This is a genomic window from Pseudoxanthomonas sp. Root65 (assembly GCF_001427635.1).
GTDB lineage: Bacteria > Pseudomonadota > Gammaproteobacteria > Xanthomonadales > Xanthomonadaceae > Pseudoxanthomonas_A.
This window is the reverse complement of record NZ_LMHA01000001.1, coordinates 1,928,872-2,154,921: the sequence shown is the minus strand read 5'-3', so window position 1 is coordinate 2,154,921 and position 226,050 is coordinate 1,928,872. Positions and strand designations below refer to the sequence as shown.

209 protein-coding genes, 2 other RNA genes, 7 pseudogenes and 1 riboswitch (2 of these 219 cut by a window edge) are annotated in these 226,050 nt (G+C 67.9%); of the genes and pseudogenes, 94 read left to right on the top strand and 124 right to left on the bottom strand.

Annotation, left to right across the window (positions count from 1 at the left end; translation table 11 throughout):
- From ASD77_RS09590 to ASD77_RS09575, 4 genes are all read right to left on the bottom strand, one after another.
- Positions 1–2,017 carry the 5' portion of a bifunctional diguanylate cyclase/phosphodiesterase gene (locus tag ASD77_RS09590; protein WP_156383541.1) on the bottom strand. 266 nt of this gene lie to the left of the window's left edge, so the window shows 2,017 of its 2,283 coding nt (coding positions 1–2,017); the start codon lies at positions 2,015–2,017; the stop codon falls past the left edge of the window.
- A gap of 137 nt (positions 2,018–2,154) precedes the next feature.
- Positions 2,155–4,758, bottom strand: coding sequence for an ATP-dependent chaperone ClpB (gene clpB, locus ASD77_RS09585; RefSeq protein ID WP_055940342.1), 2,604 nt, complete (start codon positions 4,756–4,758; stop codon positions 2,155–2,157).
- A 163-nt stretch (positions 4,759–4,921) separates the two neighbouring features.
- Entirely contained in the window at positions 4,922–6,502 is a 1,581-nt protein-coding gene (locus ASD77_RS09580; RefSeq protein WP_055940340.1) for a hypothetical protein, read from the bottom strand.
- A 109-nt stretch (positions 6,503–6,611) separates the two neighbouring features.
- Positions 6,612–7,085 (bottom strand): DUF3574 domain-containing protein, encoded by a 474-nt coding sequence (locus ASD77_RS09575; RefSeq protein ID WP_055940338.1) that lies wholly within the window; start codon positions 7,083–7,085, stop codon positions 6,612–6,614.
- Between the two features lie 188 nt (positions 7,086–7,273).
- Here ASD77_RS09575 and ASD77_RS09570 point away from each other — a divergent pair, with 188 nt between their 5' ends.
- A complete protein-coding gene (locus ASD77_RS09570; protein ID WP_055940336.1) occupies positions 7,274–9,694 on the top strand; it encodes a TonB-dependent receptor in 2,421 nt (806 codons plus the stop codon).
- 181 nt (positions 9,695–9,875) lie between these two features.
- On the opposite strand, the gene ASD77_RS09565 is transcribed toward ASD77_RS09570, so the two are convergent.
- From ASD77_RS09565 to rluD, 4 genes are read right to left on the bottom strand one after another with little or no spacing between them, the layout of a single operon-like run.
- Positions 9,876–10,289 carry a thiol-disulfide oxidoreductase DCC family protein gene (locus tag ASD77_RS09565; protein ID WP_055940334.1) on the bottom strand — a complete coding sequence of 138 codons (414 nt, stop codon included), beginning with the start codon at positions 10,287–10,289 and terminating at the stop codon, positions 9,876–9,878.
- Positions 10,279–10,812, bottom strand: a complete 534-nt coding sequence (locus ASD77_RS09560; protein WP_055940332.1) for a DUF4166 domain-containing protein — start codon at positions 10,810–10,812, stop codon at positions 10,279–10,281. Before ASD77_RS09560 ends, ASD77_RS09565 begins: the two co-directional genes overlap by 11 nt.
- On the bottom strand, positions 10,797–11,567 hold the full coding sequence (gene pgeF / locus ASD77_RS09555; protein WP_055940331.1) for a peptidoglycan editing factor PgeF: 771 nt from the start codon (positions 11,565–11,567) through the stop codon (positions 10,797–10,799). Before pgeF ends, ASD77_RS09560 begins: the two co-directional genes overlap by 16 nt.
- Entirely contained in the window at positions 11,564–12,538 is a 975-nt protein-coding gene (gene rluD / locus ASD77_RS09550; RefSeq protein ID WP_055940328.1) for a 23S rRNA pseudouridine(1911/1915/1917) synthase RluD, read from the bottom strand. The genes pgeF and rluD overlap by 4 nt, the downstream gene beginning before the upstream one ends.
- A 118-nt stretch (positions 12,539–12,656) precedes the next feature.
- Here rluD and ASD77_RS09545 point away from each other — a divergent pair, with 118 nt between their 5' ends.
- Positions 12,657–13,544, top strand: coding sequence for an outer membrane protein assembly factor BamD (locus ASD77_RS09545; protein ID WP_055940326.1), 888 nt, complete (start codon positions 12,657–12,659; stop codon positions 13,542–13,544).
- Between the two features lie 73 nt (positions 13,545–13,617).
- On the opposite strand, the gene ASD77_RS09540 is transcribed toward ASD77_RS09545, so the two are convergent.
- From ASD77_RS09540 to sucC, 5 genes are all read right to left on the bottom strand, one after another.
- On the bottom strand, positions 13,618–14,505 hold the full coding sequence (locus ASD77_RS09540; RefSeq protein WP_082563198.1) for a vitamin K epoxide reductase family protein: 888 nt from the start codon (positions 14,503–14,505) through the stop codon (positions 13,618–13,620).
- A gap of 28 nt (positions 14,506–14,533) precedes the next feature.
- Entirely contained in the window at positions 14,534–16,171 is a 1,638-nt protein-coding gene (locus tag ASD77_RS09535) for an NAD+ synthase (RefSeq protein WP_055940324.1), read from the bottom strand.
- Between the two features lies 1 nt (position 16,172).
- Positions 16,173–16,568: a DUF559 domain-containing protein gene (locus ASD77_RS17745; protein ID WP_082563197.1), complete on the bottom strand. Its 396-nt coding sequence runs from the start codon at positions 16,566–16,568 to the stop codon at positions 16,173–16,175.
- A 358-nt stretch (positions 16,569–16,926) separates the two neighbouring features.
- Positions 16,927–17,805 (bottom strand): succinate--CoA ligase subunit alpha, encoded by an 879-nt coding sequence (sucD, locus tag ASD77_RS09525; protein ID WP_055940320.1) that lies wholly within the window; start codon positions 17,803–17,805, stop codon positions 16,927–16,929.
- 24 nt (positions 17,806–17,829) lie between these two features.
- Entirely contained in the window at positions 17,830–18,999 is a 1,170-nt protein-coding gene (gene sucC / locus ASD77_RS09520; protein WP_055940318.1) for an ADP-forming succinate--CoA ligase subunit beta, read from the bottom strand.
- A gap of 200 nt (positions 19,000–19,199) precedes the next feature.
- On the opposite strand from sucC, the gene ASD77_RS09515 reads away from it, so the two are divergent.
- The 5 genes and pseudogenes from ASD77_RS09515 to ASD77_RS09495 all read left to right on the top strand — a co-directional run bounded on the left by ASD77_RS09515 (position 19,200) and on the right by ASD77_RS09495 (position 25,709).
- The gene (locus tag ASD77_RS09515) at positions 19,200–20,822 is read left to right on the top strand and encodes an ATP-binding protein (protein ID WP_055940315.1); all 1,623 of its coding nucleotides are present in this window, start codon (positions 19,200–19,202) and stop codon (positions 20,820–20,822) included.
- A gap of 111 nt (positions 20,823–20,933) precedes the next feature.
- Positions 20,934–22,334, top strand: coding sequence for a sigma-54 dependent transcriptional regulator (locus ASD77_RS09510; RefSeq protein WP_055940313.1), 1,401 nt, complete (start codon positions 20,934–20,936; stop codon positions 22,332–22,334).
- A 429-nt stretch (positions 22,335–22,763) separates the two neighbouring features.
- Positions 22,764–22,856 (top strand): annotated as a pseudogene (locus ASD77_RS18375) (prepilin-type N-terminal cleavage/methylation domain-containing protein); the annotation flags it as partial.
- A gap of 445 nt (positions 22,857–23,301) precedes the next feature.
- Positions 23,302–23,631, top strand: coding sequence for a prepilin-type N-terminal cleavage/methylation domain-containing protein (locus ASD77_RS18665; protein WP_055940309.1), 330 nt, complete (start codon positions 23,302–23,304; stop codon positions 23,629–23,631).
- 203 nt (positions 23,632–23,834) lie between these two features.
- Positions 23,835–25,709: a hypothetical protein gene (locus tag ASD77_RS09495; protein WP_055940307.1), complete on the top strand. Its 1,875-nt coding sequence runs from the start codon at positions 23,835–23,837 to the stop codon at positions 25,707–25,709.
- Between the two features lie 28 nt (positions 25,710–25,737).
- Here the strand turns inward: ASD77_RS09495 and ASD77_RS18110 are convergent, their stop codons facing one another.
- From ASD77_RS18110 to ASD77_RS09470, 5 genes are read right to left on the bottom strand one after another with little or no spacing between them, the layout of a single operon-like run.
- Positions 25,738–26,892, bottom strand: coding sequence for a glycosyltransferase (locus ASD77_RS18110; protein WP_156383540.1), 1,155 nt, complete (start codon positions 26,890–26,892; stop codon positions 25,738–25,740).
- On the bottom strand, positions 26,889–27,725 hold the full coding sequence (locus ASD77_RS09485; protein ID WP_162247620.1) for a class I SAM-dependent methyltransferase: 837 nt from the start codon (positions 27,723–27,725) through the stop codon (positions 26,889–26,891). The genes ASD77_RS18110 and ASD77_RS09485 overlap by 4 nt, the downstream gene beginning before the upstream one ends.
- Positions 27,718–28,671 (bottom strand): lysylphosphatidylglycerol synthase domain-containing protein, encoded by a 954-nt coding sequence (locus tag ASD77_RS09480; RefSeq protein WP_055940301.1) that lies wholly within the window; start codon positions 28,669–28,671, stop codon positions 27,718–27,720. The genes ASD77_RS09485 and ASD77_RS09480 overlap by 8 nt, the downstream gene beginning before the upstream one ends.
- Positions 28,668–29,459 carry a methyltransferase domain-containing protein gene (locus ASD77_RS09475; RefSeq protein WP_055940299.1) on the bottom strand — a complete coding sequence of 264 codons (792 nt, stop codon included), beginning with the start codon at positions 29,457–29,459 and terminating at the stop codon, positions 28,668–28,670. Before ASD77_RS09475 ends, ASD77_RS09480 begins: the two co-directional genes overlap by 4 nt.
- A 40-nt stretch (positions 29,460–29,499) precedes the next feature.
- Complete coding sequence (locus tag ASD77_RS09470; RefSeq protein WP_055940297.1) at positions 29,500–30,348, bottom strand: glycosyltransferase family 2 protein; 849 nt, start codon at positions 30,346–30,348, stop codon at positions 29,500–29,502.
- 274 nt (positions 30,349–30,622) lie between these two features.
- Between ASD77_RS09470 and ASD77_RS18365 the strand changes: the two are divergent.
- From ASD77_RS18365 to coaE, 5 genes and pseudogenes are all read left to right on the top strand, one after another.
- Positions 30,623–30,715: pseudogene (locus ASD77_RS18365) on the top strand (prepilin-type N-terminal cleavage/methylation domain-containing protein); the annotation flags it as partial.
- A 349-nt stretch (positions 30,716–31,064) separates the two neighbouring features.
- Positions 31,065–32,798: a type IV-A pilus assembly ATPase PilB gene (gene pilB, locus ASD77_RS09460; protein WP_055940293.1), complete on the top strand. Its 1,734-nt coding sequence runs from the start codon at positions 31,065–31,067 to the stop codon at positions 32,796–32,798.
- Positions 32,799–33,250: 452 nt separating this feature from the next.
- Positions 33,251–34,411, top strand: a complete 1,161-nt coding sequence (locus tag ASD77_RS09455; RefSeq protein ID WP_327194191.1) for a type II secretion system F family protein — start codon at positions 33,251–33,253, stop codon at positions 34,409–34,411.
- Between the two features lie 3 nt (positions 34,412–34,414).
- Positions 34,415–35,278, top strand: coding sequence for an A24 family peptidase (locus tag ASD77_RS09450; protein ID WP_055940289.1), 864 nt, complete (start codon positions 34,415–34,417; stop codon positions 35,276–35,278).
- A gap of 48 nt (positions 35,279–35,326) precedes the next feature.
- Positions 35,327–35,950 carry a dephospho-CoA kinase gene (gene coaE / locus ASD77_RS09445; protein ID WP_055940287.1) on the top strand — a complete coding sequence of 208 codons (624 nt, stop codon included), beginning with the start codon at positions 35,327–35,329 and terminating at the stop codon, positions 35,948–35,950.
- 46 nt (positions 35,951–35,996) lie between these two features.
- On the opposite strand, the gene ASD77_RS09440 is transcribed toward coaE, so the two are convergent.
- The 3 genes from ASD77_RS09440 to ASD77_RS09430 all read right to left on the bottom strand — a co-directional run bounded on the left by ASD77_RS09440 (position 35,997) and on the right by ASD77_RS09430 (position 40,943).
- A complete protein-coding gene (locus tag ASD77_RS09440) occupies positions 35,997–36,956 on the bottom strand; it encodes a Nudix family hydrolase (RefSeq protein ID WP_055940285.1) in 960 nt (319 codons plus the stop codon).
- A 115-nt stretch (positions 36,957–37,071) separates the two neighbouring features.
- Positions 37,072–39,822, bottom strand: a complete 2,751-nt coding sequence (gene secA, locus ASD77_RS09435) for a preprotein translocase subunit SecA (RefSeq protein WP_055940282.1) — start codon at positions 39,820–39,822, stop codon at positions 37,072–37,074.
- Between the two features lie 170 nt (positions 39,823–39,992).
- A complete protein-coding gene (locus tag ASD77_RS09430; protein ID WP_055940280.1) occupies positions 39,993–40,943 on the bottom strand; it encodes a M23 family metallopeptidase in 951 nt (316 codons plus the stop codon).
- A gap of 8 nt (positions 40,944–40,951) precedes the next feature.
- Here ASD77_RS09430 and ASD77_RS09425 point away from each other — a divergent pair, with 8 nt between their 5' ends.
- The gene (locus ASD77_RS09425) at positions 40,952–41,419 is read left to right on the top strand and encodes a DUF721 domain-containing protein (protein ID WP_055940278.1); all 468 of its coding nucleotides are present in this window, start codon (positions 40,952–40,954) and stop codon (positions 41,417–41,419) included.
- A gap of 201 nt (positions 41,420–41,620) precedes the next feature.
- Here ASD77_RS09425 and lpxC read toward each other — a convergent pair whose 3' ends face one another.
- The 15 genes and pseudogenes from lpxC to mraZ form a co-directional block, all read right to left on the bottom strand.
- Positions 41,621–42,535: a UDP-3-O-acyl-N-acetylglucosamine deacetylase gene (lpxC, locus tag ASD77_RS09420; protein ID WP_055940275.1), complete on the bottom strand. Its 915-nt coding sequence runs from the start codon at positions 42,533–42,535 to the stop codon at positions 41,621–41,623.
- A 339-nt stretch (positions 42,536–42,874) separates the two neighbouring features.
- Positions 42,875–44,101: a cell division protein FtsZ gene (gene ftsZ, locus ASD77_RS09415; protein WP_055940273.1), complete on the bottom strand. Its 1,227-nt coding sequence runs from the start codon at positions 44,099–44,101 to the stop codon at positions 42,875–42,877.
- Positions 44,102–44,284: 183 nt separating this feature from the next.
- Positions 44,285–45,520 (bottom strand): cell division protein FtsA, encoded by a 1,236-nt coding sequence (gene ftsA / locus ASD77_RS09410; RefSeq protein WP_055940270.1) that lies wholly within the window; start codon positions 45,518–45,520, stop codon positions 44,285–44,287.
- Positions 45,517–46,302, bottom strand: coding sequence for a cell division protein FtsQ/DivIB (locus tag ASD77_RS09405; RefSeq protein WP_055940268.1), 786 nt, complete (start codon positions 46,300–46,302; stop codon positions 45,517–45,519). Before ASD77_RS09405 ends, ftsA begins: the two co-directional genes overlap by 4 nt.
- Positions 46,302–47,261 (bottom strand): D-alanine--D-alanine ligase, encoded by a 960-nt coding sequence (locus tag ASD77_RS09400; RefSeq protein WP_055940266.1) that lies wholly within the window; start codon positions 47,259–47,261, stop codon positions 46,302–46,304. Before ASD77_RS09400 ends, ASD77_RS09405 begins: the two co-directional genes overlap by 1 nt.
- Positions 47,258–48,709 (bottom strand): UDP-N-acetylmuramate--L-alanine ligase, encoded by a 1,452-nt coding sequence (gene murC, locus ASD77_RS09395; RefSeq protein ID WP_055940263.1) that lies wholly within the window; start codon positions 48,707–48,709, stop codon positions 47,258–47,260. The genes ASD77_RS09400 and murC overlap by 4 nt, the downstream gene beginning before the upstream one ends.
- A gap of 136 nt (positions 48,710–48,845) precedes the next feature.
- A pseudogene (murG, locus tag ASD77_RS09390) lies at positions 48,846–49,901 on the bottom strand (undecaprenyldiphospho-muramoylpentapeptide beta-N-acetylglucosaminyltransferase); the annotation flags it as partial.
- Between the two features lie 8 nt (positions 49,902–49,909).
- On the bottom strand, positions 49,910–51,223 hold the full coding sequence (ftsW, locus tag ASD77_RS09385; protein ID WP_055940261.1) for a putative lipid II flippase FtsW: 1,314 nt from the start codon (positions 51,221–51,223) through the stop codon (positions 49,910–49,912).
- Positions 51,223–52,308, bottom strand: coding sequence for a phospho-N-acetylmuramoyl-pentapeptide-transferase (gene mraY / locus ASD77_RS09380; RefSeq protein WP_055940260.1), 1,086 nt, complete (start codon positions 52,306–52,308; stop codon positions 51,223–51,225). The genes ftsW and mraY overlap by 1 nt, the downstream gene beginning before the upstream one ends.
- Positions 52,298–53,677, bottom strand: coding sequence for a UDP-N-acetylmuramoyl-tripeptide--D-alanyl-D-alanine ligase (gene murF / locus ASD77_RS09375; RefSeq protein ID WP_055940259.1), 1,380 nt, complete (start codon positions 53,675–53,677; stop codon positions 52,298–52,300). Before murF ends, mraY begins: the two co-directional genes overlap by 11 nt.
- Complete coding sequence (locus ASD77_RS09370; protein WP_200947372.1) at positions 53,674–55,146, bottom strand: UDP-N-acetylmuramoyl-L-alanyl-D-glutamate--2,6-diaminopimelate ligase; 1,473 nt, start codon at positions 55,144–55,146, stop codon at positions 53,674–53,676. Before ASD77_RS09370 ends, murF begins: the two co-directional genes overlap by 4 nt.
- Before the next feature lie 146 nt (positions 55,147–55,292).
- Positions 55,293–57,002 (bottom strand): annotated as a pseudogene (locus ASD77_RS09365) (penicillin-binding transpeptidase domain-containing protein); the annotation flags it as partial.
- Complete coding sequence (gene ftsL, locus ASD77_RS09360) at positions 56,999–57,262, bottom strand: cell division protein FtsL (RefSeq protein WP_055940252.1); 264 nt, start codon at positions 57,260–57,262, stop codon at positions 56,999–57,001. The pseudogene ASD77_RS09365 and the gene ftsL, both read right to left, overlap by 4 nt.
- Complete coding sequence (rsmH, locus tag ASD77_RS09355; protein ID WP_082563249.1) at positions 57,259–58,266, bottom strand: 16S rRNA (cytosine(1402)-N(4))-methyltransferase RsmH; 1,008 nt, start codon at positions 58,264–58,266, stop codon at positions 57,259–57,261. The genes ftsL and rsmH overlap by 4 nt, the downstream gene beginning before the upstream one ends.
- 80 nt (positions 58,267–58,346) lie before the next feature.
- On the bottom strand, positions 58,347–58,793 hold the full coding sequence (mraZ, locus tag ASD77_RS09350) for a division/cell wall cluster transcriptional repressor MraZ (protein ID WP_055940247.1): 447 nt from the start codon (positions 58,791–58,793) through the stop codon (positions 58,347–58,349).
- A 321-nt stretch (positions 58,794–59,114) separates the two neighbouring features.
- Between mraZ and ASD77_RS09345 the strand changes: the two genes are divergently transcribed.
- Positions 59,115–59,885, top strand: coding sequence for an NRDE family protein (locus ASD77_RS09345; RefSeq protein WP_055940245.1), 771 nt, complete (start codon positions 59,115–59,117; stop codon positions 59,883–59,885).
- A 205-nt stretch (positions 59,886–60,090) separates the two neighbouring features.
- Here the strand turns inward: ASD77_RS09345 and rnpB are convergent.
- From rnpB to rsmI, 3 genes are all read right to left on the bottom strand, one after another.
- An RNA gene (rnpB, locus tag ASD77_RS10415) (RNase P RNA component class A) lies at positions 60,091–60,440 on the bottom strand.
- Positions 60,441–60,486: 46 nt separating this feature from the next.
- Complete coding sequence (gene chrA / locus ASD77_RS09340; RefSeq protein WP_055940244.1) at positions 60,487–61,662, bottom strand: chromate efflux transporter; 1,176 nt, start codon at positions 61,660–61,662, stop codon at positions 60,487–60,489.
- Between the two features lie 27 nt (positions 61,663–61,689).
- A complete protein-coding gene (rsmI, locus tag ASD77_RS09335) occupies positions 61,690–62,520 on the bottom strand; it encodes a 16S rRNA (cytidine(1402)-2'-O)-methyltransferase (protein ID WP_055940242.1) in 831 nt (276 codons plus the stop codon).
- 215 nt (positions 62,521–62,735) lie between these two features.
- On the opposite strand from rsmI, the pseudogene ASD77_RS09330 reads away from it, so the two are divergent.
- The 3 genes and pseudogenes from ASD77_RS09330 to ASD77_RS09320 all read left to right on the top strand — a co-directional run.
- Positions 62,736–64,001 (top strand): annotated as a pseudogene (locus tag ASD77_RS09330) (penicillin-binding protein activator); the annotation flags it as partial.
- Entirely contained in the window at positions 63,991–64,380 is a 390-nt protein-coding gene (locus tag ASD77_RS09325; protein WP_055940240.1) for a YraN family protein, read from the top strand. The pseudogene ASD77_RS09330 and the gene ASD77_RS09325, both read left to right, overlap by 11 nt.
- A gap of 23 nt (positions 64,381–64,403) precedes the next feature.
- Positions 64,404–65,789, top strand: coding sequence for an FAD-linked oxidase C-terminal domain-containing protein (locus ASD77_RS09320; protein WP_055940237.1), 1,386 nt, complete (start codon positions 64,404–64,406; stop codon positions 65,787–65,789).
- Between the two features lie 162 nt (positions 65,790–65,951).
- Here ASD77_RS09320 and thiL read toward each other — a convergent pair whose 3' ends face one another.
- The 12 genes from thiL to ASD77_RS09260 all read right to left on the bottom strand — a co-directional run bounded on the left by thiL (position 65,952) and on the right by ASD77_RS09260 (position 75,379).
- A complete protein-coding gene (gene thiL / locus ASD77_RS09315; protein WP_055940235.1) occupies positions 65,952–66,905 on the bottom strand; it encodes a thiamine-phosphate kinase in 954 nt (317 codons plus the stop codon).
- A 7-nt stretch (positions 66,906–66,912) separates the two neighbouring features.
- Positions 66,913–67,164, bottom strand: a complete 252-nt coding sequence (locus tag ASD77_RS09310; RefSeq protein ID WP_055940233.1) for a hypothetical protein — start codon at positions 67,162–67,164, stop codon at positions 66,913–66,915.
- A gap of 1 nt (position 67,165) precedes the next feature.
- On the bottom strand, positions 67,166–67,633 hold the full coding sequence (gene nusB / locus ASD77_RS09305; RefSeq protein WP_055940231.1) for a transcription antitermination factor NusB: 468 nt from the start codon (positions 67,631–67,633) through the stop codon (positions 67,166–67,168).
- Positions 67,634–67,676: 43 nt separating this feature from the next.
- The gene (gene ribH / locus ASD77_RS09300) at positions 67,677–68,144 is read right to left on the bottom strand and encodes a 6,7-dimethyl-8-ribityllumazine synthase (protein ID WP_055940229.1); all 468 of its coding nucleotides are present in this window, start codon (positions 68,142–68,144) and stop codon (positions 67,677–67,679) included.
- Positions 68,145–68,207: 63 nt separating this feature from the next.
- A complete protein-coding gene (gene ribB / locus ASD77_RS09295; protein ID WP_055940227.1) occupies positions 68,208–69,302 on the bottom strand; it encodes a 3,4-dihydroxy-2-butanone-4-phosphate synthase in 1,095 nt (364 codons plus the stop codon).
- Between the two features lie 189 nt (positions 69,303–69,491).
- The gene (locus tag ASD77_RS09290) at positions 69,492–70,085 is read right to left on the bottom strand and encodes a riboflavin synthase (protein ID WP_055940226.1); all 594 of its coding nucleotides are present in this window, start codon (positions 70,083–70,085) and stop codon (positions 69,492–69,494) included.
- 135 nt (positions 70,086–70,220) lie between these two features.
- Positions 70,221–70,389, bottom strand: a riboswitch (FMN riboswitch).
- A gap of 80 nt (positions 70,390–70,469) precedes the next feature.
- Positions 70,470–71,231, bottom strand: a complete 762-nt coding sequence (locus ASD77_RS09285; RefSeq protein ID WP_055940224.1) for a class I SAM-dependent methyltransferase — start codon at positions 71,229–71,231, stop codon at positions 70,470–70,472.
- 12 nt (positions 71,232–71,243) lie between these two features.
- Positions 71,244–72,341: a bifunctional diaminohydroxyphosphoribosylaminopyrimidine deaminase/5-amino-6-(5-phosphoribosylamino)uracil reductase RibD gene (ribD, locus tag ASD77_RS09280; protein ID WP_156383539.1), complete on the bottom strand. Its 1,098-nt coding sequence runs from the start codon at positions 72,339–72,341 to the stop codon at positions 71,244–71,246.
- Positions 72,334–72,852 (bottom strand): GNAT family N-acetyltransferase, encoded by a 519-nt coding sequence (locus ASD77_RS09275; protein ID WP_055940222.1) that lies wholly within the window; start codon positions 72,850–72,852, stop codon positions 72,334–72,336. The genes ribD and ASD77_RS09275 overlap by 8 nt, the downstream gene beginning before the upstream one ends.
- Before the next feature lie 3 nt (positions 72,853–72,855).
- Entirely contained in the window at positions 72,856–73,389 is a 534-nt protein-coding gene (gene nrdR, locus ASD77_RS09270) for a transcriptional regulator NrdR (RefSeq protein ID WP_055940219.1), read from the bottom strand.
- A 113-nt stretch (positions 73,390–73,502) separates the two neighbouring features.
- Positions 73,503–74,756, bottom strand: a complete 1,254-nt coding sequence (gene glyA / locus ASD77_RS09265; RefSeq protein WP_055940217.1) for a serine hydroxymethyltransferase — start codon at positions 74,754–74,756, stop codon at positions 73,503–73,505.
- 125 nt (positions 74,757–74,881) lie between these two features.
- Positions 74,882–75,379 (bottom strand): RcnB family protein, encoded by a 498-nt coding sequence (locus ASD77_RS09260; protein WP_055940215.1) that lies wholly within the window; start codon positions 75,377–75,379, stop codon positions 74,882–74,884.
- Between the two features lie 215 nt (positions 75,380–75,594).
- Between ASD77_RS09260 and ettA the strand changes: the two genes are divergently transcribed.
- Together ettA and ASD77_RS09250 are read left to right on the top strand one after the other, a co-directional pair.
- On the top strand, positions 75,595–77,262 hold the full coding sequence (gene ettA, locus ASD77_RS09255) for an energy-dependent translational throttle protein EttA (protein ID WP_055940213.1): 1,668 nt from the start codon (positions 75,595–75,597) through the stop codon (positions 77,260–77,262).
- Between the two features lie 243 nt (positions 77,263–77,505).
- A complete protein-coding gene (locus tag ASD77_RS09250) occupies positions 77,506–78,591 on the top strand; it encodes a cache domain-containing protein (RefSeq protein WP_055940211.1) in 1,086 nt (361 codons plus the stop codon).
- A 15-nt stretch (positions 78,592–78,606) separates the two neighbouring features.
- Here the strand turns inward: ASD77_RS09250 and ASD77_RS09245 are convergent, their stop codons facing one another.
- Entirely contained in the window at positions 78,607–78,930 is a 324-nt protein-coding gene (locus ASD77_RS09245) for a Rieske 2Fe-2S domain-containing protein (RefSeq protein WP_055940209.1), read from the bottom strand.
- A 91-nt stretch (positions 78,931–79,021) separates the two neighbouring features.
- Between ASD77_RS09245 and ASD77_RS09240 the strand changes: the two genes are divergently transcribed.
- The 4 genes from ASD77_RS09240 (at position 79,022) to ASD77_RS09225 (ending at position 82,063) form a co-directional block, all read left to right on the top strand.
- Positions 79,022–79,297 carry a hypothetical protein gene (locus ASD77_RS09240; protein ID WP_055940207.1) on the top strand — a complete coding sequence of 92 codons (276 nt, stop codon included), beginning with the start codon at positions 79,022–79,024 and terminating at the stop codon, positions 79,295–79,297.
- A 66-nt stretch (positions 79,298–79,363) separates the two neighbouring features.
- Complete coding sequence (locus tag ASD77_RS09235; protein WP_055941229.1) at positions 79,364–80,071, top strand: fumarylacetoacetate hydrolase family protein; 708 nt, start codon at positions 79,364–79,366, stop codon at positions 80,069–80,071.
- Positions 80,072–80,176: 105 nt separating this feature from the next.
- Positions 80,177–80,581 carry a large-conductance mechanosensitive channel protein MscL gene (gene mscL / locus ASD77_RS09230; RefSeq protein ID WP_055941227.1) on the top strand — a complete coding sequence of 135 codons (405 nt, stop codon included), beginning with the start codon at positions 80,177–80,179 and terminating at the stop codon, positions 80,579–80,581.
- A 93-nt stretch (positions 80,582–80,674) separates the two neighbouring features.
- Complete coding sequence (locus ASD77_RS09225) at positions 80,675–82,063, top strand: M28 family peptidase (RefSeq protein WP_055940205.1); 1,389 nt, start codon at positions 80,675–80,677, stop codon at positions 82,061–82,063.
- A 159-nt stretch (positions 82,064–82,222) separates the two neighbouring features.
- Here ASD77_RS09225 and ASD77_RS09220 read toward each other — a convergent pair whose 3' ends face one another.
- The 8 genes from ASD77_RS09220 to cysD form a co-directional block, all read right to left on the bottom strand.
- Entirely contained in the window at positions 82,223–83,092 is an 870-nt protein-coding gene (locus tag ASD77_RS09220) for a TrmH family RNA methyltransferase (protein WP_082563192.1), read from the bottom strand.
- A 1-nt stretch (position 83,093) separates the two neighbouring features.
- Complete coding sequence (locus tag ASD77_RS09215; protein ID WP_055940202.1) at positions 83,094–84,593, bottom strand: alanine/glycine:cation symporter family protein; 1,500 nt, start codon at positions 84,591–84,593, stop codon at positions 83,094–83,096.
- Positions 84,594–84,710: 117 nt separating this feature from the next.
- Positions 84,711–85,262: a GNAT family protein gene (locus ASD77_RS09210; protein ID WP_055940200.1), complete on the bottom strand. Its 552-nt coding sequence runs from the start codon at positions 85,260–85,262 to the stop codon at positions 84,711–84,713.
- Positions 85,255–88,389 carry an efflux RND transporter permease subunit gene (locus tag ASD77_RS09205; protein ID WP_055940198.1) on the bottom strand — a complete coding sequence of 1,045 codons (3,135 nt, stop codon included), beginning with the start codon at positions 88,387–88,389 and terminating at the stop codon, positions 85,255–85,257. The genes ASD77_RS09210 and ASD77_RS09205 overlap by 8 nt, the downstream gene beginning before the upstream one ends.
- 5 nt (positions 88,390–88,394) lie before the next feature.
- Complete coding sequence (locus ASD77_RS09200; RefSeq protein ID WP_235578522.1) at positions 88,395–89,441, bottom strand: efflux RND transporter periplasmic adaptor subunit; 1,047 nt, start codon at positions 89,439–89,441, stop codon at positions 88,395–88,397.
- 212 nt (positions 89,442–89,653) lie between these two features.
- Positions 89,654–91,528: a sulfate adenylyltransferase subunit CysN gene (gene cysN / locus ASD77_RS09195; RefSeq protein WP_082563191.1), complete on the bottom strand. Its 1,875-nt coding sequence runs from the start codon at positions 91,526–91,528 to the stop codon at positions 89,654–89,656.
- Positions 91,525–91,659 carry a hypothetical protein gene (locus ASD77_RS18620; protein ID WP_268793374.1) on the bottom strand — a complete coding sequence of 45 codons (135 nt, stop codon included), beginning with the start codon at positions 91,657–91,659 and terminating at the stop codon, positions 91,525–91,527. The genes cysN and ASD77_RS18620 overlap by 4 nt, the downstream gene beginning before the upstream one ends.
- A 41-nt stretch (positions 91,660–91,700) precedes the next feature.
- Entirely contained in the window at positions 91,701–92,612 is a 912-nt protein-coding gene (cysD, locus tag ASD77_RS09190) for a sulfate adenylyltransferase subunit CysD (RefSeq protein WP_055940192.1), read from the bottom strand.
- 205 nt (positions 92,613–92,817) lie between these two features.
- Here cysD and ASD77_RS09185 point away from each other — a divergent pair, with 205 nt between their 5' ends.
- From ASD77_RS09185 to ASD77_RS09160, 6 genes and pseudogenes are all read left to right on the top strand, one after another.
- Positions 92,818–94,683 carry an assimilatory sulfite reductase (NADPH) flavoprotein subunit gene (locus ASD77_RS09185; RefSeq protein WP_055940190.1) on the top strand — a complete coding sequence of 622 codons (1,866 nt, stop codon included), beginning with the start codon at positions 92,818–92,820 and terminating at the stop codon, positions 94,681–94,683.
- Between the two features lie 92 nt (positions 94,684–94,775).
- Positions 94,776–96,482 (top strand): annotated as a pseudogene (gene cysI, locus ASD77_RS09180) (assimilatory sulfite reductase (NADPH) hemoprotein subunit); the annotation flags it as partial.
- Complete coding sequence (locus ASD77_RS09175) at positions 96,479–97,192, top strand: phosphoadenylyl-sulfate reductase (protein ID WP_055940186.1); 714 nt, start codon at positions 96,479–96,481, stop codon at positions 97,190–97,192. The pseudogene cysI and the gene ASD77_RS09175, both read left to right, overlap by 4 nt.
- A gap of 146 nt (positions 97,193–97,338) precedes the next feature.
- The gene (locus tag ASD77_RS09170) at positions 97,339–98,601 is read left to right on the top strand and encodes a histidine kinase (RefSeq protein WP_156383538.1); all 1,263 of its coding nucleotides are present in this window, start codon (positions 97,339–97,341) and stop codon (positions 98,599–98,601) included.
- Positions 98,598–99,368: a LytTR family DNA-binding domain-containing protein gene (locus ASD77_RS09165; protein ID WP_055940185.1), complete on the top strand. Its 771-nt coding sequence runs from the start codon at positions 98,598–98,600 to the stop codon at positions 99,366–99,368. Before ASD77_RS09170 ends, ASD77_RS09165 begins: the two co-directional genes overlap by 4 nt.
- A gap of 112 nt (positions 99,369–99,480) precedes the next feature.
- Positions 99,481–99,849, top strand: a complete 369-nt coding sequence (locus tag ASD77_RS09160) for a hypothetical protein (protein WP_055940182.1) — start codon at positions 99,481–99,483, stop codon at positions 99,847–99,849.
- A 39-nt stretch (positions 99,850–99,888) separates the two neighbouring features.
- Here ASD77_RS09160 and ASD77_RS09155 read toward each other — a convergent pair whose 3' ends face one another.
- From ASD77_RS09155 to ASD77_RS09135, 5 genes are all read right to left on the bottom strand, one after another.
- Positions 99,889–100,209 (bottom strand): type II toxin-antitoxin system RelE/ParE family toxin, encoded by a 321-nt coding sequence (locus tag ASD77_RS09155; RefSeq protein ID WP_055940180.1) that lies wholly within the window; start codon positions 100,207–100,209, stop codon positions 99,889–99,891.
- Positions 100,197–100,454: a type II toxin-antitoxin system prevent-host-death family antitoxin gene (locus tag ASD77_RS09150; protein WP_055941220.1), complete on the bottom strand. Its 258-nt coding sequence runs from the start codon at positions 100,452–100,454 to the stop codon at positions 100,197–100,199. The genes ASD77_RS09155 and ASD77_RS09150 overlap by 13 nt, the downstream gene beginning before the upstream one ends.
- Positions 100,455–100,463: 9 nt before the next feature.
- Entirely contained in the window at positions 100,464–100,940 is a 477-nt protein-coding gene (locus tag ASD77_RS09145) for a DUF2809 domain-containing protein (RefSeq protein ID WP_082563190.1), read from the bottom strand.
- Entirely contained in the window at positions 100,937–101,284 is a 348-nt protein-coding gene (locus ASD77_RS09140; RefSeq protein ID WP_055940178.1) for a hypothetical protein, read from the bottom strand. Before ASD77_RS09140 ends, ASD77_RS09145 begins: the two co-directional genes overlap by 4 nt.
- A gap of 77 nt (positions 101,285–101,361) precedes the next feature.
- The gene (locus ASD77_RS09135; RefSeq protein WP_055940176.1) at positions 101,362–102,345 is read right to left on the bottom strand and encodes a LysR family transcriptional regulator; all 984 of its coding nucleotides are present in this window, start codon (positions 102,343–102,345) and stop codon (positions 101,362–101,364) included.
- 170 nt (positions 102,346–102,515) lie between these two features.
- On the opposite strand from ASD77_RS09135, the gene cysG reads away from it, so the two are divergent.
- Together cysG and cysK are read left to right on the top strand one after the other, a co-directional pair.
- Positions 102,516–103,964, top strand: a complete 1,449-nt coding sequence (gene cysG / locus ASD77_RS09130; RefSeq protein WP_055940174.1) for a siroheme synthase CysG — start codon at positions 102,516–102,518, stop codon at positions 103,962–103,964.
- A gap of 24 nt (positions 103,965–103,988) precedes the next feature.
- Positions 103,989–104,963 carry a cysteine synthase A gene (cysK, locus tag ASD77_RS09125; protein WP_055940172.1) on the top strand — a complete coding sequence of 325 codons (975 nt, stop codon included), beginning with the start codon at positions 103,989–103,991 and terminating at the stop codon, positions 104,961–104,963.
- Positions 104,964–104,969: 6 nt separating this feature from the next.
- Here the strand turns inward: cysK and ASD77_RS09120 are convergent, their stop codons facing one another.
- From ASD77_RS09120 to gap, 12 genes are all read right to left on the bottom strand, one after another.
- Positions 104,970–105,437, bottom strand: coding sequence for a DUF6265 family protein (locus ASD77_RS09120; protein ID WP_055940170.1), 468 nt, complete (start codon positions 105,435–105,437; stop codon positions 104,970–104,972).
- Positions 105,438–105,660: 223 nt separating this feature from the next.
- Positions 105,661–106,047, bottom strand: a complete 387-nt coding sequence (locus ASD77_RS09115; protein ID WP_055940168.1) for a VOC family protein — start codon at positions 106,045–106,047, stop codon at positions 105,661–105,663.
- Between the two features lie 26 nt (positions 106,048–106,073).
- Positions 106,074–107,624 carry an MDR family MFS transporter gene (locus ASD77_RS09110; RefSeq protein ID WP_055940166.1) on the bottom strand — a complete coding sequence of 517 codons (1,551 nt, stop codon included), beginning with the start codon at positions 107,622–107,624 and terminating at the stop codon, positions 106,074–106,076.
- Between the two features lie 138 nt (positions 107,625–107,762).
- The gene (locus ASD77_RS09105; protein WP_055940164.1) at positions 107,763–108,854 is read right to left on the bottom strand and encodes an HlyD family secretion protein; all 1,092 of its coding nucleotides are present in this window, start codon (positions 108,852–108,854) and stop codon (positions 107,763–107,765) included.
- An 8-nt stretch (positions 108,855–108,862) separates the two neighbouring features.
- Positions 108,863–109,336 (bottom strand): MarR family transcriptional regulator, encoded by a 474-nt coding sequence (locus ASD77_RS09100; protein ID WP_055940162.1) that lies wholly within the window; start codon positions 109,334–109,336, stop codon positions 108,863–108,865.
- Positions 109,337–109,678: 342 nt separating this feature from the next.
- Positions 109,679–110,683 carry a class I fructose-bisphosphate aldolase gene (locus tag ASD77_RS09095; protein WP_055940158.1) on the bottom strand — a complete coding sequence of 335 codons (1,005 nt, stop codon included), beginning with the start codon at positions 110,681–110,683 and terminating at the stop codon, positions 109,679–109,681.
- Between the two features lie 130 nt (positions 110,684–110,813).
- On the bottom strand, positions 110,814–112,283 hold the full coding sequence (gene pyk, locus ASD77_RS09090; RefSeq protein ID WP_055940156.1) for a pyruvate kinase: 1,470 nt from the start codon (positions 112,281–112,283) through the stop codon (positions 110,814–110,816).
- A 277-nt stretch (positions 112,284–112,560) separates the two neighbouring features.
- Positions 112,561–113,202 (bottom strand): HAD hydrolase-like protein, encoded by a 642-nt coding sequence (locus tag ASD77_RS09085; protein ID WP_055940154.1) that lies wholly within the window; start codon positions 113,200–113,202, stop codon positions 112,561–112,563.
- Positions 113,199–114,374: a phosphoglycerate kinase gene (locus tag ASD77_RS09080; RefSeq protein WP_055940153.1), complete on the bottom strand. Its 1,176-nt coding sequence runs from the start codon at positions 114,372–114,374 to the stop codon at positions 113,199–113,201. Before ASD77_RS09080 ends, ASD77_RS09085 begins: the two co-directional genes overlap by 4 nt.
- Before the next feature lie 70 nt (positions 114,375–114,444).
- Positions 114,445–115,794, bottom strand: a complete 1,350-nt coding sequence (locus tag ASD77_RS09075; RefSeq protein ID WP_055940151.1) for a DUF3999 domain-containing protein — start codon at positions 115,792–115,794, stop codon at positions 114,445–114,447.
- The gene (locus tag ASD77_RS09070; protein ID WP_156383592.1) at positions 115,791–118,508 is read right to left on the bottom strand and encodes a DUF2339 domain-containing protein; all 2,718 of its coding nucleotides are present in this window, start codon (positions 118,506–118,508) and stop codon (positions 115,791–115,793) included. Before ASD77_RS09070 ends, ASD77_RS09075 begins: the two co-directional genes overlap by 4 nt.
- Before the next feature lie 223 nt (positions 118,509–118,731).
- Entirely contained in the window at positions 118,732–119,736 is a 1,005-nt protein-coding gene (gene gap, locus ASD77_RS09065) for a type I glyceraldehyde-3-phosphate dehydrogenase (protein WP_055940147.1), read from the bottom strand.
- A 164-nt stretch (positions 119,737–119,900) separates the two neighbouring features.
- On the opposite strand from gap, the gene ASD77_RS09060 reads away from it, so the two are divergent.
- From ASD77_RS09060 to modC, 5 genes are all read left to right on the top strand, one after another.
- Positions 119,901–120,521, top strand: a complete 621-nt coding sequence (locus tag ASD77_RS09060; protein ID WP_055940145.1) for an OmpW family outer membrane protein — start codon at positions 119,901–119,903, stop codon at positions 120,519–120,521.
- A 63-nt stretch (positions 120,522–120,584) separates the two neighbouring features.
- A complete protein-coding gene (locus ASD77_RS09055; protein WP_055940143.1) occupies positions 120,585–121,400 on the top strand; it encodes a S1/P1 nuclease in 816 nt (271 codons plus the stop codon).
- Positions 121,401–121,525: 125 nt separating this feature from the next.
- Entirely contained in the window at positions 121,526–122,266 is a 741-nt protein-coding gene (modA, locus tag ASD77_RS09050) for a molybdate ABC transporter substrate-binding protein (protein ID WP_235578521.1), read from the top strand.
- A 7-nt stretch (positions 122,267–122,273) separates the two neighbouring features.
- Positions 122,274–122,975: a molybdate ABC transporter permease subunit gene (gene modB / locus ASD77_RS09045; RefSeq protein ID WP_055940139.1), complete on the top strand. Its 702-nt coding sequence runs from the start codon at positions 122,274–122,276 to the stop codon at positions 122,973–122,975.
- Complete coding sequence (modC, locus tag ASD77_RS09040) at positions 122,975–123,592, top strand: molybdenum ABC transporter ATP-binding protein (RefSeq protein WP_055940137.1); 618 nt, start codon at positions 122,975–122,977, stop codon at positions 123,590–123,592. The genes modB and modC overlap by 1 nt, the downstream gene beginning before the upstream one ends.
- 3 nt (positions 123,593–123,595) lie before the next feature.
- On the opposite strand, the gene ASD77_RS09035 is transcribed toward modC, so the two are convergent.
- Complete coding sequence (locus ASD77_RS09035; protein ID WP_156383536.1) at positions 123,596–124,120, bottom strand: hypothetical protein; 525 nt, start codon at positions 124,118–124,120, stop codon at positions 123,596–123,598.
- An 87-nt stretch (positions 124,121–124,207) separates the two neighbouring features.
- Here ASD77_RS09035 and ASD77_RS09030 point away from each other — a divergent pair, with 87 nt between their 5' ends.
- A complete protein-coding gene (locus ASD77_RS09030; protein WP_055940133.1) occupies positions 124,208–126,163 on the top strand; it encodes an acetyl-CoA hydrolase/transferase C-terminal domain-containing protein in 1,956 nt (651 codons plus the stop codon).
- Positions 126,164–126,223: 60 nt separating this feature from the next.
- On the opposite strand, the gene tkt is transcribed toward ASD77_RS09030, so the two are convergent.
- The 13 genes from tkt to ASD77_RS08965 all read right to left on the bottom strand — a co-directional run bounded on the left by tkt (position 126,224) and on the right by ASD77_RS08965 (position 141,697).
- Positions 126,224–128,221 (bottom strand): transketolase, encoded by a 1,998-nt coding sequence (tkt, locus tag ASD77_RS09025; RefSeq protein WP_055940131.1) that lies wholly within the window; start codon positions 128,219–128,221, stop codon positions 126,224–126,226.
- A gap of 99 nt (positions 128,222–128,320) precedes the next feature.
- On the bottom strand, positions 128,321–129,634 hold the full coding sequence (locus ASD77_RS09020) for a dicarboxylate/amino acid:cation symporter (protein WP_156383535.1): 1,314 nt from the start codon (positions 129,632–129,634) through the stop codon (positions 128,321–128,323).
- A 138-nt stretch (positions 129,635–129,772) separates the two neighbouring features.
- Positions 129,773–131,446 carry a BatD family protein gene (locus ASD77_RS09015; RefSeq protein ID WP_055940129.1) on the bottom strand — a complete coding sequence of 558 codons (1,674 nt, stop codon included), beginning with the start codon at positions 131,444–131,446 and terminating at the stop codon, positions 129,773–129,775.
- Complete coding sequence (locus ASD77_RS09010) at positions 131,443–133,194, bottom strand: VWA domain-containing protein (RefSeq protein WP_055940127.1); 1,752 nt, start codon at positions 133,192–133,194, stop codon at positions 131,443–131,445. The genes ASD77_RS09015 and ASD77_RS09010 overlap by 4 nt, the downstream gene beginning before the upstream one ends.
- On the bottom strand, positions 133,191–134,213 hold the full coding sequence (locus ASD77_RS09005; RefSeq protein WP_055940124.1) for a VWA domain-containing protein: 1,023 nt from the start codon (positions 134,211–134,213) through the stop codon (positions 133,191–133,193). The genes ASD77_RS09010 and ASD77_RS09005 overlap by 4 nt, the downstream gene beginning before the upstream one ends.
- Positions 134,210–134,665, bottom strand: coding sequence for a DUF4381 domain-containing protein (locus ASD77_RS09000; protein ID WP_055940122.1), 456 nt, complete (start codon positions 134,663–134,665; stop codon positions 134,210–134,212). Before ASD77_RS09000 ends, ASD77_RS09005 begins: the two co-directional genes overlap by 4 nt.
- Positions 134,666–134,667: 2 nt before the next feature.
- Positions 134,668–135,564, bottom strand: coding sequence for a DUF58 domain-containing protein (locus ASD77_RS08995; RefSeq protein WP_055940120.1), 897 nt, complete (start codon positions 135,562–135,564; stop codon positions 134,668–134,670).
- A 19-nt stretch (positions 135,565–135,583) separates the two neighbouring features.
- On the bottom strand, positions 135,584–136,573 hold the full coding sequence (locus tag ASD77_RS08990) for a MoxR family ATPase (protein ID WP_055940119.1): 990 nt from the start codon (positions 136,571–136,573) through the stop codon (positions 135,584–135,586).
- 169 nt (positions 136,574–136,742) lie between these two features.
- Entirely contained in the window at positions 136,743–138,662 is a 1,920-nt protein-coding gene (locus ASD77_RS08985) for a type IV pilus secretin PilQ family protein (protein ID WP_055940117.1), read from the bottom strand.
- Between the two features lie 14 nt (positions 138,663–138,676).
- A complete protein-coding gene (locus ASD77_RS08980; RefSeq protein WP_055940115.1) occupies positions 138,677–139,201 on the bottom strand; it encodes a pilus assembly protein PilP in 525 nt (174 codons plus the stop codon).
- Positions 139,198–139,887: a type 4a pilus biogenesis protein PilO gene (gene pilO / locus ASD77_RS08975; protein ID WP_055940113.1), complete on the bottom strand. Its 690-nt coding sequence runs from the start codon at positions 139,885–139,887 to the stop codon at positions 139,198–139,200. Before pilO ends, ASD77_RS08980 begins: the two co-directional genes overlap by 4 nt.
- Positions 139,884–140,639: a PilN domain-containing protein gene (locus ASD77_RS08970; RefSeq protein WP_055940111.1), complete on the bottom strand. Its 756-nt coding sequence runs from the start codon at positions 140,637–140,639 to the stop codon at positions 139,884–139,886. Before ASD77_RS08970 ends, pilO begins: the two co-directional genes overlap by 4 nt.
- Complete coding sequence (locus tag ASD77_RS08965; RefSeq protein ID WP_055940108.1) at positions 140,639–141,697, bottom strand: pilus assembly protein PilM; 1,059 nt, start codon at positions 141,695–141,697, stop codon at positions 140,639–140,641. Before ASD77_RS08965 ends, ASD77_RS08970 begins: the two co-directional genes overlap by 1 nt.
- A 216-nt stretch (positions 141,698–141,913) precedes the next feature.
- Here ASD77_RS08965 and ASD77_RS08960 point away from each other — a divergent pair, with 216 nt between their 5' ends.
- Positions 141,914–144,337, top strand: coding sequence for a penicillin-binding protein 1A (locus ASD77_RS08960; protein ID WP_055940105.1), 2,424 nt, complete (start codon positions 141,914–141,916; stop codon positions 144,335–144,337).
- A gap of 104 nt (positions 144,338–144,441) precedes the next feature.
- Entirely contained in the window at positions 144,442–145,098 is a 657-nt protein-coding gene (locus tag ASD77_RS08955) for a hypothetical protein (RefSeq protein WP_055940103.1), read from the top strand.
- 9 nt (positions 145,099–145,107) lie between these two features.
- On the opposite strand, the gene ASD77_RS08950 is transcribed toward ASD77_RS08955, so the two are convergent.
- Positions 145,108–145,512 carry an Lrp/AsnC family transcriptional regulator gene (locus ASD77_RS08950; protein WP_055940101.1) on the bottom strand — a complete coding sequence of 135 codons (405 nt, stop codon included), beginning with the start codon at positions 145,510–145,512 and terminating at the stop codon, positions 145,108–145,110.
- 106 nt (positions 145,513–145,618) lie between these two features.
- On the opposite strand from ASD77_RS08950, the gene ASD77_RS08945 reads away from it, so the two are divergent.
- Positions 145,619–146,119: an isochorismatase family protein gene (locus tag ASD77_RS08945; RefSeq protein ID WP_055940099.1), complete on the top strand. Its 501-nt coding sequence runs from the start codon at positions 145,619–145,621 to the stop codon at positions 146,117–146,119.
- Positions 146,120–146,171: 52 nt separating this feature from the next.
- Here ASD77_RS08945 and ASD77_RS08940 read toward each other — a convergent pair whose 3' ends face one another.
- The 7 genes from ASD77_RS08940 to ASD77_RS08910 form a co-directional block, all read right to left on the bottom strand.
- Positions 146,172–147,461, bottom strand: coding sequence for a citrate synthase (locus ASD77_RS08940; RefSeq protein WP_055940097.1), 1,290 nt, complete (start codon positions 147,459–147,461; stop codon positions 146,172–146,174).
- Between the two features lie 259 nt (positions 147,462–147,720).
- Positions 147,721–147,963, bottom strand: coding sequence for a type B 50S ribosomal protein L31 (locus tag ASD77_RS08935; RefSeq protein ID WP_055940095.1), 243 nt, complete (start codon positions 147,961–147,963; stop codon positions 147,721–147,723).
- Between the two features lie 74 nt (positions 147,964–148,037).
- On the bottom strand, positions 148,038–148,976 hold the full coding sequence (locus ASD77_RS08930; RefSeq protein ID WP_055941216.1) for a nucleoside hydrolase: 939 nt from the start codon (positions 148,974–148,976) through the stop codon (positions 148,038–148,040).
- Positions 148,977–149,117: 141 nt separating this feature from the next.
- Positions 149,118–151,223, bottom strand: a complete 2,106-nt coding sequence (recG, locus tag ASD77_RS08925; protein WP_055940093.1) for an ATP-dependent DNA helicase RecG — start codon at positions 151,221–151,223, stop codon at positions 149,118–149,120.
- A gap of 86 nt (positions 151,224–151,309) precedes the next feature.
- The gene (locus tag ASD77_RS08920; protein ID WP_055940091.1) at positions 151,310–153,760 is read right to left on the bottom strand and encodes a TonB-dependent receptor; all 2,451 of its coding nucleotides are present in this window, start codon (positions 153,758–153,760) and stop codon (positions 151,310–151,312) included.
- Positions 153,761–153,795: 35 nt separating this feature from the next.
- Positions 153,796–154,971 (bottom strand): SO2930 family diheme c-type cytochrome, encoded by a 1,176-nt coding sequence (locus ASD77_RS08915; protein ID WP_055940089.1) that lies wholly within the window; start codon positions 154,969–154,971, stop codon positions 153,796–153,798.
- Positions 154,972–154,980: 9 nt separating this feature from the next.
- Positions 154,981–156,213 carry a parallel beta-helix domain-containing protein gene (locus ASD77_RS08910; RefSeq protein ID WP_156383534.1) on the bottom strand — a complete coding sequence of 411 codons (1,233 nt, stop codon included), beginning with the start codon at positions 156,211–156,213 and terminating at the stop codon, positions 154,981–154,983.
- Between the two features lie 117 nt (positions 156,214–156,330).
- Between ASD77_RS08910 and ASD77_RS08905 the strand changes: the two genes are divergently transcribed.
- Positions 156,331–157,368: an AraC family transcriptional regulator gene (locus tag ASD77_RS08905; RefSeq protein ID WP_200947370.1), complete on the top strand. Its 1,038-nt coding sequence runs from the start codon at positions 156,331–156,333 to the stop codon at positions 157,366–157,368.
- A 92-nt stretch (positions 157,369–157,460) separates the two neighbouring features.
- Here the strand turns inward: ASD77_RS08905 and ASD77_RS08900 are convergent, their stop codons facing one another.
- From ASD77_RS08900 to ASD77_RS08880, 5 genes are all read right to left on the bottom strand, one after another.
- Positions 157,461–157,844, bottom strand: coding sequence for a RidA family protein (locus ASD77_RS08900; protein WP_055940085.1), 384 nt, complete (start codon positions 157,842–157,844; stop codon positions 157,461–157,463).
- Between the two features lie 162 nt (positions 157,845–158,006).
- The gene (locus tag ASD77_RS08895; RefSeq protein ID WP_055940082.1) at positions 158,007–160,178 is read right to left on the bottom strand and encodes a bifunctional (p)ppGpp synthetase/guanosine-3',5'-bis(diphosphate) 3'-pyrophosphohydrolase; all 2,172 of its coding nucleotides are present in this window, start codon (positions 160,176–160,178) and stop codon (positions 158,007–158,009) included.
- A gap of 125 nt (positions 160,179–160,303) precedes the next feature.
- Complete coding sequence (rpoZ, locus tag ASD77_RS08890; protein WP_055940079.1) at positions 160,304–160,603, bottom strand: DNA-directed RNA polymerase subunit omega; 300 nt, start codon at positions 160,601–160,603, stop codon at positions 160,304–160,306.
- Positions 160,604–160,794: 191 nt separating this feature from the next.
- Positions 160,795–161,484 (bottom strand): guanylate kinase, encoded by a 690-nt coding sequence (gene gmk / locus ASD77_RS08885; protein ID WP_082563189.1) that lies wholly within the window; start codon positions 161,482–161,484, stop codon positions 160,795–160,797.
- 66 nt (positions 161,485–161,550) lie between these two features.
- Positions 161,551–162,411, bottom strand: coding sequence for a YicC/YloC family endoribonuclease (locus tag ASD77_RS08880; RefSeq protein WP_055941208.1), 861 nt, complete (start codon positions 162,409–162,411; stop codon positions 161,551–161,553).
- 110 nt (positions 162,412–162,521) lie between these two features.
- Here ASD77_RS08880 and rph point away from each other — a divergent pair, with 110 nt between their 5' ends.
- The 13 genes from rph to ASD77_RS08815 all read left to right on the top strand — a co-directional run bounded on the left by rph (position 162,522) and on the right by ASD77_RS08815 (position 172,460).
- Positions 162,522–163,247 (top strand): ribonuclease PH, encoded by a 726-nt coding sequence (gene rph, locus ASD77_RS08875; RefSeq protein ID WP_055940077.1) that lies wholly within the window; start codon positions 162,522–162,524, stop codon positions 163,245–163,247.
- Positions 163,248–163,347: 100 nt separating this feature from the next.
- Positions 163,348–163,740 (top strand): VOC family protein, encoded by a 393-nt coding sequence (locus tag ASD77_RS08870; protein ID WP_055940075.1) that lies wholly within the window; start codon positions 163,348–163,350, stop codon positions 163,738–163,740.
- 3 nt (positions 163,741–163,743) lie between these two features.
- A complete protein-coding gene (gene rdgB, locus ASD77_RS08865) occupies positions 163,744–164,340 on the top strand; it encodes an RdgB/HAM1 family non-canonical purine NTP pyrophosphatase (RefSeq protein WP_200947389.1) in 597 nt (198 codons plus the stop codon).
- Between the two features lie 3 nt (positions 164,341–164,343).
- Entirely contained in the window at positions 164,344–165,498 is a 1,155-nt protein-coding gene (gene hemW / locus ASD77_RS08860; protein ID WP_055940071.1) for a radical SAM family heme chaperone HemW, read from the top strand.
- A 91-nt stretch (positions 165,499–165,589) separates the two neighbouring features.
- Positions 165,590–168,118, top strand: a complete 2,529-nt coding sequence (locus tag ASD77_RS08855; protein WP_055940069.1) for a DUF1631 domain-containing protein — start codon at positions 165,590–165,592, stop codon at positions 168,116–168,118.
- Positions 168,115–168,462 carry a PilZ domain-containing protein gene (locus tag ASD77_RS08850; protein WP_055940066.1) on the top strand — a complete coding sequence of 116 codons (348 nt, stop codon included), beginning with the start codon at positions 168,115–168,117 and terminating at the stop codon, positions 168,460–168,462. The genes ASD77_RS08855 and ASD77_RS08850 overlap by 4 nt, the downstream gene beginning before the upstream one ends.
- 79 nt (positions 168,463–168,541) lie before the next feature.
- Positions 168,542–169,882, top strand: a complete 1,341-nt coding sequence (gene pepQ / locus ASD77_RS08845; RefSeq protein WP_055940064.1) for a Xaa-Pro dipeptidase — start codon at positions 168,542–168,544, stop codon at positions 169,880–169,882.
- A gap of 103 nt (positions 169,883–169,985) precedes the next feature.
- Positions 169,986–170,468, top strand: a complete 483-nt coding sequence (locus ASD77_RS08840) for a hypothetical protein (RefSeq protein WP_156383533.1) — start codon at positions 169,986–169,988, stop codon at positions 170,466–170,468.
- Between the two features lie 160 nt (positions 170,469–170,628).
- A complete protein-coding gene (locus ASD77_RS08835; RefSeq protein ID WP_055940061.1) occupies positions 170,629–170,922 on the top strand; it encodes a hypothetical protein in 294 nt (97 codons plus the stop codon).
- 124 nt (positions 170,923–171,046) lie between these two features.
- The gene (locus ASD77_RS08830; protein WP_235578499.1) at positions 171,047–171,370 is read left to right on the top strand and encodes a hypothetical protein; all 324 of its coding nucleotides are present in this window, start codon (positions 171,047–171,049) and stop codon (positions 171,368–171,370) included.
- Positions 171,367–171,789 carry an MAPEG family protein gene (locus ASD77_RS08825; protein WP_055940060.1) on the top strand — a complete coding sequence of 141 codons (423 nt, stop codon included), beginning with the start codon at positions 171,367–171,369 and terminating at the stop codon, positions 171,787–171,789. Before ASD77_RS08830 ends, ASD77_RS08825 begins: the two co-directional genes overlap by 4 nt.
- A gap of 29 nt (positions 171,790–171,818) precedes the next feature.
- Positions 171,819–172,034, top strand: coding sequence for a hypothetical protein (locus ASD77_RS08820; protein WP_055940059.1), 216 nt, complete (start codon positions 171,819–171,821; stop codon positions 172,032–172,034).
- 42 nt (positions 172,035–172,076) lie between these two features.
- On the top strand, positions 172,077–172,460 hold the full coding sequence (locus tag ASD77_RS08815; protein WP_055940057.1) for a YciI family protein: 384 nt from the start codon (positions 172,077–172,079) through the stop codon (positions 172,458–172,460).
- Positions 172,461–172,533: 73 nt separating this feature from the next.
- Here the strand turns inward: ASD77_RS08815 and arsH are convergent, their stop codons facing one another.
- Positions 172,534–173,250 (bottom strand): arsenical resistance protein ArsH, encoded by a 717-nt coding sequence (gene arsH, locus ASD77_RS08810; RefSeq protein WP_055940055.1) that lies wholly within the window; start codon positions 173,248–173,250, stop codon positions 172,534–172,536.
- A gap of 41 nt (positions 173,251–173,291) precedes the next feature.
- Here arsH and ASD77_RS08805 point away from each other — a divergent pair, with 41 nt between their 5' ends.
- Genes ASD77_RS08805 through arsJ form a run of 5 tightly spaced genes read left to right on the top strand, consistent with a single transcriptional unit; the run spans position 173,292 to position 177,515 of the window.
- The gene (locus ASD77_RS08805; RefSeq protein WP_055940054.1) at positions 173,292–173,630 is read left to right on the top strand and encodes a metalloregulator ArsR/SmtB family transcription factor; all 339 of its coding nucleotides are present in this window, start codon (positions 173,292–173,294) and stop codon (positions 173,628–173,630) included.
- Between the two features lie 47 nt (positions 173,631–173,677).
- A complete protein-coding gene (arsB, locus tag ASD77_RS08800; RefSeq protein ID WP_055941204.1) occupies positions 173,678–174,703 on the top strand; it encodes an ACR3 family arsenite efflux transporter in 1,026 nt (341 codons plus the stop codon).
- Positions 174,704–174,724: 21 nt separating this feature from the next.
- The gene (locus tag ASD77_RS08795; RefSeq protein ID WP_055940051.1) at positions 174,725–175,219 is read left to right on the top strand and encodes an arsenate reductase ArsC; all 495 of its coding nucleotides are present in this window, start codon (positions 174,725–174,727) and stop codon (positions 175,217–175,219) included.
- A 50-nt stretch (positions 175,220–175,269) separates the two neighbouring features.
- Positions 175,270–176,274 carry an ArsJ-associated glyceraldehyde-3-phosphate dehydrogenase gene (locus tag ASD77_RS08790; RefSeq protein WP_055940049.1) on the top strand — a complete coding sequence of 335 codons (1,005 nt, stop codon included), beginning with the start codon at positions 175,270–175,272 and terminating at the stop codon, positions 176,272–176,274.
- A 5-nt stretch (positions 176,275–176,279) separates the two neighbouring features.
- Complete coding sequence (gene arsJ, locus ASD77_RS08785; RefSeq protein WP_055940046.1) at positions 176,280–177,515, top strand: organoarsenical effux MFS transporter ArsJ; 1,236 nt, start codon at positions 176,280–176,282, stop codon at positions 177,513–177,515.
- 370 nt (positions 177,516–177,885) lie between these two features.
- Here the strand turns inward: arsJ and ASD77_RS08780 are convergent, their stop codons facing one another.
- Both ASD77_RS08780 and ASD77_RS08775 read right to left on the bottom strand, forming a co-directional pair.
- Positions 177,886–179,208, bottom strand: a complete 1,323-nt coding sequence (locus tag ASD77_RS08780) for an aminopeptidase P N-terminal domain-containing protein (RefSeq protein WP_055940045.1) — start codon at positions 179,206–179,208, stop codon at positions 177,886–177,888.
- A complete protein-coding gene (locus tag ASD77_RS08775; protein ID WP_055940042.1) occupies positions 179,208–179,750 on the bottom strand; it encodes a UPF0149 family protein in 543 nt (180 codons plus the stop codon). The genes ASD77_RS08780 and ASD77_RS08775 overlap by 1 nt, the downstream gene beginning before the upstream one ends.
- Before the next feature lie 136 nt (positions 179,751–179,886).
- Between ASD77_RS08775 and ASD77_RS08770 the strand changes: the two genes are divergently transcribed.
- The 8 genes from ASD77_RS08770 (at position 179,887) to ASD77_RS08740 (ending at position 185,820) form a co-directional block, all read left to right on the top strand.
- Positions 179,887–182,145, top strand: a complete 2,259-nt coding sequence (locus ASD77_RS08770; protein WP_055940040.1) for a GGDEF and EAL domain-containing protein — start codon at positions 179,887–179,889, stop codon at positions 182,143–182,145.
- A gap of 115 nt (positions 182,146–182,260) precedes the next feature.
- On the top strand, positions 182,261–182,482 hold the full coding sequence (locus ASD77_RS08765; RefSeq protein ID WP_055940039.1) for a TIGR02449 family protein: 222 nt from the start codon (positions 182,261–182,263) through the stop codon (positions 182,480–182,482).
- Positions 182,479–182,775, top strand: coding sequence for a cell division protein ZapA (locus ASD77_RS08760; RefSeq protein ID WP_055940037.1), 297 nt, complete (start codon positions 182,479–182,481; stop codon positions 182,773–182,775). Before ASD77_RS08765 ends, ASD77_RS08760 begins: the two co-directional genes overlap by 4 nt.
- A gap of 84 nt (positions 182,776–182,859) precedes the next feature.
- Positions 182,860–183,046, top strand: a non-coding RNA gene (gene ssrS, locus ASD77_RS17735) — 6S RNA.
- Positions 183,047–183,251: 205 nt separating this feature from the next.
- Entirely contained in the window at positions 183,252–183,851 is a 600-nt protein-coding gene (locus ASD77_RS08755) for a 5-formyltetrahydrofolate cyclo-ligase (RefSeq protein WP_055940035.1), read from the top strand.
- Positions 183,848–184,315 (top strand): EVE domain-containing protein, encoded by a 468-nt coding sequence (locus ASD77_RS08750; RefSeq protein WP_055940033.1) that lies wholly within the window; start codon positions 183,848–183,850, stop codon positions 184,313–184,315. The genes ASD77_RS08755 and ASD77_RS08750 overlap by 4 nt, the downstream gene beginning before the upstream one ends.
- A gap of 175 nt (positions 184,316–184,490) precedes the next feature.
- Positions 184,491–185,141: a ribose-5-phosphate isomerase RpiA gene (gene rpiA, locus ASD77_RS08745; protein WP_055940031.1), complete on the top strand. Its 651-nt coding sequence runs from the start codon at positions 184,491–184,493 to the stop codon at positions 185,139–185,141.
- 13 nt (positions 185,142–185,154) lie between these two features.
- Positions 185,155–185,820 (top strand): SH3 domain-containing protein, encoded by a 666-nt coding sequence (locus ASD77_RS08740; protein WP_055940029.1) that lies wholly within the window; start codon positions 185,155–185,157, stop codon positions 185,818–185,820.
- Positions 185,821–185,838: 18 nt separating this feature from the next.
- Here the strand turns inward: ASD77_RS08740 and ASD77_RS08735 are convergent, their stop codons facing one another.
- Positions 185,839–186,225, bottom strand: coding sequence for a transcriptional regulator (locus tag ASD77_RS08735; protein ID WP_055940027.1), 387 nt, complete (start codon positions 186,223–186,225; stop codon positions 185,839–185,841).
- A 149-nt stretch (positions 186,226–186,374) separates the two neighbouring features.
- On the opposite strand from ASD77_RS08735, the gene ASD77_RS08730 reads away from it, so the two are divergent.
- The 3 genes from ASD77_RS08730 (at position 186,375) to ASD77_RS08720 (ending at position 188,204) form a co-directional block, all read left to right on the top strand.
- Positions 186,375–186,809 carry a hypothetical protein gene (locus ASD77_RS08730; protein ID WP_055940025.1) on the top strand — a complete coding sequence of 145 codons (435 nt, stop codon included), beginning with the start codon at positions 186,375–186,377 and terminating at the stop codon, positions 186,807–186,809.
- A 61-nt stretch (positions 186,810–186,870) separates the two neighbouring features.
- Positions 186,871–187,317, top strand: coding sequence for a DUF192 domain-containing protein (locus ASD77_RS08725; RefSeq protein ID WP_055940023.1), 447 nt, complete (start codon positions 186,871–186,873; stop codon positions 187,315–187,317).
- Positions 187,318–187,355: 38 nt separating this feature from the next.
- On the top strand, positions 187,356–188,204 hold the full coding sequence (locus ASD77_RS08720; RefSeq protein WP_055940021.1) for a SirB1 family protein: 849 nt from the start codon (positions 187,356–187,358) through the stop codon (positions 188,202–188,204).
- A gap of 94 nt (positions 188,205–188,298) precedes the next feature.
- Here ASD77_RS08720 and ASD77_RS08715 read toward each other — a convergent pair whose 3' ends face one another.
- Positions 188,299–188,520 (bottom strand): rubredoxin, encoded by a 222-nt coding sequence (locus ASD77_RS08715; protein ID WP_200947369.1) that lies wholly within the window; start codon positions 188,518–188,520, stop codon positions 188,299–188,301.
- A gap of 35 nt (positions 188,521–188,555) precedes the next feature.
- Here ASD77_RS08715 and thiE point away from each other — a divergent pair, with 35 nt between their 5' ends.
- The 6 genes from thiE to ASD77_RS08685 all read left to right on the top strand — a co-directional run bounded on the left by thiE (position 188,556) and on the right by ASD77_RS08685 (position 194,371).
- A complete protein-coding gene (gene thiE / locus ASD77_RS08710) occupies positions 188,556–189,194 on the top strand; it encodes a thiamine phosphate synthase (protein ID WP_055940016.1) in 639 nt (212 codons plus the stop codon).
- 102 nt (positions 189,195–189,296) lie between these two features.
- Positions 189,297–190,589, top strand: a complete 1,293-nt coding sequence (gene hemL, locus ASD77_RS08705; RefSeq protein WP_055940015.1) for a glutamate-1-semialdehyde 2,1-aminomutase — start codon at positions 189,297–189,299, stop codon at positions 190,587–190,589.
- Positions 190,586–191,215, top strand: coding sequence for an HAD-IA family hydrolase (locus ASD77_RS08700; RefSeq protein WP_055940014.1), 630 nt, complete (start codon positions 190,586–190,588; stop codon positions 191,213–191,215). The genes hemL and ASD77_RS08700 overlap by 4 nt, the downstream gene beginning before the upstream one ends.
- A 70-nt stretch (positions 191,216–191,285) precedes the next feature.
- On the top strand, positions 191,286–192,401 hold the full coding sequence (locus ASD77_RS08695; protein ID WP_055940011.1) for a DJ-1/PfpI family protein: 1,116 nt from the start codon (positions 191,286–191,288) through the stop codon (positions 192,399–192,401).
- A gap of 3 nt (positions 192,402–192,404) precedes the next feature.
- Positions 192,405–193,094, top strand: a complete 690-nt coding sequence (locus tag ASD77_RS08690) for a response regulator transcription factor (protein WP_055940010.1) — start codon at positions 192,405–192,407, stop codon at positions 193,092–193,094.
- Positions 193,091–194,371: a HAMP domain-containing sensor histidine kinase gene (locus tag ASD77_RS08685; RefSeq protein ID WP_055940008.1), complete on the top strand. Its 1,281-nt coding sequence runs from the start codon at positions 193,091–193,093 to the stop codon at positions 194,369–194,371. Before ASD77_RS08690 ends, ASD77_RS08685 begins: the two co-directional genes overlap by 4 nt.
- Before the next feature lie 12 nt (positions 194,372–194,383).
- On the opposite strand, the gene ASD77_RS08680 is transcribed toward ASD77_RS08685, so the two are convergent.
- On the bottom strand, positions 194,384–195,607 hold the full coding sequence (locus tag ASD77_RS08680; protein WP_055940006.1) for an acetylornithine transaminase: 1,224 nt from the start codon (positions 195,605–195,607) through the stop codon (positions 194,384–194,386).
- A 105-nt stretch (positions 195,608–195,712) separates the two neighbouring features.
- Here ASD77_RS08680 and ASD77_RS08675 point away from each other — a divergent pair, with 105 nt between their 5' ends.
- A complete protein-coding gene (locus ASD77_RS08675) occupies positions 195,713–196,597 on the top strand; it encodes an ion transporter (protein WP_055940005.1) in 885 nt (294 codons plus the stop codon).
- 9 nt (positions 196,598–196,606) lie between these two features.
- Here ASD77_RS08675 and ASD77_RS08670 read toward each other — a convergent pair whose 3' ends face one another.
- The 5 genes from ASD77_RS08670 to ASD77_RS08650 all read right to left on the bottom strand — a co-directional run bounded on the left by ASD77_RS08670 (position 196,607) and on the right by ASD77_RS08650 (position 199,577).
- On the bottom strand, positions 196,607–197,143 hold the full coding sequence (locus ASD77_RS08670) for a cysteine hydrolase family protein (protein WP_055940003.1): 537 nt from the start codon (positions 197,141–197,143) through the stop codon (positions 196,607–196,609).
- A gap of 24 nt (positions 197,144–197,167) precedes the next feature.
- A complete protein-coding gene (locus ASD77_RS08665; RefSeq protein WP_055940002.1) occupies positions 197,168–197,605 on the bottom strand; it encodes a VOC family protein in 438 nt (145 codons plus the stop codon).
- Positions 197,606–197,612: 7 nt separating this feature from the next.
- A complete protein-coding gene (locus tag ASD77_RS08660; protein ID WP_156383532.1) occupies positions 197,613–198,017 on the bottom strand; it encodes a DoxX family protein in 405 nt (134 codons plus the stop codon).
- 71 nt (positions 198,018–198,088) lie between these two features.
- The gene (locus tag ASD77_RS08655) at positions 198,089–198,904 is read right to left on the bottom strand and encodes an NAD(P)-dependent oxidoreductase (protein ID WP_055939998.1); all 816 of its coding nucleotides are present in this window, start codon (positions 198,902–198,904) and stop codon (positions 198,089–198,091) included.
- A 76-nt stretch (positions 198,905–198,980) separates the two neighbouring features.
- Complete coding sequence (locus ASD77_RS08650; protein WP_235578520.1) at positions 198,981–199,577, bottom strand: phosphotransferase; 597 nt, start codon at positions 199,575–199,577, stop codon at positions 198,981–198,983.
- 129 nt (positions 199,578–199,706) lie between these two features.
- Here ASD77_RS08650 and ASD77_RS08645 point away from each other — a divergent pair, with 129 nt between their 5' ends.
- Positions 199,707–201,716: a bifunctional DedA family/phosphatase PAP2 family protein gene (locus tag ASD77_RS08645; RefSeq protein ID WP_055939996.1), complete on the top strand. Its 2,010-nt coding sequence runs from the start codon at positions 199,707–199,709 to the stop codon at positions 201,714–201,716.
- Positions 201,717–201,820: 104 nt separating this feature from the next.
- Here the strand turns inward: ASD77_RS08645 and ASD77_RS08640 are convergent, their stop codons facing one another.
- The 3 genes from ASD77_RS08640 to ASD77_RS08630 form a co-directional block, all read right to left on the bottom strand.
- Positions 201,821–202,396, bottom strand: a complete 576-nt coding sequence (locus tag ASD77_RS08640) for an LON peptidase substrate-binding domain-containing protein (protein ID WP_055939995.1) — start codon at positions 202,394–202,396, stop codon at positions 201,821–201,823.
- A gap of 10 nt (positions 202,397–202,406) precedes the next feature.
- Positions 202,407–203,765 (bottom strand): UDP-N-acetylmuramate:L-alanyl-gamma-D-glutamyl-meso-diaminopimelate ligase, encoded by a 1,359-nt coding sequence (gene mpl, locus ASD77_RS08635; RefSeq protein ID WP_268793372.1) that lies wholly within the window; start codon positions 203,763–203,765, stop codon positions 202,407–202,409.
- Between the two features lie 76 nt (positions 203,766–203,841).
- Complete coding sequence (locus ASD77_RS08630; protein ID WP_055939993.1) at positions 203,842–205,551, bottom strand: cellulase family glycosylhydrolase; 1,710 nt, start codon at positions 205,549–205,551, stop codon at positions 203,842–203,844.
- Between the two features lie 185 nt (positions 205,552–205,736).
- On the opposite strand from ASD77_RS08630, the gene ASD77_RS08625 reads away from it, so the two are divergent.
- Positions 205,737–206,921 carry a S1 family peptidase gene (locus tag ASD77_RS08625; RefSeq protein ID WP_055939991.1) on the top strand — a complete coding sequence of 395 codons (1,185 nt, stop codon included), beginning with the start codon at positions 205,737–205,739 and terminating at the stop codon, positions 206,919–206,921.
- Positions 206,922–206,994: 73 nt separating this feature from the next.
- On the opposite strand, the gene ASD77_RS08620 is transcribed toward ASD77_RS08625, so the two are convergent.
- Positions 206,995–207,573: an adenylate kinase gene (locus tag ASD77_RS08620; protein ID WP_055939989.1), complete on the bottom strand. Its 579-nt coding sequence runs from the start codon at positions 207,571–207,573 to the stop codon at positions 206,995–206,997.
- Positions 207,574–207,694: 121 nt separating this feature from the next.
- Between ASD77_RS08620 and ASD77_RS08615 the strand changes: the two genes are divergently transcribed.
- The 4 genes from ASD77_RS08615 to ASD77_RS08605 all read left to right on the top strand — a co-directional run bounded on the left by ASD77_RS08615 (position 207,695) and on the right by ASD77_RS08605 (position 209,968).
- Entirely contained in the window at positions 207,695–208,951 is a 1,257-nt protein-coding gene (locus ASD77_RS08615; protein WP_055939987.1) for a 6-phosphofructokinase, read from the top strand.
- A gap of 7 nt (positions 208,952–208,958) precedes the next feature.
- On the top strand, positions 208,959–209,351 hold the full coding sequence (locus ASD77_RS08610) for a DUF488 family protein (protein WP_055939985.1): 393 nt from the start codon (positions 208,959–208,961) through the stop codon (positions 209,349–209,351).
- A 70-nt stretch (positions 209,352–209,421) separates the two neighbouring features.
- The gene (locus tag ASD77_RS18615) at positions 209,422–209,556 is read left to right on the top strand and encodes a hypothetical protein (RefSeq protein WP_268793371.1); all 135 of its coding nucleotides are present in this window, start codon (positions 209,422–209,424) and stop codon (positions 209,554–209,556) included.
- 43 nt (positions 209,557–209,599) lie between these two features.
- Positions 209,600–209,968: a DUF4440 domain-containing protein gene (locus ASD77_RS08605; RefSeq protein ID WP_055939984.1), complete on the top strand. Its 369-nt coding sequence runs from the start codon at positions 209,600–209,602 to the stop codon at positions 209,966–209,968.
- On the opposite strand, the gene ASD77_RS08600 is transcribed toward ASD77_RS08605, so the two are convergent.
- Positions 209,965–210,486: a hypothetical protein gene (locus ASD77_RS08600; RefSeq protein WP_055939982.1), complete on the bottom strand. Its 522-nt coding sequence runs from the start codon at positions 210,484–210,486 to the stop codon at positions 209,965–209,967. The genes ASD77_RS08605 and ASD77_RS08600 overlap by 4 nt on opposite strands.
- Before the next feature lie 260 nt (positions 210,487–210,746).
- Here ASD77_RS08600 and ASD77_RS08595 point away from each other — a divergent pair.
- Positions 210,747–212,774, top strand: a pseudogene (locus tag ASD77_RS08595) (sodium-translocating pyrophosphatase); the annotation flags it as partial.
- A gap of 60 nt (positions 212,775–212,834) precedes the next feature.
- Positions 212,835–213,170, top strand: a complete 336-nt coding sequence (locus ASD77_RS18475) for an OmpA family protein (protein WP_235578519.1) — start codon at positions 212,835–212,837, stop codon at positions 213,168–213,170.
- A gap of 247 nt (positions 213,171–213,417) precedes the next feature.
- Here ASD77_RS18475 and ASD77_RS08590 read toward each other — a convergent pair whose 3' ends face one another.
- Both ASD77_RS08590 and ASD77_RS08585 read right to left on the bottom strand, forming a co-directional pair.
- Positions 213,418–213,960: a hypothetical protein gene (locus tag ASD77_RS08590; RefSeq protein WP_156383531.1), complete on the bottom strand. Its 543-nt coding sequence runs from the start codon at positions 213,958–213,960 to the stop codon at positions 213,418–213,420.
- A gap of 256 nt (positions 213,961–214,216) precedes the next feature.
- The gene (locus ASD77_RS08585) at positions 214,217–215,245 is read right to left on the bottom strand and encodes a LysR family transcriptional regulator (RefSeq protein WP_055939975.1); all 1,029 of its coding nucleotides are present in this window, start codon (positions 215,243–215,245) and stop codon (positions 214,217–214,219) included.
- Positions 215,246–215,376: 131 nt separating this feature from the next.
- Here ASD77_RS08585 and ASD77_RS08580 point away from each other — a divergent pair, with 131 nt between their 5' ends.
- From ASD77_RS08580 to ASD77_RS08545, 8 genes are all read left to right on the top strand, one after another.
- Complete coding sequence (locus tag ASD77_RS08580; protein ID WP_055939973.1) at positions 215,377–215,604, top strand: hypothetical protein; 228 nt, start codon at positions 215,377–215,379, stop codon at positions 215,602–215,604.
- Between the two features lie 191 nt (positions 215,605–215,795).
- Positions 215,796–216,068, top strand: coding sequence for a hypothetical protein (locus ASD77_RS18315; protein ID WP_162247619.1), 273 nt, complete (start codon positions 215,796–215,798; stop codon positions 216,066–216,068).
- Complete coding sequence (locus ASD77_RS08570; protein ID WP_162247618.1) at positions 216,065–216,871, top strand: SDR family NAD(P)-dependent oxidoreductase; 807 nt, start codon at positions 216,065–216,067, stop codon at positions 216,869–216,871. The genes ASD77_RS18315 and ASD77_RS08570 overlap by 4 nt, the downstream gene beginning before the upstream one ends.
- A gap of 122 nt (positions 216,872–216,993) precedes the next feature.
- Positions 216,994–218,199 (top strand): efflux RND transporter periplasmic adaptor subunit, encoded by a 1,206-nt coding sequence (locus ASD77_RS08565; RefSeq protein ID WP_055939965.1) that lies wholly within the window; start codon positions 216,994–216,996, stop codon positions 218,197–218,199.
- 159 nt (positions 218,200–218,358) lie between these two features.
- Positions 218,359–221,529, top strand: coding sequence for a multidrug efflux RND transporter permease subunit (locus ASD77_RS08560; RefSeq protein ID WP_055939963.1), 3,171 nt, complete (start codon positions 218,359–218,361; stop codon positions 221,527–221,529).
- Between the two features lie 31 nt (positions 221,530–221,560).
- Entirely contained in the window at positions 221,561–222,310 is a 750-nt protein-coding gene (locus ASD77_RS08555; RefSeq protein ID WP_055939961.1) for an SDR family oxidoreductase, read from the top strand.
- Positions 222,304–223,719, top strand: coding sequence for an efflux transporter outer membrane subunit (locus ASD77_RS08550; RefSeq protein ID WP_055939958.1), 1,416 nt, complete (start codon positions 222,304–222,306; stop codon positions 223,717–223,719). Before ASD77_RS08555 ends, ASD77_RS08550 begins: the two co-directional genes overlap by 7 nt.
- An 84-nt stretch (positions 223,720–223,803) precedes the next feature.
- Complete coding sequence (locus tag ASD77_RS08545; RefSeq protein ID WP_055939956.1) at positions 223,804–224,382, top strand: acyloxyacyl hydrolase; 579 nt, start codon at positions 223,804–223,806, stop codon at positions 224,380–224,382.
- A 230-nt stretch (positions 224,383–224,612) separates the two neighbouring features.
- Here the strand turns inward: ASD77_RS08545 and ASD77_RS08540 are convergent, their stop codons facing one another.
- Together ASD77_RS08540 and ASD77_RS08535 are read right to left on the bottom strand one after the other, a co-directional pair.
- Complete coding sequence (locus ASD77_RS08540; protein WP_055939953.1) at positions 224,613–225,167, bottom strand: lipocalin family protein; 555 nt, start codon at positions 225,165–225,167, stop codon at positions 224,613–224,615.
- A gap of 111 nt (positions 225,168–225,278) precedes the next feature.
- The gene (locus ASD77_RS08535; protein WP_055939951.1) at positions 225,279–225,632 is read right to left on the bottom strand and encodes a BON domain-containing protein; all 354 of its coding nucleotides are present in this window, start codon (positions 225,630–225,632) and stop codon (positions 225,279–225,281) included.
- 180 nt (positions 225,633–225,812) lie between these two features.
- Here ASD77_RS08535 and ASD77_RS08530 point away from each other — a divergent pair, with 180 nt between their 5' ends.
- A protein-coding gene (locus ASD77_RS08530; RefSeq protein ID WP_055939948.1) for an oxidoreductase crosses the window boundary here: on the top strand, positions 225,813–226,050 show its start. The gene runs 803 nt beyond the window's last position; 238 of the gene's 1,041 nt are visible here — the first part of the coding sequence; it begins with the start codon at positions 225,813–225,815; the stop codon falls past the right edge of the window.

Below are 226,050 nucleotides of genomic sequence, written 5' to 3'. Positions count from 1 at the left end.
CGTCGACCGGCAGTTCCCGCAGGCGCGCGAAGCTCTGCATCCCGGTACCGAAATCGTCGATGGCGATCTGACAGCCCAGCGCCTGCAGGTCGGCCAACAGGTGGCTGGCGGCGGCGGTGTTGGAGATCGCCGCGGTTTCGGTCACCTCGAAACACAGCGCGCTCATCGGCAATGGCGACCCCGCCAGCAGCGTGCGCAACTCCACCTGGAAACTCATCGACGCCAGGCTCTGCCCGGTCAGGTTGATCGCGATCTCGCGGCAATGCGGCAGCGCGCCGGGCGACTTGCGCAGCAGTCGGAACAGCGCACGCACGACCGCCAGGTCGAGCTCGGCGCCGCGTCCGGCCGCTTCCAGCGGCGCCATGAAGCGCGCCGGCGACATGATCTCGCCCTTCTCGTCCAGCAGGCGGCACAGCACCTCGCCGGTGATCGCCCGCGGCGCGGGCTGCATGTCCGGAGTGAGGTCGCGGATCGGCTGGAAGTAGAGGGCCACGCGCTCGTTGCGCAGACTGGCCAGCGCTTCGGTGGCGTCGTGCAGCTGGCGGCGGTGCGTGCGCCGCAACTGGGTGTCGCCGATGTCGCTGTAGCGCGGGCGCAGCTCGCCATGCTGGCGCGCCTCGAAGGCCAGGTGCGAGGCCGCCAGCACCGCGCCATCGATCACGCTGGCCTGCGCCCCCTTGAAGGCCGCCACGCCCAGGTACGGCAGCAGGCGGATCGATTCGCCATCGACATCGATTTCCGCGTGCTCCACGCGCGCCATCACGCGTTCCCACAGATCGGCGTCGCGGCCGGGCCGGGCCAGCAGCGCGAACTGGCCGGTGCCCACGTAATAGGTCTCGACCAGATCCTCCAGCCGCCGCGCCGTCGCGTTCATGGCCTGCGCCTGCGTATCCAGGCCGAAGCCCGCCACCAGCGTGTCGGTCTGGTCCAGCAGCAGGTAGCCCAGCTCGCGCCGCGGCAGTGGCCGCTCGACGCGTTCGCGCAGCGCCTTCAGGTTGGGCAAGCCGGTGACCTGGTCACGCAGCGTTTCGCCGGAGAGTTGCTCTGCCAGCTCCACGCGATCGCGATTGCTCAACCATAGATAGAGCATCGCCAGCAGCACGATGTTCATTTCCGCCGCGATGTGCAGCAGGTTGACCAGACCCACCGTCGTGTTGGCGTATTCGGCCGTGCCGGCCACCATGCTGACCAGCAGCAACAGGGTGAGCGACAGCGACAGCATGGCCCAGCGCGGCGCGAGTCGGAGCATGCTCCAGGCAAGCACGACCAGCACGACGAACCGGTAGTCCATCAGCACGGGGCCGGCGGCCTCGCCGCCTGGCGTGAACGCGCGCCGCACCGTGACGCCCGCCCACAGGCTGAGCCCCAGTCCCAACAGGGCCAGGCCGAGGGGCCATGCCCAATGCCGCGCCCGCTCCGCAAGGTGCGGAAGCCTCACACGCTCCTGCCAGCCGATCACCAGCGGCAGCGTCAGCACGGCCACGCCGAACTGCTTGGCGAAGAACATCTGGAAGACCGAACTGAGCACCTGGACCGGCGGGGCCAGCAGCATGTTGCTCACCGCCATCAAGGCCAACACCAGCGGATGGAGCAAAAGCCCGATCAAGGCGAAGCGGAGCAGGTCGGCGCGCTGCAGCCGCGATTCCCTGCGCCGCGGCCATCCCATCCAGCGCACGCACATCAGCGTCCAACCGTAATACAGCAGATAGCTGCCGCCCCCCCACGCCAGTGTCCAGGTGAAGCGGCCGTCGTCATGCAGGTAGATCTGCCTGAGCGCCCAGCCGATGAAGGCAAGCAGGAAGCACGCGGCAACCACGCGCGCATCGCGCACCAGCATGGCGATGGCGAGCAGCAGGCCGGTGTGAAGGTGGATCAGCGAGGCATCGGAGACATAGCCGAAGAAGTCGATGCGGTAATGGATGGTCACCTGCTGGAGCAGCAGGCAGGCAATGCCCAGCAAGAGCACCTGCATGCTCCCACTCAGGCCACGCACCGGCTGCGCTGGATGATCAGCCATCGGTCCGTCCTTGCCCTTCGCCAGGTCCGCCTCGACGCGGCACGCAGGGTGACGGGCCTGCCCCGTGGCAGGCCGCCCCATAACGTACTACCACGTACCGCTCGACGGAAGCAGGACAGCCGCCCGCCTACCGCCCGTCAGCGCGGGGCGGTCTCGAACACCAGATGTCCGCCGTCGGCGCGCACGCGCACCGTGTCGCCGGCGCTGAACTCGCCCGAGAGGATCCGGTGCGCCAGCGGATTTTCCAACTGGGCCTGGATCGCGCGCTTCAGCGGCCGCGCACCGTACACCGGGTCGAAGCCGACGTTGCCCAGCAGCGTCAGCGCCGAATCGTCCAGTTCCAGCGCAATCTGGCGGTCGGCCAGGCGCTTGGCCAGGTAGCGCGTCTGGATGCGGGCGATCTCGCGGATCTGCGCCTTGTCCAGCGGATGGAACACCACGATGTCGTCCAGCCGGTTGATGAACTCGGGCCGGAAATGCGTCTGTACCACGCCCATCACCGCGGCCTTCATCTGCGTATAGCTCTCCGGCGTGCCATCGGAGCCGCCGCCATCGCTCATGTCCTGGATCAGGCTGGAGCCGAGGTTCGACGTCATCACAATGACGGTGTTGCGGAAGTCGACCGTGCGGCCCTGGCCGTCGGTCAGGCGGCCGTCGTCGAGCACCTGCAGCAGGATGTTGAACACATCCGGATGCGCCTTCTCCACTTCGTCCAGCAGGATCACGCTGTACGGGCGGCGGCGCACGGCTTCGGTCAGGTAACCGCCTTCCTCGTAGCCCACGTAGCCCGGAGGCGCGCCGACCAGCCGGCTCACCGCATGCTTCTCCATGAACTCGCTCATGTCGATGCGGATCATGGCGTCGCTGCTGTCGAACAGGAATTCGGCCAGCGCCTTGCACAGCTCGGTCTTGCCGACGCCGGTCGGACCCAGGAACAGGAACGACCCGCTCGGCCGGTCGGGATCGGAAATGCCGGCGCGCGAACGGCGCACCGCGTCGGACACGACCTTGATCGCCTCTTCCTGGCCGATCACGCGACCGCGCAGCGAGTGCTCCATCTGCAGCAGCTTCTCGCGCTCGCCCTCCAGCATCTTGCTGACCGGGATGCCGGTCCAGCGACTGACGACCTCGGCGATCTCCTCGTCGGTGACCTTGTCCTGCAGCAGGCGGAAGCCCTTCTGCTCGGCTTCCTGCGCGGCCGCCAGCTGCTTCTCCAGTTCCGGCAGCTGGCCGTACTGCAGCTCGCTCATGCGCGCGTAGTCCTGCTTGCGCTGCGCGGCCTCCAGTTCCAGCTTCGCGCGCTCGATCTGCTCCTTGATCTTCGTGGCGCCGGTCAGCGTGGCCTTCTCGGCCTTCCAGATCTCTTCCAGGTCGTTGAACTCGCGCTGCAGCGATTCGATCTCGGTTTCCAGATCGGCCAGGCGCTGCTTCGACTGTGCGTCCTTTTCCTTCTTCAATGCCTCGCGCTGGATCTTCAGCTGGATCAGCCGGCGCTCCATGCGGTCCATCTCCTCCGGCTTGGAGTCGATCTCCATGCGGATGCGGCTGGCGGCCTCGTCCATCAGGTCGATCGCCTTGTCCGGCAACTGGCGGTCGGCGATGTAGCGGTGCGACAGCGTAGCCGCGGCGACGATGGCGGGGTCGGTGATCTCCACGCCATGGTGGACGGCGTACTTCTCCTTCAGCCCGCGCAGGATGGCGATGGTGTCCTCGACGCTCGGCTCACCGACGAAGACTTTCTGGAAGCGGCGCTCCAGCGCGGCATCTTTCTCCACGTACTTGCGGTATTCGTCCAGCGTGGTCGCACCGATGCAGTGCAGCTCGCCGCGCGCCAGCGCCGGCTTCAGCATGTTGCCCGCGTCCATCGAGCCTTCGGCCTTGCCGGCGCCGACCATGGTGTGCAGTTCGTCGATGAAGAGGATGATCTGGCCTTCGTTCTTGGCCAGGTCGTTGAGCACGGCCTTCAGGCGCTCCTCGAATTCGCCGCGGAACTTGGCGCCGGCGATCAGCGCCCCCATGTCCAGCGACAGCACGCGCTTGCCCTTCAGGCCTTCCGGCACCTCACCGTTGACGATGCGCTGGGCCAGCCCCTCGACGATGGCGGTCTTGCCCACGCCGGGCTCGCCGATCAGCACGGGATTGTTCTTGGTGCGGCGCTGCAGGACCTGGATGGTGCGGCGGATTTCCTCGTCGCGGCCGATCACCGGGTCCAGCTTGCCGATCTCGGCGCGCTCGGTGAGGTCGATGGTGTACTTCTCCAGCGCCTGGCGCTGGTCCTCGGCATTCTCGGATTGCACCTTCTCGCCTCCGCGCAAACGGTCGATGGCGGCGCGCAGCTTCTGCTTGTCGGCGCCGCTGGCCTTCAGTTCCTGGCCTGCGGCCCCGCTGTCGTCCAGTGCGGCCAGCAGGAACCACTCACTGGCGATGTAAGTGTCGCCACTGTCCTGCGCCAGCTTGTCGGTGACGTTGAGCAGGCGCGAGAGGTCGTTGCCGATGGACAGGTTGCCGGCCTGGCCGGTCACCTTGGGCAGCTTGTCCAGCGCTTCGCCAAGTCGCTCGCGCAGCACGGGCACGTTGACGCCGGCCTGCGACAACAGCGGACGCGTGCTGCCGCCCTGCTGTTCCAGCAATGCGGTGAGCACATGCACCGGTTCGATCATGGTGTGGTCGCGGCCCACGGCCAGCGACTGCGCGTCGGCCAGCGCCTGCTGGAAACGCGAGGTCAGTTTGTCCATCCGCATCGGGAGAACCTCAGGAAAAGTAGGGGCCGGCGAACGCCAGCCGATGCTACCGAGATGAGGTTAAGCGCCGGTGTTTCAAGACCAGCTGAGACCCGGATTCACGTAGGGTGGGCCTTGGCCCACCGTCCGCGCACGGACCGGAAACGGCGGGCCGAGGCCCGCCCTACGCTTTCTTCTGCAGCGACAGCAATCCCAGCAACACCGCGAGGGCGGCGTACGCACCGGCGAACTGCCACAGGATGGTCGCGCGCAGGCCTTCCACGTCCCACGGCAGGTAGATGCCGCCGCGCGGATCCACCGAGTGGATGATGCCGAACAGCGTCAGCACCTCGCCGACCAACAGCGCGACCACGGCACGGCCATTACGCCCATCGATCATCGCCACCAGCGCGGTGGTCCAGATCATCGCGGTGATGATGAAGCCGTTGCCCAGCGTCACGATGGTGGCCAGGTCGGGCAGACCGTGCCCGTCGACGCCCTCGTACAGACCCACGAAACGGTCGGGCGCGATCCATGCCGGGTTACCGAACTTGATCGTCAGCAGGTACGCCACCGAGGGCAGGAAGCCCAGCGCCACCGCGATGGCATGCTTGCGCGGCGTCTCGGTGAAGGCCTGCACGGTGATGTCCAGGCCGACGTAGACGATGATCGGCGCCAGCACCGCCACCGGCAGCCACTGCACCAGCCCCGACACGTAGCCGAGCACGCCGCCGAGGCCGATGAAGAGACCGGTCAGCAGCGTGTAGCCCTTGCGCGCGCCCATGTGCTTGTACGCGGGCTGGCCGATGTAGGGCGTGGTCTGCGCCACGCCGCCGCAGAAGCCGGCCACCAGCGTGGACACCGCTTCGGCCAGCAAGACGTCGCGCGTGCGGTAATCGTCGCCGGCCGCACGCGCGCTTTCGCTGACGTTGATGCCGCCCACCACCATCAGCAGGCCGAACGGCAGCAGCAGCGGCAGATAGGGCACGGTGTAGGCCAGGCCATCCAGCCAGCCCAGCGTGGGCAGTGGCAGCGTCACCGCCAGCGGCACGGCATCCGGCACCTTGAAGCCCGGCGCGCCGAGACCGGACAGTCCCAGCGCGTAGTACAGCGTGGTGCCGACGATGAAGGCCAGCAGCACGCCCGGGATCTTCACCGGCAACTTGCCCTTGGCCACCAGCACATACAGCAGCAGGCCGAAGGTGACGAAGCCGACGATGGGCTGGCGCAGCGTCTCGATCAGCGGCAGGAAACCGAGCAATGTCAGCGCTGCCCCACCGATGGAGCCCAGCAGGCCGGCACGCGGCACCGCGCGCGTGACCGCATCGCCGAAGAACGACAGCACCAGCTTCAGCACGCCCATCACCACCAGCGCGGCCATGCCCAGCTGCCAGGTGGCGGTGGCCGCGGCCTGTTCGTCCATGCCGGCCTGCTTGAAGCCGATGAAGGCCGGGCCCAGCACCAGCAGTGCCATGCCGATGCTGGTGGGCGCGTCCAGGCCCAGCGGCATCGCGGTGACGTCATCGCGGCCGGTCTTGGCCGACAGCCGGTGCGCCATCCACGTGTAGATCAGGTTGCCGACCAGCACGCCCAGCGCGGTGCCGGGGAACATGCGGGTGAACACCACCTCGGCCGGGAACTGGAAGATGCCGATCAGCGCGGCGGCGATGAAGCCGAGGATGGACAGGTTGTCCACCACCAGGCCGAAGAAACCGTTGAGGTCGCCGGGGACGAACCACGTGCGGCGGGTGGTCTGGGGAGTCATGGGGAGAGGGCGAGGAGTGAGTGGGGAGGAGTGAGAAGTGAGTAAAAGCAGAGCCAGGTGCGCGCGGGCTTTCCGCTCACTCCTCACTCCTCCCCACTCACTCCTGCTTTCAGAAGGATACGTCCACCGCATGCCGCGACCACAGCACCGACTGGTGGCCGGTGGCCTGCTTCCACGCCAGGCGGATGGCCTCGATGTCGGCGCGGCGCTGCGGGGTGTCCTCGTGCAGCACCACCAGCACCTTGGTCTTCAGCCGGTTGGGCTCGGTCGCGCCGCGGAACAGCCACTGGCCGTAGGCGTCGAAGACGGTCAGGCCATCGGGAAATCGCGCGGTCACTTCCTTGTCGAGGAAGGCACGCCAGGTCGCTTCGGTGATGGGCTCGGCCTGCGGGCGCTCGGCCGGCCCGGTCTCTTCCCCTACGCCGAAGTACAGCTCACTGCGGACCCAGCCGCTGGCACTGGCCGGGCGCAACGCATCGCCTTCCAGCGCAGCCGTGGTGGCGGACGCCGGGGACGGCGGCGGCGTGGACGCACACCCGGCGAGCGCGAGAAGGACCAGCAGCGAGACAGCACGATGCGACATGGGGGAACGACCTCGTGGGAGAAGGACAGGATGGAGCACGACGCGGCGCCCGCCTTATGACGCAGCGGCATAAGGTGATGGGCAGCGGACATGACCCGGGCGCTGTCGGTGCGGTTACTATATCGCTTCATCGCAATGAAGCGATAGACTTCCACGCACCCCTTTCCCCTCGCCCCACGAGATTTTTCATGTCCCGCCCTATCCTTGCTCCGCTCGGCGCCGCCATCGCGCTGGCACTCGCCCTCCCCGCCACCGCCCAGACCGCGCCCGTCGGCGCCACCGACCTCGATGCCGTGATCGTCACCGGCACCCGCGCCACCGACCGCACCGCACTGGAGTCCACCTCGCCCATCGACGTGCTGACCGCCGAGGACATCCGCCGGGCCGGCGTGCTCAACGGCGAACTGGGCAGCGCGCTGCAGGCGCTGCTGCCGTCGCTGAACTTCCCGCGCCAGTCCAACTCCGGCGGCGCCGACCACATCCGCGCGGCGCAGCTGCGGGGTTTGAGCCCCAACCAGGTGCTGGTGCTGGTCAACGGCAAGCGCCGCCACAGCAGCGCGCTGGTCAACACCGACAGCAAGATCGGCAAGGGCAACACGCCGGTGGACTTCAACGCCATCCCGGTCAGTGCGATCAAGCGCATCGAGGTGCTGCGCGACGGCGCCGGCGCCCAGTACGGCTCGGATGCCGTGGCCGGCGTCATCAACGTGATCCTCAACGACGCGCCGGAAGGCGGTGCGTTCGAGGCCAGTTATGGCGCGCACCACACCAAGGTGGAACCGATCGACCAGACCGTCACCGACGGCCAGACCGGGTTCTTCAGTGCGCAAGTCGGCGACCGGATCGGCGACGGCGGCTTCTTCCGCGTGGGCCTGGAATACAAGCAGCGCGAGGGCACCAACCGCGCCGGTTTCGACCAGATTCCGTTCTTCGAGGAACAGACACCCGACAACCTCGCGCTGGCCGGCCAGCGCAACTACGTACTGGGCGACGGCAGTTCGCGCGACATCAACGCATGGCTCAACGCCGCCGTACCGCTGGGCGAATCGGCCGAGTTCTACGCGTTCGGCACCTACCACCAGAGCGATACCGAAGGCGCCAACTACTTCCGCTACCCCGACGGCGTGGCGAACTGGAAGGAGGTCTACCCGAACGGCTATCGCCCGATTTCCGAAGGCGAGAACCTGGACCTGGCCGGCGTGGCCGGCGTGCGCGGTCAGTGGGGCGAGTGGGATTACGACGCCAGCCTCAACCACGGCCGCAACGAGTTCACCTACCGCCTGCGCAACTCGCTCAATGCCTCGCTCGGGCCGGCCAGCCCGACGCGCTTCAAGACCGGCGACTACGAGTCGGCGCAGACGCTGGCGAACTTCGACCTGAGCCGCGTGTTCGGCGCACACACCTTCGCCACCGGCGTGGAATTCCGCCACGAGACCTTCGAGACCGGCGCCGGCGATCCGGCCTCCTACGCGGCCGGTCCCTTCACCGACCGCCCCACCGGTTCGCAAGCCGGTGGCGGACTGACGCCGCAGGACACCGCCGACCTCGACCGCGACGTCTCCAGCCTCTACGCCAGCCTCAGCAGCCAGTGGGGCGAGAAGTTCACCACCGACCTCGCCGCGCGCTACGAGCACTACGACGACTTCGGTGGCGAACTGACCGGCAAGGCGGCCGCGCGCTACGAATTCGCACCGGCGTTCGCGCTGCGCGGTTCGGTATCGAACAACTTCCGCGCCCCGTCGCTGAGCCAGATCGGTTTCGAGTCCACCTCCACCGGCTACGATGCCTCCGGCCAGCTCACCCAGGGCCGCCTGCTGTCGGTCAACAATCCGATCGCCCGCGCGCTGGGCGCGCAGGATCTGGACCCGGAAAAGGCGCTGAACCTCAGCCTCGGCTTCACCAGCCGCATCGGCGAGCACTTCGACCTGTCGCTGGACGTGTTCCGCATCGACATCGACGACCGCGTGGCGATCACCGAACGCATCACCGGCGACGCGCTGACCGATTTCGTGCTGGACAATTTCGGTGTGCCGGGCGTGCAGAGCGCCAACTTCTTCATCAACGCCGCCGACACCCGGACCGAAGGCGCCGAACTGGTCGCCAACTGGCGCCAGCAACTCGGCGACGGCAACCTGCTGCTGACCGGTGCCTACAGCTATGCCAAGACCGAGCTGAAGAACATCGCCGCCACGCCGGCCGAACTGCTGGCGATCGATCCGGGCTACGTGCTGTTCGGCGTGGAGGAGAGCAACACGCTGACCGATGCCGCGCCGCGCACGCGCGGCATCTTCACCGCCAGTTGGGACAGCACGGCCTGGTCGCTGCTGGGCCGCGTCACCCGCCATGGCAGCGCCAAGCGCGTGTTCAACTTCGGCGGCGGCTTCGAGCCGGAGCAGACCTATGGCGCGGAATGGCAGCTGGATGCGGAAGTCGAGTACCGCGTCTCGCCGAAGTGGAGCGTGGCGCTGGGCGGCCTGAACCTGACCGATGAATACCCGGACCTGTCGAGCGCGGACATTTCCTATTTCGGCAACCTGCCCTACGACGTGCTGTCGCCGATCGGCAGCAACGGCGCGTACTACTACACCCGGGTGCGCTACACGTTCTGAGTTCAAGGAACGCCGTCATCCCGGCGGAAGCCGGGACCCAGTGTCGTTGACGCTCGTGGGCAGCGAATGTCCTGCAAGGGAAAAAGTCGCTGGGTCCCGGCCTGCGCCGGGATGACGGCGTAGCGTGCGCCGTGCGCACGACCGCAGGATCCGTCCACCGCCCATCGTGCCCATGGCGACGCTACAGGAACCTTGCCCGCTCCTCGTCCGTCGGCACGCGGCATTCGGTCGTGCCGAACAGGCGGTAGCGATGCCGTGCGATCCAACGGTAGAGCGGATCGCGCACGAAGCGCGGCACCCAGGCGATCATGCCGGCGAGTCGCCACGCGCCGCCCAGGCCGGTCAGCACGCGCTGGATCGCATCGCTGTCCGTCCAGGCCTGCGTTCCGTCCACCAGCAGGAACGACGCCGGATCGTCGGGGTCCAGTCCGTGCGTCGCCAGCAGCGCACGCCCTGATGCCGACTGCATCGCGGCGAAGCGGTAGCGCCCGGCGCGGTCGTGCTTCAGCAGGAACCGCACCCAGCCGTTGCACAGCACGCAGATGCCATCGAAGACGATGATCGGGCCATCGCGGCGCGCGGGATCATCCGGCATCCAGCCATCCCCGGTAATGCACCAGCCGACCGGCTAGCGGCAACGCCGCCCATACATCGAACCGGTAGCGTTCGCCCTCGGCGGATTCGCGCGCACCCACGCCGGTGAACCAGCGCGCGGGCAGCGACAGGCCGAACACGCGGACGCGCACCACGCGCCAGACGATGGCCGCGTCCACGACCTCCAGCCGGAAACCGAAGGTCGCCAGCCCGAGGCGCTCGCACAGCACGTCGCCGTCGCGCCACAGGCGCGAGGGCATCGCGCGGCCGCCGATGAAGCGGGTCCAGCGCTCGGAGTCCGGCGACGCATCGATCTCCACGCAGAGCGGGCCGTCGCCGGCGGGCGGGAGGTGCGTGGCGGCCGCCACGATCCGCGACAGCGCGCCACCGCCGCGCTCGACGGCGACATCACCCCGATACCGGTGGATGCCCTGCGCCAGATGCAGTGCACGCACCGGCGCCGGCAGCGTATCGAACGCTGGCCCCAGCAACTGCGCGAACAGCGACCTTACGGCTGCATCCATGCCAGCGTGGCGATGCGGCCACTGCGACCGTCGCGGCGGTGCGAGAAGAAGCGTGCAGGCTCGCTGATCGTGCAGAGATCGCCGCCGTGGATGTCGGTGGGCGCCATGCCACGTGCGACGAGCCGTCGGCGTGCGAGTGCCGGCAGATCGGCCAGCCAATGGCCCACGCGCGTCGGCACGAAGCAGCCTTCGGCGTCCGCATCGTGGGCGACGAACACGTCGAAGACGTCCCTGCCCACTTCGTAGCGTGCTGGTCCCGCCGCCGGGCCGATCCAGGCGATCACCTCCGCCGGCGGTGTCCGCATCGCCGCCAGCGTGACCTCCAGCATCCCTTTCGACAGCCCGGGCCAGCCAGCGTGCGCAGTGGCGATCTCGCGGCCGTCCTTGGCCGCGAACACCACCGGCAGGCAATCGGCGGTCAGGATCGCCAGGACCACGCCGGGGGTCGAGGTCACCAGCGCATCGGCCACAGGTTCCGTGGCATCCGGATCGGCGGGGGTTTCAACGCGCAGCACATCGATGCCGTGCACCTGCTTCAGCCAGTGCGGCGGTGACGGCAGGCCGGCGAGTTCGACCAGTTGCGCACGGTTGCGCGCCACCGTGGCCGGATCATCGCCGTCGGCGGCGTATTTGTTGCCGAGATTGAAGGTGTCGAACGGCGCGGCCGACACGCCGGCGCCATGCCGCAGCGTGGTGAACGCGTGCACGCCGGCCGGTGCCGGCCAGTCGGCAAGCACCGCCGGCGCGCGGTTCATCCGCGCTGGGCCTTGCTGTCGGCGCGCAACGCCGCCAGCAGCGCGACCATGTCGGCCGGCACCGGTGCGGAGACGCGGACAGGCTCGCCGCTGACGGGATGGGCGAACTCCAGCGTTTCGGCATGCAACGCCTGCCGCCGGAAGCTGCGCAGCACGGCGATCAGCTCCTCGCTGGCCCCCTTCGGCAGCCGCAACGGACCGCCATACAGCGGATCGCCGATGATCGGGTACTTGATGTGCGCCATGTGCACGCGGATCTGGTGCGTACGGCCGGTTTCCAGCCGGCATTCCAGTGCCGTGTGTGCGCGGAAACGCTCGCGCAGCCGGTAATGCGTGACGGCGTCGCGTCCGTCTTCGCGCACGGCCATCTTCAGGCGGTCGCGCGGATGGCGGTCGATCGGCGCATTGGCGGTGCCACCGGACACCATCGCCCCGACCACCACGGCCAGGTACTGGCGGTGCACGTCGCGCGAGGCCAGCTGCGCCACCAGCGAGGTGTGCGCCGGCACCGTGCGTGCCACCACCATGACGCCGGAGGTGTCCTTGTCCAGCCGGTGCACAATCCCCGCGCGCGGCAGTGCCGACAGCGACGGATCGCGGAACAGCAGCGCATTGACCAGCGTGCCGGTCGGATTGCCGGCGCCGGGGTGCACGACCAGGCCGGCCGGCTTGTCCAGCACGAAGACGTGCTCGTCCTCGTACAGGATGTCCAGCGGGATGTCCTCGGGCTCGGCATGGGTCTGGGTATCCAGCACCACGTCCAAGCTGGCGGTCTCGCCGCCGCGGACGGGGTCGCGCGGGCGCACCACCTGGCCGTCCAGCAGGGCGTTGCCGGACTTGATCCACTCGGTCAGGCGCGAGCGGGAGAATTCGGGGAACAGTTCCGCCAGGGCGGCGTCGAAGCGCCGTCCGGCGGCGCTGTCGGGCACGATCGCGGTGCGGAGGGTGTCGGGGGTATCGGGTTCGGTCATGCTCAAGGACGTCCAGGCAGGCCATGTCCCGGTCCGTATTGGCCGAATGTTCATGGCGAAGGCGGCGCCTAGGCTATCATCGACGGCCTGTTTCCCTGCCGCGGCCTGCCGCCAGCCCATGACCCAGCGTGCCTTCCCCCGCTTCTCCCGCTCTTCCGCGACCTCCCGCCTCGTGCTGCTGGCCTTGGTCGTCGCCTTCGCCGGCACCGGCTGCGGCAAGATCTTCAAGAAGAAGGACGCGGCCGAGAACCAGCCCGTCGAGGTGCTGTACGAGGAAGGCCACCGCTCGATGGTCAACAACAACTGGGACCGCGGCCTGCTGAACTTCCGCCGCCTGATCGCCCAGTACCCGTATGGCCCGTACACCGAGCAGGCGCTGATGGAAACCGCCTACGCCGAGTACAAGGCCGGCAAGCTGGACGAAGCCGTCACCACGATCGACCGCTTCATCCGCACCTACCCGACCCACCGCAACATCCCGTACATGTACTACCTGCGCGGGCTGGCCAATTCCAACCGCGACACGGTGTTCCTGCAGAAGGTGTGGCGCCTGGACGCCAGCCGCCGCGACCTGGCCACGCCGATGCAGGGCTACAACGACTTCGCCCGCGTCGCCGAGAACTATCCCAACAGCCGCTACGCCGCCGATGCGCGCCAGCGCATGATCGCGCTGCGCGACCAGTTCGCCCTGCACGAGCTGGACACCGCCATCTACTACCTGCGCCGCGACGCCTGGGTGTCGGCCGCCAGCCGCGCCCGCTACCTGCTGGAAACCTACCCGCAGAGCAGCTACCAGTACGACGCCGTGGCCGTGCTGGCCGAGGCCTACACCCACCTGGGCAACCAGACCCTGGCCGCCGACGCCAGGCGCGTGCTGGAACTCAACGACCCGCAGCACCCGTGGCTGGCCGGCAAGTTCCCGGACTACCCGTGGATGGTGCGCCGCCTCAACCCGTTCGCCGGCGAGAAGTCCAGCAACACGGTGGACCAGCGCAAGGACGACTGACCCGCCGGTCGGTCGCTGCAAGGAAAAAGGGCCGCAAGGCCCTTTTTCGTTTCCGCTTCCCGGTGCCGGGTCCTCACTCCGCGGCGCCACCCCTGTCCCAGTCGAAACGGGTCAGCACCGCCAGCTGACGCGGTTCCATCACGCCGTTGTGCTCGATCCCGTCGATCACCCAGGTAGGGAAGACGGTGACGCCGGCCGCCACGCAGGCGGAGGTCATCGGGGCATTGCGGCCGCCGGGTGCGCATTCCACATAAGGCAGCCGGTCCGCGGCATGGCCGAACACGCGCTTCTGCCGACTGCATTCCACGCACCACGACGCCCCATAGAACGTCGCGCCGTACGCGGACAGGTGCTGCGCCAGCGCCTCCGCACGACGGCTTTCCGGCCGCTGGTGCAGCAGGCCGCTCTGGTGCACGTGCAGGATCGCCACCACCAGCAGCACCGGCACCGCCTGCACGGCCCACCAACGGCCCCAGGCCTGGCCCGGCGCGGCGGCCGGACGCCGCAGCTGCAGCCACGCGAACATCGCCACCAGCACCGCCAGCGAGGCCAGGCAGCCCGCGCAGAACGCGTCCAGCACCAGCTTGCCCACCCCCGTCAGATACACGCTGATTGCCAGGCCCAGCAGCACCAGCCGCCACTGGCGCTGCCAGCGCAGCAGCGGCGACGCCTTGCGCGACAGCGATACCAGCGCGACCAGCGCGTACAGGCCGAAGCCCCACAGTGCCATCGGCACGCCGAGCAGCGTCGACCAACCGCTGCGCTGGATCGCATCGCAGCCCCCATCGGCGGTGCAGAACGCCGACGCCGATCCGCTGCCGGCCGTCCACACCAGATAACCGGTGATCAGCAGGCCCAGCACCGCCAGTGCCAGCATCACGCGGTCCGGAGGCGTGACCGGTCGTGGCGCAGCGACGGTGGGACGGTCGCGGTGCACCGCGCGCTTCTTCTTTCGGGTCATGCGTTACTCCGGCGAGGCGACGCGCTACTCACAGCGCGTACTTGTTGGTGATCGGGTAACGGCGCTCGCGGCCGAAGGCGCGGCGCGACACCTTCGGCCCGGGCGCGGCTTGGTGGCGCTTCCACTCGTTGATGCGCACCAGACGCAGCATGCGGTCGACCGTGGCGGCATCGAAGCCGGCGGCGACGATCTCGTCGCGCGACTGTTCCTGGTCCACGTAACGGAACAGGATGGCGTCCAGCACGTCGTACGGGGGCAGCGAATCCTGGTCCTTCTGGTTCTCGCGCAGCTCCGCGGACGGCGGACGGTCGATCACGGCCGGCGGGATCACCGGCGCGCCGCCGACCGTATTGCGCCAGCGTGCCAGCGCGAACACCTCGGTCTTGTACAGGTCCTTGATCGGCGCGTAGCCGCCGCACATGTCGCCGTAGATGGTGGCGTAACCCACCGCGTATTCGCTCTTGTTGCCGGTGGTCAGCAGCAGCCCGCCGAACTTGTTGCTCAGCGCCATCAGGATCACGCCGCGGCTGCGCGACTGCAGGTTCTCCTCGGTGGTGTCGGCGGGCTTGTCGCCGAACACCGGACCGAGCGCCTCGAGGAAGCCCTTGAACGGCGCCTCGATCGACACCGCTTCCAGCTTCACGCCCATCGCCGCGCATTGTTCCGCCGCCAGGTCGTTGGACAGGTCGGCGGTGTAGCGCGACGGCATCCGCACGGCGGTGGCGTTCTCGGCCCCCAGCGCGTCCACGGCCAGCGCCAGCACCAGCGCCGAGTCGATGCCGCCGGACAGGCCCAGCCACACTTTCGTGAAGCCGTTCTTCCCGCAGTAGTCGCGGATGCCGCGCACGATCGCGCGCCATGCCAGCGCATCGCGGCTCTCGTCGCCGTCGTCGACCCAGACGACGGGGCTGAAAGTCCGCGCCGCCACGTCGAAATCGACCACCAGCCACTGGTCGGTGAACGCCGCCGCGGCCGGATGCACGGCGCCGTCGCCGTCGGCCACCACCGACGCACCGTCGAACACCACCGCGTCCTGCCCGCCCACCACGTTGAGGTAGGCCAGCGCCATGCCGGTCTCGCGCGTGCGTTCGGCGATCAGCGCATCGCGCTGGGCATGCTTGTCGCGGTCGAACGGCGAGGCGTTCGGCACCAGCGTCAGCACCGCGCCGGCCCTGGCGGTGTCGGCCAGCGGCTCGGGAAACCACAGGTCCTCGCAGATCACCAGCCCCAGCGGCACACCCTTGACCTCGAAGGTGCAGGCGCCGCCGTCCGGGTCCACGTCGAAATAGCGGCGCTCATCGAACACCGCGTAATTGGGCAGTTCGCGCTTGCGGTAGGTCGCCTCGACCGCACCGTCGCGCAACACGCTGGCCGCGTTGTAAACCACGCTGCCCGCGCTCTGCGGCCAGCCCACCACGGCGACGATGCCGTGCGTGGTGGCGGCGATCTGCGTCAGCGCCGTCTCGCAGTCGGCCAGAAAACGCGGGCGCAGCAGCAGGTCCTCCGGCGGGTAGCCGCTGACCGCCAGCTCGGGGAACAGCACCACGTCGGCTCCGTACTCGTCGCGCGCCTCGGCGATCATGCGCTGGATGCTCGCGCTGTTCTGCGCGACGCCGCCGACGGGGAAGTCGAACTGCGCCATGGCGATGCGGAGGGTGTGGGTCATGTCAGCCTTCGGTGTCTGCCCCTTCCCCCGCATGCGGGGGAAGGCTGGGATGGGGGCGAGTGTCCGAAAGTCGGCGGAGGATCAGCGCCCGGACACCTTCGAGGTTCGCCATGACCTCATTATTCCAGAAGCGCAGCACACGGAACCCTTCGCGATGCAGGAAGACCTCGCGGTCGCGATCCGAAGCAGCGTCCATGTGCTGACCGCCATCCACCTCGATGATCAGTCCTGCTTCCAGACAGGCGAAATCGGCGATGTAGGGGCCGACGGCATGCTGGCGACGGAAGCGGAAGCCTTCCAGTTGCCGCCGGCAGAGAATGCTCCACAGGCGGCGTTCCGCGAACGTCATGTCGCGGCGGAGCTCGCGCGCGCGGTTGCGTTTCTGTCCTTGGCGCATGGGCACGTCCTGTGCGGTGGCTGACGGTGCAGTTTGCCCCCATCCCAGCCTTCCCCCGCAAGCGGGGGAAGGGGCTGACCGCGCACGGATCGGGATCGGGATCGGGATCGGGATCGGGATCGGGATCGGGGTCGGGATCGGGATCGAGGTCGGGATCGGGGTCGGGGTCGGGAACTGGGACCGCGACCGGGCGACTCCGCCGATCTCGGACACGGCCCCCTCCTCCGCTTGCGGGGGAGGGTTGGAGTGGGGGCGACGAAGCCCATGCCTCCACACTTGCCCAGAAAAAATCCGAGCGCCCCCGAAAAACAGAAAGCCGCCCGAAGGCGGCTTCCCGTACTACGTCCTAAGGCCCGATTTACTTCTTCAGGCGCGCCGCAATCGCCGCACCCAGGTCGCCCGGCGAGCGGACCGTGGTGACGCCCGCGGCTTCCATCGCCGCGAACTTGCCCTCCGCCGTGCCCTTGCCGCCGCTGGCGATGGCGCCGGCGTGACCCATGCGCTTACCGGCCGGGGCCGACGCACCGGCGATGAAGCCGACGACCGGCTTCTTCACGTGCGCCTTGATGTACTCGGCGCCGGCTTCCTCGGCGTCGCCGCCGATCTCGCCGACCATGATGATGCCTTCGGTCTGCGGGTCTTCGTTGAACAGCTTCAGGCAGTCGACGAAGTTCAGACCGTTGATCGGGTCGCCGCCGATGCCGATGCAGGTCGACTGGCCCAGGCCCACTTCGGTGGTCTGCTTGACCGCTTCATAGGTCAGCGTGCCCGAGCGCGACACGATGCCGATCTTGCCCGGCATGTGGATGTGGCCCGGCATGATGCCGATCTTGCACTCGCCCGGGGTGATCACGCCGGGGCAGTTCGGGCCGACCAGCACGGTGTCCGGATGGGCGCGGGTCAGCACGTTCTTGACGCGCAGCATGTCCAGCACCGGGATGCCTTCGGTGATGCAGACGATGACCTTGATGCCGGCCGCGGCCGCTTCAAGGATGGCGTCGGCCGCGAACGGCGGCGGGACGTAGATGACGGACGCGTCGGCGCCGGTGCTCTTGACCGCATCGGCCACGGTGTCGAACACCGGCAGGTCGATGTGCGTGGTGCCGCCCTTGCCGGGCGTGACGCCGCCGACGACCTGGGTGCCGTACTCGATCATCTGGGTGGCGTGGAAGGTGCCCTGCTGGCCAGTGAAGCCCTGCACGATCACCTTGGTGTTCTTGTTGATCAAAACGCTCATGGATAGTTCCTTCGGTGTCGTGGATCAGGCGGCAGCTTTGACGGCAGCGACGACCTTCTTGGCACCGTCGTTGATGTTGTCGGCCGGGATGATGGCCATGCCGCTGTCGCGCAGCAGTTGCTTGCCTTCTTCCACGTTGGTGCCTTCCAGGCGCACGACCACCGGCACCTTGACGCCCACTTCCTTCACCGCGGCGATGATGCCCTCGGCGATCATGTCGCAGCGGACGATGCCGCCGAAGATGTTGACGAAGATACCTTCGACCTTGTCCGAGGACAGGATCAGCTTGAACGCCTCGATCACGCGCTGCTTGTTGGCGCCGCCGCCCACGTCGAGGAAGTTCGCCGGCTCGCCGCCGTTGAGCTTGATGACGTCCATGGTGGCCATGGCCAGGCCCGCGCCGTTGACCATGCAGCCGATGTTGCCGTCCATGGTCACGTAGTTGATGTCCATCTCCGAGGCCAGCACTTCGGTCTCGTCTTCCTGGCTCTTGTCGCGCATGGCGACCAGGTCCTTGTGGCGGAAGGCGGCGTTGTCGTCGCTGTTGAACTTGCCGTCCAGCGCGTACAGGTTGCCGTCGTCCAGGATCGCCAGCGGGTTGATCTCCACCAGCGCCAGGTCCTTCTCGTTGAAGATGCGGTAGAGGTTCACCATGATGCTGGCGAACTGACCCGCCTGCTTGGCGGTCAGGCCCATCTTGAAGCCGAACTCGCGGCCCTGGTACGGCTGCACGCCTTCGACGAAGTCGACGTTGAGGCTGTGGATCTTGTCCGGCGTCTCGGCCGCGACCTGCTCGATCTCCACGCCGCCCTCGGACGAGGCGATGTAGGTGATGGTGCGGGTGCCGCGATCGACCAGCACCGACAGGTACAGCTCCTTGACGATCTCGCCGGCGGTGGTCACCAGCACCAGGTTGACCGGCAGCTCGACGCCGGCGGTCTGGTAGGTGGCCATCTTGGTGCCCAGCATCTTGCCGGCGGCCGCCTTCACATCATCGACGGTCTTGCAGAACTTGACGCCGCCGGCCTTGCCGCGACCGCCCGCGTGGATCTGGGCTTTGACCATCCAGGGGCCGTTGCCGAGGGACTGGGCGGCCGCGACCGCTTCGTCTGCCGTTGCCGCGACTTTGCCGGCCGGGACCGGGATGCCGTACTCGGCCAGCAGCTGCTTGGCCTGATATTCGTGGAAATTCATGCGTCACCGTGGGTAGGGAACAGAAGACATCGCCCGGGCCGGGGCCACGGGGGCGGCGGCTGGGCGAGCCCCCTATTGTCGCCGACGCGGCCGGAGGGCGCAAAACCCGGGACCTAAGCCTTTGGTGGCAAAGGGCCGGCCGGGCGCGACGGCGGCCCGCATGCCTATACTGTGCCCCTCGCTACCGGGGAAGTACGCGTTTGCGCCAGGCCCAGTCGCTCCTGTCCCGCATCGAATCGGTCCCGCGCCGCGAACTGTATTTCTTCGCGCTCTACCGAGTGCTGGAAGCCGGCATCCTGGCGGCGCTGATGTTCAGCCCGCTGGGCAGCGTGCTGGGCGAGCCCCGCCACCCGGACCTAGGCACGGTGGTCACCATCGCCTACCTGGTGCTGGCGCTAATACTTTTCTTCGTTGGCCGCAGCGTGCAATGGCTGGTCTGGATCGTCTTCGCCAGCGTCTGCATCGACATCCTCGTCGCCGCCCTGATCACCCACGCCCTACCCAATGCCACCGCTGGCGTGGCGATGATGCTGCTGTTCAACGTCTCGGCGGCGGCGCTGCTGCTGCCGTCCACGCGGATGGCGCTGGTCGTGGCGCTGATGGCGATCGCCGCCCTGTTCGGCGAGTACTTGGTCACCCTCTTCCATGACCAGAGCGAGAGCCGCTCGCTGGCCGAGGTCATCATGTTCGCGGTCAGTTACCTGGCCCTGGCCTACCTGGCGCACCAGGCTGGTCAGAAGGCGCGCCACAGCCAGGCGCTGGCGGAGAAGCGTGGCGAGGAAGTCGCCAACCTGTTCGAGGTCAACGAACTGATCATCCGCCGCATGCGCACCGGGGTGCTCGTGGTCGACGCGGACAACCACATCAAGCTGGCCAACGAGGCCGCCAGCCTGCTGCTCGGCGAGGGCGGCGACGGCCAGGGTGCGGACGGCCAGGGCGTCTCGCTGCTGCATGCCGCGCCGGAGCTCGCCCGCCGCCTGCAGCGCTGGCGCAACGGCTGGCAGACCGACGAAACGCCCATGCAGTTCACCCCCGACCAGCCGGAAGTACAACCGCGCTTCGCCCGCCTGCTGGCCGACAGCGAGACCTCGCTGATCTTCCTGGACGACGCCACGGTGGTCTCGCGCCGGGCCGAGTCGCTGACCCTGGCCGCGCTGGGCCGCTTCTCGGCCAGCCTGGCGCACGAGATCCGCAATCCTCTGGCCGCGATCAACTATGCGGTGCAGTTGCTGGAAGAATCCCCGCACGTCAACGACGGCGACCGCCGCCTGCTGCAGATCATCCACCAGCAGTGCCAGCGCACCAACGGCATCGTCGAGAGCGTGCTGGGCCTGGCCCGTCGCGAACGCGCCACGCCCGAGCACGTCGACCTCAACACCTTCGTCCGCCGCTTCGTCGACGACTACCAGCAGACGCTCTCCATCGAGACCGACACGCTGGAAACCATCATCGGCGCCAAGGCGGTGCCGGCGCTGGTCGACCCGCGCCACCTGCAGCAGGTGGTGACCGTGCTGGTGCAGAACGCGCTGAACTACGGCCGCCTGCCCGGCGAATCCGCGCGCATCCGGGTGCGCGTGTTCAATGCCGAAGGCCGCCCCACCCTGGACGTGATGGACCGGGGCCCCGGCATTCCGGACGCCGTGGCGGCCCAGCTGTTCCGCCCGTTCTTCACCACCTCCGAGCACGGCACGGGCCTGGGGTTGTATATCGCCCGCGAACTCTGCCGCGCCAATCAGGCCACGCTGGAATACGTCCCCGTGCCCGGCGGCGGCGCCTGCTTCCGCGTCACCCTGCCCGGCCCGCATGCGCTGCTGCCGGCGTAGTGGCACACCCGGAATGCGGCAACCGCGGTGCCGGCATCATGTCCATCCGTCGCCTACCATGTTTAACATTCACTGGGTACACTGCCGGCACAGGGGCAGTAGGGGGAATGCATGAATCAAAGCCGTAGCGCCCTGATCGTCGACGACGAACGCGACATCCGTGAACTGCTGACGCTGACGCTGGGCCGCATGGGCCTGCGCATCGACACCGCCGCCAATCTCGGCGAGGCCCGCGAACTGCTGGGCCGCAACACCTACGATCTTTGCTTCACCGACATGCGCCTGCCCGATGGCAACGGCATCGACCTGGTCGGCGAGATCGCGCGCAACTACCCCAATACCCCGGTCGCCATGATCACCGCGTTCGGCAACATCGAGCTGGCGGTGGAAGCGCTGAAAGCCGGCGCCTTCGACTTCGTCAGCAAGCCGGTCGACCTGACCGTGCTGCGCGGGCTGGTGAAGCATGCGTTGGAACTGAACAACAGCGATCGCGCGCCGCCCGCTCCGCCGCCGCCGGAGCAGGCCAGCCGCCTGCTCGGCGCGTCGGCGGCGATGGATGGCCTGCGTGAAACCATCGGCAAGGTCGCCCGCAGCCAGGCGCCGGTCTACATCATGGGCGAGTCCGGCACCGGCAAGGAGCTGGTGGCGCGCACCATCCACGAGCAGGGCGCGAGGGCGTCCGGGCCGTTCATCCCGGTCAACTGTGGCGCGATTCCGGCCGAACTGATGGAAAGCGAGTTCTTCGGCCACAAGAAGGGCAGCTTCACCGGCGCGCATGCCGACAAACAGGGTCTGTTCCAGGCGGCCAATGGCGGCACGCTGTTCCTGGATGAGGTGGCCGAGCTGCCGCTGCCGATGCAGGTGAAGCTGCTGCGCGCCATCCAGGAGAAAGCCATACGCCCGGTCGGCGCGTCCGGCGAGGTGCTGGTGGACGTGCGCATCCTGTCGGCCACGCACAAGGACCTGGGCGAGTTGGCGGCCGACGGCCGCTTCCGCCATGACCTGTACTACCGCATCAACGTCATCGAGCTGCGGGTGCCGCCGTTGCGCGAGCGCACTGGCGACCTGTCGCAGCTGACCACGGCGATCCTGGAGCGTCTGGCCGCCCAGCACGGCCGGATGGCGCCTTCCGTCTCGCCGGAGGCGATGGAGGCGTTGGGGCGCTATCCGTTCCCGGGCAATGTGCGCGAGCTGGAGAACATCCTGGAGCGGGCGCTGGCCATGTCGGAGGGCCACAGCATCGAGATCGACGACCTGTACCTGCCGCAGGCGCCGGCCGGGAAGAAGTTCGGTGGCGACTTCAGCCCGGGCGAGGTGATCCGCGATGCGCCCGGCGCGCTCGACGTGGACCCGGCCGCGGGCGCGCTACCCGACTACATCGAGCAGTTGGAACGCGCGGCCATCCAGAAGGCGCTGGAGGAGAACCGCTGGAACAAGACCAAGGCGGCCGCCCAGTTGGGCATCACCTTCCGGGCGCTGCGCTACAAGCTCAAGAAGCTGGGGATGGAGTAGGCGGCGCAGAGTCTTCCGCCCCACGCATATATATGTCTCGCCACAAGCGTGCGCCGCATCGCACAGTGACCCGAGGGTGACGCATCACGTCACTTTATGACGTGACGGGTCATGTAACCAAAGGTGTGTCAGGGAATTGGCGCACGCGGCTGCGGAATGGCCATTCTCAAATGTGTGACACGATCCGGGAATGGACACAGTTCCCGATACACAACGCAAAAGAATGATGCGATAGTCCCGCCCGACTTCGGTGTCAGGGTTTCCTCCCGGGGAAGTGTGGGGGAATCGCTGGGGGTATCAGAAGTTGGCACGCATCCTGCTCTACATCCCTGCACGCGTCGTATCGCTGTACGCGGCGCCCACGGTCCATGTAGGGACACGGGGCTTGTGTCCCACAACCATCAAGCCAATCCTGAAAGGGGAAATACCATGAAGAAGAACGCCCAGGGCTTCACCCTGATCGAACTGATGATCGTCGTCGCCATCATCGCCATCCTGGCCGCCATCGCGCTGCCGGCGTACAACAACTACCGCATCCGTTCGGCCGAGAATGCGTGCCTCGGCGAAGCCAAGGCCTACATGAACGCCTACATCTCGGCTTCGGTTTCTGACATGACCCTGCCGTCCTTCACCGCCAGCGCTTGCACGGCGGGCGCCGGCGCCACCGGCACCTTCACCAGCGCCGATCCTGGCGTGCGTGACCCGGCCTGCGACCCGGATTCGGGCACCTGCTCGCTCAACTAATTTGAAAGGGCTCAGCCCAGTCAAATGATGAGTTGGAAAGCCCCTCGGAAGAGGGGCTTTTTTTCTGCCCTGCCCCCCCCCGCCAGCGAACAACATAGTTTAGAAGGTCATCGTACAGAGACGTCCATCACGATTCATACAAGAAACGTCCTGCTGCACGTTTTTCTGGCCCACTACTTGCTCTTGATTCGCCCAGAGGCAATCGTTGCCTGGGGACTTCAACATGCGCGGTACTGCACGCGGCTTCACGCTGATCGAATTGATGATCGTGGTTGCGATTATCGCCATCTTGGCGGCCATCGCGCTGCCCGCCTACAACAACTATCGCATCCGATCTGCAGAGAACGCGTGCCTAGCAGAAACTAAGAATTACGCCAGCTTCGCCTTGGCTGCGCTTTACAACGACACTTCCCAATCCGCACCGATTCTCGGTGCCTGCACAAGCATCGATGTGTTCACAGACATCAATACCGATATAAGCGGGACGCCCCAGTCGCCCGGCAACCGAGCAACGACCTGCGACATGAATACCGGAAGCTGCTCGTTGAACTAAGCTCGACGCCTGCGAACGCACCGCGATTGAAGCATAGCTAAACGTTCTCCCGTGCTTGCGAAAGAAGCCGTCGATAACATTAGTAGCGCAAAAAGCATACCGCACCTCTTGCTTTTGGTCAGGCGCCTGGAAACTAGCCTCATAGGATCTCCGGCATGCGAACATCTGCATTCCGGCCAAGGCGTCTAACCACTCGAATGCGAATGCCCCATACCCGCGGTCGTTTCCTTCTCCTAAGCTGTCTCGTCGCACTGTTTGCGGGCATCGTGTTTGTCCCCGGGCTGCCCGGCGCCTTTGTTTTCGATGACATCCCAAACATCGTCAACAACAAAGCGGTGCATTTGACCCGCCTAGATGCGGAGGCACTGCATGAGGTGGCATTCAGTCCGCAGTTGTCTGGCTCAATGCGGGTGCTGCCCACACTCAGTTTTGCACTAGATTACTGGCGCGGCGAAGGCGCAGATGCGGCAACCTTTCGAATTACGAACATCGTCATCCATGCGCTAACCGCTTTTATGTTGGCGTGGTTCTTCCGTAGCTTGCTGCTGGCCTCAGGACTCGCGGCCGAAAGAGTGCGTTGGGCTGCCCCGGTCCTCGCGCTGGCATGGGCCGCTCATCCGCTGCATGCGTCATCGGTACTGTATGTCGTACAGCGCATCCAGACCATGGGTACGCTGTTCCTGATTCTGGCTCTTTGGACCTACCTCGTTGCCCGCAAGGCACAGATTGAAGGCCGCTCTGGTCGGACGGGTATGCTGCTTACCGTGATGCTCTGGTTCGCAGCTTTGGGCTGCAAAGAGGACTCCGTTCTTCTACCTGCATATACTCTAGCTCTGGAGTTGACGGTACTGCGCTTCGGCGCAGCCGACATGCGTTTGGCCAAGAACCTTCGCCGTTGGTACACGATCGCAGCAATCGCTGGCGCTGCGGCCTACCTGTTTCTGGTGGTGCCTCATTTCTGGCACTGGGATGCGTATCCAGGCCGGAATTTCTCTACGTTGGAGCGACTGCTGACCCAGGCCCGCGTACTCTGTTTGTATCTGTCACAAATCATGTTGCCCGCGCCGCAACATATGCCGTTCTACTATGACTGGATACAGCCGTCGCGCAGCCTACTGCAGCCATGGACCACGCTTCCGGCCATTGTCGCGCTGCTGTGCTTGCTGGGCGCTGCTTGGCGCTTTCGCATGCGCTGGCCCTTGTTTTCCTTGGGTGTCTTCCTGTTCTTCAGTGCACACTTCGTCGCCAGCAACGTGGTGGGACTTGAACTCGCTTTCGAGCATCGCAATCATTTCGCGTTAGTAGGTGCCGTTCTGGCCATCGGCAGTATTCTCGTATATGTCAGCCAGCGCATAAGGATGCCGAGCGGCGCAGCGACCTTCACCTGCATTACGCTGCTGATAGCGCTCGGCGGGGCCACCGCATGGCGTGCGCATAGCTGGAGTGGAAAATTGAAGCTCGCGCACACGAGCACCGAACTCGCACCACACTCAGCTCGAGCATGGATTGCGCTGTGTTCAAGCTACTTCCAGGAAGGCGGTGGCGCAAAGAAGGAAAACCCCTATCTAAGCCAAGCGATCGACGCATGCGCCCAAGGAGCAAACAACGCTCCGTATGCGCTCAACAGCACCGCGCTTCTGGTCGTTCTGAAGACTCTCCGCGGCGATGTAACTCAGCAGGATTGGGACCGATTCCAGCAAAGACTGGAGACGGTAAGCATGAGTTTCGACAACCGCAGGGCACCTCAAATCCTCACTCATCATGCGCTCAATGGCGTCGAGCTGGACAAGCAAGGGTTGCTCAAAGCACTTTCAACCTTGGTTCAGAGGGCACCTTTGAATCCTGCTGAGGTTGCCTCAATCGGAAACTTCGTCATGAACGATCTTTCCGAGCCGGATCAGGCAATGCCTTACTTCATCAAAGCGATAAGCGCCGCACCACCCTACGATGTCTATTCTCAGGAGCTTGCTGCTGAACTGAGAGAGAAAGGCAGGCCAGATCTAGCAAGGACAATCGACAAACTCGTGGCTAGCAGGCTTGCTGCCCCTGCAACCCCCGTCCAGACACCCAACAACTGAACTAGATCGCCCGCTCCCAAAACGGAAGCTACTCGCCCACGCGATCAAGGATGTCACGCCATTCGCGCTCGATCACCTCAGCCGATAATTGTCGCTCGAAGTAGATGCGCGCTTCTGCTCCTAGAGTCGACCGTGCATCGGCATCAGCGGCAAGAGCCATAATCACCCTCACGAGCTCTTCTGCCGCATCATCATTGCCCGCCGAGGTCAGAAAGATTGCCGGAAGCGGTGGCCGGTCAGCCGGCAACGCATAGTCAGCCTGTGTCACTACTGCCTTGCCTGCCGCCAACGCGTAGTAGAGCTTGAATGGCAGTACGCGCGACGCTTTTCCAGCTCCACCGAACACGCCTAGACAGATGTCGGCAGCCTCGATCTCGCGCGCGATGCTACTCATGGATCGCCACTCGCGCACCCAACGAAAGTTGGCCGGCGCGCCCTTGCTGATGAAATCTTCGACCAATCCCCCCTGCTGGCCATCACCAACGAGCAGGATCTCTATGCCCTCGATGCTTGCCAGCTTATCTGAAGCGGCGAGCACCACCTCTACTCCATGAAGAGGCACCAGGGTTCCGACAAAAAGTACCCGCAAAGCGCCAGTTCGGGCAGCAACTGGTGGCCCAAGAAATAGCTGCTCATCAATCGCGAGCGGCAATGATCTCACCTGGCCTGGCGACAGCGAAAAATCCGAGATCATCTGACGCTTATTCGCTTCGGTATCGACCAGCACCAAGTCAGCCGCACGCAATGCTCTACCCTCGAAAAAGCGTACGACGCGCGAAAGAACTCCCTTTGAATTTCCATTGCCACGATCCCTGAACATAGAATCCCACAACGAAACATAGGCATCCGCCATGCAATACGGTCGCCACCGTGCTGGAATCATGGATAACCACCACAGCGTAAGGGGCGCGGGATACGGCAAGTAGGCGACATCACCACGCTTGAAAGTCGCACAAAGGCCAACAGCCTGAACGAATCCGCCCGCCCCGAGCCGCAACATCAGACTAAGTCGTGGCAGCAGACGACCCCGGACCAGTTGCCACAGCCGGGTCTCGTCCGGCAACCAGTCGGCGTGGTCCCGCACATCCCATTGCCCGTTGCGCCGCAGAAGTCTCACAGTGTTCACTGCGTTCGGATAGCCATCTCCGCGCATGGCAACGCCGGCGACCAGCAGGCGCTTCACGCTTCAGCACCATCTACTTTTCGGCCAACAATCACCAGATTCAATGGGTTTGGCGGTTCTTCTCCGATCAACATTGCGCTCTCGTCAAAGCCGAACTGCGCCACGGGAATTCTCTTGTCGGCACCCACTTTTCCTGGCCTAGTGCGTAGCGAATGAAGAAAATCTAGTCCACGCCGACGCAACATCTCAGGCAAGATTGGCAGAGTGAAGGGCAGTGTCAGCCATTTGGTTTTCCGGTACCGTCGGATCTCCACACCAGCCACATCCCATGCCGCCCCCATCTTCAGCGACGCTGCGATAGCGAAATACTGGCCCACCTTGTGCTCGAGTTGCGCACGGGAGTACTCGCGGACATGCCAGCGATTCCACGGGCGCTGGCCTGGCAGCAGCCGATGCTTGCGGTCGGGCGTCACCACGACGACAACTCCTCCCGGCTTCAGCACTCTTTGCGCTTCCCTCAAGTAACCACCGTCATCCCAGACGTGTTCGATCACCTGAAACGACAACACCACATCAAACGATGCGTCCGCGAACGGAAGTACCCTTCCGCCTTCAATCCGAGAAAATGAAACGTTATCGCGCGAGTAGCGCTGCTGCGCAAACGCAACCGCTGCCCCATCGACATCCACGCCGTGAACCTTCTCCGCGTGTTCGGCTATGCGCGCCGCGCCATAGCCGCTTCCACAGCCAAGATCCAGAACGACTTTTCCCGCACAGAACTGCTTGGCGAAAGCATACGAGGCGGTATGCATTATGTAGATGACGTAGGCATCCACGGAGCGCACGTACGCATCTTCGATCATCCGTTCTCCGGAAACTTCAAGATCAGTCATTGTCCGCCCCCACCTGCTTGATTCGGGCTCGCAAGACTGCAGCCCCGAGAAAACTGATGACATCACCGACCATGGTGACGACGCGTGCCAGCAGCACGAAGACCACAAGCTTTTCGGAGCTGGCAGCGCCCTGCAGCAGCATGAGCATGATGCCCTCGCGTGCGCCCAAGCCGGCTGGCGAGCCTGGCGTCATGAATCCCAGCAACCACGACAACGCAAACGCCGAGGTCACCACGGGATAGCTCAGGCTCGTGGATTCCCCCAGAGCGATCGCTACGCACCATAGCCCGGCACCGATCAGAAGATAGTTGAAAGCGTACGCCGACAGTGCCGCACTCGTTGCCCTCCATCCGGGCATAGCGACGAGTGCAGCAAGTGTGCCGGCAACCTTGCCGCCTGGACGATAGCGTCCTGATAGTCGGAAAACCGAAAGCAGTAGTACAGCAGCGCAGAGGAACCCCGCTGAAACCATGAGTAGGTTGACATGGTCGGACCCAAGCGATGACAAACCGCGCCCGCTTGCCACCAGCGCGAGGAGACCGACGACCACGCTGGCTGCTATGGCCAGTACCGTCTCTTGGGTCACCGTGGCAACCAGCGAAGTGGGAGCCATGCCCTCTCGCATGGCCAGGGTCGCGCGCGCCGCATGCTGTGCGATGTTGCCTGGGATGTACTTTGCGAGCTGTGACAGGCCAAGGGTCATCGACAGCACCGCAGGCGACCATGACTCGGAACGCGCAGACAGAAGTAAGGACCATGCCCAGCCCGTGACGGGAATGATGAAGGCGTACAGGACTGCGGCTATGGACACCGCCAGCCACACACTTCCGGATGCGAAGGCCTGCCGCAGCATGGCCGGATCGAGCGCCTTTGAAGCAACGATCAAAAAATAGACCGTCAGTGCCAGCGCCAGGATGCCTGCCGCAAAGCGCCAGAACCGCCTCATTCTTTCCTTGCCAGCACGAGGTAGCCCGTTCCCCAGTCCGTGCGGGAAGCCAAGCTCTGGACTACGCTCGAAAGGCGTAGCAGCGCGTGACCCAACGGGGAATCCAGCCACTTGAACTTCCTGATGTAGTAGTCCCTCTCGACACCGCTTTCGCCGGTCGCCTCCGACTTGCTGACGCTACCCTGCCGTTCGCGCAATGCGCGCTTGTAGAATTGCTCGCCATACCACTCGGTAAGATTTCCCAGTGGAAATCCATAGCATTCGATGTGCTCGATGACGAAGCCCTTCGAGACCAGCAGGTTCTTGAGGTCCTGCCGTCCGTATCTGCGCCAATGACCCGCCCACTCATCCCCCGCGCCCCATCGGCTCTGGTGGGCGGGCACGGATAGGCAGAGCCTTCCACCTTGCACCAGCCATCCTGCCCATTCTTCGATGGCCGCACCATCGTGTTCAATGTGCTCAAGCACATCGAAGGCGCACACGATCTCGCGGTCCTGGTGCCAGACGGGATCCGGCGCGGCAATGATCACCTGCTTTCCATCCCCTGACTTAGCTATGGCAGATGCCAGCGCGCGCGCGCGCGCGGAGGTCTCGATCCCCGTGGCCTCGTCACTGCGCTGCGCGAGTTCGTGCAACAGCGAGCCCCCGCCACACCCCACTTCTACAAGCCTTCCCAGGGATGATTCGGCCAACAAGCGCATGATGCGGTCTCGGCGCAACAGGAATCTCGGGGTCGGCACCCAACCAAGCTCAGGAGCAACCACCCCAAGCAACGGACTGGTCTTCATGCGCGCCGCTCCGCCTCGTGTCTTTGTCCAGCAGGCATGCTCAGTCTTTCCGATACGTCAGCGCGGTGATCTGCTCCGAAATCAATCCGATCAGGAACACGATGACGGCAGCGCTGAACAGAAGCACGCTCATATTGGTGAACCGTCCATCGGTCGCAAACGTATACGCATAGTACGCAAGCCCGATGAGAAAGAAGGTCGCACTTGTCGGCGCGAACAGCTTCAAAGGCGAATACAGCGTGGCGATCTTGAAGATGATCAGCAGGAAGCGGACGCCATCGCGGAGCGGCCGGATATGGCTCTTGCCCAGGCGCTTGGCCACGGGAATCGGCAGATAGGCCACCGCGTAGGCGCTGCGGAAGAACGCCATGGTGCTGGTGGTCGGATAGCTGAAGCCATTGGGCAGCAGGTGGATGAACTCCCGGAACTTCTCGGCCCGCACCACGCGGAAGCCTGAGGTCAGGTCCTTCACGTCGAAGCCCGTCATGCGGCTGGCCAGCCAGTTGTAGAAGGCGTTCGCCGCGCCCCGGTGCACGCCCGCCTGCCCCGACCAGTCGCGTGCGCCGACGACCATGTCGAAGCCCTCGTCCAACTTCGCCAACAGGCCATCGATTGAGGAAGGGTCGTGCTGGCCGTCCGCATCCATGAATACCAATACTTCACCGCTGGCGGCCCTGGCGCCGCGCTTGATTGCTGCGCCGTTGCCCATTGAGTAGGGAGAGGACAACACCTTGGCCCCCAAGTTCGCAGCAACGCCAGCGGTGTCATCGGTCGAACCGTCGTCCACCACGATCAGTTCCGCATCAGGCATGAGTGCCCGCAGCGAGGGCAACGTACGGCGCAAGCCCTCGGCCTCGTTCTTGGCCGGAAGGATGACGGATATGGTCATTAATTTCCCCTTTTCGATAGGGTAGCCGGAAGCTTGCGCGCCGGGGAACCCGTCAAGTAGCGCAAATGGACCCCGGAGCGGTACCTTGAGCCGTCCAACACCGCCGCTCCCACTCTCATCGCCCCCCCAGAGGTTTGAGCTGCCACCCGTGCCAGGGCATGTCGGTCACACTTTTGCCTCCCCGAGCCGCCGTGTTGACGTTGTTTGCGCTTAAAGTTGGCGCGTTACTTGCTTGTTCTCCATTCTCGGGGAACCCCAACGACAGGTGGTCAGCATGCACCGCGATGCAAGAGGCTTCACATTGATCGAAATCCTGATCGTCGTGGCGATCATCGCCATCCTGTCCGCGATCGCCCTGCCGGCCTACAACGGGTACCGGACGCGCAGTGCCGAGAGTGCGTGTCTGGCGGAAATGAGAAACTACGCCGGCGTCTCATTGGCGGTAATCCGTAATGGCGACACGCCCGAGGCTGCGCCACAACAGGCCTGCGCGAACGCAGACGACGCCACCGCTGTGGGGGCGAACATTACCGGGACCCCGCAGCAACCGGGCAACCGGCAAACCCAGTGCAATATGACGACCGGCGACTGCCAGCTCCAGTGACCCCGCCGGAAACGTAAGGACGGTGTCCCCGATATCCATCGCCCCCCTCGAACAATCGACCTAGCGCAGCGATGCGCGCGATTTCACCGCTTTTTGCAGGAACTGAAATGCCATGAACGCAGCCATTGCACCTAATCTCGTCGGCATCACAGGGCTCGCCCGCAGGCTCGTCCAGGACGGTGCCCTGGAGGAAGCCTCTGCCCGGGCCGCCATGGCAAGTGCCACCGAGGCGAAGGTGCCGCTGCCCCAATGGATTGCCGAAAAGCGCTTGGTGACGGCACCCCAGCTGGCGGCGGCCAATGCCATGGAGTTCGGCATGCCATTGTTGGATGCGCAGGCGTTCGACTCCAGCCACAGCGCCATCAAGCTTGTCAGCGAGGAACTGCTGCAGAAGCACCAAGTGCTGCCGCTGTTCAAGCGCGGCAACAAGCTGTTCGTGGGTGTGGCCGACCCGACCCGCAGCCATGGAGCCTTGGACGAGATCAAGTTCCATACCAATCTGATCATCGAACCCGTGCTGGTGGACGAGGACCAGCTCCGACGCACGCTGGACCAGTGGCAGAACGCCGCCAATGCCCTTTCGAGCAACTTCGGCGACGATGACGACGGGCTGGAAAGCCTCGACGTGGAAGCAGGGGACGAGGACGGCGCGAGCGAGGGAGCCGTCGACGCCAAGGGCGATGACACCCCCGTGGTCAAGTTCGTCAACAAAGTCCTGGTGGACGCAATCAAGCGCGGCGCCTCGGACATCCATTTCGAGCCCTACGAGAACGATTACCGCGTGCGCTTGCGCGTGGACGGCATATTAAAGCAGGTGGCCAAGGCCCCGACCAAACTCAAGGACCGCATTTCCGCGCGCATCAAGGTGATGGCACAGCTCGACATCGCGGAAAAGCGCGTGCCGCAGGACGGCCGCATCAAGCTGAACCTGTCCAAGAGCAAGCAGATGGACTTCCGCGTCAGCACCCTGCCAACACTGTTCGGCGAGAAGGTGGTGCTGCGTATCCTGGATGGCAGCGCCGCCAAGCTGGGCATCGACAAGCTGGGCTACGAGGCGGACCAGCAGAAGCTGTTCGAGGACGCCATCCAGAAGCCCTACGGCATGGTGCTGGTCACCGGCCCCACCGGCTCTGGCAAGACGGTCAGCCTGTACACCGCGTTGGGCATTCTTAACGACGAGACCCGCAATATCTCCACGGCGGAAGACCCGGTGGAAATCCGCCTGCCCGGCGTCAACCAGGTGCAGCAGAACGTCAAGCGCGGCATGACCTTCGCGGCCGCCCTGCGCAGCTTCCTGCGCCAGGATCCGGACATCATCATGGTCGGCGAGATCCGCGACCTGGAAACTGCCGAGATCGCCATCAAGGCCGCGCAGACCGGCCACATGGTGCTGTCCACTCTTCACACCAACGACGCCCCGCAGACCATCGCCCGCCTGATGAACATGGGCATCGCGCCTTACAACATCACCAGCTCGGTGACGCTGATCATCGCCCAGCGCCTGGCGCGCCGACTGTGTTCCAAGTGCAAGCGACCGGTGCAGTTGCCGCCGCAGGCGTTGCTGGCCGAGGGCTTCAGCGACGCGGAGATCGCCACCGGCTTCACCGTCTACGAGGCCGTCGGCTGCGACGAATGCACCAGCGGCTACAAAGGCCGTACCGGTATCTATCAGGTGATGCCGATGAACGAGGCCATCCAGGAGATCGTGCTGGAAGGGGGCAACGCGCTGCAGATCGCCGAGGCTGCGCAGAAGGTAGGCATCAAGGACCTGCGCCAGTCGGCCCTGCTGAAGGTGCGCAACGGCGTCACCAGCCTGGCCGAGATCAACCGCGTCACCAAGGACTGATACCGCGTCCCTCCCCGAAGCCCCGTAGGAACAAGCCATGCCCGCCATGCTCCCGGAAGCCCTGTAGGAGCGGGCCATGCCCGCGATGCTTTTCGATCACGGAAGGGAGAGCATCGCGCCCCAGGGCGCTCCTACAGATGTGCTGATTGGGTGAAGCGTCCGCCCGTGTGCCGAGGGGCATAGACGAGGTACTGCTGACGAGGCCCTGCTACGACATCGCCCGCCCCGGCGGCCCATATCACCGAAACCCGGCCCCCGTCACAGGCAGGACGCTTCCATTGGGCCGATTACCGGCTACCATGCGGCATTGACAGTCCGGGTGGGGAAATCCGGACAGGGGACTACCGATGGCCGTGACCCGCTCCGCTGCGAAGAAGACCGTGACCGCGCCCGTGCGCGAGAACCCGCTGAACCTGTTCGTCTGGGAGGGCACCGACAAGCGCGGTGTCAAGATGAAGGGCGAACAGCAGTCGAAGAACGCCAACTTCCTGCGTGCCGAACTGCGCAAGCAGGGCATCACGCCGAGCGTGGTGAAGGTGAAGGGCAAGCCCCTGTTCGGTGCGGCCGGCAAGCCGGTCTCGGCGAAGGACATTGCGTTTTTCAGCCGCCAGATGGCGACGATGATGAAGTCCGGTGTGCCGATGGTATCGTCGCTTGAGATCATCGAGAGCGGACAGAAGAACATCCGCATGCAGAAGATGGTCGAGCAGATCCGCTTCGACATCGAGGGCGGCTCCTCTCTGTACGAAGCCATCAGCAAGCACCCGGTCCAGTTCGACGAGCTGTACCGCAACTTGGTACGTGCGGGCGAGGCAGCGGGCGTACTGGAGACGGTGCTGGAGACTGTCGCCAACTACAAGGAGAACATCGAGGCGCTGAAGGGCAAGATCAAGAAGGCGATGTTCTACCCTGCGATGACGATTGCAGTGGCCATCCTTGTCAGCGCCGTCATCCTGATGTTCGTGATTCCCGAGTTCGAGAAGACCTTCGCAAGCTTTGGTACCGAATTGCCGGCGTTCACCCAGATGATCATGGCCGCCTCTCGCTTCATGGTCAGCTACTGGTGGTTGCTGCTTATCATTATCGGCGGCGCCTCGTTCCTGACGTCGTTTTTCTTCAAGAGGTCTCCGGCATTCCAGCATGCCGTCGACAAGGCCATCCTGAAGATACCGGTGATCGGACAGATCATGCACAACTCGTCCGTCGCGCGTTTCGCACGCACCACGGCGGTGACCTTCAAGGCTGGCGTACCTCTGGTGGAGGCCCTGGAAACGGTCGCTGGCGCGACTGGCAACACCGTATACGAGAAAGCAGTGCACCGCATGCGCGATGACGTGTCCGTGGGCTATCCACTTAACATGGCCATGAAACAGACCCAGCTGTTCCCCCACATGGTGGTACAGATGACGGCTATCGGCGAAGAGGCCGGTGCACTCGACACCATGCTGTTCAAGGTGGCGGAGTACTTCGAACAAGAGGTCAACAATGCCGTGGACGCATTGTCGAGCCTCATGGAACCCTTCATCATGGTCATCATCGGCGTGCTGGTCGGTGGCCTGGTCATCGGCATGTACCTGCCGATCTTCAAGATCGCGGCAACGGTCGTCGGCTAAGTAGTGGCATTCCTCGATCAGCACCCCGAACTCGGGTATCCGGTGGTGGCAGGCCTTGGCCTGCTGGTGGGCAGCTTCCTCAATGTGGTCATCCTGCGGCTGCCGCGGCGGCTGGAGTGGGAGTGGAAGCGCGACGCGCGCGAGGTGCTGGAGGAGCCGGAGCTGTACGATCCGCCGCCGCCCGGGATCGTGGTGGAGCGCTCGCACTGCCCGCACTGCAAGACCGCGCTCTCCTGGTACGAGAACATCCCGCTGTTCAGCTGGCTGGCCCTGCGCGGCAAGTGCCGGCACTGCAAGGCGCCCATCTCGCCGCAGTACCCGATCGTCGAACTGCTGACCGCCCTGCTGGCGGTGGCGTCGGTGTGGCGGTTCGGCTTCGGCTGGCAGGGCTTCGGCGCGGCGCTGCTGAGCTGCTACCTGGTGGCGCTGAGCGGCATCGACCTGCGCACGCGGCTGCTGCCCGACCAGTTGACGCTGCCGTTGATGTGGCTGGGTCTGATCGGCAGCCTGGACAATCTCTACATGCCGGCCAAGCCCGCGCTGCTGGGCGCGATAGCCGGATACGTATCGCTGTGGCTGGTGTGGTGGCTGTTCAAGCAGGTGACCGGCAAGGAAGGCATGGGGCGCGGCGATTTCAAGCTGCTGGCCGCACTGGGCGCCTGGGTCGGACTGAGCGGCGTGCTGCCGATCATCCTGATTTCCTCGCTGGTCGGCGCCGTGGTCGGCTCGGTGTGGCTGGGCATCAAGGGCCGCGATCGCGCCACACCGATCCCGTTCGGTCCCTATCTGGCCATCGCCGGCTGGATCGTCTTCTTCTGGGGCCAGCAGATCGTCGACGCCTACCTGCGGTTCGCCGGGCTCAAGTAAGCCGTTTCTGGGACCTCGGCCCCGCATGCCCTGCCCCATAATCGTCCCATGAGCGAGTACTTCATCGGACTGACCGGCGGCATCGCCTCGGGCAAGAGCGCGTTGGAAAAAGCATTCGCCGCGCACGGCATCGTCGTGGCCGACGCCGACCTGCTGGCGCGCGAAGTGGTCCAGCCGGGCACGCCCGCACTGGCCGCCGTGGTGGAACGCTTCGGCAATGAGTTGCTGCAGGCCGACGGCCAGCTCGACCGCGTGGCCCTGCGCGTGCGCGTATTTGGCCATGACACGGAACGTCGCGCACTGGAAGCGATCGTGCACCCCGCCATCCGTCAGCGGCTGGAAGCGATCTGCCGTCAGGCCACCAGCCCCTACGCCATCGCGACGATCCCGCTGCTTACCGAAGGCGGTGGACGCGCGGCCTACCCGTGGCTGCACCGGATCCTGGTGGTCGACACACCCACCGACGTGCAGAAGCAGCGGCTGATGCAGCGTGACGGCATCGATGCCGCGCTGGCCGAAAAGATGATGGCCGCGCAGGCCTCGCGCGTAGAGCGGCTGGCGCTGGCGGACGACATCGTCGTCAACGACGGCGAAATCGCCCACCTGCAACGCGCGGCGGACGACCTGCACCGGCGCTATCTGGCGCTGGCGGCTTCAATGTTGTCGGTCTGAACCCAGTGGAAGACTGAGAACAGACGTCGAGGCGACCGCCGGCTGCTCAGACCGCCCGGTTCTCCTGCCACAGCCCCCGGATCGCGGCGATCCCCTGCGCACCGTGCCGGCGCGCATCGGCGATGTGGTCGGTCGTCATGCCGCCGATCGCGTAGATCGGCAGCGATACGCCCTCGCGCAGGCGGGCGAAGCCCGGCCATCCCAGCGGTTCGCCGTCCGGATGGCTGGAGGTCGGGTGGACGCTGCCCAGCAGCGCAAAGTCACAACCCAGCACCTCCGCCTGCTGCAGGTCGGCTGCCGTGTGGCAGGACGCGGCGACCGGCAGTCCGTCCGGCAGCGGCCGCGCGCCCAGTTCGACCAACTGTGCTGCGCGCAGGTGCACGCCCACCTGCAGGTCGCGGGCGAGATCGATGTCGCCGTTGAGCAGCACCTCGGCATCGGCCGCGCGGCAGCGCGCGACCGCCTCCATCGCGAGTGCGCGCCACGCGTCCCCGGACAGGCTGCGGACGCGCACCTGTACCCGGCGGATGCCCTGGGCCAGCGCCTGCTCCAGCGATGCCAGCCAGCGCGCCGGGTCCTCCGGTTCCGGCGTGACCAGATAGCGGTCCGGCTGCAGCAGCGCCGCCACCACCGGGCGATCCGCCGGCGGCATGTCGTAGCGCGTCAGCTTGTCCGGCGCGACCCAGGCGAGCGCCTGGCCTTCGTGCCCGCGCGGCGTCCCCTCCCATCCGGTCAGGTGCCGCACTTCCAGGCACAGCCGCTTGTCGGGGTACTGTTGCGGGACGCTGATGAGGTGCTCGCCCACGCGGGCCTCGATGCCGAGTTCCTCGCGCAGCTCGCGCACCAGCGCGTCTTCGGCAGTTTCGCCGGGCTCCTGCTTGCCGCCGGGAAACTCCCAGCGCCCGGCCAGGTCGCGCCCCTCGGTGCGGCGGGCGAGCAGGATGCGGCCGCGCGCGTCGGTGATGACGGCCGCCATGACGTGGATGGAGCGCAACGGAGTGGACATGGCGGAAGCTTGCCGGGAACCGGCAGGTAGACGCAAATAGTCCGGGTGTCTTCGGTGGCCGCAACGAAAAAGCCGCGCAGTGCGCGGCTTTTCCGGTTACAGGTGACGGCGTCGCTCAGGCCAGCTGACCGTGGCAGTGCTTGAACTTCTTGCCGCTGCCGCAGGGGCACGGATCGTTGCGGCCGACCTTGGGCGCGTCGCGGTGCGCCGGCATCGGACCGGACTGCACGTAGCCGCCCTGCGCCGCCGCCAGCTGGGCCTGCTCGGCTTCCTCGTCGGCGCTGTAGCCGCCGGCATCCTGGTGCTGGAACTGCATCTGCCGCGCCTGCGCTTCGGCCATCGCACGCTCCTGCGCTTCCAGCGCGGCGACTTCCTCCTCGCTGCGGATGCGCACGCGCGACAGCAGCGTGACCACTTCGCTCTTCACCCGCTCCAGCATGCTGGAGAACAGCTCGAAGGCTTCCTTCTTGTACTCCTGCTTGGGCTGCTTCTGCGCGTAGCCGCGCAGGTGGATGCCTTGGCGCAGATAATCCATGCGCGCCAGGTGTTCCTTCCAGTTCTTGTCGAGCACGGTGAGCATGATGTGCTTTTCCAGCGCCCGCATGGTCTCGTCGCCGATCGCCGCTTCCTTGTCGGCGAAGTGCTTGTCCATCGCCTCCTGCACGCGGCGCTCGATGGTCTCGGCATCGAGCTCCTCGGCCTCCTCGCGCCAGCGCGACACGGACAGGTCCACGCCCATTTCCTCGCCCAGTTCGCGCTCCAGGCCCTGCAGGTCCCACTGCTCGTCCACCGAGTTCAGCGGCACGAAGCGCGCCACCGTCTCGGCCACCACGTCGCCGCGGATACCGTCGATGTTGTCCTTCACCGAATCGGCGTCGAGCAGTTCGTCGCGCTGGGCGTAGATCACCTTGCGCTGGTCGTTGTTGACGTCGTCGAAGTCGAGCAGGTTCTTGCGGATGTCGAAGTTGTGCGCCTCGACCTTGCGCTGCGCCTTCTCGATCTGCCGGCTGACCAGCTTGTCCTCGATGACGTCGTCTTCCTTCATGCCGATCAGCTTCATCGCCTTCTGGACCCAGTCCGAAGCGAAGATGCGCATCAGGTTGTCTTCCAGCGACAGGTAGAAGCGGGACGAACCCGGATCGCCCTGGCGGCCGGAACGGCCACGCAGCTGGTTGTCGATGCGGCGCGATTCGTGGCGTTCGGTGCCGACGATGTGCAGGCCACCGGCGGCCTTCACTTCGTCATGGCGCTTCTGCCATTCGGCCTTCACCGCGGCGCGGTCGGCGTCGCTGGCGTCTTCCGGCAGCGCTTCGTATTCGGCTTCCAGCGAACCGCCCAGCACGATGTCGGTACCGCGACCGGCCATGTTGGTGGCGATGGTGATCGCCCGCGGACGACCGGCCTGCGCGACGATGTGCGCTTCGCGCTCGTGCTGTTTGGCATTGAGCACTTCGTGCGGCACGCCGGCCTTGGTGAGGAAGTCGGACAGCATTTCCGACGTCTCGATCGAGGTGGTGCCCACCAGCACCGGCTGGCCGCGCTGGTAGCAGTCCTGGATGTCGGCCAGCACCGCCTTGAACTTGCCCTGCCGGTTGAGGAACACCTGGTCCGGCGAATCCTTGCGCACGGTCGGGCGGTTGGTCGGGATGACGATGACTTCCAGGCCGTAGATGCTCTGGAACTCGAAGGCTTCGGTATCGGCCGTGCCGGTCATGCCGGACAGCTTGTTGTACATGCGGAACAGGTTCTGGAACGTCACGCTGGCCAGCGTCTGGTTCTCGCGCTGGACCGGCACGCCTTCCTTCGCCTCGACCGCCTGGTGCAGGCCGTCGGACCAGCGGCGGCCGGTCAGCGTGCGGCCGGTGAACTCGTCGACGATGACCACTTCGCCATCACGGACGATGTAGTCGACGTCGCGCTGGTAGATGGCGTGCGCGCGGAGCGCGGCGTTGAGGTGGTGCACGACGGACAGGTTGTTGGCGCCGTACAGCGGTTCTTCCTCGCTGATGATGCCGGCCTGCAGCAGCAGTGCCTCGGCATGCTCCATGCCCGCTTCGGACAGGTGCACCTGCTTGCCCTTCTCGTCGACCCAGTAGTCGCCCTCGCCTTCCTCGTTCTCCTGCTTGATCAGCTGGGGCACGATGCGGTTGACGCGGATGTACAGCTCCGGCGACTCGTCGGCCGGGCCGGAAATGATCAGCGGAGTACGGGCCTCGTCGATCAGGATGGAGTCGACTTCGTCGACGATGGCGTAATGCAGGCCACGCTGGAAGCGGTCGGCCCGCGACATGGCCATGTTGTCGCGCAGGTAGTCGAAGCCGAATTCGTTGTTGGTGCCGTAGGTGATGTCGGCAGCGTACGCGGCGCTCTTGTCGCCGTGCGGCATGCCCGGGTAGACCACGCCGACGCTCAGGCCCAGCCAGTTGTACAGGCGACCCATCCAGGCCGAGTCGCGGCGGGCCAGGTAGTCGTTGACGGTGACGACGTGGACACCCTTGCCTTCCAGCGCATTGAGGTAGGTCGGCAGCGTGGCGACCAGGGTCTTGCCTTCACCCGTACGCATTTCCGCGATCTTGCCCAGGTGCAGCACCATGCCGCCGATCAGCTGCACGTCGTAGTGCCGCATGCCCAGCACGCGGCGGCTGGCCTCGCGGCAGACGGCGAAGGCTTCGGGCAGGATCTTGTCGAGCGACTCCCCGCCGGCGATGCGCTGCTGGAACTCCGGCGTCTTCGCCTTCAGCTGCTCGTCGGTGAGCTTCTGCAGCTCTGCTTCCAGCGCGTTGATCTTGTCGACGGTGCGGTGCAGCTGCTTGAGCAGGCGCTCGTTGCGGCTGCCGAAGACACGGGTGAGCAGGTTGTTGATCATGTAGGGAACCGGAAAGGAAGGGAACGCCGGGGCGGCGCAGCGTGTGCGGCCCCAAAACGAAACAGGGCGCAAGGCGCCCTGTCTGGCAACACCGTATTGTAGCTTGGGGCGCCGCCCGGGGAATCAAGGCGGGCCGTCAGACCACCCGGTCCCCGATTGGTTCCGCGCGATCAGCCGCGCTTGACCTGGCCCACCGGCGTGGGGCCTTCGCCCAGGAACTTGCGCGGATTGACCACGCGCCCGTTCTCCCACACTTCGAAATGCACGTGCGCACCGGTCGAGCGGCCGGTCGAACCCGCCTTGGCGACTTCCTGGCCCACGCGGACCAAGTCGCCGGCCCGCACGCTGAGACGCGAGTTGTGCGCATAGCGGGTGACGTAGCCGTTGCCGTGATCGACGTCGATGACGTTGCCGTAGCCGCCCTTCACGCCGGCGAAGCTCACCACACCATCAGCCACCGACAGCACGGGATCGCCCACGCGCGCCTTGAAGTCGATGCCCTTGTGGTTCTGGCCGCCGCCGCCGAACGGATCGGCGCGACCGCCGAAACCGGAGGTGATGTAGCTGTTGGCGATCGGCATGCGGCCGGGGGTCGCATTGCGGTCCAGCTCGCGGTTGAACAGCAGCGCTTCCAGGACCGACAGCTGACGGCCGGAGGCGGCGAACTGCTGTTCCACCTTGTCGACGCCGTCCTTCAGGTCGGCCGGCTTCATGTCGTAGGACACGTCGTTGCCGCCCACGCCCACCGGCTCGTTGAAGTCGAATTCGCCGTCCTGCAGCTGGCCCACGCGGGTCAGGCGCTCGCCGAGCGCATTCAGGCGGTTGGCCTGTGCCTGCAGTTCGCCCAGGCGCGCGGCCATGGCGTTGATTTCCTGCTGGGCGCCGCGGCGGACCTGGTCCAGTTCGGCATTTCGCTGCTCGGCGCCCGCCTGCAGCAGCGAGACCTGCGCCATGCCGGCGGCACTGCGCCCGGCCACGCCGACCAGTAGTCCGGCCGCGACCAGCACCGCGGCACTGGCCAGCGGACGCGCGTGGAACGCGAGGCGGATGCGGTAGGCACCATGGGCGGACGCATGGGCCCACCAGGTACGCGTATTGTTTACGATCGTCTTAAAGCTCATAGATACCGATGTCTGATTCGAAGTCCAAGCCGCGCCGCGCCGGCATCGCACAACCTGCCCTGCAGGCCGCGCTGACGGATGCCGCCACCGACCCGGTGCGTCGCGCCCTCTGGCTCGACGCCTTGGAACAGCAGCTTCGCCCCTGCCTGCCTCCTGCCCTCGCGCCGCATTGCCGGTTGGCGAACGTGGCGGGCAAGCGGCTCGTTTTTATCGTCGACTCCCCCGTGTGGAACGCCCGGCTACGCCTGGCGGCACCCGAATTGATCAACGTGGCCCAATCCATCGGACTGGCGGTCACCGAAGTCACCGCCAAAACCAGCCCCGCGCCGCTCTCGAAGCCTGCGCAGGACCCGGTCGTACCCGTATCGGAGGCCTCCCGCAGAGGGCTGCAAGCGGCCCTCGACCTCCTGTCCGAACCGGACTCCGCCGGTACATCCACCCCTGGGGGCGGTCATCGCAGGGGCCGGAAAATTTGACTCGGCCATCACGAGGGACGGGGCATGGTAGCGGCCACCGCCCGTCGGGGCGTTAGCCAGAAGTTAAAACGGCGTTATTCCAGGACCCAATCTCTGATCGGGTTCACAGTTTCGCCAAGGCGTAACCATTCCCTCACCTCCGCGTGACGGGGGTGGGAAACCGGGCGACAACGGATTCACCGTCCCGACGGGACGGGGGTCTCAGACGGCCAGGGCCGGCGCCGCATAGGCGACGGGGGACGGCATGGCGCGGTCCTCGAACGTCACTTCTTCCCAGGCCGAGGTCTCAGCCAGCAGGGCGCGGACCAGCTTGTTGTTCAGCGCGTGGCCCGACTTGAAGCCCTCGTAGGCGCCCAGGATCGGCCGACCGGCGAGGTACAGGTCGCCGATGGCGTCCAGGATCTTGTGGCGGACGAACTCGTCCGTGTAGCGCAGGCCGTCTTCGTTCAACACGCGGAACTCGTCCAGCACGATGGCGTTGTCCATCGAGCCGCCGAGGCCGAGGTTGCGCTCGCGCATGTATTCTAGGTCGCGCATGAAGCCGAACGTACGCGCACGCGCGACTTCGTTGACGTAGGCGCCGGTGGAGAAATCCACTTCCGCCCGCGACTGCGAGGCCGGAATCATCGGATGGTCGAACTTGACGGTGAAGCCCAGCTTGAAGCCGTCGTACGGCTCGAACCGCGCCACCTTGTCGCCCTCGGTGACTTCCACCGGGCGGAGGATGCGGATGAAGCGCTTGGGGGCGTCCTGCTCGGCGATGCCGGCGGACTGGATCAGGAACACGAACGGACCGGCGGAGCCATCCATGATCGGCAGCTCGGCCGAGGACAGTTCCACATAGGCGTTGTCGACGCCGAGGCCGGCCATCGCCGACATCAGGTGCTCGACGGTCTGCACCTTCGCGCCCTCGCAGGTCAGCCCGGTGCACAGCGTGGTCTCGGTGACGAGCTCGGCGCTGGCGGGAATCTCCACCACCGGCGACAGGTCGACGCGCCGGAACACGATGCCGGTATCGACCGGAGCCGGGCGCAGGGTCATGTAGACCTTTTCGCCACTGTGCAGTCCCACGCCCGTCGCGCGGATCACATTCTTGAGGGTGCGTTGCTGGGCCATCAAAGGAATTCGCCGGTGGGGGGAACCTGAGCGGGCAGCGAGAATATCACGCAGACCACTGAATCTTAACGGAAGAACCGGTCTGTCCCACCCTTGCAACAACGCGCTGGTAAGCGCGCCGGGAAAGGGCTGCCGGACCGGCGAAGGTCCGGCAGCGAAGGGACATGGCAGTGCGACCACTACATCTGCTCCCTCCCCCCGTTCACGGAGGAGGGTTGGGGGTGGGGGCAAACCGAAGACCTGAAAGTCGGCCCTTCGATGCGTTGCCGAAGATCGTCGGCTCCGCTCGCCCCCCCCATCCCAGCCTTCCCCCGCAAGCGGGGGAAGGGGCACATCACATCAGTCCGCCTGGCGGCGCAGGAACGCGGGGATGTCCAGGTAGTCCGACGGCAGGTCCGCCGCCACCGGCGCGGAGGCCGGCGCCGACGGTGCCGGCGAGGCCGAGCCGCGACGCAGGCCCAGGCCGCTGGTGGCGGCGCTGATCGGGTCCATCGAGAAGCCGTCGTCGATCGGCATCCCGGTGGTGGCGTCGCGGACCAGCTTGATCGGCGCGCGCATCGGCTCGCGCAGGTCGCCGCCACGGCCGACCGGCTGGCGGGCGGCGTTGCGGTTCAGGCCGGTGGCCACCACGGTCACGCGCACTTCGTCCTGCATGTCCGGGTCCAGCACGGTGCCCACGACCACGGTCGCGTCTTCCGAGGCGAAGCCTTCGATGGTGCGGCCCACTTCGTCGAACTCGGCCATGGTGAAGTCCGGACCGGCGGTGATGTTGACCAGGATGCCGTTGGCACCGTTGAGGTTGACGTCGTCCAGCAGCGGGTTCTGGATGGCGGCCTCGGCGGCGGCCTGCGCACGGTCGTCGCCACGCGCCGAACCGGTGCCCATCATGGCCAGGCCCATCTCGCTCATCACGGTGCGCACGTCGGCGAAGTCGACGTTGATCAGGCCCGGACGGACGATCAGGTCGGCGATGCCCTGCACGGCGCCGAGCAGCACGTCGTTGGCGGCGCGGAACGCCTGGATCATGGTGGCGTTGCGGCCCAGCACGGTGATCAACTTCTCGTTCGGAATGGTGATCAGCGAGTCGCAGTGGTGGCTCAGTTCCTCGATTCCCTTCAGCGCGACCTGCATGCGGCGGCGACCTTCGAACGGAAACGGCTTGGTGACCACGGCGACGGTCAGGATGCCCATCTCCTTGGCCAGCTGCGCCACCACCGGAGCAGCGCCGGTGCCGGTGCCGCCGCCCATGCCGGCGGTGATGAACACCATGTCGGCGCCGTCCAGCGCGTCGATGATGCGCTCGCGGTCTTCCAGCGCGGCCTGGCGACCGACTTCCGGATTCGCGCCCGCGCCCAGGCCCTTGGTGACGTTGCTGCCCAACTGCAGCTGCAGCTTGGCGCCGCAGTTCTTGATCGCCTGCGAATCGGTGTTGGCGGTGATGAACTCCACGCCATCCACGCTGCCGTTGACCATGTGCGCCACGGCGTTGCCGCCGCCACCGCCCACGCCCACGACCTTGATCACCGCATTCGGGGCCATCTTTTCAACCAGTTCGAAATGTGCCATGTCCTTGTCCTCGTTTATTTAGTTATGTGTTGCTGGGTGGAACGGTGTTTCGGTATCGCGGAACTGCTTCGCCTCTTTAGTTGAGGAGTGAGCGGAGAGAAGTGAGGAGTGAGCAGAGCACGCCGCTCCTCGCCATTCCCGCCTCGCATCTCACGCCTCCTCTCACTCCTCGCTCCTCTTCACTCAGAACTCGCCCCTGTACCAGTTCTGCAGTTTCTTGAACCAGCTGCCCGCCTTGCCCGTGGGCAGCGACGGACGCCGGGGATGTTCGATCTGGCTGCCCATCAGCAGCAGGCCGACGCCGGTGGCGTGCACCGGGTTGCCGACCACTTCGCCCAGGCCGGTGACGTGCTGCGGGATACCGACGCGCACGGGCATCTGCAGCATCTCTTCGGCCAGTTCGACCACGCCTTCCATCTTCGCGGCGCCGCCGGTCAGCACCATGCCGGCGCGCACGCGCTCTTCGAAACCTGAGCGGCGCAGTTCGGCCTGCACCATCTCGAAGATCTCCTCGTAGCGCTGCTGCACGGCCTGCGCCAGCGCGTGGCGCGGCAGGCGGCGCGGTGGGCGGTCGCCGACGCTGGGCACCTGGATGCTTTCTTCCGCCGTGGCCAGCTGGGCCAGCGCGCAGGCGTAGCGCACTTTGATCTGCTCGGCTTCCGGCGTAGGCGTGCGCAGCATGTGCGCGATGTCGTTGGTCACCTGGTCGCCGGCGATCGGCAGCGACGCGGTGTGGCAGATCGCGCCCTGCACGAACACCGCCAGGTCGGTGGTGCCCGCACCCATGTCGACCAGCACCACGCCGAGCTCGCGCTCGTCGCTGGTCAGCACGGCGACGCTGGAGGCCAGCGAGGAGAAGATCAGGTCGTCGATCTGCAGGCCGCAGCGCTGCACGCACTTGCTGATGTTGGCGGCGGCGGACTGCGCGCAGAACACCAGGTGCGCATCCACTTCCAGGCGCACGCCGGTCATGCCGACCGGGTTGCGGATGCCTTCCTGCGAGTTGTCCAGCTTGTACTCGCGCGGGATGGCGTGGAGGATCTTCTGGTCGGCCGGGATGGCGACGGCCTTGGCCGCTTCCAGCACGCGGTCCAGGTCGCCCCAGGTCACTTCGCCGTCGCGGATCGGCACGATGCCCGGCGAGTTGCGGCACTGCACGTGGTTGCCGGAGATCGAGGCGTAGACCGAGCGGATCTCGCAGCCGGCCATCAGCTCGGCTTCCTCGATCGCGCGCTGGATCGACTGCACGGTGGACTCGATGTCCACCACGACGCCGCGCTTGAGGCCGCGCGATTCGTGCGAGCCGATGCCGATCACCTCGATCGGATTGCCCGGTGCGTACTCGCCGACCAGCGCCGTCACCTTGGAGGTGCCGATGTCCAGCCCGACGATCAGCGATTTGTCACCCTTGCGATTCATGTAGTGCCCTGCAGAAGACGACCTGCGACCGCGATCGGCGCAGGCAATGGAGTCGGTGTGGCAGCCGGCGGCGGCGCCTTGGGTGCGTCGCCCCAGCTGAGCGCGAAGCCGTTGGTGTAGCGCAGGTCGGCGCGCACCAGCGGCTGTGCCTGGGCGGCCGTCAGCAGCTGCGGCAGCATCCGCGCGAAACGGCCCAGCCGCGGACGCGCGTCGGTGCGGCCGACGACGACCTGCGTGCCGTTGCCCAGCAGCAGCGACCAGCTGCCGCGCGCGTCCATCACCAGCGTGGTCACGTCCAGGCCCATCGGCGCGAACAGCTGGCGCGACTCGTTGTACAGCGCGGTCACTTCCTGCACCTGCGAATCCGGGCCACCGAGCTGCGGCAGCTCCAGCCCGGTCAGCTCCTTCGGCATCGGGAACAGGCGACCGTGTTCGGACAGCAGCTTGTCGTTGCCCCAGCGCGCGAACGGCTTGTGCTCGGTGATGCGTACTTCCAGCACGTCCGGCCAGCGCTTGCGCACGTCGGCGCGCTCCACCCACGGCAGTTGCTCGACCGCATGCTTGGCGTCTTCCAGCCGCACCGCGAAAAAGCCCCGTCGCGCGTAGGGCAGCACGGTGGCCTGCAGCTGCGCCGGATCCACGCGGCTCAATTCGCCTTGCACACGCAGGCGGGTCAGCGGCCAGCGATCGGCGCCGATCCAGCCGTTGACCACGGCCACGACCGGCAGCGCCACCAGCGCCAGCGCGATCAGCCAGGTCAGGATGCGCAGGGCGGCGTTCATCAGCCCGCCACCTCCGGTAGCGTCTGCTCAAGGATGCGCCAGCACAGCTCCTCGAAGCCGATGCCGACCTGCGCCGCTTCCTTCGGCACCAGCGAGTGGCTGGTCATGCCCGGCGCGGTGTTGACTTCCATCAGCAGGAAGCGGCCATCGGCATGGCGCATCACGTCGACGCGGCCCCACCCGCTGCAGCCAGCCGCACGGAATCCGTCCAGCGCCAGCGCGCGGATCTGCGCTTCATCGCCGGCATCGTCCAGGCCGGGGCACAGGTACTGCGTGTCCTCGGCGATGTACTTGGCGTGGTAGTCGTACCAGCCCTGCGCCGGCACGATGCGCACCGACGGCAGCGCGAGGTCACCGAGGATGGCGACAGTGAACTCGCCGCCGGTGAGCATCTGCTCGGCCAGCAGCTCGCCGGGATACGTCGAGGCGAACGCGACCGCGGGCGCGAGGTCGTCCTCGCCCTGGATCTGGAACACACCGACGCTGGAGCCTTCGGCCGACGGTTTGACGAACACCGGGAAGCCCAGCGTGCGCACCGCCGCGACCAGATCGCCACCGGTGGCAATGCGCACGAAGCTCGCCGTCGGCAAACCCGCGGCCTGCCACACCTGCTTGGTGCGGATCTTGTCCATGGTCAACGCCGAACCGAGCACACCCGGGCCGGTATAAGGCACGCCCAGCGACTGCAGCAGGCCCTGCAGCACGCCATTCTCGCCATCGCCGCCGTGCATGATGTTGAACACGCGGTCGACCTTGCCGGCGCGGATCGCCTCGACCAGCGCCGGCACGCCGTCCACGGCGAACGCCTGCACGCCGCGCGCGAGCAGCGCGTCGAGCACGTTCTGCCCGGAGTTCAGCGACACCTCGCGCTCGCTGGACACCCCGCCCAGCAGCACGGCGACGCGGCCGAAACGTGATGCGTCGGCGATGCGCAGCGGCGGCACGGTCAGCGCGCTCATGCGGGATCCTTCGCGGCGAAGCCGTGCGCTGCGATGTGCTGCGACATGTGGCCGATGTCGCCGGCGCCCATCAGCAGCAGCAGATCGCCGTCCTGCAGGACGGCGGGCAGCACGTCGACCAGGTCGCTGACCTGGCTGACGACCACCGGCTCGTTGCGGCCGCGCGCACGGATGGCACGCGCCAGCGATTTGGAATCCGCGCCGGCGATCGGCTGCTCGCCGGCCGGATACACCTCGCTCAGCACCAGCGCATCGGCTTCCGACAACACGGCGGCGAAGGCATCGAACTGGTCTCGCGTGCGGCTGTAACGGTGCGGCTGGAACGCGACCACTAGGCGCTTGTGCGGCCAGCCGCCGCGCGCGGCGGCGAACACCGCGGCCAGCTCCCTCGGGTGATGGCCATAGTCGTCGACCAGTTGCACGCGGGCGCCCTGCGGCGTGGCGATCTCGCCGAGGTCATTGAAGCGGCGGCCGATGCCGGCGAACTTTTCCAGCGCGGCCGCAATATTCTCCGGCGACACGCCCAACTGCCAGCCCACCGCGGCAGCGGCCAGCGCGTTCTGCACGTTGTGGCGGCCCGGCAGCGCGAGGCTGACGCGGATGCTGGCGTCTTCCGGCAGGCGCAGGGTGAAGTGCATGCGACCGCCTTCCTGCGTCACCTCTTCGGCGCGCACGTCGGCGTTCTCGGCGAAGCCGTAGCTCATCACGTGGCGCGGGGTGTCCGCGGCGATCGCGGCGACTTCCGGATCGTCGATGCACAGCACCGCCAGGCCGTAGAACGGCAGGCGTTGCAGGAACTCGGCGAAGGCCGCCTTCACGCGCTCGAAGTCGTTGCCGTAGTTTTCCAGATGATCGGCATCGATGTTGGTGACGATGGAGATCAGTGGATTCAGGCGCAGGAAGCTGCCGTCGCTCTCGTCGGCCTCGGCGACCAGCCACTGGCCGTCGCCGAGCTTGGCGTTGGCACCGGCGGCGAGCAGTTGCCCGCCGATGACGAAGGTCGGGTCCAGCCCGCCCTCGCTCAGCACGGCCGCAGCCAGGCTGGTGGTGGTGGTCTTGCCATGCGTGCCGGCCACGGCGATGCCGCGACGGAAGCGCATCAGTTCGGCCAGCATCGCCGCGCGCGGCACGATGGGGATGCGCTGGCTGCGCGCTTCCATCAGTTCCGGGTTGTCGTGCTTGATCGCGCTGGAGACGACGACACAGTCGGTGCCCAGCACATTCGACGCATTGTGGCCACGCATCACGCGCGCACCCAGCGAGGCCAGGCGGCGGGTCGCGGCGTTGTCGGCGTTGTCCGAGCCGGAGACTTCGTAGCCCAGCGTGCACAGCACCTCGGCGATGCCGCTCATGCCCGAGCCGCCGATACCGACGAAATGCACCCGCCGGAACGCCTGCGCCAGGTTGCCGGTGTGCTGCAGGCGGCGCTCGCGTGCGGCGGCGATCATGGGGCACCTCCGGTGGCCGCGGGATTGGTGATTCGGGATTCGGGATTCGCACAAGTGCTCCCGCGCAGCGTCAAGACGCCTCGCTTGCTGTTGCCCTCACGAATCACGAATCCCCCATCACGAATCACGGCTGCACCTCAAGAATGATGTCGGCGATGCGGTCGGCCGCATCGGTTTTCGCCAGCGTGCGCGCGGCCTGTGCCATCGCCAGGCGGCGGGCGGGGTCGCCGGCGAGGTCGCGCAGCGTCGCGGCCAGCGTCGTGGCCAGTGCCTCGTCCTGCTTGAGCAGCACGGCGGCATCGCGCTCGACCAGGTATTCGGCGTTGCGGGTCTGGTGGTCGTCCACGGCCTGCGCGAATGGCACCAGCACGCTGCCTACGCCGACGGCGCAGAGCTCGGCGAGCGTGGAGGCGCCGGAACGGCAGACGACCAGATCGGCCCAGGCGTAGGCTTCGGCCATGTCGGTGATGAAGGCCTCCACGCGCACCGCCACGCCGGCGTCCGCATAGGCCTTGGCCGCTTCGTCGCGCAGCTTCTCGCCGCACTGGTGGCGCACGTCGACGCTGCCCGCCGGCAGGGCCGCGATCGCCTGCGGAACCGCCAGGTTCAAGGCACGCGCGCCCTGGCTGCCACCAAGCACGAGCACGCGCATCGGGCCGGTGCGAGCGGCGAAGCGGATGGCCGGTGCGGGCAACGTCGCGATCTCCTCGCGCACCGGATTGCCGACCACTTCCTCGCGCTTCGGGAAGGCGCCGGGGAAGCCCGTCATCACGCGGCGAGCGACCTTCACCAGCATGCGGTTGGTGAAGCCGGCCGCGCGGTTCTGCTCGTGCACTAGCAGCGGCAGGCCCAGCAGCCGCGCGGCGACACCACCCGGACCGGCGGCGAACCCGCCGAAGCTCACCACCGCGCGCGGCGCACGGCGACGGAGCACGAAGCCAGCGGCGCGGATCGCGCGCAGCACGCGCACCGGCGCACCGAGCAGGGCCAGCGAGCCCTTGCCGCGCAGGCCGGTGATGGCAAGCGTGTCCAGCGGGATGTCGTGCGGCGGTACCAGTCGCGTTTCCATCGCCCCGTCGGCACCCAGCCACACTACCGGCACGCCACGCGCGCGCAGCACCTTGGCCACGGCCAGCGCGGGGAAGATGTGGCCGCCGGTGCCGCCGGCCATGATCATGACGGGAGCCGACATCACCGCGCTCATGCCAGCCTCTCGAACGTCGGCTCGACGCGCGGCTGCGGGCGGCGGGTGCCGCGCAGCGTCTGCGAGAGCGATGACGCCGCGACCGATGCGGGCGCAGGCGTCGTCGGGCGCGGATCGACCGGCGCACGCGGCGCCTCGTTGCCGCCCTGCACGGCCTCGCCCCGCAATGCGACCTGGCGCTGGGTGCGCTCCAGTTCGTACGACACGCGCAGCAGCAGGCCCATCGCCACGCAGGTCATCAGGATGCTCGAACCGCCGGAGGAGATCAGCGGCAGGGTCAGGCCCTTGGTCGGCAGCAGGCCCAGGTTCACGCCCATCGACACGAAGCTCTGCATGCCGATCCACAGCGCCACGCCGAAGGCGACATAGCCGGCGAAGTGGCGGCGCATCTCCACGCAGCGCAGGCCGATGACGAAGGCGCGACCGACCAGCAGCGCATACAGCGCCACCACCAGGCAGATGCCGACAAAGCCGAGTTCCTCGCCGATCACCGAGAAGATGAAGTCGGTATGCACTTCCGGCAGGTAGTTGAGCTTCAGCACCGAGCCGCCCAGACCGATGCCAGCCCACTCGCCGCGACCGATCGCCATCAGCGCGTTGGTCAGCTGGTAGCCGCTGCCGAACGGATCGGCCCACGGGTCCGAAAACGACGTCAGGCGCCGCATGCGGTACGGCTCGGCGATGGCGACGATGGCGAGCAGCGGCAACCCGACCAGCACCGGCCCGAACATGCGCGGCATGTTGACGCCGCCCAGCACCAGCATGCCGGCGGTAATCGCCAGCAGCAGCGAGGACGAACCGAAGTCCGGCTGCAGCAGCAGCAGCACGACCAGCACCACCACCACGCCCAGCGGCTTCAGCATCGCGGCCCAGGTCGCATTGACCTCGTCGCGGAAGCGCACCAGGTAGCTGGCGAGCCAGACGATGAAGAACACCTTCACCACCTCGACCACCTGGAAGTTCGACACGCCCACGTTGATCCAGCGGTGCGCACCCTTCACGCTCACGCCCAGTCCGGGCACGAACACCATCAGCAGCAACACCACGCAGCCAAGCAGCAGCAGGTGGTTGCGCGCCTCGATGCTCTTCAGTTCGGTGCGCGTCACCCACCACGCCAGTCCGGCGCCGGCCACCAGGAACATGCCGTGGCGGACCAGGTAGTAGAACGGGTTGCCGTGCTGGTAGATCGACGCCGACGCCACCATCACCACGCCCAGCGACGCCAGCGCCAGCATGGCGCCGAGCAGCCAGGGGTCGAAACGGCCCCCGATGGCGTCCAGTCGCGTGGCCTGGCGCGGCGTGTCGTTCATCAGCGCACCTTCAACGTGGCCAGGCCGACGAGGACCAGCACGACGGAGATGATCCAGAAGCGCACGATCACCCGCGGCTCCGGCCAGCCCTTCAGTTCGAAGTGGTGGTGGATCGGCGCCATGCGGAACACGCGCTTGCCGGTCAGCTTGAACGACGCCACCTGGATCATCACCGACAGCGTTTCGATGACGAAGATGCCGCCCATGATCACCAGCACCAGTTCCTGGCGCACGATCACCGCGATGGTGCCCAGTACGGCGCCCAGCGCCAGCGCGCCGATGTCGCCCATGAACACCATCGCCGGATAGGTGTTGAACCAGAGGAAGCCCAGGCCCGCGCCGGCGATCGCCGCGCAGATGATGGTCAGCTCGCCCGCCCCCGGCACGGGCGGGATTTGCAGGTAGCTGGAGAACACCGCATTGCCCGAGGCATAGGCGAACACGCCCAGCGCACAGGCCACCAGCACCGTCGGCATGATCGCCAGCCCGTCCAGGCCGTCGGTCAGGTTGACCGCGTTGGAAAAGCCCACGATCCAGAAGTACGCGATGGCGACGAAGCCGATGCCCGCCAGGGGCAGCGCGATCGACTTGAAGAACGGCACGTAGAACGTCGTGGCCGCCGGCACGTCGGCGTACAGGTACAGGTACAGGCCGGCGGCCAGGCCGAAGATCGACTGCAGCAGGTACTTCCAGCGCGACTTCAGGCCATTGGGATCGCGCTTGACGATCTTGATCCAGTCGTCGTACCAGCCGATGGCGCCGAACGTCAGCATCACCAGCAGCACCACCCACACGTACTTGTTGCGCAGGTCGCCCCACAGCAGCACAGACAGCAGCACCGTCATCAGGATCAGTGCGCCGCCCATGGTCGGCGTGCCGGCCTTGGAGAAGTGCGACTGCGGACCGTCCTTGCGGATCGGCTGGCCACCCTTGAGCTGGCCGAGCTTGCGGATCACCGCCGGGCCCAGCCACAGCGAGAGCGCCAGCGACGTCAGCGCGGCCAGGATGCCGCGGAACGTCAGATAGCCGAACAGGCCGAAGAAGTTTTCCAGGCTCTGCAGCCAGCGAGCCAGTTCAAGCAACATGCGGTGTGTCCTCCCCGGTGGACAGCAAGGCGGCGACGATCCGGTCCATCGCGCTGCCGCGCGAACCCTTGACCAGGCAGCGCACGCCGTCGCGCAGTCCGCCGCGCAGCGTGTCGGCCAGCGAGGCGTGGTCGTCGAAGGCGTGCGCGCCCTCGCCGAAGGCGGCGGCGGCGGCGGCACTGAGCGGGCCCAGCGTGTACAGACGGCGCAGTCCGGCGGCCTTCGCGCGACGACCGGCGTCGGCATGCAGCGCCTCGGCGTCGTCGCCCAGTTCGCGCATGTCGCCCAGCACCAGCCAGCCCTCGCCGCCCGCCTGCGCGCTGGCAGCCGCCAGCGTGTCGATGGCCGCGATCAGCGAGCCCGGATTGGCGTTGTAACTGTCGTCGATCACCACCGCGCCGTTCGGCAGCGTGTGCGCGACCTGGCGACCGGCGACCGGCTGCGCGGCCGACAGACCGTCGGCGATGATCGCCAGCGACACACCGCAGGCCATCGCGATGCCGGCAGCGGCCAGCGCATTGAGGACGTTGTGTCGGCCCGGCAGGTGCAACTGCACCGCGATCTCGCCATGCGGCGCCACCAGCACGAAGTCCGAACCGTCGGCCGTCGTGCGGATGTCGCGCGCGGTCAGGTCGGCGGTCGCCTCCAGGCCGAAGCGGAGGATGCGGCGGTCGGCCACGCGGCTGGCGAAATACTCGGCGAAGGCGTCGTCCGCATTGATCACCGCCGTGCCGTCGGCGGGCAACGCCTCGTAGATGGCGCCCTTGGTCTCGGCCACGCCCATCAGCGAGCCCAGCCGTTCCAGATGCGCGGCGGCGATGTTGTTCACCAGCGCGACTTCCGGCGTGACGATGTCGGTCAGGTAGGCGATGTCGCCCGGCTTGCCCGCGCCCATCTCGTAGACCGCGAAATCGGCATCGTCCGGCGCCTCGATCACGGCCATCGGCAGGCCGATTTCGTTGTTGCGGTTGCCGGGATTGAAGTAGGTGACGCCGGCGCGCTGCAGGATGGCGACCACCAGCGTCTTCACCGTGGTCTTGCCGTTGCTGCCGGTGATCGCGACCGTCTTCTCCACGCGATCGCGCTGCAGGCCGGCGGCGATGCGCGCCAGCGCCAGCAGCGTGTCCGGCACCACCACCTGCGGCACCTCGACCTTCACTTCATGATCCACCAGTACGGCGGCGGCACCGCGCATGGCGGCGTCGTAGGCGAAGTCATGGCCATCGAAGCGCTCGCCACGCAAAGCCAGATACAAGCTGCCGGGCACCAGCGCGCGGGTGTCGTGGGTCAGCGAGCCGATCACCAGGTCATCGCCGATCAGTTCGCCGCCCGCCCAATGCGCCAGCAGGGAAAGGGGAAGCCGCTTCATCGACGGTCCTCCAGCGCCTGGCGGGCCACGGCGGTGTCGTCGAACGGATGCTTCACGCCGTGGATTTCCTGGTAGGGCTCGTGGCCCTTGCCAGCCACCAGCACGATGTCGTCGGGTCCGGCCTGCGCGACCGCCTGGGCGATCGCCTGCGCACGGTCGCGCTGCACGAGGATCGCGTCCGGCTTCGCGAAGCCGGCCATGATGTCGGCCACGATGCGGTCGCCGTCCTCGGTGCGCGGGTTGTCGTCGGTGACCAGCACCACGTCCGCCAGGCGCTCGGCGATGGCCGCCATCTGCGGCCGCTTGCCGGTGTCGCGGTCGCCGCCGCAGCCGAACACGCAGAACAGCCTGCCCTGCACGTGGTCGCGCAGGCTGGCCAATGCCTGTTCCAGCGCATCCGGCGTGTGCGCGTAGTCGATGACGACCAGCGGGCGGCGGTTGCCGGCCGCATCGCTGTCGCCGCCGAGCCGGTTCATGCGGCCGTGGATCGGCGCCAGCCGCGACAGCGTGCGCGCGATGTCGGCCGGCGTATCGCCCAGCGCATGCAGCGCGCCGGCCACCGCCAGCAGGTTGTCCACGTTGAAGCGACCCAGCAGGCGCGACTGCACCGGCTGGACGTCGTCGCCGAGTGCCAGGTCGAACGCGATGCCGTTGCCGTCCAGGCGCAGCGCGTCCGCACGCACGCTGGCGTCGGCCTGCCCGCGCGAGCTCACGCCGATGCGCTGCAGGCCATGCGGGAGCCGTGCGAACAGCTCGCGGCCGTAGGCATCGTCGAGGTTGATCACGCCCGCCTTCAGGCCGGTGCGGAAGAACAGCAGCGACTTGGCGGCGCCATAACGCTCCATGTCGCCGTGGTAGTCCAGATGGTCGCGGGTGAGGTTGGTGAACACGCCGACATCGAAATGCACGGCGTCCACGCGGCCCTGGTCCAGCGCGTGCGAACTGACTTCCATCGCGACAGCCTTGGCCCCGGCATCGCGGAACTGCGCCAGCAACGCGTGCATCTGCAACACCAGCGGTGTGGTGAAGCCGGTGGGCACCACTTCGCCATACATGCCGGCGCCGAGCGTACCGACGGTCGCGCAGCGCACGCCGCGCAGGTGCCAGGCCTGCGCCAGCAACTGCACGGTGGATGTCTTGCCGTTGGTGCCGGTGACGCCGACCATCTTCATGTCGTGCGACGGTGCGGCGTGGAAACGGTCCGCCATCACGCCCATGCGTGCGCGCAGGCCGGGCACCGCGATCGCGTCGCGTGGCGCTTCCAGCCCTTCCGGCACCGGCGGCTCGAACAGGATCGCGCTGGCGCCATTCTCCTTCGCCTGCGCGGTGAAGTTCAGGCCATGCGCACCGAAGCCGGCGATCGCGACGAAGGCATCGCCGGGCTGCACGCTGCGGCTGTCCAGCGTCAGGCCGCGCACGACGATGTCGCGCGGCACGTCCACGTCGGGCAGCAGTTCGGCGAGCGCCATCATCCGCCTCATCGCGTCGCACCCGTCGCCGGCAGGGCGGCCTGCGGCGCATCGAACGCGGACGGATCCATCGTGTCGACCGCGTCGTCGGCAAGCGGCGTCGGCGCGGGAGCCGGCGCGCTGCCGCCAGGCGCGTTCGCGTTCTTCGCCTGCGCGGCCAGCCATGCTTCGATGTCGTCCGGCGGCACGTCCATCAGGCGCAGCGTCCCGTCCATCACGTCGTGGAACACGGGCGCGGCCACCAGGCCACCGTAGTAGCCGCCTTCCTGCGAATCGTTGATCACCACCACCGCGGCGAAGCGGGGATTGCTGGCCGGCACCAGACCAGCGAAGAACGAGGCGTAGCGGCCCTTCGCGTAGCCGCCGCCGGACGCGATGCGGGCGGTTCCGGTCTTGCCCGCCACGCGGTAGCCGAGCACGCCGGCACGCTTGGCGCCACCCTGCGTCACCACGGTTTCCATCATGCCGACGACTTCACTCGCGATGGCCGGATCCAGCACCTGCGGCGCTTCGCTGCGCTGGCCCTTCACGAACGTCGGCGTCACCAGTCTGCCGCCGTTGCCCAGTGCCGAGTAAGCACGCGCGATCTGCAGCGGCGTCACCGCCAGGCCATAGCCGTAGGACATGGTGGCCTTCTGCAGGCCGTTCCAGCGATCCGGCGGCGCCAGCATGCCGGCGGACTCGCCCGGGAACCCGCTGCCGGGCTTCTGGCCGTAGCCGAAGCTGTGGATGCTCTCGTAGAAATACGCGTTCGGCAGCTTCTCGGCGATCTTGATCGACCCGATGTTCGAGCTCTTGGTGATCACGCCGGTGACGGTCAGCACACCGTTGTTCCGCGGCACATCGCGGATGGTGTAGCGGCTGTTCAACGCCATGTAACCCGGATTGGTGTTGACCAGCGTCGATGGCGTCACCACGCCGGCTTTCAGCGCCGTCGAGACGGTCAGCGGCTTCATCGTCGAACCCGGCTCGATCATGTCGGTCAGCGCGCGGTTGCGGCGCGCATCCGGCTTCACCCGCTCGATCGCATTGGGGTTGTAGGTCGGCAGGTTGACCATCGCCAGCACTTCGCCGGTGGCCACGTCCATGATGACGATGGAACCGCTGCTGGCCTGGTGCTCGAGCAGCGCATTGCGCAACTCGCGGTGCGCCAGGTACTGGATGCGGCGGTCGATGCTGAGCGTCAGGTCCTTGCCCGGCTGCGCGGAGCGGATCAGGTCGACGTTCTCGACGATGCGGCCGCGGTTGTCGCGGATCACCTTCTGCGCGCCCGGCGTGCCGCTGAGCCATTCGTCGAACGCCAGTTCCAGGCCTTCCTGGCCGCGGTCGTCGATGTTGGTGAAGCCCAGCACATGGGCCATCGCCGGCCCCTGCGGATAGAAGCGACGGAACTCGCGCTGCGAGAACACGCCGGGAATCCGGTGCGCGAGGATCTTCTGCGCCTCATCCGGGTTGATCCGGCGCTTGAGGTACAGGAATTCCTTGTCGGCCTTCTGCGACAGGCGATGGGTCAGATGGTCGAGCGGCACGCCCAGCACCTGCGCCAGTTCGGGCAGGCGATCCGGCGCCTTCAGCAGCTCCTGCGGGTTGCCCCACACCGATTCCACCGGCGAGGACACCGCCACCGGCTCGCCGTTGCGGTCGGTGATCATGCCGCGCGAGGTGGGGATGGGAATCTCGCGCAGGAAGCGCGCATCGCCCTGGCGCTGGTAGAAATCGTGGTTGATCAGCTGCACATAGGCCGCGCGCCCGACCAGACTGACCGAGCACAAGCCCATCGCGCCGAGCACCAGCGCGAGGCGGCCGCGCAGGTTGAAACGCGCGCGGTTGCGGTTCTTGGCGGGCGCGGCGGTCATGGGCGGATCACCACCACGTCGGCCGCTTCCGGGAACTTCATGCCCAGACGCACGCGCGCGACCTGGTCGATGCGCGTGGCCTCGGCGACCGTGGCCTGCTCCAGTTGCAGGCGGCCGAACTCGACGTTCAGCTCGTCGCGCGCGCGCTCCAGCCGCGTCACTTCATCGAACAGCACGCGATGGCGGTGACGCGCATAGACCACGCCGATCGCCGAGGCGATGTTGGCCAGCACCAGCACGATGATCAGGAAGCGGCTCATGCGGTGCCTCCTGTGGAGGCCGGGATTGGGGATTCGGGATTGGGGATTCGGGAAGCGGAAGCCACAGCAGGGCCGGAACCGGCACCCATGCCGCTGTCCGCTATTGCGAATCCCGACTCCCCATTCCCGATGCCCAGCTTCTCAGCCACCCGCAGCACCGCGCTGCGGGCGCGCGGGTTGGAGGCCACTTCGTCGGCCTCGCCCTTCTGCCCGCTGCCGATCGCGCGCAGCGTGGGCACGAAGTCCACCGCCACCGGAAAGCGGCGATTGGCCGGCGGCGCCTTGGCATGCCTGTTGATGAACTGCTTGACGATGCGGTCTTCCAGCGAATGGAAGCTGATCACCGCCAAACGCCCACCGACCTTGAGCCGCGCCAGCGCCGCATCCAGTCCGGCTTCCAGGTCCGCCAGCTCGCGGTTGATATGGATGCGGATGGCCTGGAAGCTGCGCGTGGCCGGATGGATCTTTTCGCCGCGCGGCATGACCGACGCGATCGCCGCCGCCAGGTCGGCGGTGCGGGTGAACGGCTGTGTCGCGCGACGGGCGACGATGGCGCGGGCGATGCGGCGGCTCTGTTTCTCTTCGCCGTAGGTCCACAGCACATCGGCGATGTCGCGCTCGTCGGCGCGGGCGATCCACTCGGCCGCGCTCTCGCCGGACTCCGGGTCCATGCGCATGTCCAGCGGGCCGTCCTTGCCGAAGCTGAAGCCGCGCTCGGCGACATCCAGCTGCGGCGACGACACGCCCAGATCGAGCAGCACGCCATCCAGGCCGGCGGCGGTTTCGTTCCATTCCGCCAGCGAGGCGAAACTACCGCGGAAGATCGACACGCGCGCATCGCCCGCGAACGTCTGTTCGGCATGGGCGATCGCGTCGGGATCCTTGTCCATCAACAGCAGCCGGCCTCCCGGGCCGAGTTGTTGCAGCACGCCGCGCGCATGGCCTCCGCGCCCGAAGGTGCCGTCCAGATATGTCCCGTCCTCTTTCACCTGCAGCCCTTCCATGACCTGCGTGTACAACACCGGCAAGTGCAGCGCTGGAAGGTGACCGGCCGGCGCGGACTGCCGCTTGCCGTCACCCGGGTTCACAAGCGCAGCTCGAGCATGTGTGCGCTCAGATCGTCGTCAGTGAGGGTCTGACGGATCTGCGCGTGATGCGCCTGTTCGCTCCAGAGTTCGAACTTCTCGCCCATGCCCAGCAGCACGGCCTTCTTCTCGATGCCCACCGCGCTGCGATGGCTGGCCGGCACGCTGATGCGTCCATTGCCGTCCAGTTCGACCGGCGACGCGGCGCCGATCAGCTTCAGCTGCAGGCTGCGGTGCGCCTTCTGGGTGCTGGGGAGCTTGCTGACCTCGTCGCGGACCCGCTGCCAGACCTTTTCGGGGTACAGGTACAGGCTGCCGGCCTCGAAGGGGTTGTAGGTGATGACCAGACGGTTGCCGCACTCGCGCGCGACAAGGTCGCGGTACGCGGTGGGCACCGCGAGCCGTCCCTTGTCGTCCACTGTGATGGCGGTCTCACCCTGAAACACAGGCCTTGCCTTCCCGACGCGCGAATGAGCGATCAATTGAACCACGAAAAACCACTGAAAACCCGGTTTTCCCTCTGTTGCCCACCTTAGCACCGCGCACAGGGTTGTCAACAGGAATGCGGGGCGGAAATCGCTTGGCGGATCAATGGCTTGCAGCGAACTTCAGAGACTTGTTCAAACCTTATCCACAAGTTGCTGTTTCGTCTCAAATTTTGAGATTGAGGAACGATTCAGTGAGGTGACCGTCGTTTCACATCAAGGCCGTAGCGTCGTCGCCTGCCGGGCTGGAACTGCGCGAATCGGGGGCCCAGAATCGGCCCCATGTGCCTCGTCGCCCTCGCCTGGAAGGTCCACCCGCGCTGGCGCCTGGTGCTGGCCGGCAACCGGGATGAATTCCATGGCCGCCCTACCGCGCCCTTGGCCCGGTGGGCGGAATCGCGGGCCATGATGGCGGGGCAGGACCTGCAGTCCGGCGGCACGTGGGCCGGCGTGGACGCCAGTGGCCGGATGGCGGTGGTGACCAACGTGCGTGACCCCGCCATCCAGATCCCGGGCGCGCCGTCGCGTGGCCAACTGGCAGCGGGCTTCCTACAATCGCCGGACAGCGCCGACCAGCGCGCCATCGGCCTGCTGGCTGCCGCCGAAGCGTTCGCCCCCTTCAACCTGTTGCTGGCCGACGCGACGGATTGCCAGTACGTCAGCAACTACCCCACGCCGCGCCGCATCACCCTCGCGCCCGGCCTGCACGGCCTGTCCAACGGCGACCTCGACGAGCCGTGGCCGAAGACGATGGCGCTGAAGGCGCGGCTGGCCGACTGGGTGGGTTCCGGCAGTGACGATGTCGCCCCGTTGTGGGCCGCACTGGCGGATGAAACGCCCGCGCCCGATGACCGACTCCCGGAAACGGGCGTCGGCCTGGAGCTGGAACGCATGCTGTCGCCCGCCTTCATCCGCAGCGAGCGCTACGGCACCCGCGCCAGCACCCTGATCGCCATCGACCACGGCGGGCACGGTTGGATCAGCGAGCGCAGGTTCGGGCCGGAGGGGGTGTTCGAGGGCGAGACGACGTTGCGGGTCGGGACCGGTGCGTAGCTAGCTCTACCGCAGCTGAAAGTCCGCGATCGCGACTTACGTCGCTCCCACAAGAGAAGTGTCCGAGGCGCGCCTCATCAGCCCCCTGAGTCAGGGGGCGATCCGCACCGCAGGTGCGGGTGGGGGTATGGCCGCGAGGGCCTGGGGCCCAAGGTTTGCGCCGCAAACCTTGGGGCTTTTCAAAGCGCCGGCGGCGCTTGAAAAGCGGCGGAGCCGGCCGGTAAGCCGGGTTCTGTCGTGGACAGTCATTCCTCTAGGCGCAACGTCACCGTTACGCTCAAGCAACCTACCCGGAGACACTGCGGGCCGCAGCATAGCCTCCCTATTTGGTCTTGCTCCCGGTGGGGTTTGCCGTGCCGGTCCGTTGCCGGACTCGCGGTGCGCTCTTACCGCACCATTTCACCCTTGCCGTCCTGCCGAAACAGTCTTAGGCGGTATCTTTCTGTTGCACTTTCCGTCGGCTCGCGCCGCCCAGGCGTTACCTGGCACCGTGCCCTGTGGAGCCCGGACTTTCCTCGGCATTGTTTCCAATGACGCGACTGTCTGGCCGGCTCCGCCGCGCGCATTGTCGCACAGCCTCCCTGCCCGGTCGGCAGCGTCGTCAGGCCAGTGCGTGCAGTGCCATGCCGGCGAGCGGCATCGCCACGATCATCCAGCCCACCGGCAGGCGCGCCCACACCAGCGCCACGAACCCCGCCACCACCACCATCGCGTCGGCGATGCCCGAGACCGCGCTGGACCACAGCGGATCGCACACGGCCGCCAGCAGCAGCCCGACCACGGCCGCATTGATGCCCGCCAACGCACTCCGCATACGCGGTACTGCGACCATCCGCTGCCAGAACGGCAACACGCCCATCACCAGCAGCCATGCCGGCAGGAAGATCGCGATGATCGCCAGCGCACCGCCCACCCATCCGCCAGGGCCAGCCTGCATGGCGGCACCCAGGTAACCGGCGAAGGTGAACATCGGGCCCGGGACAGCCTGCGCTGCGCCGTACCCGGCAAGGAACGCGTCCTGATGCAGCCAGCCCGGCGCTACCACGCCCGATTGCAGCAGTGGCATCACCACGTGTCCGCCGCCGAACACCAGCGCGCCGGCGCGATAGAACGCACCGAACACCGCCACCGACGACGCCGTGCCCGACCACCCCCACGACGCCACCAGCAACAGGGCGAACGCCGACAGCGCCAGCCCGCCCACCCGTCGCGACGGCAGCCCTGGCATCCGCGTCGGCGGCGAAGCGGTTCCGCGGACCTGCAGGCCCAGTCCCACCAGCGCGCCGGCGACGATCACGCCAACCTGCATGCCGGCCATCGGCCAGGCGAACAGCGCCACCGCGCACGCCAGCATCAGCAGCCAGGTGACGGCATCGCGGCAGAACACGCGCGCCATGCCCCACACCGCCTGTGCCACGACAACGACCGCGAGCAGCTTGAATCCATGGACGAGGCCTTCGGACACCGCATCGCGCCACTGCGTCAGGCTGGCGCCCAGCGCCACCATCAGCAGCGCGGAGGGAAGCGTGAAGCCGCACCACGCGGCCAGCGCACCGGGCAGACCGGCGCGGCCCAGCCCCAGCACCATGCCCACCTGACTGCTGGCCGGTCCCGGCAGCACCTGGCACAGCGCGACGATATCGGCGTACTCGGCTTCGGCCAGCCACTGGCGCCTGACGACGAACGCCTCGCGGAAGTAGCCCAGGTGCGCGATCGGACCGCCGAACGAGGTCAGCCCCAGCCGCAGGAATACGAGGAAGACGCGCAAGGCCTCCATCACGTCATCCGCGCCGGCGGCACGCGCTCACGCGTCCGGCTTCATTCCGTACAACGCCTTGCGCGGCGCGCCGGTGATCTCCGCCGCCAGCTTGGCCGCCGCCGAGGGCGGCAGGTGCTGGCTGAGCAGCGCGTAGACCCGGCGACCCTCGACCAGGCGCGCCTCCAGGTCGTCGCCCGCCCCCTGCACCATCACCACGAATTCCCCCTTGCGCTGGTTCTCGTCGGACTGCACGCGCGCATGCAGGTCTGCCAGGGTGCCGTCCAGGACGGTCTCGAACAGCTTGGTCAGTTCGCGCGCCAGCACCGCCGGGCGGTCGTCGCCGAAGGCCGCGCGCATGTCGGCCAGCGACTCGGCGATGCGGTGCGAGGACTCGTAGAACACCAGCGTGCGCGTCTCGCCGGCCAGGGCCTGCAACTGCTCACGCCGCGCGGACGCCTTTGCCGGCAGGAAGCCCTCGAAGCTGAAGCGGTCGCTCGGCAATCCGGCCACGCTGAGCGCCGCGATGGCCGCGCAGGCCCCCGGCAACGGGCTGACCTTGACGCCGGCCGCGCGCGCGGCGCGGACCAGCCGGAAACCGGGGTCGCTGACCAGCGGCGTGCCCGCATCGCTGACCAGGGCCAGCGAGTCGCCAGACAACAGGCGTTCGACCACGCGCTGCGACAGCGCTTCCTCGTTGTGCTCATGCAGGGCCAGCAGCGGGGTGGAGATGCCGAAGTGCGACATCAGCTGGCCACTGCGGCGCGTGTCCTCGGCGCAGATCGCCGCCACGCCCTTCAGGGTCTCCAGCGCGCGGGGCGTCAGGTCGCCCAGGTTGCCGATCGGGGTGGCGACGATGAACAGGGTTCCGGCAGGCATTCCAGTGGGGCTCGATGGCTGGGGGTAGAATCGTAGCCGGTTCCCCTGCCTGAACACCGACGATGCCCTTGGACCTGCCTGTCGCACGCACGCTTTCTTCCCGCATCCGTCCTGTCCGGACGTTGATGGCGCTGCTGCTGGTCGCCGTACTGGCCAGCTGCGCGACCACGCCGGGCGCAGGCCCTGCCACGTCGGCGACGCGCTTTGCCCCCGCTTTCGAAGCAGCCGCCACGCTGGCCCGCCAGGACGCCGCCCTCAGCGGACAGGCGCGTGCCGATAACGGGAACGAGATCGACCGCCTGCTGGCCACGCTCGACGACGCCACCCTGGCCCGCGATGCCGCCGCCCTGCCGACCGGCGACCCGCTGTACACCTTCGCCGGCCGCGCCCTGCAGCGCCGCGGCCTGCCGCTGCCGCGCCCGTTCGATCGCGGCGCGCAATGGCGGTTCGACGCCGGCAACCGCCCGCCCGCCGAGGCCGATGGCTACCGTCCGCCGGTGAAGCTGGCGGTACTGCTGCCGCTGTCCGGCAACCTGGCCACCGCCGCCGCGCCGGTGCGCGACGGCCTGCTGGCGGGCTACTACGGCGAGCGCCGCCGGCGCCCCGACATCCAGTTCTACGACACCACCGGCACGGCCGCCGGCGCCACCGCGGCGTATGCGCGCGCCACCGCCGAAGGCGCCGATTTCGTGGTCGGTCCGCTCGGCCGCGACGAAGTCAGCGCGCTGTTCCAGCAACCGCAGCTCAGCACGCCGATGCTGGTGCTCAACCGTGGCACGGTCCGCGTGCCGGAAGGCAACGCCGGCTTCTCGCTGGCGCCGGAAGACGATGGCCTGGCGGCCGCCGAATACCTGTACGCGCGCGAGCGCCGCGCGGCGCTGGTCATCGAAGGCGGCGACGACAACGGCCGGCGCGCCTCGCAGGCGTTCGCCGAACGCTTCGCCGAACGCGGCGGCAAGGTGACGCGGGTGATCCGCGTGCAGGACACACCGGGCGACCTGTCCGCCGCGCTCGCCACCGCCGCGCAGGAAGGCGCCGATGCGGTGTTCCTCGCGGTGCGTGGCGGCACCGCGCGCGCGCTGACGCCGCAGCTGGCGCTGGCCGGCCTGGGCGGCAAGACGCGCGTGGGCACTTCGCAGCTGACCTCGGGCACCGGCAAGCCGGAAGAAGACATGGCGCTGGACGGCATCGCCTTCCCGACCGACACCTGGACCTCGCGCGGCGTGCCGGCCCTGCCCGCCGCTGGCATGACCGGCGAACGCGTGCCGACCGCGCGCGGCGCCGCTGCCCGCCTGTTCGCCTTCGGCTACGACGCCTGGCTGCTGACCGCCTATCTGGAAAAGCTCGCCACGGGGGTCAATGCCGACCTTCGCGGCGCCACCGGACGCCTGCAACTGGATGGCTTCGGCAACGTGGTGCGTACGCCCTCGTGGTCGACGTTCGCCGGTGGCCGCCCCGCACCGATCGCGGATGGCGGTTGATCGCCGCGCACGCGGGCACGCCGTCGAAATCGCCGCGCGCGAGCTGTTGCGGCGCGCCGGACTGACGGGCATTGCGGCCAACGCGAACTATCGCGGCGGCGAGCTGGACCTGGTGATGCTGGACGCGACGCAGCGGGGCACGCCTGCGGTGGTGTTCGTCGAAGTGCGCTACCGCCAGTCGCAGGCCTTCGGCGGCGGCATGGCGTCCATCGACATCGGCAAGCGCCGGCGGCTGGTACACGCGGCGCAGCGCTTCCTGCAGGACCATCCGGCACTCGCCGACGCACCGTGCCGGTTCGACGTGATCGATGCGCAGGGCGATCCGGCATCGCCGCGTCTCGAGTGGATCCGCGATGCCTTCAGGGCCGACGAGATCTGATCGACGGCACCTACAATGGCGCGATGGACGAACGCCTTCCTCCCGCCCTGCACGATGCGATGTCGACCCGGCTCGGCGATGGCTGGCTGACCGGCGAAGCCTGCCGCCCGTTCGGCGGCGACGATTCACGGCGCTGGACGATGCCGGCGGCCGTGGCGTTGCCGCGCACGCAGGACGACGTCGTCGCGCTGGTCCGCCTGTGCCGCGCGCACTGCGTACCGATCGTCGCGCGTGGCGCGGGCACCGGCACGACCGGGGCGGCCGTGCCGACGCAGGGCGGCGTGGTGGTGTCGTTCGCGCGCATGGACCGCATCGTCGACATCCGCGCCGCCGACCGCTGCGTGGTGGTGCAGCCGGGCGTACTGAATGGCGAACTGCAGCAGGCGCTGGCGCCGCACGGCCTGTTCTGGCCACCCGACCCTTCCAGCGCCGAGCTCTGCAGCGTCGGCGGCAATCTCGCCACCAATGCCGGCGGCCCGCGCGCGGTGAAGTACGGCACCGCGCGCGACAACGTGCTCGGCATCGTCGCCGTGACCGGTGCGGGCGAGCTGATCCGCTGCGGCGGCGCCTACACCAAGGACGCCACCGGCTACGACCTCACCCACCTGCTCGTCGGCAGCGAGGGCACACTGGCGCTGATCGTCGAAGCCACGCTCAAGCTCGCACCCAGGCCACGGGCGCAGGCAGGACTGCGCGTGCTCTACCGCGACGCCGCCACGGCGGCGGCCGCGGTCTCGCGGATCATGGCGCGACCGGCGACGCCGACGATGCTGGAGTTCATGGACCGCAGCGCCATCGCGCTGATCCGCCGCAACGGCAGCGACGTCCCCGAGGCGGGCGCCATGCTGCTGGTCGAAGCCGACGGCGACGACGACACCCTGCCCTACGCGCTGCAGGCGCTCGCCGATGCCGCCGAAGGCGATGGCATGCTCGCGCTGGATGTGGCGCAGGACGGTGCCGCGCGCGACCGCCTGTGGGCGGCGCGGCGCGCGCTGTCGCCGGCGCTGCGCACCATCCGGCCCGGCAAGATCAACGAAGACGTGGTGGTGCCGGTCTCGCGCATTCCGGACCTGGTGGGGGCAATGGAAGCGCTGTCGCGCGATGCGACGCTGCCCATCGTCGTGTTCGGCCATGCCGGCAACGGGAACCTGCACGTCAACATCATGTACGACGATGGCGACGCCGCCGAAACCGCACGCGCGCATGCCGCGCTGCCGAAGGTCTTCGCGCAGGTACTGGCGCTGGGTGGCACGCTGTCAGGCGAACACGGCATCGGCCTGAGCAAGCGCGACTTCATGGCCGATGCATTCAACGCCGCCACGCTCGACGCCATGCGCGCAGTAAAGGCTGCGCTGGATCCCGATGGCATCCTCAACCCCGGCAAGGTGCTGCCGCCGCGCGCGGGATGAATACTGTGGGAGCGACGTAAGTCGCGATCGTGGGCCCAACCTCTGCGCGAAGACCCGGTCATTCCCGTTGCGCGTGCGCTGCGGCGCGTTTTCGTTGCTGCAGGCGGTATTGCCAGCGTGGAGCGATCGCGACTTACGTCGCTCCCACATCCACAGGCATGTTCACGGTGCTGCGAAGTGGTCGTAACCGCGGCGCTCCGACGACCATGGCCGGCCATCGGCATGCACCGCCTGCACACCTTCCCCCGCCGCCATGCGGCCGATACGGGTGATCTGCAGGCCGAGCTGCGATGAGAGCGCTTCCACGCGGTCGCGCGCATCCGCCGGCGCGCTGAAGCACAGCTCGTAGTCGTCGCCACCGCTGGCCTGCAATGCGGTGCGGGTCGCTTCATCGAACGCCGCGCGCAAGGCCTCCGACATCGGCAAGGCATCGACAGCGACCTGCGCACCCACGCCGCTGCGCGATGCGATGTGGCCAAGATCGGCCAGCAGGCCGTCGGAGACATCGACGCAGGCGGTGGCGATGCCTCGCAACGCGCGACCTGCGTCCACGCGTGGCGATGGACGGTCCAGCCGCGCACGCAGCGCAGGGACCGTCTCGCCAGACCATCGCGCCAGACCACCCGCCGCATCGCCGAGCGTGCCGGTCACCCACACGTCATCACCCACGCGCGCGCCATCGCGACGCAGGGCGCGACCGGGCTCGACCAGCCCCATCGCCGTCACCGAGATCGACAGCGGACCGCGCGTGGTATCGCCGCCGACCAGCGCGATGCCATGACGCTCCGCCAGATCAAGGAACCCATCGAGGAAGCCGTCGATCCACGCCGCATCCGAGTGCGGCAACGACAGCGAGAGCGTGCACCAGGCGGGCGCGGCGCCCATCGCGGCGAGATCGGACAGGTTCACGGCCAGCGATTTCCAGCCGATGTCAGCCGGTACGCTGTCGTGGGGAAAATGGATACCGGCATTCAAGGTGTCGGCGGTGACCACGAGTTGCAGGCCCAGCGGTGGCGCCAACAGGGCCGCGTCGTCACCGATGCCGAGCACCACGTCGTCGCGCGTCCCCGCGCGGGCACGGATGCGGGCGATCAGGTCGAATTCGCCGGTCGCCATCACGTGGTCAGCCGCGCGAACGCGCCAGGTCGATGGCGACCTGGATCGCCGCACGCGCCTGCGGGCTGTTCTTCCAGCACGAAGCGCCGGTCAGACCGGCCGCACTGGCGACGATCCCGGAAGCCTCGGCGGCGGCCAGTTGCCGCAGCGAGGCGATGCCCATCTGCTCCAGCCGTTGCACGACGGTCGGGCCGACGCCCTTCAGCGCCAGCAGCGCCTCGCGTTCGTCGGCGGGAAAACGCGCGTCGCCGCCCGACACGTCAGCGCCGTGCCTGCGCCTCGGCAGGGCGCCATGCGACGGCGGCGTGGTCGAGCACGCCGTTGACGTAGGTATGCCCATGCTCGGAACCGAAACGCTTGGCGGTCTCGATGGCCTCGTTCAGCACTACGCGGTACGGCACGTCGATGCGATGGATCAGTTCGTAGGCGGCGATGCGGAGCACCGCGCGTTCGATGGGATCGACTTCCTCCACCGTGCGGTCGAGGAACGGCAGCAGGGCCTCGTCCAGCGACGCGCGATGGCGGACGACGCCGCGCACCAAGTCCTCGAAGTACTCGAGGTCGGCGATCTCGTGCGCCTGCTCGTGCGCGAACTGCGCGATGACCTGGCCGACTTCGCCACCCGACATCTGCCACGCATACACGGCCTGCAGCGCACGGCGGCGCGCACGCGCACGCGTGACCGGATCGACGCCGTCCTTGCGGTGGGGATGTTGATGTCGGCTCACGTCGGCTCCTGGACTGCGGGGTGTACGGGGGGTTGGCGGAACATCAGGCCAGCTGGCCGAGCAGGTGCGCCATCTCGATGGCGGCGAGCGCGGCTTCTTCGCCCTTGTTGCCATGGCTGCCGCCGGCGCGCGCTTCAGCATCCTCGATGCGTTCCACCGCCAGCACGCCGTTGAGCACCGGCACGCCGGTGTCCAGCTGCACCCGCATCAGGCCGTCGGCGCAACCGTCGGCGACATGCTCGTAGTGGCGCGTGTCGCCACGGATGACGCAGCCCAGCGCGATGATGGCGGCATGGTCGCCCGCCGCGGCCAGCCGTGCGGCGGCCAGCGGGATTTCCCAGGCACCGGGCACGCGCACCACGTCGATCGCCTCCTCGCCGACGCCGTTGCCGGCCAGGCTCTGGCGCGCGCCGGCGACCAGCACATCGGTGATGCGCGGGTTCCAGCGGCTGGCGATGATCGCGAAGCGGGCGCCTGCGGGCGCGCTCAGATCGCCTTCGTAGTGGGACATGGCGGGTTCCTTGGGGGGTGGAGAGTCTACCAGCCGGGGCGGTGGCGGGTCCGTTCCGGCAGGTCAGGGCTGGACGTACTCAACCACGTCCAGGCCGAAGCCGGCCAGGCCGACCTGCCGGCGCGGCGTGCCCAGCACGCGCAACCGCCCCAGGCCGAGGTCGGCCAGGATCTGTGCACCGGCGCCGTTGCGACGCCACTGGCCCACGTCCTTGGCGTTGGCCGCCACCTCGGGCTGCTTGCGCAATCGCGCCAGCAGGGCGTCGGCGTTGCGCGGTTCGGACAGCACCACCATCACGCCCTGCCCTTCGGCGGCGATCGCACGCAGCGCATCGGTGGCGTGCACGCCGAAGTCGTCGCGCCGCCAATGCAGCAGGTCGCTCAGCGGGTTCTCCACCTGCACGCGTACCAGCGTGGGCGTGGCCTTGTCCGGCGTGCCGCGGACCAGGGCGAAGTGCAGGTCGTGGGCGATGCGGTCGCGGTAGGTGACCAGCCGGAACGGACCGAACTCGGTCTCGATGGCGCGTTCGTCGATGCGCTCCACCGTGTGTTCGGTGGCCAGACGGTAGGCGATCAGGTCGGCGATCGAACCCATCTTCAGCCCATGCTCGCGCGCGAACACCTCCAGCTGCGGGCGCCGCGCCATGCTGCCGTCGGGATTCAGCACTTCCACCAGCACGCCGGCCGGCTCCAGCCCGGCCAGCAACGGCAGGTCGCTGGCGGCTTCGGTGTGGCCGGCGCGGGTCAACACGCCGCCGGGCTGGGCGATCAGCGGGAAGATATGGCCCGGCTGGCTCAGATCGCTCGGCTTCGCGTCCGGACGCACCGCCGTGCGCACGGTATGAGCGCGGTCGTAGGCGGAGATGCCGGTGGTGACGCCTTCGGCCGCTTCGATGCTGACGGTGAAGTTGGTGTGGAACTGCGCGGTATTGGTCTGCACCATCGGCGCCAGGCCCAGCTGCGCGCAGCGCTCGCGTGTCAGCGACAGGCAGACCAGGCCACGCGCATGCGTGACCATGAAGTTGATGTCCGAGGGCTTGACCAGCTCGGCGGCCATGATCAGGTCGCCCTCGTTCTCGCGGTCCTCGTCGTCGACGATGACGACCATGCGGCCGTTGCGGATCTCTTCCAGCAGCTCGGGGATGGGCGAAAAAGACATGGGTTCGGTACTCGGATAACGGAAGAGGGATCGTCTGACGGAAGAAAACGTCGTCATCCCGGCGAACGCCGGGAGCCACGTTGAGGTTGTGCCTTCGCTGTCAGGGCAGATCAAAGAATCAGGATCAAGATGGATCCCAGCGTTCGCTGGGATGACGGTGAGGCGTGGCGTGCGGGTCGTGGATGCCGCTCAGCGCGCGCCGAGCAAACGCTCCACGTAGCGCGCCACCAGGTCGATCTCCAGGTTCACCGCATCGCCGACGACGGTCTGCGAAAACGCGGTGTGCGAGACGGTATGTGGAATCAGCGCGACCTCGAAACCCTCGCCGTCCACTTCGTTGACGGTCAGGCTGACGCCGTCCACGCAGATCGAGCCCTTCTTCGCGATGTACTTCAGCAGCGGCGCCGGGACGGCGAAGCGCCAGCGCTGCGCGCGCGCGTCGTCGTGCACGGACAGCACGCGGCCGACGCCGTCGACATGGCCGCTGACCAGATGACCGCCCAGGCGGTCGGTCGGGCGCATGGCGCGCTCCAGGTTCACCAGGGCGCCTTCCTTCAGCCCACCCAGAGTGGTCAGCGACAGCGTCTCGGTGGACGCATCGGCCTGGAAGGTGGATGCGTCGAACGCGATCACGGTCAGGCACACGCCGTTCACCGCGATGCTCTCGCCGAGCTGCACGGCGTCGAACGGCAGCGAGCCGACCGACACCGTCAGGCGGACGTCGCCGCCCACAGGCTCCAGCGCGGCGATGCGACCAACGCCTTCGATGATGCCGGTGAACATCAGCAGGCCTCCGCAAGGAGGACGGGGAAAGCATGGGGGAGCATGGAAGGCATGGGACGTCTCTCGATCAACGCGGAGACGCCTCCGGGGCGCGAAGGCAAGCGCACGACGCCGCGCGTGCGCGCAGGTCGGCGATGCCGTCTTCTTTCATCCGGACTATGACCGTCGGCTCCGGCATCGGACCGGATCTGCTGACCCTTCGGCAACCTGCGCGAGGAACTCGCAGGCTGCCCAAGGCGCTCGCGGGCTCGTCGCTGGGCGACCTACCGCCGGTGGGGAATCGCACCCCGCCCTGAAGACGTCGTTGGTGGTGTGCCGGCGGACCGGCTGGCGCAGTTTACACGCCCGTTCCGGCGGGGGCTCTGAACGGAGCGTTCCGTCGGCTCAGGCTGCCGGCTTCCGGCGCAGGTGCAGGATCAACGGCCAGCGCATGGTGCGCACCCGCTGCGGATCGCCCCAGACCTCGGCCAGCGCCGGCGTGTGGGCGTAGACCGGGTCTTCGCCGGTGGCCGCGCGATAACTGCCGGTGGCGGACAGGCTGCCGAAATAGCCCAGCAGCGTGGGCAGGTTCCATTCGGCGGTCAGCCACAGGCGCGGCGTAGGTACGAACTCGAACGGCCACACGTAGTCGCCGTAGCCCATGTCCACGTCGGCGCGCTCGGGCGGCCAGTACGGGTCGATGTCGTCGCGGACCTTCTCGGCCACCTCGGCCAGGTCGTCCTCGAAGATGATGTCCTGGTACGTCCATGCCGCCAGCACGCCGCCCGGCCGCAGCACGCGCTCGCAGGTGGCGAAGAAGCGGTAGCGGTCGAACCAGTGCAGCGCCTGCGCCACCGCCACCAGATCCACACTGGCATCGGCCAGCGCGGTGGTTTCCGCGGCCTCGATGGCCAGACTGACGTTGTCATCCGGCTCACCCTTGGCCCAGTGTCGCTCGATCTGCGCGGCGCTGGGATCGGTGGCATGCACATGGGCGAAGCGCGCCGCCAGCCCACGCGTGGCCTGGCCGCTGCCGGCGCCCGGCTCCCAGACGTGCGCGCTGGCCGGGACGGCCGCGGCGATCGCGTCGTAAAGCGCCTCCGGGTAGGTGGGGCGGGAGGCGAGGTAGACGTCGGCGACGCCGGAAAAATGATCCTTGAAAGCCATTCTGGCGGGCGGTCAGCGGGCGGGTTGCAGCAGGAGGCGGTGATCTTCGCCAATCGCGCGGCTGTCGACAATCTCCAGCCGCAGCCGGTCTGCCATCGCCTGGATGCCCAGGCCGCCGAACAGCGGCCGAGCCTGGTCGCCCAGCAGCACCGGCGCCACGTACAGCAGCACCTCGTCGGCCAGGCCCGCGGCCAGGAACGCGCCCGCCAGCGTGGCGCCTGCTTCGGCGTGTACTTCGTTGATGCCGCGCGCCGCCAGCAGTTCCAGTACCGCCTTCAGGTCGAAGTTGCTGCCGGTGGCCGGCGCCACCGCCCGCTGCACCTCGACCTCGCGCGGCGGCTTCGCCTCGGCGGTGTGCACGTAGAGCGTGGGCGCGTCGCCCTGGCGCACGTTGCCGCGCGCCACGGTGGCCAGCCCGGGATCGAGCACCACCCGAAGCGGCGGCTCGAAGGCCGTGTCGTCGCCGAAGCGCACCGTCAGCGACGGATCGTCGGCCAGCACCGTCCCGGCGCCGGTGAGGATGGCGCCCGCACGGGCCCGCCAGCGCATCACGTCGCGACGCGAGGCCTCGCCGCTGATCCACTTGGAGTCGCCATTCGCCATCGCGGTACGGCCGTCCAGGCTGGTCGCCAGCTTCACCCGCATCCATGGCCGGCCGCGCTCGATGCGCGACAGGAAGCCGCGGTTCAAGCGCCGCGCCTGCGCCTCCATCAGCCCCGACTGCACCGCGATGCCGGCCGCACGCAGCCGGTCGAAGCCGGCCCCGTCGACCTGCGGGAACGGGTCGCGCATCGCGGCGACCACGCGCGTCACGCCGGCAGCGACCAGTGCTTCCGCGCACGGCCCGGTCCTGCCGGTATGCGCGCAGGGCTCCAGCGTGACGTAGGCGGTCGCGCCCTTCGCGTGTACCCCCGCGGCCCGCAGCGCGAACACCTCCGCATGCGGTTCGCCCGCCTTCTGATGCCAGCCTTCGCCGACGATCTGCTCGCCCTCCGCGATCACGCAGCCGACCATCGGGTTCGGTCGCGTCGTGTACGCACCGCGCTCGGCCAGCCGCAAGGCGCGCGCCATGCACTGGTGGTCGAACGCGGAGAAGGAGATGTCAGTCATGCGTCGTCCGCGCCGGATCGAAGGGGTCGCCAGTATGCGCCACGCGCAAGGCGGGCCGGATCGACATGATCACCACCGGCGTACCGTGCAGCGAGGTGCGCTCTTCCACTTGCCAACCGAGCGAGGCGTAGAAGTCCTCGTGCCACAGGGTGAACAAGCGGAGCACGGCGACGCCCTCGCCCGCCGCATGCGCGACCGCGGCCTCGACGAGGCGCCGTCCGCTGCCGCGCCCACGAGCCTCCGGCCGCACGAACAGGCTGCCCAGCCACGGACTGCCGCGATCCTGCAACGCCGGCGCATCCTCGATCAGCAGGCTGACCGACCCCAGCAGGTCGTCGCCGTCCATCAGCAGCAGGGTGGTCGGCAGCGACGTGCGCGTGGCGTGGTCGTGGAGTTCGGCGGTCGCCACGTCCAGCGTCCAGCCGTCGTAGAGCGCGCCCCACTCCTGGTGATGCCAGCGCGCGAGTGATTCGATGCACGCCGGGTGCCGGCCGATCGCCTCGATCCGCACGGCTCAGCGCTTCTTGTTCTTGTCCGCGTGCTTGTCGAACGGGACCACGTCGCCGCCCAGCAGGGACAGCTGGCCGGCAGCGGGCAAGTCGCGTTCCAGCTTCTCGATCTCGTCGCGGAAATCGGCCACGTCCTCGAAACTGCGATAGACAGAAGCGAAGCGGACGTAGCCCACATGATCCAGCTTGCGCAGCTCGTTCATGACGAACTCGCCGATCTTGCGCGAGGCGATCTCGCGCTCGCCGGTCATGCGGATGGCATGGATCACCGCACGCACGGCGGCCTCGATCTGTTCTTCCGACACCGGCCGCTTCTGCAGCGCGCGGTCGAAACCGGCGCGCAGCTTGCGCGCATCGAAGGTGTCCCGCCGGCCATCACCCTTGATGACCGCCGGCAGCTTGATCTCGATGTTCTCCAGCGTCGAGAACCGCTCCCCGCACGCCTCGCACTCGCGACGGCGACGGATCGTCGCGCCGTCCTCGGACACGCGCGAGTCGATCACGCGGGTATCGGTGTGCTGGCAGAAGGGGCAATGCATGGGGTCAGGAACGAGGGGAGAGGAGTGAGAAGTGAGCAGAGGCGATGTCTCCCTCGCCTCGATGCGCGGTTACTCTCACTCGTGCCTCACTCCTCATCGCTCACTCCTCGCTTTCAGCCGTAAACCGGATACTTCCGGCACTGCGCGGTCACATTGTCGCGCACCTTCGCCAGCACGGACTCGTCGGTCGGCGCATCCAGTACGTCGCAGATCCAGTTGGCCAGGTCGATGCAGTCCTGCTCGCCATAGCCACGCGTGGTCACGGCGGGGGTGCCGATGCGCAGGCCGGAGGTGACGAAGGGCTTGCGCGGATCGTTCGGCACGGAGTTCTTGTTGACGGTGATGTGCGCCTTGCCCAGCGCTTCTTCCGCGTCCTTGCCGCTGACGTCCTTGCCGATCATGTCGACCAGCATCAGGTGGTTTTCGGTGCCGCCGGAGACGATCTTGTACCCGCGCGCGATGATCGTCTTCGCCATCGCCTGCGCGTTCTTCACCACCTGTGCCTGGTAGGTCTTGAACTCCGGCTCCAGCGCTTCCTTGAAGGCCACGGCCTTGGCGGCGATGACGTGCATCAGCGGCCCGCCCTGGATACCCGGGAAGACGATGCTCTGCAGCTTCTTCTCGATCTCCTCGCCGGCACCCTTGGCCAGGATGATGCCGCCCCGCGGACCGCGCAGCGTCTTGTGGGTGGTCGAGGTGACCACGTGGGCGTGCGGCAGCGGGTTCGGGTACACGCCGGCAGCGACCAGGCCGGCCACGTGCGCCATGTCGACGAACAGGTAGGCGCCGACCTTGTCGGCGATGGCGCGGAAACGCGCCCAGTCGATGACCTGCGAATAGGCGGAAAAGCCGGCGACGACCATCTTCGGCTTGTGCTCCACGGCCAGACGCTCGACTTCGTCGTAGTCGATCAGGCCCTGGTCGTTGACGCCGTACTGCACGGCGTTGAAAAGCTTGCCCGAGGCGTTGACCTTGGCGCCGTGGGTCAGGTGGCCGCCGTGCGCCAGGCTCATGCCCAGGATGGTGTCGCCCGGATTCAGCAGGGCGAAGTACACGGCCTGGTTGGCCTGCGAGCCGGAATGCGGCTGCACGTTGGCGTAGTCGGCGCCGAACAGCTGCTTCACGCGGTCGATGGCCAACTGCTCGGCAATGTCCACGTACTCGCAACCGCCGTAATAGCGCTTGTGCGGGTAACCCTCGGCGTACTTGTTGGTCAGCACGCTGCCCTGGGCTTCCAGCACGCGCGGGCTGGCGTAGTTCTCGCTGGCGATCAGCTCGACGTGATCCTCCTGCCGGCGCGCCTCGTGGGCGATGGCCTGGGCCAGTTCGGGATCGTAGGTTTCGATGCGGGCGTCGCGCGGGAACATCGGGTCTCCGGGGCTAGGGCGGGCGGGATGGCCGATTGTAGCCCGCCCGGCCCCCGGCCACCCTGCCCCGGAAAAGGAAAAGCGCGCCGGAGCGCGCTTTTCGGGGACATCGGGCCGGCTGTGGCTCAGTGGTGCAGCAGCAGGTCGGCAATGATGCCGGTGGCGATCGCGACCATCAGCAGGTTGCCGCGGTCGTCCCGCACCCAGTGGTAACCGCGGGGCGGATGGCGCACGTGGTAACGGTTGTAGTCGTTCACCACGTAGACCGGGCCGCGGTAGTAGTCGCGGTAGCGCTGGCCCTTGGCCCAGCGGTGGTAGCCGGGAGCAGGGCGATAGACCACGCGCGGCGGCGCGTAATAGCGGCGATCGTCGTAACGGCGGTCGTCACGGCGACCCTGATGGTAGCCATGGCGGTAAGCCTGGCGCTGATCGCGATAGTCGCGACGATCATCGCGACGGTCTTCACGCCAGTCGCGGCGATCATCCCGCCGGTCATCACGACGGTCGTAGTGGTGCGAACGGCCGCGGTCGTGGCCGCGGTCATCGCGTGCCAGCACGGGAGCGGTGACAGCGAAGGCCAGGACGGCACAGGCCATGGTCTGGAAAAGGCGCTTGGTATTCATGGAAACCCCTCTGGGTGGCACGTGAGTCCATCATGCCGATCACATCTGAACCGATTCCGGCTGGAAAACGGTTACGGGCATGTCAAGGACGCGTTGACGAAATGTATTCAGCCGCCGGTTGGCCGGGTCCGAGCCGCTATAATCGCCGCCTTCCCCTTTGCCTCCCCGCCCGCCGCTGCCCGGCAGGGCGCCGGGGCCTGCGTATCGGAGCCTGCATGTCCTCGCAATACATCTACACCATGAACCGGGTCAGCAAGGTGGTCCCGCCCAAGCGGCAGATCATCAAGGACATCTCGCTGTCCTTCTATCCGGGCGCGAAGATCGGCCTGCTGGGCCTGAACGGCGCCGGCAAGTCCACGGTGCTGAAGATCATGGCCGGCGTGGACAAGGATTTCGAGGGCGAAGCCCGCCCGCAGCCCGGCATCAAGGTCGGCTACCTGGCACAGGAGCCGGAACTGAATCCCGAGCACACCGTTCGCCAGGCCGTCGAGGAAGGCGTGGGCGACGTGCTGCAGGCGCAGGCCGCGCTGGAAGCCGTCTATGCCGCCTACGCCGAGGAAGGCGCCGACTTCGACGCGCTGGCCAAGGAACAGGAGCGCCTGGAGGCCATCCTCGCCGCCGGCGATGCCCACACGCTGGAAAACCAGTTGGACGTGGCCGCCGATGCCCTGCGCCTGCCGCCGTGGGACGCCATCGTCGGCAAGCTGTCCGGCGGCGAGAAGCGCCGCGTGGCGCTGTGCCGCCTGCTGCTGCAGAAGCCGGACATGCTGCTGCTCGACGAACCGACCAACCACCTGGATGCCGAGTCCGTCGAGTGGCTGGAACAGTTTCTCGCCCGCTACACCGGCACTGTGGTGGCGGTCACCCATGACCGTTACTTCCTCGACAACGCCGCCGAATGGATCCTCGAACTCGACCGCGGCCGCGGTATCCCGTGGAAGGGCAACTACACCGACTGGCTGGTACAGAAGGACGAGCGCCTGAAGCAGGAAGACAACCAGGAAAAGGCCCGCCAGAAGGCGATCCAGAAGGAACTGGAATGGTCGCGCCAGAACGCCAAGGGCGGCCGTTCCAAGGGCAAGGCGCGCCTGGCGCGCCTGGAAGAACTGCAATCGGTCGACTACCAGCGTCGCAACGAGACCAACGAGATCTTCATCCCGCCGGGCGAGCGACTGGGCAACAACGTCATCGAGTTCAAGAATGTCTCGAAGAAGTTCGGCGACCGCCTGCTGATCGACAATCTGAGCTTCCTGGTCCCGGGTGGCGCGATCGTCGGCATCATCGGCCCCAACGGCGCGGGCAAGTCGACGCTGTTCAAGATGATCACCGGCCAGGAAAAGCCGGATTCCGGCACCATCACCACCGGCCCGACCGTGCAGCTCGCGTACGTGGACCAGAGCCGCGAGAAGCTGGAAGGCAACCACAACGTCTTCCAGGAGATTTCCGGCGGCCTGGACATCCTCAACATCAATGGCGTCGAGATCCAGTCGCGCGCCTATATCGGCCGCTTCAACTTCAAGGGCCAGGACCAGCAGAAACTGGTCGGCTCGCTGTCCGGCGGCGAACGCGGCCGCCTGCACATGGCCAAGACGCTGCTGCAGGGCGGCAACGTGCTGCTGCTCGACGAGCCGTCGAACGACCTGGACATCGAAACCCTGCGTGCCCTGGAAGACGCACTGCTGGAGTTCCCGGGCAACACCTTCGTCATTTCGCACGACCGCTGGTTCCTGGACCGCATCGCCACGCACATCCTCGCCTTCGAGGGCGACTCGCACGTGGAATTCTTCCAGGGCAACTACCGCGAATACGAGGAAGACAAGAAGCGTCGCCTGGGCGAGGAAGGCGCACGCCCGCACCGCCTGCGCTTCAAGGCGCTGAAGTGACGCCTCTGCGTTGAGTAGTGACGCCTCTGCGTTGAGTAACGAGAAAAAGCCCGCCGATCGGCGGGCTTTTTTCTTGCGCTGAATGCGCCTGCGCATTCGCCCCATCATGGGGAATCCGTGCACTGCACAGGTGCGGATTAAAGCGCCGCGTCCGCGCGCCGATAGCGCCTCAATACCGGAACCGATTTCACGCTGCCGCCCACCGGCACGTCACGGTTCCGCCCCCTCGCCTCAAGGAGCTCCATGAACGCATGCGCTGTCGCTTCCGTGTCCGACGCCGGTATCGATGACCACATCCAGTCCGTGTCCGGGCTGTCGGACTCGCTGCTGAAGCAGTTGCGGCAGTCGCTGCAGAAGATCGACGAGATCAACCGCATCACCCGCATCATTTCGATGAACGCGCGTATCGAAGCGGTCCGCATCGGCACCGCCGGCCGCAGCTTCGGGGTGATCGCCGAGGAGATGGACACGCTGTCGCGCCGGGTCAGCGATACCGCGCAGGAGATCGACCGCATGGCCGGGCGCACCAGTACCGATCTGCGCGAGCGGCTGGAGCAGTTGCAGACCGACGTGCGCCGCACACGGCTGACCGACCTGGCGCTGGCGAACATCGACCTGATCGACCGAAACCTGTACGAGCGCAGCTGCGATGTGCGCTGGTGGGCCACCGATACCGCGATGGTGGCGGCCGCACAGGACCCGCAACCGGCGGCCGTGGCACATGCCAGCCAGCGGCTCGGCCAGATCCTGGATTCGTACACCGTCTACTTCGACCTGGTGCTCGTCGACCTGCAGGGCACCGTGATCGCCAACGGGCGACCGCGCCAGTACCGGTCGGTGGGTCAGTCGGTCGCGCAACAAGCCTGGTTCCAGTCCGCCATGGCCACGGCCAGCGGCGAGGAGTTCGGCTTCCAGTCGATGCACGCCAGCCCGCTGGCCGGCGACGAGCGCGTGCTGGTGTACGCCTGCACCGTGCGCGACGGCGGCCGCGTGACCGGACGCCCGCTGGGCGTGCTGGGCATCGTGTTCCGCTGGGACGCGCTGGCGCAGACCATTGTCCAACGCACGCCCCTGTCGGAGGCCGAATGGCGGCGCAGCCGGGTCTGCATCGTCGATGGCCAGGGCCACGTGCTGGCCGACACGCTGGGCGCAGACGCCGCGTCGGCGCGACTGGACTTTCCCGGGCGCGCGACCCTGTTCGCCCAGCCGCGCGCGGCGGTCGACCTGGTCATCGACGGACGCACCCACTGCGTGGCGCACGCGGCTTCGCCCGGCTACGAGACCTATCGCACGGGCTGGCACTGCGTGATCACCCAGGGCGTCGACTGACGCCCTCCCCGACGATCAGCCCAGCCACACCTCGCCGTCGCGCACCTGCACGGCGATGGCGCGCAGTGCATCGCCGCGACACGGACCGGCGACGCAATCGCCGCGCACCAGCTCGAACGAGGCGCCATGGGCGGCGCAGACCAGATGGCCGTCCTTGCTCTTGAGGAACTGGCCGGGCGCCCAGTCGAGACGGCGACCGGCATGCGGGCAGACATTCAGCCAAGCACGGACGTCGTCGCCGTCGCGATACAAGATCAACGACTCGGCATCGTCGCCGATCGAGGCTTCAACCTCGGCGAAACCGCCATCGGCGATGTCATTCAGTGCGCTCAGTCGCATGTCGCTTAACGAAGTCCTCACACGGTCATCTGACTGTCATCCGATACTGCCCCGTACCGGCCCCCGCCGCATTCTGTCACGACGCCCCACCATGTACGCACGCCATTTCCAGTTCAACGCCTTCCGCCATGTCTTCGCGCCGCGCAAGCCGCGCCATCCGCTGCTGCGGGTCGGCCTGGGCCTCTTGGGTGTGGTGGTGTTGGGCGTGCTGGTGTTCTTCAGCGTCTTCGTCGGAGCCGCCATGATCGCGGCCGGTGTGGTGTACAAGCTGGTGCGCCAGCGCGGCAAGCCGCAGGCCCGCGATGCACGCGTGGTGGATGCGGAATACCGCGTGGTGCGCAAGCAGGTACTGCCGCAGCCACGCTGACCCCGTGCCCGCAGGGCATCCCGTTGCCCCTACACTCTGCGGCCGCTTCTTTCTTGCATGGCCGTCATGACCGACATCATTCCTGCCCCGCCGGTACCGCGCGTACCCGTTCGCGGCGGCGGCACGTTCCCGGTGCGACGCATCTTCTGCGTCGGCCGCAACTTCGCCGACCACGCGCGTGAAATGGGCGCGACCGCCCCGGCCTCGAAGGCCGAGCGCGGTACCCCGGTGTTCTTCCACAAGCCCGCCGATGCCATCGTCACCGGTGGCGCGGACGTGCCCTATCCGCCCGGCACGCACGATCTTCACCATGAAGTGGAACTGGTGGTGGCGCTCGGCGCCGACGCACCCGCCGGCCCGCTCGCGCGCGAGGATGCGCCGGCGCTGGTGGCGGCCTATGGCGTCGGCCTGGACCTCACGCGCCGCGACCTGCAGGCGGCGGCGAAGGCCAAGGGTCTGCCCTGGGACACGGGCAAAGGCTTCGATCATTCCGCGCCGGTGAGCGAACTGGTTCCCGTTGCCGACGTCGGCACGCTGGAGGACCGCACCCTGACCCTGCGCGTGAACGGCGAAACCCGCCAGCACGGATCGCTGCACGACCTGATCTGGGACGTGCCCGATATCCTGCACGAGCTGTCGACGCTCTATGCCTTGAAGGCCGGCGATCTGGTCTTCATGGGCACCCCGGCGGGCGTGGCCGCGCTGGTGCCGGGCGACACCTTCGTCGCCTCGCTGGAGGGTGTGGTGACGTTGCAGGGACGCATCACGGGCTGAGTTCCGCGTGCCCCCAGCCATGCTCACTGTCAGTCAACAACGCGCGCGCCGCACGCTATAGTCGTCGCCGATGGCGCGAGCGCGTCGATGGTTGAGGAAGGCAGCATGGGCATGATCAGCGAGTTCAAGGAGTTCGTTTCGCGCGGCAACGTGGTCGACCTCGCGGTTGGCGTGGTGATCGGCGCGGCATTCGGCAAGATCGTCACTACGCTGGTCGACAAGATCATCATGCCCCCCATCGGCTACCTGATCGGCGGCGTCGACTTCTCGAAGTGGGCATGGACGCTGAAGGAAGCCACTGTCGATGCGGCGGGTAAGGAAGTGCCCGCGATCGTGGTCGGCATCGGCGAGTTCCTCAATACGGTGATCCAGTTCGTCATCGTAGCGTTCGCTATCTTCCTGCTGGTCAAGGCGGTGAATCGCCTGCACCGCAAGCCCGAAGCCGCACCGGCGGCACCGCCGGAAGACGTGCTGCTGCTCCGCGAGATCCGCGATGCGCTGAAGAAGTAAGCGGACGCTGCATTCCGAACCGGCAACACCGGCACAGGAACCACGAGGCCACGGGCTGCTAAGCTCGTGGCCTTCGTTTTTCCGGGATATGCCATGCGCCTTGCTCCGCTGTTGCTCGCCCTGACCCTCGCTGTTCCCGCCCTGGCCGCCGAGCGCGAGACGCGCATTCCGGACGCCGCGCTCGCCACCGCCGCCACGCTGCGCGACCAGGCGCTCGCCGACGACACCGGCTGGAAGGTGGTCGAATCGCTGACCACCGAGATCGGCCCGCGCTTGGCCGGCAGCGAGGCCGATGCGAAGGCGGTCGCGTGGGCGCAGGCGAAGTTCAAGGCGCTCGGCTTCGACAAGGTGTGGCTGGAGCCGGTGACCTTCCCGAAGTGGGTGCGCCGCAGCGAGCACGCCGCGATTCTCGGCGCGCATGCGCAGCTGCTCACCGTCACCGCGCTGGGCGGCAGCCCGGCCGGCACGGTGCAAGCCGAGATTGTCCGCTTCGCCGACCTCGCCGCGCTGGAAGCCGCGCCCGAAGGTTCGCTGGCCGGCAAGATCGCCTTCGTCGATTACCAGATGAAGGCCGCGCGCGATGGCAGCGACTACCGCAATGGCGGCGCGATCCGGTCGAAGGGCCCTTCGGCGGCGATCCGCAAGGGGGCGATTGCGTTCCTGATGCGTTCGGCCGGTACCGACAACCATCGGGTCGCGCATACCGGCATCACCCGTTTCGACGAGGGCCTCACCCCGGTGCCGTCCGCGTCGCTGACCGTCCCCGACGCCGACCAGCTGGCGCGCCTGCTGCAGCGCGGTCCGGTGCGCGTGTCGCTGGCGCTCGATTGCGGCTGGGACGGCGAGTACACCTCGCACAACGTGATCGGCGAGATCACCGGGCGCAGCCTGCCGAAGGAGGTCGTGGTGATCGGCGGCCACCTGGATTCGTGGGACCTGGGCACCGGCGCGATCGACGATGGCGCCGGCATCGGCATCACCATGGCCGCCGGCCATCTGATCGGAAAGCTCAGGCAGGCACCGAAACGCACCATCCGCGTGATCGCCTTCGCCAATGAAGAACAGGGCCTGTATGGCGGCAAGGCGTACGCCGAAAAGCATCTGGCCGACATCAGCCGCCACCAGATCGCCGCCGAGAGCGACTTCGGCGCGGGCCGCATCTATGCGTTCAATACCGGTGCGCCGGACCATGCGCGCAAGGCGACCGAGCAGATCGCGCAGGCGCTGGCACCGCTGGGCATCGAATACGCACCGGGCAAGGGCAGCGCGGGCCCGGACATCAGCCCGTTCGCGGCCAAGGGCATGGCGTGGGCGTGGCTGGCGCAGGACGGCAGCGACTACTTCGACCTGCACCACAACGCCGACGACACGCTGGACAAGATCGATCCCGCGGCGCTGGCGCAGAACGTCGCCGCGTATACCGTATTCGCTTACCTGGCGGCGGAAGCCGAGGGCGACTTCGGCAGCCGGCTGAAGCAATAGCGTCAGCAGCGAGAGCGACGTGAGTCGCGACGGGTCATCGCTGCCGCCACATGGCTCACCCGCTTCTATAACCCATCATCCGCCGGCACGGATGCCGGCGTCGGTCTTCGCGACTCACGTCGCTCCCACACCTGATGGCAGGCGCTTCGATGCACCCGCTCAGCGGTTGCGCTGTTTCCACTGCGCCAGGAACACCGCCGTCGCGGCGGCGACGTTGAGGCTTTCGACCGCACCGCTGCCGGGAATCGACAGGCGCAGGTCGCAGGCCTCGGCAAGGCGCGCATCCATGCCTTCGCCTTCGGCACCCATCACGTAGACCAGGCGCTGCGGCAGCGTGGCCGCGAACAGGTCGTCGCCACCGCGCACGAGGGTGGCGGCGAGCGAGAACCCGGCGCTGCGCAGCTGGGTGGCCGCATTGTCGGCCTGCCCCATGCGCACCAGCGGCACCTGTTCGGCGCCGCCTTCGGACACGCGCGCCGCCGCGCCGGACAGCGCCAGCGTGGAGTCGCGCGGCAGCAGGATGCCGGCCACGCCGAAATGCGCGGCCGACCGCAGGATGGCGCCGAAGTTGTGCGGATTGCCCACGCCATCCAGCCACAGCGCCGCCAGCGGCTGGCCTGCCGGCAACGCCCGCAGCCAGTCGCCCATCGGCACCGGCTCGGCTTTCACTACGTCGGCGACCACGCCTTCGTGGTGCGTGCTGGCGGCCAGCCGATCGAGGTCGCCTTCTTCCACCACGCGATAGCCGACGCGCTGTTTCACGCACCACGCCAGCAACGGCTTCAGCGCGGGAATGCGCGATTCGAGCAGGTAGACCTTGCGGATGGCCTCGGGCCGACGCGCGAACACCGCATGCACGGCATTCAGGCCGTACATGCGCAGTTCGCTGCGCGAGGCGCCGGCGGCGCGCTCCTCGCGCGGGACCGCCGCATGCGCCGGACGATGATCCTCCTGCGCGCGCGGGGGACGGCGGCGCTCCGGCGCTGAGCCGGGCGGACGCGGCGGCCGGGTGTTCCAGGGATTGCTCACGTCAGGCCTTCGTCTTCCAGAAATCGGCGTTGCGGATGCCCAGCGCGTCCGGATCGAAGGTCGGGTCCAGGCCCAGCTTCTTCTGCCGCTCGTAGTCGCGCAGCGCGATCAGTGCCGGCTTCTGCAGGATCAGGATGGCGATGACGTTCAACCACGCCATCACGCCCACGCCGATGTCGCCCAGCGTCCAGGCCATCGCGGCGTTGTGGTACGCGCCAAAGACCACCATGCCGACGATGCCCAGCCGCAGCAGCAAGGTCGCCAGCGGATGCGTCTTCTTCACGCCGGCCAGGTAGGTCAGGTTGGTTTCGGCCATGTAGTAGTAGGCCATGATGGTGGTGAACGCGAAGAAGAACAGCGCCAGCGCCACGAAGCCTGCACCCCAGCCCGGCAGCACGGATTCCACCGCGGCCTGGGTGAACTGCGCGCCTTCCGACGGCTGCACGCCGGGCACGCCGGAGAAAATCTCGACCAGCGTCTCCTTGCCGTTCTCGGTGACGGTCTTGAACGTGTTGTACATGCCGGTGGACAGCAGCAGGAATGCCGTCGAGGTGCACACCAGCATGGTGTCGAAGTAGATGGCGAAGGCCTGCACATAGCCCTGCTTGGCCGGGTGCGAGACCTCGGCGGCGGCGGCGGCGTGCGGGCCGGTGCCCTGGCCGGCCTCGTTGGCATAGATGCCGCGCTTCACGCCCCAGGCGATGGCCTGGCCGATGATCGCGCCAAACGCCGCATGCGCGCCGAATGCGCTGCTGAAGATGTCGGCGAACATCGCCGGCACCTTGTCGGCGTTGGCGATCATCACCGTCACCGCCATCAGGATGAAGGCCAGCGCCATGAACGGCACCACGACCTCGGCGAAGGTGGCGATGCGCTTGATGCCGCCGAAGATGATCAGCGCCAGTACCGCCGCCACGGCCAGGCCGATCCACAGCTTCAGCGCGCCTGTACCACCGACGGCGGCACAGTCGCCCATGCCACACAGCACATTGGTGGCGCTGTCGGCGATGGCGTTGGCCTGCACGCCGGGCAGCAGCAGGCCGGTGGCGATGACGGTGGCCACGGCGAACGTCACCGCGTACCACTTCAGGCCCATCGCCTTTTCGATGTAGTAGGCCGGACCGCCGCGGTAGCGCCCTTCGCCGTCCTTTTCCTTGTAGATCTGCGCCAGCGTGCACTCGATGTACGACGTGGACGCGCCCAGGAAGCCCATCACCCACATCCAGAACACCGCGCCCGGACCACCGTAGGCGATCGCGGTGGCGACGCCGGCGATGTTGCCGATGCCCATGCGGCCGGCCATCGAGATGGCCAGGGCCTGGAACGAGGACACGCCCGCGTCGGATTTCTGCCCGGTCACCGTCAGCCGGCACATCTCGGCGAAGCCGCGCACCTGCATCACGCGGGTGCGCAGGGTGAACCACAGGCCGGCACCCAGGCACAGCGCGATCAGCGCGTTGCTCCAGATGATGCCGTTCAACCAGTTGAAAAAGGCTTCCACGGGGATGCGTCTCCGTTCGTTCGTGCGTGCGCGGGATACGGGAAGGCGGCGCAGGGCGCCACCGGGTCCCTGCAAGATAACCGCAACACGCGCCGCTGCGCAGTCCCCGCTGGCGTTTCAGCCGGACCAGAGCCGTCCGAACAGCCTCAGGTCGTGCAGTCCGTCCGGCTTGCGGAGGGCGCTGCGCCGGCAGCCTTCCTCGACGAATCCGTTCTTCTCCAGCACCCGCGCCGAGGCCGGATTGGTGTCCAGCACGTTGGCCTCGATCCTGACCAGGCCCAATGCGGGAACCACCCAGTCCAGATAGGCCGCGACCACGCGCGTCATGTGGCCGTGGCCCCAGTGACGCCGGCCGAGCCAGTAGCCGAGCTCCGCGCCATGCGCCTTCTCGCCCGCATGGGGTCGCGCGGCGATGCCGCCGCAGGCCTCGCCCGCGATCTCGATGGCGAACACGGGATGTGCGAAGTCCACCACGCGACCGGCCAGGAAGGCGTCGCCATCGGCCCGCGTGTAGGGATGCGGGAAGCGCTCGCTCAGGCCGCGCGGCACCTGCGGATCGTCCGCATGGTGCAGCAGGGAGTCCAGGTCGTCCTGTCGCCAGGCGCGCAGCACGAACCCCTCGCCCTCGATGCGCACGCCGGCATGCGGGCGTGCGCCGGGCTCAGCCATGGCCACCCACGGACGGCGTTTCCGCCTCCAGTCTGCCCAGTTCTTGCGCCACCGCTTCCGGCGAGCGCGTGAACGGCGCGAGCAGCGCGTAGAACGCCGGCACCACGTACAGCGAGAGCAGCGTGGAGAAGGTCACACCGAAGATCACCACGATGCCGATGGTCGCGCGGCTGGCCGAACCCGGGCCGCCGGCCAGCACCAGCGGCACCGCGCCGACGACGGTGGCGACCGAGGTCATCAGGATCGGACGCAGGCGCACGCGGGCGGATTCTGCGATGGCCTGCGCCACGCTGGCGCCGTCGTCGCGCAACTGGTTGGCGAACTCCACGATCAGGATGCCGTTCTTCGCCGCCAGGCCGATCAGCATGACGATGCCGATCTGGCTGAAGAGGTTGAGCGTGCCGCCGGTGACCCAGAGCCCGATCAACGCGCCCAGCACCGCCAGCGGCACCGTCAACATGATGATCAGCGGGTGGATGAAGCTCTCGAACTGCGCCGCCAGCACCAGGTAGACGATCAGCAGCGCCAGTGCGAAGGTCAGCAGGATGGCGCCGCCGGCTTCCTGGTACTCGCGCGACTCGCCCTTCCAGTCGATCTGCGCGTAGTCCGGCAGCTCCTCGTCGACCACCTGGCGCGTCCATTCCAGCGCCTCGCCCATGGTGTAGCCGGGCGACAGGCCGGCACTGATGGTGATCGCGCGCAGGCGGTTGAAGCGGTTGAACGTACCGGGCTCGGCGATCTCGCTCAGCGTCACCAGGTTGGACAGCGGGATCAGCGCCCCATCGCTGCCGCGCACGTAGGTGTTGGCCAGGTCCTCGGTATTGGCGCGCTTCTCGCGGCCGGCCTGCAGCATGACGTCGTATTCCTCGCCGTTGTCCACGTACGTGGTGACCTGGCGCGACCCCATCATCGTTTCCAGCGTGCGGCCGATTTCCTGCACCGACACGCCGAGGTCGGCGGCGCGGTCGCGGTCGATGTTCACGCGCATCTGCGGGCGCGTCTCCTTGTAGTCCGAATCCGGATCCTGGATGCCGGGATTGCCTTCCATCCGCTGCAGGATGCGGTCGCGCCACTGCGCCAGCTCGGCGTAGTCCGGGCCACCGAGCACCAGCTGGTAGCGCTGGCCGCGGCTGCCGACCAGGCCGCCGGCCACGTTGGCGCGCGCCTGCACGCCGGGCAACTTGGACAGTTCGGCACGCAGGCCATTGACCACGTCATCGGTGGTGGCCTCGCGCTCGTGCCAGTCCTGCAGGAACACGATCACCTGCCCGGTATGCATGTCCTCGCTGCCGCCGAAGCCGCGCGGCACGCGCGAGTTGGCGCGTTCGATCGGCTTGTCGCCGCCGACCTGGCCCATCACGATGCGCTCGACCTGCTGCATCTGGTCGACCATGTAGTCGAAGCCGGCGCCTTCCGGCCCATCGACCATGACGAAGAAGCGGCCGCGGTCTTCCGAAGGCGCCAGCTCGCTGGGCACGCGCAGGCCGAGCACGACGATCGCGATGCCGCACAGCGCCATCGCCAGCAGCACCAGACCGAGGATGCGCTTGCCGGTCATGCCGACCAGCCGCTCCACGTGCCGCCCGTAGCCGTCGCTGACGCGTGTCAGCGTGCGGTTGGTCCACGCGTTGAGGCCACGCGGCGTGGTATGCGGACGCACCAGCTTGGACGACATCATCGGCGTCAGCGTCAGCGCAACGAACGCGGAGATCGCCACCGCCGCCGCCAGCGCCACCGACAGCTCGCGGAACAGGCGTCCCGTGTTGCCTTCCATGAAACCGACCGGCAGGAACACCGCCACCAGCACCGCCGTGGTGGCGATGACCGCGAAGGCCACCTGGGCGGTGCCGCGACGCGCGGCCACCAGCGCCGGTTCGCCCAGATCCGCGCGGCGCTGCACGTTCTCCAGCACCACGATGGCGTCGTCCACCACCAGGCCGATGCACAGCACCAGCGCCAGCAGCGTCAGCAGGTTGATCGAGAAGCCGAACGCGTACAGCGCGATGAAGGCCGAGACGAGGCACACCGGCACCGTTACCGCCGGGATCAGCGCGGCGCGCAGGCTGCCCAGGAACAGCCAGATGACCAGGAACACCAGCACCATCGCCTCACCCAGCGTCCAGTACACGCGCTCGATGGAGGCTTCGATGAAGGTGGTGCTGTCGAAGGCGATGAAGATCTCGGTGCCTTCCGGCAGCGTCTGCTGGATGACCTCCGCTTCGGCACGCGCCGCGCGCGCCACGTCCAGGGCGTTGGCGGTGGAGGTACGTACGATGCCCAGGCCGACGTTCGGCACGGCATTGCTGCGCAGGTAGGAGCGACGCTCCTCGGCACCCAGTTCCACCTTGGCCACGTCGCCCAGCCGCACCACGTAACCGTCGGCGCCCTTGCGCAGCGGCAACTGCGAGAACTGTTCCGGCCGCTGGTAGCCGCGCTCCACGCGCAGGGTGAAGTCGCGGGTGGCGGATTCGATGCGGCCGGCCGGCAGTTCCACGTTCTGCGCCCGCAGTGCGGTCTCGACATCGCTGGTGGTGACGCCGCGCGCGGCCATCGCCTCGCGGTCCAGCCAGATGCGCATGGCGTAGCGCTGGCCGCCGCCCAGCTGCACGCGGGCCACGCCGTCGAGCGAGGACAGCCGGTCCAGCACGTAGCGGTCGGCGTAGTCGGTCAGCTCCATCGTGTCCATCACGGTGGAGCGCATGTTCAACCAGATGATGACGTCGGCGTCGGCTTCGACCTTGGAGATCTGCGGCGGATCCGCTTCTTCCGGCAGGCGGTTCATCACCCGGCTGACGCGGTCGCGCACGTCGTTGGCGGCGGCTTCGATGTCGCGGCTGAGGTTGAACTCGATGGTGACGTCGGCGCGGCCGTTGCGGCTGCTGGACTGGATGGTCTTGATGCCCTCGATGCCGGAGAGGCCGTCCTCGAGGATCTGGGTGATACGCGTTTCGACCACCGCCGCCGACGCGCCCGGATAATTCACTTCCACCGACACGATGGGCGGATCGATGTTGGGCAGTTCGCGCAGGGTCAGGCGCAGGAATGACATCACGCCCAGCACCACCAGCAGCAGGCTGACCACCACCGCGAAGACGGGGCGCTTGATCGACAGGTCGGAAAGCTTCATGGCGCTCAGCCCTGGCCGTCGGCGGCGGGCTCGTCCTGCTTCGCCGGCGCGGCGGGCGCGGCATCGGCCACCTTCACGCCCGGACGCAGCTTGCCGGTGCCGTCAATGACGATGCGATCGCCGGCGGCGACGCCCTTGAGGATTTCGACTTTCCCGTCGCGACGCACGCCTGCGGTCACCGGCGCCTGCTCGACGCTGCCATCCGGCTTGACCCGGTAGACGAACGAGTCGCGGCCCACCTGCACCACCGCGATCTCCGGGATCACCAGCGCCTGCCGCTCGGGGCGGAACAGGCGCACATCCAGCAGCATGCCGGGGCGCAGCTTGCGTCCCTCGTTCGCGAAGACCGCACGCACGGTCACCGCGCGCGTGTTCGCGTCGATGCGCGCATCGATGGTTTCCACCTGCCCCTCGAACGACTCGCCCGGATAGGCGGCGGCGGTCGCGGTCACGGTGTTGCCGGCCTCGACCGAGGCCAGCGCTGCTTCCGGCACCTGGAAGTCGACATACATGCGCGAGATGTCGTCGAGCGTGGCGATGGTGCTGTTGGCGGTGATCAGCGAGCCGGGACTGACCTGCCGGATGCCCAGCACGCCGGCGAACGGCGCGCGTACGCTGCGGTCGCCGATGTCGGCGCGCGCCTGGCGCACGCGCGCGGCGGCGGCGTCGCGAAGGGCGAGCTGGGTATCGAGCTGCGAGCGCGCGATCAGCTGCTGGTCGGCCAGTTCCTTCTGCCGGCGGTAAAGACGTTCGGCCTCGGCGTAGGTCGCCTCGGCCTGGACCAGCGTGGCCTGCGCGGCATCGCCCTTCAGGGTGACCAGCTTCTGGCCGGCACCCACCTGCTGCCCGCTCTCGAAGTGCACGTCCTGCACGATCTCGCTGACCTTCGCGGTCAGGGTGACGGATTCGCGCGCCTTGGCCGTACCCAGCGCCTGCAGGGTGTCGTTCCAGGCGGTGAGCTGGATCTGCTGGGTGGTCACCGGAATCGGCCGCTCCGCCGGCCCGCCGTTGGCCTTCGCCTGCGCCTCGTCGTCGCCGCAGCCGGCGAGCATCAGCAGGGGCAGGGCGACCGCGAGCGCGCGGAGGACGGATCGGCTGAGCATGGAGGGTCCCGTAATCATCATTATTCGAGGAGTTTACCGACCCTACGGGACACGCAGTGTCACGGATGCGGCGGCACGTGCCGTAAACGCGCCAAAGGGCGGACGGTGCACACCGCCCGCCATGACCAATGGCCCTTGCGGGCCGGATCCGTGCTGAACGGCTACTCCAGGCCCAGGTGGGCGAGCACCTGCAGCGCCAGCGCTTCGGGGGCCTGTTCACCTGCGTGCAGGTGCAGCTCCGGATGCTCGGGCACCTCGTACGGCGAATCGATGCCGGTGAAATTGGGGATCAGGCCCGCGCGCGCCTTGCGGTACAGGCCCTTCACATCGCGGGCCTCGGCCAGCGCCAGCGGCACGTCGACGAAGACCTCGACGAACTCGTCGTCGGCGAAACGCTCGCGCGCCATCCGCCGCTCGGCGCGGAATGGCGAGATGAAGCTGACCAGCACAATCAGGCCGGCGTCGGCCATCAGCCTGGCCACTTCCGCCACGCGGCGGATGTTCTCCACGCGATCCTCGTCGGTGAAACCCAGGTCGCGGTTCAGGCCGTGGCGCACGTTGTCGCCGTCCAGCAGGAAGCTGTGGTAGCCGAGCGCATGCAGGCGCTTGTCCACCAGGTTGGCGATGGTCGACTTGCCCGCGCCGGACAGGCCCGTGAACCACAGCACCTTCGGCGCCTGGCCCTTCTGGCGCGCGCGCGCGGCCTTGTCGACATCGACATGCTGCCAGTGCACGTTGCCGGCACGACGAAGCGCGAAATCCAGGGTGCCGGCGCCGGCGGTGGTGTTGTCGTAGCGGTCGATCAGGATGAAGCCGCCCAGCGCGCGGTTGCGTGCATAGGCCTCGAAGGCGATGGGCTCGTCCAGGCTGAGGTTGCAGTAGCCGACCTCGTTGAGCTCCAGCCGCTTGGCGGCCAGGTGCTCCTGCGTGTTCACGTCGATGCGATGCTTGATCTCGGTGACCGTGGCGGACACGGTACGCGCGCCGATCTTCAGCCAGTAAGGCCGTCCCGGCAGCAGCGGCGCGTCGGACATCCACAGCACATGCGCGGCGAACTGGTCGGCCACTTCCGGTGGATCGCCGCCGGCGGCGATCACGTCGCCGCGGCTGATGTCGATCTCGTCGGCCAGGGTCAGCGTCACCGCTTGCCCCGCACCGGCCGAAGCGACCTCGCCATCGGCGCCGAGCACCTGCGTCACCCGCGAGCGGCGCGCCGACGGCAGCACGATGATCTCGTCGCCGGGCTTCACTGCGCCGGCGGCGATGGTGCCGGCGTAGCCACGGAAATTCTGGTGCGGACGGTTCACCCACTGCACCGGCAGGCGAAGGGCGCCGCCATCGTCCTGCGCATCGACCTGCACCTGCTCCAGGTGTTCGAGCAATGCCGGGCCGGCGTACCACGGCGTGCGCGCGGACCGCGACGACAGGTTGTCGCCCTCCAGCGCCGACAGCGGGATGCAGGTGACCTCGGCGATGCCCAGCCGCTGCGCCAGCGCGCGGTAGTCGGCGGCGATGCGCGCGAACACGGCCTCGTCGAACTCGACCAGGTCCATCTTGTTCACCGCCAGCACCACGTGGCGGATGCCGAGCAGCGAGACGATGTAGCTGTGCCGGTGGGTCTGCGTCAGCAGGCCCTTGCGCGCGTCCACCAGCACCACGGCCAGGTCCGCGGTGGACGCGCCGGTGGCCATGTTGCGCGTGTACTGCTCGTGGCCGGGGCAGTCGGCGACGATGAACTTGCGCTGGTCGGTGTCGAAGTAGCGGTAGGCCACGTCGATGGTGATGCCCTGTTCGCGCTCGGCGGCCAGGCCGTCCAGCAGCAGCGCGTAATCGATGCGCTCGCCCTGCGTGCCGTGCTTGCGGCTGTCCTTCTCCAGCGCCGCCAGCTGGTCGTCGAACAGGCGCTTGCTGTCATGCAGCAGGCGCCCGATCAGCGTGCTCTTGCCATCGTCCACGCTACCGCAGGTGATGAAGCGAAGCAGCGGCTTGGATTCGTGTTGTTTGAGGTAGGTGGAGATGTCACTGGCGGTATTCATGCAGCGGCCACCGGCATCGTCTTCATGCGCGTCAATTCCACACCCGTATCGTCATCCCAGCGAACGCTGGGATCCATTGGGATCTTGCCTTGTTTCTCAGCGCGGGACATGGATCGCGCGAACATCAACATGGGTCCCAGCGTGCGCTGGGACGACGGCGGAGGAATACGCATCAGAAGTATCCCTCCAGCTTCTTCTTCTCCATCGATGCGCCCGGATCGTGGTCGATCACGCGGCCCTGGCGTTCGGAGCTGGTCGTCACCAGCATCTCGGCGATGATCTTCTCCAGCGAATCGGCCTCGGACTCGATCGCGCCCGTCAGCGGGTAGCAGCCCAGCGTGCGGAAGCGGACGCGGCGCTGCTGCGGTACTTCGCCCTCGCGCAGCGGCAGGCGCTCGTCGTCGACCATCAGCAGGGCGCCATCACGCTCGACGACCGGCCGCTCGGCGGCGAAGTACAGCGGCACCACGGGAATGTGCTCGCGGTAGATGTAGAGCCAGATGTCCAGCTCCGTCCAGTTGGAGAGCGGGAACACGCGCACGCTCTCGCCGGTATGGATGCGCGCGTTGTAGAGGTTCCAAAGTTCGGGACGCTGGTTCTTGGGGTCCCAGCGGTGCCTGTCGTTGCGGAAGGAGAACACGCGTTCCTTGGCGCGCGACTTCTCCTCGTCGCGGCGCGCGCCACCGATGGCGGCATCGAACTTGTAGTGATCCAGCGCCTGCTTCAGGCCCTGGGTCTTCATCACGTCGGTGTGGACGGTGGCGCCGTGGCTGATCGGGCCGATGTCGCGGGCGATGCCGTCCGGGTTGATGTGCACGCGCAGGTCCACCCCGGTCTCGGCGGCGCGCTGGTCGCGGAAGGCGATCATCTCGCGAAATTTCCAGCGCGTATCCACGTGCAGCAACGGAATCGGCGGGCGGGCCGGGGCGAAGGCCTTCAGCAGCAGGTGCAGCAGCACCGAACTGTCCTTGCCCACCGAGTACAGCAGCACCGGGTTGCGGAATTCGGCGGCGACCTCGCGCAGGATATGAATGCTTTCCGCTTCCAGGCGGTCGAGGTGGGACAGGCGGGGTACGGCAGTCATCGAGGCAGGCAGCAGGGACGGTGGCTACGGACGGGCTAGCCTAGCAGGGCATCGCCAACGGGTCCGGGAGGGCGGGCAGTATTCGGCGGTGGACGCATGCCGGCGAAATAAGCGCAGGCCATAAGCCCATAACCATGCGTCCTTTCTGGCGGTCCCGGCGCCTCCCTACCATCGGTCGTCCACCTCGCGCCCACGGCCCATATCGATGTCCGCCACCCAGCCTGTCCTCGCCCCCATCCCCCTCGCGGAGGAACGGCGGGCGCTGCTGGCCCAGGCCGTGGCCGGCCTGGACGGCGCCAGTCTGTGGTGGGTCTCCGGCTATGCCGCCGGACTGGCGCAGGCGCAGCTGGCAGCGCCGGCGGCCGCCGCCGCATCGCCCAAGGCGATTGCCCCGGCACCCGGCGCCCAGGCCACACAGCGCCTGACCATCGTCTACGGCAGCCAGACCGGCAACGCGCGCCGCACCGCCGAAGCCCTGGCGCAGCAGGCCGAAGCCGCCGGGCTGTCGGTGCGCCTGCTGCGCGCCGATGCCTACCCGCAGCGCGAGCTGGCCAGCGAGCGCCTGCTCTATATCGTCATCAGCACCCAGGGCGAAGGCGATCCGCCGGACGACAGCATCGGCCTGGTCGAGTTCCTGCGCGGCAAGCGCGCGCCGAAGCTGCCGGACCTGAAATACGCCGTGCTCGGCCTGGGCGATTCCAGCTATGCCGACTTCTGCGGCATCGCGACGCGGCTCGACGCGCGCCTGGCCGAACTCGGCGGCAGCCGCCTGTTCGCCACCGGCCTGGCCGACCTCGACATCGACACCGTCGCCGCCCCGTGGCGCGAACAGGCACTCGCGCAGGCCCGCGAGCTGCTGAAGGCGCCGGCCACCGGCGCCGCGCCGCTGGCCACGGTGACGCCGCTGCGTCCCGGCCACGCCGCGCTCTGGACGCACGAACACCCCTTCCCCGCCGAGTTGCTGCTCAACCAGCGCATCAGCGGCCGCGATTTCAAGGGCCCGCGCTTCGGTCAGCATGGCGTGGCCGACAAGGACGTGCGCCACCTCGAACTGTCGCTGGAAGGCAGCGGCCTGCACTACGAGCCCGGCGATGCGCTGGGCGTACGCCACCGCAATCCTGCCGCGCTGGTCGATGGTGTGCTGGAGACGCTGCGGCTGGACGGCGACACCGCCGTCAGCGACGGCGGCGACACCCTGCCGCTGCGCGAATGGCTGGCCGCGCGCCGCGAACTGACCCGCCTGTCGCGTCCGTTCCTCGCCACACATGCCGCCCACGCCCAGGCCGATGATCTGAACGCACTGCTTGCGCCGGCACAGAACACGGCGCTGGCGCAGCTGTTCAACACGCACCAGCTGGTCGACGTGCTGCGCCGCTGGCCCGCCGGCTGGTCCGCGCAGGAGCTGGTCGCCGCGCTGCGGCCGCTGGCACCGCGCCTGTATTCCATCGCCTCCAGTCGCAAGCGCGTGGGCGAGGAAGCCCACCTGACCGTCGACGTGCTGGGTTACGACGCCTTCGGCCATGCGCATGGCGGTGCCGCCAGCGGCTTCCTCGCCGCGCGCGAGGAAGGCGACCAGGTGCCGGTCTACATCGAGGCCAACGAGCGCTTCCGCGTGCCGGCCGATGGCAGCCGCGACATCCTGATGATCGGCCCCGGCACCGGCATGGCGCCGTTCCGCGGCTTCGTGCAGGAGCGCGCGGAAACCGGCGCACGCGGGCGCAACTGGCTGTTCTTCGGTGCGCAGCACTTCAACCACGGCTTCTTCTACCAGAGCGAATGGCAGGACGCGTTGCGCAGCGGCGAACTGCACCGACTCGACCTCGCCTTCTCGCGCGACCAGGCACGCAAGATCTACGTGCAGGACCGCCTGCGCGAACGCGGCCGCGACGTCTACGACTGGCTGCAGAACGGCGCGCACCTGTACGTGTGCGGCGCCATCGGCATGGGCAAGGACGTGCATGCGGCGCTGCAGTCCATCGTCGCCGAGCATGGCGGGCTGGATGAAGAAGCCGCCCGCGAGTACCTGGTGCAGCTGCAGACGGAGGGGCGCTATAGCCGCGATGTGTACTGAAGCCGGCGCGGTTGTGGGAGCGACGTAAGTCGCGATCCCTGGACCCCGGACGAAGCCTTCGCGACTGACGTCGCTCCCACACCGAAGATCAGAACATGTCCAACCACTCCGTCGAAGACATCAAATCCGAGAGCCACCGCCTGCGCGGCAGCCTGCTCGACAGCCTGGCCGATCCGGTGACGGGTGCGCTGCGCGAATCGGACCAGACCCTGATCAAGTACCACGGCAGCTACCAGCAGGACGACCGCGACCTGCGCGACGAGCGCCGCCGGCAGAAGCTGGAGCCGGCCTACCAGTTCATGATCCGCACGCGCACCCCGGGTGGGGTGGTCACGCCCGCGCAGTGGCTGAAGCTGGACGCCATCGCCACGCAGTACGCCAACCACTCGCTGCGCATCACCACGCGGCAGGCCTTCCAGTTCCACGGTGTGATCAAGCGCGAACTGAAGGCGACGATGCAGGCCATCAATGCCGCATTGATCGACACGCTGGCGGCCTGCGGCGACGTCAACCGCAACGTGCTGGTCGCGGCCAATCCGCTGGAATCGCGCGCGCACGCCGACGTGCAGGCGTGGGCGGCGAAGCTGTCCGAGCACCTGCTGCCCAACACGCGCGCCTACTACGAGATCTGGCTGGACGAGGAGCGCGTGGCCGGCAGCGGCGAGGAAGAGGAGCCCATCTACGGCGCCACCTACCTGCCGCGCAAGTTCAAGATCGGCTTCGCCGTGCCGCCGGTCAACGACGTGGATGTATTCGCCAACGACCTCGGCTTCATCGCCGTGCTGGACGACGGCGCGCTGGCCGGCTTCAACCTGGTGATCGGCGGCGGCATGGGCGCGACCCATGGCGATGCCGAAACCTACCCGCGTGTCGGCAACGTGGTCGGCTTCATCACGCCGGAACACCTGCTGGACGTGGCCACGGCCGTGGTCACCACCCAGCGCGACCTGGGCAACCGCGAGCAGCGCAAGCGTGCGCGTTTCAAGTACACCATCGACGACCATGGCCTGGACACCGTCGTGGCGGAGATCGAGCGCCGCAGCAGCGTGACGCTGCAGCCGGTTCGCCCTTTCCGTTTCGAGCACAACGGCGACCGCTACGGTTGGGTCGAGGGCGAAGACGGCCGCTGGCACCTGACCCTGCACCTGTACGCGGGCCGCATCGCCGACACCGCGCAGGCGACGCACCTCACCGGCCTGCGCGAGATCGCCAACGTCCATCGCGGCGAGTTCCGGATGACCGCGAACCAGAACCTCGTGATCGCCGGCGTACCGGCCGGCGAGCGCGCACGCATCGATGCGCTGGCGAAGGCGCACGGGCTGGATGCGGGCGAACGACTCGGCACCGCGCTCCAGCGCGCGGCCGTAGCCTGCGTGGCACTGCCCACCTGCGGCCTGGCGATGGCCGAAGCGGAGCGCTACTTGCCCGACTTCACCGACAAGCTGCAGCCCGTGCTGGACAAGCACGGCCTGCGCGATGCGCCGATCGTGCTGCGCATCTCCGGTTGCCCGAACGGGTGCTCGCGGCCGTATCTGGCGGAGATCGCCCTGGTCGGTAAGGCACCCGGCCGCTACAACCTGATGCTCGGCGGCGACGCGCGCGGCCAGCGCCTCAATACGCTGTACCGCGAAAACATCGACGAAGCCGCCATCCTCGCCACGCTGGACGGGCTGTTCGCGCGCTATGCAGCCGACCGCGACGCCGATGAAGGCTTCGGCGACTTCCTGCATCGCAGCGGCGTGGTCGCCCTGCCCGCCTATCCCACCCACCGACAGATCCCCCTGGACCTTTACGCATGAGCGCCCTCGCCCTTTCCCTGGACACGGACCAGATCGCCGAGCACAACGCGTGGCTGGAAACCCAGACCGCCGAGCAGCGCGTCGCCTGGGCGCTCAAGCACGGGCCGGCAGAAGCCGCGATGTCGTCCAGCTTCGGCGCGCAGGCAGCGGTGCTGCTGCACATGGTCACCCGGCAGAAGCCGGACATCCCGGTGGTGCTGATCGATACCGGCTACCTGTTTCCCGAGACCTACCGCTTCGCCGATGAACTGACCGAGCGCCTGCAGCTCAACCTGCAGGTATTCCGCCCGCTGGTCAGCCGCGCCTGGATGGAGGCGCGCCACGGCCGCCTGTGGGAGCAGGGTCTGGTCGGCATCGAGCAGTACAACAGCCTGCGCAAGGTGGAACCGATGAAGCGCGCGCTGAAGGAGCTGGGTGTCGGCACCTGGTTCACCGGCCTGCGCCGCGTGCAAGCCACCAGCCGCGCCAACGCACCGGTGCTGCAGCAGCGCGAGGACCGCTGGAAGATCAACCCCATCGTCGACTGGACCGACCGCGACGTGTGGCAGTACATGAAGCAGCACGACCTGCCCTACCACCCGCTGTGGGAACAGGGCTACGTGTCGATCGGTGACTTCCACACCACGCGCCGCTGGGAGCCCGGCATGCGCGAGGAGGACACCCGCTTCAACGGGCTCAAGCGCGAGTGCGGCATCCATATCGACGTGTGAGCCCTGACGGACACGGGCGGGGCTGATCCGTTCGCCCCCGCGCAACCGGGTTTCGTCGCCGCATCGCCGGATCCGTCGCGGCCCCTCTTCCCTCGCCCGACCGGCGGGCTATCCTCCACGGCACTCCCCAAGCCGTGGTATCCGACGTGTTCCCCAGCCTGCTGCTGATCATCCGCATCCTCGTCGCCTGGTTCGGCGCGATCCTCATGGCGGGCTTCATCTGGAACGGCCTGTTCGAGCGGACCATGCTGTCCGGTGCGGCCGAATGGCTGTTCAACCTCGCCTCGACGCTGGTGATGCTGTCGGTGTTGATCGGCCTGATCAGCCATCTGCGCCGGATCTGGCTGATCACCGGGCGGCTCGACAGCACCACGCTCGCCAGCCGCCAGCGCCGGCAGATCGAAGTACCGCTGGACACCGCGGACGCCTTCGCCCTGATCGAAGGCGCGCTGCGCGAACTGCCGCGCGCCGAAGAGGCGGAAAGCGCGCCCGACAGCCTGCAGGTGCGGGTCAAGGTGCGCCGCATCGACAGCTTCGGCGGCCCCAGCCAGCCGTCGCGCTTCAACATCATGGCGCGCTTCGCGGTGAAGCGCGATCTCGTGCAGGCCACGGTCACGCCCGGCAACGGCACCAGCAGCATCACCCTGATCGTGGGCCCCGACGCCAGTGCATGGCTGGACCTGTTCGTACTGGACGACGGCGTCAACGTAGAGAACGTCGAAGCCGTCACCCGCGCCATCACCCGCCGCGTCGCCGACCAGCGGCGACAGGAGCAGGCCGATGTGGTGAAGACCGTCAGCGAGAAGGAACTGACCGTCGCGCGCTTGAACCTGCTCAACGCGCAGGTCGAGCCGCACTTCCTCTACAACACGCTGGCAAGCGCGCAGGTGCTGACGCGCACCGATCCGCCACGCGCCGACATCATGCTGGGCCATCTGATCCACTACCTGCGCAGCTCGCTGCCGCGCACCGACGACGCGCTGTCGACGCTGGGCGAGGAACTGGAACGCACGCTGGCCTACCTGGAGATCCTAAAGATCCGCATGGGCAGCCGCCTGTCGCTGCAGATCGAAGTGCCGGACGCGCTCAAGTCGGTGCCGATGCCGTCGATGATGCTGCAGACCCTGGTCGAGAACGCGATCAAGCACGGCCTGGAGCCGAAGACCGGCGGCGGCACCGTCTGGATCCTGGCGCGCCAGCACGACGACCACGCCACGCTGACCGTCGCCGACGACGGCCAGGGCTTCGGCGGCCAGAGCAGCGGCACCGGCATCGGCCTGAAGAACCTGCGCGAGCGCCTGCGCCTGACGTTCGGCGGCAACGCATCGTTCGCCATCGTCTCCAACTTCCCCAGCGGCGTGGCCGCCACGCTGACGCTGCCGCTGCCCGGCAAGGCAGGTGCCGCATGAACTTCCGGGGCGTGATCGCCGAAGACGAGGAACTGCTGCGCACCGCGCTGTCCTCGCTGCTGAAGGACGCCTGGCCGCAGCTGGACATCGTGGCCGAATGCGAGGACGGCGCCAGCGCGCTGGAGTCCATCGTCGAGCTGCAGCCGGACGTGGCCTTCCTCGACATCCGCATGCCCGGCCTGACCGGCATCGAGGTTGCGCGTGGCATGGCCGATGCCTGCCCGCGCACGCAGGTGGTGTTCGTCACCGCTTACGACCAGTACGCGATCGATGCATTCGAGCAGGGCGCCATCGATTACCTGCTCAAGCCGATCACGCGCGAGCGCCTGTTGGCCACCGTGCAGCGCATCCAGGCGCGCGCCACCGCCGGCCATCCCGACGGCGCCACGCTGGACGCGCTGCTGCGCCGCTTGTCCGCGGTGTCGTCGGCACCGGCGAAACCGGCGCTGGTATGGCTCACCGCCAGCGTCGGCAAGGACACCAAGCTGATCATGGTGGACGACGTGGCCTACTTCCAGGCCGACAACAAGTACACCACGGTGATGACGGCCGAGGGCGAATCGCTGCTGCGCACGCCGTTGCGCGAGCTGCTCGATTCGCTGGACCAGACCACCTTCAAGCAGATCCACCGCTCCACCATCGTCAACATGAAGGCGGTCGCATCGGTCAGTCGCGACGACGCCGGTCGCGGCCGCCTGAAACTGAAGACGCGGCCGGAAGTGCTGACCGTCAGCCAGCCCTTCATGACGCTGTTCCGCAACATGTAGCACCGCTCTAAACCCGTCCGCCCCGCGCGGCATCCAACGTGGCATCGCCGGCACGACGCACCCGCGTCGTGGAGGGCCTGTCATTGCCCATCGAAACGACAAAGGAATCGCCATGCGCATCATCACGTCCCTGATGTCCTGCCTGCTGGCCCTGGCAGGATGCGACGACAAGCCCAGCGTCACCACCATCCACCACAGCAGCGCCAACGGCGTGGATACGCTTTTCAGCAAAAGCACGCTGAAGGAAGGCGTGGCCACCTTCGAGTGTTTCGCCAGCGAAAGCGGCCAGTGCCACTACCGCGTCTACACCGAGCGCTGCGCAGTTGCTGCGACCGGCGAGAATCCTGCGGACTGCACCCGCACCACGCTGGAGGACTTTGCGCTGGCACCCGGCAAGACGCATGAGATCCGTGGCTTGCCGGAGGATTTCCGGCAATGCGTGGCGAAGGAAGCCGATGCCGGTCGCCGTTGCGGCAGCTGAGGGTTCGCTGCATGCCACGCCGCTTCAATCGCAATGGCGTCAGCGCGCTTTACCTGGTGCGCGCGGCTTCAGCATGCCCGGCCGCAGCAGCCGCTCGCTGCGCATGACGTGCAGGATCACCACCTGCCCACCTTCATGGCGATAGATCACGCGGCACGGCGGCTCGACGACCTGGCGGTAGCGTCCACGCTTCAACTCGGCGGGGCGGCTGCCGCTGTCCGGGTGGTCGGCGAGTTGTTCGACATGGGCAAACACCCGACGCACCAGTTCCGCCGCCGCGCCCGGATCCTCCAGCGCGATGTAATCCGCGATGGCGTCGAGATCACTCAGCGCGGGTTCGGACCAGACTACTTCAACCATCTGGCAAGCCGTTCCCTGGCTTGTTCATGGGAGATGGCGCGTCCTTCGGCGACGGCCTGTTCGCCACGCGCGATGCCTTCCAGCAGGGACATGCGCGCCACCATCGCTTCGTAGGTTTCCACATCCACCAGGTAGGCGCTGGGCAGCCCGTGCTGGGTGATGAGGATGGGCTCGCGCTTCCGCTCGATGTCAGCCAGCAAGTCGGTGGCCTGTCGCTTCAGCGTGGTGACGAGTTCGGTGCGCATGAAGTGACACTACAGTATCACTCGCACCCTCACAAGCCGTGCGGCGAACCGCAAGGCCTGCATCACGCGGTCAGGTCCGACGACCCTCGGCGCGGGCACGTCAACCGGCGAGGCGCGGGCGTTGTCGCGCCGCTCGATCGTGCAGGCCAGCACGAAGCCGATCAGATAGGCGACCACGTCAAGCCAGTCCGGCGTGCTGCCCAGCACGATGCGCAGCACCGGCGAGGAAACCTGCCAGCCCGCCTGCTGGCTGACGTACTGCGCCGCCTCGACCGTCAGTCCCACGGCCAGCGCCAGCAGCGGCCGCATGGGCGGACGCAGCCACACGACGGCCGCCAGCAGGCAATGCACCCAGACAACCGCGACGACATCGCCGGCGAAGCTGCGTATCCAGCCCAGCCCCGCGCCGGCGGTCGCCAGCAGGACGAGCAGTACGAACAGGACCAGCGCGCACCCGGCCGTCGCCAGGTCGAACCGCCACCTCATGCGCTGCCGCAATGCGCGCCTTCCAGGCTCTTGCTGCCGCAGGCCAGGCACTTGCGGTACTTCTGCCGCTGCCGGTTGTAGCGGATGCGCGACATCATGCCGCCGCAGGCGCAGCGCAGTTCCCGGCCGCGCGCCCAGCGGTACAGCCGCCAGCTGGAATGCAGGGCCCACGCCGTACCCAGCAGGATCGCCAGCAGGAACGAGAGCGAGGCCAGTCGTTGCGGCGTGATGTCGCCGAAGGCGCGCTCGGTCCGCGTCACCACTTCCGCCGTGGCGAAGCCGCCCACCGCGATGACCACGGCCGGGGCATACATGCGGGCAACCATGCGGGAGATGCGGTTCATCGGGATCGGGAATCGGAAGGAGAAACGCAGGCTCGCTCGTGCAGGCGGGCCGCGTCAATCACGCGGTCGGGGGACCGTCAGCTGGTGATCGTCTGGGTCAGCGACTGCCAGGTCGGCGGCTCGGGCCAGTCCGGGTCCTGGTTGCCGTCGATCACCCGGCGCAGGTCGCGGCGGTCGATCTGCGGCGCCAGCGCGCGCACCAGATCCAGCGCGTAGTCGCGCAGCACGCGCTCGCGCGGCAGCACCGCCCAGGCGATGCATTCCTTCACCTCCGGCGGTGCCGGCCAGGCGCGCAGGTCGGTGTCGGACGCATTCACCGCCATCTCGGCCAGCAGGCCCACGCCCAGGCCGGCGCGGACATAGGTCTTGATGAGGTCGGCATCGAGCGCGGTCAGCGCGATGTTCGGTTCCAGCCCCACCTTGGCGAAGGCGCGCTGCAATGACGAACCGGGACGCGTCGACGATTCGTAACTGATCAGCGGCTGGTCGGCCAGGTCGGCCATCGTGGGCACCCGACCGAGCTGTTCCAGCGCATGGGCGCGCGGCACCAGCACCAGCCGCCGCCAGCGGTACAGCGGCACGGCGATGCCGGCCTGCGGCGGGTCGCCGGCGGTGCTGACCACGGCCATGTCGGCGTCGCCCTGGGTCAGCAGGTCCAGCGCCTGGCTTTCCGGCGCCTGCTGCAGGTGCACGCTGACCTGCGGGAAGTCGCGCTTGATCTGCGCGATGGCCGGCGGCAGCACGAAGCGCGCCTGCGTGTGCGTGGTGACCAGCACCAGCTGGCCCTGGCTCTCGCGGCGCTGGTTGGCGGCGTAGGTGCGGATGTTGTTGGCCTCGGCCAGTACCAGCCGGGCGCGGTCGATCACTTCGTGGCCGGCCGGCGTCACCGCTTCCAGGCTGCGTCCTTTTCTCACGAACAGCAGGAAGCCCAGTTCGTCTTCCAGTTGCTTCAGCTGCTTGGACAAACCGGGCTGGGTGGCGTGCACGCGCGCCGCCGCCAGCGTGATGTTGAGGTCGGCATCGGCGATCGCCACCAGGTAGCGGAGTTGGGTCAGCGTCATCGGCGTCGGGCGTGGGGCCCACCGGGAGGGGCCTTGGACTGTAGAGGATTTGCCGGGAACGTAGCCGCCGCCGCTTATAACTGCAAGGCATATGGCGGTGGCGGGATGTCATTTCCGACCACCATGAGCGGGCAGTACGGTCAGCAGCCCCGCCGACATTCCCGACGCCCGTGAGCGCTCCGTTGTTTCCCCTGTTCGCCGACCTGCAAGGCCGCCGGGTTCTGGTGGTCGGTGGCGGCCCGGTGGCCGAGCGCAAGACGGAAGCGCTGCTGCATGCCGGCGCCCGCCCCCGGGTCGGCGCGCCCGATCTGACTCCGCGCCTGCGGACCTGGCACGAGCAGGGTCGGATCGACTGGATCGCCGGACGCTTCGATGTCGCGTGGCTGGCCGATGCCTGGCTGGTGGTGGCCGCGACCGACGACGGCCACGTCAATCAGGCTGTCGCCGCCGCCGCCGAGGCGCGCCAGTTGTTCGCCAATGTCGTGGACGATGCGGAACTGTCCACCTTCCACGTGCCCGCCATCGTCGAGCGCGGCCCGCTGCAGGTCGCCATTTCCAGCGGCGGCGGCGCACCGATGCTGGCCCGGCATCTGCGCCGCCAGCTGGAGACCTTGCTGGACGATTCCTGGGCCTCACTGGCCCACCTCTTCACCCGCCAGCGCCAGCGCATCCGGCAGCGCTTCCCGCAGCCGGCCGAGCGTCGCCGCTTCTTCGAGAAGCTGCTGGCCGGTCCCCTGCCCCGCCTGTTCCGCCAGCAGCTGCACGTGCAGGCCGAGCAGCATTTCCAGGCGATGCTGGATGAACACGCCACGGTCGTGCGCAGCGGCTCGGTCGCCGTGGTCGGCGCCGGCCCGGGCGACGCCGGCCTGCTGACGCTCAACGCCTTGCGGGCGATGAACGAAGCCGACGTGGTCCTGCACGACCGCCTGGTCAGCGAGGACGTGCTGCGTCTGGGCCGGCGCGATGCGACCTATATCGAAGTCGGCAAGTCGGCCAGCGGCCACAGCACGCGCCAGGACGACATCCATGCGCTGATGCTGGAACACGCCCGCGCCGGCCATCGCGTGGTGCGGCTGAAGGGCGGCGATCCGTTCGTGTTCGGTCGCGGCGGCGAAGAGCTCGAGTTCCTGCGCGCCCACGGCATTCCGTACGAAGTCGTCCCCGGCATCACCGCGGCCGTGGCGTGCGCGGCCTATGCCGGCATTCCGCTCACCCATCGCGACCATGCACAGTCGTTGAAGCTGGTGACCGCACACTGCAAGGACTCCTTCGACACCCTCGACTGGCAGGCGCTGGCGCAGGAACGGCAGACGCTGGCCGTGTACATGGGCGTGGCCGGGCTGGAAGGCCTGCGCGACCGGCTGCTCCAGCATGGCCGCGCGCCGTCGACCCCGTTCGCGCTGGTGGAGAACGGATCGCGCCGCGACCAGCGCGTGATCGGCGGCACGCTGGCCGATCTGGCGGAAACTGCGCGTTTCCACCAGGTACGCTCGCCCGCGCTGTTGATCCTGGGCGAAGTCGCCGCATTGGCCGACACGCTGCACTGGTTCGGCGCGCCGCCCGTCGGCGCTCCCACACATTCCCGCAACCTGCCCGTGCCCACACTGCAGGCCGCCTGACCCTTCGCTCCCCTAGGACATCCCATGGCCCTCTACGACAGCATCCTGGACACCATCGGCCGCACCCCGGTCGTGAAACTGCACCGCATCGCGCCCGAGCACGTGACGCTCTATGCCAAGGTGGAGTCGTTCAACCCGGGCGGCTCGGTGAAGGACCGCCTGGCGCTGGCGATCGTCCTGGATGCCGAGGCCAAGGGCCTGCTGAAGCCGGGCGACACCATCGTCGAAGCGACCTCCGGCAACACCGGCGTGGCACTGGCGATGGTGGCCGCCGCGCGCGGCTACAAGTTCGTCGCCACGATGGTGGAAACCTTCTCCATCGAGCGCCGCAAGCTGATGCGCGCGTATGGCGCCAAGGTGATCCTGACGCCGGCCGCCGAGCGTGGCAGCGGCATGGTGCGCCGCGCGGAGGAACTGGCCAAGCAGCACGGCTGGTTCCTCGCCCGCCAGTTCGCCAATCCCGCCAACCCGGCCTACCACCGGCAGACCACGGCGGCGGAAATCCTGCGTGATTTCGCCGGCCAGCGGCTCGACCACTTCGTCACCGGCTGGGGCACGGGCGGCACGCTGACCGGGGTGGGTGAAGTGCTGAAGGTCGCGCGTCCGGACGTGCGCATCACCGCCTCCGAACCGGCCGGGGCGTCGCTGCTGCAGGGCAAGGAATGGCAGCCGCACAAGATCCAGGGCTGGACGCCAGACTTCGTGCCGGACGTGCTGAACCGTGAGGTCGCCGACGAGATCCTGCCGGTCACCGACGTGGAGTCCATCGCCACCGCACGCCGGCTGGCGGCGGAGGAAGGCATCTTCGTCGGCATTTCCGGTGGCGCCACCGTCGCGGCGGCGCTGCAGGTCGCGCAGAAGGCCAAGCCCGGCGACGTGCTGCTGGCGATGCTGCCGGACACCGGCGAGCGCTATTTCTCCACGCCGCTGTTCGAAGGCGTCAACGAAGGCTCGGACGACGAATGGCTGGCCTCGCTGGGCGAGGCCGCGCTGCCGTAACGGGATTCAAGGCGACGGCGGCGCGTCGCAGTCGCGCCGCCAGGTCCATTCCAGTGCCTTGCCGTCATCGCGGCCATCATCGACACGCGCGTGCAGCGTGTCGGCGTCGGAGCGCGAATAGATCACGCGCTTCGGAAAGTCATGCGCCGGATTGGCGAACACCACGCGATCCTGCGCCACGCTCTGCGCGGGAAACGCGGTCACCGCCCCACCCCCGGGCTGCGCGAGCAGCACCCAGCGTCCGTCCTGCTGCGCGATGCGCATGAACTCGAAGCCGGCCGCCCTGCCGTCGCGCGTGTCACGGTGCATGCCGATCAGCAGCCCACCCCGCGGCGCCATCCAGGTTTCCTCACTGAACGTCTTGCCGCGCTGGCCGCACCAGTGGCCGGCGAGCCAGTCGAGATCGTTGGCCGATGCCGAGGTGGCCATCCATGTCGTGGACACGGCCAGGAAAAACGTCGCCAGGCGTTTCATGGGGATCCCCGCTGCGGCAGATCAAGTGTTGCGCGACCTTAGCAGGTACGCGGGCGGACAGGCGATCCGAACGTCGGTGTGGGAGCGACGTAAGTCGCGATCGTGGGTTCCAGATGCCGGGAATCTTGCTGAAACCCCATGTCTGTCGGCGCGAGAGGTAAGCACGAATCACTGCGGCCGATGGCGTGCGATCGCGACTTACGTCGCTCCCACAGCGAGAACACTATTGCTCGTAGAGCTCCAGCGGCAGGTCATCCGGATCGGCGAAGAAGGTGAAGCGGCGGCCGGTGTATTCATCCACGCGTAGCGGTTCGGTCGCCACGCCATGCGCGTGCAGGTGGGCGACGGCGGCATCCAGATCGGCGACGCGCAGCGCGAGGTGGCGCAGTCCGCAGGCTTCCGGCCGGGAGACGCGCGGCGGTGGCGACGGGAACGAGAAGAGTTCGACCTGCGTGCCGTCCGGCAGGGCGAGATCGAGCTTCCACGAATCGCGTTCGGCGCGGTAGTGCTCGGCGAGCATGCGCAGGCCCAGCACTTCGGTGTAGAAACGCTTCGATCGCGCATAGTCCGACGCGATGATGGCGACGTGGTGCAGGCCTTCGATCTTCATGCACGCATGTCCTGTGGCATCGGAACTCAATGGGCCGCCGCGGCATCCGCACCGGCGTTGCCGCCCGAGGGCGCCTTGCCGCCCCGCATCAGCAGCACCAGCGGCATCGACACCAGCGTCAGCAGCATCATCAGCTTGAAGTCGTTGAGGTAGCCGATGGCGGCCGCCTGCCGGTTGACCTCGGCATTGAGCAGGGCCAGACCGGTGGCGGTGGACGGATCCATCGCCGCCGGCAGCAGCGTGGTTTCGGCACCGAACGCTGGGATGCGCGCACCGATCTCGGCGTGGTTCACCTGCATGGCACGCGACAGCATCGTCATCACCACCGAAATGCCGACCGACGACCCGATGTTGCGCACCAGGCTGAAGAGGCCGGCGGCTTCGGTGCGCTGGTGCGGTTCCAGCGTGGCGTACGCCACCGTGGAGATCGGCACGAACACCAGGCCCAGCCCCATGCCCTGCACCACGCCCAGCCAGACGATGGACTGCATCGACGCGTTCGGCCCGAACTGGGTCATGCCATGCAGCGAGAACACCATCAGCGCCATGCCCACCAGGATCGGCCAGCGCGCGTCGATGCGCCCCAGCAGGCGGCCCACGACCATCATGCTGAACATCGTACCCACGCCGCGTGGCGCCAGCACCAGGCCGATGGTCAGCACCGGATAGTTCATCAGCGTGCTGAGGTACGGCGGCAGCAGCGCCAGCGTGGCGAACAGCACGATCCCGACGACGAAGATCAGCGCGCAGCCGACGGCGAAGTTCGCGTTCCTCAGCAGGCCGAGGTCGAGCAGCGCGTGCTCGCGCTTGCGCCACCACCACAGCCCGTACATGTACAGCGCGAGGAACGCGAGCGCCGCTTCGATCTGGATTTCGACGCTGCCGAACCAGTCCTCGCTCTGCCCGCGATCGAGGAACAGCTGCAACGCACCGATGCCCAGCGCCAGCAGGCCCAGCCCGATGCCGTCGAGCTTGCGCTCCTGCACCACGTCCTTCTTCACGCTGGCCATGATGCCGAGCAGCGCCAGGATGCCGATGGGCAGGTTGATCAGGAACACCCAGTGCCAGCTGTAGTTCTGGGTCAGAAAGCCGCCCAGCGGCGGGCCGAGGATCGGGCCGACCATGATGCCCATGCCCCACATCGCCATCGCCGCGCCATGCTTTTCCTTGGGGAACGCATCGAGCAGCAGCGATTGCGAGATCGGCACCAAGGAGGCACCGAACACGCCCTGCAGGATGCGGAACATCACCATCTCACCTATGCCGCTGGCGATGCCGCACAGCAGCGAAGCGACAGTGAAGCCGCTGACCGCGATGATCAGCAGGCGGCGGCGTCCCAGCCGCCCGGCCAGCCAGCCGGTGACCGGGGTCAGGATCGCGGCCGCGACGATGTAGCTGGTCAGCACCCACGACACCTGGTCCTGGGTGGCCGACAGCGAACCCTGCATGTCCGGCAACGCGACGTTGGCGATGGTGGTGTCCAGCGCCTGCATCAGCGTGGCCAGCATCACCGAACCGACCAGCAGCGTGCGCTTGCCGGTGTCTTCCTGCGCGGGGGCGGCGGCGGTTGTGCTCATGGGGAGTTCCGGAGGGGATCGTCGTGCGCGAAGCACGGCGATCCAGAGGTCACCCGGGGCGCGGCGTCAGCGGGGCCGGGCCCCACCACAGTGCCCTCGCCCGCATCCGCGCACGCCCGGGATGACATGGAAAGACGTTCAGCGCGCGGCGGTGGCGCGGCTGGCAGCGGCACCGGCGTCGCGCAGCGCGACGTGCACGTCGGCGCTCATGCCGGCGCGCAACTGCGGCGCGTCGGCGGCGGCGGCATCGATTTCGAGACGCACGGGAATGCGCTGCACGATCTTCACCCAGTTGCCGGTGGCGTTCTGCGGCGGCAGCACGCTGAACTCGGCACCCGACGCGGGCGCGATGGAGGCCACGTGCGCCTTCCACGTCACGCCCGGATAGCTGTCCACTTCGATGGTCGCGGGCTGGCCGACCTTCATCTTTTCCAGCTCGGTTTCCTTGAAGTTGGCTTCCACCCAGATCGGCGAGGTGGCGACCAGCGGCATCGCGGTCTGGCCGACGTTGATGTACTCGCCCACCTGCAGGTCGTGCAGGCCGACGATGCCGTCCACCGGTGCGCGCACTTCGGCGTGGTCCAGGTCGAGGCGGGCCTTGGCCAACATCGCCGCGGCGGCGCGGTACTCGGGCAGATCCTGCGTGGCCGTGCCCGGGCTGCCGCTCAGCGACGCGGTGGCTTCGGACTGGCTGGCGATGGCATCGGCCAGGTCGGTTCGCGCTTCGGCGACCGCGTGGCGCGCATCGTCCAGCATCTTGCGCGACACCAGCTGCTGGCTGGCGAGCTGCTGCATGCGCTGCAGGTCGCGTTGCGCCCACGCCAGCGTTTCGCGCGCGGCCTGGATCGAGGTGCCGGTGCCGACCACCTTGGCGCGGCTGGCGTTGGCGCTGTTGGCCATGCGCGCGACCAGCGCTTCGTTCTGCGCCACCGCGATCGTCAGCGGATCGGCATCGATGCGGAACAGCAGGTCGCCCTTCTTCACCGGCTGGTTCTGCTGCACGGCGACTTCGACCACGCGGCCGCCGACCTGCGGCGCGATCAGGATGCGCTCGGCCTTGATGTAGGCGTTGTCCGTGCTGACTTCGCGCTGCGAGGCCACGTATTCCCAGCCGAAGAAGCCGGCGACGGCGAGCGGGCCGGCGATCCACAGCCATACCGGCACGCGGCGGCGCTTGGAAGCGGAGGGTTGTGCCGCGCTTTCGCCGGCGGCGTTGATCTTGCTGGTCATGGTGGGGGTTAGCTCTTGCGGAGGGACGACTCGCCGCGGCTGGCACGGTCGAGCAGGGAGAGGTTTTCGCGGATCTGGCCGAGGACTTTCAGCGTCGTCGCCAGTTCGTCGGCATCGACACCCGCCAGGCAGTCTTCGCGGACGGAGGTCGCGACGGCTTCGATGTCATGCATCACCGCGTCCGATTGCGGCAGCAGGTGCAGTCGCCAGACGCGGCGGTCGTCCGGATCGCTGCGGCGCTCGATGAAGCCGGCCTTCTGCAGGCGGTCCAGCACACGGCCAACCGCGATCGGCTCCATGTCCAGCAGGTCGGCCAGCGCGGACTGGGTGATGCCTTCGCTCTGGTGGATGCGCTTGAGCGCGCGCCACTGCACGCGGGTCAGACCCAGGTGTGCGGCACGGCGGTCGAACACCCGGCCGAACAACCGGCTGAGGTCGGCGATCAGGTAACCGATGGTGCTTTGGCCGTTGGCTGTGCTCATGGGTGCCAATGATATAGATGCTTAGGCAACAATATTCAAGGCAGAGAATTCTATTCAGCCGGGCTTTTGGCAGGCGCCGCGGGCGTGACGGCTGGAGCGTGGGCAGGAATAACGGGCTGCAACGCCCAGCGCAGATGCGTGCGTATGCATGGCGCCGTCATCCCCGCACAGGCGGGGACCCAGCGACTTTCATCGCCGAAGCGGAAGGCACTGGGTTCCCGCCTGCGCCGGAAAGACGGTTCGGGGGGACGGATGCAACCCCTCGATTCCGGAAGCGAACCCCGGAAACGACGACGCCGGCACGAGGCCGGCGTCGGAATCACTGCGGGTGGCGTGGCGCGATCAGCCTTCCCACTTGCCCAGGGCGGCCAGGCCGTTTTCCTTGGCGCGCTCGTACACCACGGCCTGGGCCTTGGCGAAGTTGCCCACCAGGTCCTGCGACCACAGCTTCAGCGCGGCCTGCTGCATGGCGCGGCCGTAGGAGAAGCTCAGCGGCCACGGCAGGTTGCCCAACTGGTTCATGGCGTTGAGGTGCGCGGTGGACTGCTCGTCGGTCTGGCCGCCGGACAGGAACACCACGCCCGGCAGGATCGCCGGCACGGTGCTCTTCAGGCACATCACGGTGGACTCGGCCACTTCGTCGACATCGGCCTGCTCGTCGCAGTCCTTGCCGGCGATGACCATCGAGGCCTTCAGGATGGTGCCTTCCAGCAGCACGTTCTGCTCGTACAGCGCGCCGAACAGCGAGCGCAGCACGGCTTCGGTCACTTCGTAGCAGACCTCGATGTTGTGGTCGCCGTCCATCAGCACTTCCGGCTCCACCATCGGCACCAGGCCGCATTCCTGGCACAGCGCGGCATAGCGGGCCAGCGCGTGCGCATTGGCCTCGATGCAGGTGCCGGAGGGAATGTCCTCGCCGATGGTGATGACCGCACGCCACTTGGCGAAGCGCGCGCCCAGCTTGTAGTACTCCTTCAGGCGGTCGCGCAGGCCGTCGAGGCCTTCGGTGACCACTTCGCCCGGGCAGCCGGCCAGGGCGTGCGTGCCCTTGTCGACCTTGATGCCGGGGATGATGCCGTGGTCGGCCATGTACTTGGCGAACGGCACGCCGTCCTTGGTGGACTGGCGCAGGGTCTCGTCGAACAGGATGGCGCCGGAGATGTAGTCCGACAGCTTCGGCGTGGTGAGCAGCAGCTCGCGGTAGGCGCGGCGGTTCTCTTCCGTGTTCTCGATGCCCACGCCCTGGAACCGCTTGGCGATGGTGGTGGTGGACTCGTCGATCGCGATGATGCCCTTGCCGGCGGCCACCATGGCCTGGGCGGTTTCGGCAAGCTGTTCGATGCTCATGGGGTTCCTGGGGAAGCGACGGGAAAGATACCAATTGTAGCCCGCGCCACGCCGGCAGCGGGCAACCACGACGATGAACGCGCCGCAGCGCGCCCGGTTGCGGACGCGGCGGGAGGTCCCGGGAAAGCGGTTACAGCTCGCCCAGTCCCTCGGCCTTGCCGCGCTCGCCCATCTGCAGCAGGCGCAGGGTGTTGGTGGCACCGTGCCGTTCCATGTGGTCGCCGCTGGTGAAGATCACGCGGTCGCCTTCGGCCAGCAGTTCGCGGTCGTGCAGCACGCGCATCGCATCGCGGGCGGCCTCGCGCGGCGCCAGGCCGCGGCTGTCGAAGGCAATGGGGAACACGTCGCGGATCATCGCCATCTTGCGGCGCGCGCCGTCGTGGCGCGAGAACGCGTAGATCGGCGCACTGGAACGGAAGCGCGACAGGAAGCGCGCGGTGCCGCCGGATTCGGTCATCGCCACGATCGCGCGCACGCCGATGTGTTCGGACAGGAACATCGTGGCCATGGCGATCGCCTGGTCGGCGCGCTCCAGGTTGCGCGGCGCCTTCTCGAAGTCGGTGTCCATCTCGAACTGCTTCTCGGCGCCCAGGCAGATGCGCGCCATCGCTTCCACCGCGCGCACCGGGTAGCTGCCGGCCGCGGTTTCGGCCGACAGCATCACCGCGTCGGTGCCGTCGATGACGGCGTTGGCCACGTCCAGCACTTCGGCGCGGGTGGGGATCGGGCTGTCCACCATCGACTGCAGCATCTGGGTGGCGGTGATCACCACCTTGTTGCGCGCCAGCGACTCGCGGATGATCTTCTTCTGCAGGCCCGGCAGCTCGGCGTCGCCGATCTCCACGCCCAGGTCGCCGCGCGCCACCATCACCACGTCGCTGGCATCGACGATCTCGGCGAGGTTCTCGATGGCCTCGGTGCGTTCGATCTTGGAGACCAGCGCGGCGTCGCAACCGTGCTCGCGGGCGATGCGGCGCGCCTCGTTCATGTCGTCGGCATTGCGGCAGAACGACACGGCGATGAAGTCCACACCGATGTTCTCGGCCACGTAGGCGATCAGTTCGCGGTCGCGCTCGGTCAGCGCGCCCAGCGACAGGCCGCCACCCTGCTTGTTCAGACCCTTGCGGTCGGACAGCACGCCGTCGTTGAGCACGGTGCAGATGATGCGCTCACCGTCGACCTTTACCACCTGCAACTGCATCAGGCCATCGTCGAGCAGCAGGACGTCACCGGCTTCCACGTCGCCCGGCAGACCGAGGTAGCTGACGCCCACCTGCGAGGCATCGCCCGGGGGTGCGTCGACACGGGCGACCAGATCGAAGCGGTCGCCGGTCTTGAGCACCACCTTGCCTTCGGCGAAACGCTCGACGCGGATCTTCGGTCCCGGCAGATCGGCCAGGATGCCGACCTCGGCACCGACGCGCTGTGCGGCGAGACGGACGGCCGCGGCGCGCTTGGCCTGTCCGGAAGGATCGCCATGCGAAAAGTTAAGGCGCACCACGTTGACACCGGCGCGGAACAGGTCCTCCAGCACACCGGGCGGGTCGGTCGCCGGTCCGAGGGTGGCGAGGATCTTGGTGCGGCGCTGGCGTGCGGTCATGGTGCGGATTCCCTGTGATCGCGCAAACGCTACCACAGCGATACGGACGCGTAGCGACCGCCCTGCCTCATGTCATGGCACTGTCCCGGGACAGCATGGCGGATGTCTGTCGGGACGCAAGCAAAGCGCTGTTTTCAAGTACTTTCATGAGCATCGCAGAGACCGTGCGACTGGTATTTTTTTGGTCTCTGCCCACGTGTCGGATGCTGCGCACGCACACCCGACTGCGCAAAAAACCATCGCGATGAAACGCGCGTTTGATCGTCGGTGTCGCCGCTCAGGCGAACAGTGGCCGCAATTGGTCGGGCGCCGCGGCAAGCCGGGTCGCACCTGCATCCCGCAACTCCTCTTCTCCCCCGAATCCCCACAGCACGCCGACGCGGCGCATGCCGTGATGGCGCGCGCCGTCGATGTCCATGTGGCGGTCGCCGATCATCCAGCACGCATCGGGCGTCAGCGAGAGGCGCCGCAGGGCTTCGCCGATCAGGTCCTTCTTGTGGCTCAGGCGGCCATCGACGGTGGCGCCGATGATGTCCTCGAAACGATGCCCGAACGGCAGGTGCGCCAGGATCTTGCGCGCGTGCGGCTCGTTCTTCGCGGTGACCACGGCGAGCCGGTGCCCGTCCGCATGCAAGGCTTCGATGGCCTCGCCGATGCCGGCATAGACCTGGTGCTCCAGCCAGCCATGCGACTCGAAGCGCTCGAGGTAATGCTCGACGGCGGCCTCGACCTTGGCCGGATCGCCCAGCAGCGGCAGGAAACTGGTGCGCAGCGACGGACCGATCCAGCCGCGCAGCTCGGCGTCCGACGGGATCGGATGCTCGAGCTGCGTCAGCGCATGCGCGATGCAGCGGGTGATGCCGACGGCCGAATCGATCAGCGTGCCGTCGAGGTCGAAGAACAGCGTGGCGCGGCTCACTGGCCGCGCGCTTCCAGTGCCGCGACGGCCGGCAGGGTCTTGCCTTCGAGGAATTCCAGGAAGGCACCGCCGCCGGTGGAGATGTAGCTGACGTCATCGGCGATGCCGTACTTGTCCACGGCCGCCAGCGTGTCGCCGCCGCCGGCGATGGAGAACGCCTGCGACTGTGCGATCGCCCGCGCCAGTGTTTCCGTGCCCTTGCCGAAGGCATCGAATTCGAACACGCCCACCGGGCCGTTCCACACCACCGTACCGGCCGACTTGATCAGTTCGGCATAGCGCTGCGCGGTCTGCGGACCGATATCGAGGATGAGTTCGTCGGCGGCGACGGCATCGACGGCTTTCACCGTGGCCGGCGCGTCCGCGGCGAACGCCGTGGCGACCACGACGTCGGTCGGCAGCGGGATCTCGGCGCCGCGCGCCTTCGCATCGGCATCGATCTTCTTCGCGGTGTCGATCAGGTCGGCTTCGTACAACGACTTGCCCACCGCATGGCCTTCCGCGGCGATGAAGGTATTGGCGATGCCGCCGCCGACGATCAGCTGGTCGACCTTGCCCACCAGGCTGGTCAGCAGTTCCAGCTTGGTGGACACCTTGCTGCCGGCGACGATGGCCAGCAGTGGGCGCGCGGGATTGGCCAGTGCCTTGTCCAGCGCATCCAGTTCGGCCATCAGCAACGGACCGCCGGCGGCGACCGGCGCGAAGCGGATCACGCCATGCGTGGAAGCCTGCGCACGGTGCGCGGTACCGAAGGCATCCATGACGAACACGTCGCACAGCGCGGCGTACTGCCTCGACAGCGCTTCGTCGTCCTTGCCCTCGCCGACGTTCATGCGGCAGTTTTCCAGCAGCACGATCTGGCCCGGCGCGACGTCGACGCCATCGACCCAGTCCTTCACCAGCGGCACGTCGACACCGAGCAGTTCGGAGAGGCGCGCGGCGACCGGCGCCAGTGAATCGGCCTCGCTCCACACGCCTTCCTTCGGACGGCCCAGGTGCGAGGTCACCATCACCGCTGCGCCCTTCTGCAGCGCCAGCTTCAGCGTCGGCAGGGACGCGGTGATGCGCTGCTCGGAGGTGATGCGGCCTGCATCGATCGGCACGTTCAGATCCTGGCGGATCAGCACACGCTTGCCGGCGAGGTCGAGGTCGGTCATGCGGACGATGGGCATCGGAAGTCCTGGGCAGCGGGAAAGACCGCTATTGTCCCGCCTGCCCCCGCATGCCGCAAACGCTGCTGGCCTATGCCGGCGGCCGGCTGCGCAACAGGCTGAAGGCGAAGGCCGCCACCAGCGCGGCGCCGGCGATCAGCAGGCCCCACAGCAGCCAAGTCTTCCAGTCGCGCGGCGTGGGCGGCGCGACCAGCGCCGCGTCGCCGGCCAGTACCGCGGACGCAGACAGGTAGGCCGGCGCGGGCTGCCAGTCCTCGCCACGGTCGCGGCGCAGCGCATCGACCAGGGCCGGCATCGGTACGGCGGCGCGGCGCGCAGTCGCGCTGCCCGCGACCAAGGCGTACGGCGGCGTGCCCTGCGCCACGAACACCACCACCTCCGGCCGGTAACCGAGTCGCAAGGTGGGCGCCTGGTCCGGCAGCGTGCCGGTGTTGCGCAGCCGCCAGTAACGGTCGCGCGCCGGTCCGCTCGACAGTGGCTGCGCCGGCGAGGCGCTGGGTTGTTCACCGGCCACGCGGTACGCCACCCACGGCCCCGCGCGCAGCCGCCACGGCGCGTCCGTGCTGTCGCGACTCTCCAGCGTCCATTCGCCGACGGCGTAGTCGTCCATCGCCAGGTCGGCGAAGGCCACGGGATAGCGTCCATCGCTTTCGTAGGTGTAGCTGTCCACTCCCTGCGCGGAAACGCGACGCCCCTGACGTTCCGACCACTGCACGTCCTGCCGCTGGTGCACGGCATCCAGGCGCACGCGCACTTCGCGGATCGGCAAGGGAGGCGAGGCATCGAGCGGCACGAAGCGGATGTAGCGAAGGCCGCCGCGGATCGGCGCTTCGTCGCGCAACAGGCGCTGCGAACCGCGTTGCAGTTCGACCAGCGTCACGCGCTCCTGCACCACCTGCCACTGCTCGAGATCGGAACTGCCTTCGACCCGATAGCGCGATTCGCGCGGCGTGCCGGTGTCCCAGGTGAATTCCAGCGCTTCGGCGTTGTCGCGGATGCCGCTCAGGTCGACCAGAAAGGCACGCGCAGGGCCCGAGGCGGCCGTGCCGCCATCGGCCTCGATGCGGACGATGCGTCCGTTCTCGCCGAACTGCGCCGACACGCGCGACGGCCCTTCTGCATCCTGCCGCTGGGCGGGCAGCGGGAACCACGGCACCACGATGCGCCGCGCCGGCAGGGCCATCGGCTGCTCCGGACCGAACAACGCGGCGGCCACCGGCTTGCCGTGCGCATCCAGCACGTCGACGTCGCGAAGGTCGGGCCACGCGGTGGTGGTGTAGATCTCGCGATCGAGCACCACGCGGTACGCGCCCGCCTGTTCGGCCGACAACACCAGCGGCCAGCGCTTCGCGTAAGGCGCAGGCGCCTGCGCGCCGGCAAGCACGGGCAGCAGGCACAGGACCATCAGCCACTTCTTCATGCGGGTGCTTCCTCGTTGTCGATGCGGCGCGGCGGTGCCGGCGCCAGATAGCCCACCACGGTGCACAGCAGGCCGTAGCCGATGAACGAGCCGATGCCGAGCAGGTTGCCCAGGTGCTGGCGATCGACGAACACCAGCTTGGCCAGCACCACGCCCATCAGCACCGCACCGCCCAGCCACAGCATGCGCTGGCCACGGCGCGATCCGATCACCCAGCCGAGCACGCCCAGCACGCTCCAGGTGATGGTCAGGCTGGTCTGCGCCAGGCTGCCGGACAGCAGGCTTTCATTCCACGGCACGCCGCCCCAGTGATGCACGGCATGCAGCACCACCGAGGTGATCCACACGAAGGCCAGCGACGACAGCAGCACGATGCGCGCCGGCGGCAGCACGCGCGCCTCTGGCATCCACCAGCGCAGCAGCAGGACCAGCACGGCGAGCTGCGCCAGTTCCATCGGATTGACCACGGGAATCCACGGCAGCGGCCGCGTCCCGCCGGACATGAACAGCGAGACCAGCCACCACAGTCCCAGCGCCAGGAACAGCACGCTCAACAACGGGGTGCGCCATGCCGCGAAGCGCTCGCCCAGCGGCGCGGCCAGCCACGCCCACTGGAACAGCGCGAGCGCCACCACCACCAGCCATGGCAGCGCGATGAGACCGGCCTGCCAACCACTGCCCATGCCCTGCACATGCCCGGGCAACCAGGCCAGCAGCAGGCTCGCCACCAGCGGCCACACCAGCCACCAGACGAACTGCGCCGCACCAGCCAAGCGATGATCGCTGTCGCGCAGGCACATCAGGCTGCGGACGCCGAGTACCGCATAGGCGAGCCATGCCCACACGCCATGGCCGGCGAAGGGCTGCTGGTGCTCCGCGGTCTGCCACAGCGCCAGCGGCGCGGCGGACGCCAGCGCGGCCAGCGTGGTCCAGGCCAGTGCCGTGGACGGACGCCGGCGATTTACTTCGGCCGCCAGCCAGCCGGTCAACGCGATGAAGGCCAGCACTGCATCGGGTTCGTCGCGATGGCCGAGATGGGCATTGATCTCCGCGATGCCGTTGCCCAGCCACCAAGCAAGCGCCCACAGGTAGTACACCAGCGCCACGCCGGCACTGCGCCCGCGATACGCCCAGGCACTGGCAACGCCTGCGGCCGCGATCAGCAATGCGCTCATGAAGGCCGCGTTGGCGAACATCGGCACGGCAGCCGTCGTATCCCACGACGGCGCGTCGGCGCTCGCGATGAAGAACGCCACCGCCGCCGCGAGCTGCAGGCCGGCACCGGTCAGCTGCGGCAGCAGGCGCGACTGCCGCAGGCCCAGCCAGGCCAGCGCCGCACCTTCCAGCGCGAACACGCAGGCCGTCGCCTGCGCCGACAGCGCCAGCGGCACCGCCAGCGTGGCGAAGCCCACCGCCAGCAACGCGTACGACTGCACCAGCACGTCGTAGCCTTGACGGCGACGCAGCCACCACGACAGCGCGGTATACAGCACGCCGAGTCCCAGCGCGCACAACGCCAGCGGCAGACGACTGTCTTCGAACGTACCACCCTGCATCAGCCCCGCCTGCAGCGAGAACGCCACCAGCGGCATGCCGAACACCAGGCAGCCATCGATGAAGTCGCGGCGACCGGCCGGCTGGCGGCGCGCGAACAGCAGCGGGATCAGCAGGTAGAAGGCGAAGAACAGCGCCAGGAACGGCTGCGTGCTCGCGTACTTCTCCGGCGCGTAGTCGAACAGGCCCCAGGCCGTGCCGATGCCGAAGGTGAAGACGAAGCCGAGCAGGTTCAGCACGCGCCACGACTTGTACCAGGCGATGCCGACGATGGCGGCATTGAGCACCGCGTAGTACGAGAACAGCGCCACGTGGTTGCCGCTGCCGGTCGACAGCCAGATGGGTGCGAGGAAGCCCGCCAGCAGCGCGAACACCGCCAGCGACTTCGCATCCTGCAGCACGGCCAGCATGCCCGCGCCTGCAATCAGCACGATGCTCAGCGCGAAGGCCGCGCCGGCCGGCATCACGCCGAAGATCTTGAACGCCGCGAACGCCACCAGCAGCAGCACGCCGATGGCACCGCCCTGCACGCTCAACGCGAAGGTGCGGTTGCTGTCGCGCTTGCGCCACGCGAAGACCAGCGCGCCCAGCGCTGCCGCGGCGATACCAGCCAGTCGCAATTCCGGCGGCAAGGTGAACCAGCCCTGGTCGGCGCCGTACTTCAGCAGCGCCGCGACGCCGGCGAACAGCACCAGCACGCCGATCTTCACCGGCACGTTGCCGACCGTGAACCAGCGTTGCACCGCACGCAGGGCGACGGTGACCACATCGGGCCTGGCGGGACGTGGCGGCGCTTCCGGGCGTGGCGGACGCGGCGGCACCGCCGGCGCGGGTTCCACGGGGGCTGCCGCAGGGACGGGGCGCTGCGGGGGAATCGGTGGCGGCGTCGCGGCCGCTGGCACGGGAGGCGGTGTCTCCACACGCGCCGGCGGCGACCGCACGAGTTCGGCCAACGTCGGCTCGGCATCGGTCGGCGTGGCCGTCGCGACATTCGCCGCCTGCGGCGTGGCAGGCGCCACCGGCGCGCTGCGCAGCTGCAGCACCTGCCGTTCCAGCTCGCCCACCCGGCGCTTCAGCCCACTGATCGCGACCAGCGCCACGATCAGCAATACCGGCACGGCCAGTACCGCCAGGCCGAGCAGCACCAGCACTCCCGCCAGATCATCCATTGCCTACCCCGTCTTTGCGTGTTCGGTGCGGGAACGGACGCATCCGCTCCCCGGCCGTCCATTCAGCCTCGCCGCAGCCTCGGCCAAGGCGGCCGGATTTGCAAGATTCGATGCGCTGGTGGCGCCATTCCGCCCGCTCCGTATCACTTGGCGATACCCGCAAACGACACGGGCGCCCCCAGGGCGCCCGTGCGGTACCACCGGAGCGTGCGGCTTACTTGCCGGCGACCACGCGGACCATTTCCAGGCACTTGTTGGAATAGCCCCACTCGTTGTCGTACCAGCTGACGATCTTCACGAAGGTCGGGTCCAGCGCGATGCCGGCCTCGGCGTCGAAGATCGAGGTGCGGGTGTCCCCACGGAAATCGGTCGCCACCACCTTGTCCTCGGTGTAGCCCAGGATGCCCTTCAGCGCGCCCTGGCTCTGCGCCTTCATTTCGGCCTTGATCTCCTCGTACGTGGCCGGGTTTTCCAGCTCGGCGGTCAGGTCGACCACGGACACGTCGCTGGTCGGCACGCGGAACGACATGCCGGTGAGCTTCTTGTTGAGCGACGGGATCACCACGCCGACGGCCTTGGCCGCGCCGGTGGACGACGGAATGATGTTCTCGAGGATGCCGCGGCCGCCGCGCCAGTCCTTGTTGCTCGGGCCGTCGACGGTCTTCTGCGTGGCCGTGGCCGCATGCACGGTGGTCATCAGACCGCGCTTGATGCCCCACTTGTCGTGCAGCACCTTGGCGATCGGCGCCAGGCAGTTGGTCGTGCACGAGGCGTTGGAGATGATCGCCTCGCCGTTGTAGGTCTTGTCGTTGACGCCATAGACGAACATCGGCGTGTCGTCCTTCGACGGCGCCGACAGGATGACCTTCTTCGCGCCCGCGTCGAGGTGCTTCTGCGCGGTGGCCTTGTCGAGGAACAGGCCGGTGGATTCGATCACGACTTCGGCACCCACTTCGTCCCACTTCAGGTTGGCGGGATCGCGTTCCTGGGTCAGGCGGATCTTGCTGCCGTTGACGAACAGCGCGCCGTCTTCGATCTTCACGTCGCCGTCGAAGCGACCGTGCACGGAGTCGTACTGCAGCATGTAGGCCAGGTAGTCCGGCTCCAGCAGATCGTTGATGGCGACGATCTCGATGTCGTTGCCGAAGTTCTGCACGGCGGAACGCAGCACGTTGCGCCCGATGCGGCCGAAGCCGTTGATACCCACCTTGATCGACATTGCTCAGGACTCCTGCGGCCGCGCGCGCGGCGCGGCGGGGTTGACGGGGGCGCTCATTCTAACAGGCCGCCCCGCCGCGAAGCCCCGCGGGCATTGATCAGGATCAAGGCAGGCGCCGGAACGGGGGCAGAGACTGGCGCCACTTTCCCACGAGCCCCATCACCATGAAGAAGACGCTGATCCCGATCGCCCTCGCCCTCGCCCTGGGCGCCGCCGTTCCCGCCCTCGCCCAGTCCAAGGGCGACTGGACGCTGGGCATTGGTGCGCACCAGGTCAACCCGACGTCCGGCAATGGTTCGCTCGCGGGCGGCACGTTGCCGCTGGGCATCGACAGCGACGTCAAGCCGACCATCACCTTCGAATACTTCCTGCGCGACAACCTGGGCCTGGAAGTGCTGGCCGCGCTTCCGTTCAAGCACGACATCGCCGTCGACGGTGTCGGCACGGTGGGCAGCACCAAGCACCTGCCGCCGACGGTCTCGCTGCAGTACCACTTCAACCGCCAGGGTAAGGTGTCGCCGTTCCTCGGCGCCGGCCTGAACTACACCACCTTCTTCAGCGAGGACACGCAGGGCGCGCTGGCCGGCACGGACCTGAAGCTGGAAGACTCCTGGGGCCTGGCCGCGCATGCGGGCCTCGACATCAAGGTCAGCGAGCGCGGCGCGGTGCGCGTGGATGCGCGCTGGATCGACATCGACACCGACGTCAAGGTGGATGGCGCGGACCTGGGCACCGCGAACATCGACCCACTGGTCTACGGCGTGGCTTATGTCCTGACGTTCTGAGCTGCGAACGATCCGTCGGCTGATGCAAAATCGGGGACGGCCCGTGTCGGGTAAAGTACCGGCATGGTCCGTCCCCTTCTTTCTGTACTCACCCTCGTCGCCGCGTTCGCCCTCGCCCTGCTGCCCGTGCCGGCGCAGGCATGGGGCCTGCTCGGCCACCGCCTGGTCGCCTTGCTGGCGTGGGACGACCTGACGCCGGACACGCGCCGCCAGATCGACGCGCTGCTGCAGGGCGAACCGGATCCCACGCTGGCCGGCATCGCCGGCTGGGCGGACGACCTGCGCAAGAACGATCCTGTGTTGGGCAAGCAGAGCGCGAACTGGCACTTCGTCAACCTCGGCGAGCACGATTGCACCTACCTGCAGCGCCGCGACTGCCCGGGCGGGAACTGCGTGGTGGAAGCGATCCGCACGCAGACGACGATCCTGGCCGATCCGCGTCGCACGCGCGCCGAGCGGCTGCTGGCGCTGAAGTTCGTCGTGCATTTCGTCGGCGACGCACACCAGCCATTGCATGCAGGCTACGCGCACGACAAGGGCGGCAACGATGCGCAGATCAACTGGAACGGACGCGGCACCAACATGCACACGTTGTGGGACAGCCGCATGCTGGTGTCCACCGGCCGCAGCGAGCACGCCTACCTGGCGCACCTGCGCACCTTGCCGCGTCCCGCCATCGCCGCCATGACCCTGCCGCCGCCGGCGGCGACATGGGCCGAACAGTCGTGCCGCGTGGTGACCCAACCCGACTTCTATCCACGCCGCGCGAAACTCGAACAGGCTTACGTGGACAAGCACCTGCCCATCGCGGAGCGCCAGTTGCGCGCCGGCGGCGTGGCGCTGGCCGCGGTGTTGAACAAGGCGCTGGCGCAGCGCTGAAGCGATACGGGCACCCTCCGGCACCGGCGAGCCCGCACGCCATCCTCATCGAATCGCCCAGCCCAGGAGTCGTTCGCATGACCTCGCCCACACTGCTTCGCCACATGCTCTGCACCCTGATCGTGATGCTTGCTTCGCTGGCGACCACGGCCGTGCAGGCGCAGGACAACGCCGGACTGACGGTCTTCGCCGCCGCCAGCCTGAAGGAATCGTTGGACGAAGCCGCGGCGGTCTACCGGACGCAGACCGGCGTTCCGGTCCGCGTGTCGTACGCCGCCAGCTCCGCACTCGCGCGTCAGATCGAACAGGGCGCGCCCGCCGACGTGTTCTTCTCCGCCGACCTGGAGTGGATGGACTACCTGCAGCAGCGGCAGAAACTGGAGGTCGCCACGCGGCGCAACCTGCTGTCCAACCAGTTGGTGCTGGTGGCCCCGAAGACCAGCAAGGCTCAGGTCGACCTCAAGCGTCCCGCGACACTGCTGGCGGCGCTGGGCAGCGGCCGCCTGGCCGTGGGCCAGACGCAGACCGTGCCTGCGGGCAAGTACGCCAAGGCAGCGCTGGAGTCGCTGTCGCTGTGGAATGGCGTCAGGACCAGGCTGGCCGAATCCGAGAGCGTGCGCGCGGCACTGATGCTGGTGGCGCGCGGCGAAACACCGCTGGGCATCGTGTACGCGTCGGACGCGAAGGCCGAGCCGGGCGTGCGCGTGCTGGCGACGTTCCCCGCCGATTCGCATCCGCCCATCGTCTATCCGGTGGCGGCACTGCGCGGTCCGCGCTCGGTGCAGGCCTCGCGATTCGTGCAGTGGCTGGCCTCGCCCGCCGCAGAAGCCGTCTTCCAGCGCCGCGGCTTCGCGGTGAAGAAGTGAACGACACATGTTCGACGCCTTCTCGCCGGAAGAACTCACCGCCATCCGCCTCAGCCTGAAGGTGGCGCTGGTGGCGGCGCTGGCCAGCCTGCCGTTCGGCGTACTGGTGGGCTGGCTGCTGGCGCGCACGCGCTTTCCCGGCAAGGCGCTGCTCGACGCCGTCGTGCACCTGCCGCTGGTGTTGCCGCCGGTGGTGATGGGCTACGCGCTGCTGGTGACGCTGGGCACGCAGGGCACCGTCGGTGCCTTCCTGCAGGAGCGCTTCGGCATCGTGTTCGCGTTCCGCTGGACCGGTGCGGCGCTGGCCTGTGCGGTGATGGGGTTCCCGTTGATGGTGCGTTCCATCCGGCTGTCGCTGGAAGCGACGGACCGGCGACTGGAACAGGCCGCCTCCACGCTCGGCGCCGGGCCGTGGCGCGTGTTCTTCACCATCACCCTGCCGCTGGCGTGGCCGGGCCTGGTCGCCGGCAGCGTGCTGGCGTTCGCGAAGGCGCTGGGCGAATTCGGCGCGACCATCACCTTCGTGTCGAACATCCCCGGTGAAACACAGACGCTGTCGTCGGCCATCTACGGCCTGATGCAGGTGCCCGGCGGCGAAGCCGGCATCTGGCGGCTGGCCGCGGTGGCCGTGGTGATCTCGCTGGCGGCGCTGCTGTTCTCGGAATGGCTCGTGCGGCGCCACTACACGCGTCACGGGGAGGACAGCTGATGGTGAAGCTGGACATCGAACTGCGGCGGGGCCACTTCCATCGTCACGTGCGTATCGACGACGACGCGCGCGTGATCGCGCTGGTCGGGCCGTCGGGTGCCGGCAAAACCTCCGTGCTCAACGCCATCGCCGGCTTGATCACGCCCGTGGCGGGCCGGATCGAGGTGGATGGCCAGTGCCTGTTCGACAGCGCGCGGCGGATCGACGAACCCGTGCATCGCCGGCGCGTGGGATACGTGTTCCAGGATGCGCGCCTGTTCCCGCACCTCGATGTGCGGCGCAACCTGCAGTACGGGCGGCATGGTGGGCGCGGCGCGCCACGATTCGGTTTTGATGCGGTGGTCGAGCTGCTCGGCATCGCCCCCCTGCTGTCCCGCCGCACGCGCAATCTGTCCGGCGGCGAAGCCCAGCGTGTGGCGATCGGCCGCGCCCTGCTGTCGCAACCCTCGCTGCTGCTGTTCGACGAACCGTTGTCGGCGCTGGACCAGGCGCGCAGGGAGGAACTGATCCCTTACCTGCAGCGCGTGCGCGACGAGATCCGCCTGCCCATCGTCTACGTGAGCCATCATCCGGACGAGGTGCGACGGGTCGCCGACTCGGTGCACGTACTGGAATGAGCGTCAGCGCTTCTTCGACACCACGCGCCCCTTGCCATCGCGCACTTCGAAGGTGAAGGCGTAGGCCAGGGACACGGGAACGCTGCGCGCCTGCACACGGGCGCCTGCGCATCCGGTGCCATTCCAGTCGCGGTCGCGGGTGGCGGCATCCGGGTACTCGCAGAACATGGCGGGTGAAAAGCGCCAGCCGGCCACGGCCACCATGACCACGTCGTGCAGATGCGCCACCGGTGCACCCCGCTCGCATCCCGCCTGCTCAAGCGGCCGCACCTCGGAGGTGACGCCCTGCACGTCGACGATGAAAGCGACACACACGGTCGTCGCGGGCATCTCGCGCAGGGCGGGCGCCACGGGAAACGTCGGCGCGGCGTTATCCAGCGGCAGTGGAAACACGAAAGCCTGATGGGGCTCCATCTCATAGCGCGCCGCGCCGTCCGGAAGCAGCATGCGCTGATCGACATTTCCGGTCCGGGTCGCACAGCCACTCGACACCATCAAGGCAAGCATCCACCACGCGAGTCCCTTCACGCCTTCCTCCGCCCCAAGCACTCCCTGGCCCGCACGTTAACACGCTCTTCATGGCGGTCAGCCCGCCGTGCGGGGTACGCTTGATCCATGGACACTCGCCCAGCCGCGCTGCATCTGGACTCCCTCGACCAGGCCGTCGACCATATCCTCCACCAGATCCACGGCCCGCTTCGGATGGGCGCACCGCTGGGCATCGGCAAGCCGCACCGGCTGTTGAATGCCTTGTACGCACGCATCGCTGCCGACCCCTCGCGCAGCTGGACGCTGTACACCGCGCTGTCGCTGGATCCACCCGGGGGTGGCAAGGGGCTGGAGGCGCGCTTCGTGATGCCGTTCGCCGTGCGCCACTTCGGCGAGGATTTCCCGCGGCTCGCCTACGTCCAAGCGATCAAGCGAGATGCGCTTCCTCCGAACATCGAAGTCGAAGAGTTCTACATGCAGGGCGGTGCGCTGCTGCGTTCGACGAACGCGCAACGTCATTACGCCAGCCTCAACTACACCCATGTCGCCCGCGCACTGGCGGATCGCGAGGTCAACGTCATCGTGCAGAAGGTGGCCCGCGAGCCGGGCGGCACGCGCCTGTCGTTCTCGTGCAACAACGACCTCACCCAGGATGCCGTGGACGCCATCGTGGCGCGCGGGCTGCCGCGTCCGCTGCTGGTGGCCGAGATCGATCCCGCGCTGCCGTGGATAGGCGGCACGGCGGCGGTGGAGGAGGACTACTTCGACCTCGTCGTCTCGCCGCCCGGCCCTTACCCGGTGCTGTTCGGGTTGCCGCGCCAGCCGGTATCGGACGTCGACTACGCCATCGGCCTGTATGCCAGCGCGCTGGTCCGCGATGGCGGCACGCTGCAGATCGGCATCGGCGCACTGGCCGATGCGTTGTGCCACGCGCTGGTGCTGCGCCATACCGACAATGCGACCTACCGGCGCGTGCTGACGGCGCTTGATCCGGAACTGGAACGCCATCCCGCCGTGCTTGCGAGCGGCGGCCTGGGTCCCTTCGACGTCGGCCTGTACGGCTGCAGCGAGATGGTCAACGAAGGCTTCAAGCGACTGGTCGAGACCGGCGTGATCCGACGCAAGGTGGTGGACGACGAAGCCCTGATGCAGCGACTTGCCGACGGCACCGCCAACCTCGGCGACCAGGCGCGGCTGGAGCGCGACGGCGAATACCTCCACGGCGCGTTCTATCTCGGTTCGCCCGCGTTCTACGACTGGCTGCGCACGTTGCCGGACGACCAGCGTCGCGCCATCGGCATGCGCCGCATCAGTCTGATCAACGAACTGGAGCGCGGACGCGAGTCGCTGGCCCGCCTGCAGCGCCGCGACGCACGCTTCTTCAACTCCTGCATGATGGTGACCGCACTGGGCGCGGCGGTGTCCGACGGCCTGGAGGATGGCCGCGTAGTGTCCGGCGTGGGCGGCCAGTACAACTTCGTCGACATGTCGAACGCCCTCGACGACGCGCGCAGCGTGCTGATGTTCCGCGCGGTACGCGAGGACGCCGGCAGCACCGCATCGAACGTGCGCTGGAACTACGGCCACACGACGATTCCACGCCACCTGCGCGACCTGTATGTCAGCGAGTACGGCATCGCCGATGTGCGCGGCAAGAACGACGAGGACTGCATCATCGCCATGGGTGGCATCACCGATGGGCGCTTCCAGCAGGCGCTTGTCCATCAGGCGCAACGCGCCGGCAAACTGCGCACCGGCTTCCATGCTCCGGGCCACTGGATCGACAACACGCCCGTGCACCTGTCCGCCCGGCTGCGCGCGTTCCGCCACGACGGCACCCTTCCCGACTATCCCCTAGGCAGCGACTTCACCGCAGTGGAGCAGCGTATCGTCAGCGCCCTCGGCTGGCTGAAGGCGAACACCGCCACGCCGTGGAAGAAGCTCACGACGGTTGCAAAGGCCCTTGCGGCGCGGCCTGGTGACGAAGCCGCGATGGCGCGCATGGCGCTGGCCAGGCCAGCCACGTTGAGCGAACGGCTCGAAGCGAAGCTGCTGGCGCTCGGCCTGAGCGAGGCGGGCTGATCGCGTGCAAGAAAAAGCCGGGCGATGCCCGGCTTTTCTCGTTTCCGCGGCACGAACTTCTCAGAGCGCCTTCGCCGCCTCGACCACCGCCTCGGCGGTGATGCCGAAGTGCTTGTACAGCGCGTCGGCCGGCGCCGATGCGCCGAACGTGGTCATGCCGACCACCGCACCGTCCAGACCCACGTACCTGCCCCAGAAGTCGCTGATCGCGGCCTCGACGGCGACGCGCTTGCGCACGGCCTTCGGCAGCACGGACTCGCGGTACGCGGCGTCCTGGCGGTCGAACACGTCGGTCGACGGCATCGACACCACGCGCGTCTTGATGCCTTCCGCGTCCAGCGTGGCCTTGGCCTGCGTGGCCAGGCCGACTTCCGAACCGGTGGCGATCAGGATGACGTCCGGCGTGCCGTCGGCATCGGCCAACACATAGCCGCCGCGGGCGATCTCGCCCACCTGCGCGTCGGTGCGCGGCTGGTGCTGCAGGTTCTGGCGCGAGAACACCAGGCAGCTGGGGCCATCCTGGCGCACGATGGCCTGCTTCCACGCCACCGCCGATTCCACCGCGTCGCACGGACGCCATACGTCGTTGTTGGGGATGTAGCGCAGCGAAGCGAGATGCTCGACCGGCTGGTGGGTGGGACCGTCTTCGCCCAGGCCGATGGAGTCGTGCGTGTAGACGTGGATCGCATGCGCCGGAATCAGCGCGCTCATGCGCACGCCGTTGCGGGCGTAGTCGCTGAACACCAGGAAGGTGGCGTCGAACGGCACGAAGCCGCCATGCAGCGCCAGGCCATTGGCGATCGCGGTCATGCCGAACTCGCGCACGCCGTAGTACACGTAGTTGGCGTTGGGGTCGGTGGTGGACACCGACTTGCTGGCCTTCCACAGCGTGAGGTTGGAATGCGCCAGGTCGGCCGAGCCGCCAATCAGCTCCGGCAGCAGCGGCGCGAAGGCTTCGATGGCGTTCTGCGAGGCCTTGCGCGAGGCGATGACCGGGCCTTCGGTCTGCACCTTGGCGATGTAGGCATCGGCCTGTGCGACGAAGTCGGCCGGCAGTTCGCCGGACGCACGACGCTTCAGTTCGGCGGCCTGTTCCGGGTACTGCGCGGCGTAGGCGTCGAACAGCGCATTCCAGTCGGCTTCCAGCGCCTTGCCGGCGTCGGTCTTGTTCCAGCCGGCGTAGAGGTCGGCGGGAATCTCGAACGCGCCATACGGCCATTCCAGCGCCGCGCGGGTGGCGTCCAGTTCGTCCTTGCCCAGCGGGGCGCCGTGGCTGGATTCCTTGCCGGCCTTGTTCGGCGAACCGAAGCCGATGGTGGTGCGGCAGCAGATCAGCGTGGGCTTGTCGGTGGCCTTCAGCGCGGTATCGATGGCGGTCTTGATCTCGACCGGATCGTGGCCGTTGACGTTGCGCACCACCTGCCAGCCGTAGGCCTCGAAGCGCGCCGGCGTGTCGTCGGTGAACCAGCCGTCGGTGTTGCCGTCGATGGAAATCTTGTTGTCGTCCCAGAAACAGACCAGCTTGCCCAGGCCCCAGGTGCCGGCGAGCGAAGCGGCTTCATGCGAGACGCCTTCCATCAGGCAGCCGTCGCCCATGAAGACGAAGGTGCGGTGGTCGACGATGGCGTGGCCGTCGCGGTTGAAGCGCTGCGCCAACAGCTTCTCGGCGAGCGCGAAGCCGACCGCGTTGGCGAAGCCCTGGCCGAGCGGACCGGTGGTGGTCTCGACGCCCGGCGTCTCGTGGCGTTCCGGGTGGCCGGCGGTCTTGCTGTGCAGCTGGCGGAAGTTCTTCAGTTCCTGCAACGGCAGGTCGTAGCCGGCCAGGTGCAGCAGCGCGTAATGCAGCATCGAGCCGTGGCCGTTCGACAGGACGAAGCGGTCTCGGTTGAACCAGTGCGGGTTCGACGGGCTGTGGCGGTAGTAATCGTTCCACAGCACTTCGGCGATGTCGGCCATGCCCATGGGCATGCCGGGATGGCCGGAGTTGGCGGCCTGCACCGCGTCGGCGGCGAGGAAACGGATGGCGTTGGCGAGCTGGCGGCGGGTGGGCGTCGTCATGGGAGTCGGAGCAGGGGGGCGGCGCCCGGCGGGCTGCGGGCGACCCATTGTCCCACCCCCCGCCCGCCGTGTCGCGGTTGCGGGACCCCGGCGAGGGTGTTAGCCCAACGACGCCGGCAGTTTCACGTCCGTCTTCTCGCCCTTGGCGACCAGCGAGGCCAGGGTCAGGTCGCCGGTGACGTTGAGGGTGGTGCGGCACATGTCGAGGAAGTGGTTGACGCCCAGGATCAGGCCGATGCCGATGGGGTTCACCCCGACCATCGCGCAGATCAGCGCCACCACCGGCAGCGAGCCGGACGGCACGCCGGCCGTGCCGATGCCGCCCAGGATGCAGACCAGCATCACCATGACCTGCTGGCCCAGCGACAGGTCCACGCCGAAGAACTGGGCCAGGAAGATCACCGTCACGCCCTCGAACAGCGCGGTGCCGTTCTGGTTGGCGGTGGCGCCGACGGTCAGCACGAAGCGCGATACCGTGCGCGGCAGGCCCAGCTTCTCGTCGGCCACGCGCAGCGCGGTGGGCAGCGTGGCGTTGCTGGAGGCGGTGGAGAACGCCATCACCATGGCTTCCTGCGCGCCGCGGAAGAACGCCAGCGGCGAGTAGCCGGCCAGCTTCAACGCGACCGAGTAGCTGACCAGCAGGTGCAGCGCCAGCGCCAGCACGACCACACCGACATACGCGCCCAAGCGCACCAGCAGATCGAAGCCGAAAATCGCGGCCAGGTTGAACATGAAGCAGGCCACCGCGTACGGCGCCAGGCGGATGACCAGGCCGATCAGCGTCATCGAGATCTCGAACACGCCCTCGATGGCGCGCTTGAGGATGCCGGTGTTCTCCGACGGCGACAGCACCAGGCCGATCCCGAACATCACCGCGAAGAACATCAGCGACAGGATGGCCGCGTTGCTGGAGGCCGCGCCGATCACGTTGTCCGGCACGATCGACAGCAGCATGTCCATGCCGGTGGCCTGCGTGCCGACGCTGGCGACGATCTCCTTCGTCCGCTCGGCGTTCTCGGCGATCAGCTGCTGCGCCATCGCCGGGTCCACGCCGACCCCCGGCTTGAGCACGTTGACCAGCACCAGGCCCAGCAGCACCGCCACCGCCGACAGCACGATGGTGTAGGCCAGCGTCTTCCAGCCGATCCGCCCCAGCGCGCGGATGTCGCCCATCTCGGCGATGCCGCAGACCAGCGCCGAAAACAGCAGCGGCACGATCAGCATGAAGATCAGGTTGAGGAAGATCTTGCTGAAGGGCGTGGTGACGTACTTGGTGACGTCCTGCACCCAGCCCGCGTCGCCCTGCCCGGTGGCGTGCACGATGAGCCCGACGATCAGGCCGACCGCGAAACCGATGGCCATCTTCCAGTGCAGCGGCAGCTTGGCGCGGGTGGCGGGCGTGGCGTCGGTCATCAGGCGGTCCTGCGGAGACAAAGGCCGGAGCTTAGCAAACCCGGCATGGCGTCCCGTCCGTGCGTGATGGACCGGCTCGTCCGGCGGAGGGCTGCCTCGTCCGCTTACGAAAGAGGACGAACATCGGCCCGGGTTCCCCTATCGCGGGTACAGCGGCGGCAAGGGCTCCTCCCTCGAGCCTGCCTCCACGACCCGCCACTGCGGACCACCGCGGAATGCCTCGCGCAGCGCCAGGCGGGCCTTCGCAGGGTCGCCGCCGGCCCAGCGGGCACGCCGCAGCAGGTCCACCGCGGTACTTTGCCCAGGCTCCGCGAGGCGGCGTTGCAGGTCGTCGAGATCGACGGCCACCGGTCGCGCCATGCCGCAGAGCACATGCTCGATGTCGTCCAGATCGCCGGCATCCAGCACGCGCTTGAGGTCGGCGGCCGTATGGGTCGCCGTCGATGCCGTGATTGCAGGCGACTCGGCCACACGCTGCGCGCGCGACGAGCGCTTGTGACCCTGGCGACGCGACAGCCCCCACAGCAACGTCGCCAACCAGAGCAGGGCGAAACCTGCCGCCATCCAGGGCCAGATTCGCGCCGGGATGCGACGCTCGCCCGCCAGCGCGATGACGCCGTCCTCCGCGGCGTCCTGCGATGTCGCGGCCGACGCGTCCGTCGCGGCCGGACGCGCCGCCGGTCCGCTGCCGACCACCACCGGTATCGTCATGTCGGGCAACGTCGCACGTCGGGCGGCGCCGGCGCGGACATCCCACCAGGCCATTGCCACGCCGGGCACGGTCAGCGGGCCGGGCTGCGACGGCACGAGGGAGTAGCGACGCGTCAGCTTCACCTGGGGCGTGCCGCCGACGAAGCTCTCGTCGTACTGCGGAGGCTCGGCGAACACCTGCGCGCCCGGCACGACCGGCGCGGGCAACTCCGGCAACTGCGCCTCGGTCGCGCCGACGACGGTGGTCTCGACCGCGAACGTCGCCGCTTCGCCGGTGCGCATCTGCTCCGGCACGGCGGTGTAGCGCAGCCGCAGGTCGCGCACCGGCAACCACGGCTGCGGCGCGTCCGCCGGCTGCGGCCGGACCTGCAGCGTGCGTGGCGCTCCGGTGATGTTGACCTCGCGGCTGTTGCCGCCCAGCAGGTCGTCCATCCAGCCGCCCGCGCCGCGTCCAGTGAAGCGCGCGCCCGGCAGCGTCAGCGGACCGCTGCGCTCGGGCACCAGCAGGAAGCGGCGCTCGGCCGTGTTGTAGCGGCGCCCGTCGATCTCGCGGCTCGACTGCACGATCTCGCCGACCCGCTGCAGCAGCGCGCCTTCGGGCGGATCCAGGTCCAGCTGGCCGGACACCAGCGGCGTGGCGTAGAACAACCGAACGGTGACACCGACCGACTGCTGCACGTAGGGACGGGCATCGTCGACCTCGGTTTCGACGAACACCAGGCCGTTGGACGCGGCACTCGCCGTCGCCGTCGCGCTGACCTCCAGCACCAGCGGCACCGTGCGCTCGTTGCCCACCTGCAACGCGGGAATCGCCAGCGTTCCCGCGCGACGCGGACGCAAGGTCAGTGCGAACGTCGTGCTGCTGCCCACGCGTCCATTGACCAGCCGCACGCTGCGGCTGTCGGACTGGCCTTCCACCTCGAAGTCGCGCATCAGCGGCGTGAGATCGGGCGTGGCGGAGACCGCGTCGGTCTCCACGTTCAGCGTCACCGCCTGGCCCAGCGTCACCTGCGACTGTTCCAGCCACGCACGCGTCGCGGCCAGCGACGACAGCGGCCATACCGCCAGCAGGCAGAAGAACAGCGCTATCCGATATCTCATCGTCCTTCCCTCTGCCGGCGTTCCTGTTCGAGCCGGAACTTCGCCTTGAGCAGCGAGCCGGGCTCGTCCGGCACGCGTTTGAGCCACGCATCGACCGCCTGCCGGCGCTCGCGCTGTTCGGCGGTTTCCGCTTGCACGACCGGCTTGCCCGGTGCAGACGGCCCGGCGCGCTGCGCGGATTCGCGCGCCATGGCATCGCGCATGCGTTCGCGCTGCGCCGCATCGGCGGCGGACTGGGTGGCCGGATCAGGCGGCGAGGCGTCGGGCCGACCGGAGGACGGCGCGGTCTTCTCAGCCGGGTTCTTTCCTTGCTCCTGCGACGAGGGCGGTTTCTTCACCGGCGAAGGCGATGCATTCTTCTGGCTCCCGGGATCAGACTTAGCATCGCCCTGCGATCCCTTGCCTCCCTGCTTTCCATCTCCCTGCTGTCCCGGCTTGCCCTGCCCTTCGCCCGATGACGGGGGCCGCTTGCGCGCGGCGTCGACGGCGGCGCGGTTTGCCACCGCATCCGGCATGCCGGGCTGCGCGCGCAGCGCGCGATCGTAGGCGGCGATGGCATCGTCGTACCGCTGCTGTTTCGCCAGCGCATTGCCGAGGTTGTACCAGCCTTCGGCGCTGTCGACGCCGGTGAAGGCCTGCTCGGCCGCGGCGTAGTTGCCCTGCCGGTACGCATCGACGCCCTGCACGACGCGCGCGTGTTCCGCCTGGTCGGCGCGCCGCCACCAGTCGATGCCGGCCGCAGACGCGGGCGACGCCATCGGCAGCCACAACACGCCGACCAGGGCGAGTGCCGCGCCGCGACGGAAGCCCAACAACGCGAGCGCCATCAGCGGGATAAGCAGCCAGTAGCCTTCGTCGCGCCACGCCTTGCCGCCGCTCGACGTGGCACCTTCGGTCGCCAACGCGGACGACCGCACCCCCAGCGCGGCGATATCGCCGTCGTCGGCGGTCAGTGCGTGATAGCGACCGCCGCCGGCGGTCGCCAGTCCGCGCAGCGACGCGGCATCCAGCGCCGCGCGTCCGATCATCCCGTCGCTGCCGCGGTAGACGGCACCGGACGCGGTACCCAGTCCCAGCGCAGACACCGCATAGCCCTGCGCGCGGGCGGCCGCCGCGGCGGCCACCGCCACACTGTCCGCACGGTCGGTCAGGATCAGGATATCGCCGCGACGCGCGTCCGCCTGCACCAGCAAGCGCGCCGCCCATGCGAGGCCTCGATCCGCACGTTGCCCGTCCCGCGGCATGATGTCGGGCGACAGTTCATCGAGAAACAGGCCGATGTTGGCGGTGTCGTCGGTGAGCGGCGTCACCGTGAAGGCATCGTCCGCATACGCGACCAGCGCGACGGGACTGCCCGCGCGCGCCTGCAGCACCTGGGCAAGCTTCGCCCGCGCCTGCAGCAGCCGCGAAGGCGGCAGATCGCCAGCAGTGATCCGGCTGGAGAGGTCGAGCACGACGACCAGCGGACGCTGCGCCTGCCAGAGCGGCTGATCGGCCTGGCGCCAGCTGGGTCCGGCCAGGGCCAGCACCGCGAGCACGTAGGCCACCGCGGCGACCACCACGCCTGCGCGCGCGCCGCTGCCGCCGGTCACCAGAAGATGCGGCAGCAGGTGCGCATCGACATGCCCGCGCCACGCGCTGCGCCGCTGCCGCTGCGCCCGCCATGCCCAGGCCAGCACGGGCAATGCCGCCAGCGCCCACAGCCCGTGCGGACGCAGGAAATGCAGCGCGGTCAAGTCGAACATCATGCCCGCCTCCGCGGCAGCAGGACGGCAAGCAGCGCCACCAAGAGCGCCGCCGCGAGCGGCCAGGCATAGCGCTCGATGCGCGGACGCACCGCTTTGCCGGGTTGTTCGACCGGCTCCAGCCGGTCCAGTTCGGCATAGATGCCCGCCAGTTCGCGAGTGTCCCGTGCGCGATAGAAACGCCCGCCGGTCTGCGCGGCGACATCGCGCAGCGTCGCCTCGTCGATGGCCTCCGGTGAGCTCGCCGGCATCGGCAGGGGAATGCCGAACACGCTGATGCCGCCATCGCCACCAAAGGCGATGGTGTGGATGCGCACGCGTTCTTCCTTCGCCAGCTCCGCCGCCTTCTGCGGCGTCAGCACGCCGGCGGAATTGACGCCGTCGGTGAGCAGGATCAGCACGCGCTGGCCGTCCTGCTGCATGCGCAGGCGGCGAACGGCCAGGGCGATCGCGTCGCCAATGGCGGTCTCGCGTCCGGCAAGGCCGGCGACGGCGTCGCGCAGTTGCTCGCGCACGGTCTGCAGATCGCGTGTCAGCGGTGTCATCGCGTACGCACTCTGGCCGAACACCAGCAGGCCGACGCGATCGCCCTCGCGACGGTCGAGGAAGTCCGCCAGCACCGCCTTCGCCGCCGTCAGCCGATCCACCACGGCGCCGCCCAGTTCCATGTCGGGTTCGGTCATGCTGCCCGACAGGTCCACCGCCAGCATCAGGTCGCGCCCACTCACCGGCGGCGTCACCGCTTCGCCGAACTGCTGGGGCCGCGCGGCGGCCGCGCACAGCAGGAACCACGCCAGCCAGGCCAGCGCGGCGGCACGCTTGGGCAATCCGCGGCCACCCTGGCGGGCGATCGCCTGCACCGAAGATCCATAAGGCACCTTCAACGCATCGGTCTGGGTACGTCGCGCCGGCAGCAGCCAGCCGGCCAGCCACGGCAATGGAAACGCCAGCCACAGCCAGGGCCACGCGAAGCCGGCATAGCCATCCTGCAGCCACTGCAGGGCGGGCAACGACAGGCTCATCGCGTGCCCGCCATCAGTTCGAGGAAACGCGCGCGCGCCACCGCCGTGGCCGACATAAGGTCGGCAGGAGCGACCTCGCGGCGATAGCCACCGTCGAGCAACAGCCGGCCGGGACCCTGCGAGAACGCGTGGTCGCCTCGCCCACCATCCAGGAAGGCCAGCCACGCTTCGCCTTCCAGCCGGTCGGCGGCAGGATCCAGTCGACGTGCGGCCCGGCGCAGCCGTTCGGACATCGCCGCCACCTTGTCGGCAGGCGTGCCGGCCTCGGCGGCCGCGTCGAACCAGCGCAACCACGCCTGTCGCCGGCGATGCCGGTGCACGCGCCAGGCCACCACGCCGACCACCACCAGCAGCGCGGCCGCCACGACCAGCCACCAGCCCGGCGCGAGCGGCCACCACGACGGCGACGCAGGCTCGTGTACATCGCGCAACACCAGCGTGCCGAGGAGCATCGTCACGCCACCTGCGGCTGGGCGCGACCCAGCGCGACCAGCCAGGCATCGCTGGAGGCCTCGGTCGACAGCGTGCGCACCTGCACGCCGCGTGCCGGCAGGCGATCGAGCGCGCGCTCGAGGGGCTGCTGGAATTCGGCACGCCACGCCTCGCGCTGCGCGTCGCTGGCCAGGTCCAGTTCGACACGCTGGCTGCCCAGCGCGAACGGCAGACGCTGCAATGGCGGCGACGTTTCCAGTGGATCGGTCAGCAGCAGGACGATGACGTCGTGGTGCGCGGCCAGCGCCGGCCATCGCGACTCGGGAATGGACGCCAGACTGTGCGGATCGGCGAGTACCAGCAGCCGCGAACCCGGCCGCAACAGACGCGCCGCATGATCAAGCGCGAACGCCAGGCCGAGGTCCTCCTTGGGTGGCATCGCATACCAGCGCACCAGGGCGTCTAGCACCCGCAGTGCACCCCGCGTGCCACCGGCGGGAGGCACCGGCGCCTCGGTCATGCTGCCACGCAGGATGGCGAGACGATCGCCCTCGCGCACCGCCTGCCAGGCGGCAACCGCGCCCGCACGCGCGGCCTGCACGGACTTGAAGCGCGTGCGCGTGCCGAAGTACAGCAGCGGCGACGTGTCGGCCACGATCAGCGTCAGCCGCTCGCGCTCGGCCTGGAACAGTTTGGTATGCGTGCGTCCGCTGCGGGCCGTCAGGCGCCAGTCGATATGGCGGACGTCGTCGCCGGCGACGTATTCGCGCGACTCCGCGTATTCCATCCCGCGCCCACGCAGCGGCGACGCGGAGGGGCCGGTGACCGAATGACGCCCGCGCCGCGCCGGCGGACGCCGCTGTGCGCTGGCGCGCAGCGCGATCAGCTCGGCCAGGGTGGGCGTGATGCCTTCGCTCATGGCGCCGTGCCGTCCGGGCTCAGGGCAACGGAACCACGTCGAGCAACGCCTTCACCAGCCGGTCGCCGTCCCAGCCTTCCGCAGTGGCTTCGTAGCTGGGCAGCACGCGGTGGCGCAACACGTCGGGTGCGATGGCGCGGATGTCGTCGGGCGTGACGTAATCGCGCCCCGCCAGCCAGGCGCGCGCACGCGCGCACCGCTCAAGGGCGATGGAGCCGCGCGGACTCGCGCCCCAGGCGATGCGCCGCGCCAGCGATGCGTCATAACGGGACGCATCGCGCGAGGCGAGCACGAGTTCGATCAGATAACGCTCCAGTGTCGGCGCCAGGTGCAGATCCAGCACCTGCGTCCGCGCCTCGAACACATCTTCCAGCGGCATGCGCGCGACCGCGGCGGGAACGGATTGCATCTGCTCACGCGCACGGTCGCGTGCCAGGCGCAGGATGTCGGCCTCGGCCGCCGCTTCCGGATAACCGATCTTCACGTGCATCAGGAAACGGTCGAGCTGCGCTTCCGGCAGCGGAAACGTGCCCTCCTGTTCGATCGGATTCTGCGTCGCCATCACAAGGAACAGGGCCGGCAACGGATAGGTGTGCCGGCCGACGGTCACCTGCCGCTCGCCCATGGCCTCCAGCAGCGCCGACTGCACCTTCGCCGGCGCGCGGTTGATTTCGTCGGCCAGCAGCAGCGGATGGAAGATCGGCCCCGCCTGGAACTCGAAACGCCCTTCTTGCGGGCGCCACACTTCGGTGCCGGTCAGGTCCGCCGGCAGCAGGTCGGGCGTGAACTGCACGCGCGCGAACTCGGCCTGCAACCGCGACGCCAGCGCCCGAATGGCGGTGGTCTTGGCCAGCCCGGGCGCGCCCTCCACCAGCAGATGGCCATCGGCCAGCAATGCGATCAGCAGGCGCTCGACCAGGGCCGACTGCCCGACGATGGTCTGCGACAGATCCGCGCGCAGGGCGGAAAAGCGATCGAACAGGCGGGCATCGGGCGGCATGCTATCCATGGGCTCAGGACGGTCCGGGTGGTGCGCGTGGGACCGTCAGTGTGCCATGCGGGTTCCCGTCGTCCCCGTGCGGAACGGCAGGGGTTCAGCGCCAGTTCGCGACGCTTCGCCCCGAAAACAAAACGGGCCGCAGAAGCGGCCCGTCTCGTGTGTGCTGCAACAGCCTGGATCAGCGCTTGGCGACCGACAACACCTTGGGGGTAATGAAGATCAGCAGTTCTGCCTTCTCCTTGCTGCGACCCTTCTTCTTGAACAGGTTGCCCAGGAAGGGGATGTCGCCCAGGAACGGCACCTTTGCGACGCTGCTGCGGTCGGCGAACTCATACACGCCACCGATCACGACGGTCTGGCCATCCTCGACCAGCACCGCCGTGTTGATTTCGCGCTTGTCGATCGTCGGCACGGTGCCATAGCCTTCCAGTGTGATCAGCTCTGCCACCTCATCCTTCTTGACGTTCAGGTTCAGGAAAACGCGATTGTCGTTGGTGATGGTCGGCATGACCTTCATTTCCAGCAACGCTTCCTTGAACTGCACGTTCGGCGTGGCGACGCCACCCTGGCCGGCGGTGATCGTGACGTAGCCGATTTCCTTGCCCTGCCGGATGACACCCTCGCGCTGGTTGGCCGTCACCAGGCGAGGATTGGAGATCACCTCACCGCGACCTTCTTCCTGCATCGCCGAGAGCTCGATATCCAGGTCGAAGTTGCGACCCAGCAGCGTGTACGCGATCGCACCAGCGGCCGACTGGGTGAAGCCGCCCGCAGGCAGATTGACGTTCAAATCACGCGGCAGGACACGGTCGTCGCCGTTGCCGGTATTCACATTGTCGGTAATGTTGCCACCGATGATCTGCGTGCGGTCACCGGCGCGGCGGCCATTGATGCCGAACCGCGCACCGAGATCGCGGGCGAAGGTGTCGCTTGCAATGACGATGCGGCCTTCGATCAACACCTGATCGACCGGCCGGTCGATCGTCGAAATCAACTCGCGCATTTGCGCGACCTTTTTCGGGATGTCGCTGATCATCAGCATGTTGGTGCGCTCGTCGGCGACGATGCGTCCACGTGGCGAGAGGAAACCATTTTCCTGATCGCGATTACCGCCGCCACCACCACCGCCACCGCTATTGCCCTGGTTGCCGATGCCCTTGGCTTCGGTCAGTGCCTTGAAGATCGCCGCAGCGCTGTGATAGTTGATCTGGACGTAGTCGGTGACCATGTCCTGGCGATTCTCGATCGCGATGCGGGCGTCTTCCTTGTCCTGCTCGAACTTGGCCAGTTCGGGCTGCGGCGCCACCCAGACCACGGCGCCGTCACGGCGCTTGTCCAGGCCCTTGGCGCGCAGCACGATGTCCAGTGCCTGGTCCCACGGGACGTTGACCAGCCGCAGCGTGACGTTGCCCTGGACGGTGTCGGACGCGACGATGTTGAGGTTCGACTCTTCGGCGATCAGCTGCAGCACCGTGCGTACCGGCACGTCCTGGAAGTTGAACGTCACCGGGCGACCGCTGTAGCGGCGCGCTTCGGCCGCCACCTTCTGCGCAGCGGCCACCACCGCCGAGGCGCTGGTGCCGGAGCTCGTGCTGGCGCCGCCCATGGCTTTCTGCGCCGCGCGCGGCACGATTTCGACGACGTATTCATTGCCGGACTGGTACGCCAGCGACTCGAAGTCGCCGCGCGTGCTGAGCACCAGCTGCGTGCCGCCGCCCTTGCTCTGGGCGTCGACGCGCTGTACCGGGGTCGCGAAGTCGACCACGTTGAGTGCGCGCTGCAGCGATGCCGGCAGCGTGGCGTTGCCGACGCTCACCACCACGCCGTCACCCTGATTGCGCAGGTCGGGCGCAGCGCCCTGTCCGTCGAACTTGATCACGAGGCGGCCGGCCCCGTCTTCCCCGCGCCGGAAGTCGATGTTGGACACCGACACGGCGGAGGCGGACTGGGTGGCGGGGGACGTCGCATGCGTCGTCGGCGAGACGGCACCTGCAGCGCTTGCCGCGGCAAACAGGCCGATGGCCAGCCCCAGAGAGCAGAGCCGGAAGGTAGCCAGGCGCCGGGACGGCCGCAGGCGGTAGGCATTCGTAGCGGTCATCGTGTATCCCCCAATCATTGATCTTCAAGCGCCAGCGATGCCGGCCGTTCCAGCCAGCCGCCCGCGCCATCCGGCACTAGTTCGACAAGTTCGACGCCATCTTCGCGGACCGAGGTGACCCGGCCATCGCTCTGGCCCAGATAGTTCCCCGGACGTACCCGGTAGGTGACCTTGTCGGGTCCCATCACCAGTGCCACCAGACCTGCCCCCTTGCCGATCGTACCGACCATGTCCAGGCTGTCCAGCGGGTACTGCTCCAGTGTTTCCTTGCGGCGGTCCGGGTCAGGCCGCAACCCGCCCGTATCGCTGTTGCTCCAGGCGTTGCTGAAAGGATCGCGCAACGTCTGTGCGGCGTACTCGAAGGTCTCGAACTGCTGCATCACCGGCAGCGGCTCCAGCGGCGGCGCGGGGCGTGCACGCACGTCCTCCACCCACTTCTCCAGGTTCGGGGCATCGCCCGGCGTGCTGGTGACGCCGCGTGCGCAGCCGGAGGTCACGAGGACGGCGAGGATCATCCAGTGCCAGTTGCTGCGCATCATGGGGCTCCTCCCGACTTGGCCGCGCCCTTCTTGCCGTCGGCCTTCGCCGCTTCGGCGGCCGCGGCCTCCTGCTCGGCGACCTCGGTCTCATCAAGATAGCGGTAGGTCTTGACCGTGCCGGACAGCTCCAGGGCGCCACGGTTGATGCCGCCCTTGCCTTCCTTCGGCTGCAGCGAGATGTCGTGCATGGTCAGGATGACCACGCGCGGCAGCGACGCCACGCCACTGACGAAGGCGCCGAACTGGTGGTAGTTGCCCACCATGCGCAGCTGGATCGGCTTCTCGGCGTAGAACTCCTTGAGCGTTTCCGGTTGCGGCTGAAACAGTTCATTGGTCAGGCCGCTGGAGAGCGCCGTCTGCGAGATGTCGATGATCAGATCCGGCATCTCGGTCTTGCTGGGCAGCTGGCGCAGCATCTGCTGCAGCACCTGCTCCATCTGCGCCAACTGCTGTTTCAGGGGTTCGAGGTTGGCGGCCTTGGCCTGTTCCTTCTCGAAGTCCTGGCGCAGGCGGACTTCTTCCTGCTCCAGCGACTCCAGCGTCTGCGTCTTGCCCCTCACGAAGAGGAAGTAGGACATGGCGAGGATGAAGATCGCCAGCACCACGCAGAACCCCATCTTGGCGTTCTTGGGCCAGGCACCAATGTTGTTGATGTCCAGGTTCTTGAGCGAGGTCTTCTGGCTCATGAGTTGCTCCCGGAAGCCGGGGGAGTGGCGCCTGCCGGAGCGGCGGGCGCGGGGGCGGCGGGTGCCGGCGCGGAAGGCTGGCCTTCCAGCGGTGCGGGCGCGGGCGCAGGTGCTGCGGCCGGTGCATTCGGATCGGCGGGTGCCTCACCGGCGGCGGCGGACTCGGCCTCCTGCTCGGCGGTCGGATTGGCCAGTCTGACCTGCAGCGTGAACACATACGGCAGCGCGCTGCCGGCACCGGTGTTGGTCAGCGTTTTGACCTCTTCCGGCTTGGCTTCGATGATCGACAGCTCGGGCTTGGTCATCCAGCCGGAGGTCTCGAGATTGCGCATGTAGGCACTGACGCGCGCATTGGACTGGGCACGGCCCTGCAGCGTCAGCACCTCGCCTTCCTGCTTGATGTTGGCCAGCATCACGCCATCGGGAATGGTGCGGACCAGCGAGTCGAACAGGTGGACCATCTGCGAACGGTTGGCCTGCAGCTTCTCGATGACTTCCTTGCGCGCCAGCAGGCGGCGCTTCTGCTCGTCGAGCTTCTCGATTTCCTTGTTCTGCGCCTGGACCTTGGCGATCTCGTCCTTGAGGAAATCGTTGCGCTCGGTCTGGCCGGACACCTGGCGGTCGTAGTGGAACCACAACAGGAACGACAGCAGCAGGCCGGCAATCGCGGCGGCGCCGAGCATGACATAGAACTCGCGCTGGCGCTGCACACGGCGTTCGGCACGCCATGGGAGTAGGTTGATTTTTGCCATCAGTCGAAGCTCCTCAAAGCCAGGCCGGTGGCGATCATCAACGCGGGCGCGTCCTGCGCCAGCGCATGCGCCTGCACGCGCGGGCCGAGGGTCATCTGCGCCAGCGGGTTGGCGACCACGGTCGGCACGCCGAGCTGTTCTTCCACCATCTCCGGCAGGCCGGGCAGTGCGGCGCAACCGCCGGCGAGCACGATCTGGTCGACGCGGTTGAACTCGCTGCCGGCATAGAAGAACTGCAGCAGGCGACTGATCTGCTGGACGGTGGCTTCCTTGAACGGCTCCAGCACTTCGACTTCGTAGCTTTCCGGCAGGCCGCCCTGGCGCTTGGCCAGGCCAGCTTCCTCGTAGGTCAGGCCGTAGCGACGCATCACTTCGTCGGTGAGCTGCTTGCCGCCGAACACCTGCTCGCGGCTGTACAGGCTGCGGCCGCGGCGCAGGACGTTGAGCGTGGTCATGGTGGCGCCGATGTCGACCAGGGCCACCACGCCGTCCTGCGGGATCGGCAGGTCGGTGGCCATCAGGGCGAAGGCGTTCTCCACCGCGAAGGCTTCCACGTCCATCACCCGCGCGGTCAGGCCGCCGAGCTCCAACGCCGACTGGCGCAGCTCGACGTTCTCCGAGCGAGACGCAGCGAGGAGCACCTGCACCATCTCCGGGTTGTTGGGCATGGCGCCCAGCACCTCGAAGTCGATGTTCACTTCCTCGATGGGATACGGGATGTAGTTGACGGCCTCGAGCTCGACCTGCGCTTCCAGGTCGTTCTCATCGAGATCGGCAGGCATCGGGATGATCTTGGTGATCACCGCCGAACCGGCGACGGCCGCAGCGGCGTACTTCGCCTTGCTGCCCGCACGGTTGACCGCGCGGCGGATGGCTTCGCCGACCGCCTCGACTTCGACGATGTTCTTCTCGACCACGGCATTGGGCGGCAACGGCTCGACCGCGTAGTGTTCAACCCGGTAACGGTTGCCCACACGCGACAGCTGCAGCAGCTTTACCGCAGTCGAACTGATGTCGACGCCGATCAGCGGCGACTGGCTTTTTGGGATTAGCCCCACGGTCTTTCCCCTTCCGACGGGCACTGGGCGCATGACGTGCGCCGACATTAATAACCAACTTTTTACGCTTGGCAACCGACGATGGCGTGGCTGTGCGGCTTGTCACGTTTCACGAGGGTTGTTCCCCAAGTCCCTGTTCCCCTTGGGATCACCTGTGGCGATCCCAGCGGTCATCTATACTCTGCCGTTACGAATTCTGCAATCGGAAAGCACTGGATGTCCCGTTTCCGTCGTCTTCTCCGTTGGACCCTCATCACGTTCCTGATACTTGCCCTCGCCGGCGCAGTCGGCCTGGGGGTGCTGTATTACACGGTCTCGGCCAAGGTCCCGGACATCCAGTCCCTGCGCAGCGTCGAGCTGCAGGAACCCCTCTACATCTACGCCAGCGACGGCCGGCTGATGGGCCTGTACGGCGAGATCCGCCGCTATCCGGTGCAGATCGACCAGGTCCCGGCCCGGGTCAAGCAGGCCTTCATCGCCGCCGAGGACAGCAAGTTCTACGAGCACAACGGCATCGACCCGACCGGCATCGCACGGGCGGTGTGGCAGATCGTCAGCCGCAAGGAAGGCCGCGTGGCCGGCGGCAGCACGATCACCCAGCAGGTCGCCCGACAGTGGTTCCTCAGCTCGGAGTACAGCTACACCCGCAAGCTGGTGGAAATGATGCTGGCCGTGCGGATCGAGAACATGCTGACCAAGGACGAGATCCTGGAGCTGTACCTCAACAAGAGCTTCTTCGGGAACCGCTCCTACGGTGTTGCCGCCGCCGCCGAGTACTACTACGGCAAGACCCTGGACCAGCTGACGCTGGCCGAGGCGGCCACCCTGGTCAGTGCCCTGAAATTCCCCTCCAGCGGCAACCCGATCAGCAACCCCGGGCGCAACCAGCAGCGCAGCGCCTACGTGGTCGAGCGCATGCGCGAGGACGGCTACATCACCGCCGCCGAAGCCGCCCAGGCCAAGGCCGAACCCATGCACGCCAAGCCGCACGAGCGGCCGATCGAGGTCTACGCCCCGTACGTGGCCGAAATGGTGCGGCAGGAGATGATCGCGCGCTTCGGTCCGGAGGCGCTGACCAAGGGCTACCACGTTACCACCACGCTCGACGCCACCCTGCAGACCGCCGCCAACGACGCCGTCCGCGATGGCCTGGGCCTGTACGACCACCGCCATGGCTGGAACGGCGTCGAACAGCATTTCGACGTGGCCGCCGATGCCGATGCGTCGGCGCTGGCCACTCATCTGCGCGGGATTCCCGCCCAGAACGGCCTGCTGCCGGTGGTGGTAGCCCGCGTCGCCGACGACGGCAGCGCGACGGTGGTCATGGCCGACGGCAAGGAGATCACCCTGCCGGTCGCCGCCAGCAAGTGGACCGGGCGCTCGCCCGCCAAGCTGCTCAAGCGCGGCGACCTGACCCGCATCAAGGCGGGCAAGGACGAAGGCACCTACGTGATCGACCAGGTCCCGCGTGCGCAGGCGGCGCTGGTCTCGCTGGACGCCAACAACGGCGCCGTCCGCGCGCTGGTCGGCGGCTACAGCTTCGCCGGCAACAAGTTCAACCGCGCCACGCAGGCGCGACGCCAGCCGGGCTCCAGCTTCAAGCCGTTCCTGTATGCGGCCTCGTTCGAGAAGGGCTTCAATCCGGCCTCGATCGTACTGGACGCCCCGGTCGTGTTCCGCGACCGCCGCGGCCACATGTGGCGCCCGCAGAACGACGGCGGCGGCTTCCGCGGCCCGATGCGCCTGCGCGAGGCCCTCGTGCAGTCGCGGAACCTGGTGTCGGTGCGCCTGCTCGACGGCATCGGCGTGCCGTTCGCGCGCACCTACATCAGCCAGTTCGGCTTCGACGAGGCCGAACTGCCGCCCAACCTGTCGATGTCGCTGGGCACCGCATCGCTGACGCCGCTGTCGGTGGCGCGCGGCTATGCGGTGTTCGCCAACGGCGGCTCGCGCGTGACGCCGTGGTTCATCGACCAGGTCAAGGACCGCGAAGGCAACGTGGTGTTCAAGGAGAACCCGGCCGTCGCCTGCCGTGGCTGCGGCGCGGGTCAGACCGGCACCGGCACGGCGACCGCACAGGTGGTGGACGGCTTCAATTTCGGTCCTGCGCAGGCACCCAAGCCCGCGGCTGCCGCGACGCAGGCGCCCAAGGCCGAAGAGAAGCCGGCCGACCCGAATGCGGTGACTGCACCGCGCGCGATCGACGAGCGCACCGCCTACCAGCTGGTGTCGATGATGCGCGACGTGGTCCAGCGCGGCACCGGCACGGCGGCCAAGGTGCTGGGGCGCGAAGACGTGGGCGGCAAGACCGGCTCGACCAACGACCATCGCGACGCCTGGTTCGGCGGCTTCGGCGGCACCTACGCCACGGTGGTGTGGGTGGGTCGCGACAACTTCCAGTCGCTGGGCTATCGCGAGTACGGCGGCAAGGCCGCCCTGCCGATCTGGATCGAGTACATGCGCGCGGCGCTGAAGGACGCACCGGTCGCGGCGAACGATCCGCCCGACGGCATGGTGCAGGCCACCCTCAACGGCGTGACCGAGTGGGTGAAGATCGAAGACATGGACCGCATCCAGGACTACGACCTGTACGGCCCCGAAGACGCCGTACCGGACGAAGAAGCCTTCGACATCTTCTGATCGTGCTTCTCCGCTGAAGACCGCATGACGGCGCGCCTGCGCCGTCATGGACACGTCGGGGACATGGTGTACATTCGCGGTCAGTTTCGACGCGGAGGCTCCCCATGCACCACGCCCGTCAGCACGCCGAAACACGCACCCGCGAACGCCGCCAGCGACTGGCGCACGAGGCCGCCCGGCTGATGGCCGAAGGCGGCATCCGCGACTTCCACCAGGCCAAGCTCAAGGCCGCCAGCCGGCTGGGCATCCACGACGACGCCTCCCTGCCCCGCAACCGCGAGATCGAAGACGCACTGCGCGAGTACCAGCGCCTGTTCGCCGGCGAGGCGCACGTGGCGGGTCTGCGGCAGCGACGCGAGGCGGCATTGCGCGCGCTGGACTTCCTCTCGGGATTCTCGCCGCGGTTGGTCGGTCCGGTGCTCGAGGGCACGGCCGATGCCAGCACGCCCGTCCACCTGCATGTCCACAGCGATGATCCGGACGCGGTGACCCGCTTCCTGGAGGAACATCGCATCCCCGCCGACTCGCGCGAGCGTCGGCTGCGCATCGACCGGGAGCGTGTCGCCGACCTGCCGGTCTGGGTGTTCAGCGCCGAAGAGCTGAGCTTCGACCTGACGGTGCTGCCGCACGACGCGTTGCGGCAGGCGCCGCTTTCCAGTGTCGACGAGAAGCCGATGCGGCGGGCATCCGCCACGCAACTGCGCCAGCTGCTCGCCGAAGAAGACATCGCGGGCTACGAGCAGGAAATCGCGCGCCGCTGAGGCGTGCGTTTACGGCTTCACGCAGCGCATCTCGCTGGCGACCTTGTAGCGGCCATAACGCAGCAGCGACTGGGTGAACGTGTCCAGGTCCGCGTCTCCGCCGCAGGCCAGCGTCACGTGGTAGCAGCCCTCGCCGGCGATCTTGCTGGCGCTCTCCACGTCCGCATGCGCCTGCAGGAACGCCTCGAACGCATCGAACTGCGGGCTGTCCATGAACACCGTGATGAAGTAGCGCCGCAGGTCGCCGCGCAGCACCGTGAATCCCCGGATCGTGCCGTCATCCACCATCTGCTGAACGCGCGTGGCCACCGCCTGTCCCGTCAGGTGCACCTGGCGGCCAACGGCCTGCCAGGTCATGCGGCCATCGTGCCCGAGGGCCGCGAGGATGGTCCGGTCCATCTTGTCGAGGGGCATGTCTTTCGATCCTCAAGGAAAACGGTGCCGCTTCTTGCGGGCTGCAATTACCGCCGAGGCGGCCCGTCCATAGCATGGCGCAGTCCCTTCCCCTTCAAGGTAACGCATGACCACCGCCCTGCTCATCATCGATGTCCAGAACGATTACTTCGCCGATGGCGCATTCCCACTCTGGAATGCCGAGGCCACCCTCGACGCCACGGTCGCCGCCATCGGTCGGGCCCGCGCCCGTGGCGAGGCCGTGGTGCTGGTCCAGCATGTCGCCGTTTCCGCGGACAGCCCATTGTTCCGGGCCGGCACGCACGGCGCCGGCATCCACGCGGACATCCTGGCCGCAGCGCCCGACGCACCCGTGGTCGTGAAGCAGCATGCCGACAGCTTCCACCAGACCGGACTTTCCGACCTGCTGGCGGACCTGGGCGTCACCCGCCTGCGCATCGCGGGCATGATGACGCAGAACTGCGTGGTGTTCACCGCGCTGTCACCGGCAGCCGAGCGCTACGACGTCAGCGTCGTGTCGGACTGCACAACCACCCTCAACGAGGCGATCCACGGCTTCGCCCTGCATGCCCTGTCCACCCGCGTCACGGTGCAAGCCGACGCCTGACACGCGCAAAGAAAAGGCCCCTTCCGGGGCCTTTTCTGCTCGCTCTGCAGGATCAGCGCTTGTCGGTCGGCACGTAATCGCGCGGCGCGTAGCCCGTGTAGATCTGGCGCGGACGGCCGATCTTGGCCTCCGGGTCGACCTGCTGCTCCAGCCAGTGCGACACCCAGCCGGCGGTGCGGCCGATGGCGAACATGACGGTGAACATCTCGGTCGGGATCTTCAGCGCCTTGTAGATGATGCCGCTGTAGAAGTCGACGTTGGGGTAGAGCTTGCGCTGGATGAAGTACTCGTCCTTCAGCGCCGCCTCTTCCAGCTTCATCGCCACTTCCAGCAGCGGATCGTCGACGCCCAGTTCGCCGAGCACCTTATGGGTCATCTCGCGGATGATCTTGGCGCGCGGATCGAAGTTCTTGTAGACGCGGTGGCCGAAGCCCATCAGGCGGAAGCCCGATTCCTTGTCCTTGGCCTTGGCGATCGCGGTTTCCACCTTGTCCGGCGTGCCGATCTCTTCCAGCATTTTCAGCACGGCCTCGTTGGCGCCGCCGTGCGCGGGGCCCCACAGGGCGGTGATGCCGGCGGCGACCGACGCGTACGGATTGGCACCCGTCGAGCCCACCAGGCGCACGGTGGAGGTGGAGGCATTCTGCTCGTGGTCGGCGTGCAGGATGAACAGCAGGTCCAGCGCCTTGGCGACCACCGGATTCACTTCCAGCGGCTCGCTCGGCACTTCGAACATCATGTGCAGGAAGCGGTCGACGTACTCGAGGTTGTTGCGCGGGTAGCGGATCGGCCAGCCGATCGAGTAGCGGTAGGCGGCGGCGGCCAGGGTCGGCATCTTCGCCAGCAGGCGGATGGCGGCCAGGCGGCGCTGCTCGGGGTCTTCCTGGTCCAGCGTGTCGTGGTAGAACGCCGACAGCGAGGCGACCGTGCCGGCCAGCATGGCCATCGGGTGCGCGTCGTAGTGAAAGCCGTGCAGGAAGTTCTTCAGCGACTCATGCATCATCGTGTGATGCGTGACTTCGTGCTCGAACTTGGCGAATTCCGCCGGGGTGGGCAGTTCGCCGTTCATCAGCAGGTACGACACTTCCAGGAAGCTGGAGTGCTTGGCCAACTGCTCGATGGGGTAGCCGCGGTACAGCAGCACGCCGTTGTCGCCATCGATGTAGGTGATGGCCGACTTGCAGCTGGCGGTGGCGGTGAAACCGGAGTCGTAGGTGAAGAGACCCGTTTCCTTGGTAAGCCTGGAAATGTCGACGCAGTCGTTGCCAAGCGTGGGTTTCAGGACTGGCAGGACGACGGATTTGTCGCCGGCATTCAGCGTGACCTGGTCAAGTTCGGACACAGTGTGCGCTCCTTCGTGGGGTAACGCCGCCGGAGGTCCGGTCGGCGCGTGACGGGAGTCCAGGCGATGAGCCTTGGATGAACCGAATTATCGCACAGCGCTCTGGAGCCGTCGCTCGATACCGCACCAAAGTCAGACCAAAGAATGAGGTCGCCGACGCAACCCTGCGTTCCGGCACGCTGCACGATCGTGCGTGCGCAAACGCGAACGGCCGCGCACAAGGCGCGGCCGCAGGCGGATCAGGCGAACGACGGTTCGATCAGCGCGCGTAGCGCTTCTGGAACTTGTCGATGCGGCCGCTGGTGTCGATGACCTTGTGCTTGCCCGTGTAGAACGGGTGCGAAGCCGAGGAGATTTCGACCTTGATCAGCGGGTAGTCGTTGCCGTCTTCCCACTTCGTCGTTTCCTTGCTGCCCAGCGTGGAGCGGGTCAGGAACTTGAAATCGGAGGTCACGTCGTGGAAGACGACTTCGCGGTAATTCGGATGGATGTCGGCCTTCATGGCGGTAACACCGTGTAGCGGAAATGGAAGAGCGGCATTGTAAACCGCCCCGCCAAGCCCGTGCAAGCCTGCCCTCAGCCGGCGGCCAGGGCCGCCTCGATCAGGGCCTCGAAGCGGGCCTGGTCGTAGCGCAGCAGGATGTTGGCCTTGTCGGGCCGGCCACCCTCCCGGCGCCAGTCGACGATCGAGGCGCCGCGGGCATGGGCGCCCTGCAGCTCGATGGCCAGCGGTCGCTCGGCCAGTTCCAGCGCCCCCTCGGGCGCCAGCACGAAGGCCATGGCCAGGGCGTCGGCCGCATACCAGTGGTCGCCGCGGCGGTCAGCCGACCACAGCCGGGTCTTCTCGGAAATGCGGTCGTAGAACCGGGCGCGGTCGGCATCGGCCCGCAGCCAGCCCGCCACTCGCTCGTGGTGCAGGCCATGGGCGATAGTGGCTTCCCAGTCGGCCAGGTCGTAATGGTCGAAGGCCTCGAGGACCAGGTGCGCGGCTTCGGGGTCGAAGTAGAAATTGAACTCGGCGGCCGGGGTGATGTTGCCGTGACAGGTCACCGCGCCGCCCATCACCACGAAGCGCGCAATCCGCTGCGGCAGCGTCGGGTCCAGCTTGAGCGCCAGCGCGATGTTGGTCAGCGGCCCCAGTGCGACCAGCACCAGCCGGCCCGCGTGTTCGTGCGACAGTCGCAGGATCGCCAATGCAGCGTGTTCGGCCTCTGCCTGGCGCGCCGCGGGCGGGAAGCCGACATCACCGAAGCCGTCCTGCCCGTGCACATAGCCCGCATCCGGCGACGGGTGCAGCAACGGCGCCGGCGCACCGGCGAACACGGGGATATCGTCGCGGCCGGCGACTTCGCACAGCTTCAATGCATTGCGCACGGTGTGCTGCAGGCCCACGTTGCCCGCCGCGATGGTCAGACCGACGATGTCATGGCGCGCATCGTTGAACGCCATCAGCAACGCCAGGGCATCGTCGACGCCGGGGTCGGTGTCGATCAGCAGGGGAATCTTCTCGCTCATCATCTTCTCTTCGTCGTCTTGGCCACCGAGTCTCGCATCGCCGGCGACGACAGGGAAGCGCAGGGCTCTGCGTAGCGCGGCGCCCGCTCGGCTGCCTCTGTCGCCATCCGGAAAGCCGGGCAAGGTCGGCGCTGCGCGACGCTACGCCGATGCGTAGCGAGCAGCGCCGCCGACCCAGCGCTGGATCACGCGGTCCGCCGTGGCGGGAGCGTCGGCCAGCAGGCGCTCCGCCAGTGCGTGCACCTGCGGCAGCAGGCCCGCATCGCGCGCCAGGTCGGCCACGCGGAACGCCGCCAGACCGGTCTGTCGCGTTCCCAGCAGTTCGCCGGGGCCGCGCAGTTCCAGGTCCTTCTCGGCAATGACGAAGCCATCGTTGGTTTCGCGCATCGTCGCCAGCCGGTGCTTGGCCATCATCGACAGCGGCGGCTGGTACATCAGCACGCAGGTGGACGCGGTCGCGCCGCGGCCGACACGACCGCGCAACTGGTGCAGCTGCGCCAGCCCCAGCCGCTCGGCGTTCTCGATGATCATCAGCGAGGCGTTAGGCACGTCGACACCGACCTCAATCACCGTGGTGGCCACCAGCAGGTCGATCTCGCCCTGCTTGAAGCGGCGCATCGTGGCCTGCTTGTCGGCCGCCTTCATGCGCCCGTGCACCAGCGCCACGCGCGCCTCCGACAGGGACGCCGACAGCGCCTCGAACGTGGTCTGTGCCGCCTGCGCGACCACCTCGTCGCTGTCGTCGATCAGCGTGCAGACCCAATACGCCTGCCGGCCCTCCGCACAGGCCGTGCGGATGCGTTCGACCAGTTCCGGCCGGCGCTCCGCGCTCAGTGCCACGGTCTGCACCGGCGTGCGGCCCGGCGGCAGTTCATCGATGGCGGACACGTCCAGATCCGCATAGGCGGCCATCGCCAGCGTGCGCGGAATCGGCGTGGCGGTCATGACTAGCTGGTGCGGTACGCGGTTGGCGCCCGCGCCCTTGTCGCGCAGCGCCAGTCGCTGGTGCACGCCGAAGCGGTGCTGCTCGTCGACGATGGCCAGGCCCAAGTCGTGGAAGGTCACCGCCTCCTGCATCAGCGCGTGCGTGCCCACCACCACCTGCGCTTCGCCCGATGCGACCTGTGCCAGCACCGTCGCGCGCGCCTTGCCGGTGACCTTGCCGGCCAGCCAAGCCACGCGCACGCCCAGCGGCTCCAGCCAGGCGCGCAGGTTGGCCAGGTGTTGCTCGGCCAGCAGTTCGGTGGGTGCGGCCAATGCCACCTGCTTGCCCGCCTCGACCGCCAGCATGCCCGCCAGCGCGGCGACCACGGTCTTGCCGCTGCCCACGTCGCCCTGCACGAGCCGCATCATCGGCGTTGGCTTGCCGATGTCCTCGCGGATCTGCGCGAACACGCGCTGCTGCGCGCCCGTCAGCGTGAACGGCAAGGCCTTGACCAGCGCCTTCACCAACGCGCCCTTGCCTTTCAGTGCCGGCGCACGATGCTGTTGCAACGCCAGCCGTTGCCGGCGCAGGCTCAGGTGGTGCGCCAGCAGTTCCTCGATCGCCAGCCGGCGTTGCGCGGGATGCGTGCCGAGTGCGAGCGCCGCGACGTCCGCATCGCGGGGCGGCCGGTGCATGGTGAGCAGGGCCTGCCGCAGCGAGGGCAAGCCGAGGCCCTCAAGCAGCGTGGCGGGCAGCAGTTCGAGCTGATCATTGTCCGGCAGCCGTTCCAGCGCCTGTCCGACCAGCTTGCGGATGCTCGCCGGCCCCAGCCCTTCGATCGCGGGATAGACCGGATCCAGTGCCTCGCCCAACGCCGCGTCGTCGTCATCGCCGAGCACGCGATAGCTGGGGTGGATGATTTCGAGACCGTTCTGGCCGGGCTTGGGCGTGCCGTAGCACCGGATGCGCGTGCCGACCGCGAACTGCGCCACCTGTGCGGCGCGGAAATGGAAGAAGCGCAGCACCAGCGAGCCCTGTCCGTCGTCGGCCACTGCCACCCGCAGGACGGGCCGATAGCGGAAGCCGCGCTCCACCGCTTCCACGCGCCCTTCCACCTGCGCCGGCACACCGGGCTGCAGCAGGCGGATCGGCGTGATCGCCGTGCGGTCTTCGTAACGCAGCGGCAGGTGCAGCCACAGGTCCTGCATCGTCACCAGTCCGCGCGCCGCGAGCTTCTCCGCCACGCGCGGCCCCACGCCGGGCAGGCGACTCAACGGTTCGGCGGAAAGTTCGATGGCAGGCGTGTCGCGACGTGCAGGCATCGCACAAGGATGCCGGGAACGCCGCCAAACAAAAACCCCGGCATCTCACGATGCCGGGGCCCACGTCCAGCGCGTCGCCGCGCGGCTCAGAACTTCACGGCCACTTCCATGCCGTAGGTGCGCGGCTCGGTGATGGTGGCACCCACCAGTCCCAGCGGTCCGCGGCCATAGGTGTTCAGGCCTTTCACGTACTGGTTGTCGAACACGTTGTTGCCGTAGATCGCCCAGCTCCAGTGCCCTTGCGGCGCGGTCCAGCCGATCCGCAGGTCGGTGCGGTCGCGCGCCTCGCCGATGTCGAGCAGCGCGTTGACCCCGCAATCGCCCTGCAGGTCCGATCCGGCGTTGCAGCGGCTGCGGCCGCGATAAGCGTGCCGCGCCGAGATGCGCAACGCGCCGTGCGCGGCCAGGTCGACCTGGTAGGCCGCACCGAACGAGGCGGTGAAACGCGGCTCGCCGGTCGGCTCGCCGTCCAGGTCCACGCCTTCGGGCGTGACGTAGTCCTTGTACTTGGAATCGATCCACTCGGCCTGGGCATCCAGGGTGAAGGCATCCGTCACCTTCCAGCGCAGGTCCACGTCGAGGCCGGTGGCTTCCAGATCGCCGGTGTCGAACACGAAACGCGGGATGTCGACCGGATTGTTAGGGTCGGGATCGATCAACCGCACGGACTGCCGGTTGTCGTAGCGGTAGTGGAACAGCGACGCGTTCCAGGCGAAGCGCCCGAACGACTGCTTGATGCCGGCTTCCAGGTTCCAGACATCCTCGTTCTCGAACGCCGGACCGATCTGCAGTGCATTGAAGCCGCCGGCCTTGTAGCCCTTGGCCAGCGAACCGAACACCATGGTGTTGTCGTCGAGGTGGTAGTCGACGACGAAGCGCGGGCTGACATCGCTCCAGCTGCGCTTGTCGCGCACCAGCACGCCCTTGTTGACGATGGCCGGCGGATCGATGAACGCCATGTCGAAGGTCAGCGTCTCGCGGCTGATCGGGATGCCCAGCTGCCCCAGCGCGGCGAAGAAGCCCAGCGACTCCAGCAGCGCCAGCTTGGCTTCCAGCTCCGGCGCATTGCGCGGCGTGTTGAGCCAGGTGAAATCCTTCTCGTCGCGGGTGTAGCGCAGACCGAAAGTCAGATTGAGCCGATCGGTCGCGCGCCAGATGACATCGCCGAACGCCGCGTAGGCGTTGGTCGACAGCGTGTTGTTGAAGCGCTCGTTCCAGCGGTCGCCGACCAGCGAGACGGGGATGCCGTTCATCTGCGCCAGCAGCGAGGTGAAGCCGAACAGGCTGCCGTCCGGCGTCGGCGCGATGCCGAGGTTGCGCACGATGTTGTCCACCGCCTCGGTATTGGTGTTCACCTCGCTGGTCTGGCGCGCGTCCTCCTTGAAGAAGCTGGCACCGGCCACCCAGTCCATACGCGCGTTGCTGCCGGCGAACTTGAACTCCTGGTAGAAGGTCTCGTTGCTCTCGGTGTTGACCGAGTCAATGTACAGGTCGGCGCGGTTGGTGCCGTCCTCTTCGGTCTGGTTCAGCGAGTCGTACTCGCGCCACGACGAAGTCGAGGTCAGATTTCCCCAGGAAAACGCGTGATCGATGATCAGGGTGACGCCATCGAACGTGCGCCACTCGGCGTTGTTCGCATCGCTGTAGGTCGGGACCTTGCGCGGATCGAGGTAGTCGTCCGGATCGACCGGCACGGGCGGTCGCTGCGGATAGGCCGGCAACGGCACGATACCGGTGGTGACGCGGCCGTTCTGGTCCAGGCTTTCGTGGTCCCAGCTCAGCAGCGCCGTGGTGTTGTCGCCGATGCGCAGCTGCCACGCCGCGCGCGCGGCCCACACGTTCTCGCCGCCGAGATCCTTGCCGGTCGCGCCGTCCTGGAACCAGCCGTCGCTGTGGTTGAACAGCGCGTTCACGCGGAAGGCCGAGACGTCGCTGACGGGGATGTTCCACATCGCGTCGACGTACTGCTTGCCGTAGTTGCCGAGTCGCAGCCGCAGGCGCGCTTCGGTCTCGTCCTGCGGCCGGCGGGTCACCAGCGAGATCGCACCCGCGGCGGTGTTGCGGCCGAACAAGGTGCCCTGCGGCCCCTTCAGCACCTCGATGCGCTCGACATCGAGGAACGGCAGCAGCACGCCGCCGCCGCGGCCGCCGTAGACGCCATCGACGAAGATGCCCACCGCCGGATCGGTGCCGATGCCGAAGTCGCTGGTTTCCACGCCGCGCAGGCGGAACGAAGGTTGCGTGGGCTGGGCGGCGTCGACCACCAGGCCGGGCACGAAGGCATCGATGTCGCCCAGGTTCTCCGCCGCGACATCGTCGAGCAGCTGCTGGTCGACGACCTGCAGCGCGATCGGCACATCCTGCAGCTCCTGCTGCCGACTTTGCGCGGTGACGGTGATGGTGTCGAGGTTGGTGGCCTGCTGTTCGCCCTCGGGCGTTGCCTGCGCCCACGCCGTGCCGCTCGCACCGAGCACCACGCAACTGCCGAACAGCGCCCGCCGAAGCCCCACGACCAGATTCCGTTGCATCACTTTCATCACGCCCTCCCGGAAGCGTTGTACGGATACCGGCCTCAGCTGGCCGGCGGTGGTTCACTACCTGTCGCCGTCGCCGTGTCGCAGCTGCCTGCCTGCGCATTGATCCAGGCGCGGATCAGTTCGACCCCTTCCCGATGCACGACCGAGCGCCCCAGCTCCGGCATCATGATCGCGGGATCATCGCTGTCCAACCGGTAATCGAAGATGGAATCGGCCGCACGCCCCGGGACGATGTCGTACAAGCGGTTGCCCGTGCCCTTGCCCGCCGCGATCGGCTGCTTGCAGAAACCCAGCTTCAGCCGGTCCTGCGTGTGCGCGTCCAGCCACAGGCCGGACGTGATGGCCGGGCCGGTGGCGCTGTGGCAGTGGCCGCAGTTGATGTCCAGATAGGCGCGGGCGCGGGCATCGAGCGGGGCTTCGGCATCAATCGCGTCCGCAAGACGCGGCGCATTCGCCGGCATGCCCGTCAGGTAACCGATGCGGACCAGATGCGCCAGTTGGTTTTCCTTGCCGCCCGCGTAGTCGAAATCGCGATTCAGATGCCGCGCCTTCGGCCCGATCGGCAGCAGCCTGCGCGACTTGTTGTCGGTGATATGACAGCCGCCGCACTGGTTCTGGTCCGGCACCTGGTAGTTCGCCGCCTGACGCTGGCCCTGCGCATCGACCAGCTCGAGTTCGACCAGCTCGCCCGTGCGCTTCAGCGTGGCGGCGGTCTGCGCGTCGTTCCACACATAGGGCAAGGCGACCCAGCCTTCGGCGCGATGGACCAGCAGCCGCGTCTCGATCAGCCGCACCTTCGCAAGGTCCAGTGTTTCCGCTTCGAGCGACGACTGCGAGGGCAGCGTGCGTGCGACCGACCTGCCGTCCCACGCTTCTCCTTGGGGCAGCGGGTAGTAGAACGTCTTGGTGAGGATGGTGCCGACGGGAAAGTCGAAGCTCTGTTCCGGCCGGTACGTCGCCGAGGTGCCGGCCGGCATCCAGACGGTGCGCAGCTTGTGCGCGTAGTCGCTGAACAACGGCGTGTTGAGATCGTAGGGCACGACGCCTTCGTTGAGATGCAGGCGACCGTCTTCGATCCGCAGCACGCCCCATTCGTCCAGCGTGGCCGGCTGGCCTTCGGCGAAGAACTGCACGCGCGATGCCGGTCGGCACGCGGACAGCGCCACCCCGGCCGCAAGGACCACCAGCAACACCGCCGCGCGCAACCGCATGCGCTCGCCTCAACCGCGCTTCAGATCGACCGCCGGCAGGCGCGGCAGTTCGCAATCGTGGAGCTGGGCGTCCTTGCTCGGGTTCTTGTAGCCGCCCGGACCGTCCGCATTGACCACGCCGTTGACGTCGCGCAGGCAGATCTGCGGCCCGACTTTCCGGCCGTCCACCACGCGCTCCTGGTTGAAGTAGCCATCCCACAGCACGTCGGGGAAGGTGCCGCGCAGGCCGTAGGTAGCGACCTTCAGCGCCTTCAGGTCGAAGCCATCCGGCGAATCGCCACCCCCGGACAGCGTGTTGCCATGGATGAAGATGCGCTCGGGGTATGGATCGAAGTTCGGCGACGCGCTGCTGTCCTTGTAGCCGGTGGAATAGACGCTGGAGACGATGATGTTGGCGGTCGCGTTGTCGCGGATCTCGTTGCCGAACACTTCGATGTCGTCGTTGGAATTGATGACGATGCCCGACCCGGCCGGCACGCTGGCCACCGGCGTGCCCTTCGCGCCGAAGTTCTCGTGGTTGTTGGCGATCACCTTGTTCGCATAGACGCGGATGTTGCCGCCCTGCTGCGACAAGCCGGGCATGTTGAAGACCAGGATGCCGCCGGTATTGCCGGTGGCCACGTTCTCGTAGACATCGGCGTTGATGGTGTTCTCGATCTCGATGCCGGCCACGTTCTGCTCGGCACGGCTGCGCCGTACGATCACGCCGTCGGACTGGCCCACGTAGATGCCGGCGTCGGACGCGCCGATGGACACCGTGTCCTCGATCAGCACGTTCTTCGTCAGTACCGGATAGATGCCGTAGGCGCCGTTCTTGGTGCTGGGACCGCCGGTCCATTGCACCTTGACGCCACGGATGGTGATGTTCGACGACTCGCTGATCTTCAGCCCGTCGCCCCTGGAATCCTCGATGGTGAGGTTCTCGATGGTGAAGTCGTTGCCGTTGACCAGCAGGCCCTCGGCGCCGGCCTTCTGTCCCTTGAAGCTCAGCACGCTCTTGTCCATGCCGGCACCGCGGATGGTCACGCCGTCGGCGCGCAGGCTGAGGCTGCGGTCGAAGGCATGGCGACCGGCCGGGATCTCGATGACGTCGCCGGGCCTGGCGTCCAGCAGGCGCTCCTGCAGGGCCGTCGCGAAGGCGGCGTCGGCGGCCGCGACGGGTTCAGCTTCCGGCGCCTTCTGGCAGGCGCAGGCCAGCAGCGCCAACGCGCCGGTCACCGCCACGGACATGGTGCGTTGCATGAGGTCCCCTCCCATACGCCTGCGTAGTGCCCCGCAGTCTGGTGCGCGGGCAGGTGCCGCACGGAGGGCGGGAGCGGCATACTACGGGGGGTAAAGCGGACAAGCTGGAGGGCTTCGATGCGCTGGAAGACCGGACTGGGCCATCGCCTGTCGATCGCCAACCTGCCCACCAACATGCTGTGCGGCCTGGTGCTGCTGGCCGGCGAATTCGGCGTGAAGGCGGAAAGCTGGTTCGCCGGCATGCGACTGAACGTGCAGGAGATCCACGATCCGCAGGCGCGCGTGTCCTACCGCCAGGCCAGCGAGATCATCCGCCGTGCCCTGCCGACGCTGCCGATTGACGGCGTGGGCCTGGCGATGGGCGAGAAGCAGAACGGCGGCAACTTCGGCCTGCTCGGACTGGCGATGAAGACCGCGCCGACGTTCGGCGACGCCGTGCAGATCGGCCTGGAGTACCAGCGCAACCTCGGCCCGCTGATGGACCTGGACCTGCAGGACCGCGACGACGGCAGCCTCGCCGTGGTGGCGACCGCACCGGAGGAGGCCACCGACCTGCTGCCGTTCCTGTGCGAGGAGATGTTCGCCAGCACACTGATGCTGGCCCGCGAACTGGCGGGGCCGGCGTTCCGTCCGCTGCGGCTGGAACTCGGTTATCCGGCACCGCGTTATGCCGCGCGCTATGACGACCTGTTCGGTTGCGAGGTCCGCTTCGACCAGCCCCAGCACGCGATGGTGGTGGACCGGCGTTGGCTGGAGCTCCCGTTCGCCAGCTACAACCCGGTGACCTCGCGGCAGGCGCTGGCCCTGTGCCGCGCACAGCTCACCGCGATGTCGCTGCGCGGCGAAACCACCGCGGCGGTCGAACGCCAGCTGCGCCCGCGGCTGCGCGACAACCCGCAGATGACTGACGTCGCCGAAGCGCTGCACCTGAGCGAGCGCACCCTGCGCCGCCAGCTTGCCGAGGAAGGCACCACGTTCAGCGCCATCCACGATCGCGTGCGCACCGAACGGGCACTGGAGCTGCTGCAGGATGCCGAAACCACCATCGCCGCCGTCGGCAGCCAGATCGGCTTCAACGACGTGCGCGAGTTCCGCCGCGCGTTCAAGCGCTGGACCGGGCATACGCCGAGCGAGACCCGACGCTCGCCCGCGTAGAGCGGAGCGTGCTCCGCTGTCTTTTGCTGTGTCGACGACATGCCTGAAGGCATGCGGAGCCGAGCAAGCTCGGCCCTACGACGCCTCCGCCCTCAGTCCAGCAGCATCACCGCATCGACTTCGAAGGCCGCACCTTTCGGCAGTCCGGAGACCTCGATCGTCGAGCGCGCGGGATACGGCGCCGCGAAGTAGTCCTGCATCACCGCATTGACCGCCGCGAACTGCGACAGGTCGGTCAGGTACAGACCCAGTCGCACGATGCGGTCGAGCGAACCGCCTGCGGCTTCCGCCACAGCCTTCAGGTTGTCGAAGGCGCGGCGCGCCTGCACGGTGATGTCGCCGTCGACCAGGTTGCCGGTCGCCGGATCCAGCGGGATCTGCCCGGAGAAGTACACCGTGTTGCCGGCGCGCACCGCTTGCGAGTACGGGCCGATGGCCGCGGGCGCCTGGTCGGTGTGGATGATCTGCTTGGTCATTCGTGACTCCCGTGTGGATACCCGGATTCTAAATAGGGCGGGCCTTGGCCTGCCAACGCGATCACTCGGATCGCAATGGCATTGATCGGTGCAGGCGATGGACATTAGTCGCCATCGTCGCAGGCACAGGCATGAAGACGGCGGGCCAAGGCCCGCCCTACGTCATTGCCGCCGCACGCCGTGCACGACATTGAGACGCCGCAGCCGGCGCATCACTTCCGCCAGATGGTTGCGGTCGCGCACCTGGATCGAGAAGCGCAGCACGGCGACGTTGATGTCGCGCTCCAGGTACTCGACGCGCTCGATGTTGGACAGGCTCTTGGCGACCGCGGCGGCGACCTGCGCCAGCACGCCAGGGCGGTTCTCCACGTCGATCAGCAGCGCGGCATCGTAGTCGCCGGTGACCTTGGCATCCCACGCGATCGGCACCCAGCGTTCGGGCGACTTGCGGAACTCGGTAACGTTGGGGCAATCCAGCCGGTGCACCACGATGCCCTTGCCGGCCGTGTGGTAGCCCATGATCTCGTCGCCGGGGATCGGCTGGCAGCACTGCGCGAAACTGACCACGCCGCGCTCGCCACCGGTGATCAGGATCTTTTCCTGCGAATGCTTGGAATGCCCGCCGGCGCGCAGTTCGGCGAACGCGGTCAGCGCCTGCGCCGCCTGCGACGGCATCCAGTTGCCGAGCGCCACGTCGGCCAGGAAGGCTTCCAGGCGCGGATACTTGTGCTCGCTGAGGAAGGCCTCCAGGCGCTGCTGCGGCAGGCGTTCGAGCGAACTGTCGAGGTCCTCCAGCGCACGGTCGAGCATGCGGTGGCCGAGCTGTACGGCGTCCTCGTGTTCCAGCTGCTTGAGCTGGTGGCGGATCGCGGTGCGCGCCTTGCTGGTGACCACGAACTCCAGCCACTGCGGCTTCGGCGCCGCCGACTTGGCGGTGATGATCTCCACGCTCTGGCCGCTGACCAGCTTGGTGCGCAGCGGTACCAGCTTCTTGTCCACGCGCGAAGCGACCGCCTGGTTGCCGACGTCGGTGTGCACCGCATAGGCGAAGTCCAGCGCGGTGGCGTTGCGCGGCAGCGAGAGGATCTTGCCCTTCGGCGTGAACAGATAGACCTCGTCCGGGAACAGGTCGACCTTGACGTTGTCCAGGAACTCCAGCGACGAACCGGCGGCGCGCTGGTTGTCGATCAGTTCCACGATCCACGCATGCGCGCGGTTCTGCGCGCTGTTCGGCGAATCGGTGCCGAACTTGTAGGTCCAGTGCGCGGCGATGCCGCGCTCGGCGATCAGGTCCATCTCCGTGGTGCGGATCTGCACTTCGATCGGCGACCCGTACGGACCGAACAGCACCGTGTGCAGCGACTGGTAACCGTTGGCCTTCGGGATGGCGATGAAATCGCGGAAGCGCCCGTCCAGCGGCTTGTACTGCGCGTGCGCGGCGCCGAGCGCGTGGTAGCAGTCCGGCACCGAGTCGACCACCACGCGGAAGCCGAACACGTCCATCACCCGGTCGAAGCTTTTGCCCTCGCCGAGCATCTTGTTGTAGATGCTCCAGGGGGTCTTCACCCGGCTGACCAGGCGATGTTCGATCCCTTCCTTGGCCAGACGCTGCGACAGGTGCGCTTCGATCTGCGCCATCGACTCGCGGCGCATCACCGGCTGGCTGCGGATGTGCTTCTCGATCACCGCGTGCCGCCACGGATGCAGCGCGCGGAAACCGAGGTCCTGCAGCTCCGACTTGACCAGGTTCATGCCCAGCCGCTGCGCGATGGGCGCGTAGATCTCCAACGTCTCACGGGCGATGCGCCCGCGGGCCTCGGCGCTCTGCGCGCCCAGCGTGCGCATGTTGTGCAGGCGGTCGGCCAGCTTGATCATGATCACGCGCAGGTCGCGCGACATGGCCAGCAGCATCTTGCGGAAGCTCTCGGCGGCCGCCTCCTGGCGGTCGCGGAACTTCAGCTTGTCCAGCTTGGTGACGCCTTCCACCAGTTCGGCGACCGACTCGCCGAACTCGGCGGCGATGTCGACACCGGTCAACGGCGTGTCCTCGATGGTGTCGTGCAGGATCGCCGCGATCAGCGTCTCGGCGTCCATGCCCAGTTCGGCCAGTACGCCGGCCACGGCGACCGGATGGGTGATGTAGGGCTCGCCGGATTTGCGGGTCTGTCCGGCGTGCGCGGCGGCCCCGACTTCCCAGGCGCGCCGCAGCAGCGGCAGCTGCTCCTTCGGCAGATACGACGCCGTTTTCTCGAACTGGGCGACGTACTCGGGCACACCCTCGTCACGCGACGACGCGGGGCTGCGGAGTGCCTTGGCGGTACGGCCTGAATTCATGCCGCCAGACTATGCCAGTCACGTCGCCACGGCAACGCGCTTGCGGCGCCCTGAAACGCGGAAAGCCCGCTTGCGCGGGCCTTCCGTCGATCATCCGTTCCGATCGGAACGTTAGTCGAGAGCGATCAGTCGTCGCCCTTCGACAGGTCGTCGTCGGCCACCACTTCAGCGGCGGCCCACTCCAGCGCCTCACGCTCGGCGCGCTCGCGCTCGGCTTTCTCGACGCGGTCGATCAGTTCGTTGTCGATCCTGCGGGCGGCGATCTCGCGCAGCGCCAGCACGGTCGGCTTGTCCTGGTGTTCGCTGTTGTCGATGGTCGGCTCCACGCCGTTCGCCAGCTGGCGGGCGCGCTTGGCGGCCATCGTGACCAGATCGAAACGGTTATCTACGACTTCCAGGCAATCTTCGACGGTAATGCGGGCCATGCGGGCTCCCGGCGACCAGACAGGCCGCGCAGTGAATACGGAAAGGGGCCGGGATTGTAGGCAGCCGGCCGGAACAATGCAAGCCTTTCCTTCAAAATCAAGGATTTAAAGGTGAAGTCGACTGCGCAACCGTAGAGCGGGGCCTGCTCCGCCGCTCCTCCACGCCGGTTTTCAGCGCTCGGAGTCGGGCGCTACTCGGCCAGCAGCGCCGCGATCAGTCCGGCGTGGCGCATGTCCTGTGCCTCCCGGCGCAGGCGGCTGGCGGTGAAGATGGCGTGCATCTGCTCGACGGCGGCCTCGAACACGTCGTTGACGATGACGTAGTCGAACTCGGCGTAGTGCGACATCTCCTCGCGCGCGGCCGCCAGACGGCGCTGGATGACCTCCTCGCTGTCCTGCCCGCGGGCGCGCATGCGCTGCTCCAGCGCGTCGCGCGAGGGCGGCAGGATGAACACGCTGACCGCCTCCGGCACCTTCTCGCGCACCTGCCGCGCGCCTTGCCAGTCGATCTCCAGCAGCACGTCCTTGCCGGCCGCCAGTTGCGGCTCGACCGACTGGCGCGCGGTGCCCTTCCAGTCGCCGTGGACTTCGGCGTACTCGAAGAAGTCGCCGGCCCGGATCATCGCCTTGAATTCGTCGGCGGTGATGAAGTGGTAGTGCTGCGCATGCCGCTCGCCCGGGCGCGCGCCGCGCGAGGTGAACGAGATGGACAGCGCGATGTCGGCATCGCGCGCCAGCACCGCGTTGACGATGCTGCTCTTGCCTGCACCCGATGGGGCCGCGACGATGTAGAGCGTCCCCCGCTGCGCGGGGGCGGGATTCGGGATTCGGGACTCGGGATTCGCCGAATCGGCACCCGTGGAAGTGGAAATCTGATTCATGGATGCATCCCGATAGCGGCAACGCCGGCTGTTGTCGAATCCCCAATCCCGAATGCCGAATCCCGGCTACTCAATGTTCTGCACCTGTTCGCGGATCTGGTCGATCAGCACCTTCAGCTCCACCGCGATATTGGTGGTGCGGACGTCGACGGACTTGGAGCCAAGGGTGTTCGCTTCGCGGTTGAATTCCTGCAGCAGGAAGTCCAGCCGGCGGCCCTGCGGTTCCTTCTGGGTGAACACGCGGCGGATCTCCTTGACGTGGCTGTCGAGGCGGTCGAGCTCCTCGTCCACGTCGAGCTTCTGCAGCCACATCACCAGTTCCTGCTCCAGCCGGCCCTGTTCCATGTTCTGCGCCACGTCGGCCAGGCGCGCTTCCAGCTTCTGCCGCTGGCCGGCGCGGATCTGCGGAATCAGTGTGCGGACGTCGGCCGCCAGCGCGGCGATGCCGTCCACGCGTTCCAGGATGGCCGCCACCAGCTTGCCGCCCTCGCGCTCGCGCGCGGCGACGAACTGGTCCAGCACTGCATCCAGCAGTGCCAGCGCCTCGGCCTGCAGCGCCTCCATGTCCACGCCCTTGCTCTGCAGCACGCCGGGGAACTGCAGCAGGTCGGTCAGTTCGGTGCGCAGGTTGGGCAGGCGCAGCGACAGGTCCATCGCCAGTTCCGACAGCTGCGCGATCACGCGCGGGTTGATCTGCAGGGCGCCCTCGCCCTCGGGGGCACGCAGGCGCAAGGTCAGGTCCAGCTTGCCGCGGGAGACGCGGGACGCCACGCGCTCGCGCAGGGCCGGCTCCAGCGCGCGCAGTTCGTCCGGCAGGCGCACGCCCAGTTCCAGGAAGCGGTGGTTGACCGCGCGCAGTTCGGCCGCCAGCGTGCCGCCCTCGGTGGCGCGTTCGCCGGTGGCGAATGCCGTCATGCTGCGGATCATGCAGGTGCCCATCGGATCAGTGAGCGGCGCATCTTAGCAGCCTGCACGGCGCCGGCCGGGCGCGGACGGGCGGACTGGTAGACTTCGACCCCCTCATTGCGGATGTCCCCATGTCCTTCTCCCGCCCCAGTGGCCGCCAGCCCGACCAGATGCGCGATGTCAGCATCCTGCGCAACTACACCCGCCACGCGGAGGGCTCGGTGCTGGTCAGCTTCGGCCACACCCGCGTGCTGTGCACGGCGACCGTGGAGAACAAGGTGCCGGGCTTCCTGCGCGGCAAGGGCGAAGGCTGGGTCACCGCCGAGTACGGCATGTTGCCGCGCTCCACCCACACCCGCAGCGACCGCGAAGCCTCGCGCGGCAAACAGAGCGGACGCACGCTGGAGATCCAGCGCCTGATCGGCCGCACCCTGCGCGCCTGCGTGGACCGCGGCGCACTGGGCGAGCGCACCATCACCCTGGATTGCGATGTGCTGCAGGCCGACGGCGGCACCCGCACGGCCGCCATCACTGGCGCCTACGTGGCGCTGGTGGATGCGGTGAACTGGCTGAAGTCGCGCAATGACATCAAGCGCGACGTGGTGCATGGCGCCGTGGCCGCCGTCTCGGTGGGCATTTACCGCGGCGTGCCGGTGCTGGATCTGGATTACCCCGAGGACAGCGACTGCGACACCGACATGAACCTGGTGATGAACGACGGCGGCGGCTTCATCGAGCTGCAGGGCACGGCCGAAGGCCATGCCTTCCGCCGCGACGAACTGGATGCGCTGCTCGCGCTGGGCGAGAAGGGCATCGGCGAGCTGTTCGCTGCGCAGCGGGCGGCGCTGGCGGGCTGATGTTTTCCTGTGGGAGCGACGTCAGTCGCGATAGCCCGTCGGTAAAGCCTCATCGCGACTGACGTCGCTCCCACACCCCCTCCACGATCAGAGTCCATCGATGCCACAGCTCCTCAGCCTGGTCACCCTGCTCGTCGACGACTACGACCGCGCCATCGCGCATTACCGCGATGCGCTGGGCTTCGCGCTGCGCGAGGACACCGATCTGGGTGGCGGCAAGCGCTGGGTGCGGGTGGCGCCCGCGGGCGACGGCAGCACCGACCTGTTGCTGGCTGTCGCAAGCACGGACGAGCAGCGTGCGCGCATCGGCGACCAGACCGGTGGACGGGTGGGATTCTTCCTGCAGACCGACGACTTCTGGCGCGACCATGCGCGCATGACCGCCGCCGGCATCGAATTCCTCGAAACCCCGCGTGAGGAGCCCTACGCCACCGTCGCGGTGTTCCGCGATGCCTACGGCAACCGCTGGGACCTGCTGCAACCGAAGGGCTGATCGATCATGAAACTCGTCCTCGCCTCCTCCAACCAGGGCAAGCTGGAAGAACTCCGCGGCCTGCTGGCCGACACCGGCATCGAACTCGTCGCGCAGTCCGACCTGGGCGTGGAGGATGCCGACGAAACCGGCACCACCTTCGTCGAGAACGCGCTGATCAAGGCCCGCCACGCCAGCCTGCAGACCGGACTGCCCGCGCTGGCGGACGACTCCGGCATCTGCGTGGATGCGCTCAATGGCGCGCCCGGCCTGTATTCGGCGCGTTACGCCGCCGAGCACGGCAACGCCGGACGCAACATCGACAAGCTGCTGGACACCTTGAAGGACGTCGCCGCCGAGCAGCGCGGTGCGCACTTCTACTGCGTGCTGGTGCTGCTGCGCCACGCGCACGATCCGCAGCCGCTGATCGTCGAAGGTGAATGGCGCGGGTGCATCCTGCACGAGCGCCGCGGCAGCGGCGGACACGGCTACGATCCGGTGTTCTTCGACCCGCAACGCGGGCAGACCGCGGCAGAGATGCCGCTGGACGAGAAGAACCGCATCAGCCATCGCGGGAAGGCCCTGGCCGGACTGAAGCAGCGGCTGCGCGACCTGCCCTGACCCATGCTGATCCCGCCGCCCCTGTCGCTGTACGTGCACCTGCCGTGGTGCGTGCGCAAATGTCCGTACTGCGACTTCAATTCGCACCAGGGCAACGGCGCGCTGCCGTTCGACGATTACGTCGATGCGCTGCTGCGCGACCTGGACCAGGACCTGCCACTGGTCTGGGGGCGCACCGTACACAGCGTGTTCTTCGGCGGGGGTACGCCCAGCCTGTTTCCGCCGGAAGCGATCGACCGCTTCCTGCAGGGCGCCAGCAGCCGGCTTCGCTTCGCACCGGGGCTGGAGATCACGCTGGAGACCAATCCCGGCACCGCCGAGCATGGCCGTTTCGAGAGCTATCGCGCGGCCGGGGTGAACCGCATCAGCTTCGGCATCCAGAGTTTCGACGATGCGAGCCTGGAGAAACTCGGCCGCATCCACGACAGCCGCGAAGCCGAGCAGGCGGTCAAACTGGCGCAGGATGCCGGCTTCGACAACCTCAACCTCGACTTGATGTACGCCCTGCCCGGGCAGACGCTGGCGATGGCCGAGCACGACCTGCAGCGCGCCTTTGCCCTGCAGCCGGCGCATGTTTCGCACTACCAGCTGACGCTGGAGCCGAACACGGTGTTCTTCGCGCGACCGCCGCAGGGCATCCCCGACGACGACCATGCCTGGGACATGCAGGAGCACTGCCAGGCCTTGCTGGCGGATGCGGGCTACGCGCACTACGAGGTCAGCGCATACGCACGCCCGGGTCGGCGCTGCGCGCACAACCTCAACTATTGGCGTTACGGTGATTACATCGGCATCGGCGCCGGTGCGCACGGCAAGATCACCCTCGGCGCCACGCAACAGATCCTGCGGCGCTGGAAGGTCAAGCATCCGGCGACCTACCTGGCCATCGCCGGCACTCCCCAGGCCATCGGGGGCGACGACGACATCAGCCCCGATCGCCGGCCGTTCGAGTTCATGCTCAACGCGCTGCGGCTGCAGGAAGGCTTCGCGCTGGCCGATTTCACCGCCACCACCGGCTTGCCTCTGACGGCCATCGCGCCGGCGCTGGAACAGGCCTTGCAGCGCGGCTGGCTGGACCTGTCCGAGACCCATGTGCGCCCCACGGCGCTGGGACGGCGGTTCACCAACGATGTGATCGAACTGTTCCTGGAGCCCTGATCCGCACCGGTCCGCACGCACGCCGAGGGAGGGGTGCGCAGGCAACACAGGGTGTGATAATGATGCGGCTACAGGGGAGCCCACTGCACCGATGACCGCGACACGACCGCCTACGTCCGCTGCCGCGCCGACCACGATCGCATCGTCGGCCCTGCCGCCGCGCGTGCGGCGCGTACTGCAGAACCTGCTGGACCATATCGCCACGGATTTCGTGTCGGCACTGAACGGCATGCTGGTGGAGTTCGAGCAGCAGTTGTTCAAGCAGGCCGAGCAGGCCCGCAGCAACAATGCGCAGGCGCAGATCTTCGTGGACCTCCGCTCGCTGCAGAAGAACCGCGGCGACCTGGTGCCGCACTACATGTTCGCGCTGGAGGCGACGCTGGCGGGCATCCGCAGCACGCGGCCGACGAGCGAGCAGCCGCAGGCCAAGCTGGACTACCAGACGCTGACCCTGGTCGAGGACGCGGTGATGGACCAGGAGATCGTGCTGCGCGAAGTCGCGCGCCGGCACGAGCAGCGCGGCAATGCGCAGATCATGATGCTGGGCCAGCGGTTCGGCGTGCTCGCCTGCCGCCCGGCCTACGACGCGGAGACACTGCCGCTGGGGCCGTACCGCCTGTGCCACCTTCTGAAGGACGCGGCCCAGTGCCTCGACCTGTCCATCGACGCGCAACTGGTGCTGTATCGCAGCTTCGACCACAAGGTGATGCTGAATTACACCGAGTGGGCGAACACGGTGAACCAGTTCCTGACCCGCGAGGGCATCCTGCCCGGCCTGGTCTACACGCCGCGACGCGCGCGCAACCTCGAGATCGTGCGTCCACCGAGCGATGAGGCACGCGGTGGCGCGCGACCGATGACCAGTTGGCAGAGCCCGTCCGGCGGCTCGCACTGGGCCACGCTGTCGCCCGAACAGCTGCACGCGGTGGCCGGCGCACTGACTGGCACCCATGACGGCGACGGCCAGATCGCGTCTTCGGCGACCGCCGCCACCGGCGACGCACCTGCCGACGCGGCCGCCAGCGGCGAGCCGGCGCAGGCGATGGCCGGCTCGTTCGAGGTGCTGCAGAAACTGCTCTCCATCCGTCGCGGTGGTCTGCAGGCCGATGCACTGGCCCAGGCAGGCGAGCTTGCCCCTCTCTCCGATCGTGCCAGCGGGAACTCCGGCAGCGGCGCGCGGCGCTCCGGGCACGGTGACGGAGCGCCCGGTGGCGGCGCTGGTGGTGGCAGTAGTGGTCACGGAGGTGGCGGGGGCGGATCGGGCAGCCCGCAAGGCGGCGGATCGCCCGACACGCCCGCTCCGCGTCGCCTGCTGCCCACCCCCGACGTGCTGGGCACGCTGCAGACCCTGCAGAAGGCGCCCTTGCCCGCGCGCACGCCTGACCAGCCGCGCCGTACCGTGGCCGACCTGCAGCAGGTCATGCTCGCCGAGGTCCGCGCCACCCATGGCCCCGGCGCCACGCTGGCCAGCGCGGATTCGGACACCTTCGAGCTGCTCGACCTGCTGTACAACGAGATCGAGCGCGAAGTGCAGCACGATGCGCCCGCCGCCGACATGCTGGTGCGGCTGCAGGTGCCGGTCGTGCAGGCCGCGCTGCGCGACCGCAATTTCTTCCTGCGCGCCCAGCATCCCGCGCGCGACCTCCTCAATACGGTGGCCGAGTCCGGCGCCACCTGGCTGGGCGACGACGACGTCGATCCCCACCTGGTGCAGCGCCTGCACAAGGCCGTCGAAACCGTCGTCGAGACGTACGAAGGCGACGAGACGGTCTTCGAGGACGCCAACCGCGACGTGCAGCAGCACCTGCAGGCGGCTGCGCGCAAGGCCGAACTGGCCGAACGCCGGCAGATCGAGGCCGCGCGCGGCAAGGACCGGCTGGAGATCGCCAAGCAGCGGGCCGTGGATACCATCGAATCGGCCATGGCCGAGGCCAAGCCGCAGAAGTTCGTGCAGGCCCTGCTCAGCCAGGCCTGGGCCGACGTACTGACGCTCACCCAGTTGCGCAACGGCGAGTCGTCCACCGAATGGGCCGACCAGCTGCAGACCACGCTGGAGATCGTCGCGGCCACCACCACCGCGCAGCCGCCCGACCCGGCGCTGGCGGGCAAGATCGAAAAATCGCTGGTCCAGGTGGGCTACCACGAGGACGAAGCCGCGGCGATCGCGCGTCGGCTGTCCAGCGCCGAGGAAGACGAGAGCACCTCGCGCACCGAGTTGACCGCCCGCCTGAAGGCACGCGCCCGCCTGGGCGGCCAGGGCGAGGTGAAGAAGAAGCCGGTACAGCCGCGCACGCCGCAGGAACAGGAGTGCTACGACTACCTGCGCACGCTGCCGTTCGGCACCTGGTTCGAGTTCACCCGCAACCAGCAGGGCGACGTGCAGCGCCAGCGCCTGTCGTGGTTCAGCCCAGTCACCGGCAATGCCCTGTTCGTCAACCAGCGCGGCCAGCGCGTCGGCGAGCACTCGCTGGACACGCTCGCCCACCTCATGGCCAAGGGCCAGGCGCAGGTGGTCACCGAGGATCGTGGCCGCCTGATCGACCGTGCCTGGAACGCCACCCTCAGCGCGCTGCGCAGCCTCACCGGCCGCGGCGGCGAACCCGCAGGAGACGCCGCATGATGCGCGAGTTCCGCCGTGCCCGCCGGCGCGCCGTGGCCAAGCCGGTCGCCGTGTTCGACCTGATGACCGAACAGGTGATCGGCCGGCTGGGGAATCTGTCCGAATCGGGCATGCTGCTGGTCGCCACCGAACCGGTGGTCGACGACGCGCTGTACCAGTTGCGCTTCCACCTGCAGGATGCGCGCGGCCAGGACCAGCCCATCGACGTGGGCGCGCACCTGGTCTGGTCGGCGCCGGCCAACACCCCCGGCCAGGCCTTCGCCGGCCTGCGCTTCCTGACCATCGACCGCGAGCCGCTGGAACGCCTGCGCCAGTGGGTGGCTGCCGGTCCCGAGGCCGAATAGCGCGCCAGGCGACCATCCCCGCAAGGCCCGCGCGGAACGATTGCGGCAGAATGGCGGTTCATTCGTACGAGCCGCCGCCATGAACGCACCCGCCTCCTTCGACACCGACCTCGTCCCGCTGTACGCCGACCACCTGGCGACGATGAAGCGGCGCGCGGACGAAGCGCTGGCGCGCGGCGGCTTCGACCATCTGGTCGTGCCCAGCGGCACGCAGCATTGGCAGGTCTTCGACGACCGCGACTATCCGTATGCGGTCAACCCGCAGTTCAAGGCCTGGCTGCCGCTCACGCGCCTGCCGTACAGCTGGCTGGTGTACACGCCGGGCCAGCGGCCGAAGGTGATCTTCTACCAGCCGTTCGACTACTGGCATGTGGTGCCGGATGCACCGAGTGGCTGGTGGGTGGACCACGTCGACGTCCACATCATCCGCAAGCCGGAAGAGGCCAGCGCCCTGCTGCCGCCGGCCGCACGCAGCGCGATCCTCGGCGAGCCGCAAAGCGCGCTCGGCGACCATGTGCCGAACAATCCCGAACCGGTGATCCAGTACCTGGAGTACCAGCGCTCGTACAAGACGCCGTACGAGATCGCGTTGATGCGGCAGGCACAGCGCCTGGCCGTGCGTGGCCACCGCGCCGCCGAAGCCGCCTTCCGCGCCGGGCAGAGCGAATTCGGCATCCACATGGCCTATTGCACCGCCGTCGGCCAGGACGCCAACGACCTTCCCTACGGCAACATCATCGGCCTCAACGAGCACGCGGCGATCCTCCACTACATGGAACTGCAGCGCGTTGCGCCCGACCCGCTGCGCAGTTTCCTGATCGATGCCGGCGCCAGCTTCCATGGTTACGCCAGCGACATCACCCGCACCTACGCGTACGACACCGGCAGCGAGTTCCAGGCGCTGATCGACGCCGTCGACGCCGCGCAGCAGCGCATGTGCGCCGGCGTGCGCGCGAACGTGGACTACAAGCAACTGCACGTGGACGCGCACCACACGCTGATGGGCATCCTGAAGGACTTCGGCGTGATCACCGTGTCGCCGGAAGCGGCGGTGGCCACCGGCGTCAGCGCTGCCTTCTTCCCGCACGGCCTCGGTCACCCCATCGGCCTGCAGGTGCACGACGTGGCCGGTTTCGCCGCCAGCGACCGCGGCGGCCGCATCGAACGCCCCGCCGGCCACCCCTACCTGCGCATGACCCGCGTGCTGGAACCCGGCATGGTGGTCACCATCGAACCCGGCCTGTACTTCATCGACCTGCTGCTGGACGAGGTGAAGAAGAACGGCCACGCCGACAGCGTCGACTGGGCACGCGTCGATGCCTTCCGCCCCTACGGCGGCATCCGCATCGAGGACGAAGTGCTGTGCACCGAGGGCGATGCCGACAACCTGACGCGGCCGGCGTTTGCGGAAGCAAAGTAGCGCCAGGAATGGCACGTCAGCAGGGGGAGCCATGGCCGGATATCGCGTGAATCTCGGGTTGTGCGCCTTCCTGGTTGCGTCTTGCGCGTGCCAGGATGTTGGCATGCAGGACCATGACGCGTTCCTCGACGCCATGCGTTCGACGTCCACCTCGCCTCATTACGTCAAGATCAGACTGGTGGATGCGGCCAAGGGAAGCGCTCGCGATACCTGCGTGACCGCGAATCTGCTCAGGGGTGCCTTGGACATTGAGGCGAGCTCTCCCAACGACCGCGCCAGTGGGGCAGACATCGACACCTTGCTCGCTTCGAACCACGCGCACGAATTCGCCTTCAGCCATCCCGCCGCCCTCGCCAATTTGCCGAAGCACCCCGAGCCACAGGAAATGGACGAGGCCTCGCGTCTAGTCTCCGGCATCGCAGGACCGGACATCGCACAATCCCTGCAGGAGGGGGATTTGGCGCTCTTTGCTGGCCAAGGTTCGCGTAGGCAGGAACGCACGGCGGCACTGGCCTGCGCACTGATTGCTCGCGGCTACCGCCCCCGCCAAGCCGACCTGACAGGTACGATCATTCTGGATACGTAATGTCGTAGCCCGGTTGAGGCCATCGGCCACACCCGGAGTTCCATGTCTTCGGCTGCAAAGCGTCCCGGGTGCGGTACGCTTACCCGGGTTGCACATACTGAAGGCTTGAGGGCTTCCTCAAGCTTCCGGTTTCGGTTACCGAAGTGATGAAGGGGATTCGATGGCATCGCTTGTGATCCTCGGGCTGCTGCTCGTAGCGACGCTGAACACCGTCAGCACCGTCGTTGTCCTGCGAAGCCCCAGCTTCAACGGCACGCAGCGCATCCTGCAACTGCTCGTCGTCTGGCTGATTCCCGTCGTCGGCGCCATTGTCTGCCTGACGTTCGTGGCGTCGCAATCACGTGACGAAGACTTGACGGTGGACAAGACCGCATTCGTTGACGGCCCGTGTGCCGTGGACGGAAAGCCGGACGAGCATGGCATCGGCGAGTGCGGCGGCGGTGACGGGGATTGAATCGGCACCGTCTTGGATACAGGCACTGCGGCATCGGTTTGACCCTGGCCCGATGCCACCACAGAATCCTTCCGATCCGCAGGAGAATGTGCATGCCGGCAATGGGATACCGCCCATGATGTTCATGATCGGCCAAGGTGAGCGCGTGGTACCGGTGGGGGAGCCGGAGCCGCAGCATTGCCCGCACTGCAACGATGAGCGCGACTTCGAGCCGCAGCTCGCTTACAAGTACGGCGAGTTCGATCTGCTGTTCGGCTTCGTCTACGGCCGGCGTTACCAACTCGCCTGCCCCGAATGCAATCACGGCTGGCGACTGGACCGGCAGCAGGCCGAGCAGCGTTACGGCAAACCAGCCATCCCGTTCCGCCTGCAGTACGGCTTTTTCATCCTGCTCGGCCTGTTCGCCGCCCTCGGTGCGGCCTACCTAGCGAATCCGCCGCTGCCATGACGTCGCTCGCGCCGCTGGATACCGCCCTGCTGCTGCCGATGACGGCGCACGTCGCGCTCGCCGCGTTCCTCTACGTCCTGCTGACGATCGCGCGTGCGCCAGCGATCTGGGGAATCGGCCGTCGCGCGGACGGCAGCAACCCGTGGGTGAAGGTCGAGCCACGCCTCAGCGCCAACCTGTCCAACCAGTTCGAGTGGCCACTGTTCTTCCACATCGCCTGCGTCGTGCTGATGCTGCTCGGTACCGGCACGACCGCCATCGCGTTGGCCTGGGTCTTTGTCGGTGGCCGCCTGCTGCACAGCGGCGTGCAGGTGCTCACGACGAACGTGCGCCTGCGCGGGCTGGTGTTCACTGCGAACTTCGTCGCCGTACTCGGAATGTGGGGCCTGCTGCTGCGAGCGGTGCTGGTCCGCGCATAATCCGCACATCGCACCCCACGGAAGCTCGCATGGCGCTCTTCGATGCTCTCGATCTGCTCGACCTCCTGGACCTGTTCCTGTCCTGGCGCTTCTGGGTCTGCCTGATCGCCGGCGTCGGGCTCGGCTTCGGGGTGTATACCCTCGGCAATGAATCGAACATCGCCACCATCCTCGGCATGGGTATTGGTGTGACTGGCCTGATCACCGGGCTGATCTGGGAATGGCGCCACGACCGCACCCGCTGACGCACGCCGCCACCTCCCGCCATCCATTTGCGAGATACGTTGATGACGACTTCCGACTACCTCCTCATTTCCCGTGGCCAGTGGGACGAGACCGCTTCGAAAGAAGACGTGCAGGACGCTATCGACCGTTTCTATACGTGGTACGAGCGGGGCGTGGCCGAGGGCGTGCTCAAGCCTGGCAGCCGGCTGGAGAATCGCGGCAAACAGGTCTCACGCAACGGGATCACCGACGGTCCGTTTGCCGAGGCGAAGGAGCTGGTGGGTGGCTACTGGTTCATCGTCGCGGAGTCGCTGGACGACGCCGCGCGGATCGCGGCGCAGAACCCCTGCCTCGCGTACGGGCTGAGCCTGGAAATCCGGCCGCTGGAAGCCGCGCCCGCCCGCGCGCAGGACGTGACCAACGAAACGCCGGCAGCCTGGCGCTAGGGCGAGCACTGACGCGCGTTGCCGCGGTTGCGCGGGATGTCCGGCGATGGATGAGCCCGGGACGACCGCTGCGTCATTCGACGGCCGCGGATGCGGACGCCAGTTCCCGTGCGGCCAGGTCGCCCTTCCGCTCGCTGTAGCGGCTGGTCAGGTAGGCGCTGTGGCCGCGCACCATGAGGGTGAACTTCACCAGCTCTTCCATCACGTCGACCACACGATCGTAGTAGGAAGAAGGCTTCATCCGTCCTTCGTCGTCGAACTCCTGCCAGGCCTTTGGTACGGAAGACTGGTTGGGGATCGTCACCATCCGCATCCAGCGGCCCAGCACACGCAGGGCGTTGACCACGTTGAATGACTGGGAGCCGCCGCAGACCTGCATGACCGCCAGGGTGCGGCCCTGCGTGGGACGCATGCCGCCGTCTTCCAGCGGCAGCCAGTCGATCTGGTTCTTGAACACGGCGGTGAGCGTGCCATGGCGCTCCGGGCTGACCCACACCTGGCCTTCGGACCATTCGGAAAGCGCGCGCAGTTCCTGCACCTTGGGATGGTCCTTGCCCACGCTGTCCAGCAGCGGCAGGTCGTGGGGATCGAACACCCGCGTCTCCGCCCCGAAGTGCTGCAGCAGGCGCTCGGCTTCCAGCGCCAGCTTGCGGCTGAAGGACTGCGGCCGCAGCGAGCCGTAGAGGATCAGGATGCGCGGCGGATGACCGGGACCGGCCAGGCCGAGCCTGTCGCCGCCCGGCACGTCGAGGGCCGCCGACACCACATGAGGCAGTCGCATTTCTGTCATGGAAGATTGCTACGCTTCGTTTATTCCAATATTCTAGTTTAATGGAAATAAAGACCGCAACCGCCGCCCTGGCCGCCCTGGGTCAGACCACCCGCCTCTCCGTCTTCCGCCTGCTGGTCGAGGCAGGGCCCGAGGGCCGGATGGTCGGGGAGATCGCCGAAGCGCTGTCGCTTCCCGGCGCCACGCTGTCGTTCCATCTGAAGGAACTGAGCAATGCCGGTCTCATCGAAGGGGAACAGCGTGGCCGCTACATCTGTTACCGGGCGGACTTCGGGCAAATGAACGAGCTGATCGAATTCCTGACCCACAATTGCTGTGGCGGCAAGGCCGACAAGGCCTGCTTGCCCGCCGCGAGCAAGGCCAGGAAGACGCGCGGATGACGGCATCGCCCGCCGCGTCGTCCAGGGCCGTGCCCCTGTCGCAACGGATGGGCGCGTTCGAGCGCCACCTGACGCTGTGGGTCGTGCTCTGCATCGGGGTCGGCACCGGCCTGGGCTACCTCGTTCCGGCGGCCTTCGAAACGCTGGGCGCGCTCGAAGTCGCCAAGGTCAATCTGCCGGTCGCCCTGCTGATCTGGCTGATGATCATCCCGATGCTGCTGAAGATCGACTTCGCCGCGATGGGCGAGGTCCGGCAGCACTGGAAGGGCATCGGCGTCACGGTGTTCGTGAACTGGGCCATCAAACCGTTCTCGATGGCGCTGCTGGCGTGGATCTTCATCCGCCATGTCTTTGCCGACCATCTGCCGGCCGCGCAGATCGATTCCTACGTCGCCGGCCTGATCCTGCTGGCGGCGGCGCCGTGCACGGCGATGGTGTTCGTGTGGAGCCACCTCTGCGACGGCGAGCCGCGCTTCACCTTGAGCCAGGTGGCGTTGAACGACGCGATCATGGTGGTGGCGTTCGCACCGATCGTGGGGCTGTTGCTGGGCATCTCCTCCATCACGGTGCCCTGGTCGACGCTGCTGATCTCGGTGGGGCTGTACATCGTGGTGCCGGTGATCGTGGCGCTGCTGGTGCGGCGCTGGGTGCTGCGCACCGGCGGCGACGCGTCGCTGCAGGCGCTGCTGAAACGGCTGGGGCCGGTGTCGCTGGGCGCGCTGCTGGTGACACTGGTGCTGCTGTTCGGATTCCAGGGCCGACAGATCGTCGACCAGCCGCTGATCATCGCCCTGCTGGCGGTGCCGATCCTGATCCAGGTGTATCTCAACGCAGGCGTGTCGTACTGGCTCAATCGCAAGCTCGGCGTCGCGCACTGCGTGGCCGGCCCCTCGGCGCTGATCGGCGCCAGCAACTTCTTCGAGCTCGCGGTCGCTACCGCGATAGGCGTCTTCGGCGTGCACTCGGGTGCGGCACTGGCCACCGTCGTCGGTGTGCTGGTGGAAGTGCCGGTGATGTTGTCCGTCGTGCGCATCGTCAACGCGTCGAAGCCCTGGTACGAACGCCGCGCCTAATCCCACCCTTCAGGACATCCCATGGACCGCCCCTACAACCTGCTGTTCCTGTGCACGGGAAATTCCGCCCGCAGCATCCTGGCCGAAGCCCTGGCCAACCAAGTGGCCAAGAGCCGCTTCCGCGCCTACAGCGCGGGCAGCCATCCGCGCGGGCGCGTACACCCGATGGCATTGCAGGTGCTGGACGAAGCGGGCATCGCGACGGACGGCTTGCGCAGCAAGCCCTGGGACGAATTCGCCACGCCGGATGCGCCGCCGATGGACCTGATCATCACCGTCTGCGACAAGGCCGCCGGTGAGGCGTGTCCGCTCTGGCCCGGCCATCCGGTGACCGCGCACTGGGGCATCGAAGATCCCGCCTCCGTGGCCGGCTCGCAGGAGCAGGTGCACAAGGCCTTCGGCAAGGCGCTCCAGTTGCTCCAGCATCGCCTGTCGTTGCTGATGGCGCTGCAACCGGAGGCGCTGGACCGCCTGGCACTGGAAACCCGGGTCCGCGAGATCGGCACGGCGTCGTGATCCGGATCCACTTCCCTCTTCCTCTTCCCCACTGAACGAAAGCCTCCTTCATGACCCTCCGCGTTGGCATCAACGGCTTCGGCCGCATGGGCCGCCTCACCCTGCGTGCGGCCTGGGAACATCCCGACCTCCAGTTCGTCCAGATCAACGACCCCGCAGGCGACGCCGCCACGCTGGCGCACCTGCTGGCATTCGATTCGATCCACGGCCGCTGGGACCGCGACATCCACGCCGACGGCGACGCACTGGTGATCGAGGGCAAACGCATCCCGGTGACACGGAACACGGAGATCGCGGCCACCGACTGGTCCGGCTGCGACGTGGTCATCGAGTCATCCGGCAAGTTCCGCAAGCCGGACGTGCTGCAGCCTTATCTGGACCAGGGCGTGAAACGCGTCGTCGTGACGGCGCCGGTGAAGTCGCCCGGCGTGCTCGATGTGGTGGTCGGCGTGAACCATCACCGCTTCGATCCGGCGCAGCATCGCATCGTCTCCGCCGCCTCGTGCACGACCAACTGCTTCGCGCCGGTGGTCAAGGTGATCCACGAAGGCATCGGCATCCGCCACGGCAGCCTCACCACCCTCCACAGCCTGACCAATACGCAGGTGATCGTGGACGCGCCGCACAAGGACCTGCGCCGGGCACGCGCGTGCGGCAGCAGCCTGATCCCGACCTCGACCGGCTCGGCCACCGCCATTGCCGAGATCTTTCCCGAGTTGAAGGGTCGCTTGAACGGTCACGCCGTGCGCGTGCCGCTGACCAATGCGTCGCTGACCGACTGCGTGTTCGAAGTGGAACGTGCGACCACGGTGGAGGAAGTGAACGCGCTGCTGCAGCGCGCGGCCGAGGGCGAACTGGCCGGCATCCTCGGCTACGAGGCACGTCCGCTGGTGTCCATCGACTACCGCACCGACCCGCGCTCCAGCATCATCGATGCGCTGTCCACCATGGTGATCAACGGCACGCAGGTGAAGCTGTACGCCTGGTACGACAACGAGTGGGGCTACGTGAACCGTACCGCCGAACTCGTGCAGCTGGTCGGCAAGGCGGGCTGACCCCGATGCTCGCGCGCCTGTCGGCCGATGTCCGCCAGTACCTGCTGATCACCGGCAACTACTGGGCCTTCACCCTGACCGATGGCGCGCTGCGCATGCTGGTGGTGCTGCACTTCCACCAGCTGGGCTACAGCCCGCTGCAGATCGCGATGCTGTTCCTGTTCTACGAAGTCTTCGGCGTCATCACCAACCTGGTCGGCGGCTGGCTGGGCGCCCGGATCGGGCTCAACCGGACCATGAACATCGGGCTGGCCATGCAGGTCATCGCGCTGTCCATGCTGCTGGTGCCGGCGGTGTGGCTGACGGTGCCGTGGGTGATGGCGGCGCAGGCGCTGTCCGGCGTCGCCAAGGACCTCAACAAGATGAGCGCCAAGAGCAGCATCAAGCTGCTGGTGCCGGGCGAGCAACAGGGCACGCTGTACCGGTGGGTGGCGGCGCTGACGGGATCGAAGAACGCGCTGAAGGGCATCGGCTTCTTCCTCGGCGGCGCGCTGTTGACCACGCTCGGCTTTGCGACCGCGGTGGCCGTGATGGCCGGCGCGCTGCTGCTGGTATGGATGCTCAGTCTGGTGCTGCTGAAGCGCGACCTGGGCAAGGCGAAGGCCAAGCCGAAATTCCGCGACATCTTTTCCAAGAGCCGCGCCATCAACCTGCTGTCGGCGGCGCGCATGTGCCTGTTCGGTGCGCGCGATGTCTGGTTCGTGGTCGCGCTGCCGGTATTCCTGGCCGCCACGCTCGGATGGGATTTCTGGCAGGTCGGCGGCTTCCTCGCCGCGTGGATCATCGGCTACGGCGTGGTGCAGTCGTTCGCGCCCTACCTGACCGGCCGGAAGGTGGGCAAGGTACCCGACGGTCGTGCGGCGACCGGGTGGGCGTTCGTCCTGGCCGCGGTTCCCGCCGTGATGGCGGCGCTGCTTGCCTACGGCACCTCGCCCAGCGGGGTGCTGGTGATCGGGCTGACGGTGTTCGGCGTGCTGTTCGCGCTCAACTCCGCCCTGCACAGCTACCTGATCGTCAGCTACGCCAACGAGGACGGCGTGTCGCTCGACGTCGGGTTCTACTACATGGCCAACGCGATGGGCCGCCTGCTGGGCACCGTGCTGTCGGGCTGGGTCTTCCAGACGTGGGGCCTCACGGCGTGCCTGGCGATCTCCGCGTCGCTGATCCTGCTGGCGGCAGTCGTGTCCCTGGCGCTGCCCGCGGCCTCGCGCGCGCCGGGCCACCCCGATGGAGCGACGTAGCCTGCCGCGACCGGCACGCCGGCGTCTGGGCACGCAGGCCTCTCACGCCTTTTGTGTGAGAAACCGCCCCACGATGGGGCGGGCGCAAGGCATTGAGGTGAGATGACGAGGCTTTTTTCCTCGACCGCAAGGCAGTTTGCTTCGCCGCCATGGCTTTGAACCTCGCCCGCGAAGCTCGAAGGTGAGACGACGAGGCAAAAAGCTTCGGCTCGGCGACGATTCGCGTGAGACGGCGAGGCTTTTTGCCTTGCGGTCGACCTTTTCCGCTCCGGGCGCAGGGCTTTTTGCCTTGGCGTCGAACCTGTGTGGTGCGGCGTCGAGGCTCGGAGGCTTGGCGGCGAGGAAAATGGCCTCGCGCGGCGCGTCCCTCTCACCCCGCCATTGCCGCTTCGATCTCGTCGGCGCTGCGCGCCAGCGCGTCGGTCAGCACCACCGGCTTGCCGGCAGTGACCAGCACGTCGTCCTCGGTGCGGATGCCGATGCCGCGCCACTTGGCGTCGACCGTCACGTCGTCGTGGCCGACGTACAGGCCGGGCTCGATGGTGAAGACCATGCCGGCTTCCAGCAGCCGCGACTGGCCGTCGATGCGGTAGTCGCCCACGTCGTGCACGTCCAGGCCCAGCCAGTGGCCGGTCTTGTGGCGGTAGAAGCGGCGGTAGCTGCCTTCGGCCAGGTTCTTTTCCAGCTTGCCCTTCAGCAGGCCGAGCTTGAGCAGACCCTCGGTCAGCGTTTCGACCGCCGCCACGTGACCGGCCTCGTACGGCACGCCGACGCGGGCGCAGGCCAGTGCGGCTTTCTGCGCCTCGCCGACCAGGTCGTGCAGCGCGCGCTGCGCAGGCGTGAAGCGGCCGTTGACCGGGAACGTGCGGGTGATGTCGGCGGCATAGCCGCGGTACTCGGCGCCGGCGTCGATCAGCACCAGCTCGCCGTCGCGCGCCTGCGCGGTGTTGGCGCGGTAATGCAGTACGCAGGCGTTGCGGCCGGCGCCGACGATGCTGTTGTAGGCCGGCCAGGCGTCGTTGGCGCGGAACACGCGCTCCAGGTCGGCCTGCAGTTCGTACTCGCGGATGCCGGGACGCGCTGCGCGCATCGCCGCGCGGTGCGCGTCCACGCTGATGTCGGCGGCGCGCTGCATCAGCTTGATCTCGTCCTTCGACTTGAACAGCCGCAGGTCGTGCAGCAGGTGGCCGAGTTCGAGGAACTCGTGCGGCGGCTGCGCGCCCTGCTTGATGTGCGCACGCACGTGGCGCACCCAGCCGATCAGCTTGAGGTCGAAGTCGGCATCGCGGCCGAAGTGGTAGTAGACGCGTGAGCGGCCTTCCAGCAGGCCGGGCAGGATCTCGTCCAGGTCGTCGATCGGGTAGGCATCGTCCATGCCGTAGTCGTTGACGGCACCGTCCTGGCCGGCGCGCGGACCGTCCCAGCCTTCGCGCTCGGGATCGCGCTCGCGGCAGAACAGGATCGTCTCGCCATGCTTGCGGCCCGGCACTAGTACCAGCACCGCCTCCGGTTCGGGAAAGCCGCTGAGGTACCAGAAGTCCGAATCCTGCCGGTACGGGTAATGGGTGTCGTGGCTGCGCACGCGCTCGGCGGCGGCGGGCAGCACCAGGATGGCGTCGTTGCCGGCCAGGCGCATCAGCTGCCTGCGGCGGCGCGCGAACTCCGCCGCGCCGATGCCGGCGACCGCCTTCATCAGTTCAGGCTCCGGCGATGCCGGGGCCCGAGCACGCAGTCGCCATGCAGCAGCAGGACGGCGACGCGGACGAATTCTTCCAGTTCGGCCAGCGCGTCCTCGTCTTCCTCGTCATCGCTGCTCTCGGGCGAGGCCTGGGCCAGGCGTGCGAGATCCTGCAACGCCTCCTGACCTTCCTCCGACAGCGGCGGCGAGGCGCCCGCGGCCAGTCCGAACGCACCCAGGAATCCCTGGCACCATGCGAACAGCGCTTCCGCGCGCTCATCCAGCGGGCGGTCCGCGGCAGGCAGCAGCAGATCGAAGGCGAAGCTGCGGTCTTCCAGTTGGGCGACGGCGCACTGGCGCAACTGGTCCAGCGCACTCCCGGATGCCGGTGCCGGCAGCTGGTCGTCGGCCAGCGCGCGCGCCAGCCAGGTGTCGTCGGCGGTGCCGCCGCCGGCCAGCCAGCCGCACAGCGCGCCATGCAGTTCCGATGCGTCCATGGCCAGGCCAAGCTGGCGGGACGCGGCCGCGACATCGGCGATTTCGGGAAGGTCGGGCATAAGAGAACGCAATCCGCCAAGGGTTTCGGACACCCGTGCAAGTGTACCAACGAAAACCCGCCGCCCTCCTTGTTGTGCGTGTCTGCGCATGCCTAAACTCGCGTATTGCCTACACCGCGGACGATCGTCCCCCTCCATGCACGCCCTTCCTGTCGCTGCAATTCTGGCAACGGCGTCCCCGCTGTCGTCCCGGCTGGCCATGGGACTGGCGGGCGTGGTACTGGTGGGCGTGATCGTGATCGGCACGCGCCGCTGGTGGCAGGCCTGGCTGGCGAGCCGGCAGGCGCCGCAGGAGCCGCTGCGCAGCGAAACCCTGCGCAACCGCGACGAGCGCCTGAAGCTGGCGCTGTGGGCCTCGGGCGAGCAGTTCTGGGACTACGACCTGGTGCAGCGCCGGCTCTACCGCATGCGCGCGGACGAAACCGCCGTGCAGACCGCCGACATCACCGTGCTCACGCGCCAGGGCGAAGTGCCCACCATCCACGACGAAGACCTGCCGCTGGTGCAGGAACGCCTGCGCCAGCACCTGCAGGGCAAGACGCCGCTCTTCATGTCAGAACACCGCATGGACATGCAGGGCAACGGCACCTGGGTGTGGGTGCGTGCCCGCGGCCGCGTGGTCGAGCGCGACGGTGAAGGCCAGCCGATCCGCATCGCCGGCACCGCCCGCGACATCACCGCCAGCCGCAACGCCGAGTACGAGCACCGCATCGCCGGCGAAGTGATGCGCAGCATGAACGAGGCGGTGGCCGTGCTGGACTGGGCGCACCAGTTCATCACCATCAACCCGGCCTTCACCCGCATCACCGGGTATGCGGAAGAGGAAGTCATCGGCCAGCCGATGACCATGCTGGACAGCGACCAGCACGAGGATTCGTTCTTCGAGCGCATGCACCGCGAGCTGCGCCTGACCGGGCGCTGGTCGGGCGAGATCTGGAAGGTGCGCAAGGACGGCGAGGAAATCCTCTGCCGGATCGAGACCAACGTGGTGCCCGATGCCAGCGGCGAGCGTCCGCTGTACGTGCAGGTGCTCACCGACATCACCGAGCAGAAGCGCGCCGAACAGGAACTGCGCTACCTGGCCAACTACGACACCCTGACCAGCCTGCCCAACCGCTCGCTGCTGTCCGAGCGCCTGTCGCGCGCGATCGTGCGGGCACGCCGCGAGCACGGGCATGTCGCGGTGCTGTTCATCGACCTGGACCGCTTCAAGGACATCAACGATTCGCTCGGCCACGCCACCGGCGACCGCATCCTGCGCTCGGCGGCCGCGCGCGTGCAGCAGACCGTGGGCACGCAGCACACGGTGGCGCGCCTGAGCGGCGACGAGTTCACCGTGGTGCTCGAGGACATCAACGGCATGCCCGATGCCGAGGACGTGGCCCAGCGCATCATCCACGCCTTCCGCACGCCGCTGAACTTCGGCGAGCGGCTGGAGCTGGCGGTGTCGCCGTCTATCGGCATCAGCCTGTATCCCGAGCATGCCCAGGTGCCGACCGAGCTGCTCAAGCACGCCGACACCGCCATGTACCAGGCCAAGGCGATGGGACGGCACACCTACCAGGTGTATTCGGAGTCGATGGACGAGAAGAACCGCCATCGCGCCATCCTCGCCAGCGCGCTGCGCCGCGCGATCGACCGCAACGAGCTGTCGCTGGTGTTCCAGCCGCGCCTGTCGATCTCGCGCCAGCGGATCACCGGCGTGGAGGCGCTGCTGCGCTGGGACAGCAAGGAATTCGGCATGGTCTCGCCTGCGCAGTTCATCCCGCTGGCCGAAGAGTCGGGAATGATCCTCGAACTCGGCGCCTGGGCGCTGCGCAACGCCTGCCTGACCCTGCGCGAGTGGCACGACGCCGGCCTGGAAGAGCTCAGCGTGGCGGTGAACGTGTCCGCCACCCAGCTGCAGCGCGGCGACCTGCAGACGGTGGTGGCGCGTGCGCTGGAGGAAACCGGCGTGCCGGCCAACCGGCTGGAGCTGGAGCTGACCGAGAGCGTGGTGATGGCCAGCCCCGAGCAGAACGCCGACACCCTGCGCGCCTGTCGCCGGCTGGGCATCTCGCTGGCGATCGACGACTTCGGCACCGGCTATTCGTCGCTGGCCTACCTGAAGCGGCTGCCGCTGACCACGCTGAAGATCGACCGCGAGTTCATCAGCGACCTGACCCACGACACCGACGACGAAGCGATCACCAGCACCATCATCACCATGGGCCAGTCGCTGGCGCTGAAAGTGGTGGCCGAAGGCGTGGAAACCTGGGACCAGTACGAGTTCCTGCGCAACCACGGCTGCGACGAGGTGCAGGGCCACTGGGTCTCGCAGGCGCTGGGCGCCGACCAGTGCCTGCGCTTCATCCGCGATTACTACCCCGGCTCGGGGATCCGCGTCGCGTCCTGAACTGCCTTGTGGGAGCGGCGTCAGTCGCGATCGGGGGCCCGGTATCGCGACTGACGTCGCTCCCGCAGCCCCGGCCGCTTGACCGCCCACCGACCGCATGCCTATCGTGCCCGTCATGGATACCGTCGAACTCCTCGATCAGCTCCGCGCGCTCAGCACGCGCATCCAGGAGGTGGCGGACCGCTGCCAGCGGCTGGCCGACGAAAACCGCAGCCTGCGCCAGCAGCAGGAACACCTGATCGGCGAGCGTTCGCAGCTGCTGGCCAAGAACGAACAGGCGCGTTCGCGGGTGGAAGCGATGATCAGCCGCCTGAAATCCCTGGAGCAGCACACGTGAGCGCCAACGAGCCGGTCAGCGTCCACCTGCTGGACCGCGAATACACCGTCGGCGTCGCGCCCGATGAGCGCTCCAGCCTGATGGCGGCGGCCAAACTGCTGGACAGCCGCATGCGCGAAGTGCGCGGCAGCAACCGTATGGCGGCGGTGGACCGCATCGCCGTGCTGGCCGCGCTCAATCTGGCACACGAATTGCAGCAGCTGCGCGATGAGCAGCACGCGCGCAACCGCGACGTGGAACGCACGCTGCAGGACCTGCACCGCAAACTGGACAGCGTGCTCGGCACACCGTAACGCCGTGCGCACGTCGCCGACTGCGCACTGAATCCGCCGACGAACGGGCTAGGCAAAAAATCCCCACTCGCTATACTGGCTTCGCGTCCTCTGCTGTACTCGACAGTGAGCGCAAACATTCGCCTTGTCCCTTAATTACGACCACGGGAGGGTGACGGTTACCGGGAGTGCAAGTCTGCCTCGCAGCGGAAAGCCCGATGGTTGCCCAACCTTCCCACTTGAACCCCGGGTTCAAGGTCGTTTCGCGAACATCGTGCATGGCGGAGGACGTATTTTTTCCCGCGGCAGCGGCATCAGCCGCGACCCGGCCGGTCCTGTCGCACCCGCCCTTGAGCGGGATGACTTCGAAACGAAGCCGATTGCACAAGGGATCCGACGCACAGGGCCGTGACTGACGCCGCTCCCGCGGTCCCACCGGCAACGCCGGTGCGCATGCCGTAAAATTCGCGCATGCCTGTTCCTTCCCCTTCTTCGCCATGACCGTCGAGCGCGATGCGCTGCGACGCGAATTGCGTGCCCGTCGTCGGGCACTGCCCGCCGCCGAACGGATCGCCGGCGCCGATGCACTGGCCGCACGCCTGCTGGCGCTGCCGTTCTTCCCCACCCGCGGCTACGTGGCCGGCTACTGGGCGATGGATGGCGAGATCGGCCTGCACAGCTGGCAGCTGCGGCTGCCGCCGCCGCTGGTCTACTGTCTACCCGTGCTCTCGGACGACACCACGCTGCGCTTCGTGCCGTGGCGACCGGGCGATGCGCTGGTGACCAACCGCTACGGCATCCCGGAGCCGGACGTGGACCCGCGTTCGGGCCTTTCCGCCGCCGATATGGCCATGATCGTGGTGCCGCTGGTCGGCTTCGACCTTGCCGGGCACCGTCTCGGCATGGGCGGCGGCTGGTACGACCGCACGCTGGCGCCACGCCTGCAGCGCCCCGCGCCGCCATGGCTGGTGGGCGTGGGCTTCGAGGCGCAGCGCGTCGACGCCCTCGACGCGCAGCCTTGGGACGTGCCGCTGGACGCGGTCTGCACCGAGCGCGCCACACTGCTTTCCCCTTCCCTGCAGGACGCCCCGCCATGACGGCACGCAAGCACTACTGGCTGATGAAGTCCGAACCGGACGCCTTCTCCATCGACGACCTGAAGAAGGTCGGCACGGAGCCGTGGAACGGCGTGCGCAACTACCAGGCGCGCAACTTCATGCGCGCCATGCAGGTAGGCGACGGCGTGCTGTTCTACCACTCCAACTGCAAGGAGCCGGGCATCGTCGGCACCGCGACCGTGGCCGCCACGGCGTACCCGGACGAGACCCAGTTCAATCCGAAGTCCGACTACTACGACCCCAAGAGCACGCGCGAAGACCCGCGCTGGTCGCTGGTGGACGTGAAGTTCGAGCGCAAGCTCACGCGCACCATCACGCTGGACGAGATCAAGCAGCACGCCGACGACCTGGGCGACGGCTTCGCGCTGATCCAGCGCGGCAGCCGCCTGTCCGTGCTGCCGGTCACCGCCGCGCAATGGAAGTACCTGCTGGCGCTGGAATAACCGCACCCCCCGTAGGCGCGACGCCAGTCGCGACCGTGTGCCGTGGAGGACAGGAAAGCCGCAGCACGGTGAATGCCTCCTCCCTGCCGCACCGGATTCCCGATGTTCCATCTTCCCGGTCGCGACTGACGTCGCTCCCACACCGCCCCTCCTCCTTTACACGAGTGTTCAATCCATGAGCGAAGCAAAGCGCCTGGCCGGCGAGAAGGCCATCGAGTTCGTCGAGGACGGCATGATCGTCGGCGTCGGCACCGGTTCCACCGTGGCGTATTTCATCGATGCACTGGGCGCGATCAAGGACCGCATCAAGGGCGCGGTGTCCAGTTCCGAACAGAGCACGGCGCGCCTGAAGCAGCACGGCATCGAGGTGCTCGACCTCAACCACACCGGCACGCTGTCGCTATATGTGGACGGCGCCGACGAGTGCGATCCGCACAAGCGGCTCATCAAGGGTGGTGGCGCGGCGCTGACGCGCGAGAAGATCATCGCCGAAGCCAGCAAGCAGTTCGTCTGCATCATCGACCCGAGCAAGCAGGTGCCCGTGCTGGGCAGGTTCCCGCTGCCGGTGGAAGTGATTCCGATGGCGCGCAGCCTGGTGGCGCGCGAAATCCTCGCTCTGACCGGCGGCCAGCCGGTGTGGCGCGACGGCGTGACCACCGACAACGGCAACGTGGTGCTGGATATCCACAACCTGTCGATCACCGATCCGGTGGCGATGGAGCGCGAGATCAACCAGATTCCGGGCGTGGTCGCGGTGGGCCTGTTCGCCCGCCGTCCGGCGGACATCGTGATCGTCGGCGGCGAGCCGCCGCGCGTCCTCAGCTGACACGATGCACCCGATGCCCGCTGCACGTGCCCTGCTGTTCGCCCTGCTGATGGCGGCCGGCAGCGCCGCGGCGGGGAACGATCCCGTTCTCGCGCCACCGGCGGAGGCACTGCCGCCGGCCGCCGAAGCGATGCGCGACGAGCTGCAACGGATCGTGGCGGCGCGCGACCTTCAGGCGCTGCGCGCGCACGTGCGCGAGGACACCACGCTGAGTTTCGGCGGCGACAGCGGACCGCAGGGTTTCGACGCCGTCTGGGCCACCGATGCCGCCGCCACGCGCGCGCTGTGGCGCGTGCTGGACGCCCTGCTTGCGCTACCGGGTGTCGCCCGGAGCGAAGAAGGCAAGGACATCTACTGCGCGCCCTACGTGTTCTGCCTGCCTTATCCCGCCGACATCGACGTGTTCGACGCACAAGTCGTGCTGGGCCGCGATGTCGCGGTGAGGGCGCAACCCGGTCCGCAGGCGCCGGTCGTCACGCGGGTCAGCCACGTAGTGCTGACGGCCCTCGATGACGCCACCGGCGCGTCCACGCCCGGCTGGGTGCATGTACGCCTGGCATCGGGCCAGCAGGGTTATGTCGCCGGCACGCTGCTGCGGAGCCCGCTCGACTACCGGCTCTCACTCGTGAGCGAGGGTGACGGGCGCTGGCGCATCCAGTACTTCGTCGCCGGCGACTGAGCACGGCCGCGGGCGAGGTCAGCCATCCGACAGCGCCTTGACCAGATCGCCGACCAGCTCGCGCTTCTTCGCAGGCAGCTGCAGATACGCGTCGATGACGTGGCGTTCGCGGCTGCCGACGCCGGCAGGCCATGCGGCACGCGTCTCTGCCACGCGCGACCGCGCGGAGGTCCCGAAGCGCAACGCCTGCGGTTCCACGCCCAGCAGGTCCGCGATCACCTGCAGTTTGTCCTGCGCGGGGATCGCCTTGCCGGACAACCAGCGCGAGGTCGTCTGGAATGTGACCGAACGGCCGCGATAGTGGCTGTTGAACAGATTGAACAGCACCTTCGGACGCACGTCGTAGCCCGCCTGCTGCATGGCATTCGCCAGCCGTTGCGAGAATTTTTCGCGCTCGTTGCCCATGTCGGCAACGTTAGCGGCGTGAAATCACACATATTCACTATCCAAGTTAATTGACGCGCACTTTTTGAGTTCATAGAGTGGCCCCGCACCGTGCGCACAGCTGGACCTTCGCACGATGCAAGGCCACCCACGGACACAGGAAGACGCCGATGACCTCGAAGGATCGTGACACCCAAGACCTGCTCCCGCCCGACGACGCGGACGGCCTCCCGCTGCTGCCGCGCGAGGCACCGCCGCCATCGCTCGACGATGCGCTGCACCTGCTGCAGGCAGACCCCGGCCACAGCCTCGCCGACCCCGGCCTCGCGCGCCTGCCGCCCGCAGGCCTCGACCGTCTGTTCCTGGCCGCCCGACGCCAAGCCGAACGCAACCACGACGGCATCCTGCTGCTGCTCGACCTGCTGCACCTCGCCCAGCGCGCGGAAGGAGCCAGCCATCGGCGGTTGCTGACGGGCGTCGTCCGCCAGCTGCGCCACCACGTGGAGGACCAACAGCGCTGGCAGGCACTGGCCGACAACGCCGCGTACTACCGCGATAACCCGCAGGTGGCCGAACGCGTGGCGGCGCGGTTGCCGCTGCGCTGACGGCGGCCGCCTGCGACGCTGGCGCTACACTAGGGACCTCTTCCTGCCGTCGGATTTCGACATGCGTCTTTGCCAGGTGTTCGTCGTCGCTTTCGCCCTCCTCCTCAGCGCCTGCGCCAATGGGGGCCCCTGGGTCGAAGTCGGTGGCGAGCGCTTCACGGTGGAGATCGCGGACGACGATACCGAGCGCGCGCGCGGGCTGATGTTCCGCGATGAGCTGGCGGCCGGCACCGGCATGCTGTTCATCCACGACGCCGAAGAACCGCTGGCCTACTGGATGAAGAACACGCGCATCCCGCTCGACATCCTGTACTTCGACAGCGCACGCAAACTGGTGAGCCAGCAGCGCAACGTGCCGCCCTGCTCCGGCGGCGACAGCTGCCCGACCTACCCCAGCGCCCAGCCGGCCCGCTACGTGCTGGAGCTCAATGCCGGCGAAGCCGAGCGCCTGAAGCTGCAGGACGGTGCTGAACTGGGTTTCGGAAAGGGCATTCCGCCCGTCCGCTGAGGCTTGATTGTGGCGGCGAATGGCCGCAGTCTGTGGCCATGGGGGATCGACTGACATTGCCGGAATGGAATGCGTTGGCCGGCCTGGCGGATGACACCGTGCCGCTGCTGGAGACCGCGCTGCTGATCGCGCGCGATGAATACCCCGATCTCGACGCCGACCTGTACGACACGCTGGTCCAGAGCCATGCCGGGCACCTGCGCCACGAGATCGACACCATCGAACCGTGGCCGCTGAAAATGGCGGCGATCAACCGGCATCTGTTCGACGAGCTGGGCTACACCGGCAACCACGACGAGTACTACGACCCGCGCAACAGCTATCTGAACCAGGTGTTCGAGCGCCGGCTCGGCAATCCGGTGTCGCTGGCGATGGTGCAGATCGAAGTCGCGCGCCGGCTTGGCGTACCGCTGGATGGCGTGTCCTTCCCCGGCCATTTCCTGGTCCGCCTGCCGGTCGACGACGGCCTGCTGGTCATGGACCCGTTCAACGGTGGCCGGCCGCTGGGCGTGGACGAACTGCGCGAACGCGCCAAGCCTCACCTGGGCGGCGATGTGCCCGACGACAACGCGCTGCTGCATATCCTCAACCCCGCCTCGCCCCGCGCCATTCTGGTACGCACCCTGCGCAACCTGCACGGCGTCTACGCCGAGCGCGAGGAATGGGATCGTGCCGCGCGCAGTGCTGATCGCGTGCTGAAGCTGACCCCCGACCAGCCCGAAGCGCTGCGCGACCGCGGCCTGGCCTACCTGAAGATGGACTACAAGGCCGGCGCGCAACGCGACCTGGCCCGTTACCTGCACCTGGTGCCGGAAGCGAACGATGCGCCGGCGATGCGGGAGCAACTGGTGGAGCTCAGCGCGGTCCGTACGTCGCGGATGCATTGATGCGCGCCGCTGGAGACGGATGTGGGAGCGACGTAAGTCGCGATGATCCTCCGCGGCGCGTCATCGCGACTTACGTCGCTCCCACAACGACCGCTCAGTCCAGCTCCACCATCTCGAAATCGTCCTTGCCCACGCCGCAATCGGGGCAGGTCCAGTCGGCCGGGATGTCGTCCCAGCGCGTGCCGGGGGCGATGCCTTCTTCGGGCAGCCCCTCGGCCTCGTCGTAGATGAAACCGCAGACCACGCACATCCAGGTGCGGAAGATGGTGGTGGTGGCGTCGGTCATCGGATAATGCCGGCTGGAAGGAGCGGCCATTGTCCCATCGCCGCCCACGCACCGGAAGTTCGCCGATGACCTCGCTGCCGCCGTCCGTCCGCCCTGCCCGCGGGCTGTACCTGATCACCCCGGAAGAACCCGACACCGCGCGCCTGCTGGCCCGCGTGGCGGCGGTGCTGCCGCAGGCGACCTGGCTGCAGTACCGGCAGAAAAACGCGGACGCCGGCCTCCGCCATGCCCAGGCCACGGCACTGCAGCGGCTGTGCGCGCAGGCGGACGTGCCACTGATCATCAACGACGATCTCGAACTGGCCGAGGCCGTCGGCGCCGCCGGCGTCCATCTGGGCGAAGACGACGGCGACCTCGCCGCCGCACGCCGCCGCCTGGGCCCGCATGCCATCGTCGGCGCCTCGTGCTACGACGACGCGATGCTGGCCGAACGCGCGGTGGCCGCAGGCGCCAGCTACGTCGCCTTCGGCGCCTTCTTCCCCACCACCAGCAAGCTCACCACGCGCCGCGCCACGCCCGCCCTGCTGACCAATGCCGCGACCCTGGACGTTCCGCGGGTGGCGATAGGCGGCATAACGCCGGACAATATGGGCCCGCTGGTCACTGCCGGCGCCGACCTGGTCGCCGTGATCGGCGGCGTGTTCGAGGCGGCCGATCCGATGGCCGCTGCGCAGGCCTACCGAGCAGGATTTGACCGAGCCTGATACTCCTGTGGGAGCGACGTAAGTCGCGATGATGGGCCGATGGTGGTTCATCGCGACTTACGTCGCTCCCACAGGACGATTTCCCTTCTTCTGGACCCTCCCATGAACCACGACCAGTCCCACGCCCTCTTCGCCCGCGCCCAGCAGCTGCTGCCCGGCGGCGTCAATTCGCCGGTGCGCGCGTTCAAGTCGGTCGGGGGCGAACCGTTCTTCGTGCAGCGCGCCGATGGCGCGTACCTGCATGACGTGGATGGCAACCGCTACATCGACTACGTGGGCTCGTGGGGCCCGATGATCGTCGGCCACAACCATCCGACGGTGCGCGACGCGGTACAGGCGGCGATCCAGAACGGCCTGTCGTACGGCGCGCCGTGCCCAGCCGAAGTGACCATGGCGGACACCCTCACGCGGCTGGTGCCGTCGTGCGAGATGGTGCGCATGGTCAACTCCGGCACCGAAGCCACGCTGTCGGCGATCCGGCTGGCGCGCGGCGCGACCGGCCGCAACCGCATCGTCAAGTTCGAGGGTTGCTACCACGGCCACGGCGACTCCTTCCTGGTGAAGGCCGGCAGCGGCATGCTGACGCTGGGCGTGCCGACGTCGCCCGGCGTGCCAGCGGGCCTGAGCGAGCTCACGCTGACGCTGAGCTACAACGATTTCGACGGCGCCACCGCGATGTTCGAGCAGTACGGCGGCGAGATTGCCTGCCTGATCATCGAACCCGTCGTCGGCAACGCCAACTGCCTGCCGCCGCGCGAAGGCTATCTGCAGCACCTGCGTGCGCTGTGCACGCAGCATGGCGCGCTGCTGATCTTTGACGAAGTGATGACCGGCTTCCGCGTCGCCCTCGGCGGCGCGCAGGCGCATTACGGCATCACGCCCGACCTCACCACCTTCGGCAAGATCATCGGCGGCGGCATGCCGGTGGGCGCGTACGGCGGCCGCCGCGACCTGATGCAGCAGATCGCGCCGGCCGGCCCGATCTACCAGGCTGGCACGCTGAGCGGCAATCCGGTGGCGATGGCCGCAGGCTTGGCGATGCTGGAGCTGATCCAGGCGCCGGGCTTCCACGACGGTCTCGCCGCCGCGACGGCGACGCTGTGCGAAGGCATGGAAGCCGCCGCGCGCGAGGCAGGCGTGCCGCTGACCACCACGCGCGTCGGCGCGATGTTCGGCCTGTTCTTCACCGACCAGCAGGTCGACACCTACGCACAGGCCGTGGCCTGCGACACCGCCGCGTTCAACCGCTTCTTCCACGCCATGCTGGAGCGCGGCGTGTACCTGGCGCCGTCGGCGTTCGAGGCCGGCTTCATGTCCAGCGCGCATACGCCGGAGGTGATCGAGGCGACGCTGGCCGCCGCGCGCGAAGCCTTCCAGGTCGTCGCCGCGGGATGAAGCCCCGCATCCACCAGGTGCTGTTCGATTTCGACGGCGTCCTGGCGCACTACCGGCACGAGGTGCGCATCGCGCACCTCGCGGCGCATGCCGGCTGCGAACACGAGCAGGTGCGCACGACGCTGTTCGTCTCCGGCCTGGAAGCCGAGTACGACAGCGGTGCCATCGACACCGCGACCTACCTGCGACGGCTGGGCGAGGGTCTCGGCGCGACAATCGACGAAGACGCCTGGATCGCCTCGCGGATAGCCGCCAGCACGGCGCTCGACGACGTACTGGCGCGCATCGCCGCACTGCACGCGGACGTGACGATGGGCGTGCTGACCAACAACGGCGCGCTGATGGCGCAGGCCATTCCGCGCATCGTCGCGCCGCTGGCGGCCCGCATCGAAGGCCGCGTGCTGACCAGCGGCGGCATGCAGCGGCGCAAGCCGGCACCGTCCACGTTCGCGCATGCGCTCGACCTGCTCGGCTGGGACGCGGCCAGCACGCTGTTCGTCGATGACCTGTTCACCAACGTACAGGGCGCACGCGAGGCGGGTCTGCATGCGGAGACCGTCACCGACGGGCGCAGCCTGGGCAAGGCGCTGAAGCGGTACGTGTTCGGGCCGCAGACCGGCTGGTGAACCGTAACGTTTGACGCTTGATTGATGCGGCGACGGGACACTGGTGGCCACTCACCGGAGACCTGCCGTCATGTCCTTCCCCGCACGCATCCTGCTGGCCGGCCTGCTGCTCGCCGCCATCGCACCCCTCCACGCCGCCGAGGCCGGCCGCCTCCTGATCGTCGTCAGTGGCGAAGGCCGCGAGCAGGGCAAGACCCGTCCCGGCTATGAATTCGACGAACTCTCGCAGGCCTGGCTGATCTTCAAGGCGAACGGCTTCGCGGTCGACGTCGCCAGTCCGCAGGGCGGTGCGGTGGAAGCCGACAAGTACAACCCGCAGGAACCGTTCAATGCGGCCCTGCTCGCCGACGCCGATGCCATGCGCGTGCTGGCCGACACGCGCAAGACCGGCGACGTGAAGGCGACGGACTACACCGCCGTCTACGTGGTCGGCGGCAAGGGTGCGATGTTCGACCTGCCGCGCGACCCGGCGCTGCAATCGCTGCTGGCCGATGCGTACGACGGCGGTGCGGTGATCGGAGCGGTCTGCCATGGTCCGGCCGCATTGGCCGACGTGCGCCTGCGCAATGGCGCCTCGTTGGTGCACGGCAGGAACGTCACCGGGTTCACCAACGAAGAGGAAGCCCTGTTCGGCAAGCGATGGGCGAAGGAATTCCCGTGGCTGCTGGAAGACAGGCTGCGCGAGCGCGGCGCACGCTGGCACGAAGCGCCGCTGATGATGTCGAAGGTGGTCGTCGACGGACGCCTGGTCACTGGCCAGAACCCCTACTCCACCCCGGCCGTCGCCGAGGCCATCGTGCGCGCCACCGGCCGCACGCCGGTCGCCCGTACGCCGTGGCGCGACGAGTTGACGATGGCGCTCGCGGCCCAGGCGCGCGAGGGGCGTGCGCAGGACGTCGCCGACGCCCTGGCCAAGGACACGGCGCGCTACCACGTCGACCTGCTCGGCCTGCTGGGGTATTACCAGGCGCAGGCTGCGTCCAGCGACGACGACGTGCGGCATGCGCTGCAGCTGATGCAACTGGCGATGCCGTACATGACGCAGCCGCAGCTGAAACTGGGCGCTGCCGAGGCCCACCTGCGGCTGGGCGAGCGGGAGCAGGCCAAGGCCCTGGTGCAGCGCGTGCTGGCCGCCACGCCCGACATGGCGGAAGCTAAGGCCCTCCTGCAACGCATCGACGGCTGAACCGTGACGCCTTCCCCGCTGCGCCTCCTGGTGATCGAGGACAACCCGCTGCTGCGCGCGCAGCTGCACGGGCTGCTGTCGGCGGAAGGCATCGAGGCCGACTTCGCCGGCGACGGCTTGAGCGGGCTGCAGATGGCATTGGCCTCGCCGCCCGATGTGCTGGTGCTGGACCTCGGCCTGCCGGGCCTGGATGGCCTGCGCCTGTGCGAACGCCTGCGCGCCGAAGCCGACCGCCACGTGCCGGTGCTGATGCTGACCGCGCGCGATGCGCTGGACGACAAGCTGCACGGGTTCCGCGCCGGTGCCGACGACTACCTGGTCAAGCCGTTCGCCGGTGCGGAACTGCTGGCGCGCTGTATCGCCCTGTCGCAGCGGCACCGCGCGGGCCAGACGCACGTGCTGCAGATCGGTACGCTGCATATCGATCGACGCCACGGCCGCGCCACCCGCGACGGACGCGAGCTGGACCTGCACGCCACCAGTTACCAGATCCTGCTGGCGCTGGCCGAAGCCTGGCCGCGCACGCTGACGCGCAGCGACCTGGTCCAGCGGTTGTGGGACGACGCGCCGCCGGAGTCCGATCCGTTGCGCACCCATCTCTACCTGCTGCGGCAGGTGCTGGACAAACCGTTCGCCACGTCGATGCTGAAGACCGTGCACGGCGTCGGCTTCCGGCTGGAAACCGACGCATGACGACATCCCGCCTGCCGCGCCGTCGCCTGCGCAACCGCCTGATGCTCGCGTTCGCCGGCTTCACGGTGCTGGTCGCCACCGTGTTCGCGCTGTACCTGCTGCTGTTCGTGTACGCGGTGGAAGACCAGCTGTTCGAGACCATGCTGGACCGCGAAGTCGCCGCACAGCAGGCCTACCACCGCGAACATGGTCACTGGACCACGCCGCGCGACGGCTTCATGTCGGTGGTGGCGACGACGTCGGCCTTGCCGGACCGCATCGGCGACGTGCTGCGCGCGGAGCCGCGTCGGCGCGAAGTCGCTGGCGCCGACGGCCGTCATTACCATCTGCGCCCGCTGCGCGCGCCCGCTGCGGGCGAACCGCCCGCGTGGCTGGTCGCCGAAGTCAGCACGCTGCTCGTCGTCCGGCCGATGCGCGCGCAGATCCTGCAAGTGCTGGCGTGGTCCGGGGTCGCGATGGTGGTGCTCGCTTTGCTGCTGGGCGGCTGGCTGGCGCGCCGCACCACCGCACCGCTGTCGCGGCTGGCCGATGCCGTGGGCGACGCCACGCCGGACCGGCTGCCACCCGGCTTCGCCGCCGGTTTCCCGGACGACGAGGTGGGCGTGGTTGCGCGCCGGCTCGACGACCTGATCGCGCGCGTGCGCGACTTCGTCGAGCGCGAGCGGGAATTCACCCGCGATGCCAGCCACGAACTGCGCACACCGCTGACGGTGATCCGTACGGCGACGGAGCGCTTGGGCATGGAGACCGGACTCTCCGACGCCGCGCGCCGCCACGTGGATCACATCGCGCAGTCGTCGCTCCACCTGGAGCAGACCGTGGCACTGCTGCTCTCGCTGGCGCGGGAGCAGACCTCCACCGAAGCGGCGTTGTCGGTCCCGGTGCTGCCGTTACTGGAACGCGTCATCGTCGAGCAGTCGCCGCTGCTGGAGCACAAGCCCGTCGAGGTGCAGGTCGAGGTCCCGGCCGACGTCGTCGCCACGCTGCCGGCGACCGTGCTCAACATCCTACTGTCGAACCTGGTCGGCAACGCCTTCGCGCATACCCGTGGGGGGCGCATCGTCATCGACATGGAAGGCCGCACGCTGCGCATCGCCAATCCCGGCCACGGCGTGCGCGAGGAGGACTTCGCACCCTTCGCCAAGGGCGCCGACAGCAACGGCTTCGGTCTGGGGCTGTCGATCGTGCGGCGCCTGTGCGAACGGCACGGCATCGCGCTGCAGATCGACGGCGTGTCCGGCCAGACGGTCGCGCGGCTTACCCTCCCCGCGACCTGACCGCATCACCGCTCAGGCGGCGAAGGCACGCAAGGCCGCATGCAGGCGGGCCAGCCCGTCGGCGACTTCCGCATCGGTGATGTTGAGCGACGGCACGAAGCGCAGCACGTCGGGGCCGGCCTGCAGCATCAGCAGGCCCTGCGCGGCGGCCAGGTCCAGCACCTCGCCGGCGCGCCCTGCGTACTTCGCGTTCAATACCGCGCCCAGCATCAGGCCACGGCCGCGCACCTGGGAGAACAGGCCGAGTTCGGCATTGATCGCCTCCAGTCCCTTGCGCAGCGCCGCCGACTGCCGCGCCACATTGTTGGCGATCTGCGGGGACGCCAGCTTGCGCAGCGCCACGCGCGCCACCGCCGCCGCCAACGGATTGCCGCCGAAAGTGGTGCCGTGCGCGCCGAACTGCATCACCCCGGCCACCTTGGGACCGGCCAGCATCGCACCGATGGGAAAACCACCGCCCAGCGCCTTGGCCAGCGTCACGATGTCCGGCACCACGCCATCCTGCCAGTGCGCGAACAACGTGCCGGTGCGGCCCATGCCGGCCTGGATCTCGTCCAGTACCAGCAGCGCGCCGTGGTGGTCGCACAGCTCGCGCACGCCGCGCAGGAAGCCGGACGCGGCCGGCATCACGCCGCCCTCGCCCTGCACCGGTTCCAGCATCACCGCGGCCACGTCGCCGCAGGACATGGCGATCTCGAGCTGGGTCAGGTCGTTGAAGTCGACGTAGCGGAAACCGCCCGGCAGCGGTTCGTAGCCTTCCTGGTACTTGGGCTGCGCGGTCGCGGTGACGGCGGCCAGGGTGCGACCGTGGAAACTGCCGCGGAAGGTCACGATGACACGCTGGTCCGGCGCGCGTCCTTGCGAGGACGCCCACTTGCGCACCAGCTTGATCGCCGCCTCATTCGCTTCCGCACCGGAATTGCACAGGAACACGCGCTCGGCGAAGCGCGACGCGGTGACCAGTTCTTCGGCCAATCGCAGCGGCGGCTCGCTGTAGAAGACGTTGCTGGTGTGCCACAGCTTGCCGGCCTGTTCGGTCAGCGCGGCGACCAGTTCAGGATCGTTGTGGCCCAGGCCGCAGACGGCGATGCCGGCGGACAGGTCCAGGTATTCGCGGCCCTCGCTGTCCCACACCCGTGCGCCCTGGCCGCGCTCCAGGATCACCTCGCGCGGACGATAGACCGGCAGGTAGTAGCGCTGTCCGTTCGACAGCAGATCGGAAGTCGTGGCGCTCATGAGCAGGCGGGCAGCAGGAGGGGGAACGTATTGTGACGCATGCGGGCAGGCACCGCAGGCGGGTCGCAAGGCAGGTGGCGGCGCGTTGGTGCATCATGGCGCCCCATGAAGTTCCAGCCGCGCCTGTTCTCGGACCCCCAGCTCAATCCCGCCACCGAGGACGGCTGGCGACGGCGCTGGTTCGACATCATCTACCGGCACGACACGCCGCCGTCGCGCAATTTCGACCTGGTGCTGGTGCTGGCCATCCTCGCCAGCGTCATCGTCATCATGCTGGACAGCGTGCAGTCCTTCCACGCGCGTCACGCCGGCGTGCTTTACGCGCTGGAATGGGCGTTCACGCTGCTGTTCACCGCCGAATACGCGCTGCGCCTGGCGACCGTGCGGCGGCCGCTGCGTTACGCGGTCAGTATCTGGGGCATCATCGACCTGCTCTCCATCCTGCCCACGTACCTGTCGGTGCTGGTGCCGGGGGCGCAGAGCCTGCTGGTGGTGCGTATCCTGCGCATCCTGCGGCTGTTCCGCATCCTCAAGCTGACCCAGTACGTGGAAGAGAGCGGGCAGCTAGTGGGCGCGCTGTGGCGCAGCCGGCGCAAGATCTTCGTCTTCGTCTGCGCGGTGCTGACGCTGGTGGTCATCTTCGGTGCCCTGATGTACGTGGTCGAGGGCCCCGAGCACGGCTTCACCAGCATTCCCACCAGCATGTACTGGGCCATCGTGACGATGGCGACCGTCGGCTTTGGCGATATCGCGCCGCAGACCACCGCCGGCCGCGCGATCACGTCGGTGCTGATCCTGATCGGTTACAGCATCATCGCCGTCCCCACCGGCATCTACACGGCGGAACTGGCCAGCAGCCTGCGCGAGGCCTCGCACGAGCGCGGCCACCTGGACCGTCGCGGTTGCCCGGAATGCGGGCTGGAAGGCCACGATCCCGACGCCCTGCACTGCCGCAACTGCGGTTCGCGGCTGCACGCCCCGATGGGCTGACGCCGGCGCTCAGCCGGCGAAGGCGATCTCGGCCGCCGGCAGCGCGCGGATGCCCACGCCGAAGCTGCGGATGGCAGGCAGCGTGGCGTTGTGGTGGGCACGGATCTGCGCGGCGTCGGCGTGCGCCTTGTCATGGGTGGTGTGCGCATCCGACGCCAGCACCACGTGGTAGCCGTGCGCGGCGGCGCTGCGCGTGGTGGTGTCCACGCAGAACTCGGTGGCGTAACCGCACAGCACCACGCCTTCCACGCCGCAGAACGACAGCACTTCGTCCAGACCGGTGCGCAGGAAGGCATCCGGCGTGGTCTTGCGGATGCGGTGGTCGCCCTCGACGACCCGCAGGCCCGGGTGCAGCGCCCAGCCCGCCGATTCGGCTTCCAGGTCGCCGGCCCGCTCGTGCTGGACGAAGACCACCGGGGCGGCCGCCTCGCGCGCCTTGTCCGCCAGCGCGTTGATGCGCGCGATCACCGCATCGGCATCGGCCGGCGGCGGTTGCGGCTCGAACAGGCCACGCTGCACGTCGATCACGACCAGGGCGAGATTCATCTTGCGGGCTCCTCGTTCGGCTGCCTACCAGCTTCCCGTATTCGCCATCGAAAGCCAAGGCTCCTGCGGCGGCAGCGCCGCGCCCTTCTGCAGCAGTTCGATGGAGATCAGGTCCGGCGTGCGCACGAACGCCATGCGCCCGTCGCGCGGCGGGCGGTTTATGGTGACGCCCTGCGACTGCAGGTGCGCGCACAGCGCATAGATGTCGTCGACCTCGAACGCGAGGTGGCCGAAGTTGCGCGCACTGCCATGGGTTTCGGGCGGGCTGCCGTCTTCCGGCGGCCAGTTGTACGTCAGCTCGATCTCCGCCTCCGGATTGGCCGGCGCACCGAAGTACACCAGCGTGAAGCGGCCTTGCGGGCTGTCCATGCGACGGGTTTGGGTCAGGCCCAGGCCCTCGGTGAGGAAACGGCTGGTGGCGTCGAGATCATGGACGCGGATCATCGCGTGCAGGTATTTCATGGCAACCTCAGATGGACAGGGAAGACGGTTTCCGGTGCGCCCACGCATGGGCCAGCAGGCAGGCGATGATCAGCACGCTGTATTCGGCGCCATTGCGGCCCAGGCCCACGACGAACCAGCCCGCAGAGGCGTGCACCAGCCAGATGCCGCAGGCGTAGATGGCGCTGAACACCAGCGCGATCGGCGTGACCCAGCGTCCCGCGGCGAGCACCGGTGCTGCCACCAGCTCGAACACCGTCACGAACCATGCGATCCCCAGTCCGAACGGAAATCCTCGCGACTCCAGGAATACGCCGAAGGGCGCCACGCCATCGGCCAGCACGCGTGCGATGCCATGCACGAACAGCAACGTGGCCAGGGTCATGCGGATGAAAGCCAGCGCCTGGCGTCCTGCGGTTTCAGATGGCGACATCGTGGTGGCTCCTCTTCATGACCGACATCGAAGGCAGGTTGCGCGGCACGCGGGGTCGCCCCTGCCCGCGACTACAGGAACAGGTCCGGCAGCAGCGATTGCGACGGATCGACGGCATACGGCGCAAAATCGTTGACGCCCGCCTCGCGCAGCACGTCCTCGTCGATCAGGAACTGCCCGTGGAAACCGCGGGCCTCGCGCACCAGCACCGCATGCGCGGCGTCGGCGACGATCTGCGGCGTGCGGCAGCGCGGGATCTCGACGCCTGGAATCATGTTCAACGCATCGGTGGCGATGATGGTGCGCGGCCACAGCGCATTGACTGCGATGCCCTGCGGACCGAACTCGCCGGCCAGTCCCAGCGTGACGAAGCTCATGCCCATCTTCGCCAGCGTGTAGCCGGTATGCGGCGCCCACCACTTTGGGTCGAGCGTGGGCGGCGGCGCCAGCGTCAGGATGTGCGGGTTGGCCGCCTGCTTGAGGTAAGGAAGCACGGCCTGCGCGCACAGGAAGCTGCCGCGCGCGTTGACCTGCTGCATCAGGTCGAAGCGCTTCATCGGCGTGTCCAGCGCGCCGGCCAGCCAGATGGCGCTGGCGTTGTTGACCAGGATGTCGATGCCGCCGAAGGCGTCGGCGGTGGCGGCCATCGCCGCCTTCACTTCGTCCTCCTCGCGGATGTCGCACTTCAGCGCCAGCCCGCGGCCGCCGGCCTCGTTCACCGCCTGCGCGGCGGTGTGGATGGTGCCGGGCAGTTTCGGATTCGGCACGGACGACTTGGCCGCGATGGCCACGTTGGCGCCATCGCGCGCCGCGCGCAGGGCGATGGCCAGGCCGATACCGCGCGAGGCGCCGGTGATGAAGAGGGTCTTGCCGGCGAGGGTCGTCATGTGGGGAACGCATCCAGGAAACGGGTGAAGTCCGTGTGCCGGATTCTACTCGCTCCTCTTCCCTCTCCCCTCGTTGCTAGGGTTTGGGCCCCTGCCCTTCGTTGTCTTCCCACTTCAGCAGGCGTCGGGTGATGAAGCGGTAGACCGGCTTGCCGGTGCGGAACCACAGTTCGCGCAACCACGAGGTGCGCTTGAGCACGCGTTTCTCCACCGGCGTCAGCGAGGCGGCGCAGTACATGCGCTTGTGCTTGAGCAGATGACGCAGGTCCTGGCGTGCGAGCAGGCGCATCCAGCGCGAGCGCGGATCGCCGCGGGTGGCGAGCTGGAAGTCGATGATCGCCGGACGCCCGTCTTCCAGCACCAGCCAGTTGGCTTCCTTGGCCAGGTCGTTGTGGGCGATGCCGCGGCGATGCAACTGCTGCAGCAACCGGCGCGCGGTGCGGAAGTAGGCCAGGTCGCCGCGCGGCGGGCGCTGGTACATCGCCGCGCCTTCCATGTAGCTGCGGTCCAGCCGGTGGCCGGTCCAGTCGAGCAGCTGCGGCACGTCGGCCATGCCGGCGACCTGGCGCAGCGCCAGTGCCTCGCGCCGCGCCAGCCACCACGCCGGCAACCGCAGCCATAACGGAACGTGCGCGAGGTCACGCCTTACGAACGGACCCTGTGGCCCCTGCATCAACGAGATGCGGCCGAAGCTGTCGGCCTTGAGTGCGGCGATTTCGGAAGGCGAGCGCAGGTCCACCGCGGCATTCTACCGTCCATAGGTCGCAGACGCGGGTCATGTACCGCCGCCTATAATCCGGCGATGGAAGCCTCCTGGTTCGACAACCTGCTGGCCTGGATCAGCGCGCATCCCGTGGCCGCGGGACTGGTGATCTTCGCCATCGCGTTCTGCGACGCGGTGATCATCATCGGCGCCATCGTCCCGGCGCTGCCGCTGCTGTTCGCGGTCGGCGTGCTGATCGGGCTGGGCGAGATCTCCGGACCCTATGCGGTCGCCTGCGCCATGCTCGGCGCGCTGGTCGGCGACGCGACCAGTTACTGGATCGGCCATCGCTGGGGCCAGCAGCTGCGCACCGTGTGGCCGTTCCGCAAGTATCCGCAACTGCTGGACCGCGGCGAGCTGCTGTTCCGTCGCAACGCGTGGAAGAGCATCTTCATCGCGCGCTTCGTGGGACCGATCCGCCCGTTCGTGCCGGCCGTCGCGGGCATCTCGCGCATGCCGCTGCGGCGTTACGCCGTGGCCAGTGCCGCCGCGTGCATCGCGTGGGCAGTGGCGTTCCTGCTGCCCGGCTGGGTGCTGGGCCATGCCTACGATGCCGTGGCCGCCGTCGCCGGCCGTCTGGCGCTGGTGCTGGGGCTGCTGGTGCTGGTGATCGCGCTGGCCTGGGCGATGGTGCTGTACACCTACCGCTGGTTCGCCGCGCACGCCGACGCGCTACTGGCGCGCGCGCTGGCGTGGTCGCACGCGCATCCGGTGCTGGGTCGCTACACGGCCGCGGTGTTCGAGCCGACACGGCGCGAATCCGTGCCGCTGGCCCTGCTGGCCATCCTGCTGCTGGCCATCGTCTGGGTGTGGTTCGCGTTCCTGGTCATCGTGATCGGCCACGGCGAACCGCTGGCGGTCGACCTGTGGGTCTACGACCTGATGCGCGCGCTGCGCAACCCGCTGGCGGACCATCCGCTGGCCGCGCTCGCTTCGCTGGGCGACGAGCAGGTGCTGGCGCCGGCCTCGCTGCTGGTGCTGGGCTACCTGTGCTGGCGCAAGCGCTGGATGGCGGCCGCCCACTGGCTGGCGGCGATCGCCTTCGGGCTGGCGCTGACGGCGTGGCTGGGCGCCTCGGTGGACATCCCCAAGCCGCCCAGTGTCAGCAGCGGGTTCGGTTTCCCGTCCATTGCGGTGACGATGTCGACCATCACCTTCGGCTTCTTCGCCGTGCTGATCGCTCGGGAACTGCCGGGGCGCACGCGCGTCTGGCCCTACCTGGTGTCGGGCATCGTGGTGGCGCTGATCGGCTTCGCCCGCCTCTACCTGGGCGCGCACTGGCTCAGCGACGTGGTCGGCGGCATGTTGTTCGGCCTGGTCTGGCTGCTGGTGCTGGGCATCGCCTATCGCCGCCGCATGGTGCGCTCGTTCTGGATCAAGCCGATCGCGTGGCTGTTCTATGGCAGTTTCGTGCTGGCGGGACTGTGGCATGCCCCCCGCAACGTGGAGCACATGCTGGCGCAGTTCCAGACGCCGGTGACCGAACGCAGCGTCACCCTGCAGGCGTGGTGGGACGACGGTTGGCAGTCGCTGCCGGGACGCCGCAACGAATTCGACGACGAACAGCGCTGGCCGCTGGACGTGCAGGTCGCCGGTCCGCTGGCCCCGCTGAAAGCCAGCTTGGCTGCCGACGGCTGGCGCGAGCAGCCGCAGGCCGGCTGGGAAGAGGCGCTGAACCTGCTGGACAGCGACCTGCCCGACGACGAACAACCCGTGCTGCCCGCCACCCTGGACACGCGCGCCGAAAGCCTGCTGATGCTGCGCAAGGGCGTGCAGCCCGGCGAGGTGCTGGTGCTGCGCCTGTGGCCGGCCGACACGCGCCTGCAGCCCGGCGACATGCCGTTGTGGATCGGCAGCGCGCAGGTGCTGCAGCAGCAGCGCGCGTTCAACCTGGTGCGCCTGTGGCGGCCACTGCGCGAAGCGCGCACGGCGCTGGATGCGGTGACGCAGGCGACCTCGGACCTCGACCACGCCATCGCGCCGCATCCGGATTCCGGATTGCCGGTGCTGCGGCTGCGAACCGATGACCAGGCGGTCTCGCCTCCCTGAGCTTGCCGCGGCCGACGTGGAGCGGCGCCTGCGCCGCTTGCCCTGTCCGCGATCCGCGAACGCGGGCGACGGAGCCGAGCGAGCCCGGCGCTACGGCGACAACGTCAGTCGATCCACTCCAGCAGCCGCTGCAGCCGCGCGTTCACATCGTCCTCCTGCAGCAGCGACACGCGCTGCTGCGGGGTGATCGGCAGCACCTGCGCCAGCCGCCAGCCGACCCAGCCGGCATGCTCGAACACGCGCGGCGGCAGTTTGCTCAGATCCGTGCCCACCTTTTCCATCATCGTCTGCAGCAGCGTGCCCAGCAGCGCGTGTTCGGGCAGGATCTCGAAATCCTCATCCGCGCGCAGCCATTCCACGTCCGCCACGACCAACCCGTTGTCGCGCACGCGCGTGCGCATCACGTGGAAACGCCGGTGGCCGCGCACGCGCAGCGACAGCAGCCCGTCCTCGCCCATGTCGAAGTTCTCGATCCGCGCCTCGACGCCATACGCCGCCGGCGTTGCCGGCCCACCCGCCTCGTCGCCGTCGAGGATCAGGCAGACGCCGAAACCCGTGCTGGCACGTCCGCAATCCCGCACCAAGTCCAGATAGCGCCGCTCGAAGATGCGCAGGTCCATCGCGGCACCGGGCAGCAACACCTTGTGCAGCGGAAACAGCGGAAGCGATTCGTGCGCCATCTCGGCCGCCTTAGCCCTGGAGCGCCGCCAGGAAGCGCCGCGGCGCGCCATCGAAACCGCCGTTCGACATGAACACCACGTGGTCGCCCGGGCGTACCTGCGTCTTCAACGCGGCGATGAGCGCATCGACATCGGGCACGGTGCGTGCATCGCCACGGATGGCGGCGACGATCCTGCCGGCATCCCAGGCGAGTTCCGGACGGTGCAGGAAGACGACCCCGTCCGCGATGTCGAGCGACGGCGCCAGCGCTTCGGCGTGTGCGCCGGAGCGCATCGAATTGCTGCGCGGCTCCATGGCCACCAGGATGCGCGCCTTGCCGACCCGCGCACGCAGGCCCTCGAGCGTGGTATGGATGGCGGTGGGGTGGTGGGCGAAGTCGTCGTAGACGGTGACGCCATCGTGCTGGCCGATCACTTCCAGCCGCCGCTTCACGCTGCGGAACGCCGCCAGTGCCGGCAGCACGGTGGTGATGTCGACGCCGACCGCATGGCAGGCGGCCAGCGCGGCCAGACCGTTGAGCACGTTGTGGCGGCCGAGCATCGGCCAGTGCACCTCGCCGATCTCGACGCCGTTGTGGCGCACCGCGAACGCGCTGCCGTCCTCGCGGATCAGGCGTGCGCTCCACTCCAGCGAGGCGTCGAAGCCGAACCGCTCGACCGGTGTCCAGCAGCCCATCGCCAGCACGTCCGTCAGACGCGCATCCTCGCCGTTGACGATCAGGCGACCACGGCGCGGCACCGTACGCACCAGGTGGTGGAACTGGCGCTGGATCGCGGCCACGTCGGGGAAGATGTCGGCGTGGTCGTATTCCAGGTTGTTGAGGATGGCGACCAGCGGGCGGTAGTGGACGAACTTGCTGCGCTTGTCGAAGAACGCGGTGTCGTACTCGTCCGCTTCGACGACGAACTCGCGGCCGCCGCCGATGCGCGCGGACGCACCGAAGTCCTCGGCCACGCCGCCGATCAGGAAGCCCGGCGAACGGCCCGCTGCGTCCAGCAGGTAGGTCAGGATGCTGGTGGTGGTGGTCTTGCCGTGCGTGCCCGCGACGGCCAGCGTGTCGCGGCCGGGCAGCACGCGTTCGGACAGCCACTGCGCGCCGGAGATGTAGCGCCGCCCCTGGTCCAGCACCGCCTCGACGGCCGGGTTGCCGCGCGACAACGCGTTGCCGATGACGATCTCGTCGCAGTCCGGCGCGATGTTCTGCGGCTGGTAACCCTGCGCCAGCGCAATGCCCAGCGTCTCCAGTTGGGTCGACATGGGCGGGTAGATGGCCTGGTCGCTGCCTTCGACGGCGTGGCCGAGTTCGCGGGCCAGGGCGGCCACGCCGCCCATGAAGGTGCCGGCGATGCCGAGGATGTGGATCTTCAAGACTGCGCTTCCGGAAGGAGTCCGCGAACTTTAGCCGAGCGCGCCCGGTTCGGCACGCGCTGCGCCTGTCGCCGGTTCAGCGCGAGAAGCGCAGCGTCGCCAGATCGACCGGGGCGCCTTCGCCCTTGACGACCAGCGTGTTGCGGCCCGGCGCCAGGACCAGCCCGCGGAAGCCCCGCGCACGATCGACCGCCTGCACCGCCACCCCGTTGAGCACCAGCGAAACGCGCCCCGCGCCGCGACCGTCCAGCGCAAGCCGGTAAGTACCACCGGCACCGGCGTCGAAGGTGTACTTCAGCCATTCACCGCGCTGCAGACCGGCCACGTGCAGGCCGCCTTGTGCATCCCTGCCCAGATCGACACCGTCATTGCGGTAGGTCATCGCCGGGTTCCACACCACCCGCTCGCCGCCGTCGGAGATGTGGTGGTTGGCCGGCGTCAGGTCGTGGTAGGCCACGCCATTGCGGCCCATGTCGAAATCGATGGCGGCGATGGCACCGCCCGTCTCGCCGATCGCGTGCACCTTGAACGGCACCGACTGGTCCGAATGCGGTGCGCGGAACAGCGCATCGATCACGTCCGGATGCGGCACGTTGTTCTCGTGGCGCACGTCCTCGCGGGCGAAGCGCATCAGCGCGGCCTCGGCGTCCTTCGCCGACGGCTTCGGACCCTCGCCCTTCCAGTAGGCCAGCACCCGCCGATAGCCGTCGTTCGGCACCACCTGCAGCGGGTTGTTGTAGCGGATCTTCTTCAACGGCCACCATGCCCAGCCGATGCCTTCGCCTTCCACCAGCGCCACGGTGCGGGCGAACCAGTCGTTGGAGTTTTCGCCCGTCTCGCCCAGCCACAGCGGCATGCGGTGCTTGTCGCGCAGCGCGAGCACGTCGGCGATGCTGTCGCGGGTGGTGACGTTCCAGTACTTGTGGAAGCTGATCATCAGGTTGTCGTCCCACGGGCCGTCGTCCAGCACGCCACGGTAGTTGTTGCCCCAGCAGTTGCCCTCGATGACGATGATGTGGCGTTTGTCCACCTCGCGGATCGCGCGCGTGGTGCGGACCAGCAGGTCCTTCAGCGGCGCGTTGCCATCTTCCTTGCAGCCATTGGTGTCGGCCTTGTCGGCGAAGCCCCAGTTCGGCTCGTTGATGATGTCGTAGGCCGCGATGTAGGGCTCGTCCTTGTAGCGCTGCGCCAGCTCCTTCCACAGCGCCACCATCTTGTCCTGGTGGCGCGGGTCGTCCCACAGCGACGGCTGGGTCGGGTCACGGTCGGCGATGTTGTGGTCGTTGCCCTGCCCGCCGGGCGCGGCGTGCAGGTCGAGGATCAGGTAGAGATCGTTGGCCCTGGCCCAGGCCAGCAGTTCGTCGGTACGGCGGAAGCCTTCCTCCACCCACGTCTGCCGACCGGGCACCCGCTCCTGTTCCACCGGCAGCGTGTACAGCGCGTAGTGCATCGGCAGGCGCACCGAGTTGAAGCCCCAGCGCGCCATCGCATCGATGTCGGCCTTGGTGGTGTGGTTGTCGCGCCATGCCTGGTAGAAGGCGTCGGCCTTCTCCGGTCCGATCAGGTCGGCGATGCGCGCATGGATGCTGCGCTGCGTGCCCACGCCGTCGATGTCCAGCATGTAGCCCTCCTGCAGCATCCAGCCACCCAGGCCCATGCCGCGCAGGATCACCGGCTTGCCGCTGCCATCGACGATCTGCGTGCCCTGCGTGCGCAGGAAATCCTTGGCCATGCATGCCGGGGAAGCAAGCAGTGCCGCCACCAGCACGAGGACGATTCTCTTCATCGAAACAGCTCCGGACATAGGCGCGTACCGGACGTTACAGAGGGCGCCATCAACTCACAATCCGCGCGTGCGGAAAGTGGTAGGTTTCCGCGGCGGTTACGAGAACCGAAGGAGGTGTCCCCCACGCCGTCCCCAGGCAGCCCCAGGTGCGAACCGCGCCACCCGTCCATCCCAGGAGCACCTGCATGCGTCAGATCGTTTCCTTCGCACGTCCCGCCTCGGCCCCGTTCGCTCTCGCCGCCGCGCTCGCCTTGGCCATCGGCCCGGCGATGGCCTCCGAGCCCGATTCCGCACTCGCATCGGCGATGAAGCGCGACCTCGGCCTGTCCGAACAGCAACTCGGCCAGTATCTGAAAGTCGAGCGCCTCACCGCGCAGCAGGAAAGGATCGCGGCGCAGGCCCAGGGCCGCGGGTTCGCCGGCAGCTGGATCGAGCGCTCGCCCTCGGGCGATTTCCGCTGGGTCGTCGCCACCACCTCCGCCAGCGGTCGCGCCGTCGCCGGCGCCGAGACGCGGCAGGTGCGCCACAGCCTCGACGCGTTGGGCAACGCCAAGGCGCGGCTCGACGACGTCCTGGCGCAGGGCGGTCGCGCACCGACCGGCGTCTACGGCTGGTACGTGGACGTGAAGACCAACAGCGTGACGGTCAACGTGGCACCGGGGGCGGACGAGGCGGCGGTGGACTTCGTGGCCCGCAGCGGCGCCGATGCGTCGACCCTGCGCTTCCAGACCATGGCCGATGCGCCGCGTCCGCTGGCCACGTTGCAGGGCGGCAGCGAATATCTGTCCACCACGACCAGCGGCTCCTACTACTGCTCGGTCGGCTTCTCGGTGACGCGCAACGGCGCCAAGGGCTTCGCGACGGCCGGCCACTGCGGCGACGCCGGCGATGGCGCCGCCGTCCTGGTGAGGCGCTCGCTGAGCCGCATCGGCACCTTCCAGGCGTCCAGCTTCCCCAACAACGACATGGCCTGGGTGCAGGTGGATGCGGCACATACGCTGCTGCCCTCGGTCAGCGGCTATGGGGCGGGCGATGTTGCCGTGCGCGGCAGCCTCGAAGCGCCGGTGGGAGCGGCGGTCTGCCGCTCCGGCCGCACCACGGGCTGGAAGTGCGGGGTGATCGAGGCTAAGAACGTCTCGGTCAGCTACGGCGCCGACGGCACGGTGAACGGCACGACCCAGGTGAAGGTCTGCGCCGAAGGTGGCGACTCCGGCGGCTCCTTCATCACCAGCGCCGGCCAGGGCCAGGGCGTGCTGTCCGGCGGCAACTACAGTTGCAAGGGCAAGCAGGCGAAGCTGGCGACCAGCTACTTCCAGCCGCTCAATCCGCTGCTGCAGGCGTACGGGCTGACGCTCTCGACCACGCCCTGACCGCCAACGCATGCGCCAACGAAAACGCCCCGGCAAGCCGGGGCGTTTTCCTGTGCGGATACCGCCGCCGGCCTCAGCCGACCGCCTTCTCCGGCGCGATCGATTCGGTGATGCGGGTGAACACCTCGCCCAGCGAGCCGACGCCGTCGACGACGGTCAGTTCGCCCTGCTGGCGGTAGAAATCGATCACCGGCGCGGTCTGGTCGGTGTAGACCTGCAGGCGCTTGCGCACCGATTCCGGATTGTCGTCGGCACGGCCTTCGGCCTGGGCGCGACCGGCGATACGCTCGACCAGCAGGTCGGTGGGCACGTCCAGTTGCACGGCGAAATCGAACTTCTGGCCCAGCTTGGCCAGCAGCTGGCCCAGCGCGGCGGCCTGCACCAGGTTGCGCGGATAGCCGTCGAGGATGAAGCCGGAACGGGTGTCGTCACGGGACAGACGGTCTTCCAGCATGCCCAGCAGGATGTCGTCGCTGACCAGTTCGCCGCGCGCCATCACTTCCTTGGCCTGCAGGCCCAGCGGGCTGCCGGCCGCCACTTCGGCGCGCAACAGGTCGCCGGTGGAAATATGCGGTACCTGCAGGTAGTCCTTCAGGCGCGCCGCCTGAGTGCCCTTGCCCGACCCGGGTGGGCCCAGTAGAACCAATCGCATGCTGTAACTCCCGAAACTGGAATCCTGCGGGCGGTGGACCGCGCCGGGCGCCGGGCGCCGCGCTGCACCGCGTCATCTGTGTGAAGCTTACCGCATCCCCGCACTCCGGAACGAACCCCACATGGCGTCTGGCACCCTACTTTATGCGCAGTCCGGCGGTGTCACCGCCGTCATCAACGCCTCCGCCTCGGCGGTCATCACCGAAGCGCGTGCCCGCAAAATCAAGGTCTTGGCGGCGCGCAACGGCATCCTCGGCGCGCTGCGCGAGGAGCTGATCGACACCAGCAAGGAGTCGGCCGCCGCCATCCGCGCGCTCGCCCACACGCCGGGCGGCGCCTTCGGCAGCTGCCGCGTCAAACTCAAGTCGCTGGACGCCGACCGGGCCAAGTACGAGCGCCTGCTGGCGGTGCTGAAGGCGCACGACGTGCGCTACTTCCTCTACAACGGCGGCAACGATTCGGCCGACACCGCGTGGAAGGTGTCGCAGCTGGCGCAGGCCTTCGACTACCCGCTGACCTGCATCGGCGTGCCGAAGACGGTGGACAACGATCTCGCGGTCACCGACACCTGCCCCGGCTTCGGCTCGGCGGCCAAGTACACGGCCGTCTCCGTGCGCGAGGCCGCGCTGGACGTGGCCGCGATGGCGGAGACGTCCACCAAGGTCTTCGTCTACGAAGCCATGGGCCGGCACGCCGGCTGGCTGGCCGCGGCCGCCGGCCTGGCCGGACAGACGCGCGACGACGCGCCGCACCTGATCCTGTTCCCCGAGCGCCCGTACGACGAAACCGACTTCCTCGCCCAGGTGAAGAAGACGGTGGACCGCGTGGGCTGGTGCGTGGTGGTGGCCAGCGAAGGCATCCAGTACGCCGACGGCCGTTTCGTCGCCGATGCCGGCGGCGGCAAGGATTCGTTCGGCCACACGCAGCTCGGCGGCGTGGCGTCGTATCTGGCTGGCCGGGTGAAGGACCAGTTGGGCCTGAAGGTGCACTGGACCCTGCCCGACTACCTGCAGCGCTCGGCGCGCCATATCGCGTCGAAGACCGACTGGGAACAAGCGCAGGCAGTCGGCAAGGCGGCGGTGCAGTACGCACTGAAGGGCCAGAACGCGGTGATGCCGGTGATCGTGCGCACGTCCGATGCACCGTTCCGCTGGAAGATCGAGGCGGCGCCGCTGTCGAAGGTCGCCAACCACGAGAAGAAGTTCCCGCCGGGCTTCATCCGCAAGGACGGCTATGGCATCACCGACAAGGCGCGGACGTACCTGCAGCCGCTGATCCGCGGCGAGGCCTATCCGCCCTACGGTACCGACGGTCTGCCGAAGTACGTGGCGCTGAAAAACGTGGCGGTGAAGAAGAAGCTGCCCGCGTGGGAAGGATGATGCGCGCTTGACCCTCCGCATCGTCCGCCTCGGCAGTCCGCGCGTTGGGCACGAAGGCCTGCGCATCGGCACGGTCCGCCGGCCACCTCGCGGCGTTCCGAAGGCCGAGATCGCGTCGCAGGACTGGTACGACGTGTGGTATCCCAATCTGGCGCCCAGTGCGGCGCTGGTGAAGGAGGCGCAGGAAGCCGCCACGCCCAAGGCGTGGGCTGCGTTCGCGAAGAAGTACCGCGCCGAGATGGCCACGCCGGACAATGGCCGCACCCTGGACCTGCTGGCGGCGCTGTCGCATGGCAGCGATTTCTCGGTGGGCTGCTATTGCGAGGAAGAAGCGCATTGCCACCGTTCGGTGCTGCGCGAGGTCCTGGCGGAACGTGGCGCGGCAATCGCGGCGGGGTGACTTCAGGCACCGTCGCGGTGGCGACGGCGGTGCTAGCGTGGATCCATCATCACGCCAAGGGGAACCTCCCATGTTCCGCAAAGTACTCATCGGCATGTTGGCCGCTGCGATCGGCCTTGCCATTGCGGGCGCTGGCTACCGCTTCGGCCAGTACCTGGCGCAGAAGGACAATGCCCACGGCGCAACGACGTCCACCCCTGCGTGAGGCCATACGGGCGGAGGGCGGCGGACAGCGCTAGGCTTGCCGCATGGACAGCCTGCTTGCCGAGCTCACCGCGCTCGAAACCGAACTCCACCATCCCGGCTCACCCTGCACGCGCGAACGCCTGGAGCGCTTGCTGCATCCGGATTTCCATGAAGTCGGCCGCTCGGGCGTGCGCTATACCCGCCAGGGGGTGATCGACTTCCTGGCAACACGCACGCAGGTGCCGAACGTGGTCGCCTGCGACCATCGCATCGACGTGATGGGCCCCGACCTGGCCTTGCTGCACTTCCGTTCGCAGGAACTCGGCGGCGATGGCGCGCCCTTCCACGTCGCGTTGCGTGCATCGGTATGGCGACGCACGGATGCAGGCTGGCAGCTGTCCTATCATCAGGGCACGCCTGCCGCTCTCTAACGACAAGCCTCGCCTTCCACATCCAGCCTGGCCGCGAACAGGGTCAGCGACGGCGCCTGCGCAGCGGCTCCCGCCTGCTGCTTCGCGTCCTGCAGGTAGATGCGCGACTGGCCCTGGCCATCCAGCGGCGGCGGCGTCGCGCTGCCGGGTTTGCGCCACACGCGCACGACGGCCTGCTGAGAAGGACACGCCGCGTTCGGCACGCGGATAACGTCGTTGAGCTTCCATCCTGCCGCGACGGAAGGCTTCGCCTTGTCGAAGTCGACGAAGCGCGCGCGCGGCTGGCACTGCGGGCTGGTGCGCACCGGTGCGTAGCGATAGGGCTGCGCCGCATCACCCGTGAAGGCGCCTTCCAGGCGTGCGCAGGCCTCGGGGATCTGCCGCAGCGTGTGCACGGCGCCGACCGCCTGTGGTGCCGCGGCGGGACGCGCGATCTCGGGCTTCGGATCGGCGGCCCATGCCGGCGCCGCGATGGCCAGACAGGCGGCAAGCAATGGACGTGCGACGGTCGGACGCATGGCAACTCCTTGAAACGGATACGAAAACAGCATCGGGGCGGCAAGGCTGGCATGGAATGCCTGAACCGGTCCGTCACCGCTGGCGGCATGCAGCGCATCCGGTCATACTCGGGCCAGCTCCAGGGATGTCTGAACAAGGGTTTCGTGCTGCAGTCCATCGCAGCGGTCGAGTGCGCTCAATCGTTCAACAGGCTCCACCGGGATTGGGTTGCGTGTTCAAGCGTTCTGCTGGACGACATCCATCAACCTTGGGAGGGGTCATGCTGGAACAACACGGTTTGACGCTGGCGCTGATCTGCGCCGGCGTGGCGATCATCTACGGCATCGTCGCGGCACGCTGGATCCTGAAACAGCCCGCGGGCAACGCCCGCATGCAGGAAATCGCGGCGGCCGTGCAGGAAGGCGCCAGCGCCTACCTCAACCGCCAGTACACCACCATCGGCATCGCCGGCCTGGTGCTGCTGGTGCTGATCGGCTTCTTCGTCTCATGGGCCAGCGCCATCGGCTTCCTGATCGGCGCGGTGCTGTCCGGCGCCGCCGGCTACATCGGCATGAACGTCTCGGTACGCGCCAACGTGCGCACGGCCGAGGCCGCCAGCAAGGGCATGAGCGCGGCGATGGACGTGGCCTTCAAGGGCGGCGCCATCACCGGCATGCTGGTGGTCGGCCTGGGCCTGCTGGGCGTGGCCGGCTACTTCGCGGTGCTCCACCTGCACCTCGGCTACACCGAAGCCGACGCGCTGCACGCGCTGGTCGGCCTGGCGTTCGGCTCGTCGCTGATCTCGATCTTCGCGCGGCTGGGCGGCGGCATCTTCACCAAGGGCGCCGACGTCGGCGCCGACCTGGTGGGCAAGGTGGAAGCGGGCATTCCCGAGGACGATCCGCGCAACCCGGCGGTGATCGCCGACAACGTGGGCGACAACGTCGGCGACTGCGCCGGCATGGCGGCCGACCTGTTCGAGACGTACGCAGTCACCATCATCGCCACCATGCTGCTGGGCAGTCTGATGGTCGCGCAGGCCGGCGAACATGCGGTGCTGTATCCGCTGGTGCTCGGCGGCGTGTCGATCATCGCCTCGATCGTCGGCGCGATGTTCGTCAAGGTGAAGGCCGGCGGCTCGATCATGGGCGCGCTGTACAAGGGCGTGATCGTCTCGGCGGTGCTGGCGGCGATCGCGTTCTATCCGATCACCACGCAACTGATGGCGGACTCGTCGTACGGCGCATTGAACCTGTACTTCTGCGCACTGGTCGGGCTGGTGCTGACCGGCGTGATCGTGTGGATCACCGAGTACTACACCGGCACCCAGTACGCGCCGGTCAAGCACGTCGCCGCCGCCTCCACGACCGGCCACGGCACCAACATCATCGCGGGCCTGGGCGTGTCGATGCGATCCACGGCGTGGCCGGTGGTCGCGGTGTGCATCGCGATCCTCGGCGCGTACGCGCTGGGCGGCCTGTACGGCATCGCCATCGCCGCCACGGCCATGCTGTCGATGGCCGGCATGATCGTGGCGCTGGATGCCTACGGCCCGATCACCGACAACGCGGGTGGCATCGCGGAGATGGCGGAACTGCCGCCCGAGATCCGCGCCATCACCGATCCGCTGGATGCCGTCGGCAACACCACCAAGGCGGTGACCAAGGGCTATGCGATCGGGTCGGCCGCACTCGCCGCGCTGGTACTGTTCGCCGACTACACGCACAACCTGCAGACCGCGCATCCGGGCACGATCTTCACCTTCGACCTGTCCAACCACCTGGTGATCGTCGGCCTGCTGATCGGCGGCCTGATCCCCTACCTGTTCGGCGCGATGGCGATGGAAGCCGTGGGCCGCGCGGCGGGCAGCGTGGTGGAGGAAGTGCGCCGCCAGTTCCGCGAGATTCCCGGCATCATGGCCGGCACTGCCAAGCCGGATTACAGCCGGGCGGTCGACATGCTGACCAAGTCGGCGATCAAGGAAATGATCGTGCCCTCGCTGCTGCCGGTGGTCGTGCCGATCGTCGTCGGCCTGCTGCTCGGGCCGCAGGCGCTGGGGGGTCTGCTGATCGGCACCATCGTCACGGGCCTGTTCGTCGCCATCTCGATGACCACCGGCGGCGGCGCGTGGGACAACGCCAAGAAGTACATCGAGGACGGCCACCATGGCGGCAAGGGCAGCGAGGCGCACAAGGCCGCGGTGACCGGCGACACCGTCGGCGACCCCTACAAGGACACCGCCGGCCCGGCGATCAACCCGCTGATCAAGATCATCAACATCGTCGCCCTGCTGCTGGTGCCGGTGCTGCCAGTCAACGGCTGGCTGGGCGGGGTCGCAGCACCCGCCGTCGCCGCCCATGCCGCGCCGATGACGACCGGTGAGCTGGTGGCAGGACGCAGCGCGCGCATCCTGTTCGACAGCGGCTCGGCCGTGGTGCCGGCTGATACCAGCGTGCGCCTGTCCGGCGTGCTGGGCACGCTGGGCACCGATCCCGCCACCCAGGTCCGCGTCTCCGGCTTCCACGACGCCAGCGGCGATGCCGCCGCCAACGAAGCGCTGGCGAAGCAGCGCGCCGAAGCCATCCAGCAATGGCTGGTGGTCAACGGCGTGGCGATCGAGCGCATCACGCTGGACAAGCCGGCGCAGACCACCGGCAGCGGCGACGCCGACGAGGCGCGGCGCGTGGATGTGCGGGTGGAGTAGGCCTTCGTCTCGATGCGCAACGAAGAAGGGCGGCCAGTGGCCGCCCTTCTTCTATCCCATGTGGGAGCGACGTAAGTCGCGACCGCACGCCATAAGATGCTTCAGACCGGCGATCGACACGGATCAATGCGAAAAGAACGGATCAGGGCAAGACGCTTGATCGGCGTCCATCTGCATTGATCCGTTCTGATCGGGTGGTCGAGCTCGCGACTTACGTCGCTCCCACCACAGCCAGCCCCGCTGCGAATCACGACGTCGGCTGCAGCGCCACCACGCGCACGTCGACGTCCTTGCAGGCCTCGTCCTTGCAGATGCCGTTCACCCAGGCTTCGCCGTTGCCGAACATCACGCCCTTGTAGTTGACCATCAGCTGCGAGTACTTCTGCCGCTTGATCGCCTCGGCGATGGCCGGCGTCATGATGCGGTCGTACTCGCGCACGAAGGTATCGGCGTCGGCGACCTTCAGCGGCTGTCCGTCGCGGACGGTGGCGAACGGGTAGTCCACCAGCGCGGCCACGGCGGCGGCATCGTTCGTCACCACGGCTTTCTGGAGCTGGCGGATCACCGCCTCGTAGCGGGCATGGTCGCCGAGCACCTCGTCGATGGCCTGGTTGACCGCGCGCGGATCATCGACGGCCTCGGCCACGGACGACGCCGGTGCCGGCGCAGCGGCTGCGTCCTGCGTTGCCTCCACAGGCGCGGCGCCGGCCGAGGGCGCGGCAGGATCGGGAGCGGCAGGGGTGCAGGCCACAAGCCATAGCACCGCGACAGCGGCGATCGGTGTCTTCATCGTGCGGATTCCTGGTCAGGTGGAGAGGCGGCGCGGCAGCCATTCCCTGGCGACAACCCAACTCCGGCGATGCGGGCCCATCCTAGCCAGCCCGGCGCACGATTGCGTTCGGGAATCGTTAGGGACGATCGTCATCCCGGCGCAGGCCGGGACCCAGTGACGTGTGCGGATCAGTGGGTATGCGCGAAAGACGCTGGGTTCCGGCGTTCGCCGGGATGACGGCCTTTTGAGGAGCCGCCATTTCCTTCGTATCGACTCAACTCAACACATCCGCCAACACCTTCCGACCGACCGCAGCGGCCGCCTCGACTTCCGGCGTCGCCTCGGCGGCCGCGCGCGCCTCGGCCTGCTGCTTCAGGTACACCGGGCAGTGCTCCATCATGTAGTCGACGTCGAAGGTCATCCGCTCGACCAGGAAATCGACGAACGCGCGCACCTTCGGGGACTGCACGTGGCCGCGCGGGAACACCGCGTTGAACTCGTACTCCGGTCCGGTCCAGCCGGCGAGCACGCGTTGCAGGTGTCCCTGCTCCAGGTAGGGCTTGACCATGACGTCGGCGCCCAGCATCAGGCCTTCGCCGCACAGCAGCGCGCCCTTCAGCGCGGCGGGATCGTTGGCGACCAGGATGGGATTGATCGGATAGTCGTGTTCGCCACTGGCATCGCTCAATGCCATGGCCCAGGCGTTGCCGCGACGGTTCTTCGGCATGGCCAGCACGCGATGGTGCTGCAGGTCGTCCGGATGCAGGGGCTCGCCGTAGCGCGCCAGATATTTCGGGCTGGCGTAGACCTGCGTGCGCAGCGTGGTGAGCCGGCGGGCCACCAGGTTGGAATCCGGCAGGCTGCCGATGCGCAACGCCACGTCGATCTCGCCGGAGATCAGGTCGAGCGTGTCGTTGGCGAGCAGCATCTCCACGCGGATCTCGGGGTATTGGGCATGGAACTCGCCGAGCAGCGGCGAGATCTTGTCGATCCCGATGGAATACGGCGCGGTGAAGCGCAGCCAGCCACGCGGGCCGGCATGCAGCTGGCTGACCGCGCTCGCCGCTTCGTTCAACTCGCGCGCGATGCGCTGGCAGTGTTCGTAGTAGACGTTGCCGGCCTCGGTCAGGCCGAGTTTGCGCGTGGTCCGGTGCAGCAACTGCGCACCCAGGCGCGTCTCCAGTTCCTGCACCTTGCGGCTGACGGTGGTCTTGGGCAGGCGCAGCACGTTGGCGGCGGCAATGAAGCTGCCCTGCTCCACCACCTTGACGAAGATCAGGGTGTCGTTGAGATCGTGGCTCATCGTGGGGACTCCGGTAGGCAAAGGGGACATTGGCCCGCTGACGGGATGATTATTCCCCTAAATCAGGACTAATCAAGTCCTCATTGGAGGCGTAACGTGACACCCATCGTCCTCCACCGGGTACCGCCCCCATGCTGTTCGCCCGCCTCTTCCAGTCGCTGGAGCATCGCGAAGATACCTCGGAATCCCCCTACCCTCGGGCTTTCCGGCGCGAGAAAAGCCTTTTGTTACAGGACATTTCCGGGCATGTCGCTGCGCCGCGCTCGCAGCGTGGCGGCGTGATGGGCGGTGGCCGCCGGATCGGCAAGCTGATGTCGACATCCGGGATTATCCCGACAACGGGAGGATTCATCCCATGAGCGGGACACTTGCCCGACGCATTCCGACAAACGGCATGGGCGGGGGCCCGGACCGCCACGCAGCGCCCGCCCTGCGCCTGGGCACGTGCCGCGCATTCGTGGCCCCGACGTCCGACGGCGCGCAGGATCAGGCAAGCGCCCAGCAGGATCCGGATATCGCGCGCACCGCGCCGGTCGCCAGACTGCTGCCCATGCCTGCTTCCCTTCCCCATGCCGTCCTTCGCTGGCTGCGTGCCGCCGCCCGCTCGCTGACCGAACGCCTCCGCGGGCCGGCCGATCCGTCGCTTTCCTCCCCCGCGACGGGTCGGTCCGCCATGCGCCTGCCGTTCGCCGTTCCGCGTGCCGGCTTCCGCGAATTCACCCTGCCGCGCCACCTGGCCGACGGCGGCGCGCTGCGCCTGCGGGTGAAGTCGGCCGGTGTCAGCACGCGCATCGGCTCGCTGCCGAGACGGGGCACGCCGTGAGCACGAAGAAGGACACGCTGACCCCCGGTGCACTGGTGCTGGGCGCGAGCGGCAACGTCGGCTTCGGCGTGGTCGGTGCACTGCTGGAAGCCGGCTGCCCGGTGCTGGCCGTCGGTCGCGACGGTCCGCGCATGAGCGCACTGGCCGAACACTTCGAAGACGAGCCCGGACTGGAACTGCTGTACTCGCCGTGCATCCACGACGACCGCGACGCCGCGCGCCTGGCCGAGGACGTGCGCGAGCGCGGACGCCCCCTGCGTGCCGTGTTCGCCAGCATCGGCACGCCGCTGCAGGCCGGCCGCCTGCTGGACCGGCCGGCGTCGTTCCTGCTGGAAAAGCTGGAAGCGGACCTCATCCCGCACCTCGCCGCCGCACGCCACCTGCTGCCGCTGCTGTCCGAAAGCCAGACCGCCGCGAACTATGTACTGATCGGCGGCCCGTATGCGGAGCGCGGCTGGTCGGGCTACGGGCACGCTTCGGTCACCGGCGCCGCCATGCGCATGCTGACGCAGGTGCTGCACGAGGAAGCACAGACGCTGGGCGTGCGCGTGCAGCTGCTGTCGGTCGACAAGCCGGTATGCACGCCGGAGAACGCGATCAACGCCTGCGCGGAGTGGCCCAACGCGCTGGCCGTCGGACGCAGCGCGGTGGCCCTGTTGTCGCGCAACGGCCGGGCGGCGCAGTCGATCGTCACCTGGTCCGCGCACGATGCCAAGCCGCCGGAGAACACCCTGGCGCGCGACTTCGAGGAAGCGCTGTGGGCCGTCGCCGGCGCCAAGCGCAATGGCCGCACCTCCGCCTGACTGTCACGCCCTCACGCATGCCGCCGTCCCTGCTCCGCTATCGACCTTCCGCTTGACCTCAACCTGACTTCAGGTCGCACCCTTCCCGCCCGCTCCTCCTCTCCCCCAAGAGACCACCACCCATGAACATTCATCCCACGTCTTCTCCGCGTTCGCGGCGCCTGCTGGCGCTCGGCGCGTTCAGCGTCCTCGCCATCGCCGTGCTGGCGGGTTGCAGCGGCCAGGCCGCCGAACACGGCGCGCCGCCGCCGCCGGAGGTCTCCGTCGCCGCCGTGCCGGTCAAGTCGATCAGCCAGTGGGACGAGTTCAGCGGCCGCGTCGAAGCCATCGAACACGTCGACCTGCGCCCGCGCGTGTCCGGCTACATCGACCGCGTCGTCTACACCGAAGGCCAGGAAGTGAAGAAGGGCGACGTGCTGTTCACCATCGACGCGCGCAGCTACCGCGCCGAGCTGGCGCGCGCGCAGGCCGAACTGGCACGCGCCCGCACCCAGGCCGACCTGGGCCGCAGCGAGGCCGCGCGCGCCAAGCGCCTGGCGGAGATGCAGGCCCTGTCCACCGAAGAGTACGAACAGCGCCGCGCCAACGCCGACCAGGCGCAGGCCAACGTCGCCGCCGCACAGGCCGCCCTGGAAACCGCCCGCCTCAACTTGGAATGGACCCAGGTGCGCGCGCCGATCGACGGCCGCGCCGGCCGCGCGCTGGTCACCGCCGGCAACCTGGTCAGCGCCGGCGATGCCGCCAGCGTGCTGACCACCGTGGTGTCGCTGGACAAGGTTCACGTGCACTTCGACGCCGACGAACGCGCCTTCCTGCGCTACGCCGAAATGGCCCGCAAGGGCGAGCGCCCGAGCGAACGCGACGGCAAGGTACCGGTGCAGGTGGCGCTGGCCGACGAGAGCGACTTCCCGCACACCGGCGTGGTCGACTTCCTCGACAACCAGGTGGACCGCAGCACCGGCACCATCCGTGCGCGCGCCCTGCTCGACAACGCCGACCGCGCATTCACCCCGGGCCTCTATGCCCGCGTGCGTCTGCTCGGCAGCGGCGAGTTCAAGGCCGCGCTGGTCGACGACAAGGCCGTGCTGACCGACCAGGACCGCAAGTACGTCTACGTGGTCGACAAGGAAGGCAAGGCGCAGCGTCGCGACGTGAAGGTCGGCCGGATGGCCGATGGCCTGCGCATCGTCGAGCAGGGCCTGGCGGCCGGCGACAAGGTCATCGTCAGTGGCGTGCAGAAGGTCTTCTTCCCCGGCATGCCGGTGCAGGCCAAGGCCGTGGCGATGGGCGCAGCCGATGCGCCGGCCGCTGCGGTCGCCATGAAGTAGACAGCGTCGTTCCCGCCTTCGCGGGAATGACGGCAGGGGATGCACGCGATCCGATTCGATCGCTGCATCCCGCGGCATCCAATGCCAGACAACGATTCCCACCACGGTCCAACCGGACGGTGGTCAGCCCATTGCATCTTTCCTGCAGGAAATCCACCCATGGACTTCTCCCGTTTCTTCATCGACCGGCCGATCTTCGCCGCGGTGCTGTCGATCGTGATCTTCGCCGCCGGCCTGATCTCGATCCCGCTGCTGCCGATCGGCGAATACCCCGAAGTGGTGCCGCCCTCGGTGGTCGTGCGCACCGTCTACCCCGGCGCCAACCCCAAGGTGATCGCCGAAACCGTCGCCACCCCGCTGGAAGAAGCCATCAACGGCGTGGAGGACATGATGTACGTCAAGTCCGTCGCCGGCTCCGATGGCGTGCTGTCGCTGACGGTGACCTTCAAGCCGGGCACCGATCCCGACGAAGCCGCCGTGCGCGTGCAGAACCGCGTGGCGCAGGCGCAGGCGCGCCTGCCCGAGGACGTGCGCCGGCAAGGCGTCACCACCCAGAAGCAGTCGCCGGTGTTCCTGATGGTCGTGCACCTGACCTCGAAGGACGGCAAATACGATTCGCTGTACCTTCGCAACTACATGCGCCTGCACGTCAAGGATGAGCTGGCGCGCATCCAGGGCGTGGGCGATGCGCAGCAGTTCGGTGGCGGCGACTACGCGATGCGCCTGTGGCTGGACCCCGACAAGGTGGCCGCGCGCGGCATGACGGCCGGCGACGTACTGCGCGCCGTGCGCGAGCAGAACGTGCAGGTCTCGGCCGGCCAGCTCGGTGCCGAGCCGATGCCGAACGGCAGCGACTTCCTGCTGCCGATCAACGCCAAGGGCCGGCTCGAAACCACCGAGGAATTCGGCAACATCGTGCTGAAGAGCGGCGCCGACGGCGAAATCGTCCGGCTGGCCGACGTGGCCCGCATCGAACTGGCGGCCGGCGATTACACCCTGCGCGCGCGTTTGGACGGCAAGAACGCGTCGGCGATCGGCATCTTCCAGGCGCCCGGCGCCAATGCGCTGGAGATCCGCGACGCGGTGGTCGCCAAGATGGACGAGATCCGCCCGACGTTGCCGCCGGGCGTGGAGATCCAGTCGATCTACGACACCACCATCTTCGTCCGCGACTCCATCAAGTCCGTCGTCATGACGCTGCTGGAAGCCACGCTGCTGGTGGTGCTGGTGGTGATCCTGTTCCTGCAGACCTGGCGCGCCTCGATCATTCCGCTGCTGGCGGTGCCCGTCTCGGTGGTCGGCACGTTCGCCGTGCTGTACGTGCTGGGCTACTCGATCAACACCTTGACCCTGTTCGGCCTGGTGCTGGCCATCGGCATCGTGGTCGACGACGCCATCGTGGTGGTGGAGAACGTCGAGCGCCACATCGAACTCGGCGCCACGCCGCTGGAAGCGGCCCACCTGGCGATGAAGGAAGTGTCCGGTCCGATCATCGCCATCGCACTGGTGCTGTGTGCGGTGTTCGTGCCGATGGCGTTCCTGACCGGCGTCACCGGCCAGTTCTACAAGCAGTTCGCCGTCACCATCGCCATCTCCACGGTGATCTCGGCGATCAACTCGCTGACCCTGTCGCCGGCGCTGGCGGCCAAGCTGCTGAAGTCGCACCATGCGCCGAAGGACGGCCCGTCGCGGCTGATCGACCGCCTGTTCGGCTGGCTGTTCCGCCCGTTCAACCGCTTCTTCAACCGCAGCTCGCAGCGTTACGAAGGCGCAGTGTCGCGCGCCCTCGGCAAGCGCGGTGCGGTGTTCGTGGTCTACATGGTGCTGCTGGTCGGCGCGGGCCTGATGTTCAAGGCGGTACCGGCAGGCTTCATTCCCGTGCAGGACAAGCTGTACGTGATCGCCGGCGTGAAGATGCCGGAAGGCGCCTCGATCGAACGCACCGATACCGTGCTCAAGAAGATGGCGGCGCTGGCCAACGAAGTGGACGGCGTCGCCAGCGAGATCGCGTTCCCGGGCCTCAATCCGCTGCAGTTCACCAACACCCCCAACAACGGCGTGATCTTCTTCACCCTCGATCCCTTCGGTGAGCGCTCGCGCTCGGCCGAGGAAATCACCGCCGAACTCAACCAGAAGTTCTCCACCATCCAGGAAGGCTTCACCTTCGCCTTCATGCCGCCGCCCATCCAGGGCCTGGGCAATGGTTCCGGCTGGTCGCTCTTCATCGAGGACCGTACCCGCCTGGGCTATGGCGAACTGCAGAACGCCGTGCAGGCCTTCCAGGGCGCGGCATCGCAGACGCCGGGCCTCGGCTTCCCGATCAGCAGTTACCAGGCCAACGTGCCGCAGCTGGATGCCGAGGTCGACCGGGTGAAGGCGAAGGCACAGGGCGTGCCACTGACCGAGTTGTTCGACACGCTGCAGACCTACCTGGGCTCGGCCTACGTCAACGACTTCAACATGTTCGGCCGTACCTGGCAGGTGATCGCCCAGGCCGACGGTCCGTTCCGCGACAACGTCGAGGACATCGCCAACCTGCGTACCCGCAACGGTAACGGCGAGATGGTGCCGATCGGCAGCATGGTCAGCGTCAAGCAGACCTACGGCCCGGACCCGGTGATCCGCTTCAACGGGTATCCGGCCGCGGACCTGCTGGGCGACGCCGATCCGCGCGTGCTGTCCTCCGGCGAAGCGATGGCGAAGGTCACCGAGCTGGCGCAGCAGGTGTTGCCCACCGGCATGGGCATCGGCTGGAGCGATCTCAGCTACCAGCAGATGACGCAGGGCGGCGCGGCGCTGGTGGTGTTCCCGCTGGCCGTGCTGCTGGCCTTCCTGGTGCTGGCCGCACTGTACGAAAGCTGGACGCTGCCGCTGGCGGTGATCCTGATCGTGCCGATGACGCTGCTGTCCGCCCTGTTCGGCGTGTGGCTGGCCGGTGGCGACAACAACGTGTTCGTACAGGTGGGCCTGGTGGTGCTGATGGGCCTGGCGTGCAAGAACGCCATCCTGATCGTCGAGTTCGCCCGCGAGCTGGAGATGCAGGGCAAGGGCATCGTGGAATCAGCACTGGAATCCTGTCGCCTGCGCCTGCGTCCGATCATCATGACGTCGGTGGCGTTCATCGCCGGCACGGTCCCGCTGGTGCTGTCCAGCGGCGCCGGCGCCGAGGTGCGCTCCATCACGGGCATCACCGTGTTCGCCGGCATGCTGGGCGTCACCCTGTTCGGCCTGTTCCTGACCCCGGTGTTCTACGTGGCGCTGCGCAAGCTGGCCAACCGACCGCTGGTCTCCCACGCGCCGGCGGCGGACGCCGCGCAGGCGCACCATTGAATTCCCTTTCCTAATCCAACGAGGTCATGCCATGAACGTTTCTTCCAAGATCGCCCTGGTCACCGGTGCCACCCGCGGCATCGGTCGCGAAACCGTGCGCCAGCTGGCCGAAGCCGGCGTGCACACGCTGCTCGCCGGCCGCAACCGCGAGAAGGCCGTCGAAGCCGCGCTGGACCTGCAGTCGCAGGGCCTGCCGGTCGAGGCCATTGCGCTCGACGTCACCGACTCGGCCAGCATCGCCGCCGCGGTCAAGGAGGTCGAGCAGCGCCACGGCAGGCTCGACATCCTGGTCAACAACGCCGGCATCATGGTCGACGACGGCACCAAGGGCGTCGCCGGCCAGTCGCTCGATACCTGGCGCACGACGTTCGATACCAATGTGTTCGGCCTGATCGAAACCACCCAGGCCTTCCTGCCGCTGCTGCGCAAGTCCGACGCCGGCCGCATCGTCAACGTGTCCAGCCTGCTGGGCTCGCTGTCCGAACACCAGAACCCGGCATCCTTCATCTACGGGTTCAAGGGCATCCCGGCGTACAACGTGTCCAAGAGCGCGGTCAACGCGTGGACCATCCACCTGGCGCACGAGCTGAAGGACACCGGTATCAAGGTCAACACCATCCATCCGGGTTACGTGCAGACCGACATGAACAAGGCCGGCGACCAGCAGAACGGCGAGCTGTCCGTGCCGGATGGCGCGCGCACCAGCGTGCAGCTGGCGCTGATCGGCAACGACGGCCCCACCGGCGGCTACTACTACTTCGACCAGGTGCTGCCATGGTGATCCGTTCGCTCGTCATCGGCGTGGCGACCGCGCTGCTTGCCGGCTGCGTGACCGTGGGACCCGACTACGCGACGCCGCAGACCGCGCCGGTCACGCTGCAGCAGGCCAGTGCCGTCGACTACGTGGCCGACCATCCGGTCGCCACGTGGTGGAGCCAGTTCGACGATCCGGTGCTCGACCAGCTGGTGCGCGAAGCTCTGCTCGCCAACCACGACGTGCGCATCGCGGTGTCGCGCGTCAACGAGGCCCGCGCGGTGTTCTCCGAACGCCGGCTGGACCTGGCGCCGCACGTCACGATGGGCGTGGAAGGCACGCGCACCAAGCAGCCGGTCGAAGGCCAGGGCCGCGTGGAGACGGACAGCTATTCCGCCGGCTTCGACGCCGCTTGGGAGCTGGACCTGTTCGGCCGCGTGCGGCGCAATGCCGAAGCCGCACACGCCGACCTGCAGGCGCAGCGCAACGATCTGCAGGCCATGCAGGTGACGGTGGCCGCGGAAGTGGCGCGCAACTATTTCGAGTTGCGCGGTACGCAGAAGCGGCTGGACGTGGCGCGTCGCATCCTGCAGACGCTGGGCGAAACGCAGCGCCTGACCGAGTCGCGCTTCGACCTGGGCGCCGGCAGCCAGCTGGACGTGCAGAGCAGCCTGGCCCGTGTACGCGCGGTGGAAGCCGAGGTGCCGCTGCTGGAGGCGGTCGAAGGCCAGTCGCGCCATCGCTTGGCCGTGCTGGTCGGCCAGCGGCCCGGCGAGCTGGACACCCTGCTCGCCCCGCGCGAGGCCCCGGCCTTCGCCAAGGCCCTGCCGATCGGCGACACCACCGAACTGCTGCGCCAGCGCCCGGACGTGCGCGCGGCCGAGCGTCGCCTGGCCGCGGCCACTGCGCGCGTCGGCGTGGCGACCGCGGACCTGTTCCCGCGCGTGAGTCTGCGCGGCTTCATCGGCTTCCTGTCCGGCGGCTGGGGCAATCTGGTCAACGGCGACAACCGCGCCTGGCAGGTCACGCCCTCGATCAGCTGGGCCGCGTTCGACATGGGCAGCGTGCGTGCGCGCCTGCGTGCAAGCGAAGCGCAGGCCGACGGCGTGGCCGCGCAATACGAGCAGGCCGTGCTCGGCGCGCTGGAGGAAACGGAAAACGCACTGCTGTCCTATGCCAAGCAGCAGGCCCAGCTGAAACTCCGGCTGGAACAATCCGTTGCCGCGCGCCGCGCGGCAGAGCTGGCCGAAGTCCGGTATCGTGCCGGCTCTTCGGACTTCCTCACCCTGCTCGACGCGCAACGCACGCAGCTGGCGGCGGACGATGCGCTCGCGCAGGCCGAGGCCGGTGTCAATGTCGGTGTCGTGGCGATCTACAAATCGCTGGGAGGCTGGGGCGAACAGGACGTGGCGCCCGCCCTGGCGGCGCTGCCCTGAGCCTGCATCATCACGTCGTCTTGCCGATAACCCCTTGCATGCTGCGCCCACGGGCGCAGCCCATCCCCTGATCGAGTGTCATCCGTGCCTGCTGGACATCCTCTTCCGACCCACGCCTCCTCTCTTTTCCTGTTTTCCCGCGCGGCGCCCCGATGGCTGCTGGGTGCGCTGCTGGCCATCGCCTGCACACCCGCCGTCGCCGCCGAACCGCGCACCGCGTGGTACGTGCAGGGCGGCGTGGCCGAAGACGCGCAGTCGCTGACCGTCGGTGCCAGCCGCGACTGGCGCTGGGAGAAGCAGTACCGCTACGGCCACGTCAGCGGCCAGTGGCAGGGCGAAGTCGGCCGCTGGCACAGCGACAGCGAAAACAGCACCCAGCTGGGCGTGACGCCCGCGCTGCGCTGGCGTCCCAACGGCTGGAGCGAGGGCTGGTTCGTCGAGGGCGGGATCGGCGTCAACGTGATCTTCCCCAAGTACGACACGCGGAAGAAAGAGTTCAGCACCACCTTCAACTTCGGCGACCACATCGCGCTGGGCAAGCGCTTCGGCAACGACGACCAGCACGAATGGTCGCTGCGCTTCCAGCACTTCTCCAACGCCCGCATCAAGCGGCCGAATCCTGGCGAGAATTTCCTGCAGTTCCGCTATACGCACCGGCTGTAAGCCGTGCCTGTGGGATGGGGTGCGGAATGTCGGACGTGGAATATGGAGTTTTCAATGTGGGAGCGACGTAAGTCGCGATCAAGTTAGATCGGTGTCCCCGCAGCATGGCTGGGCAGTCGATCGCGACTCACGTCGCTCCCACACCTGCTATTCCAACACGTGTTGTTCCAGCACCTGTTGGTTAGCGCAGCTCTTCCTTCCCCTTCTCTTCGGCCTGTCAGTGTTGAGCGCTACCGCAGCGGCGCCGCCATCACCAGCGGCTCCAAGTCGTAGCCCATGGCCTCGGCCTTCGCCTTCAACTGCTCGAACAGGGCACGGTCCATCGTCGGTTCGCGCGACAGGATCCACAGGTAGTCGCGACCGGGCTCGCCCACCATCGCCCACTGGTAATCGGGATCCAGCGCGATTACCCAGTAGTCGGCCCACACCATCGGCGCCCACGACAACCAGTCGGGAGCGAAGCGCACTTCCAGTCGGCCGGGATGGCCTTCGACCGGTCGGGCGACCCCTTCCGACTGGTCCAGGCTACCGTCCTTGGTGCGGCAGGCATTGAGCACACCGATGGCGCCGCCGGGACCATCGAGGCTGTAGCGCGCGGTGATGTCGCCCACGCACTGGCGCTGGAAGAACATCGGCAGGTGCGCGATCTCATGCCATTGACCGGCATAGCGCGAAAGCTCCAGGTCGGGCACGGACGTGACCGGATCGGCCGCATGGGCCACGAGCGCGCTGGCACCCAGCGCGGCGGCGAGCGTCAGGCGGATCGCAAGGGAGGGACGTGTCATGGGTTCACTCGGTTACGGTGGCGGCATGCCGCACGCCTACGTCAATGAAAAAGAAGCGGATGCATCCTTCGCTGGGATGCACCCGCTCCGTGCCACACTTCCGGCTGAGGCTTACTTGGTGGTGAGGGTCAGGCCAGCGGCCTCGACGCTCTTCACGCCCTTGATCTGCTTGGCGACCATCACGGCCTTGTCCTTCTGCGCTTTGTTGTCCACGGCGCCCGACAGGGTCACCACGCCATCGACGGTCTCCACCTTGATGTCCAGGCCGGAGACGTTCTCGGTGGCCAGCAGATCGGCCTTGACCTTGGTGGTGATCCAGGTGTCGGTCACCGGCTGGTTGGAATCGTTCTGCGCATTCTCTTCCGGCTCGTTCGGCGGGTTGGCGGCCATCACGTGCGAGGCGGAGAACAGCAACGCGGTCGACAGGGCGGCGGCGAGCAGCGAGCGGGTACGTACATGGGTCATGATCGTTCTCCTGATGTGGTGTTGGCCGAGTGTCTGCGTCGCTTCGTACAACACGCGTGAAAACACACGCCAGTGAAACCGCGCCGTTCAGCCCGGCGTCGCGGGACATTCATGCATGTGCACAGGGAGTCAACGCGGCGCTTCCCTTACCATGGACGCCTGCCCTCGGACATCTCGCGCATGGATAATCCGCTCAAGGTCGCTCTCGTCGGCTACGGCTTCGTCGGCAAGGTCTTCCACGCACCGTTGATCCAGGCCACGCCGGGATTGACGCTGCACACCGTGGTATCACGCGATGCCGGCAAGGTGCGGGCCGACTGGCCGACAGTGACGGTCGTGCCTGACGCACACGCGGCGTTCGCCGATCCGGCCGTGGATATGGTCGTCATCGCATCACCGAACGACACGCATGCGCCGC

What these genes read in the sequence shown, in the direction of transcription:
- rsmI (WP_055940242.1), bottom strand. Translation starts at nt 62,520, where the DNA reads ATGCCTGCCGGAACCCTGTTCATCGTCGCCACCCCGATCGGCAACCTG.
- ASD77_RS09285 (WP_055940224.1), bottom strand. Translation starts at nt 71,231, where the DNA reads ATGGCTTTCAAGGATCATTTTTCCGGCGTCGCCGACGTCTACCTCGCC.
- ASD77_RS08905 (WP_200947370.1), top strand. Translation starts at nt 156,331, where the DNA reads ATGCGCTGGAAGACCGGACTGGGCCATCGCCTGTCGATCGCCAACCTG.
- mraY (WP_055940260.1), bottom strand. Translation starts at nt 52,308, where the DNA reads ATGTTGCTTGAACTGGCTCGCTGGCTGCAGAGCCTGGAAAACTTCTTC.
- ASD77_RS09260 (WP_055940215.1), bottom strand. Translation starts at nt 75,379, where the DNA reads ATGAATACCAAGCGCCTTTTCCAGACCATGGCCTGTGCCGTCCTGGCC.
- ASD77_RS08900 (WP_055940085.1), bottom strand. Translation starts at nt 157,844, where the DNA reads ATGACCAAGCAGATCATCCACACCGACCAGGCGCCCGCGGCCATCGGC.
- ASD77_RS08815 (WP_055940057.1), top strand. Translation starts at nt 172,077, where the DNA reads ATGACGACTTCCGACTACCTCCTCATTTCCCGTGGCCAGTGGGACGAG.
- ASD77_RS08790 (WP_055940049.1), top strand. Translation starts at nt 175,270, where the DNA reads ATGACCCTCCGCGTTGGCATCAACGGCTTCGGCCGCATGGGCCGCCTC.
- ASD77_RS09325 (WP_055940240.1), top strand. Translation starts at nt 63,991, where the DNA reads ATGGCGGTTGATCGCCGCGCACGCGGGCACGCCGTCGAAATCGCCGCG.
- ASD77_RS09580 (WP_055940340.1), bottom strand. Translation starts at nt 6,502, where the DNA reads ATGACTCCCCAGACCACCCGCCGCACGTGGTTCGTCCCCGGCGACCTC.
- ASD77_RS08970 (WP_055940111.1), bottom strand. Translation starts at nt 140,639, where the DNA reads ATGGCAAAAATCAACCTACTCCCATGGCGTGCCGAACGCCGTGTGCAG.
- ASD77_RS09160 (WP_055940182.1), top strand. Translation starts at nt 99,481, where the DNA reads ATGCGCATCATCACGTCCCTGATGTCCTGCCTGCTGGCCCTGGCAGGA.
- pilO (WP_055940113.1), bottom strand. Translation starts at nt 139,887, where the DNA reads ATGAGCCAGAAGACCTCGCTCAAGAACCTGGACATCAACAACATTGGT.
- ASD77_RS08715 (WP_200947369.1), bottom strand. Translation starts at nt 188,520, where the DNA reads ATGGCCGCTCCTTCCAGCCGGCATTATCCGATGACCGACGCCACCACC.
- ASD77_RS09120 (WP_055940170.1), bottom strand. Translation starts at nt 105,437, where the DNA reads ATGAAACGCCTGGCGACGTTTTTCCTGGCCGTGTCCACGACATGGATG.
- ASD77_RS08910 (WP_156383534.1), bottom strand. Translation starts at nt 156,213, where the DNA reads ATGCAACGCACCATGTCCGTGGCGGTGACCGGCGCGTTGGCGCTGCTG.
- thiL (WP_055940235.1), bottom strand. Translation starts at nt 66,905, where the DNA reads ATGGCGACCGGCGAATTCGACCTGATCGCCCGCATCCGTGCCCGCGCG.
- ASD77_RS08770 (WP_055940040.1), top strand. Translation starts at nt 179,887, where the DNA reads ATGCACGCCCTTCCTGTCGCTGCAATTCTGGCAACGGCGTCCCCGCTG.
- ASD77_RS08825 (WP_055940060.1), top strand. Translation starts at nt 171,367, where the DNA reads ATGACGTCGCTCGCGCCGCTGGATACCGCCCTGCTGCTGCCGATGACG.
- ASD77_RS09440 (WP_055940285.1), bottom strand. Translation starts at nt 36,956, where the DNA reads ATGTCCACTCCGTTGCGCTCCATCCACGTCATGGCGGCCGTCATCACC.
- sucD (WP_055940320.1), bottom strand. Translation starts at nt 17,805, where the DNA reads ATGAGCGTTTTGATCAACAAGAACACCAAGGTGATCGTGCAGGGCTTC.
- secA (WP_055940282.1), bottom strand. Translation starts at nt 39,822, where the DNA reads ATGATCAACAACCTGCTCACCCGTGTCTTCGGCAGCCGCAACGAGCGC.
- ASD77_RS18665 (WP_055940309.1), top strand. Translation starts at nt 23,302, where the DNA reads ATGCGCGGTACTGCACGCGGCTTCACGCTGATCGAATTGATGATCGTG.
- ASD77_RS09205 (WP_055940198.1), bottom strand. Translation starts at nt 88,389, where the DNA reads ATGAAGCTTTCCGACCTGTCGATCAAGCGCCCCGTCTTCGCGGTGGTG.
- murC (WP_055940263.1), bottom strand. Translation starts at nt 48,709, where the DNA reads ATGATCGCCGCCGCACGCGAGCGCCGCCTGCAGCACACCGGCAACCTG.
- ASD77_RS08775 (WP_055940042.1), bottom strand. Translation starts at nt 179,750, where the DNA reads ATGCCCGACCTTCCCGAAATCGCCGATGTCGCGGCCGCGTCCCGCCAG.
- ASD77_RS09015 (WP_055940129.1), bottom strand. Translation starts at nt 131,446, where the DNA reads ATGAGATATCGGATAGCGCTGTTCTTCTGCCTGCTGGCGGTATGGCCG.
- hemW (WP_055940071.1), top strand. Translation starts at nt 164,344, where the DNA reads ATGCTGATCCCGCCGCCCCTGTCGCTGTACGTGCACCTGCCGTGGTGC.
- recG (WP_055940093.1), bottom strand. Translation starts at nt 151,223, where the DNA reads ATGCCTGCACGTCGCGACACGCCTGCCATCGAACTTTCCGCCGAACCG.
- ASD77_RS09150 (WP_055941220.1), bottom strand. Translation starts at nt 100,454, where the DNA reads ATGCGCACCGAACTCGTCACCACGCTGAAGCGACAGGCCACCGACTTG.
- ASD77_RS09110 (WP_055940166.1), bottom strand. Translation starts at nt 107,624, where the DNA reads ATGAGCACAACCGCCGCCGCCCCCGCGCAGGAAGACACCGGCAAGCGC.
- ASD77_RS08655 (WP_055939998.1), bottom strand. Translation starts at nt 198,904, where the DNA reads ATGACGACCCTCGCCGGCAAGACCCTCTTCATCACCGGCGCCTCGCGC.
- ASD77_RS08660 (WP_156383532.1), bottom strand. Translation starts at nt 198,017, where the DNA reads ATGTCGCCATCTGAAACCGCAGGACGCCAGGCGCTGGCTTTCATCCGC.
- chrA (WP_055940244.1), bottom strand. Translation starts at nt 61,662, where the DNA reads ATGGAGGCCTTGCGCGTCTTCCTCGTATTCCTGCGGCTGGGGCTGACC.
- sucC (WP_055940318.1), bottom strand. Translation starts at nt 18,999, where the DNA reads ATGAATTTCCACGAATATCAGGCCAAGCAGCTGCTGGCCGAGTACGGC.
- ASD77_RS08630 (WP_055939993.1), bottom strand. Translation starts at nt 205,551, where the DNA reads ATGAAGAGAATCGTCCTCGTGCTGGTGGCGGCACTGCTTGCTTCCCCG.
- ASD77_RS08990 (WP_055940119.1), bottom strand. Translation starts at nt 136,573, where the DNA reads ATGGATAGCATGCCGCCCGATGCCCGCCTGTTCGATCGCTTTTCCGCC.
- ASD77_RS08720 (WP_055940021.1), top strand. Translation starts at nt 187,356, where the DNA reads ATGGGGGATCGACTGACATTGCCGGAATGGAATGCGTTGGCCGGCCTG.
- ASD77_RS09060 (WP_055940145.1), top strand. Translation starts at nt 119,901, where the DNA reads ATGAAGAAGACGCTGATCCCGATCGCCCTCGCCCTCGCCCTGGGCGCC.
- ASD77_RS08880 (WP_055941208.1), bottom strand. Translation starts at nt 162,411, where the DNA reads ATGATCCGCAGCATGACGGCATTCGCCACCGGCGAACGCGCCACCGAG.
- ASD77_RS08650 (WP_235578520.1), bottom strand. Translation starts at nt 199,577, where the DNA reads ATGCAGGGGCCACAGGGTCCGTTCGTAAGGCGTGACCTCGCGCACGTT.
- ASD77_RS18475 (WP_235578519.1), top strand. Translation starts at nt 212,835, where the DNA reads ATGACGACCGGTGAGCTGGTGGCAGGACGCAGCGCGCGCATCCTGTTC.
- ASD77_RS08780 (WP_055940045.1), bottom strand. Translation starts at nt 179,208, where the DNA reads ATGAAGGCGGTCGCCGGCATCGGCGCGGCGGAGTTCGCGCGCCGCCGC.
- ASD77_RS08950 (WP_055940101.1), bottom strand. Translation starts at nt 145,512, where the DNA reads ATGCCCCTCGACAAGATGGACCGGACCATCCTCGCGGCCCTCGGGCAC.
- ASD77_RS08600 (WP_055939982.1), bottom strand. Translation starts at nt 210,486, where the DNA reads ATGCGTCCGACCGTCGCACGTCCATTGCTTGCCGCCTGTCTGGCCATC.
- mscL (WP_055941227.1), top strand. Translation starts at nt 80,177, where the DNA reads ATGGGCATGATCAGCGAGTTCAAGGAGTTCGTTTCGCGCGGCAACGTG.
- ASD77_RS08665 (WP_055940002.1), bottom strand. Translation starts at nt 197,605, where the DNA reads ATGAAATACCTGCACGCGATGATCCGCGTCCATGATCTCGACGCCACC.
- ASD77_RS18620 (WP_268793374.1), bottom strand. Translation starts at nt 91,659, where the DNA reads ATGTTGATGTTCGCGCGATCCATGTCCCGCGCTGAGAAACAAGGCAAG.
- ASD77_RS09470 (WP_055940297.1), bottom strand. Translation starts at nt 30,348, where the DNA reads ATGACCATATCCGTCATCCTTCCGGCCAAGAACGAGGCCGAGGGCTTG.
- ASD77_RS08735 (WP_055940027.1), bottom strand. Translation starts at nt 186,225, where the DNA reads ATGGGCAACGAGCGCGAAAAATTCTCGCAACGGCTGGCGAATGCCATG.
- ASD77_RS08930 (WP_055941216.1), bottom strand. Translation starts at nt 148,976, where the DNA reads ATGAGCGAGAAGATTCCCCTGCTGATCGACACCGACCCCGGCGTCGAC.
- ASD77_RS08555 (WP_055939961.1), top strand. Translation starts at nt 221,561, where the DNA reads ATGAACGTTTCTTCCAAGATCGCCCTGGTCACCGGTGCCACCCGCGGC.
- ASD77_RS08805 (WP_055940054.1), top strand. Translation starts at nt 173,292, where the DNA reads ATGGAAATAAAGACCGCAACCGCCGCCCTGGCCGCCCTGGGTCAGACC.
- ASD77_RS09185 (WP_055940190.1), top strand. Translation starts at nt 92,818, where the DNA reads ATGTCCGCCACCCAGCCTGTCCTCGCCCCCATCCCCCTCGCGGAGGAA.
- pilB (WP_055940293.1), top strand. Translation starts at nt 31,065, where the DNA reads ATGAACGCAGCCATTGCACCTAATCTCGTCGGCATCACAGGGCTCGCC.
- pepQ (WP_055940064.1), top strand. Translation starts at nt 168,542, where the DNA reads ATGAACGCACCCGCCTCCTTCGACACCGACCTCGTCCCGCTGTACGCC.
- ASD77_RS08755 (WP_055940035.1), top strand. Translation starts at nt 183,252, where the DNA reads ATGACCGTCGAGCGCGATGCGCTGCGACGCGAATTGCGTGCCCGTCGT.
- ASD77_RS09155 (WP_055940180.1), bottom strand. Translation starts at nt 100,209, where the DNA reads ATGGTTGAAGTAGTCTGGTCCGAACCCGCGCTGAGTGATCTCGACGCC.
- ASD77_RS18615 (WP_268793371.1), top strand. Translation starts at nt 209,422, where the DNA reads ATGTTCCGCAAAGTACTCATCGGCATGTTGGCCGCTGCGATCGGCCTT.
- ASD77_RS09575 (WP_055940338.1), bottom strand. Translation starts at nt 7,085, where the DNA reads ATGTCGCATCGTGCTGTCTCGCTGCTGGTCCTTCTCGCGCTCGCCGGG.
- ASD77_RS08640 (WP_055939995.1), bottom strand. Translation starts at nt 202,396, where the DNA reads ATGGCGCACGAATCGCTTCCGCTGTTTCCGCTGCACAAGGTGTTGCTG.
- arsJ (WP_055940046.1), top strand. Translation starts at nt 176,280, where the DNA reads ATGCTCGCGCGCCTGTCGGCCGATGTCCGCCAGTACCTGCTGATCACC.
- ASD77_RS08585 (WP_055939975.1), bottom strand. Translation starts at nt 215,245, where the DNA reads ATGAGCCACGATCTCAACGACACCCTGATCTTCGTCAAGGTGGTGGAG.
- ASD77_RS08960 (WP_055940105.1), top strand. Translation starts at nt 141,914, where the DNA reads ATGTCCCGTTTCCGTCGTCTTCTCCGTTGGACCCTCATCACGTTCCTG.
- ASD77_RS09570 (WP_055940336.1), top strand. Translation starts at nt 7,274, where the DNA reads ATGTCCCGCCCTATCCTTGCTCCGCTCGGCGCCGCCATCGCGCTGGCA.
- ASD77_RS08605 (WP_055939984.1), top strand. Translation starts at nt 209,600, where the DNA reads ATGGACAGCCTGCTTGCCGAGCTCACCGCGCTCGAAACCGAACTCCAC.
- rph (WP_055940077.1), top strand. Translation starts at nt 162,522, where the DNA reads ATGTCCTTCTCCCGCCCCAGTGGCCGCCAGCCCGACCAGATGCGCGAT.
- rpoZ (WP_055940079.1), bottom strand. Translation starts at nt 160,603, where the DNA reads ATGGCCCGCATTACCGTCGAAGATTGCCTGGAAGTCGTAGATAACCGT.
- ettA (WP_055940213.1), top strand. Translation starts at nt 75,595, where the DNA reads ATGTCCTCGCAATACATCTACACCATGAACCGGGTCAGCAAGGTGGTC.
- ASD77_RS08565 (WP_055939965.1), top strand. Translation starts at nt 216,994, where the DNA reads ATGAACATTCATCCCACGTCTTCTCCGCGTTCGCGGCGCCTGCTGGCG.
- ASD77_RS08915 (WP_055940089.1), bottom strand. Translation starts at nt 154,971, where the DNA reads ATGCGGTTGCGCGCGGCGGTGTTGCTGGTGGTCCTTGCGGCCGGGGTG.
- ASD77_RS08740 (WP_055940029.1), top strand. Translation starts at nt 185,155, where the DNA reads ATGCCCGCTGCACGTGCCCTGCTGTTCGCCCTGCTGATGGCGGCCGGC.
- ASD77_RS08675 (WP_055940005.1), top strand. Translation starts at nt 195,713, where the DNA reads ATGAAGTTCCAGCCGCGCCTGTTCTCGGACCCCCAGCTCAATCCCGCC.
- ASD77_RS09495 (WP_055940307.1), top strand. Translation starts at nt 23,835, where the DNA reads ATGCCCCATACCCGCGGTCGTTTCCTTCTCCTAAGCTGTCTCGTCGCA.
- ASD77_RS09560 (WP_055940332.1), bottom strand. Translation starts at nt 10,812, where the DNA reads ATGGATGCAGCCGTAAGGTCGCTGTTCGCGCAGTTGCTGGGGCCAGCG.
- ASD77_RS09290 (WP_055940226.1), bottom strand. Translation starts at nt 70,085, where the DNA reads ATGTTCACCGGCATCATCGAAGGCGTTGGTCGCATCGCCGCGCTGGAG.
- ASD77_RS08695 (WP_055940011.1), top strand. Translation starts at nt 191,286, where the DNA reads ATGTCCTTCCCCGCACGCATCCTGCTGGCCGGCCTGCTGCTCGCCGCC.
- ASD77_RS09010 (WP_055940127.1), bottom strand. Translation starts at nt 133,194, where the DNA reads ATGATGTTCGACTTGACCGCGCTGCATTTCCTGCGTCCGCACGGGCTG.
- gap (WP_055940147.1), bottom strand. Translation starts at nt 119,736, where the DNA reads ATGTCGATCAAGGTGGGTATCAACGGCTTCGGCCGCATCGGGCGCAAC.
- nrdR (WP_055940219.1), bottom strand. Translation starts at nt 73,389, where the DNA reads ATGCATTGCCCCTTCTGCCAGCACACCGATACCCGCGTGATCGACTCG.
- ASD77_RS09100 (WP_055940162.1), bottom strand. Translation starts at nt 109,336, where the DNA reads ATGAGCACAGCCAACGGCCAAAGCACCATCGGTTACCTGATCGCCGAC.
- ftsW (WP_055940261.1), bottom strand. Translation starts at nt 51,223, where the DNA reads ATGAACGACACGCCGCGCCAGGCCACGCGACTGGACGCCATCGGGGGC.
- ASD77_RS09030 (WP_055940133.1), top strand. Translation starts at nt 124,208, where the DNA reads ATGGACACTCGCCCAGCCGCGCTGCATCTGGACTCCCTCGACCAGGCC.
- arsH (WP_055940055.1), bottom strand. Translation starts at nt 173,250, where the DNA reads ATGACAGAAATGCGACTGCCTCATGTGGTGTCGGCGGCCCTCGACGTG.
- ASD77_RS09105 (WP_055940164.1), bottom strand. Translation starts at nt 108,854, where the DNA reads ATGACCAGCAAGATCAACGCCGCCGGCGAAAGCGCGGCACAACCCTCC.
- cysD (WP_055940192.1), bottom strand. Translation starts at nt 92,612, where the DNA reads ATGACTGCCGTACCCCGCCTGTCCCACCTCGACCGCCTGGAAGCGGAA.
- ASD77_RS17745 (WP_082563197.1), bottom strand. Translation starts at nt 16,568, where the DNA reads ATGCGCCAAGGACAGAAACGCAACCGCGCGCGCGAGCTCCGCCGCGAC.
- ASD77_RS09055 (WP_055940143.1), top strand. Translation starts at nt 120,585, where the DNA reads ATGGTCCGTCCCCTTCTTTCTGTACTCACCCTCGTCGCCGCGTTCGCC.
- ASD77_RS09485 (WP_162247620.1), bottom strand. Translation starts at nt 27,725, where the DNA reads ATGACTGATCTTGAAGTTTCCGGAGAACGGATGATCGAAGATGCGTAC.
- ASD77_RS09245 (WP_055940209.1), bottom strand. Translation starts at nt 78,930, where the DNA reads ATGCGACTGAGCGCACTGAATGACATCGCCGATGGCGGTTTCGCCGAG.
- rpiA (WP_055940031.1), top strand. Translation starts at nt 184,491, where the DNA reads ATGAGCGAAGCAAAGCGCCTGGCCGGCGAGAAGGCCATCGAGTTCGTC.
- ASD77_RS08945 (WP_055940099.1), top strand. Translation starts at nt 145,619, where the DNA reads ATGACCACCGCCCTGCTCATCATCGATGTCCAGAACGATTACTTCGCC.
- ASD77_RS08985 (WP_055940117.1), bottom strand. Translation starts at nt 138,662, where the DNA reads ATGACCGCTACGAATGCCTACCGCCTGCGGCCGTCCCGGCGCCTGGCT.
- ASD77_RS08955 (WP_055940103.1), top strand. Translation starts at nt 144,442, where the DNA reads ATGCACCACGCCCGTCAGCACGCCGAAACACGCACCCGCGAACGCCGC.
- clpB (WP_055940342.1), bottom strand. Translation starts at nt 4,758, where the DNA reads ATGCGGATGGACAAACTGACCTCGCGTTTCCAGCAGGCGCTGGCCGAC.
- rluD (WP_055940328.1), bottom strand. Translation starts at nt 12,538, where the DNA reads ATGACCGAACCCGATACCCCCGACACCCTCCGCACCGCGATCGTGCCC.
- ASD77_RS08680 (WP_055940006.1), bottom strand. Translation starts at nt 195,607, where the DNA reads ATGAGCGCCACGACTTCCGATCTGCTGTCGAACGGACAGCGCTACTAC.
- ftsA (WP_055940270.1), bottom strand. Translation starts at nt 45,520, where the DNA reads ATGAATCGCAAGGGTGACAAATCGCTGATCGTCGGGCTGGACATCGGC.
- ASD77_RS09545 (WP_055940326.1), top strand. Translation starts at nt 12,657, where the DNA reads ATGACCCAGCGTGCCTTCCCCCGCTTCTCCCGCTCTTCCGCGACCTCC.
- ASD77_RS09480 (WP_055940301.1), bottom strand. Translation starts at nt 28,671, where the DNA reads ATGAGGCGGTTCTGGCGCTTTGCGGCAGGCATCCTGGCGCTGGCACTG.
- ASD77_RS08670 (WP_055940003.1), bottom strand. Translation starts at nt 197,143, where the DNA reads ATGAATCTCGCCCTGGTCGTGATCGACGTGCAGCGTGGCCTGTTCGAG.
- modC (WP_055940137.1), top strand. Translation starts at nt 122,975, where the DNA reads ATGGTGAAGCTGGACATCGAACTGCGGCGGGGCCACTTCCATCGTCAC.
- ASD77_RS09165 (WP_055940185.1), top strand. Translation starts at nt 98,598, where the DNA reads ATGAACTTCCGGGGCGTGATCGCCGAAGACGAGGAACTGCTGCGCACC.
- ASD77_RS08615 (WP_055939987.1), top strand. Translation starts at nt 207,695, where the DNA reads ATGGCGTCTGGCACCCTACTTTATGCGCAGTCCGGCGGTGTCACCGCC.
- ASD77_RS09200 (WP_235578522.1), bottom strand. Translation starts at nt 89,441, where the DNA reads ATGCTCGCCGGCTGCGGCGACGACGAGGCGCAGGCGAAGGCCAACGGC.
- murF (WP_055940259.1), bottom strand. Translation starts at nt 53,677, where the DNA reads ATGAAGCGGCTTCCCCTTTCCCTGCTGGCGCATTGGGCGGGCGGCGAA.
- gmk (WP_082563189.1), bottom strand. Translation starts at nt 161,484, where the DNA reads ATGAATCAGATTTCCACTTCCACGGGTGCCGATTCGGCGAATCCCGAG.
- ASD77_RS09400 (WP_055940266.1), bottom strand. Translation starts at nt 47,261, where the DNA reads ATGAGCGCGCTGACCGTGCCGCCGCTGCGCATCGCCGACGCATCACGT.
- ASD77_RS09005 (WP_055940124.1), bottom strand. Translation starts at nt 134,213, where the DNA reads ATGAGCCTGTCGTTGCCCGCCCTGCAGTGGCTGCAGGATGGCTATGCC.
- ASD77_RS09140 (WP_055940178.1), bottom strand. Translation starts at nt 101,284, where the DNA reads ATGAACCGCATCTCCCGCATGGTTGCCCGCATGTATGCCCCGGCCGTG.
- ASD77_RS08645 (WP_055939996.1), top strand. Translation starts at nt 199,707, where the DNA reads ATGGAAGCCTCCTGGTTCGACAACCTGCTGGCCTGGATCAGCGCGCAT.
- ASD77_RS09000 (WP_055940122.1), bottom strand. Translation starts at nt 134,665, where the DNA reads ATGCTCCTCGGCACGCTGGTGTTGCGCGATGTACACGAGCCTGCGTCG.
- hemL (WP_055940015.1), top strand. Translation starts at nt 189,297, where the DNA reads ATGAACCACGACCAGTCCCACGCCCTCTTCGCCCGCGCCCAGCAGCTG.
- ASD77_RS09510 (WP_055940313.1), top strand. Translation starts at nt 20,934, where the DNA reads ATGAATCAAAGCCGTAGCGCCCTGATCGTCGACGACGAACGCGACATC.
- ASD77_RS08540 (WP_055939953.1), bottom strand. Translation starts at nt 225,167, where the DNA reads ATGACACGTCCCTCCCTTGCGATCCGCCTGACGCTCGCCGCCGCGCTG.
- ASD77_RS09475 (WP_055940299.1), bottom strand. Translation starts at nt 29,459, where the DNA reads ATGAAGACCAGTCCGTTGCTTGGGGTGGTTGCTCCTGAGCTTGGTTGG.
- ASD77_RS09240 (WP_055940207.1), top strand. Translation starts at nt 79,022, where the DNA reads ATGTACGCACGCCATTTCCAGTTCAACGCCTTCCGCCATGTCTTCGCG.
- ASD77_RS08625 (WP_055939991.1), top strand. Translation starts at nt 205,737, where the DNA reads ATGCGTCAGATCGTTTCCTTCGCACGTCCCGCCTCGGCCCCGTTCGCT.
- ASD77_RS09210 (WP_055940200.1), bottom strand. Translation starts at nt 85,262, where the DNA reads ATGGCTGAGCCCGGCGCACGCCCGCATGCCGGCGTGCGCATCGAGGGC.
- ASD77_RS09115 (WP_055940168.1), bottom strand. Translation starts at nt 106,047, where the DNA reads ATGAAGATCGAAGGCCTGCACCACGTCGCCATCATCGCGTCGGACTAT.
- arsB (WP_055941204.1), top strand. Translation starts at nt 173,678, where the DNA reads ATGGGCGCGTTCGAGCGCCACCTGACGCTGTGGGTCGTGCTCTGCATC.
- ASD77_RS08700 (WP_055940014.1), top strand. Translation starts at nt 190,586, where the DNA reads ATGAAGCCCCGCATCCACCAGGTGCTGTTCGATTTCGACGGCGTCCTG.
- tkt (WP_055940131.1), bottom strand. Translation starts at nt 128,221, where the DNA reads ATGACGACGCCCACCCGCCGCCAGCTCGCCAACGCCATCCGTTTCCTC.
- ASD77_RS08830 (WP_235578499.1), top strand. Translation starts at nt 171,047, where the DNA reads ATGATCGGCCAAGGTGAGCGCGTGGTACCGGTGGGGGAGCCGGAGCCG.
- ASD77_RS09345 (WP_055940245.1), top strand. Translation starts at nt 59,115, where the DNA reads ATGTGCCTCGTCGCCCTCGCCTGGAAGGTCCACCCGCGCTGGCGCCTG.
- ASD77_RS08935 (WP_055940095.1), bottom strand. Translation starts at nt 147,963, where the DNA reads ATGAAGGCCGACATCCATCCGAATTACCGCGAAGTCGTCTTCCACGAC.
- pgeF (WP_055940331.1), bottom strand. Translation starts at nt 11,567, where the DNA reads ATGAACCGCGCGCCGGCGGTGCTTGCCGACTGGCCGGCACCGGCCGGC.
- ASD77_RS09565 (WP_055940334.1), bottom strand. Translation starts at nt 10,289, where the DNA reads ATGCCGGATGATCCCGCGCGCCGCGATGGCCCGATCATCGTCTTCGAT.
- ASD77_RS08730 (WP_055940025.1), top strand. Translation starts at nt 186,375, where the DNA reads ATGACCTCGAAGGATCGTGACACCCAAGACCTGCTCCCGCCCGACGAC.
- modB (WP_055940139.1), top strand. Translation starts at nt 122,274, where the DNA reads ATGTTCGACGCCTTCTCGCCGGAAGAACTCACCGCCATCCGCCTCAGC.
- ASD77_RS08535 (WP_055939951.1), bottom strand. Translation starts at nt 225,632, where the DNA reads ATGACCCATGTACGTACCCGCTCGCTGCTCGCCGCCGCCCTGTCGACC.
- ASD77_RS08995 (WP_055940120.1), bottom strand. Translation starts at nt 135,564, where the DNA reads ATGAGCGAAGGCATCACGCCCACCCTGGCCGAGCTGATCGCGCTGCGC.
- ASD77_RS09535 (WP_055940324.1), bottom strand. Translation starts at nt 16,171, where the DNA reads ATGACCCACACCCTCCGCATCGCCATGGCGCAGTTCGACTTCCCCGTC.
- ASD77_RS08895 (WP_055940082.1), bottom strand. Translation starts at nt 160,178, where the DNA reads ATGAATTCAGGCCGTACCGCCAAGGCACTCCGCAGCCCCGCGTCGTCG.
- ASD77_RS09250 (WP_055940211.1), top strand. Translation starts at nt 77,506, where the DNA reads ATGAACGCATGCGCTGTCGCTTCCGTGTCCGACGCCGGTATCGATGAC.
- ASD77_RS09370 (WP_200947372.1), bottom strand. Translation starts at nt 55,146, where the DNA reads ATGGCGCTCGCCGAACTGCTGCCCGACGTGGACGTGCCGCGCGACATC.
- ASD77_RS09175 (WP_055940186.1), top strand. Translation starts at nt 96,479, where the DNA reads ATGAGCGCCCTCGCCCTTTCCCTGGACACGGACCAGATCGCCGAGCAC.
- lpxC (WP_055940275.1), bottom strand. Translation starts at nt 42,535, where the DNA reads ATGGCCCAGCAACGCACCCTCAAGAATGTGATCCGCGCGACGGGCGTG.
- ASD77_RS08980 (WP_055940115.1), bottom strand. Translation starts at nt 139,201, where the DNA reads ATGATGCGCAGCAACTGGCACTGGATGATCCTCGCCGTCCTCGTGACC.
- ASD77_RS09455 (WP_327194191.1), top strand. Translation starts at nt 33,251, where the DNA reads ATGAAGGGCGAACAGCAGTCGAAGAACGCCAACTTCCTGCGTGCCGAA.
- ASD77_RS08840 (WP_156383533.1), top strand. Translation starts at nt 169,986, where the DNA reads ATGCAGGACCATGACGCGTTCCTCGACGCCATGCGTTCGACGTCCACC.
- ASD77_RS09430 (WP_055940280.1), bottom strand. Translation starts at nt 40,943, where the DNA reads ATGAGCTTTAAGACGATCGTAAACAATACGCGTACCTGGTGGGCCCAT.
- modA (WP_235578521.1), top strand. Translation starts at nt 121,526, where the DNA reads ATGCTTGCTTCGCTGGCGACCACGGCCGTGCAGGCGCAGGACAACGCC.
- rsmH (WP_082563249.1), bottom strand. Translation starts at nt 58,266, where the DNA reads ATGGAAGGGCTGCAGGTGAAAGAGGACGGGACATATCTGGACGGCACC.
- ASD77_RS09135 (WP_055940176.1), bottom strand. Translation starts at nt 102,345, where the DNA reads ATGACGCTGACCCAACTCCGCTACCTGGTGGCGATCGCCGATGCCGAC.
- ribH (WP_055940229.1), bottom strand. Translation starts at nt 68,144, where the DNA reads ATGTCCCACTACGAAGGCGATCTGAGCGCGCCCGCAGGCGCCCGCTTC.
- ASD77_RS08870 (WP_055940075.1), top strand. Translation starts at nt 163,348, where the DNA reads ATGCCACAGCTCCTCAGCCTGGTCACCCTGCTCGTCGACGACTACGAC.
- ASD77_RS09075 (WP_055940151.1), bottom strand. Translation starts at nt 115,794, where the DNA reads ATGAAGAAGTGGCTGATGGTCCTGTGCCTGCTGCCCGTGCTTGCCGGC.
- ASD77_RS09425 (WP_055940278.1), top strand. Translation starts at nt 40,952, where the DNA reads ATGTCTGATTCGAAGTCCAAGCCGCGCCGCGCCGGCATCGCACAACCT.
- ASD77_RS08765 (WP_055940039.1), top strand. Translation starts at nt 182,261, where the DNA reads ATGGATACCGTCGAACTCCTCGATCAGCTCCGCGCGCTCAGCACGCGC.
- ASD77_RS08725 (WP_055940023.1), top strand. Translation starts at nt 186,871, where the DNA reads ATGCGTCTTTGCCAGGTGTTCGTCGTCGCTTTCGCCCTCCTCCTCAGC.
- ribB (WP_055940227.1), bottom strand. Translation starts at nt 69,302, where the DNA reads ATGTCTTTTTCGCCCATCCCCGAGCTGCTGGAAGAGATCCGCAACGGC.
- ASD77_RS08835 (WP_055940061.1), top strand. Translation starts at nt 170,629, where the DNA reads ATGGCATCGCTTGTGATCCTCGGGCTGCTGCTCGTAGCGACGCTGAAC.
- ASD77_RS08750 (WP_055940033.1), top strand. Translation starts at nt 183,848, where the DNA reads ATGACGGCACGCAAGCACTACTGGCTGATGAAGTCCGAACCGGACGCC.
- ASD77_RS09235 (WP_055941229.1), top strand. Translation starts at nt 79,364, where the DNA reads ATGACCGACATCATTCCTGCCCCGCCGGTACCGCGCGTACCCGTTCGC.
- ASD77_RS08795 (WP_055940051.1), top strand. Translation starts at nt 174,725, where the DNA reads ATGGACCGCCCCTACAACCTGCTGTTCCTGTGCACGGGAAATTCCGCC.
- ASD77_RS09225 (WP_055940205.1), top strand. Translation starts at nt 80,675, where the DNA reads ATGCGCCTTGCTCCGCTGTTGCTCGCCCTGACCCTCGCTGTTCCCGCC.
- ASD77_RS18315 (WP_162247619.1), top strand. Translation starts at nt 215,796, where the DNA reads ATGCCTGCTTCCCTTCCCCATGCCGTCCTTCGCTGGCTGCGTGCCGCC.
- ftsZ (WP_055940273.1), bottom strand. Translation starts at nt 44,101, where the DNA reads ATGGCACATTTCGAACTGGTTGAAAAGATGGCCCCGAATGCGGTGATC.
- thiE (WP_055940016.1), top strand. Translation starts at nt 188,556, where the DNA reads ATGACCTCGCTGCCGCCGTCCGTCCGCCCTGCCCGCGGGCTGTACCTG.
- coaE (WP_055940287.1), top strand. Translation starts at nt 35,327, where the DNA reads ATGAGCGAGTACTTCATCGGACTGACCGGCGGCATCGCCTCGGGCAAG.
- ASD77_RS09080 (WP_055940153.1), bottom strand. Translation starts at nt 114,374, where the DNA reads ATGCCCATCGTCCGCATGACCGACCTCGACCTCGCCGGCAAGCGTGTG.
- ASD77_RS08920 (WP_055940091.1), bottom strand. Translation starts at nt 153,760, where the DNA reads ATGAAAGTGATGCAACGGAATCTGGTCGTGGGGCTTCGGCGGGCGCTG.
- ASD77_RS09405 (WP_055940268.1), bottom strand. Translation starts at nt 46,302, where the DNA reads ATGAACGCCGCCCTGCGCATCCTGACCTGGCTGATCGCGCTGGCGCTG.
- ASD77_RS08590 (WP_156383531.1), bottom strand. Translation starts at nt 213,960, where the DNA reads ATGAAGACACCGATCGCCGCTGTCGCGGTGCTATGGCTTGTGGCCTGC.
- ASD77_RS09020 (WP_156383535.1), bottom strand. Translation starts at nt 129,634, where the DNA reads ATGACCGACGCCACGCCCGCCACCCGCGCCAAGCTGCCGCTGCACTGG.
- cysK (WP_055940172.1), top strand. Translation starts at nt 103,989, where the DNA reads ATGGCCCTCTACGACAGCATCCTGGACACCATCGGCCGCACCCCGGTC.
- ASD77_RS08685 (WP_055940008.1), top strand. Translation starts at nt 193,091, where the DNA reads ATGACGACATCCCGCCTGCCGCGCCGTCGCCTGCGCAACCGCCTGATG.
- ASD77_RS09095 (WP_055940158.1), bottom strand. Translation starts at nt 110,683, where the DNA reads ATGAGCATCGAACAGCTTGCCGAAACCGCCCAGGCCATGGTGGCCGCC.
- ribD (WP_156383539.1), bottom strand. Translation starts at nt 72,341, where the DNA reads ATGACTGACATCTCCTTCTCCGCGTTCGACCACCAGTGCATGGCGCGC.
- ASD77_RS09540 (WP_082563198.1), bottom strand. Translation starts at nt 14,505, where the DNA reads ATGACCCGAAAGAAGAAGCGCGCGGTGCACCGCGACCGTCCCACCGTC.
- ASD77_RS08550 (WP_055939958.1), top strand. Translation starts at nt 222,304, where the DNA reads ATGGTGATCCGTTCGCTCGTCATCGGCGTGGCGACCGCGCTGCTTGCC.
- ASD77_RS08855 (WP_055940069.1), top strand. Translation starts at nt 165,590, where the DNA reads ATGACCGCGACACGACCGCCTACGTCCGCTGCCGCGCCGACCACGATC.
- ASD77_RS09145 (WP_082563190.1), bottom strand. Translation starts at nt 100,940, where the DNA reads ATGAGGTGGCGGTTCGACCTGGCGACGGCCGGGTGCGCGCTGGTCCTG.
- glyA (WP_055940217.1), bottom strand. Translation starts at nt 74,756, where the DNA reads ATGTTCCCGCGCGACGCCCGCATCGAAACCTACGATCCCGAACTGGCC.
- ASD77_RS08820 (WP_055940059.1), top strand. Translation starts at nt 171,819, where the DNA reads ATGGCGCTCTTCGATGCTCTCGATCTGCTCGACCTCCTGGACCTGTTC.
- ASD77_RS08560 (WP_055939963.1), top strand. Translation starts at nt 218,359, where the DNA reads ATGGACTTCTCCCGTTTCTTCATCGACCGGCCGATCTTCGCCGCGGTG.
- pyk (WP_055940156.1), bottom strand. Translation starts at nt 112,283, where the DNA reads ATGACCGCACGCCAGCGCCGCACCAAGATCCTCGCCACCCTCGGACCG.
- cysN (WP_082563191.1), bottom strand. Translation starts at nt 91,528, where the DNA reads ATGAATACCGCCAGTGACATCTCCACCTACCTCAAACAACACGAATCC.
- ASD77_RS08580 (WP_055939973.1), top strand. Translation starts at nt 215,377, where the DNA reads ATGCTGTTCGCCCGCCTCTTCCAGTCGCTGGAGCATCGCGAAGATACC.
- ASD77_RS08850 (WP_055940066.1), top strand. Translation starts at nt 168,115, where the DNA reads ATGATGCGCGAGTTCCGCCGTGCCCGCCGGCGCGCCGTGGCCAAGCCG.
- ftsL (WP_055940252.1), bottom strand. Translation starts at nt 57,262, where the DNA reads ATGAGCCGCTTCCTGATCATCGTGCTGGTGCTGGCCAACATCGCCTCG.
- ASD77_RS08620 (WP_055939989.1), bottom strand. Translation starts at nt 207,573, where the DNA reads ATGCGATTGGTTCTACTGGGCCCACCCGGGTCGGGCAAGGGCACTCAG.
- ASD77_RS09320 (WP_055940237.1), top strand. Translation starts at nt 64,404, where the DNA reads ATGGACGAACGCCTTCCTCCCGCCCTGCACGATGCGATGTCGACCCGG.